The 227,069-nt window shown below is 66.8% G+C and carries 206 protein-coding genes, 6 tRNA genes and 1 riboswitch (2 of these 213 running past the window's edge); of the genes, 84 read left to right on the top strand and 128 right to left on the bottom strand.

Features of this window, described 5'->3' with window-relative positions; translation table 11 throughout:
- The 3 genes in view from gatB to gatC are tightly spaced (at most 3 nt apart) and all read right to left on the bottom strand, a layout consistent with a single transcriptional unit that may run on beyond the window.
- Positions 1–1,108: the 5' portion of an Asp-tRNA(Asn)/Glu-tRNA(Gln) amidotransferase subunit GatB gene (gene gatB / locus ACLBV5_RS01620; protein WP_447604629.1), read on the bottom strand. The gene continues 386 nt to the left of window position 1, outside the view; 1,108 of the gene's 1,494 nt are visible here — the first part of the coding sequence; it begins with the start codon at positions 1,106–1,108; its stop codon lies off the left edge, out of view.
- Between the two features lie 2 nt (positions 1,109–1,110).
- On the bottom strand, positions 1,111–2,589 hold the full coding sequence (gatA, locus tag ACLBV5_RS01615; RefSeq protein ID WP_447604628.1) for an Asp-tRNA(Asn)/Glu-tRNA(Gln) amidotransferase subunit GatA: 1,479 nt from the start codon (positions 2,587–2,589) through the stop codon (positions 1,111–1,113).
- Positions 2,590–2,592: 3 nt separating this feature from the next.
- The gene (gatC, locus tag ACLBV5_RS01610; protein WP_447604627.1) at positions 2,593–2,880 is read right to left on the bottom strand and encodes an Asp-tRNA(Asn)/Glu-tRNA(Gln) amidotransferase subunit GatC; all 288 of its coding nucleotides are present in this window, start codon (positions 2,878–2,880) and stop codon (positions 2,593–2,595) included.
- Between the two features lie 172 nt (positions 2,881–3,052).
- On the opposite strand from gatC, the gene ACLBV5_RS01605 reads away from it, so the two are divergent.
- The 7 genes from ACLBV5_RS01605 to dprA all read left to right on the top strand — a co-directional run bounded on the left by ACLBV5_RS01605 (position 3,053) and on the right by dprA (position 8,992).
- Positions 3,053–3,352 (top strand): DNA-binding protein, encoded by a 300-nt coding sequence (locus ACLBV5_RS01605; RefSeq protein WP_134580889.1) that lies wholly within the window; start codon positions 3,053–3,055, stop codon positions 3,350–3,352.
- Between the two features lie 198 nt (positions 3,353–3,550).
- Positions 3,551–4,015, top strand: a complete 465-nt coding sequence (gene ruvX / locus ACLBV5_RS01600; RefSeq protein WP_134580891.1) for a Holliday junction resolvase RuvX — start codon at positions 3,551–3,553, stop codon at positions 4,013–4,015.
- A gap of 1 nt (position 4,016) precedes the next feature.
- Positions 4,017–4,940 carry an AEC family transporter gene (locus tag ACLBV5_RS01595; RefSeq protein ID WP_447604626.1) on the top strand — a complete coding sequence of 308 codons (924 nt, stop codon included), beginning with the start codon at positions 4,017–4,019 and terminating at the stop codon, positions 4,938–4,940.
- Positions 4,941–4,963: 23 nt separating this feature from the next.
- Positions 4,964–5,947 (top strand): aspartate carbamoyltransferase catalytic subunit, encoded by a 984-nt coding sequence (locus ACLBV5_RS01590; protein ID WP_447604625.1) that lies wholly within the window; start codon positions 4,964–4,966, stop codon positions 5,945–5,947.
- A complete protein-coding gene (gene pyrC, locus ACLBV5_RS01585; protein ID WP_029972485.1) occupies positions 5,944–7,254 on the top strand; it encodes a dihydroorotase in 1,311 nt (436 codons plus the stop codon). The genes ACLBV5_RS01590 and pyrC overlap by 4 nt, the downstream gene beginning before the upstream one ends.
- 14 nt (positions 7,255–7,268) lie before the next feature.
- Entirely contained in the window at positions 7,269–7,907 is a 639-nt protein-coding gene (gene plsY, locus ACLBV5_RS01580; RefSeq protein WP_303682806.1) for a glycerol-3-phosphate 1-O-acyltransferase PlsY, read from the top strand.
- The gene (dprA, locus tag ACLBV5_RS01575; protein ID WP_447604624.1) at positions 7,904–8,992 is read left to right on the top strand and encodes a DNA-processing protein DprA; all 1,089 of its coding nucleotides are present in this window, start codon (positions 7,904–7,906) and stop codon (positions 8,990–8,992) included. The genes plsY and dprA overlap by 4 nt, the downstream gene beginning before the upstream one ends.
- Here dprA and ACLBV5_RS01570 read toward each other — a convergent pair.
- A complete protein-coding gene (locus tag ACLBV5_RS01570; RefSeq protein ID WP_134580910.1) occupies positions 8,989–9,174 on the bottom strand; it encodes a hypothetical protein in 186 nt (61 codons plus the stop codon). The genes dprA and ACLBV5_RS01570 overlap by 4 nt on opposite strands.
- Before the next feature lie 152 nt (positions 9,175–9,326).
- Between ACLBV5_RS01570 and topA the strand changes: the two genes are divergently transcribed.
- Entirely contained in the window at positions 9,327–11,963 is a 2,637-nt protein-coding gene (topA, locus tag ACLBV5_RS01565; protein WP_447604623.1) for a type I DNA topoisomerase, read from the top strand.
- A gap of 95 nt (positions 11,964–12,058) precedes the next feature.
- Here the strand turns inward: topA and ACLBV5_RS01560 are convergent, their stop codons facing one another.
- On the bottom strand, positions 12,059–12,430 hold the full coding sequence (locus ACLBV5_RS01560; RefSeq protein ID WP_025977130.1) for a hypothetical protein: 372 nt from the start codon (positions 12,428–12,430) through the stop codon (positions 12,059–12,061).
- A 223-nt stretch (positions 12,431–12,653) separates the two neighbouring features.
- Here ACLBV5_RS01560 and ACLBV5_RS01555 point away from each other — a divergent pair, with 223 nt between their 5' ends.
- The 3 genes from ACLBV5_RS01555 (at position 12,654) to ACLBV5_RS01545 (ending at position 16,124) form a co-directional block, all read left to right on the top strand.
- A complete protein-coding gene (locus tag ACLBV5_RS01555) occupies positions 12,654–14,144 on the top strand; it encodes a DEAD/DEAH box helicase (protein ID WP_447604622.1) in 1,491 nt (496 codons plus the stop codon).
- A gap of 80 nt (positions 14,145–14,224) precedes the next feature.
- Positions 14,225–15,283: a GGDEF domain-containing protein gene (locus ACLBV5_RS01550; protein ID WP_025977132.1), complete on the top strand. Its 1,059-nt coding sequence runs from the start codon at positions 14,225–14,227 to the stop codon at positions 15,281–15,283.
- A gap of 49 nt (positions 15,284–15,332) precedes the next feature.
- Positions 15,333–16,124, top strand: a complete 792-nt coding sequence (locus ACLBV5_RS01545; RefSeq protein WP_447604621.1) for a lysophospholipid acyltransferase family protein — start codon at positions 15,333–15,335, stop codon at positions 16,122–16,124.
- A 291-nt stretch (positions 16,125–16,415) separates the two neighbouring features.
- On the opposite strand, the gene ACLBV5_RS01540 is transcribed toward ACLBV5_RS01545, so the two are convergent.
- From ACLBV5_RS01540 to ACLBV5_RS01490, 11 genes are read right to left on the bottom strand one after another with little or no spacing between them, the layout of a single operon-like run.
- Complete coding sequence (locus tag ACLBV5_RS01540; protein WP_253121062.1) at positions 16,416–17,225, bottom strand: MetQ/NlpA family ABC transporter substrate-binding protein; 810 nt, start codon at positions 17,223–17,225, stop codon at positions 16,416–16,418.
- 20 nt (positions 17,226–17,245) lie between these two features.
- A complete protein-coding gene (locus ACLBV5_RS01535) occupies positions 17,246–17,902 on the bottom strand; it encodes a methionine ABC transporter permease (RefSeq protein ID WP_253121063.1) in 657 nt (218 codons plus the stop codon).
- A complete protein-coding gene (locus ACLBV5_RS01530; RefSeq protein WP_447604620.1) occupies positions 17,902–18,891 on the bottom strand; it encodes a methionine ABC transporter ATP-binding protein in 990 nt (329 codons plus the stop codon). Before ACLBV5_RS01530 ends, ACLBV5_RS01535 begins: the two co-directional genes overlap by 1 nt.
- A 1-nt stretch (position 18,892) precedes the next feature.
- Positions 18,893–19,291, bottom strand: a complete 399-nt coding sequence (locus ACLBV5_RS01525; RefSeq protein ID WP_025977137.1) for a HesB/IscA family protein — start codon at positions 19,289–19,291, stop codon at positions 18,893–18,895.
- A 10-nt stretch (positions 19,292–19,301) separates the two neighbouring features.
- The gene (locus ACLBV5_RS01520) at positions 19,302–19,703 is read right to left on the bottom strand and encodes an SUF system Fe-S cluster assembly protein (protein WP_025977138.1); all 402 of its coding nucleotides are present in this window, start codon (positions 19,701–19,703) and stop codon (positions 19,302–19,304) included.
- A 5-nt stretch (positions 19,704–19,708) separates the two neighbouring features.
- Positions 19,709–20,977, bottom strand: coding sequence for an aminotransferase class V-fold PLP-dependent enzyme (locus tag ACLBV5_RS01515; protein ID WP_447604619.1), 1,269 nt, complete (start codon positions 20,975–20,977; stop codon positions 19,709–19,711).
- Positions 20,956–21,978 (bottom strand): Fe-S cluster assembly protein SufD, encoded by a 1,023-nt coding sequence (gene sufD, locus ACLBV5_RS01510; protein ID WP_312445055.1) that lies wholly within the window; start codon positions 21,976–21,978, stop codon positions 20,956–20,958. Before sufD ends, ACLBV5_RS01515 begins: the two co-directional genes overlap by 22 nt.
- The gene (gene sufC / locus ACLBV5_RS01505; protein ID WP_447604618.1) at positions 21,975–22,724 is read right to left on the bottom strand and encodes a Fe-S cluster assembly ATPase SufC; all 750 of its coding nucleotides are present in this window, start codon (positions 22,722–22,724) and stop codon (positions 21,975–21,977) included. Before sufC ends, sufD begins: the two co-directional genes overlap by 4 nt.
- Positions 22,725–22,745: 21 nt before the next feature.
- A complete protein-coding gene (gene sufB / locus ACLBV5_RS01500; protein ID WP_025977142.1) occupies positions 22,746–24,212 on the bottom strand; it encodes a Fe-S cluster assembly protein SufB in 1,467 nt (488 codons plus the stop codon).
- A 3-nt stretch (positions 24,213–24,215) separates the two neighbouring features.
- Positions 24,216–25,352, bottom strand: a complete 1,137-nt coding sequence (locus tag ACLBV5_RS01495) for a cysteine desulfurase family protein (RefSeq protein ID WP_447604617.1) — start codon at positions 25,350–25,352, stop codon at positions 24,216–24,218.
- Positions 25,349–25,807 (bottom strand): Rrf2 family transcriptional regulator, encoded by a 459-nt coding sequence (locus ACLBV5_RS01490; protein ID WP_134580943.1) that lies wholly within the window; start codon positions 25,805–25,807, stop codon positions 25,349–25,351. Before ACLBV5_RS01490 ends, ACLBV5_RS01495 begins: the two co-directional genes overlap by 4 nt.
- Before the next feature lie 159 nt (positions 25,808–25,966).
- Here ACLBV5_RS01490 and ACLBV5_RS01485 point away from each other — a divergent pair, with 159 nt between their 5' ends.
- On the top strand, positions 25,967–26,617 hold the full coding sequence (locus ACLBV5_RS01485; RefSeq protein WP_003167032.1) for an alpha/beta hydrolase: 651 nt from the start codon (positions 25,967–25,969) through the stop codon (positions 26,615–26,617).
- Between the two features lie 70 nt (positions 26,618–26,687).
- On the opposite strand, the gene ACLBV5_RS01480 is transcribed toward ACLBV5_RS01485, so the two are convergent.
- On the bottom strand, positions 26,688–27,644 hold the full coding sequence (locus ACLBV5_RS01480) for a DMT family transporter (protein WP_447604616.1): 957 nt from the start codon (positions 27,642–27,644) through the stop codon (positions 26,688–26,690).
- The gene (locus ACLBV5_RS01475; RefSeq protein WP_447604615.1) at positions 27,644–28,783 is read right to left on the bottom strand and encodes an anhydro-N-acetylmuramic acid kinase; all 1,140 of its coding nucleotides are present in this window, start codon (positions 28,781–28,783) and stop codon (positions 27,644–27,646) included. The genes ACLBV5_RS01480 and ACLBV5_RS01475 overlap by 1 nt, the downstream gene beginning before the upstream one ends.
- A gap of 179 nt (positions 28,784–28,962) precedes the next feature.
- On the opposite strand from ACLBV5_RS01475, the gene tyrS reads away from it, so the two are divergent.
- The 3 genes from tyrS to ACLBV5_RS01460 all read left to right on the top strand — a co-directional run bounded on the left by tyrS (position 28,963) and on the right by ACLBV5_RS01460 (position 31,430).
- Complete coding sequence (gene tyrS, locus ACLBV5_RS01470; RefSeq protein WP_025977147.1) at positions 28,963–30,243, top strand: tyrosine--tRNA ligase; 1,281 nt, start codon at positions 28,963–28,965, stop codon at positions 30,241–30,243.
- A gap of 10 nt (positions 30,244–30,253) precedes the next feature.
- Complete coding sequence (locus ACLBV5_RS01465; RefSeq protein WP_303706218.1) at positions 30,254–30,721, top strand: peroxiredoxin; 468 nt, start codon at positions 30,254–30,256, stop codon at positions 30,719–30,721.
- Positions 30,722–30,854: 133 nt separating this feature from the next.
- Positions 30,855–31,430 (top strand): polymer-forming cytoskeletal protein, encoded by a 576-nt coding sequence (locus tag ACLBV5_RS01460; protein WP_303706219.1) that lies wholly within the window; start codon positions 30,855–30,857, stop codon positions 31,428–31,430.
- A 72-nt stretch (positions 31,431–31,502) separates the two neighbouring features.
- Here ACLBV5_RS01460 and prfB read toward each other — a convergent pair.
- From prfB to dapA, 4 genes are all read right to left on the bottom strand, one after another.
- Positions 31,503–32,616, bottom strand: a protein-coding gene (gene prfB, locus ACLBV5_RS01455; protein WP_145915899.1) for a peptide chain release factor 2 whose coding sequence is annotated in 2 segments (ribosomal slippage) — positions 31,503–32,546 and positions 32,548–32,616 — 1,113 coding nt in all. Because the reading frame shifts where the segments join, the coding sequence is not laid out codon by codon here.
- 124 nt (positions 32,617–32,740) lie between these two features.
- Positions 32,741–35,131, bottom strand: coding sequence for a penicillin-binding protein 1A (locus tag ACLBV5_RS01450; protein WP_447604913.1), 2,391 nt, complete (start codon positions 35,129–35,131; stop codon positions 32,741–32,743).
- Between the two features lie 101 nt (positions 35,132–35,232).
- Entirely contained in the window at positions 35,233–35,703 is a 471-nt protein-coding gene (gene smpB, locus ACLBV5_RS01445) for an SsrA-binding protein SmpB (protein WP_025977152.1), read from the bottom strand.
- The gene (dapA, locus tag ACLBV5_RS01440; protein ID WP_447604614.1) at positions 35,703–36,587 is read right to left on the bottom strand and encodes a 4-hydroxy-tetrahydrodipicolinate synthase; all 885 of its coding nucleotides are present in this window, start codon (positions 36,585–36,587) and stop codon (positions 35,703–35,705) included. Before dapA ends, smpB begins: the two co-directional genes overlap by 1 nt.
- A 114-nt stretch (positions 36,588–36,701) precedes the next feature.
- Between dapA and ACLBV5_RS01435 the strand changes: the two genes are divergently transcribed.
- Positions 36,702–38,732, top strand: coding sequence for a lytic transglycosylase domain-containing protein (locus ACLBV5_RS01435; RefSeq protein WP_447604613.1), 2,031 nt, complete (start codon positions 36,702–36,704; stop codon positions 38,730–38,732).
- Here ACLBV5_RS01435 and ACLBV5_RS01430 read toward each other — a convergent pair.
- From ACLBV5_RS01430 to ACLBV5_RS01415, 4 genes are read right to left on the bottom strand one after another with little or no spacing between them, the layout of a single operon-like run.
- Positions 38,723–39,499: an ABC transporter ATP-binding protein gene (locus ACLBV5_RS01430; protein WP_447604612.1), complete on the bottom strand. Its 777-nt coding sequence runs from the start codon at positions 39,497–39,499 to the stop codon at positions 38,723–38,725. The two genes, ACLBV5_RS01435 and ACLBV5_RS01430, sit on opposite strands and share 10 nt — an antisense overlap.
- On the bottom strand, positions 39,487–40,476 hold the full coding sequence (locus ACLBV5_RS01425; protein WP_447604611.1) for a FecCD family ABC transporter permease: 990 nt from the start codon (positions 40,474–40,476) through the stop codon (positions 39,487–39,489). Before ACLBV5_RS01425 ends, ACLBV5_RS01430 begins: the two co-directional genes overlap by 13 nt.
- Positions 40,473–41,225 carry an ABC transporter substrate-binding protein gene (locus ACLBV5_RS01420; RefSeq protein ID WP_447604610.1) on the bottom strand — a complete coding sequence of 251 codons (753 nt, stop codon included), beginning with the start codon at positions 41,223–41,225 and terminating at the stop codon, positions 40,473–40,475. The genes ACLBV5_RS01425 and ACLBV5_RS01420 overlap by 4 nt, the downstream gene beginning before the upstream one ends.
- 41 nt (positions 41,226–41,266) lie before the next feature.
- Positions 41,267–41,899, bottom strand: a complete 633-nt coding sequence (locus ACLBV5_RS01415) for a TetR/AcrR family transcriptional regulator (protein ID WP_025977158.1) — start codon at positions 41,897–41,899, stop codon at positions 41,267–41,269.
- 216 nt (positions 41,900–42,115) lie between these two features.
- Between ACLBV5_RS01415 and ACLBV5_RS01410 the strand changes: the two genes are divergently transcribed.
- From ACLBV5_RS01410 to ACLBV5_RS01400, 3 genes are read left to right on the top strand one after another with little or no spacing between them, the layout of a single operon-like run.
- Positions 42,116–43,423 (top strand): glycosyltransferase family 2 protein, encoded by a 1,308-nt coding sequence (locus tag ACLBV5_RS01410; RefSeq protein ID WP_447604609.1) that lies wholly within the window; start codon positions 42,116–42,118, stop codon positions 43,421–43,423.
- 16 nt (positions 43,424–43,439) lie between these two features.
- Positions 43,440–44,336: a class I SAM-dependent methyltransferase gene (locus ACLBV5_RS01405; protein WP_447604608.1), complete on the top strand. Its 897-nt coding sequence runs from the start codon at positions 43,440–43,442 to the stop codon at positions 44,334–44,336.
- Positions 44,336–45,148, top strand: coding sequence for a TrmH family RNA methyltransferase (locus ACLBV5_RS01400; protein WP_447604607.1), 813 nt, complete (start codon positions 44,336–44,338; stop codon positions 45,146–45,148). The genes ACLBV5_RS01405 and ACLBV5_RS01400 overlap by 1 nt, the downstream gene beginning before the upstream one ends.
- A gap of 17 nt (positions 45,149–45,165) precedes the next feature.
- Here the strand turns inward: ACLBV5_RS01400 and hrpB are convergent, their stop codons facing one another.
- Positions 45,166–47,601 carry an ATP-dependent helicase HrpB gene (gene hrpB / locus ACLBV5_RS01395; RefSeq protein WP_447604606.1) on the bottom strand — a complete coding sequence of 812 codons (2,436 nt, stop codon included), beginning with the start codon at positions 47,599–47,601 and terminating at the stop codon, positions 45,166–45,168.
- A 155-nt stretch (positions 47,602–47,756) separates the two neighbouring features.
- Between hrpB and ACLBV5_RS01390 the strand changes: the two genes are divergently transcribed.
- From ACLBV5_RS01390 to ACLBV5_RS01370, 5 genes are all read left to right on the top strand, one after another.
- The gene (locus tag ACLBV5_RS01390) at positions 47,757–49,418 is read left to right on the top strand and encodes an amino acid permease (RefSeq protein ID WP_025977163.1); all 1,662 of its coding nucleotides are present in this window, start codon (positions 47,757–47,759) and stop codon (positions 49,416–49,418) included.
- A gap of 179 nt (positions 49,419–49,597) precedes the next feature.
- Positions 49,598–49,682, top strand: a tRNA-Leu gene (locus tag ACLBV5_RS01385).
- Between the two features lie 570 nt (positions 49,683–50,252).
- Positions 50,253–52,952, top strand: coding sequence for a M14 family metallopeptidase (locus ACLBV5_RS01380; protein ID WP_447604605.1), 2,700 nt, complete (start codon positions 50,253–50,255; stop codon positions 52,950–52,952).
- 216 nt (positions 52,953–53,168) lie between these two features.
- Entirely contained in the window at positions 53,169–56,183 is a 3,015-nt protein-coding gene (locus ACLBV5_RS01375; RefSeq protein ID WP_313632635.1) for a TonB-dependent receptor domain-containing protein, read from the top strand.
- Between the two features lie 216 nt (positions 56,184–56,399).
- Positions 56,400–57,860, top strand: coding sequence for an amidohydrolase (locus ACLBV5_RS01370; RefSeq protein ID WP_447604604.1), 1,461 nt, complete (start codon positions 56,400–56,402; stop codon positions 57,858–57,860).
- A 124-nt stretch (positions 57,861–57,984) separates the two neighbouring features.
- On the opposite strand, the gene glnA is transcribed toward ACLBV5_RS01370, so the two are convergent.
- Together glnA and ACLBV5_RS01360 are read right to left on the bottom strand one after the other, a co-directional pair.
- Complete coding sequence (gene glnA, locus ACLBV5_RS01365; protein ID WP_312445566.1) at positions 57,985–59,394, bottom strand: type I glutamate--ammonia ligase; 1,410 nt, start codon at positions 59,392–59,394, stop codon at positions 57,985–57,987.
- A 58-nt stretch (positions 59,395–59,452) separates the two neighbouring features.
- A complete protein-coding gene (locus ACLBV5_RS01360; RefSeq protein WP_025977168.1) occupies positions 59,453–59,791 on the bottom strand; it encodes a P-II family nitrogen regulator in 339 nt (112 codons plus the stop codon).
- A gap of 118 nt (positions 59,792–59,909) precedes the next feature.
- Between ACLBV5_RS01360 and ACLBV5_RS01355 the strand changes: the two genes are divergently transcribed.
- Positions 59,910–60,749, top strand: coding sequence for an NAD(P)H-hydrate dehydratase (locus tag ACLBV5_RS01355; RefSeq protein WP_447604603.1), 840 nt, complete (start codon positions 59,910–59,912; stop codon positions 60,747–60,749).
- A gap of 23 nt (positions 60,750–60,772) precedes the next feature.
- Here ACLBV5_RS01355 and tatC read toward each other — a convergent pair whose 3' ends face one another.
- From tatC to ACLBV5_RS01340, 3 genes are read right to left on the bottom strand one after another with little or no spacing between them, the layout of a single operon-like run.
- Positions 60,773–61,660, bottom strand: a complete 888-nt coding sequence (gene tatC / locus ACLBV5_RS01350) for a twin-arginine translocase subunit TatC (protein ID WP_447604602.1) — start codon at positions 61,658–61,660, stop codon at positions 60,773–60,775.
- Entirely contained in the window at positions 61,657–62,241 is a 585-nt protein-coding gene (gene tatB / locus ACLBV5_RS01345) for a Sec-independent protein translocase protein TatB (protein WP_278069058.1), read from the bottom strand. Before tatB ends, tatC begins: the two co-directional genes overlap by 4 nt.
- 23 nt (positions 62,242–62,264) lie before the next feature.
- Complete coding sequence (locus ACLBV5_RS01340; RefSeq protein WP_003166998.1) at positions 62,265–62,480, bottom strand: twin-arginine translocase TatA/TatE family subunit; 216 nt, start codon at positions 62,478–62,480, stop codon at positions 62,265–62,267.
- A 115-nt stretch (positions 62,481–62,595) separates the two neighbouring features.
- On the opposite strand from ACLBV5_RS01340, the gene rnhA reads away from it, so the two are divergent.
- Complete coding sequence (gene rnhA / locus ACLBV5_RS01335) at positions 62,596–63,048, top strand: ribonuclease HI (protein WP_025977172.1); 453 nt, start codon at positions 62,596–62,598, stop codon at positions 63,046–63,048.
- A 22-nt stretch (positions 63,049–63,070) separates the two neighbouring features.
- Here rnhA and ACLBV5_RS01330 read toward each other — a convergent pair whose 3' ends face one another.
- From ACLBV5_RS01330 to ACLBV5_RS01320, 3 genes are read right to left on the bottom strand one after another with little or no spacing between them, the layout of a single operon-like run.
- A complete protein-coding gene (locus ACLBV5_RS01330) occupies positions 63,071–63,529 on the bottom strand; it encodes an NfeD family protein (RefSeq protein WP_025977173.1) in 459 nt (152 codons plus the stop codon).
- A gap of 3 nt (positions 63,530–63,532) precedes the next feature.
- Entirely contained in the window at positions 63,533–64,543 is a 1,011-nt protein-coding gene (locus tag ACLBV5_RS01325) for an SPFH domain-containing protein (RefSeq protein WP_376787741.1), read from the bottom strand.
- A gap of 52 nt (positions 64,544–64,595) precedes the next feature.
- Positions 64,596–65,048 (bottom strand): NUDIX hydrolase, encoded by a 453-nt coding sequence (locus tag ACLBV5_RS01320; protein WP_392353590.1) that lies wholly within the window; start codon positions 65,046–65,048, stop codon positions 64,596–64,598.
- Positions 65,049–65,125: 77 nt separating this feature from the next.
- Between ACLBV5_RS01320 and ACLBV5_RS01315 the strand changes: the two genes are divergently transcribed.
- The 4 genes from ACLBV5_RS01315 to ACLBV5_RS01300 all read left to right on the top strand — a co-directional run bounded on the left by ACLBV5_RS01315 (position 65,126) and on the right by ACLBV5_RS01300 (position 69,327).
- Positions 65,126–66,529: an FAD-binding oxidoreductase gene (locus tag ACLBV5_RS01315; protein WP_447604601.1), complete on the top strand. Its 1,404-nt coding sequence runs from the start codon at positions 65,126–65,128 to the stop codon at positions 66,527–66,529.
- Positions 66,530–66,624: 95 nt separating this feature from the next.
- A complete protein-coding gene (yaaA, locus tag ACLBV5_RS01310; RefSeq protein WP_447604912.1) occupies positions 66,625–67,398 on the top strand; it encodes a peroxide stress protein YaaA in 774 nt (257 codons plus the stop codon).
- A gap of 65 nt (positions 67,399–67,463) precedes the next feature.
- Positions 67,464–68,261 carry a 3-hydroxybutyrate dehydrogenase gene (locus tag ACLBV5_RS01305; RefSeq protein ID WP_447604600.1) on the top strand — a complete coding sequence of 266 codons (798 nt, stop codon included), beginning with the start codon at positions 67,464–67,466 and terminating at the stop codon, positions 68,259–68,261.
- 40 nt (positions 68,262–68,301) lie between these two features.
- Positions 68,302–69,327, top strand: coding sequence for a patatin-like phospholipase family protein (locus tag ACLBV5_RS01300; RefSeq protein ID WP_447604599.1), 1,026 nt, complete (start codon positions 68,302–68,304; stop codon positions 69,325–69,327).
- Here ACLBV5_RS01300 and ACLBV5_RS01295 read toward each other — a convergent pair.
- Positions 69,324–70,262, bottom strand: a complete 939-nt coding sequence (locus ACLBV5_RS01295) for an L-threonylcarbamoyladenylate synthase (RefSeq protein WP_447604598.1) — start codon at positions 70,260–70,262, stop codon at positions 69,324–69,326. The two genes, ACLBV5_RS01300 and ACLBV5_RS01295, sit on opposite strands and share 4 nt — an antisense overlap.
- A gap of 137 nt (positions 70,263–70,399) precedes the next feature.
- On the opposite strand from ACLBV5_RS01295, the gene ACLBV5_RS01290 reads away from it, so the two are divergent.
- Positions 70,400–72,184, top strand: coding sequence for an acyl-CoA dehydrogenase (locus ACLBV5_RS01290; RefSeq protein ID WP_447604597.1), 1,785 nt, complete (start codon positions 70,400–70,402; stop codon positions 72,182–72,184).
- A 127-nt stretch (positions 72,185–72,311) separates the two neighbouring features.
- Here the strand turns inward: ACLBV5_RS01290 and ACLBV5_RS01285 are convergent, their stop codons facing one another.
- Complete coding sequence (locus tag ACLBV5_RS01285) at positions 72,312–73,115, bottom strand: trypsin-like serine peptidase (RefSeq protein ID WP_447604596.1); 804 nt, start codon at positions 73,113–73,115, stop codon at positions 72,312–72,314.
- Between the two features lie 72 nt (positions 73,116–73,187).
- On the opposite strand from ACLBV5_RS01285, the gene ACLBV5_RS01280 reads away from it, so the two are divergent.
- Together ACLBV5_RS01280 and ACLBV5_RS01275 are read left to right on the top strand one after the other, a co-directional pair.
- Complete coding sequence (locus ACLBV5_RS01280; protein WP_447604595.1) at positions 73,188–75,365, top strand: S9 family peptidase; 2,178 nt, start codon at positions 73,188–73,190, stop codon at positions 75,363–75,365.
- A 155-nt stretch (positions 75,366–75,520) separates the two neighbouring features.
- Positions 75,521–75,597: transfer RNA gene (locus ACLBV5_RS01275), tRNA-Asp, on the top strand.
- Positions 75,598–75,971: 374 nt separating this feature from the next.
- Here the strand turns inward: ACLBV5_RS01275 and ACLBV5_RS01270 are convergent.
- On the bottom strand, positions 75,972–76,241 hold the full coding sequence (locus ACLBV5_RS01270; protein WP_025977183.1) for a hypothetical protein: 270 nt from the start codon (positions 76,239–76,241) through the stop codon (positions 75,972–75,974).
- A gap of 148 nt (positions 76,242–76,389) precedes the next feature.
- Here ACLBV5_RS01270 and ACLBV5_RS01265 point away from each other — a divergent pair, with 148 nt between their 5' ends.
- Positions 76,390–77,307: an MBL fold metallo-hydrolase gene (locus ACLBV5_RS01265; protein WP_278069070.1), complete on the top strand. Its 918-nt coding sequence runs from the start codon at positions 76,390–76,392 to the stop codon at positions 77,305–77,307.
- Here the strand turns inward: ACLBV5_RS01265 and ACLBV5_RS01260 are convergent.
- Together ACLBV5_RS01260 and ACLBV5_RS01255 are read right to left on the bottom strand one after the other, a co-directional pair.
- Positions 77,304–77,984: a DUF1499 domain-containing protein gene (locus tag ACLBV5_RS01260; protein ID WP_447604594.1), complete on the bottom strand. Its 681-nt coding sequence runs from the start codon at positions 77,982–77,984 to the stop codon at positions 77,304–77,306. The two genes, ACLBV5_RS01265 and ACLBV5_RS01260, sit on opposite strands and share 4 nt — an antisense overlap.
- 18 nt (positions 77,985–78,002) lie before the next feature.
- Entirely contained in the window at positions 78,003–79,634 is a 1,632-nt protein-coding gene (locus ACLBV5_RS01255; RefSeq protein ID WP_303684008.1) for a long-chain-fatty-acid--CoA ligase, read from the bottom strand.
- Between the two features lie 172 nt (positions 79,635–79,806).
- On the opposite strand from ACLBV5_RS01255, the gene udk reads away from it, so the two are divergent.
- Together udk and ACLBV5_RS01245 are read left to right on the top strand one after the other, a co-directional pair.
- A complete protein-coding gene (gene udk, locus ACLBV5_RS01250; protein WP_312445531.1) occupies positions 79,807–80,451 on the top strand; it encodes a uridine kinase in 645 nt (214 codons plus the stop codon).
- Between the two features lie 83 nt (positions 80,452–80,534).
- The gene (locus ACLBV5_RS01245; RefSeq protein WP_134581003.1) at positions 80,535–81,149 is read left to right on the top strand and encodes a TetR/AcrR family transcriptional regulator; all 615 of its coding nucleotides are present in this window, start codon (positions 80,535–80,537) and stop codon (positions 81,147–81,149) included.
- Positions 81,150–81,159: 10 nt separating this feature from the next.
- Here ACLBV5_RS01245 and pdxH read toward each other — a convergent pair whose 3' ends face one another.
- Complete coding sequence (gene pdxH / locus ACLBV5_RS01240) at positions 81,160–81,816, bottom strand: pyridoxamine 5'-phosphate oxidase (RefSeq protein ID WP_029972495.1); 657 nt, start codon at positions 81,814–81,816, stop codon at positions 81,160–81,162.
- A gap of 163 nt (positions 81,817–81,979) precedes the next feature.
- On the opposite strand from pdxH, the gene ACLBV5_RS01235 reads away from it, so the two are divergent.
- Both ACLBV5_RS01235 and aroC read left to right on the top strand, forming a co-directional pair.
- The gene (locus ACLBV5_RS01235) at positions 81,980–82,711 is read left to right on the top strand and encodes a J domain-containing protein (RefSeq protein WP_447604593.1); all 732 of its coding nucleotides are present in this window, start codon (positions 81,980–81,982) and stop codon (positions 82,709–82,711) included.
- Between the two features lie 11 nt (positions 82,712–82,722).
- Positions 82,723–83,808, top strand: coding sequence for a chorismate synthase (aroC, locus tag ACLBV5_RS01230; protein WP_447604592.1), 1,086 nt, complete (start codon positions 82,723–82,725; stop codon positions 83,806–83,808).
- A 7-nt stretch (positions 83,809–83,815) separates the two neighbouring features.
- Here the strand turns inward: aroC and ACLBV5_RS01225 are convergent, their stop codons facing one another.
- Both ACLBV5_RS01225 and ACLBV5_RS01220 read right to left on the bottom strand, forming a co-directional pair.
- Positions 83,816–85,135 (bottom strand): YceI family protein, encoded by a 1,320-nt coding sequence (locus ACLBV5_RS01225; RefSeq protein WP_447604591.1) that lies wholly within the window; start codon positions 85,133–85,135, stop codon positions 83,816–83,818.
- A gap of 76 nt (positions 85,136–85,211) precedes the next feature.
- Positions 85,212–85,916: a YceI family protein gene (locus tag ACLBV5_RS01220; protein WP_447604590.1), complete on the bottom strand. Its 705-nt coding sequence runs from the start codon at positions 85,914–85,916 to the stop codon at positions 85,212–85,214.
- Positions 85,917–86,130: 214 nt separating this feature from the next.
- Between ACLBV5_RS01220 and mutL the strand changes: the two genes are divergently transcribed.
- A complete protein-coding gene (gene mutL / locus ACLBV5_RS01215; protein WP_447604589.1) occupies positions 86,131–88,053 on the top strand; it encodes a DNA mismatch repair endonuclease MutL in 1,923 nt (640 codons plus the stop codon).
- 63 nt (positions 88,054–88,116) lie between these two features.
- On the opposite strand, the gene ACLBV5_RS01210 is transcribed toward mutL, so the two are convergent.
- Positions 88,117–88,554, bottom strand: coding sequence for a hypothetical protein (locus ACLBV5_RS01210; protein ID WP_447604588.1), 438 nt, complete (start codon positions 88,552–88,554; stop codon positions 88,117–88,119).
- Positions 88,555–88,668: 114 nt separating this feature from the next.
- Positions 88,669–89,685 carry a Kelch repeat-containing protein gene (locus ACLBV5_RS01205; RefSeq protein ID WP_447604587.1) on the bottom strand — a complete coding sequence of 339 codons (1,017 nt, stop codon included), beginning with the start codon at positions 89,683–89,685 and terminating at the stop codon, positions 88,669–88,671.
- 190 nt (positions 89,686–89,875) lie between these two features.
- Between ACLBV5_RS01205 and ACLBV5_RS01200 the strand changes: the two genes are divergently transcribed.
- Positions 89,876–90,151: a YjhX family toxin gene (locus ACLBV5_RS01200; RefSeq protein ID WP_303706246.1), complete on the top strand. Its 276-nt coding sequence runs from the start codon at positions 89,876–89,878 to the stop codon at positions 90,149–90,151.
- Here ACLBV5_RS01200 and rsmD read toward each other — a convergent pair.
- Both rsmD and ACLBV5_RS01190 read right to left on the bottom strand, forming a co-directional pair.
- Positions 90,134–90,709 carry a 16S rRNA (guanine(966)-N(2))-methyltransferase RsmD gene (gene rsmD, locus ACLBV5_RS01195; protein WP_447604586.1) on the bottom strand — a complete coding sequence of 192 codons (576 nt, stop codon included), beginning with the start codon at positions 90,707–90,709 and terminating at the stop codon, positions 90,134–90,136. The two genes, ACLBV5_RS01200 and rsmD, sit on opposite strands and share 18 nt — an antisense overlap.
- Positions 90,710–90,712: 3 nt before the next feature.
- On the bottom strand, positions 90,713–92,254 hold the full coding sequence (locus tag ACLBV5_RS01190) for a pseudouridine synthase (RefSeq protein ID WP_447604585.1): 1,542 nt from the start codon (positions 92,252–92,254) through the stop codon (positions 90,713–90,715).
- A 12-nt stretch (positions 92,255–92,266) separates the two neighbouring features.
- On the opposite strand from ACLBV5_RS01190, the gene tadA reads away from it, so the two are divergent.
- Positions 92,267–92,737, top strand: coding sequence for a tRNA adenosine(34) deaminase TadA (gene tadA, locus ACLBV5_RS01185; protein WP_447604584.1), 471 nt, complete (start codon positions 92,267–92,269; stop codon positions 92,735–92,737).
- A gap of 31 nt (positions 92,738–92,768) precedes the next feature.
- Positions 92,769–93,185, top strand: a complete 417-nt coding sequence (locus ACLBV5_RS01180; RefSeq protein WP_447604583.1) for an MliC family protein — start codon at positions 92,769–92,771, stop codon at positions 93,183–93,185.
- On the opposite strand, the gene aroB is transcribed toward ACLBV5_RS01180, so the two are convergent.
- Entirely contained in the window at positions 93,182–94,294 is a 1,113-nt protein-coding gene (gene aroB / locus ACLBV5_RS01175; protein ID WP_447604582.1) for a 3-dehydroquinate synthase, read from the bottom strand. The genes ACLBV5_RS01180 and aroB overlap by 4 nt on opposite strands.
- Positions 94,291–94,860: a shikimate kinase gene (locus ACLBV5_RS01170; RefSeq protein ID WP_025977203.1), complete on the bottom strand. Its 570-nt coding sequence runs from the start codon at positions 94,858–94,860 to the stop codon at positions 94,291–94,293. The genes aroB and ACLBV5_RS01170 overlap by 4 nt, the downstream gene beginning before the upstream one ends.
- A gap of 67 nt (positions 94,861–94,927) precedes the next feature.
- On the opposite strand from ACLBV5_RS01170, the gene ACLBV5_RS01165 reads away from it, so the two are divergent.
- The 4 genes from ACLBV5_RS01165 (at position 94,928) to ACLBV5_RS01150 (ending at position 98,007) form a co-directional block, all read left to right on the top strand.
- Entirely contained in the window at positions 94,928–95,827 is a 900-nt protein-coding gene (locus ACLBV5_RS01165) for a site-specific tyrosine recombinase XerD (protein WP_447604581.1), read from the top strand.
- Between the two features lie 85 nt (positions 95,828–95,912).
- The gene (locus ACLBV5_RS01160; protein ID WP_447604580.1) at positions 95,913–96,863 is read left to right on the top strand and encodes an acetyl-CoA carboxylase carboxyltransferase subunit alpha; all 951 of its coding nucleotides are present in this window, start codon (positions 95,913–95,915) and stop codon (positions 96,861–96,863) included.
- A gap of 95 nt (positions 96,864–96,958) precedes the next feature.
- Entirely contained in the window at positions 96,959–97,534 is a 576-nt protein-coding gene (locus ACLBV5_RS01155) for a response regulator (protein ID WP_134581031.1), read from the top strand.
- Entirely contained in the window at positions 97,531–98,007 is a 477-nt protein-coding gene (locus ACLBV5_RS01150) for a hypothetical protein (RefSeq protein WP_025977209.1), read from the top strand. Before ACLBV5_RS01155 ends, ACLBV5_RS01150 begins: the two co-directional genes overlap by 4 nt.
- Before the next feature lie 6 nt (positions 98,008–98,013).
- Here the strand turns inward: ACLBV5_RS01150 and ACLBV5_RS01145 are convergent, their stop codons facing one another.
- From ACLBV5_RS01145 to ACLBV5_RS01120, 6 genes are all read right to left on the bottom strand, one after another.
- Positions 98,014–99,900 (bottom strand): ABCB family ABC transporter ATP-binding protein/permease, encoded by a 1,887-nt coding sequence (locus ACLBV5_RS01145; protein ID WP_447604579.1) that lies wholly within the window; start codon positions 99,898–99,900, stop codon positions 98,014–98,016.
- A 50-nt stretch (positions 99,901–99,950) separates the two neighbouring features.
- Positions 99,951–100,967 carry a threonine aldolase family protein gene (locus tag ACLBV5_RS01140; protein ID WP_447604578.1) on the bottom strand — a complete coding sequence of 339 codons (1,017 nt, stop codon included), beginning with the start codon at positions 100,965–100,967 and terminating at the stop codon, positions 99,951–99,953.
- Positions 100,968–100,970: 3 nt separating this feature from the next.
- The gene (locus ACLBV5_RS01135) at positions 100,971–101,951 is read right to left on the bottom strand and encodes a mechanosensitive ion channel family protein (RefSeq protein WP_303706255.1); all 981 of its coding nucleotides are present in this window, start codon (positions 101,949–101,951) and stop codon (positions 100,971–100,973) included.
- A 44-nt stretch (positions 101,952–101,995) separates the two neighbouring features.
- Positions 101,996–103,693: a cisplatin damage response ATP-dependent DNA ligase gene (locus tag ACLBV5_RS01130; protein WP_447604577.1), complete on the bottom strand. Its 1,698-nt coding sequence runs from the start codon at positions 103,691–103,693 to the stop codon at positions 101,996–101,998.
- Between the two features lie 65 nt (positions 103,694–103,758).
- Positions 103,759–105,564 carry a response regulator gene (locus ACLBV5_RS01125; RefSeq protein ID WP_447604576.1) on the bottom strand — a complete coding sequence of 602 codons (1,806 nt, stop codon included), beginning with the start codon at positions 105,562–105,564 and terminating at the stop codon, positions 103,759–103,761.
- A 106-nt stretch (positions 105,565–105,670) separates the two neighbouring features.
- Complete coding sequence (locus ACLBV5_RS01120) at positions 105,671–105,970, bottom strand: BolA family protein (RefSeq protein WP_025977215.1); 300 nt, start codon at positions 105,968–105,970, stop codon at positions 105,671–105,673.
- Between the two features lie 45 nt (positions 105,971–106,015).
- Here ACLBV5_RS01120 and ACLBV5_RS01115 point away from each other — a divergent pair, with 45 nt between their 5' ends.
- Entirely contained in the window at positions 106,016–106,684 is a 669-nt protein-coding gene (locus ACLBV5_RS01115) for a J domain-containing protein (RefSeq protein WP_447604575.1), read from the top strand.
- Here ACLBV5_RS01115 and ACLBV5_RS01110 read toward each other — a convergent pair.
- Positions 106,644–106,916, bottom strand: coding sequence for a hypothetical protein (locus tag ACLBV5_RS01110; protein WP_025977217.1), 273 nt, complete (start codon positions 106,914–106,916; stop codon positions 106,644–106,646). The genes ACLBV5_RS01115 and ACLBV5_RS01110 overlap by 41 nt on opposite strands.
- 131 nt (positions 106,917–107,047) lie before the next feature.
- On the opposite strand from ACLBV5_RS01110, the gene ACLBV5_RS01105 reads away from it, so the two are divergent.
- A complete protein-coding gene (locus tag ACLBV5_RS01105) occupies positions 107,048–107,476 on the top strand; it encodes an organic hydroperoxide resistance protein (RefSeq protein ID WP_025977218.1) in 429 nt (142 codons plus the stop codon).
- 80 nt (positions 107,477–107,556) lie between these two features.
- Positions 107,557–108,561, top strand: a complete 1,005-nt coding sequence (cobS, locus tag ACLBV5_RS01100) for a cobaltochelatase subunit CobS (RefSeq protein ID WP_313632688.1) — start codon at positions 107,557–107,559, stop codon at positions 108,559–108,561.
- A gap of 77 nt (positions 108,562–108,638) precedes the next feature.
- Here cobS and ACLBV5_RS01095 read toward each other — a convergent pair whose 3' ends face one another.
- The gene (locus tag ACLBV5_RS01095) at positions 108,639–109,694 is read right to left on the bottom strand and encodes a COX15/CtaA family protein (RefSeq protein ID WP_313632690.1); all 1,056 of its coding nucleotides are present in this window, start codon (positions 109,692–109,694) and stop codon (positions 108,639–108,641) included.
- Positions 109,695–109,832: 138 nt separating this feature from the next.
- Between ACLBV5_RS01095 and ACLBV5_RS01090 the strand changes: the two genes are divergently transcribed.
- Positions 109,833–110,084, top strand: coding sequence for a transglycosylase (locus ACLBV5_RS01090; RefSeq protein WP_134581051.1), 252 nt, complete (start codon positions 109,833–109,835; stop codon positions 110,082–110,084).
- Positions 110,084–110,278: a DUF2842 domain-containing protein gene (locus tag ACLBV5_RS01085; protein ID WP_392353653.1), complete on the top strand. Its 195-nt coding sequence runs from the start codon at positions 110,084–110,086 to the stop codon at positions 110,276–110,278. The genes ACLBV5_RS01090 and ACLBV5_RS01085 overlap by 1 nt, the downstream gene beginning before the upstream one ends.
- 46 nt (positions 110,279–110,324) lie before the next feature.
- On the opposite strand, the gene ACLBV5_RS01080 is transcribed toward ACLBV5_RS01085, so the two are convergent.
- From ACLBV5_RS01080 to ACLBV5_RS01050, 7 genes are all read right to left on the bottom strand, one after another.
- Positions 110,325–112,274: a TonB-dependent receptor plug domain-containing protein gene (locus ACLBV5_RS01080; RefSeq protein WP_447604574.1), complete on the bottom strand. Its 1,950-nt coding sequence runs from the start codon at positions 112,272–112,274 to the stop codon at positions 110,325–110,327.
- A 132-nt stretch (positions 112,275–112,406) separates the two neighbouring features.
- Positions 112,407–112,617: riboswitch (cobalamin riboswitch) on the bottom strand.
- A 129-nt stretch (positions 112,618–112,746) separates the two neighbouring features.
- Positions 112,747–114,018, bottom strand: a complete 1,272-nt coding sequence (locus tag ACLBV5_RS01075) for a dicarboxylate/amino acid:cation symporter (RefSeq protein ID WP_278069100.1) — start codon at positions 114,016–114,018, stop codon at positions 112,747–112,749.
- A gap of 143 nt (positions 114,019–114,161) precedes the next feature.
- Positions 114,162–114,980: an MBL fold metallo-hydrolase gene (locus ACLBV5_RS01070; RefSeq protein ID WP_447604573.1), complete on the bottom strand. Its 819-nt coding sequence runs from the start codon at positions 114,978–114,980 to the stop codon at positions 114,162–114,164.
- A complete protein-coding gene (locus tag ACLBV5_RS01065) occupies positions 114,977–115,762 on the bottom strand; it encodes a TatD family hydrolase (RefSeq protein WP_447604572.1) in 786 nt (261 codons plus the stop codon). Before ACLBV5_RS01065 ends, ACLBV5_RS01070 begins: the two co-directional genes overlap by 4 nt.
- 15 nt (positions 115,763–115,777) lie before the next feature.
- Positions 115,778–116,758, bottom strand: coding sequence for a DNA polymerase III subunit delta' (locus ACLBV5_RS01060; protein WP_447604571.1), 981 nt, complete (start codon positions 116,756–116,758; stop codon positions 115,778–115,780).
- Positions 116,755–117,381, bottom strand: coding sequence for a dTMP kinase (gene tmk, locus ACLBV5_RS01055; RefSeq protein WP_313632701.1), 627 nt, complete (start codon positions 117,379–117,381; stop codon positions 116,755–116,757). The genes ACLBV5_RS01060 and tmk overlap by 4 nt, the downstream gene beginning before the upstream one ends.
- A gap of 40 nt (positions 117,382–117,421) precedes the next feature.
- Entirely contained in the window at positions 117,422–118,303 is an 882-nt protein-coding gene (locus tag ACLBV5_RS01050) for a septal ring lytic transglycosylase RlpA family protein (protein WP_447604570.1), read from the bottom strand.
- Positions 118,304–118,441: 138 nt separating this feature from the next.
- On the opposite strand from ACLBV5_RS01050, the gene ACLBV5_RS01045 reads away from it, so the two are divergent.
- Both ACLBV5_RS01045 and ACLBV5_RS01040 read left to right on the top strand, forming a co-directional pair.
- The gene (locus ACLBV5_RS01045) at positions 118,442–119,374 is read left to right on the top strand and encodes a DMT family transporter (RefSeq protein ID WP_447604569.1); all 933 of its coding nucleotides are present in this window, start codon (positions 118,442–118,444) and stop codon (positions 119,372–119,374) included.
- Between the two features lie 64 nt (positions 119,375–119,438).
- Positions 119,439–119,528, top strand: a tRNA-Ser gene (locus ACLBV5_RS01040).
- A gap of 262 nt (positions 119,529–119,790) precedes the next feature.
- Here the strand turns inward: ACLBV5_RS01040 and ACLBV5_RS01035 are convergent.
- From ACLBV5_RS01035 to ACLBV5_RS01020, 4 genes are read right to left on the bottom strand one after another with little or no spacing between them, the layout of a single operon-like run.
- Complete coding sequence (locus tag ACLBV5_RS01035; RefSeq protein WP_447604568.1) at positions 119,791–121,917, bottom strand: M13 family metallopeptidase; 2,127 nt, start codon at positions 121,915–121,917, stop codon at positions 119,791–119,793.
- A 35-nt stretch (positions 121,918–121,952) separates the two neighbouring features.
- The gene (locus tag ACLBV5_RS01030; RefSeq protein ID WP_447604567.1) at positions 121,953–123,770 is read right to left on the bottom strand and encodes a DUF885 domain-containing protein; all 1,818 of its coding nucleotides are present in this window, start codon (positions 123,768–123,770) and stop codon (positions 121,953–121,955) included.
- Positions 123,771–123,805: 35 nt separating this feature from the next.
- Positions 123,806–125,875 (bottom strand): M13 family metallopeptidase, encoded by a 2,070-nt coding sequence (locus ACLBV5_RS01025; protein WP_447604911.1) that lies wholly within the window; start codon positions 125,873–125,875, stop codon positions 123,806–123,808.
- Positions 125,876–125,929: 54 nt separating this feature from the next.
- Positions 125,930–127,735 (bottom strand): aspartyl protease family protein, encoded by a 1,806-nt coding sequence (locus ACLBV5_RS01020; protein WP_447604566.1) that lies wholly within the window; start codon positions 127,733–127,735, stop codon positions 125,930–125,932.
- A 124-nt stretch (positions 127,736–127,859) separates the two neighbouring features.
- Here ACLBV5_RS01020 and ACLBV5_RS01015 point away from each other — a divergent pair, with 124 nt between their 5' ends.
- The 8 genes from ACLBV5_RS01015 (at position 127,860) to ACLBV5_RS00980 (ending at position 140,661) form a co-directional block, all read left to right on the top strand.
- Positions 127,860–128,693 carry a helix-turn-helix domain-containing protein gene (locus ACLBV5_RS01015; RefSeq protein WP_313632831.1) on the top strand — a complete coding sequence of 278 codons (834 nt, stop codon included), beginning with the start codon at positions 127,860–127,862 and terminating at the stop codon, positions 128,691–128,693.
- Between the two features lie 15 nt (positions 128,694–128,708).
- The gene (locus tag ACLBV5_RS01010) at positions 128,709–130,778 is read left to right on the top strand and encodes an alkaline phosphatase D family protein (protein ID WP_447604565.1); all 2,070 of its coding nucleotides are present in this window, start codon (positions 128,709–128,711) and stop codon (positions 130,776–130,778) included.
- Positions 130,779–130,796: 18 nt separating this feature from the next.
- The gene (locus ACLBV5_RS01005; RefSeq protein WP_447604564.1) at positions 130,797–131,705 is read left to right on the top strand and encodes a GNAT family N-acetyltransferase; all 909 of its coding nucleotides are present in this window, start codon (positions 130,797–130,799) and stop codon (positions 131,703–131,705) included.
- Complete coding sequence (locus tag ACLBV5_RS01000; protein ID WP_447604563.1) at positions 131,702–132,184, top strand: YybH family protein; 483 nt, start codon at positions 131,702–131,704, stop codon at positions 132,182–132,184. The genes ACLBV5_RS01005 and ACLBV5_RS01000 overlap by 4 nt, the downstream gene beginning before the upstream one ends.
- Before the next feature lie 27 nt (positions 132,185–132,211).
- Positions 132,212–134,377, top strand: a complete 2,166-nt coding sequence (locus ACLBV5_RS00995) for a M3 family metallopeptidase (protein ID WP_447604562.1) — start codon at positions 132,212–132,214, stop codon at positions 134,375–134,377.
- A complete protein-coding gene (locus ACLBV5_RS00990) occupies positions 134,374–135,471 on the top strand; it encodes a serine hydrolase domain-containing protein (RefSeq protein WP_447604561.1) in 1,098 nt (365 codons plus the stop codon). The genes ACLBV5_RS00995 and ACLBV5_RS00990 overlap by 4 nt, the downstream gene beginning before the upstream one ends.
- A 186-nt stretch (positions 135,472–135,657) precedes the next feature.
- A complete protein-coding gene (locus ACLBV5_RS00985; RefSeq protein WP_447604560.1) occupies positions 135,658–138,618 on the top strand; it encodes a TonB-dependent receptor plug domain-containing protein in 2,961 nt (986 codons plus the stop codon).
- 294 nt (positions 138,619–138,912) lie between these two features.
- A complete protein-coding gene (locus ACLBV5_RS00980; protein ID WP_447604559.1) occupies positions 138,913–140,661 on the top strand; it encodes an acyl-CoA dehydrogenase in 1,749 nt (582 codons plus the stop codon).
- A gap of 7 nt (positions 140,662–140,668) precedes the next feature.
- On the opposite strand, the gene ACLBV5_RS00975 is transcribed toward ACLBV5_RS00980, so the two are convergent.
- Positions 140,669–141,553, bottom strand: coding sequence for an SDR family NAD(P)-dependent oxidoreductase (locus ACLBV5_RS00975; RefSeq protein WP_447604558.1), 885 nt, complete (start codon positions 141,551–141,553; stop codon positions 140,669–140,671).
- 246 nt (positions 141,554–141,799) lie between these two features.
- On the opposite strand from ACLBV5_RS00975, the gene ACLBV5_RS00970 reads away from it, so the two are divergent.
- Positions 141,800–142,033, top strand: coding sequence for a DUF2945 domain-containing protein (locus tag ACLBV5_RS00970; RefSeq protein ID WP_349677640.1), 234 nt, complete (start codon positions 141,800–141,802; stop codon positions 142,031–142,033).
- Positions 142,034–142,043: 10 nt separating this feature from the next.
- On the opposite strand, the gene ACLBV5_RS00965 is transcribed toward ACLBV5_RS00970, so the two are convergent.
- From ACLBV5_RS00965 to tpiA, 4 genes are all read right to left on the bottom strand, one after another.
- Positions 142,044–142,172, bottom strand: a complete 129-nt coding sequence (locus ACLBV5_RS00965; RefSeq protein WP_268750902.1) for a hypothetical protein — start codon at positions 142,170–142,172, stop codon at positions 142,044–142,046.
- A gap of 70 nt (positions 142,173–142,242) precedes the next feature.
- Complete coding sequence (locus ACLBV5_RS00960; RefSeq protein WP_134581074.1) at positions 142,243–143,895, bottom strand: CTP synthase; 1,653 nt, start codon at positions 143,893–143,895, stop codon at positions 142,243–142,245.
- Between the two features lie 125 nt (positions 143,896–144,020).
- Positions 144,021–144,422, bottom strand: coding sequence for a preprotein translocase subunit SecG (secG, locus tag ACLBV5_RS00955; protein WP_428979865.1), 402 nt, complete (start codon positions 144,420–144,422; stop codon positions 144,021–144,023).
- Positions 144,423–144,508: 86 nt separating this feature from the next.
- On the bottom strand, positions 144,509–145,258 hold the full coding sequence (gene tpiA, locus ACLBV5_RS00950) for a triose-phosphate isomerase (RefSeq protein WP_447604557.1): 750 nt from the start codon (positions 145,256–145,258) through the stop codon (positions 144,509–144,511).
- Between the two features lie 130 nt (positions 145,259–145,388).
- Between tpiA and ACLBV5_RS00945 the strand changes: the two genes are divergently transcribed.
- Positions 145,389–147,314: a peptidylprolyl isomerase gene (locus ACLBV5_RS00945; protein WP_447604556.1), complete on the top strand. Its 1,926-nt coding sequence runs from the start codon at positions 145,389–145,391 to the stop codon at positions 147,312–147,314.
- Complete coding sequence (trpE, locus tag ACLBV5_RS00940) at positions 147,314–148,831, top strand: anthranilate synthase component I (protein WP_447604555.1); 1,518 nt, start codon at positions 147,314–147,316, stop codon at positions 148,829–148,831. Before ACLBV5_RS00945 ends, trpE begins: the two co-directional genes overlap by 1 nt.
- Here the strand turns inward: trpE and ACLBV5_RS00935 are convergent.
- A complete protein-coding gene (locus tag ACLBV5_RS00935; RefSeq protein WP_134581078.1) occupies positions 148,828–149,016 on the bottom strand; it encodes a hypothetical protein in 189 nt (62 codons plus the stop codon). The genes trpE and ACLBV5_RS00935 overlap by 4 nt on opposite strands.
- A gap of 124 nt (positions 149,017–149,140) precedes the next feature.
- Here ACLBV5_RS00935 and ACLBV5_RS00930 point away from each other — a divergent pair, with 124 nt between their 5' ends.
- From ACLBV5_RS00930 to trpC, 3 genes are read left to right on the top strand one after another with little or no spacing between them, the layout of a single operon-like run.
- On the top strand, positions 149,141–149,731 hold the full coding sequence (locus ACLBV5_RS00930; protein ID WP_447604554.1) for an anthranilate synthase component II: 591 nt from the start codon (positions 149,141–149,143) through the stop codon (positions 149,729–149,731).
- A 4-nt stretch (positions 149,732–149,735) separates the two neighbouring features.
- Positions 149,736–150,770: an anthranilate phosphoribosyltransferase gene (gene trpD, locus ACLBV5_RS00925; protein WP_447604553.1), complete on the top strand. Its 1,035-nt coding sequence runs from the start codon at positions 149,736–149,738 to the stop codon at positions 150,768–150,770.
- Positions 150,770–151,573, top strand: coding sequence for an indole-3-glycerol phosphate synthase TrpC (gene trpC / locus ACLBV5_RS00920; RefSeq protein ID WP_447604552.1), 804 nt, complete (start codon positions 150,770–150,772; stop codon positions 151,571–151,573). Before trpD ends, trpC begins: the two co-directional genes overlap by 1 nt.
- A gap of 134 nt (positions 151,574–151,707) precedes the next feature.
- Here the strand turns inward: trpC and lpxB are convergent, their stop codons facing one another.
- From lpxB to ACLBV5_RS00815, 21 genes are all read right to left on the bottom strand, one after another.
- Positions 151,708–152,874: a lipid-A-disaccharide synthase gene (lpxB, locus tag ACLBV5_RS00915; RefSeq protein WP_447604551.1), complete on the bottom strand. Its 1,167-nt coding sequence runs from the start codon at positions 152,872–152,874 to the stop codon at positions 151,708–151,710.
- A complete protein-coding gene (gene lpxI, locus ACLBV5_RS00910; protein WP_447604550.1) occupies positions 152,871–153,710 on the bottom strand; it encodes a UDP-2,3-diacylglucosamine diphosphatase in 840 nt (279 codons plus the stop codon). The genes lpxB and lpxI overlap by 4 nt, the downstream gene beginning before the upstream one ends.
- Complete coding sequence (gene lpxA, locus ACLBV5_RS00905; RefSeq protein ID WP_134581083.1) at positions 153,707–154,495, bottom strand: acyl-ACP--UDP-N-acetylglucosamine O-acyltransferase; 789 nt, start codon at positions 154,493–154,495, stop codon at positions 153,707–153,709. The genes lpxI and lpxA overlap by 4 nt, the downstream gene beginning before the upstream one ends.
- Positions 154,492–154,956 (bottom strand): 3-hydroxyacyl-ACP dehydratase FabZ, encoded by a 465-nt coding sequence (gene fabZ / locus ACLBV5_RS00900; protein WP_121483203.1) that lies wholly within the window; start codon positions 154,954–154,956, stop codon positions 154,492–154,494. The genes lpxA and fabZ overlap by 4 nt, the downstream gene beginning before the upstream one ends.
- Positions 154,953–155,972: a UDP-3-O-(3-hydroxymyristoyl)glucosamine N-acyltransferase gene (lpxD, locus tag ACLBV5_RS00895; RefSeq protein WP_447604549.1), complete on the bottom strand. Its 1,020-nt coding sequence runs from the start codon at positions 155,970–155,972 to the stop codon at positions 154,953–154,955. The genes fabZ and lpxD overlap by 4 nt, the downstream gene beginning before the upstream one ends.
- Positions 155,973–155,980: 8 nt before the next feature.
- On the bottom strand, positions 155,981–156,565 hold the full coding sequence (locus ACLBV5_RS00890; RefSeq protein ID WP_303683061.1) for an OmpH family outer membrane protein: 585 nt from the start codon (positions 156,563–156,565) through the stop codon (positions 155,981–155,983).
- Positions 156,566–156,599: 34 nt separating this feature from the next.
- Entirely contained in the window at positions 156,600–158,978 is a 2,379-nt protein-coding gene (gene bamA / locus ACLBV5_RS00885) for an outer membrane protein assembly factor BamA (RefSeq protein WP_029972539.1), read from the bottom strand.
- 52 nt (positions 158,979–159,030) lie between these two features.
- Positions 159,031–160,248 carry a M50 family metallopeptidase gene (locus ACLBV5_RS00880; RefSeq protein WP_134581085.1) on the bottom strand — a complete coding sequence of 406 codons (1,218 nt, stop codon included), beginning with the start codon at positions 160,246–160,248 and terminating at the stop codon, positions 159,031–159,033.
- Positions 160,249–160,270: 22 nt separating this feature from the next.
- Positions 160,271–161,467 carry a 1-deoxy-D-xylulose-5-phosphate reductoisomerase gene (gene dxr, locus ACLBV5_RS00875; RefSeq protein ID WP_447604548.1) on the bottom strand — a complete coding sequence of 399 codons (1,197 nt, stop codon included), beginning with the start codon at positions 161,465–161,467 and terminating at the stop codon, positions 160,271–160,273.
- Positions 161,464–162,282, bottom strand: a complete 819-nt coding sequence (locus tag ACLBV5_RS00870; protein WP_025977367.1) for a phosphatidate cytidylyltransferase — start codon at positions 162,280–162,282, stop codon at positions 161,464–161,466. The genes dxr and ACLBV5_RS00870 overlap by 4 nt, the downstream gene beginning before the upstream one ends.
- A 1-nt stretch (position 162,283) precedes the next feature.
- A complete protein-coding gene (uppS, locus tag ACLBV5_RS00865) occupies positions 162,284–163,042 on the bottom strand; it encodes a polyprenyl diphosphate synthase (protein WP_303706281.1) in 759 nt (252 codons plus the stop codon).
- 34 nt (positions 163,043–163,076) lie between these two features.
- Positions 163,077–163,634: a ribosome recycling factor gene (gene frr, locus ACLBV5_RS00860; protein WP_134581089.1), complete on the bottom strand. Its 558-nt coding sequence runs from the start codon at positions 163,632–163,634 to the stop codon at positions 163,077–163,079.
- Positions 163,635–163,674: 40 nt separating this feature from the next.
- Positions 163,675–164,412, bottom strand: a complete 738-nt coding sequence (gene pyrH / locus ACLBV5_RS00855) for a UMP kinase (RefSeq protein WP_134581090.1) — start codon at positions 164,410–164,412, stop codon at positions 163,675–163,677.
- Positions 164,413–164,557: 145 nt separating this feature from the next.
- Positions 164,558–165,496 (bottom strand): translation elongation factor Ts, encoded by a 939-nt coding sequence (gene tsf / locus ACLBV5_RS00850; RefSeq protein ID WP_025977369.1) that lies wholly within the window; start codon positions 165,494–165,496, stop codon positions 164,558–164,560.
- Between the two features lie 103 nt (positions 165,497–165,599).
- On the bottom strand, positions 165,600–166,481 hold the full coding sequence (rpsB, locus tag ACLBV5_RS00845; protein ID WP_025977370.1) for a 30S ribosomal protein S2: 882 nt from the start codon (positions 166,479–166,481) through the stop codon (positions 165,600–165,602).
- A 228-nt stretch (positions 166,482–166,709) separates the two neighbouring features.
- Positions 166,710–167,075 carry a GFA family protein gene (locus ACLBV5_RS00840; protein WP_313632862.1) on the bottom strand — a complete coding sequence of 122 codons (366 nt, stop codon included), beginning with the start codon at positions 167,073–167,075 and terminating at the stop codon, positions 166,710–166,712.
- The gene (gene dnaE / locus ACLBV5_RS00835) at positions 167,075–170,530 is read right to left on the bottom strand and encodes a DNA polymerase III subunit alpha (protein ID WP_447604547.1); all 3,456 of its coding nucleotides are present in this window, start codon (positions 170,528–170,530) and stop codon (positions 167,075–167,077) included. The genes ACLBV5_RS00840 and dnaE overlap by 1 nt, the downstream gene beginning before the upstream one ends.
- Positions 170,531–170,841: 311 nt before the next feature.
- Positions 170,842–171,585 carry an ABC transporter ATP-binding protein gene (locus ACLBV5_RS00830; RefSeq protein WP_303683054.1) on the bottom strand — a complete coding sequence of 248 codons (744 nt, stop codon included), beginning with the start codon at positions 171,583–171,585 and terminating at the stop codon, positions 170,842–170,844.
- Positions 171,578–172,891 carry a lipoprotein-releasing ABC transporter permease subunit gene (locus ACLBV5_RS00825; RefSeq protein WP_447604546.1) on the bottom strand — a complete coding sequence of 438 codons (1,314 nt, stop codon included), beginning with the start codon at positions 172,889–172,891 and terminating at the stop codon, positions 171,578–171,580. The genes ACLBV5_RS00830 and ACLBV5_RS00825 overlap by 8 nt, the downstream gene beginning before the upstream one ends.
- Complete coding sequence (gene proS / locus ACLBV5_RS00820) at positions 172,888–174,204, bottom strand: proline--tRNA ligase (RefSeq protein ID WP_447604545.1); 1,317 nt, start codon at positions 174,202–174,204, stop codon at positions 172,888–172,890. The genes ACLBV5_RS00825 and proS overlap by 4 nt, the downstream gene beginning before the upstream one ends.
- Before the next feature lie 60 nt (positions 174,205–174,264).
- Entirely contained in the window at positions 174,265–174,531 is a 267-nt protein-coding gene (locus ACLBV5_RS00815) for a DUF1467 family protein (RefSeq protein ID WP_025977376.1), read from the bottom strand.
- Between the two features lie 74 nt (positions 174,532–174,605).
- On the opposite strand from ACLBV5_RS00815, the gene ACLBV5_RS00810 reads away from it, so the two are divergent.
- On the top strand, positions 174,606–174,959 hold the full coding sequence (locus tag ACLBV5_RS00810) for a 5-carboxymethyl-2-hydroxymuconate Delta-isomerase (protein ID WP_447604544.1): 354 nt from the start codon (positions 174,606–174,608) through the stop codon (positions 174,957–174,959).
- A gap of 174 nt (positions 174,960–175,133) precedes the next feature.
- Here the strand turns inward: ACLBV5_RS00810 and ACLBV5_RS00805 are convergent, their stop codons facing one another.
- The 20 genes from ACLBV5_RS00805 to ACLBV5_RS00710 form a co-directional block, all read right to left on the bottom strand.
- A complete protein-coding gene (locus ACLBV5_RS00805; RefSeq protein ID WP_447604543.1) occupies positions 175,134–175,472 on the bottom strand; it encodes a DUF3088 family protein in 339 nt (112 codons plus the stop codon).
- Positions 175,472–177,148, bottom strand: coding sequence for a ribonuclease J (locus ACLBV5_RS00800; protein WP_447604542.1), 1,677 nt, complete (start codon positions 177,146–177,148; stop codon positions 175,472–175,474). The genes ACLBV5_RS00805 and ACLBV5_RS00800 overlap by 1 nt, the downstream gene beginning before the upstream one ends.
- Positions 177,149–177,154: 6 nt before the next feature.
- Positions 177,155–177,949 carry a type III pantothenate kinase gene (locus ACLBV5_RS00795; protein WP_035302244.1) on the bottom strand — a complete coding sequence of 265 codons (795 nt, stop codon included), beginning with the start codon at positions 177,947–177,949 and terminating at the stop codon, positions 177,155–177,157.
- Entirely contained in the window at positions 177,946–178,692 is a 747-nt protein-coding gene (locus tag ACLBV5_RS00790) for a biotin--[acetyl-CoA-carboxylase] ligase (RefSeq protein WP_447604541.1), read from the bottom strand. Before ACLBV5_RS00790 ends, ACLBV5_RS00795 begins: the two co-directional genes overlap by 4 nt.
- 6 nt (positions 178,693–178,698) lie before the next feature.
- Entirely contained in the window at positions 178,699–180,141 is a 1,443-nt protein-coding gene (nuoN, locus tag ACLBV5_RS00785) for an NADH-quinone oxidoreductase subunit NuoN (protein ID WP_312445444.1), read from the bottom strand.
- A gap of 7 nt (positions 180,142–180,148) precedes the next feature.
- Positions 180,149–181,636, bottom strand: a complete 1,488-nt coding sequence (locus ACLBV5_RS00780; protein ID WP_025977383.1) for an NADH-quinone oxidoreductase subunit M — start codon at positions 181,634–181,636, stop codon at positions 180,149–180,151.
- Between the two features lie 5 nt (positions 181,637–181,641).
- The gene (gene nuoL / locus ACLBV5_RS00775; RefSeq protein WP_447604910.1) at positions 181,642–183,720 is read right to left on the bottom strand and encodes an NADH-quinone oxidoreductase subunit L; all 2,079 of its coding nucleotides are present in this window, start codon (positions 183,718–183,720) and stop codon (positions 181,642–181,644) included.
- A 14-nt stretch (positions 183,721–183,734) separates the two neighbouring features.
- Positions 183,735–184,043, bottom strand: coding sequence for an NADH-quinone oxidoreductase subunit NuoK (gene nuoK / locus ACLBV5_RS00770; protein ID WP_003164596.1), 309 nt, complete (start codon positions 184,041–184,043; stop codon positions 183,735–183,737).
- Complete coding sequence (locus ACLBV5_RS00765) at positions 184,043–184,669, bottom strand: NADH-quinone oxidoreductase subunit J (RefSeq protein WP_025977385.1); 627 nt, start codon at positions 184,667–184,669, stop codon at positions 184,043–184,045. The genes nuoK and ACLBV5_RS00765 overlap by 1 nt, the downstream gene beginning before the upstream one ends.
- 114 nt (positions 184,670–184,783) lie before the next feature.
- Complete coding sequence (gene nuoI, locus ACLBV5_RS00760) at positions 184,784–185,275, bottom strand: NADH-quinone oxidoreductase subunit NuoI (protein WP_003170180.1); 492 nt, start codon at positions 185,273–185,275, stop codon at positions 184,784–184,786.
- The gene (locus ACLBV5_RS00755) at positions 185,275–185,487 is read right to left on the bottom strand and encodes a hypothetical protein (protein WP_025977386.1); all 213 of its coding nucleotides are present in this window, start codon (positions 185,485–185,487) and stop codon (positions 185,275–185,277) included. The genes nuoI and ACLBV5_RS00755 overlap by 1 nt, the downstream gene beginning before the upstream one ends.
- Positions 185,487–186,563 carry an NADH-quinone oxidoreductase subunit NuoH gene (gene nuoH / locus ACLBV5_RS00750; protein ID WP_025977387.1) on the bottom strand — a complete coding sequence of 359 codons (1,077 nt, stop codon included), beginning with the start codon at positions 186,561–186,563 and terminating at the stop codon, positions 185,487–185,489. The genes ACLBV5_RS00755 and nuoH overlap by 1 nt, the downstream gene beginning before the upstream one ends.
- 3 nt (positions 186,564–186,566) lie before the next feature.
- On the bottom strand, positions 186,567–188,612 hold the full coding sequence (nuoG, locus tag ACLBV5_RS00745) for an NADH-quinone oxidoreductase subunit NuoG (protein ID WP_447604540.1): 2,046 nt from the start codon (positions 188,610–188,612) through the stop codon (positions 186,567–186,569).
- A gap of 5 nt (positions 188,613–188,617) precedes the next feature.
- Positions 188,618–189,931, bottom strand: coding sequence for an NADH-quinone oxidoreductase subunit NuoF (gene nuoF / locus ACLBV5_RS00740; protein ID WP_025977389.1), 1,314 nt, complete (start codon positions 189,929–189,931; stop codon positions 188,618–188,620).
- A gap of 6 nt (positions 189,932–189,937) precedes the next feature.
- Positions 189,938–190,207, bottom strand: a complete 270-nt coding sequence (locus tag ACLBV5_RS00735; RefSeq protein WP_025977390.1) for a hypothetical protein — start codon at positions 190,205–190,207, stop codon at positions 189,938–189,940.
- Positions 190,207–190,881, bottom strand: a complete 675-nt coding sequence (gene nuoE / locus ACLBV5_RS00730) for an NADH-quinone oxidoreductase subunit NuoE (protein WP_447604539.1) — start codon at positions 190,879–190,881, stop codon at positions 190,207–190,209. Before nuoE ends, ACLBV5_RS00735 begins: the two co-directional genes overlap by 1 nt.
- A complete protein-coding gene (locus ACLBV5_RS00725) occupies positions 190,878–192,056 on the bottom strand; it encodes an NADH-quinone oxidoreductase subunit D (protein ID WP_225212312.1) in 1,179 nt (392 codons plus the stop codon). The genes nuoE and ACLBV5_RS00725 overlap by 4 nt, the downstream gene beginning before the upstream one ends.
- Positions 192,057–192,148: 92 nt before the next feature.
- Positions 192,149–192,775 carry an NADH-quinone oxidoreductase subunit C gene (locus ACLBV5_RS00720; protein ID WP_025977393.1) on the bottom strand — a complete coding sequence of 209 codons (627 nt, stop codon included), beginning with the start codon at positions 192,773–192,775 and terminating at the stop codon, positions 192,149–192,151.
- On the bottom strand, positions 192,772–193,371 hold the full coding sequence (locus tag ACLBV5_RS00715) for a NuoB/complex I 20 kDa subunit family protein (protein ID WP_119412176.1): 600 nt from the start codon (positions 193,369–193,371) through the stop codon (positions 192,772–192,774). The genes ACLBV5_RS00720 and ACLBV5_RS00715 overlap by 4 nt, the downstream gene beginning before the upstream one ends.
- The gene (locus tag ACLBV5_RS00710) at positions 193,341–193,718 is read right to left on the bottom strand and encodes an NADH-quinone oxidoreductase subunit A (RefSeq protein ID WP_003164585.1); all 378 of its coding nucleotides are present in this window, start codon (positions 193,716–193,718) and stop codon (positions 193,341–193,343) included. Before ACLBV5_RS00710 ends, ACLBV5_RS00715 begins: the two co-directional genes overlap by 31 nt.
- Positions 193,719–193,926: 208 nt before the next feature.
- Between ACLBV5_RS00710 and ACLBV5_RS00705 the strand changes: the two genes are divergently transcribed.
- Positions 193,927–195,543: an AbgT family transporter gene (locus tag ACLBV5_RS00705; protein WP_447604538.1), complete on the top strand. Its 1,617-nt coding sequence runs from the start codon at positions 193,927–193,929 to the stop codon at positions 195,541–195,543.
- Positions 195,544–195,637: 94 nt separating this feature from the next.
- Positions 195,638–195,714: transfer RNA gene (locus tag ACLBV5_RS00700), tRNA-Asp, on the top strand.
- A 112-nt stretch (positions 195,715–195,826) separates the two neighbouring features.
- Here the strand turns inward: ACLBV5_RS00700 and ACLBV5_RS00695 are convergent.
- Positions 195,827–197,077 carry a glycosyltransferase gene (locus ACLBV5_RS00695; protein ID WP_025977395.1) on the bottom strand — a complete coding sequence of 417 codons (1,251 nt, stop codon included), beginning with the start codon at positions 197,075–197,077 and terminating at the stop codon, positions 195,827–195,829.
- A 313-nt stretch (positions 197,078–197,390) separates the two neighbouring features.
- Between ACLBV5_RS00695 and ACLBV5_RS00690 the strand changes: the two genes are divergently transcribed.
- From ACLBV5_RS00690 to lexA, 3 genes are all read left to right on the top strand, one after another.
- A complete protein-coding gene (locus tag ACLBV5_RS00690; protein WP_447604537.1) occupies positions 197,391–200,672 on the top strand; it encodes an autotransporter outer membrane beta-barrel domain-containing protein in 3,282 nt (1,093 codons plus the stop codon).
- 117 nt (positions 200,673–200,789) lie between these two features.
- The gene (locus tag ACLBV5_RS00685) at positions 200,790–202,895 is read left to right on the top strand and encodes a prolyl oligopeptidase family serine peptidase (protein WP_447604536.1); all 2,106 of its coding nucleotides are present in this window, start codon (positions 200,790–200,792) and stop codon (positions 202,893–202,895) included.
- Positions 202,896–203,050: 155 nt separating this feature from the next.
- Positions 203,051–203,755: a transcriptional repressor LexA gene (lexA, locus tag ACLBV5_RS00680; RefSeq protein WP_447604535.1), complete on the top strand. Its 705-nt coding sequence runs from the start codon at positions 203,051–203,053 to the stop codon at positions 203,753–203,755.
- A 211-nt stretch (positions 203,756–203,966) separates the two neighbouring features.
- Here the strand turns inward: lexA and ACLBV5_RS00675 are convergent, their stop codons facing one another.
- Positions 203,967–206,060, bottom strand: coding sequence for a ComEC/Rec2 family competence protein (locus ACLBV5_RS00675; RefSeq protein ID WP_447604534.1), 2,094 nt, complete (start codon positions 206,058–206,060; stop codon positions 203,967–203,969).
- Positions 206,061–206,118: 58 nt separating this feature from the next.
- Here ACLBV5_RS00675 and gltX point away from each other — a divergent pair, with 58 nt between their 5' ends.
- The 5 genes from gltX (at position 206,119) to ACLBV5_RS00650 (ending at position 211,868) form a co-directional block, all read left to right on the top strand.
- On the top strand, positions 206,119–207,534 hold the full coding sequence (gene gltX, locus ACLBV5_RS00670; RefSeq protein ID WP_447604533.1) for a glutamate--tRNA ligase: 1,416 nt from the start codon (positions 206,119–206,121) through the stop codon (positions 207,532–207,534).
- A gap of 65 nt (positions 207,535–207,599) precedes the next feature.
- Positions 207,600–208,901 carry a citrate synthase gene (gene gltA, locus ACLBV5_RS00665; protein ID WP_025977401.1) on the top strand — a complete coding sequence of 434 codons (1,302 nt, stop codon included), beginning with the start codon at positions 207,600–207,602 and terminating at the stop codon, positions 208,899–208,901.
- Positions 208,902–209,038: 137 nt separating this feature from the next.
- Positions 209,039–209,428, top strand: coding sequence for a cupin domain-containing protein (locus tag ACLBV5_RS00660; protein WP_253121355.1), 390 nt, complete (start codon positions 209,039–209,041; stop codon positions 209,426–209,428).
- 170 nt (positions 209,429–209,598) lie between these two features.
- On the top strand, positions 209,599–210,849 hold the full coding sequence (locus ACLBV5_RS00655) for an acyl-CoA dehydrogenase family protein (RefSeq protein WP_447604532.1): 1,251 nt from the start codon (positions 209,599–209,601) through the stop codon (positions 210,847–210,849).
- The gene (locus ACLBV5_RS00650; protein ID WP_253121353.1) at positions 210,846–211,868 is read left to right on the top strand and encodes a phosphotransferase family protein; all 1,023 of its coding nucleotides are present in this window, start codon (positions 210,846–210,848) and stop codon (positions 211,866–211,868) included. Before ACLBV5_RS00655 ends, ACLBV5_RS00650 begins: the two co-directional genes overlap by 4 nt.
- A 28-nt stretch (positions 211,869–211,896) precedes the next feature.
- Here ACLBV5_RS00650 and ACLBV5_RS00645 read toward each other — a convergent pair.
- The 4 genes from ACLBV5_RS00645 to clpX all read right to left on the bottom strand — a co-directional run bounded on the left by ACLBV5_RS00645 (position 211,897) and on the right by clpX (position 216,358).
- Positions 211,897–211,973, bottom strand: a tRNA-Val gene (locus ACLBV5_RS00645).
- Between the two features lie 47 nt (positions 211,974–212,020).
- Complete coding sequence (locus ACLBV5_RS00640) at positions 212,021–212,296, bottom strand: HU family DNA-binding protein (RefSeq protein WP_003170215.1); 276 nt, start codon at positions 212,294–212,296, stop codon at positions 212,021–212,023.
- 119 nt (positions 212,297–212,415) lie between these two features.
- Entirely contained in the window at positions 212,416–214,815 is a 2,400-nt protein-coding gene (gene lon / locus ACLBV5_RS00635) for an endopeptidase La (protein ID WP_303683679.1), read from the bottom strand.
- Between the two features lie 274 nt (positions 214,816–215,089).
- A complete protein-coding gene (gene clpX, locus ACLBV5_RS00630) occupies positions 215,090–216,358 on the bottom strand; it encodes an ATP-dependent Clp protease ATP-binding subunit ClpX (protein ID WP_025977406.1) in 1,269 nt (422 codons plus the stop codon).
- A gap of 195 nt (positions 216,359–216,553) precedes the next feature.
- On the opposite strand from clpX, the gene ACLBV5_RS00625 reads away from it, so the two are divergent.
- On the top strand, positions 216,554–217,201 hold the full coding sequence (locus tag ACLBV5_RS00625; protein ID WP_253121351.1) for an HAD-IB family hydrolase: 648 nt from the start codon (positions 216,554–216,556) through the stop codon (positions 217,199–217,201).
- A gap of 3 nt (positions 217,202–217,204) precedes the next feature.
- Here the strand turns inward: ACLBV5_RS00625 and ACLBV5_RS00620 are convergent, their stop codons facing one another.
- The 3 genes from ACLBV5_RS00620 to tig all read right to left on the bottom strand — a co-directional run bounded on the left by ACLBV5_RS00620 (position 217,205) and on the right by tig (position 220,001).
- Positions 217,205–217,747: a cytochrome b gene (locus ACLBV5_RS00620; RefSeq protein WP_313632892.1), complete on the bottom strand. Its 543-nt coding sequence runs from the start codon at positions 217,745–217,747 to the stop codon at positions 217,205–217,207.
- A 100-nt stretch (positions 217,748–217,847) separates the two neighbouring features.
- Positions 217,848–218,489: an ATP-dependent Clp protease proteolytic subunit gene (locus ACLBV5_RS00615; RefSeq protein WP_024354168.1), complete on the bottom strand. Its 642-nt coding sequence runs from the start codon at positions 218,487–218,489 to the stop codon at positions 217,848–217,850.
- Between the two features lie 168 nt (positions 218,490–218,657).
- Positions 218,658–220,001: a trigger factor gene (gene tig / locus ACLBV5_RS00610; RefSeq protein ID WP_025977409.1), complete on the bottom strand. Its 1,344-nt coding sequence runs from the start codon at positions 219,999–220,001 to the stop codon at positions 218,658–218,660.
- Between the two features lie 172 nt (positions 220,002–220,173).
- Here tig and ACLBV5_RS00605 point away from each other — a divergent pair, with 172 nt between their 5' ends.
- The gene (locus tag ACLBV5_RS00605; protein WP_447604531.1) at positions 220,174–220,887 is read left to right on the top strand and encodes an MBL fold metallo-hydrolase; all 714 of its coding nucleotides are present in this window, start codon (positions 220,174–220,176) and stop codon (positions 220,885–220,887) included.
- Positions 220,888–220,903: 16 nt separating this feature from the next.
- On the opposite strand, the gene ACLBV5_RS00600 is transcribed toward ACLBV5_RS00605, so the two are convergent.
- Positions 220,904–221,200: a hypothetical protein gene (locus ACLBV5_RS00600; protein ID WP_025977411.1), complete on the bottom strand. Its 297-nt coding sequence runs from the start codon at positions 221,198–221,200 to the stop codon at positions 220,904–220,906.
- Positions 221,201–221,372: 172 nt separating this feature from the next.
- Between ACLBV5_RS00600 and ACLBV5_RS00595 the strand changes: the two genes are divergently transcribed.
- On the top strand, positions 221,373–221,606 hold the full coding sequence (locus ACLBV5_RS00595) for a con-10 family general stress protein (RefSeq protein ID WP_029673451.1): 234 nt from the start codon (positions 221,373–221,375) through the stop codon (positions 221,604–221,606).
- A gap of 78 nt (positions 221,607–221,684) precedes the next feature.
- Here ACLBV5_RS00595 and egtB read toward each other — a convergent pair whose 3' ends face one another.
- Together egtB and ACLBV5_RS00585 are read right to left on the bottom strand one after the other, a co-directional pair.
- Entirely contained in the window at positions 221,685–223,850 is a 2,166-nt protein-coding gene (gene egtB, locus ACLBV5_RS00590; protein WP_447604530.1) for an ergothioneine biosynthesis protein EgtB, read from the bottom strand.
- A gap of 562 nt (positions 223,851–224,412) precedes the next feature.
- Positions 224,413–224,718: an SCP2 sterol-binding domain-containing protein gene (locus tag ACLBV5_RS00585; protein ID WP_024354161.1), complete on the bottom strand. Its 306-nt coding sequence runs from the start codon at positions 224,716–224,718 to the stop codon at positions 224,413–224,415.
- Positions 224,719–224,916: 198 nt separating this feature from the next.
- On the opposite strand from ACLBV5_RS00585, the gene ACLBV5_RS00580 reads away from it, so the two are divergent.
- On the top strand, positions 224,917–225,093 hold the full coding sequence (locus ACLBV5_RS00580; RefSeq protein ID WP_167309467.1) for a hypothetical protein: 177 nt from the start codon (positions 224,917–224,919) through the stop codon (positions 225,091–225,093).
- Positions 225,094–225,125: 32 nt separating this feature from the next.
- Here ACLBV5_RS00580 and ACLBV5_RS00575 read toward each other — a convergent pair.
- Positions 225,126–225,217: transfer RNA gene (locus tag ACLBV5_RS00575), tRNA-Ser, on the bottom strand.
- Between the two features lie 258 nt (positions 225,218–225,475).
- Here ACLBV5_RS00575 and ACLBV5_RS00570 point away from each other — a divergent pair.
- Positions 225,476–226,903, top strand: coding sequence for an exopolysaccharide biosynthesis polyprenyl glycosylphosphotransferase (locus tag ACLBV5_RS00570; protein ID WP_447604529.1), 1,428 nt, complete (start codon positions 225,476–225,478; stop codon positions 226,901–226,903).
- Positions 226,903–227,069 carry the 5' portion of a lipopolysaccharide biosynthesis protein gene (locus ACLBV5_RS00565; RefSeq protein WP_303706307.1) on the top strand. 1,285 nt of this gene lie beyond the right edge of the window, so the window shows 167 of its 1,452 coding nt (coding positions 1–167); its start codon is at positions 226,903–226,905; the stop codon falls past the right edge of the window. The genes ACLBV5_RS00570 and ACLBV5_RS00565 overlap by 1 nt, the downstream gene beginning before the upstream one ends.

Raw genomic sequence — 227,069 nt, 5'->3', positions numbered from 1 at the left:
TGGTCACCCAGTTGGACACCAGCTTGGCGTCGCGGCCTTTCGCGGCCGCCTCGAAATAGTCGGCCTTGGCCTGTTCCGAGATCAGCACGCCCGCGTCGTATTGCGACAGGCCGTATTCGCTCATGAAGCGGCGGCGCTTGTCGTCCGGCAGTTCCGGCAGGCTGGCCTTGATCTCGTCGATCCAGACCTGTTCCAGCACGAGCGGCAGCAGGTCGGGGTCGGGGAAGTAGCGATAATCCTGCGCCTCTTCCTTGGAGCGCATGGAGCGGGTCTCGCCCTTCACCGCGTCGAACAGCCGGGTCTCCTGCGTGATCGAACCGCCGTCTTCGAGGATCTCGATCTGGCGGCGCGCCTCATACTGGATCGCCTGAGAAATGAAGCGGAAGCTGTTGACGTTCTTGATCTCGCAGCGCGTCCCCAGGAAGCTGAAGTCGCCCGTTTCCTTGAACTTGTCGTAGTTGCCGGCGCGGCAGACCGACACGTTCACGTCGGCGCGCAGATTGCCCTTCTCCATGTCGCCGTCGCAGGTGCCGAGGTAGATCAGGATGGTCCGGATCTTCTTGACGTAGGCGACCGCCTCTTCCGGCGAGCGGATGTCGGGGCGCGAGACGATCTCCATCAGCGCCGTGCCCGCCCGGTTCAGGTCGACGTAGGATTCCGTCGGCGACAGGTCGTGGATCAGCTTGCCCGCGTCCTGTTCCAGGTGCAGGCGCTCGATGCCGACGTTGAAGAAGCTGCCGTCCTCGGCCTCCACCTCGACCACGCCCTCGCCGACGATGGGGTGATACAGCTGGCTGATCTGATAGCCGGTCGGCAGGTCGGGATAGAAGTAGTTCTTGCGGTCGAACTGGCTCTTCAGATTGATCTGGGCGCGCAGGCCCAGGCCCGACTTCACCGCCTGCTCGACGCAGTATTTGTTCAGGGTCGGAAGCATGCCGGGGAAGCCCGCGTCGATCAGCGACACCTGCTCGTTCGGCCCGGCGCCGAAGCCGACCGCCGCGCCCGAGAACAGCTTGGCGTTCGAGGCCACCTGGGCGTGGATCTCCAGACCCATGACGATTTCCCAAGCGCCCGTGCGGCCCTGGATCAGTTTGGAGTTCTCAGTCATGCTCACCACCAACGGTCCGGCTTGGCGACGAAGCCCGCCGCGTCTTCGAGGGCGCCCGCGACCTGGAAGACGGTCGCTTCGTCCAGGGCCTTGCCGATAACCTGCAGGCCCAGCGGCAGGCCCTCGCTGTTCAGTCCGGCAGGCACCGAAATGCCCGGCAGACCGGCCAGATTGGTCGTCACCGTGAAGACGTCGTTCAGATACATGGTCAGCGGGTCGATCTGCTTGTCGCCGATGGCGAAAGCGGCCGACGGGGTGGACGGCGTCAGGATGGCGTCCACCTGGCCCCAGACGTTGTCGAAGTCCTCGGCGATGCGGCGACGCACCTTCAGCGCCTTGACGTAATAGGCGTCGTAGAAGCCCGCCGACAGCACATAGGCGCCGATGGTCAGGCGGCGCTGGACCTCCTTGCCGAAGCCCTCGGCGCGCGAGGCGGCGTAGAGGTCGTCCAGCGACGAGAAGTCTTCGGCGCGATGCCCGAAGCGCATGCCGTCATAGCGCGCCAGGTTCGACGACGCCTCGGCCGGGGCCACGATGTAATAGGTCGGCAGGGCGTATTTGGTGTGCGGCAGGCTGATCTCGACGATCTCGCAGCCGGCGGCCTTCAGCCACTCGACGCCCTGTTGCCACAGCGCCTTGATCTCCTCGGACATGCCGTCGATCAGATATTCCGCCGGGACGCCGATGCGCAGGCCCTTGACCGACTGGCCGACGGACTGGGTCCAGTCGGGGGTCGGGACGTCGAGGCTGGTCGAGTCCTTGGCGTCAAACGAGCACATGGACTTCAGCAGCAGGGCCGCGTCCTTCACCGTCTTGGTGATCGGCCCGGCCTGATCCAGCGACGAGGCGAAGGCCACCATGCCGAAGCGGCTGGCGCGGCCGTAGGTCGGCTTGATGCCGACCGTGCCGGTGAAGGCGGCGGGCTGGCGGATCGAGCCGCCGGTGTCAGAAGCCGTCGCGGCCAGACACAGGTCGGAAGCCACGGCCGCGGCCGAACCGCCGGACGAACCGCCCGGCGTCAGTTCGGCGTCCGAACCCTTGGCCTTCCACGGGTTCTTCACCGGACCAAAGGCCGAGGTTTCGTTGGCCGAGCCCATGGCGAACTCGTCCATGTTCAGCTTGCCCAGCATGACCGCCCCGTCGCGCCACAGATTGGCGGTGACCGTCGATTCATACGGCGGCACGAAGCCGCGCAGCATGTTGGAGGCGGCGGTCGTCTGCACGCCTTCGGTGCAGAATAGGTCCTTGATGCCCAGCGGCGCGCCTTCCAGCGCCCCGCCCTCGCCCTTGGTCAGACGGGCGTCGGAGGCCCGCGCCTGTTCGATGGCCTTGTCCGCCGTCACCTCGATATAGGCGTTCAGCGTCGGGTTGGAGGCCTCGATATTGGTCAGGAAGGCCTGGGTCAGCTCTTCCGACGAGAAGGTCTTGGCCTTCAGGCCGTCGACGGCGTCGGCCAGAGTCAGCTTGGTCAGATCGGTCATGACTTACTCCACGACCTTGGGCACGATGAAGAAGCCGTCGGCGGATTTGGGCGCGTTGGACAGGACGTCGGCGACCTTGTCGCCGTCCGTCACCACGTCGTCGCGCAGACGCAAGGGTTGAGACACGTTGGAGGTCATCGGCTCGACGCCCTGCACGTCCACCTCGTCCAGCTGTTCGATCCACTGCAGGATGCCGTTCAGCTCCTGGGCCAGCGGCTCCAGGCGGTCCTCGGGGGTCTTGATGCGGGCGAGATGCGCAACCTTGCGCACCGTCGCGGCGTCGATGGCCATGCGGCCCTCCAAAGCATGAGAGTCTGAGGGGGCGGGATTAGCGTTTCAACGCCGGTTCGACAAGGATCGGGCGCCGCACTTCGTCCAGCTTGACCATGGCGACCAAAGGCCCCCTATCCTGACAGACCGCCCGCCGCGAAGATGAAGGCTCGCCTTACAAGGAGACCCGACCATGAAGATCACCGGCCCCCAAGTCCGCGCCGCCCGCGCCCTGGTGCAATGGCCGCGCGACCATGTGGCCCGCCTGTCCGGCCTGACGGTCGATATTCTGGCCGACTTCGAGCGCGAGAACGTCGACCCGGGCGAGGAGGCGCGCAGCCGCCTGCAGGCCGCGCTGGAGGAAGGCGGCGCCGTGTTCCTGGGCGAGGACGACGGCGGCCTGGGCGTGCGGCTGAAGTTCACGCGCAAGGAAGTCCGCTCGATCCGGCGCATGGAGAATGAAGGCGGGCCGGTCGGGGACGACGACGTGTGAGTTACTCCCCCTCACCGCTCATCCCGGCGGACGCCGGGATCCAGTAAGAGCCCACGTGCAGACGTTCGCAGATACTGCTCAATGCGGCCCAACCATCCGTTTGTCGCCAAAGCACTGGATCCCGGCGTCCGCCGGGATGAGCGGGAGTCAAAGGGCCTGCGCTTTGACACGCGCCTCATCTGGCCCTAACGCGCCCTCGTGCCTGTCTTTGACCTTTCCGAACTGTCCGCCGCCTGCCCGCCCAACACCCCGTGGCTGGGTCTGGATCTGGGCGAAAACACCATCGGCGTCGCCGCCTCCGACGCCGGGCGCATCATCGCCAGCCCGCTGGAGCTGATCCGCAAGACCAAGTTCAGCCAGGACGCCGAACAGCTGTTCAAGATCATGGACGGCCGCAAGGTCTCGGCGCTGGTCATCGGCCTGCCGCTGAACATGGACGGGACCGAGGGGCCGCGCGCCCAGTCGTGCCGCGCCTTCGCCCGCAATCTGGAACGGTTCCGGCCGGTCAACGTGGCCTTTCAGGACGAGCGGCTGTCGACCACGGCGGTCGAGCGTTTCCTGATCGACGAGTTGGACCTGACCCGCAAGCGCCGCGCCGATGTGGTGGACCGCACCGCCGCCGCCTGGATCCTGCAGGGCGCGCTGGACCGGCTGCGCCCCTGATATGGCGGCCATCTTTGCGGGCGTCCTGCCGGTCTTCCTGCTGCTGGCGCTCGGCTATGGCCTGAAGAAGTCGGACTATCTGCCCGACGCCGCCTGGCGGCCGATCGAGAAGCTGGCGATCAATGTCCTCTATCCCGGCTTCCTGATCCCGGCGATCTGGAACGCAGACCTTTCAGGATCGGCCGCGGGCGCGGCGGGCGCCGCCGCCGTGACGGTCTCCATCATCATCTCGACCCTGACCCTGCTGTCCAAGCCGCTGCTGCCCCTCAGCGGCCCGGCCTACACCAGCGTCTTTCAGGGCATGATCCGCTGGAACAGCTTCGTCTTCCTTCCAGTCGTGCAGGCGACGTTCGGGCTGGAAGGCGTGGGCCTGGCCGCCGTGGTCATCGCCGCCATGATCCCGGTCAGCAACATCCTGAGCGTCATCGTCCTGGCCAAATGGGGCGCCGACCAGCGCGGCGCTTCGCCCAAGGCCCTGTTCCGGGCGATGATGTCCAACCCCATCCTGCTGGCCTGTCTGCTGGGGCTGGCGTTGAACTTTTCGGGCGCGCCCAAGCCGCCGGGCGTGGCGGAGACGCTGCAGCTGCTGGGGTCGGCCGCCCTGCCGCTGGGCCTGATCGTGGCGGGCGCAGGTCTCAGCTTCCGCGAACTGGCGCGCACCCGCGTCACGGTCGGCGCCGTGGTCGTGGTCAAGATGATCTTGACGCCGCTGGCCATGTGGCAGCTGGCGCGCCTGTATGGCGGCGATGAGATGGCCCAGGGAATCGCCCTGCTGTGCGGCGCCGCGCCCGGCGCCGCCTCAGCCTATGTGCTGGCGCGTCAGATGGGCGGAGACGCGCCGCTGATGGCCGGGATCATCGCGGCGACCACGGTATTCTCGGTCATCGGCATCCCTACGGCCCTGCTGCTATTCCATCTGGCCTGAGTCCCGCCTATTACGGCGTCTCAATGACCCACGCAGCGCCTGTCACCGATCTCATCAAGGAACGGCTGACGCCGTTTCCTCGCGACCACTTCCTCGCCGCCGGAGATCTTCATCCGCCGGCCGCCTTGGCCTTGCTGGACCTGGCCGACGCCTTCGTCGACTTCAACAGGCAATCGGCCAAGGGCGTGGACCTGATGCGCGGCCAGACGGTCGTGAACCTGTTCTTCGAGAACTCGACGCGGACAAGCTCCTCTTTCGAGATCGCGGCCAAGCGTCTGGGCGCCGATGTCGTGACCATGCCGGTCGCCTCTTCCTCAGTGAAGAAGGGCGAGACGCTGATCGACACCGCCGTGACGCTGAACGCCATGAAGCCGGAGATTCTGGTGGTGCGCCATGCGTCTTCGGGCGCGGTGGACCTGCTGTCGCAGAAGGTCGGCTGCGCCGTGGTCAACGCGGGCGACGGCCGCCACGAGCACCCCACACAGGCCCTGCTGGACCTGCTGTCCATCCGCCGCGCCTTTGGCGACGTGGGCGGGCTGAGCATCGCCATCTGCGGCGACATCGCCCACAGCCGCGTGGCGCGCTCGAACGTCGCCCTGCTGCAGATGATGGGCGCGCGGGTCCGCCTGATCGGCCCGCCCACGCTTGTGCCCGGCGACGCCGACCGCTGGGGCTGCGAGGTCTTCCACGACATGAAGGAAGGCCTGGCCGGCTGCGACGTGGTCATGATGCTGCGCCTTCAACTGGAGCGGATGGCGGGCGCCCTGATCCCCTCGACGCGCGAGTATTTCCGCTTCTGGGGTCTGGACCGCGAAAAGCTGGCCTGGGCCGGCCCGAACGCCAAGGTCATGCACCCCGGCCCGATGAACCGGGGCGTGGAGATCGATTCCGACGTGGCCGACGACCTGAGCGTCTCCCTGATCCAGGATCAGGTCGAGATGGGCGTCGCCGCCCGTATGGCCGTTCTGGCCGCCCTCGCCCACCGCCGCGCGGGAGGCGCCGCATGACCGCCGCTCAACCTATCGCCCCCAAGGCTCTGGCCATTGTCAACGCCCGCCTGCTGGACCCGGCCAGCGACTATGACGGTCCCGGCGCGGTCCTGATCGCTGACGGCCGCATCGTCGAGGTCATCCACGGACAGGCGACCCAGCGCCCCGAGGGCGTGCAGATCATAGACGCCGAGGGCCGCTGCCTGGCGCCCGGCCTGATCGACATCCGGGTCAAGACCGGCGAGCCTGGCAACGAGCCCAAGGAGACGCTGAAGTCGGCCAGCCTGTCGGCGGCGGCGGGCGGCGTCACCACCATCGTCGTCCAGCCCGACACCGATCCGGCGATCGACGACCCGGCCATGATCGACCACATCCAGCGGCGCGGCGCGGCGCTGGATCTGGTCCACGTCCGCGCGGCGGGCGCGGCGACGCAAAGCCGTGACGGCGAGCGCATGGCCGAGATCGGCCTGATGCATGAGGCGGGCGCCCTTTATTTCACCGACGGCGACCGGGTGATCCGCAACACCCGCACCCTGCAACGGGTCATGAGCTACGCCGCCTCGTTCAACGCCCTGATCGCCTGCCGTCCGACCGAGCCGTGGCTGTCGGAAGGCGCGGTGGCGACCTCCGGCGAGCTGGCGACCCGGCTGGGCCTGTCCGGCGCGCCCGCCATCGCCGAGCGCATCCAGCTTGAGCGCGACCTGGCCCTGGTCGAGCAGACCGGCGCGCGCTTCCTGATCGACCAGATCTCGACCGAGGGCGCGCTGGAGACGCTGGCCCGCGCCCGTGCGCGCGGGCTGGAGGTCGCGGCCTCGGCCTCGATCAATCACCTGTGCTTCAACGAAATCGACATCGGCGACTATCGCACCTTCTACCGGCTGGACCCGCCCCTGCGCGCCGAGAGCGACCGGCAGGCCCTGGTCGAGGCGGTGCGCGACGGCCTGATCGACGTCATCACCTCGGCCCACTGTCCCGAACCGGCCGAGAACAAGCGCCGCCCGTTCGCCGAGGCCGAGCCGGGCGCGGTGGGTCTGGAGACCCTGCTGCCCGCCGCCCTGACGCTGCACCACGAATACGGCGTCGACCTGCTGGACGTGCTGCGGCCGTTGACGCAGGGGCCCGCAGCCCTGCTGGGGCTGGAAGCTGGTGAGCTGTCGCAAGGGGCGCCCGCCGATCTGGTGCTGTTCGACGCGGGGGCGCCGGTGGTGATCGACGCCGCGACGCTTCGCTCCAAATCGAAGAATTCGCCCTTTGACGGGCGGCGACTGCAAGGGAAGGTCTTGCTCACCGTCGTTTCGGGCCGCATCGTCCACGACGCACGTTAAGGGGAGCGAATCACTTGCAGGATCTGGCGGGGCCGGCGCTCCTTACGCTCGGGCTTGTGGCTATTGGCGGATACCTGCTGGGCTCCATTCCCTTCGGCGTCATCCTGACCCGCGCGGCGGGTGCGGGCGACGTGCGCAACATCGGTTCGGGCAACATCGGCGCGACCAACGTCCTGCGCACCGGGCGCAAGGATCTGGCTATCGCCACCCTGATCCTGGATGCGGGCAAGGGCGCGGTCGCCCTGCTGATCGCGCGGCATCTGCTGGGAACGGACGTCGCCGGCGCCATCGCCGGGGGCGCGGCCTTTCTGGGCCACCTTTTCCCGGTCTGGCTGGGGTTCAAGGGCGGCAAGGGGGTGGCGACCTTCTTCGGCCTGATCCTGGCCGCGTGCTGGCCGCTGGGCCTGCTGGCGGCGGCGACCTGGCTGATCATGGCGTTCGCCCTGCGCTACTCCTCGCTGTCGGCCCTGGCGGCGGCGGCGCTCACGCCGCTCTACGCCCTGCTGCCCCTGCCGGCGCTGGGCCTGCCTGCGCCTGCGCCCATCCTGGTCCTGGCGGTCTTCACCGCCGTGCTGATCTTCATCCGCCACCATGAGAACATCGGCCGCCTGCTCAAAGGCGCCGAGCCCAAGATCGGGGCGAAGAAGGCGTGACGCCCCTGTCGGAGGCAGAGCGTTTCGCCCGCCTCCGGCTCGCCCGGACCGACCGCGTCGGCCCCGTGGCCTTTTCCCAGTTGCTCCAGCGGTACGGTTCGGCCGAGCGCGCTCTGGACGCCCTGCCCGACCTGATCCGCAATCGGGGACGCTCTGGCTACGCCATACCTGCGCCCGACGCCGTCGAGGCCGAGCTTGAGGCGGGCGCCCGTATCGGCGCGCAACTGATCCTGTGGGGCGAGGCCGCCTATCCCGAAGCCCTCGCCGCCGTCGATCCGCCGCCGCCTCTGCTGTGGACCCTTGGCGACCCGGCGCTGATGCGGCGGCCCTGCATGGCCATCGTCGGCGCGCGCATCGCCTCGGCCGGCGGCCAGCGGATCGCGCGCGGACTGGCGCAACAACTGGGTGAAAGCGGTCACGTCGTCGTCTCGGGCCTCGCGCGCGGGGTCGATGCGGCGGCGCACCTTGGCGCTCTGGACACCGGCACGATCGCCGTTCTGGGCGGCGGCGTGGACGACGTCTATCCGTCCGACAACGCCGACCTGTATCGCCAGATCGCCGAGCGCGGGTGCATCGTCTCGGAAAGCCCTGTCGGCGCGCGGGCGCAGGCGCGCGACTTCCCGCGCCGCAACCGCATCATCTCGGGCCTGTCGCGTGGCGTGGTCGTGGTCGAGGCGGAAATCCGCTCAGGCTCGCTGATCACCGCCCGGCTGGCGGGCGAACAGGGCCGCGACGTCTTCGCCGTGCCCGGCTCGCCGCTGGACCCCCGCTCCAGAGGGCCGAACGAACTGCTGCGCCAGGGCGCTATCTTGTGTGAAGGGATGGAGGACATCGAGCGGGCATTCGCCTCTCTGCGAACCCTGCGAGAGTCGCCCGCTGATTCGCCGTTCGACGCCGGCCGACCTGACCAGATCGAAGACGACGTGCTGGAACGGGTAGAAGCCCTGCTGTCCCCCTCGCCGGTCAGCCGCGACGAACTGGCGCGAGCGGCGAGATTGTCAATCGCGGAAACAGCCGCCGCCCTGCTGGAGCTTGATCTCGCAGGGCGGGCGACCTTGCTGCCCGGCGGCATGGCCTCGGTCTAGGCAGGGGCGGTGCGGCGGGCCAGATCCGCCGCGTTTTCAAGAATGCCGGCCAACCGTTCGTCCCCGTCCCAGCGGGCCATGCCGGCCAGTTCCATAGCCATGGCGGCTACATATTCACGAACCGGATAGTCCGTCAGATCCGGGCTTGGCGCCTGGCGGCGTCGCTGTGCTGTTTGGCTCATCGTCAACCCTCCCGAGAACGCCTCAGAGGAACACAACTTAAAATGGTTTGCAAACTCGCGTTACCCGGAAAGGTTGCCCAACTAAAATGCGCCGATTGACTTCCGAGCGCGCCGCAACCACGTTCGCGCCCCCTTTTCCCCGATAGAGCGCCATGAATCTCGTCATCGTCGAGAGCCCCGCCAAGGCCAAGACCATCAATAAATACCTGGGCTCGGACTATAAGGTTCTGGCTTCCTACGGCCACGTCCGCGACCTGCCGTCCAAGGACGGCTCGGTGCTGCCCGACGATGATTTCGCCATGCACTGGGAGGTCGACGCCAAGGCTTCCAAGCGCCTGTCCGAGATCGCCGAGGCCGCCAAGGCCGCCGACCGCGTCATCCTGGCCACCGACCCCGACCGCGAGGGCGAGGCGATCAGCTGGCACGTTCTGGAGATCCTGAACAAGAAGAAGGCGCTGAAGGACAAGGACGTCCAGCGCGTCACCTTCAACGCCATCACCAAGTCGGCGGTGCTGGAGGCCATGGCCAACCCGCGCCAGCTGGATATGGAGCTGGTGGACGCCTATCTGGCGCGCCGGGCGCTGGACTATCTGGTGGGCTTCAACCTGTCGCCGGTGCTGTGGCGCAAGCTGCCGGGCGCCCGTTCGGCCGGTCGGGTGCAGTCGGTCGCCCTGCGCATCGTCGTCGACCGCGAGATGGAGATCGAGCGGTTCAAGGCTCAGGAATACTGGTCGGTCGAGGCCGACCTGATCGCCGACAGCCCGCCCTTCACCGCCCGCCTGGTCAAGCACGAAGGCAAGCGCGTCCAGCGTCTGGACATCGTGTCCGAGGCCATGGCCATGGCCGCGCGCGAGGCCGTCCATAGCGGCGACTTCACCATCAAGTCGGTCGAGAAGAAGCCGGCCAAGCGGTCCCCCGCCCCGCCCTTCACCACCTCGACCCTGCAGCAGGAAGCCGCGCGCAAGCTGGGCTTCACCGCCCAGCGCACCATGCAGGCGGCGCAGAAGCTGTACGAGGGCGTCGACGACACCGGCGGCCTGATCACCTACATGCGTACCGACGGCGTCTATGTGACGCCTGAAGGCATTGCTCAGGCGCGCGAGGCCATCGGCCAGCGTTTCGGCCCGGCCTATGTCCCGGCCGAGCCGCGCTACTACAAGACCAAGGCCAAGAACGCCCAGGAAGCGCACGAAGCCATCCGTCCCACCAACATCCTGCGCAGCCCCGACACCCTGCGGCTCGATAGCGACCTGCAGCGGCTCTATGAGCTGATCTGGAAGCGGATGATCGCCTCGCAGATGGAATCGGCGCGCCTGGACCGCACCACGGTCGAGATCGAGACCCCCGACGGTCAGACCGGCCTGCGCGCCACCGGCCAGGTCGTGGCCTTCGACGGCTTCATCGCCGCCTATGAGGAAGGCCGGGACGAGAAGCAGAAAGGCGCCGAGGAAGACGAGGACGAAGGCGGCCGCCTGCCCGCGCTGAAGGAAGGCGCCAAGGCCAAGGTCGAGGCGATCCGCACCGACCAGCATTTCACCGAGCCGCCGCCGCGCTTCTCGGAAGCCACCCTGGTCAAGAAGCTGGAAGAGTTGGGCATCGGCCGTCCGTCCACCTACGCCTCCATCCTGACGACCCTGCGCGACCGCGAATACGTCCGCATGGACAAGAACCGCTTCTTCCCAGAGGACAAGGGGCGGCTGGTCACGGCCTTCCTGGAGCAGTTCTTCGCCAAATGGGTCGAATACGACTTCACCGCCGCGCTGGAGACGCAGCTGGACGAGGTGTCGGCGGGCGATCTGGACTGGAAGACCCTGCTGCGCCGCTTCTGGCAAGACTTCCACGCCGCGACCCAGGCTGCGGGCGAGTTGCGCACCACGGCTATCCTGGATCACCTGAACGACGCCCTGGGCCCGCACATCTTCCCCGACAAGGGCGACGGGGCGGACCCGCGCGAATGCCCGGTTTGTCATGAAGGCCAGCTGAGCCTGAAGACCAGCCGTTTCGGCGCTTTCATCGGCTGCTCGCGCTATCCGGAGTGCAAATACACCCGCCCGGTGGCCTCGCCCGACGCGGCCGAGGGCGGCGCGGAGAGCGGCGACCGCGAACTGGGCGTCGATCCGGCGACCGGCCAGCCGGTGCATCTGAAGATCGGTCGGTTCGGCCCCTATGTCGAAACCACGCCGCCGGACGCGGAAAAGCCCAAACGCTCGTCCCTGCCCAAGGGCTGGACCCCGGCGTCGATGGATCTTGAGAAGGCGCTGCGCCTGCTCAGCCTGCCGCGCGACGTGGGCCCGCACCCCGAAGACGGCAAGATGATCACCGCCAGCCTGGGCCGCTACGGCCCGTTCGTGGCGCACGCGGGCACCTACGCCAATGTCGCCGACATCGAAGAGGTGTTCGACGTCGGCCTGAACCGCGCCGTGGCCCTGCTGGCTGAAAAGCGTGCGGGTCGTGCGGGTCGCGCCTCGGCCGCCGCGCCGCTGAAGGAACTGGGCGCCCACCCGGAAACGGGCGAGGCCGTGCAGGTCATGGCCGGACGCTACGGCCCCTACGTCAAGTCAGGCAAGATCAACGCCACCCTGCCCAAGGGCACGGCGCCCGAAGACATGACGATGGAGGCCGCCCTGCCCCTGCTGGCCGCCAAGGCCGGCGCCGCGCCGAAAAAGAAGGCGCCCGCCAAGAAGGCGGCTGCGAAGAAGCCTGCGGCCAAGAAGGAGCCCGCAGCCAAGAAGCCGGCCGCGAAGAAGGCTCCGGCCAAGAAGGCGGCTAAGGCCGCAGACGCGGAATAGAATCAAGCCCCCGTTCTCACGGAACGGGGGCATTTCCTGCTTCTGTTCCCATTACCGCTCATCCCGGCAGACGCCGGGACGAGCGGGTATTTAATCTACCGCCCCGCGACCAGCTCATTGCGAACGCGGCGCCCCAAAGGATCGCGCCCCGACCAGGTCTCGCCCACTGAGACTTCGATATAGGGCGTGCAGAAGCGCGAAATGATCATGCGGGGACGGATCTCATTCAGACAGATCTTGTCGTCCTCTTGCGCCCAGCGCGCCGTCAGACGACGCCCGTCTGAAAACAGGGCGCGATAGGCCCCGTCACGATCAAACCAGTGCTTGACCCAGTTGCCGTTGGGATAGTGGGAAACGACAGTATTTCCAAAGGTCGCCTGCATGGCTTCGACGCCCCGTCCGCGATCCGACGCCTGGGCGCCAAGCGGCGCGGCAAGCATCACCGCGATCAATACGGCTGTGCGCATACGATCTGCCTCTCCCTGTCTCCACGGCGGAACATACAGCCCGCAACGCCCTTGCCAAGCTGAGCCGTGCAAACAGAAATACTTGACTGACGAGTAGGGCTTTCCATATACCGCCTCAGGCTCGGAACAGGACTGGCGATGCGCGCCGCCCGCTCGCCCACGAGGGGCGGTTCCGTCAGCTAACGGCGTTTGCGAACGTTATCCTCCGTCCCTTCAGGACTATATGACTGAGTTTTCTAAACTGGGCCTCTCGCCCACGACCCTGCAGGCGGTCGCCGACACCGGCTACACGATCGCCACTCCGATCCAGGAACAGGCCATCCCGGTGGCCCTGGCCGGACGCGATGTCCTCGGCATCGCCCAGACCGGCACCGGCAAGACGGCGGCCTTCACCCTGCCTATGGTCGACCGCCTCGCCTCGGGGCGCGCCCGCGCCCGGATGCCGCGCGCCCTGGTGCTGGCCCCGACCCGCGAACTGGCCGACCAAGTGGCCGAGAGCTTCGCCAAATACGCCAAGGGCACCAAGCTGAACTGGGTGCTGCTGATCGGCGGCGTGTCCATGGGCGACCAGGTCGCCGCCCTGAACAAGGGCGTGGACGTGCTGATCGCCACGCCGGGCCGCCTGCTGGACCTGTTCGATCGCGGCAAGATGCTGCTGACCGGCGTCGAGCTGATGGTGGTCGATGAGGCCGACCGCATGCTGGACATGGGCTTCATCCCCGACATCGAGCGCATCTTCAAACTGACGCCGCCGCGTCGCCAGACCCTGTTCTTCTCGGCGACCATGCCGCCGGAGATCACGCGCCTGACGCAGCAGTTCCTCAAGGATCCCACCCGGATCGAGGCGTCGCGCCCGGCGACGACCGCCGACACCATCACCCAGCACATCACCCGCCTGCCGACCTCGGACCCCAAGGCCAAGCGCACGGCGCTGCGCGCCCTGGTGCAGCGCGGCGACGTCCAGAACGGCATCGTCTTCTGCAACCGCAAGTCGGAAGTCGACATTGTCGCCAAGTCTCTGCAGGTCCACGGTTTCGACGCCGCGCCGATCCATGGCGACCTGGACCAATCGCTGCGCACGAAGACCCTGGCCGACTTCCGCAGCGGCGCGTTGAAGCTGCTGGTCGCCTCCGACGTCGCCGCGCGCGGCCTCGACATCCCGGCGGTCAGCCACGTCTTCAACTATGACGTTCCGCACCACGCCGACGACTACGTCCACCGCATCGGCCGCACCGGCCGCGCCGGACGCCTGGGCGAGGCCTTCATGATCGTGACGCCGTCCGACGACAAGTCGCTGGACAAGGTGCTGAAGCTGATCAAGAAAGAGCCGGTTGAACTGCCGCTGGACGGTATCGACTTCGCCTCCATCCAGGACCGCCCCCGCGACGACAGCCGCTCAAGCCGCGGCCGTGGACGGGGCGAACGCAGCGAACGCAGCGAACGCGGCAGCCGCTCGCGTCGATCGGTCGAAGAAGCCCCCATCGAGGCCGAAACGCTGATTGAAACAGCGCCGACGCCAGCGCCCGAAGCCGAAGCGGCGCCTCAACGCGCGCGCAGCCGCAAGAAGACCGAGGCCAAGACCACGCCAGCGCCCCAGAAGACGCCCCAAAAGGCTAAACAGCCGGAAGACCGTCAGCCCGCGTCATTCGCCGGAAATCCTTTCGGCGATGATGTCCCGGCCTTCCTGCGTCGTCCGGTCGTTCTGGCCGGATAAGGCGGGTCTGCGAACTTAACCCTGCGTTACGGAAGACCGGTATAGCTTGCCGGATGACGCAGCGCAGGGGCAGTTCAGGCATGACCACGCAGGTGGAAACGACGGTTCGCAGTCCGGAAGCCTATGCTCTGGCGCATCGCGCCGTGGACGCCATGCAGGCGGCCTCAGTCTGGCCGACGCCGCTGAATTTTGAGCTGTGGCTTCACTATCTGGGCGATCCCGAGGGAACCCTGGGGCAGGAGATTTCGCGGCTGCTCGCCACGGGCGCGCCCTTCACCGATTCGACGGCGGAAATGCTCGCCGCCGAATTCCTGCCGCGCGGGCGCCTGTCCGAAGAAATCCGCGACGCCGGCGCCGTGCTGAATCGCGAGCTCGCCGCAGTGGCCGGCGCCATCGACAAGGCCCGCGAAAGCCAGGCCACCTATGGCAACACCCTGGCCGAGGCCGCCGATCGCATGGCCAATTCAGGGACCCCGGACGATCTTACCGATCTGGTCGCGTGTCTGGCGGATGCGACGCGCCGGATTCGACGTCATACCGCCGCGCTGGAACGCCGTTTGGAATCCTCGAATCGCGAAGTCACCAAGCTGCGCGATCATATGGAGCAGGTGCGCCGCGACGCGATGACGGACGCCCTGACCAATCTGGCCAACCGCAAGGCGTTCGATGAACACCTGTTGCGGCTATGCGATCAGGCGGAAAACGGCGGCGGCTCGCTCGGCCTTGCGATCATCGATATCGACCATTTCAAGCGGTTCAACGACACCTGGGGGCACCAGACGGGCGATCAGGTGTTGCGCTATGTCGGCAGCGTCTTGGGACGCGTGTCGCGCGCGCCGCGTATCGCCGCCCGCTATGGCGGCGAGGAATTCGCAGTCATCTTCCCAGGTGAAACGGCGGGCGCAATAGAGGCCGCGTTGAACGCGATCCGCGAGGAAATAGCCTCCCGCGCCCTGCGGCGCCGCTCGACCAACGACGACCTGGGCGCCGTGACCATATCGGTCGGCTTTGGCGTGCGTCGCGCCGGGGAAAGCGCCGGGCAGCTGCTGGCGCGGGCGGACGAAGCGCTCTACGCGTCCAAGCGCAGCGGGCGCAACAAGGTGACCGCCGCCGCCGAGGCCGTATCCGACGCCGCCTGAGGCTTCACTTTAAGCTCGCCTATGAGACGCTTGCTGGCATAGTCGCCCGATGCGAAGCCTGCTGTTCAACATCGCCTATTGGGCGCTTTCCATCACCTACGGCCTGGCCGCGGCCTTTGCGGCACTGGCGCCGGGCCGCACGGCCACGAGCTGGATCATCCGCCGCTATGTCCGGCGCATGGTGCAGGCCATGAAGCTGTTCGCGGGCATCCGCATCGAGACGCGCGGCAAGGAACGCCTGCCGCAAGGCGCCTTCATCATCGCCTCAAAGCATCAGAGCTGGGGCGACGGCTTCGCCACCTATGACCAGTTTGACGACGTGGCTTTCGTCACCGGCGACCATCTGGAGAAGTTCCCCCTGCTGGGAGCGGTGCTGAAGAAGCTGGGCGCCATCGTTGTCAACAACTGCGGCGGCCACGCGGCCCGCGCCGCCCTGAAGGAACGCGCCGCCGACGCCAATCGCGAGGGGCGCAAGATCCTGATCTATCCGGAAGGGCATCTGGCCCGGGTCGGCGAGAAGTTCCGCTATCGCTCGGGCGTCTGGCACATGTATCGCGACTTCGACATGCCGGTCGTGCCGCTGGCGACCAATCTGGGCCTGTTCTGGCCGCTGGAGGAGTTCCACAAAAACCCCGGCACGGCGACGCTCGAATTCCTCGAACCGATCCCGACAGGCCTGCAGAAAGCCGAGTTTCTGGACCGGCTGGAAGCTGCGGTGGAAGGCAAGACGGCCGAACTGATCGCCGAGGCGAACGGGCAGCCGGTCAGGCCGGCTATCCTGGTGCTACACCCGAACGAAATGAGCAAAACGCTTGAAACGCAGCAATCCACTGCGGCGTGAAGCGTCTATTGAGGCTGAATGCGAGCTAGGATCATCTTCACGGCCAAGCCAACCAGCCCGCCAATCACTGAGCACGCCGCCGCTGCGGTCAGCGCAGCGACGATCCACCAGTGCCCGCTCCAGTCGGTCTCAGAGCTGAATAGCGCGTCCCTCAGAACGACAAGCGGACCAATGGCGGCCCCGATGGCTGCAAAAACAAGAACAACGCTGCGCTTCATAGACGTCACAATGCGCCCTCCCGGATAAAGAGTAAGGCTTACTTGAAAAACAGCGTTACGACAATGCAGCCTGTCAGGCCGCCGGAATCACCGCGCCTTCGTATTTCGAGGCGATGAAGTCCTTGATCGCCTGACCACGCAGGGCCTTGGCGAGAGCCTGAACGCGCGGGTCGTTCTGATTGTCGGGGCGGGCGACCAGATAGTTCACATAGGGGCTGTCGGCGCCTTCAAGCTGAAGGGCGTCGGTCTTGGGCTTGAGCCCGGCGTCGAGGGCGTAGTTGGTGTTGATCACCGCGCCGTCGACCTGCGGCAGGATGCGCGGGATGGTGGCGGCCTCGACTTCCTGGAACTTCAGCCCTTTCGGATTGGTGGCGATGTCGCGCACCGTCTGCAGCGGGTTCTGCGGGTCTTTCAGCGTGATCAGGCCCGCCGCCTGCAGCAGCAGCAGGGCGCGGCCGGTGTTGGAGGCGTCGTTGGGCAGAACCACCTGGGCGCCGTTCGGCAGATCGGCCAGCGCCTTATGCTTGCGCGAATAGAGGCCCAGCGGCTCGACGTGAATGCCGGCGACCGTGATCAGGTTCGTGCCGCGCGCGGTGTTGAACTCGTCCAGGTAGGGCTTGGTCTGGAAGTAGTTCACATCCAATCGCTTTTCAGCGAGTTGCACGTTGGGCTGAACGTAGTCGTTGAAGACCTTGATCTCGATCGGCACGCCTTCGGCGGCAAGGATGGGCTTCACCTGCTCCAGGATTTCTGCGTGCGGCACGGCGGTGGCGCCGACCAGCAGGGGCGCGCCTTCAGCCCCCGCCTTCTTGTCCGCGCCCTGACCGCAGGCGGCGAGCGTCAGAACAGCAACGGCGGACAGCAGCAGCGAACGGCGGATCATGAAGCGGGCTTTCGATAAAATCAGCGGTGCGAGACCTTAGCGACCAGACGGTCGCCGATCATCTGCAGAATTTGTACGAGGATCAGCAGCAGAACTACGGTCACGACCATGACGTCGGTCTGGAAGCGCTGATACCCGAAGCGGATGGCCAGGTCGCCCAGACCGCCCGCCCCCACCACGCCCGCCATGGCGGTGTAGCTGACCAGGGCGATGGCGGTGACGGTCGCGCCGGCGATGATGCCCGGCATGGCCTCGGGCAGCAGGGCGCGCGTGACGATCTGGAAGGTCGAGCCGCCCATGGCCTGGGTCGCCTCGACCACGCCCTTGTCCACCTCGCGCAGGGCCGTCTCGACCAGACGCGCATAGAAGGGCGCGGCCCCGACCACCAACGGCGGAATGGCGCCCGCCACGCCCAGCGACGTGCCGACCAGCAGCACCGTCAGCGGCAGCATGACGATCAGCAGGATGATGAAGGGCACCGAACGCAGCACATTGACCACGAAGGACAGGACGGCGTTCAGCACAGGATTGGCGGCCAGCCGCCCCTTGCCCGACAGGTACAGCAGCACGCCCAGCGGCACGCCGAGCATCACGGTCAGCACCAGCGACCCGCCCAGCATCAGCAGGGTGTCGACCGTCGCCTTGCCGATATCGGCCCAGTCCACATTGGCGAACATCAGACCGCCTCCACCACGACGCCGCGCGCGGCCAGTTGCGCCAGAGCCGCCTCGGCGTCGCCGCCGGTGAAGGCCACCATCATCTGGCCGTAGGGCTCGCCGCGAATACGGCTGATGCGGCCCGACAGGATCGAATAGTCGACGCCCGCCGTGCGCGCGACGCGGCTCAGTTCCGGCTCATAGGTCGAGGGGCCGCGGAAGGTCAGGCGGGCCATGCGCGCCCCGGCGGGCGCGACCGAGGCGTCGATCGCCTCCTCGCCCTCGGCCAGCATGGCGCGGGTCACGGCGTGCTGCGGATGCAGGAAGACGTCAGCCGTCGCGCCCTGCTCCACGATCCGTCCGTCCTTCAGCACCGCCACGCGGTCGCAGACGCGGCGCACCACCTCCATCTGGTGGGTGATCAGGACGATGGTCAGCCCCAGGTCGCGGTTCAGCCCGTCCAGCAGGGTAAGGATGTCTTCGGTCGTTTCGGGGTCCAGGGCGCTGGTCGCCTCGTCGCACAGCAGGACGCTGGGCCCGCAGGCCAGGGCGCGGGCGATGCCGACGCGCTGCTTCTGGCCGCCAGACAGCTGGGCCGGGTGCTTCTTGGCGTGATCGGCGAGGCCGAGTTGCGCCAGCAGTTCGGCCGTGCGCGCCTTCACCTCGTCCTCGGGCCGTCCTTCCAGCCTCAGGGGGAAGGCGACATTGTCCTCGATGGTCTTGGCGTTCAGCAGGTTGAAATGCTGGAAGATCATGCCGATGCGGCGCCGCGCGGCGCGCAGTTCGGCGGGGTTCAGGGCGGTGATCTCCTGCCCGTCGACGAAGACCTTGCCCGCGTCGGGCGTCTCCAGCCGGTTGATGGCGCGGATCAGGGTGGACTTGCCCGCCCCCGAACGGCCCACCACGCCGAACACCTCGCCGCGCGCAACATGCAGGTCGACGGCGTCCAGCGCCGTGCGGTCGCCCGCCGCGCTGCGATAGCGCCGGGTCACCCCCTCCAGTCGGATCATGTCAGTCGGCGTCCAGAGCAGCGGCGGGGATGATGGTGACGCTCTCGCCGCAACCGCAGGCGTCCGTCTCGTTCGGATTGCGGAAGATGAATTTCGAGGCGAGCTTCGTCACCTCATAATCGATCTCGGTGCCGATCAGGAACAGGACCGCCTTGGGCTCGATCAGGATGGTGACGCCCTTATCCTCGACCACCTCGTCCAGCGGCTGGATCTCTTCGGCATAGGCGAAGGTGTATTCCTGCCCCGCGCAGCCGCTGTTCTTCACGCCGACGCGAAGGCCGACATAGTCTTTCTCAGCGTTGTCCATGATCTCGCGCACGCGCGCGGCGGCAGCGTCCGTCAGGGTCACCGCCTTGGGCCGGGGGCGTCGGGGTCGGGTCGTGGTCTGAAGCTCGGTCATCAGGGCCTCCTCAGAACATGTTCAGGGCCAGCTTGGCCTCGTCGCTCATCTTGGAGGCGTCCCACGGCGGGTCGAACACCAGATTGGCCTTGGCGCTGCGCACGCCATCGACCTTTTTCACTGCATCCTCGACCCAGCCGGGCATTTCCCCGGCGACCGGGCAGCCCGGCGCCGTCAGCGTCATCTCGACCAGGACGTCGCGGTCGTCGGACACGTCGACCTTGTAGATCAGGCCCAGCTCATAGATGTCGACCGGGATTTCCGGATCATACACCGTCTTCAGCGCCTCGATCAGGTCGTCCGTCAGCTTGTCCAGCTCGGCCTGAGACAGGGCGCTCTTCTGCGGCTCGTCCCAGCTGGCGGCGAAGGCGTCGCTGTCGCTGATCGCGTTGTCGGTCTTGGCGTCGTCCATACTCGTCACACGAAGAAGTTGCGCGCCTTGATCAGCGCGTCCACGAAGGCGTCTGTATCCTCCATGGTGTTATATAGGGCGAAGGAGGCGCGCGTGCTTGCGCTCACGCCTAGTCTTTTCGCTAGCGGCTCGGCGCAGTGCAGCCCGGCGCGCACGGCGACGCCGTAGCGGTCCATGATCTGCGCCACGTCATGGGCGTGGGCGCCCTCGACGGCGAAGGTCAGCAAAGCGCCCTTCCCTTCGGCCTGGCCCAGAATCCGCAGCCAGTCATGCTCGGCCAGACGCTCGACGGCGTGGCGATATAGAGCCTGTTCGTGCGCCTGGATAGCGGCCGGATCATACTGCGACAACCATTCGATCGCCGCGCCCAGACCAATGGCCTCAAGGATCGGCGGCGTCCCGGCTTCAAAGCGATGCGGCGGTTTGGCGTAGGTGACGCGATCCTTCTCGACCGTCTCGATCATCTCGCCGCCGCCCTGATACGGCGGCAGGGCCTCCAGCGCCTCGGCCGTGCCGTACAGGACGCCGATGCCGGTCGGGCCGAACAGCTTGTGGCCGGTCAGGACATAGTAGTCGCAGCCGATAGCCTGAACGTCCGGCGTCGCATGGACCGCGCCCTGACAGCCGTCGACCAGCACCCGCGCCCCGGCGGCGTGGGCCAGGCGGGTGATCTCGGCGACCGGATTGATGGTGCCCAGCACGTTCGACATGTGGGTGACGGCGACCAGCCTGGTCTTCGGCCCCAGCAGGGCGGCGAAGGCCTCCATGTCCAGCGAACCGTCGTCCTTGATCGGCGCCCATTTGAGCACAGCCCCGCGGCGCTCGCGCAGGATGTGCCAGGGCACGATGTTGGAGTGGTGCTCCATTTCGGTGACGATGATCTCGTCGCCCGGCTGGATCGACAGACCGACGCCGTTGGCGACCAGATTGATCGCCTCGGTGCCGCCCTTGGTCCAGACGATGGTCTCGGGCGACTGGGCGTTCAGGAAGCGGGCGACGATCTCGCGCGCGTGCTCATAGGCCTCGGTCGCCTCGTTCGACAGGGTGTGAAGACCCCGGTGGACGTTGGCGTAGCTGCCTTCCATCGACGCGACCAGGGCGTCGATCACCGCGCGCGGCTTCTGGGCTGAGGCGGCGCTGTCCAGATAGACCAGCGGCTTGCCGTTGACCTGACGCGACAGGATCGGGAACTGCGCGCGGGCGGCATAGGGGTCGAACCCCGTCTCGCCAACCTTGTTCACAGGTGCGTTGATCACAGGCGAGCCGTCAGCCATTCCCGCACCACCTCTCTGGCGCCTTCATGCTCGATGCGGTCGACGACCTCGATCAGGAAGGCATGGGTCAACAGGGCGCGGGCTTCGTCGGCCGAGATGCCGCGCTGCTGCATGTAGAACAGGGCGCTTTCGTCCAGCGTCCCGACGGTGGCGCCGTGGGCGCACTGGACTTCGTCCGCGTAGATGATCAGCTCGGGTTTGACATCGATCTCGCCGCGCTCGGACGTGATCAGACCGTGGTGGCCCATGCGGGCGTCGGTGTCGTCGGCACCCTTCTGGACCAGAATCTTGCCCTGGAAGACGCCGCGCGCCTCGTCACGGACGACGCCCTTGATCAGCTGGCTGGTCGTGCCGTTGGCCGCGACGTGGTCGATGACGGAGGTCAGGTCGGCGTGGCGCGAGCCGCCGAGCAGATAGATTCCGTCGACGCGCGCATCGGCGCCTTCCGCGCCGTGACGCAGGCGGGTCTCGTGACGTTGCAGCTTGGCGCCGGTGGCGACGATGGTCTGGCGATAGCGGCCGCCTGCTTCCAGCTTGACCTCAGCCTCGGCCACCGAAATGGCGTCGTCCGGTTCGTCGCTGAGGACGATCCGAGTGACCTCGGCGTCCGCGGCGACGTCGATCTCGACCTTGTTGTGGGCGACATAGGCCGAGCCCTTGCCCTCGTGCGTCTCCAGCAGCAGCAGTCGCGCGCCGGGTCGGGCGACAATGCGCGCCGCCGCCGTATGGCCTGTGCCCGTCGCGTCCGAGATGAAGCGCAGGCGCACGGTTTGGTCGCCCGAGGCGATGTAGTCCCTCACCCCGACCGGGCGGCCGTTGGCGAAGACGATGGCGTCGCCGCCCAGGTCGTAGAACGGCCCCGGCGCATCGACGACGGCCGTGCCGGACGGTGCAGGCGCTTCGCGAAGAAAGCGCTTCAGGTCACTGTATTTCCACTCCTCGACCCGCCGCGAAGGGAAGGTCGCGGCGTCGTTCAGGTCCAGCCGGGCGAGCGCCTTCATGCCGCCTCCGGCAGGAACTTGTCGTAACCTTCCGCCTCCAGCTGATGCGCCAGCTCCGGCCCGCCCGAGGCGACGATGCGGCCGCCGGCCAGGATGTGCACGCGGTCCGGTTTGATGTAGTCCAGCAGGCGCTGGTAGTGGGTGATCACCAGCATCGACCGTTCCGGACTGCGCATGGCGTTCACGCCGTCGGCGACGATGCGCAGGGCGTCGATGTCGAGGCCCGAATCCGTCTCGTCCAGGATCAGCATCGACGGCTCCAGCAGGGCCATCTGCAGGATCTCCATCCGCTTCTTCTCACCGCCGGAGAAGCCGACGTTCAACGGCCGCTTCAGCATGTCGAAGTCCATCTTCAGCGACTGCGACGCCGCCTTGACCAGCTTCAGGAAGGCGGGAGCTGAAACTTCTTCCTCGCCGCGCGCGCGCTTCTGGGCGTTCAGCGCCGTGCGGATGAAGGTCATGGCCGGAACGCCCGGAATCTCGATCGGATACTGGAACGACAGGAACAGGCCCGCCGCCGCGCGCTCGGCAGGATCGAGGTCCAGCAGGCCCCGGCCGTTCCACGAGGCCGAACCGTCCGTCACCTCATAGCCGGGGCGGCCGGAGAGGCTGTAGCCCAGCGTCGACTTGCCCGCCCCGTTCGGCCCCATAATCGCATGAACTTCGCCCGCAGGCACATCGAGCGTCAGACCCTTGAGGATCGGCTTATCGGCGACAGAGACGTGGAGATTATTGATCTTAAGCATTGTTTTTCTTCTTCAACTCACTCAGCCGACCGAGCCTTCGAGGCTGATCGCCACCAGCTTCTGGGCTTCGACGGCGAACTCCATCGGCAGTTCCTGCAGGACATCGCGGACGAAGCCGTTGACCAGCAAGGCCACGGCCTCCTCTTCCGACAGGCCGCGCTGCTGGGCGTAGAAGAGTTGGGCTTCGGACAGGCGGGTGGTGGTCGCCTCGTGCTCCAGCTGGGCCGAGCCGTTGCGGACCTCGATGTAGGGAATGGTGTGGGCGCCGCACTCCTTGCCGATCAGCAGGCTGTCGCACTGGGTGAAGTTGCGCACGCCCGTCGCCTTGGGGTGGATCGACACCAGGCCCCGATAGGTCGAGTCCGACTTACCGGCCGAAACCGTCTTGGCGATGATGCGGCTGCGGCTGTTCTTGCCCAGATGGATCATCTTCGTGCCGGTGTCAGCCTGCTGATGGCCGTTGGTGATGGCGATGGAATAGAACTCGCCCGAGCTTTCCTCGCCTTTGAGGATGCAGGATGGGTATTTCCAGGTGACGGCCGAGCCCGTTTCAACCTGCGTCCAGCTGACCTTGGAGCGGTCGCCGCGGCAGTCGGCGCGCTTGGTGACGAAGTTGTAGATGCCGCCCTTGCCCTCAGCGTCGCCGGGGTACCAGTTCTGGACCGTCGAGTATTTCACCTCGGCGTCGTCCAGGGCGACGATCTCCACGACCGCTGCGTGAAGCTGGTTTTCATCGCGCATCGGCGCGGTGCAGCCTTCCAGATAGGAGACGTAAGAGCCCTTGTCGGCGATGATCAGGGTGCGCTCGAACTGGCCGGTCTGGCTGGCGTTGATGCGGAAATAGGTCGACAGCTCCATCGGGCAGCGCACACCCGGCGGGATATAGACGAAGCTGCCGTCGGAAAAGACCGCGCTGTTCAGGGCCGCGAAATAGTTGTCGCTGACCGGCACGACCGTGCCGAGATACTGACGCACCAGATCAGGGTATTCGCGCAAAGCCTCCGAAATCGGCATGAAAATCACGCCATGCTTGGCCAACTCCTCCTTGAAGGTGGTGACCACGCTGACGCTGTCGAACACGGCGTCCACGGCATAACGCGGCGCGCCCTCGACCCCTGCCAGGACCTCCTGCTCCTTCAGCGGGATGCCCAGCTTTTCATAGACGGCCAGCAGTTCGGGATCGACTTCGTCCAGCGACTTCGGCCCCTCCTTCTTCACCGGCGCGGCGTAGTAGTAGAGGTCCTGATAGTCGACGGGCTCGTATTTCACCGCCGCCCAGGTCGGCTCCTCCATCGCCAGCCAGCGCTCATAGGCGGCCAGACGCCATTCCAGCATCCACTCCGGCTCGCCCTTCTTCTCGGAGATGAAGCGGACGATGTCGGCGCTCAGGCCGCGCGGCGCATATTCCGTCTCAATGTCCGACGTAAAGCCGTGCTCATATTTTTCGAGAGCGGCGACTGTGTCGATGGTTTCCTGAACAATAGCCATATTTTACGCGACTTTCTTAGCGCGCTCAATCAGGCGCGCACTATGCTTTTCCCAGGCCGCGACCCAGGCATCGGCGAAGCGAGCCCAGTCCGACTCGGTCGTGCCCCAGCCGCCGGAGACGCGCACGCCCCCGGTTGCCAGGTGATGAAGACCCATGGCGCTGATCGCCTTGGACGGCTTGACCTTGCCGGACGAGCAGGCCGAACCGGCAGACACCATGACCCCGACAAGGTCGAGGGTGATCAGCTGCTGCGGGCTGTCCCAGCCCTCAACCGCCATAAACAGGGTGTTGGGCAGACGCTCCACCGCGCCGCCGATGATCGTCGCGCCCGCAGCCTTGACCTTAGCCTCGGCAGCATCGCGCCAGACGACATGCGTCATGGCGGCGTCCAGATCGCGCGCGGCGCAGTCGGCCGCGACGCCGAAACCGGCGATGCCCGGCACGTTCTCGGTCCCGGCGCGCAGCCCGCGCTCCTGCCCCGCGCCGTGCAGGATGCGGACGGCCGACACGCCGTCCTTCAGCACCAAAGCGCCCACGCCCTGCGGCCCGCCCAGCTTGTGCGCCGAGAGGGTCAGGCTGTCGGCGCCCAGCGCCTTCATCGTCACCGGAACCTTGCCCGCCGACTGAATGGCGTCAACGTGCAGCCAGCCGCCCGCCGCATGAACCAGCTTGGCCGCCTCGGCGATCGGCTGGATCACGCCGCTTTCATTGTTGGCGTGATGGATGGCGACGACCGCGCGACCCGGGCGCGCCAGCGCCTCGGCCAGCCAGGTCAGATCGACCACGCCGTTGGAATCCACCGGCAGCACCTCGACCGCCGCGCCGCTGACGGCGGCGGCCTCGGCCACGCACGGGTGCTCGGTCGCACTGACGATCAGCCGCTCGCAGCCGGCGGCCAGAGCGCTATGGATGGCCTGAGCATTGGATTCGGTGCCGCCCGAAGAGAAGATGATCGCCGTCGGATCGGCCCCGACCAGATCGGCCACCTGCGCCCGCGCCGTCTCGACGCGTGCTCGTGCGCGACGTCCGGCGGCGTGGACCGCCGATGGATTGCCGTTGTCGGCCAAGGCCTTGGCCATGATGTCCTGAACCTCAGGACGAACCAGGCCTGAGGCGTTGTAGTCGAGGTAAACGCTCATGCGGCGGCCTCCATCGAGTCCGCGCCGACACGCGCCCGGCCGGTCCGCTTCTCGACCACGTCGGCGAGGCTGACCCCGGCTAGATAGCGATGAATCTCTGCGCCCAGGTCTTCCCACAGGTCATGGGTGATGCAGCGGGCGCCGCCCGTCATGCAGCCACGCGGCGTACCGTGGGCGGCGCAGCGCGTGGCGCGGATCGGCTCATCAACGGCCAGAACAATGTCCGCCACGACCATCTCCCCCGCCGCCTTGGCCAGCCGATAGCCGCCGCCCGGCCCCCGCACGCTCTTGACCAGACCGCCTTTGCGCAGGCGCGCAAAGAGCTGTTCCAGATAGCTGAGCGAGATTTCCTGACGCGCCGCGATTTCAGCCAGGGAGACGGCCCGATCGGTTCCGTTCTTCGCCAGATCGGCCATCGCCATGACGGCGTAACGTCCCTTGGTCGACAGACGCATCCCAATACCTCAAAATTCTACCGCTTTTCAGGCTCGCTGTGCTAAGACCCCCGGCCTTGCTGGCGAGCGCATCGTGCAGGGGGGACTTAGAAAGTCCTACCTGTGTGGTCAAGTATTATCCGCTCGCGAAACCACTGTTGATCGTAGGGACCGCCATCCATGCCTGAAGTCATCCTGCCTGGCGCCTCCGGCCGCATCGAAGGCCGCTACTCTCCTGGCAAGCGTCCCGACGCGCCGATCGCCCTGATCCTGCACCCCCACCCCAAGGCGGGCGGGCATATGAACAACCCCGTCGCCCTGACGATGCACCAGCTGTTCGTCCAGCGCGGCTTCGCCACCTTGCGCTACAACAGCCGCGGCGTGGGCAAGTCCCAAGGCGAGTTCGACAGCGGCATCGGCGAACTGGCCGACGCGGCGACGGCGCTCGACTGGCTGCAGGCCAACAATCCCGCCGCCACCCAGACCTGGGTCGCCGGCTATCAGTTCGGCGCCTATATCGGGATGCAACTGCTGATGCGTCGCCCCGAAACCGACGGCTTCATCTCGGTGTCGCCGCCGTCGAACATCTATGACTTCAGCTTCCTGGCCCCCTGCCCGGCTTCGGGCCTGTTCCTGCACGGCACGGCCGACACCGTGGTGCCGCCGGCCGATGTCGAGCGCGTGGTGAACAAGCTGCGCACCCAGAAGGGCATCGTCATCGACTATGAGCTGGAAGAAGGCGCGACCCACTTCTGGCAGGACCACATCGGCGCGGTCGAGCGCCGCGTCGGCGCCTATCTGGACAAGCGGCTGGAAGAAAAGCCGGCCTGATCCGCGTAAGGATATCCTGATTGAAGCGGCGCCCTGATCTTCGGGGCGCCGTTTCTAATTGCGCCGTTCGTCAGTGTTCGCCTTCCGCAGCGGCCACAGCCGCCGGGCGGTGAGCGCGGACGCACCAGACGACGCTGACGATCATCAGGATCATGGCGACGATCTCGATCACGGTCGGGCCGCGCTGCTCCCAGATGAAACCGTAGATGAAGGCGAACAGGGTCTCGGACACGATCATCTGGCCGAGCATCGTCAGGGGCAGCAGGCGGCTGGCCTGATTCCAGAACGCGTTGCCGATGACCGAGGCGAAGATCGCCACGCCAGCGCTGACGCCGATCAGACGTAGCCAGGCGTCATCCGTCATGCCGCCCAACATGAACAGGGACGGGATGACCAGCACCAGCGCCAGCCCTCCTGTGACCACGCCGGTCAGCAACGACCACTCGTGCGGGGTGACATCGGGCAGGCGCCCCATCCAGCGACTGTTGCCGACGGCGAAGGCGGTCCAGGACAGCAGGGCCGCCAGGGCGCAACCCAACCCGATCAGCGTGGCCGTACCGCTCTGCGCCGCCGCGCCGCCGCCCTGGCTGAGCGACTGCCACCCGATCAGACCGACCGCCAGCGCCGCCACGGCGATGGGCGGCGCGACGCGCGACAGCGGCGGCGAATCTCTGTCCCGCAGGCCCCAAAGGGCCACGACCACGGGCACCATGCCGACGATCAGGGCTGAAGCTGCGACGCCTGCGTAATGCACGCTGACCACCAGGAAGGCGAAGTAGACCAGGTTCCCCGCGAGACTCAGCCAGACCAGCGCGCCCCACGCTTCGCGCGTCAGGGCGGCCGTCACCCGCCGCCAGCGCGGCGCGATCAGCAGGACCGCGATCAGGCCATAGGCGAGGTAGCGACCCGCCGTCAGCAGCAGGGGCGAGGCCTCGGGCACCATCTTCGGCGCCAGGAAGACCAGCCCCCACAGAGCGCCGGCCGCCAGACCGCTGGCGACGCCCCAGAAACGCGAAGACGCCGCCATTATTCGGCTCCCGGCTCGACGATCCGGCCGCCGGTCATAGGGGCCGGAACGCCTGTCGTGCCGGGGAAGCTGATCGGCAGGCCCAGACGACAGCGCGCGGCCAGGAAGGCGAAGGCCTCGGCCTCGATCGCGTCGCCGCGCCAGCCCTTGTCCTCGGCGGTCGAGATAGGGACGCCGACGCGCTCGCGGATCGCGGCCAGCAGCGCCGGATTATGACGCCCCCCGCCGCAAACGACGATCTCCTTCGGCTGCTCCGAACAGCGGGCGACGCCCAGCGCCACGGCCTGCGCCGCGAAGGCGGTCAGGGTAGCGGCGGCGTCTTCCAGGGACAGGTCCGCCACCGGCTTCAGCGAGAAGTCGAAACGGTCCAGGGACTTCGGGCCGCTCGCCGCGAAATAGGGATGGGCCAGATAGGCGCCCAGCACAGCCTGATCGACCGTTCCCGCCGCCGCCAGACGACCGCCCTCGTCCATCCGCTTCTTCATGCGCGACTGGACCAGCAGATCGACCATGCCGTTGGCCGGGCCGGTGTCGAAGGCCTCCAGCTCGCCGTCGGCGCGGATCAGGGTGATGTTACCGACCCCGCCCAGATTCAGGACCGCGACCGGCCCCTCCATCCCCGCCTTGCGGACTAGCGCTGCGTGATAAGCGGGCGCCAGCGGCGCGCCCTGCCCGCCCGCCGCCACGTCGGCGCTGCGGAAGTCAAAGGCGACGGGGACCCCCAGCCCCTCGGCCACGCTGGCGGCGTCGATCAGTTGGACGGTGCGGCCCGGCAGGTCGGGCGTCGGCGCCTCGTGCAGCACGGTCTGGCCGTGGACGCCGACCAGATCCAGCGCACTGGACTTCACCCCGTTCACCGCCATGAAGCCGAGCGCGGCGGCCAGATGCGCATCGGCCACGGCCATGCGGGCGTCTTCGAAGCTGTCCGGTTCTTCTTCGTCGCGCTCCCAATCGAAGGCGTCGTCGATGGCGTCCTCAATGATGGCGCGGGTCTCTGCGTCCAGCTTCATCTCGCCGGCGGGGCCGAAGGACAGGATGTCGTGGCCGTCCGTTTCGATCACCGCCATGTCCACGGCGTCGAGCGAAGTGCCGGTCATGAAGCCGAGCACGCGCAGGGTCTTTTTCGGGGAGGTCGTCATGGCGGCTTGACTGCCACGTCGGGCGCGACGTAGCTAGCGCCGATGATCGCGCAACCGGCCCTTTTCGCCGCCTATTACTACGGCCTCTACTAGAGAGCGGCCGCGATCCTTGCCGCCCTTCCCTCGGCGGCATTATTCCTCGGAAGACGGCCGCCGGTTCTGATGCTACGGACCCGACCATGACCGAGCCCACGACCCAAACCGTTTCCGAAACCGCCTTCAAATCGGACTTCCTGCGCCTGATGAAGGCGCGCGGCTATATCCACCAGATCACCCACCCGGTCGAACTGGACGAGGCGGCCGCGTCGGGCGTGGTCACGGGCTATATCGGCTTCGATGCGACGGCGCCCAGCCTGCACGTCGGCCACCTGATCCAGATCATGCTGCTGCGTCGTCTTCAGCAGGCCGGACACAAGCCGATCGTCCTGATGGGCGGCGGCACGACCAAGGTCGGCGACCCCTCGTTCAAGGACACCCAGCGCCCCCTGCTGACCGAGGAAAAGATCGCCGAGAACATCGCCGGCATCAAAGGCGTGTTCGAGAAATTCCTGACCTTCGGCGACGGCCCGACCGACGCCATCATGCTGGATAACGACGAGTGGCTGTCGCAGCTGGGCTACCTGCAGTTCCTGCGCGACTACGGCACGCACTTCACCATCAACCGGATGCTGAGCTTCGACTCGGTCAAGCTGCGCCTGGATCGCGAGCAGCCGCTGACCTTCCTAGAGTTCAACTACATGCTGATGCAGGCGACCGACTTCCTGGAGCTGAACCGTCGCTATGGCTGTTCGCTGCAGATGGGCGGCTCGGACCAGTGGGGCAACATCATCAACGGCGTCGAACTGACCCGCAAGGTGGACCACAAGGCCGCTTTCGGCCTGACCACGCCGTTGCTGTCCACCGCCTCGGGCCAGAAGATGGGCAAGACGGTCGGCGGCGCCGTGTGGCTGAACGCCGACGCCCTGTCGCCGTTCGACTATTGGCAATACTGGCGCAACACCGAGGACGGCGACGTGGGCCGCTTCATGCGCCTGTTCACCGACCTGCCGCTGGATCAGATCGAGCGCTATGAGGCGCTTCAAGGCGCCGAGATCAACGACGCCAAGAAGGCGCTGGCCGACGCGACCACCTCCATGCTGCACGGCGCCGAGGCCGCACAGGCCGCGCGCGCGGCCGCTGAAGCCGCCTTCGAGAAGGGTCAGCTGTCAGCCGACCTGCCGACCGTCGAACTGCCGCGCGACGAGGTGATTGGCGCCATGATCGCCGCCGTGACGACCAAGGCGGGTCTCAGCAGCTCCAATGGCGAAGCGCGTCGTTTGGCCCAGGGCGGCGGCCTTCGCCTGAACGACGAGGTCGTCAACGACGGCGCCCGCCTGATCGAAGAGGCCGACCTGAACGCGGACGGCGTGCTGAAGCTCGGCGCCGGCAAGAAGAAGCTGGTGCTGGTGCGCCCGGTTTAAGGAGAGCGCTGTGACCGACATCACCGAAAACACGCCCGCCCCTGCTTTCGATCTGGCGACAGACGGCGGCGGGCGCGTGTCGCTGGACGGGCTGAGGGGCAAGATCGTCGTGTTCTACTTCTACCCCAAGGCCGACACGCCCGGCTGCACGACCGAAGGTCAGGACTTCTCGGCCTTGATCGACCGGTTCGCGGCGGCGAACGCGGTAGTGATCGGGGTGTCGCGCGACACGGTGAAGAAGTTGGACCGCTTCAAGGCCAAGCATGACCTCAAGGTCGTGCTCGGCTCGGACGAGGACGGCGTGGTCACCGAAGCCTGGGGCGTGTGGGTGCAGAAGAAGCTCTACGGCCGCGAATATATGGGCATCGAGCGCGCCACCTTCCTGATCGACGACCAGGGCGCGGTCCGCCGCGCCTGGCGCAACGTCAAGGTCAAGGGCCACGCCGAAGAGGTTCTGGCCGCCGTCGAAGCGCTTTGATCGGCGAGCGGGGTTCGGAAGGCCCCGCTTGACCTCTCCGCCTCAGCCCGCGCTAAGTGTCGCCAGGGATTGCATCCTCAGGGGCTGACATTGACCAAACGCCGATAATCGCGGCGTGACGCGGAGAGCATGAATGTTCAACAAGAACAAACCGTTCGACAACAACCCCTCTGGCGGAATGGGCATTCCCAAGCCGCCCGAGCCGGTCCAGCCCAAGCCGGAGCCCGCCGCCCCGATCGCCGCTGCGCCTGCGCGCGCGCCTGAACCGGCTCGCCCCGCCGCCCGTTCCTCCAGCCTTTCGACCCTATCGGCGGGCGTAAAGTATGAGGGCAACATTTCGGGCGCAGGCGAACTTCAGGTCGACGGCTCGTTGAAAGGCGACATCCGCGTGGTGCGCGTGGTGATCGGCGAAGGCGGCGCGGTGGAGGGCACGGTGCACGCCGACATCCTTGAGGTGCGCGGCCGCGTCTCGGGCGCCATCGTCGCCAAGCAGGTCAAGCTGTTCGCCACCTCGCGCGTCGAGGGCGACATCACCCAGGAGCAGCTGTCGATCGAACAGGGCGCCTGGTTCCAGGGCCGCTGCACCCAGGCCAAGCGCGACACGCCGGGCGCCAATATGCTGGAGACCCCTGCTGCGGCCGACAAGCCTGCGCCCGCCAAGACGGACGCCAAGGTCGAGGCCCCGATCCAAAGCAAGCCCGCAGCCTGATCGGCGCGAGCAACTGACAACGACAAAGGGCGGCCCGCAAAGGCCGCCCTTTTTTATGCACCGTCAGGCGGGTCAGCCCTCGCGGGTTTCGCCCACGCGCGCCGCGAGCGCCGCGCCCATGAACTGATCCAGGTCGCCGTCCAGAACGCCTTGCGTGTCCGAGGTTTCGACCTCGGTGCGCAGGTCCTTCACCATCTGATACGGCTGCAGGACGTAGGACCGGATTTGGTGGCCCCAACCGATGTCCGTCTTGGCGTCAGCCAGAGCCTGGGCCGCAGCCTCACGCTTCTGAAGCTCAAGCTCGTACAGACGCGCGCGCAGCATCTTCCAGGCCTGGTCGCGGTTCTGGTGCTGCGAGCGGCCCGCCTGACAGGCGACCACGGTATTGGTCGGAATGTGGGTCAGACGCACCGCCGAGTCCGTCTTGTTGACGTGCTGACCGCCCGCGCCCGATGCGCGATAGGTGTCCGTGCGCACGTCCGACGGGTTGATCTCGATCTCGATGCTGTCGTCGACGACGGGCGAGACCCCGACCGAGGCGAACGACGTGTGCCGCTTGGCCGCCGCATCATAGGGGCTGATGCGCACCAGACGGTGGACGCCCGATTCGGACTTCAGCCAGCCATAGGCGTTAGGTCCGGAGATCAGCAGGGTCGCCGACTTGATGCCGACCTGTTCGCCGGACTCTTCTTCCTGAAGCTCGACCTCATAGCCGTGCGAGCGCGCCCAGCGGCTGTACATCCGCAGCAGAATGCCCGCCCAGTCGTTGGACTCGGTGCCGCCGGCGCCGGAGTTGACCTCCAGATAGGCGTCGTTGCCGTCGGCCTCGCCGGACAGCAGGGCTTCCAGTTCGGCGCGCGCGGCACGGTCCTTGATGGACTTCAGCTGTTCACGCGCTTCTTCGAGGGTGGCTTCGTCGCCCTCTTCGTCCGCCATTTCGGCCAGCATGATCCCGTCTTCGAGACCCTGCTCCATTTCCTTGACGGCGTTGACCTGAACTTCCAGACGCGAGCGTTCGCGGCTGACGGCCTGGGCCTGTTCGGGATTGTCCCACAGCGTCGGATCCTCGACCCGCGCGTTCAGCTCATCGAGCTTTCTTAGAGCGACATCCCAGTCAAAGTCGCCTCCTGAGCAGAGCGACGCTCTGCTCGATGTCGGCCTTCATGGCCTCGACATCCGATCTCATCGCAAACTCCTGCGAACGGAAGTCCCCCGCAAACAGGACCGCGCGACGCGCGTCCGATAGGGAAGGACAGGTGAAACGGCGCGCCTGAAAGCAGGCGCGCCGGGTTGATGGCTTACCTAGAGCGTCAGTAAAGGCCGCTCAAGTCCTCGGCCGGCTCCTTCTTCGACGGCGGCGGCGCAGCCGGAGGCGGCGCGGTCGGCGTCGGGGTCTGGGAGCGGACCTCCTGCTCACGACGGATGACGTCGTAATAGTTCTGCGGCCCTTCGGGCCGGGCCGGCGGCGGCGCTTCTTCGCGCAGCTGACGCTCAGTGCCCGGGCGGAAGGCCTCTTCGATGCCGTTCACGGTGCGGAAGATGGCGTTCTTCGGCTTCACGAACGGCCGCGCAGGCCGCTCCTTCAGCGCGTCTTCCATGAAGTCGATGAAGATCGGCACGGCGGTCGAGGCCCCGGCTTCACCGCCGCCCAGCGAGCGGTTGTCGTCGAAGCCGACGAAGACGCCGACCACGATGTCGGCCGAGAAGCCGACGAACCAGGCCGAACGATATTCATTGGTGGTGCCCGTCTTGCCGCCGACCCACGGGCCCAGGCTGCGGGCACGGGCGCCGGTGCCGCGCTGGATCACGCCCTCCAGCATGGAGGTCATCTGATAGGCGGTGATGGGGTCGATCACCTGAGTCCCGCGATCCTGAAGGCGGGGCGATTCCTGCCCGCTGAAGCCCCGGCCGCAGTCGCGGCACTGGCGACGGTCGGCGCGGTGGATGGTCTGGCCGTTCCGGTCCTGAGCCAGTTCGATGAGATAGGGATCGATCCGGCGCCCGCCGTTGACGAAGGCGGCATAGGCGGCGGTGATGCGGTAAGGCGTGGTTTCCCCGGCCCCCAGCGACATGGCCAGGTTCGGCGACATGTCGTCCACGACGCCCATCTTCTTGGACAGGTCGACGACGTTCTTCATGCCCACCGCCTGCGCCAGGCGCACGGTCATGACGTTGCGCGACAGCTCCAGCCCGCGCCGCAGCGTCTGGGGTCCATAAAACTGGCGGCTGTAGTTCTGAGGCGTCCAGGCCCGGCCGCCAGGGCCGCCGGGGAAGCTGATCGGCGCATCCAGCACGATCGAAGCCGGGGTGAAGTCGCCTTCGAGCGCCGCCGCATAGACGAAGGGCTTGTAGGCCGAGCCCGGCTGGCGCTTCGCCTGGGTCGCGCGGTTGAAGCTGGACAGCGCGTAGGAATAGCCGCCGACCATCGCCAGGACGCGGCCCGACTGCGGCTCGATCGCGACCAGGGCGCCGTTGACGGCCGGGACCTGCTTCAGGGCGAACTGGCCGTTCTGGCGTTCGACGAAGATCAGGTCGCCGCGCTTCAGCGGGCGACGTCCGGCGTTGGACCAGGCCACATCGGCGGCGCGCAGCGCGCCCGCCTGATCGTCCTTGGCCGTGCGGACGCGGATTGAGCCCCCGCTGACGCTTTCAACGGCGGCCGCCTGCCACGAGCGGCGCTCGGGCGGGGTCGTGCGTTTCTGGGCCTCGGCCTGCCAGCCGTCGGCGAAGTCGGTCGTGCCCCAGGCGCCGCGCCAGCCGTGTCGACGGTCATAGTCCTCAAGCCCGCGCATCAGGGCGTCACGCGCCGCCGACTGCAGCTGCGGATCAAGCGTCGTGCGCAGGTAGTAGCCCCCGCGATTGACCTCTTCCTGACCGAACAGGGCGATGGCGCGACGACGCGCCTCCTCCACGAAGAAGTCGGCGTCGGCGTACTCGGCCCGACGCGGCGCAGAGCGGGTGTTCAGCGGGCGGGCCAGCGCCGTCTTCAGCTGCTCGTCCGACAGCCATTTATTGTCGGCCATCTCGCCCAGCACCCAGTTCCGGCGGCCCAGCGCTGCAGCCGGATAGCGTTTCGGGTGATAGTTGGTCGGCCCCTTGGGCAGGGCCGCCAGGAAGGCCGCCTCGTCCGGCGTCAGCTGATCCAGCGACTTGCCGAAATAGTTATAGGCCGCCGAAGCCACGCCATAGGAGCGATAGCCCAGGTAGATCTCGTTCAGATACAGTTCGAGGATCTGCTCCTTGGTCAGCGTCGCTTCCAGACGGCTGGAGAGGACGGCCTCCTTGAGCTTGCGGTTCAGGCTGGTCTCGCTGGTCAGCAGGACGTTCTTGGCCACCTGCTGGGTGATGGTCGAGCCGCCCTCCAGCCGCTTGCCCGACATGACGTTGAACACGTTCTTGAACATGGCCCGGCCGATGCCGGACACGTCGATGCCGCCGTGATTGAAGAAGTTCTGATCCTCGGCCGCCAGGAAGGCGTGCACGACCGTCTGCGGCACCTGGTCATAGGTGACGTAGATGCGCCGCTGGTCCGAGAACTCGCCGATCAGGGTGCCGTCGCCGGCATAGACGCGCGTGGCCGTCGCGGGGCGATAGTCAGCCAGTTCAGAGGCGTCCGGCATGTCGTGCAGGACCCAGGCGGCGTAGATGGCAACCACCACCCCGGCCAGGGCGATCGCGCTCAGCAGGGCTACGCCCGCCATGACGAACCAGCGTTCGGCTATCTTCACCACGAACTCCGCAAGACGCACCCCATCATCGCTCGTTTATCGCGCGTCGCGCGGCGCGCAAAGCGGAACCGCACTTATCCCTTGTCGCGCAGCAGGCGCGCCTTGTCGCGCTGCCAGTCGCGCTCGGCCGCAGTCTCGCGTTTGTCATGCAGTTTCTTGCCCTTGGCCAGGGCGATCTCCAGCTTCGCCTTGCCCGCCTCATTCAGATAGAGGCGCACAGGGACGATGGTGCGCCCTTCGCGTTGAACGGCGCCGATCAGCTTGTCGATCTGCTTGCGGTGCAGCAGCAGCTTCCGGTGACGGCGCGGCTCATGGTTGAAGCGGTTCGCCATCTTATAGGGCGGGATGTCGGCGTTGATCAGCACCATCTCGCGCCCCTCGGGCGAGACATAGCTCTCGGCGATATTGGCCCGGCCGTCGCGTAAAGCCTTGATCTCGGTGCCCCGCAGCTGGAGCCCGGCTTCGATATGATCTTCGAGGAAGTAGTCGAAGCGCGCGCGTCGGTTTTCGGCGATGGTCTTCTGTTTGGGGGCGTCGGCGGCCATCAGGCGACTCCAGCGGCGGCCAGCGCCTCGTCGATGGCGGGCCGCACCGCGTCGGCCGTCAGCGACAGCGGCAGGCGAACCTCTTCCGTGCACAGGCCCATCTTAACCAGGGCGTATTTGGTCGGGGACGGCGAGTTGTCGAGGAACAGCGCCTTGTGCAGACCGATCAGCCGTTCCTGCCAAGAGCGCGCGGCGGCGAAATCGCCGGCCTGGATGGCGTCATGCAGGGCGACCATCGCCTCAGGCGCGACGTTAGAGGTCACCGAGATGACGCCGACGCCGCCGTGCGCGGCATAGCCAAGATAGCTGGAATCATCGCCCGAGATCAGGTCGAAGGCTCCGTCGATATTGGCGCGCATCCAGCTGGCCCGCGCCACATCCGCGCTGGCGTCCTTGATGCCGACGATGTTCGGATGCGCCGCCAGGGCCGCCACCGTCTCGTTCGACAGGTCCACCCCCGTGCGCCCCGGCACGTTGTAGAGCAGGATCGGCAGTTGCACGGCGTCCGCCACCGCCTCGAAATGCGCCTGCATCCCGGCCTGCGACGGGCGGTTGTAATAGGGGGTCACGACCAGGGCGCCGTCGGCGCCGACCGTCTTGGCGAAACGGGTCAGGTCGATCGCCTTGTCCGTGGCGGACGAGCCCGCCCCGGCGATGACGCGGATGCGACCAGCGGCGATGGCGACGCACTGTTCGACCACGCGCTTGTGCTCATCCAGATGCAGAGTGGCGCTCTCGCCCGTGGTGCCCATCGGCACGACGCCATGAACCCCAGCGGCGATCTGGCGCTCCAACAGGCGCTCGAAAGCGGCCTCGTCCACGTTTCCGTCACGAAGAGGTGTGATCAGGGCGGTGATCACGCCCTTGAACAAGGGGGCGGTCATGGGAACAACATACCTGCGCGGAGAATGGGCGGCGGTCCGCCCGTCACTAATCGGCAAAGGGTAGGTTGCCCGCCGCCTGGCCGCAACCAAAGATGAATGAGGATCAGATATCTAATGATCGCGACGACCGTGGCCGCCGCCTTGGCGATTCTGACTCCCCCGGCTCAGGACGTGCTGAACAGCACGCCTGCCCCCTACTCCGCCAGCCAGGGCGGAATCATCAGCAGCCAGGACGCCGCCCTGGTGCAGCAGGGACTGACCGCCGCGCGAGCCCGCGACGTGGTCGGCACGCAGGCTGTCATGGCCCGGATTTCCGACCCCTCGGCGCGCAAGCTGGTCGAGTGGGCGCTGGTCGACACCTCTGACAGGCAGATGTCCTACAGCGACCTGGCGCGGGCGCAGACCGACCTGGCGAACTGGCCGCGCGGCGAATCGCGCAGAGCAGCCGGCGAGCGAGCGCTGGACATGGCTGGCCAGTCGCCGGACGCCGTCATCGCCTTCTTCAACGGGACCGCCCCGACCACGGCCCAGGGCGCCATCGCCCTGGCCGGCGCGCTGGAGCAGACCGGCCGCCGCCAGGAGGCCCAGGCGCTGATTCGCGACTGGTGGCGCACCCAGAGCTTTGAAGAGGCCCAGCAAAGCCGCATCTATTCGCGCTGGAGCGGCTGGCTGACCAGCGACGATCATGTAGCGCGGCTGAACATGCTGCTGCTGGGGCCGCACGGCCCGGCGACGCGCGCCATGGTCGCCCTGGTCCCGGCCGACCGTCAGACGATCGCCAACACGGTGATGGCGCTGCGCACCGCTTACGCGCCCGACGCCATCGTCGGCGGCCTGTCGCCCTCGCAAGCCAACGACCCGGCCGTGGTCCTGGAGCGCGTGCGCCTGCTGCGCTCGGCCGGGCGCCAGGCCGAGGCCTTCCCGCTGCTGTCCGCCCTGCCCGCTGCGCCGTCGCACTCGGAAGGTCAGAACACGCTGTGGAGCGAACGCCGCAACTACTTCCTGGACGCCCTGCAACAGGGCAATGCGCGCGCCGCCTACGCCGCCATGAACGGCCACGGCTTCCCCTCGGGCGAGCGCAAGGTCGACGCCGAGTTCTTCGCAGGCTGGGTGGCCCTGACCAAGCTCAATGATCCGGCCACGGCGGCCCAGCATTTCGAGGCCCTGCGCAACGCCTCCTCGACGCCGATCACGCAAGGGCGCGCCCTGTACTGGCTAGGCCGGGCGGCCGAGGCGCGCGGCGACCGCGAGGGCGCCCAGCGCTGGTATCAGGCGGGGGCCGAGCACTGGCAGACCTTCTATGGCCAGCTGGCGGCGGAAAAGGCCGGGGCGACGACTCTGACCCTGCCGGGCGAACCGGCGCCGTCGCCGGAAGACGTCAACCGCTTCGAGGGCAATGAAGTGGTGCGGGCCACCCGCATCCTGGGCCAGATCGGCGAGAAGACGCTGATGCGGGTGTTCGCCTATCATCTGGATGATACCCTGCTGTCGCCCTACGACCTGGCGCAGTTGTTCGACCTGATGCAGGGCTATGGCGACCAGTTCGGCTCGATGATGGTCGGTCGCGCGGCCAGCCAGCGCGGCTTCGTCATGCCCGAGCGGATGTATCCGATTCAGTTGCCGCAACAGGTCGCGGGCATGGCGCCGAACGAGTTCGCCCTGGCCATCACCCGTCAGGAATCCAGCTTCGACCCCCTGGTCCGTTCGCACGCCGATGCGCGCGGCATGATGCAGCTTCTGCCCGCGACGGCGCAGGGCGTGGCGCGTCGCATGGGCCGCTCGTTCAACTCAGAGCAGCTCTGGGACCCGGAGATCAACATGACCCTGGGCAGCTATCACCTGGGCGAGCTGATCAACAACTTCGGCGGGTCGCCGCTGCTGGCCTCTGTCGGCTACAACGCCGGACCGGCCCGTCCGCCGCAGTGGACCGCCCGCTGCGGCGACCCGCGTCAGGCCCAGGTCGATCCCATCGACTTCATCGAGTGCGCCCCCTTCACCGAGACGCGCAACTACATGATGCGGGTGATGGAAAACATGCAGGTCTATCGCGCCCGGCTGAACGGCGGCTCTGCCCCGCTCACGCCGTCGGCGGACCTAGCCCGCGGCACGCCGCCGAACGCCGGACCGCGCGCCTATCAGCCGTGATGTGACGCGCGACGGGCCGCTAACCACGGCCCGTCTGAGGCCTCCAGCCAAACGGCGTCGAGGTTGAAGACGGTCTTCAGGATGCTGGGCGACAGGGCCTCGGTCGGCGCGCCTTCCGCCGCCGCGCGGCCCTGATGCAGCACCACGACCCGATGGGCGAAACGCGCCGCCAGGCTCAGGTCGTGCAGGCTGACCAGGACCCCGCGCCCGGCGTCTGCGCGCGCCCGCAGCCGCTCCAGAACCAGCAGCTGGGCGTCCGGGTCCAGACCGGCAATCGGCTCATCGGCGACCAAGAGAGGCGCCGGAACCGTCAGGGCGCGCGCCAGAAGCACGCGTGCGCGTTCGCCGCCCGACATATCGGCCACGCCGCGATCGGCCAGATGGCCGACGCCGACCTCGTCCAGCGCGGCGCGGGCGCGCTCCAGCGCCGCTCCCCCGGTGAGGAAAGGCGCGCCCAACGCCGCCACTTCGACGGCCGGCAGGTTCCAGGCGATGGAACGGTCCTGCGGCAGATAGGCCGCGCGCTCGCCCCGCTGGCGTTCCGACAGACGCCGGGCCTCGTGGCCGCCCAGACGAGCGGTCCCTTGGGTCAGCGGGGTCAGGCCAAGGGCGGCGCGAACGGCCGTCGACTTGCCCGCCCCGTTCGGTCCGCACAGGGCGACGACTTCGCCTGGCCGGACGAGGAAGGACGCGCCTTTCAGAACCTCGACCCCGCCGAGGCGCGCGTGGGCGTTCTCAAGCTCCAGCAGCCCGCTCACAGCCGCCACTCCCGCGCCGCCCGCCATGCGATCAGGGCGAACAGCGGCGCGCCGACCAGGGCGGTGAACACCCCCAGCTTCAGCTCCTGATCCGTCGGCAGCATCCGCGCCATAAGATCGGCCAGCACCAGCATCAGGCCGCCCGCCAGAGCCGAGGGCGCCAGCAACCGTCCCGGATCGCCGCGCACCGCCGCGCGCACCAGATGCGGCGCCGCCAGGCCGACGAAGCCGATGACGCCGGCGACAGCCACCGCCGCGCCCGCCGCCAGCGCCGACGCCGCCAGGGCCAGCACCCGCATCCGTCCCATCGACAGGCCGGAAGCGCGGGCCGCCTCCTCGCCCAGCGTCAGCATCCGCAGCCCCGGCGACGCGCTTCTCGCCAGAAACGCCGAGATCAGAAGCGCCGGCGCCACCCAGGCGACATCGTTCCAACTGCGGTTCTCGACCGATCCCAGCAGCCAGTTCATCACCTCGGCCGAGGCGATCGGCGACGGCGACAGGTTGAAGATCAAGGCCGTGAGCGCGCCTGCGAAACTGGACAGGGCCACGCCGAACAGGATCAGCGCCTCGGGCGCCCGCACCCGCGCCGCCAGGACGATCAGCAGGCCTCCCCCGACCGCCGCGCCGAACAGAGCCGCGCTTTCCACAGCGCCGGGGATCGCCGCCAGCCCCAGCACAATGGCGGTCGCGGCGGCCAGGGCCGAGGTCGCAGACACCCCCAGCACCCCCGGCTCGGCCAGCGGATTACGCAGCAGTCCCTGCATCACCGCCCCGGCCAGGCCGAGCGCTGCGCCGACCAGCAGGGCGCAGACCGCACGCGGCGCGCGCACCAACCACAGCACCTCGCCCGGCCCGGACGCAGGATTAGAAAACCCCTCGGCGTACTGCCCCGCGCTGAACGCGGTTTCTCCCAGGGTCACCGCCACGCCGAGCGCGGCGACCAGGGCAAAACCCAGGCCGATATTCAGTCTCGCGGCGCCGGTCATTTCGCCTGCTCCGCCAGCAGAACAGCTGCGTCCGCCGCGAACCACGCGGGACAGGTCAGGGCCGCGCCCGGCAGGCTGGCCGCCGTGCGTTCCGCTGTCGCCCGGCGCATGACCGGATGGCGCCCGGCGCCGCGCCAGTCCGACCGCGCAAGGTCGAAAAATCCCTTCACATACAGCGCAGGCGGCGAAAGCAGCACCCGCTCCAGCCCCAGCGGTTGATAGCCGGGGTGCATCACCCCGTTGCGGAACCCGGCCGCGCGCAGAATGGCGTCCATCAGCGAGCCCGGCCCGCTGGTGAAGCCGCTGGCCGTGACATAGACAGCCGCCCGCCCCCGCCCCGCGCCCGACGCCTGCGTCAGCCGCGCCTCCATTTGGCGGATCAGGGCCTCGCCGCGCGCACGGCGATCCAGTGCGGCCGCCACCTTGCGGATATTGGCCTTGATCCCCTCCATGTCCGTGGCGTCGTCGATGCCGACCGTGCGCACTCCACGCCGATCGAGCGCGTTCAAAAGCCGTGCATCGCCGCCCCAGTAACGAACCGCCACATCCGGCTGAAATCCTGTCGCGGCCTCCAGGGTCGGACGAACCATCCGCCGCCCATTCGCCGCCTGTCGCATCCATGCATCGGGATCGTCGGCGCGCGGCGACAGGGCGAGCTCCGCGTCAGGCGCGAGGGCCAGGACGAACTGATCGGCGCACTGATCCAACGCCATCACCCGCAGCGGCCGCGCCTGGGTTGCGGTCGCCAAGGTTGCGGTGATCAGGAGGACGAGTCCGCAGCAGCATCGCCTCACCGGGCGGCCAGCCCATTGAACAGCACGTCCAACTGAGTGCGGATCAAAACCTCGCGGTCCGCCCAGTCGAAATAGGGCTTGGTGATCAGCAAGGAGACCAGACCGTGCACGCAAGCCCAGATGACCTGCGCCTGTATCCGCGCGTCCCCGCGCAGGACGCCCTGCTCCACGGCGTCTTCGACAACTGACACCACGGCCTCAAACAGCTCTCCTCCCGCCTTCTGCGCAATGGTCTCGGCCCCGTGGCGGGTCTCGGCCGTCGGCGTGAGATAGGCGAGTCGGTAGGCGTTGGGATGCTCCAGGCCGAAAGCCACATAGCTCTCGGCGATCCGGCGCAGGCGCGCCAGCGAGGGTTCCGTATCCGCCAGGATGCTGCGGTTGCGCTCGGCCAGCCTTTCGAAGGTATTCCTGCAAATCTCGTTCAGGATTTCGCTCTTATCGGCGAAATGCATGTAGAGCGCCGTCGAGGACAGGCCCACCTCATCGGCGATCTTGCGGATCGTGGCGCCGTCGTAGCCGCTTTCGACAAAGATGCGTTCGGCCGCCGTCAGGATCTCGGCCCGGCGTTCGTGCCCGTCTCCCTTGGCCTTGCGGTTCGATCGCGACGTGGAAGTCGTGGAGATCGACAATCAACTGGCTCCTTGAACGAGGGACCCGAATCCCGACGCGAGGTTAACTCGACCAACCCCTCTAGCCAAACCCAAGCTTTGGGATATCAATGATATTAACATTGCGTTAAATCGGACGAGGGCGTGGTGGGTTGTCAACAATCAAGGACAGAGTCAGCGCGCATCACCCTGACGCGCGTTCAGGCGATCTCCATAGGCGTCGCGCTGGCGCTGAGCATGACCAGCGCCGCCGCTGTGCCGCGTCTGGCCGGATGGCTCCTCGTATCGACGCAGATCGGATTTCTGGCGCTGGCGGCGTGGCGGCTGGGCCTAATCGCGGTTCAGGCCCGCGCGCCGAGGGCGGCCCCGTCTCCCAGTTGGCGTCATGAGGACTGGCCCCGCTACACCGTCGTAGCCGCGCTTTATCACGAGGCGCAGATATTGCCCCATCTGGTCGAGCGACTGGATGAGATCGATTATCCCCGTGACCGCCTGCAAGGCTTCCTGGCGCTTGAAGCCGATGATCACGCCACGATCGCCGCAGCGTCGCAGCTGGAGCTGCCCGACTGGTTGAGCGTGCTTGTGGTGCCGCCCGGCACGCCCAAGACGAAGCCACGCGCGTTGAACTACGCCCTGGCGCGCGCGACCGGCGACTTCCTGACCATCTACGACGCGGAAGACGACCCCGATCCGCTGCAACTGAAGGAAGCAGCGATGAAGTTTCGCGATGAGGGCGACAGCCTGGCCTGCGTTCAGGCTCCGCTGCGCATCCGAAGTCGCCAGAAGACCAGCCCTCACCCCCTGCTCGACCGCCAGTTTGCGGCCGAATACGCCGCCCTGTTCGAGATCACCCTGCCCGCCATGGTTCGGCTTGGCCTGCCCTTTCCGCTGGGCGGGACCAGCAATCATTTCCGCGTGTCGGTGCTGAGGGCGTTGGGCGGATGGGATTCGTGGAACGTGACCGAAGACGCCGATCTGGGTTTTCGGATCTGGCGTTCCGGATATCGACTGGGCGTCATCAGCCGGCCCACCTATGAGACGCCGCCCGGTCCGGTGCGCCTTTGGCTGCCGCAGCGGACGCGCTGGCTGAAAGGCCATCTGCAGACGCTGGCGGTGCATACGCGCTGGACCGAGGGAATGGGCTGGCGCGGCTGGGCGGCGTTGATCATGACCATCGGCGCCGGCCTGGGATCGGCGGCGGTCCATGCCGGCTGCATGGCCTGGGTCGCCGTGGTTTGCCTGATGTCGGCCATGGACAGGCAACTGCCGTCCCTTTCCGTTCTGGGATGGGCGGTGCTGATCGTGGGGGTCGCAGCCGCCTGGATCACCAAATACCGCGGCGCGCGGATCGCCGGGACGCCCTATGGCCCGCTCGATATGGCGGCCTCCCTGCCTTATTGGTTCCTGTTGAGCCTGGCCTTCATGCACGCCGCCGTCCGGCTGGCGCTGGAACCGCACCGCTGGGACAAGACCCCGCATCAGGACGATATAGAGTTGATCATCGTTCCTGACCCCTATCCCGACGCTGGACGAGCAGCGGCCTGAGCGCCTATCAGCGCGCATGGCTCCGGTTCTTTCCTCCACGCCCGAAACCCTCGTCACCCGCGGGTGGTCGGACTACGCCCTTTTGGACAGCGGCGACGGCCGCAAGCTGGAGCGTTACGGCCGCTACACCGTCGTGCGCCCTGAGCCCCAGTGCTTCTGGACGCCTCATGACGAGGCCGCCTTCGAGCGCGCCAACGCCATGTTCGACCCGCAGCAGGAGGAAGAGGATTCCGGCCGCTGGCGTTTCGACGCCCATGGCCCGATCGACGCCTTTCCGCTGAAGTGGCGCGACGTGCGCTTCATGGGGCGGTTCACCCCGTTCCGGCACCTGGCCTTCTTCCCCGAACAGGCGGCCAACTGGGAGTGGCTGGACGCCCGCGTCCGCACCCTGAAGCAGCCGAAGATTCTAAACCTGTTCGGCTATACCGGCGTGGCCAGCCTGGCCTGCGCAGCGGCGGGCGCCCATGTCACCCACGTCGACGCCTCCAAGAAATCCGTGGCCTACGCCCGCGAGAACGCCGAACTTTCCGGCCTGGCCGACCGCCCGATCCGCTGGATCGTCGAGGACGCCCGCAAGTTTGTGGCGCGAGAGGTGCGGCGCGGCAGCAAATATGACGGCATCATCCTGGACCCGCCTAAGTATGGGCGCGGCGCCAATGGCGAAGTCTGGCGGCTGTTCGAGGACATGCCGGGGCTGCTGAAGGACTGCGCCGCCCTGCTGTCCGACGACGCCTCCTTCCTGCTGCTGAACGCCTATGCAGCGCGCATCTCAGGCCTGTCGCTGGCGCACATGATGGCTGAAGCCACGCACGATCGCGGCGGGCGGATCGACTGGGGCGAGCTGGCGCTGTCAGAGGACGGCGAGCGCGCCCGCGCGATCGGCCTCAGCTTCTTCGCCAGATGGAGCGCCTGATGACCGAACGCCTCATCACCTCCCTGACCAACGACACCATCAAGGCCGTCCGCGCCCTGCACATGCGCAAGGAGCGCGAGGCGACCGGCCGGTTTCTGGCCGAGGGGCTGAAGTTCATCGGCGAAGCGCTGGATCAGGGCCGCGCGCCGGTCATGCTTCTGGTCGGTCAGGACGCGCGGCCGCATCCGCTGCTGGACCGGGCCAAGGCCGAGACGCTGAAGAGCGGCGGGCAGATCATCGTCGTCACCCACGCCATCCTCGAGAAGATCAGCCGTCGCGACAATCCGCAGACGGTGCTGGGCGTGTTCGAGCAGGTCTACACGCCGCTGGACGCCATCCAGCCCAACGCCAAGCCCTGCTGGGTGGCGCTGGAGCAGGTGCGCGATCCGGGCAATCTGGGCACCATCATCCGCACGGCGGACTCGGCTGGGTGCGGCGGGGTCATCCTGATCGGCGATTGCGTCGATCCCTTCTCGGTCGAGGCGGTGCGCGCGACCATGGGCTCGGTCTTCGCGGTCAGCATCAGCAAGGCGACGCGTGAAGAGTTCCTGGCCTGGCGCGCCTCTTGGCCCGGCAGCGTCATCGGCACCCGCCTGGACGCCACCCACGGCTATCGCGACAGCCCGGTGCGCCACCCCGCCCTGATCATGATGGGCAATGAACAGGCGGGATTGACCGACGATCTGGCCGCCGCCTGCGACCTGAACGTCAAGATTCCGATGCGCGGCCGCGCCGACAGCCTGAACCTGGCCATCGCAACCGGCATCATGGTCTATGCGGTGACGGACGTCGCCTATGGCGAAGGGCTGTAAGGCGGGCTGATGCCGCGTCAGGTTCCACGCGGCTTGGCCCGGCTGGTCGCCGCCGCATTGGCGGGATCTTCCGGCCACGGGTGGCGCGGATAGCGGCCGCGCATCTCGCTGCGCACCGCCGCCCACGACCCGGCCCAGAAGCCCGGCAGGTCCTTGGTCACCTGCACCGGCCGCCGCGCGGGCGACAGCAGGCTAAGCGTCAGGGGCACACGGCCACCGCCGACCATCGGGTGCGCCTTTACCCCGAACAGTTCCTGCACCCGGATTTCGACACGCGGTCCGCCCTCGGCGGCATAGTCGATGCCCGCGCTCCCCAGCGGCGTGGTCAGGCGCGTCGGCGCCAGTTCATCCAGCTTGCGCTGCAAATCCCAGGGGATCAGGCCGCGCAGGGCTTCAGCCAGCTTGCCGTCGCCGAGGTCGGCCAGTGATCGCGCGCCGTCCAGCAGAGGCCAGAGCCAGTCCTCGCGCGCCGCAAGCAGCCCCGCGTCCGAGACGTCGGGCCAGGCGCCATCAAGCCCGCGCAGGAAGGCCAGCCGCGCCCGCAGCGCTCCCGCCTGCTCGCCCCATTTCAGGGCGCCGAGGCCGCCCGCCTCGATTTCCGACTGCAGCGCCGCCGTCATGGTCGCGCGGTCGGGCGCGCCGACGACCTTTTCGTCCAGGATCAGAGCGCCGATGCGGCGGACGCGGCGGATCACCGGCTTGCCGGAAGGCTCGCGCGCCAGCCAGTCCTCGATTTCGATCAGATGCGCCAGATCGGCTTCCAGCGTTGCGGCGTCCAGCGCCGCCGCCAGGCGAATGCGGTCGCGGGCGTCGCCGCCGCCCAGTTCCGCCACCGCCAGCCAAGGCTCGCGCGCCAGATGATCGGTCGGCTCGATGAAGGCGCCGCGTCCCGAGGCCAGCAGCACCTCGCCCGGCTTGCCCTTGGCGCGCGCGATGCGTTCAGGGAAGGCCTCGGCCAGCAGCAGGCCCGCATCCGCCTCGCCATCCCGGCCGCCCCCCGCCGCCCGCGCCCAGCGTTCAGCGAGCTTCATGGCGTCGCGGCCGCGCGGCGAGCGATCCCGCTCCAACCCCTTGAGGCGGTCGTGCAGATCGACGCCGTTTCCGCCGAGGCCCGGCTCGCTGAGCACCGCCGCGATCCTCGCCCCGCCGAGCGCATCGCCCTGATCCGAGGCGACAGCGACCATGTGGGCCAGACGCGGCGCCAGGGGGATGCGGGTCAGCCGTCGCCCGTGCGGCGTCAGGTCGCCCCTGGCGTCCAGCGCGCCCAGACGGGCCAGCACCCTGCGCGCCTCGGCCATGGCGCCAACAGGCGGCGGATCGAGCAGGGCCAGCCCGTCGGTCGACTTCGCCCCCCAGCGCGCCAGATCGAGCGCGAAGGCGGTCAGATCCGCCTCCTGAACTTCCGGCCGCTGATGGGCGACCAGGCCGCGCGTCTGTTCCTCGTCCCACAGGCGATAGCAGACGCCCGGTTCGACCCGGCCCGCGCGGCCCCGCCGCTGCTCGGCCGAGGATCGGCTGACCTTGACCGTCGCCAGCCGGGTCAGGCCGCTGGAGGGCTCGAAGCGCGGCACGCGCGACAGGCCGCCGTCGATCACCACGCGCACCCCCTCGATGGTCAGGCTTGTTTCGGCCACGGAGGTCGCCAGCACGACCTTGCGACGACCGGGCGCGGGGGGCTCGATGGCCCTGTCCTGCTCGCCCTTGTCCAGCGCACCGTAAAGGGCGACCACATCCACTGACGGATCACGCAATCGCTCGTTCAGGCGCTGGACGGTGCGGTGAATCTCGCCCTGCCCCGGCAGGAAGGCCAGGAGCGAACCGGTCTCCTCATGCAGGGCCTGAATCACGGCCTTGGCCATGGCCTCCTCGAACCTTTCGACCGGGTTGCGGCCCAGATAGCGGGTCTCGACCGGGAACATCCGTCCCTCGGCCTCGATCACCGGCGCGCCGTCCAGCAGGCGCGACACCCCGGCGATGTCGAGCGTCGCCGACATGACCAGCAGGCGCAGGTCCTCGCGCAGCACCGACTGACTGTCGCGCGCCAGCGCCAGACCCAGATCGGCGTCCAGACTGCGCTCGTGGAATTCATCGAACAGGACGGCGCCGACGCCCTCCAGGCCCGGGTCGTCGAGAATCATCCGGGTGAATACGCCCTCGGTCACGACCTCGATTCGGGTGTCCGGACCGATCCGGCTCTGCAGGCGCGTGCGATAACCGATGGTTTCGCCAGCCTTTTGGCCAAGATTGGCGGCCATGCGATCGGCGGCGGCGCGCGCGGCCAGTCGCCGCGGCTCCAGGACCAAAATCTTGCCGCCGGCCAGCCAGGGCTGATCCAGCAGGGCCAAAGGCACGACCGTGGTCTTGCCCGCGCCCGGCGGGGCCGCAAGGACGACCGCAGAGGTCTGGGCCAGGGCGGCCTTCAGCGGCTCCAGAACAGCGTGAATCGGTAACATAAAGCGGCTGTAGCGCCTTCGAAGGGGTTCACGAAAGCGTCGTCGGCGCGTCATCCCTCGTAAACCGCGTTGCGCGCACGGCCTCAGATGGCTAGCGTCCCCGCCCAAGAAGGCGACCCGGGAGGGGTCGTCGCATATGTTGGGGGCGCAACTGCATGTCTGCAGACGGCGTAAAGCCTGCCGGTAATCGGCTATTCCTTAAAAAATCCATCGCCCAAATTCAGAAGGAAGCCGCCAAAAGCGAGCTGAAGCGGACGCTTGGCCCGCTGAATCTGATGAGTCTGGGCATCGGCGCCATCATCGGCGCGGGCATCTTCGTGCTGACGGGTCAGGTGGCTTCGGCCCACGCCGGTCCGGCCATCATGTTCTCCTTCGTCATCGCCGGCATCGCCTGCGGCCTGGCGGGCCTGTGCTACGCCGAACTGGCGTCGACCATGCCGGTCTCGGGCTCGGCCTACACCTATGCCTACGGCACTCTGGGCGAAATCTTCGCCTGGATCATGGGCTGGCTGTTGGTGCTGGAATACGGCGTCGCGGCCTCGACCGTCGCGGTCGGCTGGTCCGGCTATGTGGTGTCGATCCTGAATGACTTCGGGATCAGCGCCAGTCTGTTTCCGACAATAAGTTACCCAGGCGGCGAAGGACCCCAGTGGGCCACCCCGCTGATCCAGTACGTCGCCTCGGGCGCTGACGCGGGCTTCCCGCTGACGGGCACCTTCAACCTGGTGGCGGCCGTCGGCATCGCCGCCGTCTGCGGCCTGCTGGTGCTGGGCGTGTCGGAATCGGCGAACATCAACAACGCCATCGTGGTCATCAAGATCATCGTCCTGCTGACCTTCATCGCTGTGGGCCTACAGTACATCAACCCGGCCAACTGGGACCCCTTCATCCCGCCGCAGGGCGACAGCTGGGACCAATTCGGCGTGGGCGGCATCTTCCGCGGCGCCTCGATCATCTTCTTCGCCTATGTCGGTTTTGAAGCGGTTTCGACCGCCGCCGCCGAAGCCAAGAACCCGTCCAAGGACGTGCCGATCGGGATCCTGGGCGCCCTGTTCGTCTGCACCCTGATCTACATGGTCGTGGCCGCCGTCATGACCGGCGTCGTCCCCTACCTGGAGTTGGCTTCGCCCGCCCCGATCGCCGTCGCCATCGACCGCATGGCGCTCACCTGGGCCGACATTCCGCTGGCCGGCGCGCCGAGCGGCAAGCTCAACCTGATCGCCTTCCTGATCAAGATCGGCGCCATCACTGGCCTGTCCTCGGTCATGCTGGTGCTGTGCTACGGCCAGACGCGGATCTTCTACACGATGGCGCGCGACGGCCTGCTGCCCAAGGCGTTCGCCGTGGTGCACCCGAAGTTCCGCACCCCGTGGATCGGCACCATTCTGCTGGGCATCGTCATCGCCATCGCGGCGTCCTTCCTGCCCATCTCGATCCTGGGCGACCTGGTGTCGCTGGGCACGGCGACGGCCTTCGCCATCGTCTGCCTGTCGGTCATCGTCCTGCGCATCAAGCACCCAGACATGGAGCGTCCCTTCCGTGTTCCGGGCGGCATGGTCACGGCCGTGCTGGGCATCCTGGCCTGTCTGACGCTGGCGTCGTTCAACTTCGTGCCGATGGTCCAGCACGCCCTGAACGACAACCCGCTGCCGCTGACCATCCTGGGCGTCTACGCCGTGGTCGGGGCGCTTATCTACGGTCTGTACGGCTTCGCCCACTCGAAGCTGGCCAAGGGCATCGACATCACCGAGGACGTGAAGCTGGAATCGGCGGCTGACGCCTTCGGTCACGGCGTCGACAACAAGAAGGACGACTGATCCTGATCAGTCGTTCCGCACACCGCGTCTGCACGTTGCAGCGGGCCGACGGCCTCAAGCAGCGCGAAGCGCGGTAGGCACAAAAAAGAGAAGGGCCCCGGAGCGATCCGGGGCCTTTTTCATGGCCGGACGGGATTGCCGAAACGGCCGCCCTCGCCTACAGCCTCGGGCGAACCTATGCGGATGTGGCGGAACTGGTAGACGCACCAGATTTAGGTTCTGGCGCCGCGAGGCGTGGAGGTTCGAGTCCTCTCATCCGCACCATTCTCGGCCACGCGCCAACGGCCCCAGCCCCGCCGTTCAGCGCCGACAGCCCCGTTGGCAAAAACCCCGCCTTATTCCTGCGATTTTTGCAGTTGAGACGCTCGCGGGTGGGGCCTGTACCCCCGGGCCCCTCCCGCCAGCGACCGGCCCTGGACCAGTCGATACGCGGCGCCTGAGGTCATCCCACGATTATCCACCCGCCGCTCGGCTATGAGGAGCTTCTGGCGATGCAGCGCGCGCACCATCCGCAGCGCCCAGATCGGCATCCAGCGTTAGAGCTCGGATGTCGGAACCACCACATCCTGCAGAAGCCAAGCCATAATTTCAAATTTCTGACGGTTTTCCACCCCTCGGGGCGCGTCTTCCTTCGTTTTTGGCAAAAAATTGTTCTCAGAGGAAGAATATGTCTTTTACGGGGCGATTTTTTGTCCGAGCCTTCGACGGCGGCTGGACGATCCCGGGCGCTTATATGGGGGGAAATCAATGTTCCGGACGACCTTTGCCAGCCGGCTTTGCGCGGCGCTTCTGACCAGCACTGCGCTTACCGCCGCAGGCCCCGCCTCAGCCGCCTTGGCTCAAGCCGCGACGGCGGCCACGCCGGCTTCGGACATCGTGACGGCGCCTGAGCGCTTTTTCCCCCAGCCTCCCGGCACGGACTACTTCCTCGCCGATTATGATCAGTATGAGCGTTATCTTCAGCGCCTGGCCGGCGAATCTGACCGGATGAAGCTACAGAGCTTCGGAACCTCCGCTGAAGGACGCACGCAGTGGATGGCGATCGTGTCTTCGCCTGAAAACCTGGCCAACCTGGATCGTTATCGCGACATTTCCCGGCGCCTGGCTCGCGCCGAAGACCTAACCGCAGAACAGGCGGCCGACCTGGCGCGTGAAGGCAAGGCCATTGTCTGGATCGACGCCGGCCTGCACGCCACCGAGACCGTCACCACCCAAGGCCAGATCCAGATCATCCACCGGCTGCTGACCCAGAACGACGCCGAGACCCGGCGCACGCTCGACGATGTCATCATCCTGTTCGGCCACGCCAACCCGGACGGCCTGCAACTGGTGGCCGACTGGTATATGCGCAACGAAGACCCGCTGAAGCGCGAGTTCAACTCCATCCCGCGCCTGTATCAGAAGTATGTGGGCCACGATAACAACCGCGACTCCTACATGTCGCTGATGCCCGAGACCGAAAACATCAACAGGGTCCACTATCGCGAGTGGTTCCCCCAGATCGTATTCAATCAACACCAGACCGGCCCGCGCGGCATGGTGGTGTTCATTCCGCCCTTCCGTGACCCGTTCAACTACAACTTCGACCCGCTGGTGATGACCACGACCACCGAGGTCGGCACCACCATGCACAGCCGCCTGATCTCTGAAGGCAAGGCCGGATCAGGGATGGACAGCGTCGCCCCCTACTCCACCTGGCACAACGGCATGTATCGGTCGGCCCCCTATTTCCACAACATGGTCGGCATCCTGACCGAGATCATCGGCGGGCCGACGCCGGAAGCCATTCCGCTGATCCCCGAGACCCAGTTGGCTCGCAACGACGAGCCTATGCCGATCAGCCCCCGGATGTGGCGCCTGCAGGACAGCATCGACTACCAGTGGTCGATGAACCGAGCCGTCATCGACTACGCCTCGCGCAACCGCGAACGCCTGCTGATGGGCATTTATCAGATGGGCTCCAACAGCATTCAGCGCGGCAGCCAAGACAGTTGGACCATCACGCCCCAGAAAGTCGACGACCTGAAGGCGGCGGCCACCACCACCGATCGCGGCGCCATCGATGCGGGTTTGTTCGATACGGTGCTGAAGACGGCCGAGAACCGAGATCCGCGCGGCTTCATCATCAACCCTGAAGAACAGCGCGACTTGCCCACCACGGTGGCCTTCCTCAACGCCCTGATGAAGAGCGGCGTCGACGTCGAGGTCGCCAGCGCCCCCTTCACCGTTGGCGCAAAGCGTTATCCGCAGGGTGCCTATGTGGTGAAGACCGCCCAGGCCTTCCGCCCCCACGTGCTGGACATGTTCGAGCCGCAGGACCATCCGCACAACACCGAATATCCGGGCGGCCCGCCCAAGCTGCCCTACGACGTGGCGGGTTACACCCTGGCCTATCAGATGGGGGTGACGTTCGATCGCGTGCTGGACGGCTTTGACGGCCCCTTCAGCCGGGCGGACGACCTGCTGGACGCGCCGCCGGGCGCCGTCATCGGCTCGGGTCGTGCGGGCTTCGTCATCCCGCATGAGGTCAACAACAGCTTTATCCTGACCAATCGCCTGCTGAAGGCGGGGGCCAGCGTCGAATGGCTGGAGAACGGCGCCAAGGTCGGGCGCACCCAGTTGCAGCCGGGCGCCCTGTGGGTGCAGGCCTCGCCCGAAAGCACTGCAGCCGTGCGAGCGGCGGTCGGCGAGCTGGGCTTCAACGCCTATGCCGTAGACCGCAAGCCGGCGGGCGGCTCAATCGCCCTGAAGCCCGTTCGCGTCGGGCTGGTCGACCGCTATGGCGGGGTCATGAGCGCGGGCTGGACCCGCTGGTTGCTGGAGCAATATGAGTTCCCGTTCGAGGTGGTCTATCCGCAGACCCTCAGCGCCGGAAACCTGAACGAGCGGTTCGACGTCCTGGTGTTCACCGACGGGACCACGCCGGCGCTCGATCACGCGGCCTATCGTCCCCAGCGCAACCAGCCTCTGCCGCAGGCCCAGGACATTCCCGAAGCCTATCGCGCCTGGCTGGGCGAAGTGACTGCTGACAGCGCCGTGCCACAGATCGCCGAGTTCGCTCGCAACGGCGGCTCGGTCATCACGATCGGCGGTGCCAATCGCCTGGCGCACCTTCTGGGCGCGCCCATCGCTCCGGCCCTGGTCAAGGAAGAGAATGGAACGCAGCGGCCCCTGGCCACGACCGAGTTCTTCCTGCCCGGTTCGATCCTGAGCGCAAAGGTGGACAACACCGACCCCCTGGCCTTCGGCATGCCGGCCCAGGCGGATGTCTTCTTCGCCAACGGCCAGACCTATCGCATCGCCGGCGAAGGCGCGAAGTCCGTGGCCTGGTTCGATACCGACGCGCCTTTGCGGAGCGGCTGGGCGCACCATCAGGAGTTGCTGAAAGACACCTCGGCCGTCGTCCAAGTGGATATCGGCAAGGGCAAGCTGTTCGTCTACGGCGTCGAAGTCTTGCAACGCGCCCAACCGGCGGGGACCTTCCGGCTATTCTTCAACGGCCTGCTCTACGGCCCGGCCGCTGCCGCCGACTAAACCCTGAAGCCAACAAGAGAAGCAGGCGCTTGCGACGCGCTGGCTGCCGCTCGTGCTCGCTCAAGCGCTTCAGGTCGAAACAACACGTCATTCGCTGAGACTTCGAAGGAAGTCAGCAAACTCAGAGGGGTAATCATGAAAAACCAAGGACACACGCGATCCAAGCCCAAGGCCTCCCGCGTGTTGCTAACGAGTGCATGCGCCTATGCGGCCCTGATGGCCGGTGCAGCACACGCCCAGGAAGATCAATCTGAAACCGCGACCCATGTGAGCGATATCATCGTCACTGGCTCGCGGGTGGCGCGCCCGGACTATGTGGCCAACAGCCCGATCGTGTCCGTCTCGACCGAGGCTATCGAAGACACGGGCCAGGTGTCTGTCGAGCGCGCCCTGACGCAGTTGCCGCAATTCACCGGCGCCTTCGGTCAAGCCAGCACGGGCAGCAGCACCACGACCCTGAACGCCGGCCAGGCCAACGCCAGCCTCAGAGGCCTGGGCCCCAAGCGCACGCTGATCCTGCTGGACGGTCGCCGGATGCAGCCGTCGTCTCCGGACGGCTCGATCGACCTGAACACCCTGCCTGACGCCCTGATCGGCAACGTCGAAGTCATCACCGGCGGTGCCTCGACCGCCTACGGTTCGGACGCCACGGCGGGCGTGGTCAACTTCCGGCTGCGCAACATCGAGGGCCTGACGCTCAGCAGCCAGTACGGCGTCAGCGAATACGGCGACGGCGAGCAGTTCCGCGCGACCGTCACCGCCGGTCAACGATTCGCGGAAGGTCGCGGTCGCGCCATGGTCTCGGTCGACTACTCGCAACGCGAGCCTGCGCTTCAGAGCGATCGGCCGTTCAATATCATGCGAACGCCCCAGAACGGCACCGCGACGCTCGATTCCGGGGCCATGCTCTTTCCCGGAAACGCGCCCAGCGCCGCTGTGGTCAACAACCTGTTCCGCAATGTCTATGGAACCAGTCCCATCACCGGTTCAGCGACCTACACGGGCCAACTGGGGTTCAATCTGGACGGCACCCTGTTCAGCCATGTGACGCCAGTCGGCAACTATTTTGTCGAGAACTACCGCGACCCGGAGACGGACACCCAATACATCGCCGGCAGCCGCAAACAGCTCAACTTCGGCTGGCCGAACAGCCAGGTCGTGAACACCAACGACCGCGTCACGGTCTTCTCCAAGCTTGATTACGACGTCACCGACAACACCTCGGTCTTCGCCCAGGCGACCTTCACCAGCTATGACGCGTTGACCTTCTTCAACCCGACCCTGGCGTCGGGCGCGGCCTATGCGCTGAGCGCGCCGGTCACCAACCCCTTCCTGACGCCTGACGCCCGGCTGATCCTGGCGTCACGCCCCAATCCCAACGGCGACTTCACCTTCCAGAAGGCCTTCACCGCCGCCGGCGACCGCCTACAGACCAACACCTATGACGTCTATCAGATCGTCCTGGGCGCAGATGGCGTCCTGCCGTACCGCGACTGGACGTGGGATACCTTCGCAAGCGTGGGGCAAACCAAGACCAACAACATCCAGCACGGCGCGCTCAGCAAATCCGCCGTCGTGAACCTGCTGTACGATCCGTTCGGCGGCGCGGGCGGTTCGCGGATGGAATACGACCCCGTGACAGGCGCTTCCGTGGGCATGGTCGCCTATCCCGTGCTCTGCGAGGGCGGAGCCAACTTCTTCGGCAACCATGCGCTTTCCCAAAGCTGCATGGACTATATGACCCGCCGGACCTCGAACACCAACGAGATGAAACAGCGGGTCGCCGAACTGAACCTGCAGGGCGGGTTGTTCAACCTCCCGGCCGGGGAAGTCCGCGTGGCGACCGGTCTCGGCTATCGCTACAACTCCTTCCAGTACAACTCCGATGAACTTTACAACATTCCGGGCGTCGGCAGCGACATCCTGGGCTACAGCGTCCTGCGTCCTTCCGGCGGCAACACCAGTGTCAGCGAGATCTACTTCGAAGCCCTGGTCCCCATTCTGAAGGACATGCCGATGGCTCGCGAGGTCAACATGAACCTCGGCTATCGCTATTCCGACTACAGCAGCGTGGGCGGCGTCAGCGCCTATAAGGTCGATGTCGACTGGAGCGTCATAGACTCCCTACGTCTGCGCGGCGGTTACAATCGCTCTGTGCGCGCGCCCAGCGTCGGCGAGCTCTACGCCCCCGAATCTTCGGGCAGCACGGGCATCGGCAGCCCCAGCGCGGCGACGCCGTTCGGCGGCGATCCCTGCGATGTCCGCTCCGGCTATCGCGGCGGCTTCGGTCAGAGCGGCGCCAACGCCGCCAAGGTCGAGGCTCTGTGCGCGGCCATGGGCGTGCCTGCAGGCGTGCTTCCGACCTATCAGTTCGGCTCGACCCAGGTGTTCGCTCTCACCGGCGGCAACCCCAACCTGCAAGAAGAAACCACTGACACCTACTCGATCGGCGCCGTCATCCAGTCGCCGTTCTCTTCGCCGCTTCTGGAGCGGATCTCGACCTCGATCGACTGGTACGCGATCGAAGTCGCCGGCGCGGTCGGCAACCTGCCGATCATCCAGACCATGGAGAACTGCTTCAACCTCAATGGCGCCAACCCCACCTATGACGTGAACAACTACTACTGTCAGGTCATGGGCAAGCGTAATCCGACCACAGGCTTCCTGTTCGAGCCGGGCCAGCCCGCGCTGAACCTTGGCGCCTTCAAGGTCAGCGGCGTCGACCTGCAAATCGACTGGTCGTTTGACCTGGCTGACATCGGCCTGCCCGCCTCGGCCGGCAGCCTGTCTCTGGGCACCGTGGTCAGCTATGTCGACAAGTTCGAGATTCAGAACCTGCCGGGCGGCCCGTCCTACAACTATGCAGGCAGCCGCGGCACCGCTGTCGAAGAGGGCGCCGGCCTGGCCCACCCCGACTGGAAGGCCAATACGACCCTCGCCTACACGCGGGACTGGCTGAACATCAGCCTGCGGTGGCGTCATACCGCCGCAATGATCAGCGCCGAACAGGTGCGCAATGCAGCCAGCACGACCCGAGGCGTCGATTCCTATGACGTCTTCGACTTGAACGGCCGCTTCACCCTGCCGAAAGACCTCAGCGTGCGAGTGGGCGTCTCCAATCTGCTCAACGAAACGCCGCCTCAGGTGGGCAATTTCGCCGGCAGCTATGATGGCCAGAACTACGACACGCTCGGCCGCTACTACTCAATCTCGGTCACCAAGAGCTTCTAAACGGCAGGGGCGGCGGAGAAGGACGGCCTTCAGATCCATCCTTTTCCGCCCCTCGCCGCAATGAAGCTGGGTCCGGTTCCCATTCCTGTTTCGCCCACACTGGAGACGCCGTTTTCAGTGGTCGGAAACTGATGACCGCGAGCGATCGTCTGTCCCGTTCGCCGTCTCGATCTTTCACCCTTCAAAAGCATGCGCACGAACAGCGGAATTCAGAATATGAAATTCACCAGTCTTACCGCCATCACCGTCGCTCTATCGTGTCTTGCGGGCACATCGGCGTGGGCGGCTGAACTGCCGGCGGCGCAGCAGTCCGCCATCATCGACAGCGTCGAGCGCGGCCGCGAGCACTTGGGAGCCACCGCCCTGGCCATATGGGAGTTCGCCGAGGTCGGCTATCAGGAAACCCAGAGCTCAGCCCTCCTGCAGCAGGATCTGACGGCCGCCGGCTTCACCATCACCGCAGGCATCGCCGGCCAACCCACCGCATTCGTCGCCAGCTTCAAGAACGGCAAGGGCCCGGTGATCGCCCTGCTGGCTGAATTCGACGCCCTGCCCGGCCTGTCTCAGGCGGTATCGCCTGTCGAACAATCCCTGCATGCGATCGCCGGTCACGGTTGCGGCCACAACCTGTTCGGCGCGGCCTCCAGCCATGCCGCCATCGCTGTCCGCCAATGGATGATCGACAACAACATCAAGGGCGAACTGCGCCTCTATGGCACGCCCGCCGAAGAAGGAGGCTCGGCCAAGGCCTTCATGGTCCGTGACGGCCTGTTCAATGACGTGGACGTCGCGCTCCATTGGCACCCGGCAACCGTCAACAGCGCCAGCCAGGGCACGACCAAGGCCAATGTCAGCGGTAAATTCCGCTTCTACGGCACGTCGTCGCACGCGTCCGGCGCGCCGGATCGCGGACGCTCGGCCCTGGACGCCGTCGAGGCGATGAACGCCATGGTCAACATGATGCGCGAGCACATTCCTGACGGCACGCGCATCCACTACGTCATCACCGATGGCGGCGAAGCGCCCAACGTGGTGCCCAACTATGCGGAATCCTACTACTATGTCCGTCACGGCGACCCAGAGGTCGTCCTGTCAGTCATCGAACGGCTGAAGAAGGCCGCCGAGGGCGCCGCCCTGGGCACCGAAACCCGATATGAGTTCCAGCAGATCGGCGGCGTCTACAGCATGATGCCCAACGGCGCGCTGATGAGCGTCATGGACCGCAACCTGCACCGCGTCGGCGGCATCACATGGACGCCCGAGGAAACGGCTTTCGCAAGCAAGCTCCAGCAGACCCTGGCCAGCCAGCCGCCCCTGTCGAGCGTCGGTGAAATCCAGCCCGCCAAGCTGAGTTTCGATGGCGCAGGCGGGTCGACCGATGTGTCGGACGTCAGTTGGGTCGTTCCCACCGTCGGCCTGGCGACCGCTACATTCGTGCCCGGCTCTGCGGGCCACAGCTGGCAGAACACCGCCGCCGCAGGCTCCAGCATTGGCGTTAAAGGCGCCGTCGTCGCAGCCAAGACCTTGGCCCTGACGGCGGCTGAACTGTTCGTCAGCCCCGAAACGATCGCTGCGGCAACTACCGAGCTCCATGAACGTCGCGGTGCGGATTTCGTCTATCGCCCCCTGGTCGGTGACGGCCCGCCCCAACTGAACTATCGCGGCAACGGCAAATAGCGCCAAGGCCGGGATGGTTGGAACACAGTTGACGTCATAACTGATGCGACTGAGATCTGAGCGCGTAGAAAAGGCGTCGGACCTGGGGTCCGACGCCTTTAGGTCCTTAACGTAGGCCCGCTGATCAGCAGCTGTAGTACATGTCGAACTCGACCGGGTGCGGGTGCAGTTGCAGCCGGGCGACTTCTTCCTGCTTCAGGGTGATATAGCTGTCGATGAAGTCGTCATCCATGACGCCGCCCTTCTTGAGGAAGGCGCGGTCGGCGTCGAGGGCTTCCAGAGCCTCGCGCAGCGAACCGGCGACCTCGGGGATCGAATGACGCTCTTCGGGCGGTAGATCGTACAGGTTCTTGTCGGCGGCCGCGCCCGGATCGATGCGGTTCTCGATCCCGTCCAGACCCGCCATCAGCAGGGCCACGAACGTCAGATAGGGGTTGCCCATCGGGTCGGGGAAGCGCGCTTCCAGACGCTTGGCCTTGGCCGAGGTGACGTGCGGGATGCGGATCGAGGCCGAGCGGTTGCTGGCGGAATAGGCCAGCTTCACCGGCGCCTCATAGCCGGGCACCAGACGCTTGTAGGAGTTGGTGGTCGAGTTTGCGAAGGCGTTGATGGCCTTGGCGTGCTTGATGATCCCGCCGATGTACCACAGGCATTCCTGCGACAGGCCGGCGTATTTGTCGCCGGCGAACTGAGGCTTGCCGTCCTTCCAGATCGACATGTGGACGTGCATGCCCGAGCCGTTGTCGCCAAACATCGGCTTGGCCATGAAGGTCGCCGACTTGCCATAGGCGTGGGCCACGTTGTGGATCACATACTTATACAGCTGCATCCGATCGGCCATGGTCAGCAGGTCGCTGAACTTCAGGCCCAGCTCGTGCTGGGCAGGGGCGACTTCGTGGTGGTGCTTCTCAGGGTCGAGGCCCAGATCCTTCATGACCGCCAGCATTTCGCCGCGCAGATCCTGGCCCGAATCGACCGGGTTGACCGGGAAGTAGCCGCCCTTGGGCCCCGGACGGTGGCCCAGGTTGCCCTCGGCGTATTCGGCGCCGGTGTTGGCGGGCAGCTCGGTGGAGTCGAAGCTGTAACGGGTGTCGTGCGGCGCCGTGTTCCAGCGCACGTCGTCGAACACGAAGAACTCGGCTTCGGGACCGAAGAAGACGGTATCGCCCACGCCGGACGACTGGACATAGGCCAAGGCCTTCTTAGCCATCGAGCGGCTGTCGCGATTGTAGGGCTCGGCGGTGTCCGGGTTCAGCACGTCGCAGAACATGAACAGGGTGGTCTGCTGGTAGAAGGGGTCGATGAAGGCGCTCGACAGGTCCGGCTTCAACAGCATGTCGGACTCGTTGATGGTCTTCCAGCCGGCGATCGAGGAGCCGTCGAACATCGTGCCGTCTTCGAGGAATTCCTCGTCGACCATGCCGATGTCGAAGGTGACGTGATGCACCCGACCGCGCGTGTCGGTGAAACGGAGATCGACGTACTGGACGTCCTTATCCTTGATCTCCTGCAGGATCTTGTCGGCGGCGCTCATGGGGAGGAGGTCCTGTACTGGGAATTGAAATCGGCCGCCCCGAGAGGCGGCCGCTGGTCTAGATGGCCTGGGCGCCGGTTTCGCCCGTGCGGATACGGATCACGTCTTCGAGGCTGGTGATGAAGATTTTGCCATCCCCGATCTTGCCGGTGCGGGCCGCGTTTTGAATCGCCTCGACCACAGCCGGAGCCAGGTCATCGGCCACCACCACCTCGATCTTGATCTTGGGCAGGAAGTCGATGACGTACTCGGCGCCGCGATAGAGTTCCGAATGACCCTTCTGGCGGCCATATCCCTTGGCCTCCAGCACAGTCATGCCTTGCACCCCGATATCCTGGAGCGCATCCTTTACTTCATCCAGCTTGAACGGCTTGATGACGGCTTCGATCTTCTTCATGGCAAGTCCCGAGCCGGCTCCTTGTTTGGTCCGACGCTCGGGCGGTAAAGGGACATTGCATCGCACAAATTGGCAAGCGTTTTTCGCGCCCGGAGGCCGTCCGTGAACGGAAATCCACATGAAGTTCGGTAACAGTCCCTCTGAGTGGCGTCATCTGCTGCCTCGACCGGGGCCTGATAGCCATAAACATGTGCGCGGCAGGCTGGGCGTCGTCTCGGGCGGCGCCTTGTCCACCGGGGCCGCGCGCCTATCCGCCAGAGCCGGCCTTCGGGTCGGGGCGGGTCTGGTCAAGGTCTTCTGCCCGCCGGACGCGGCGCCGGTTCTGGCCCCCGCCCTGGAGGCGGTGATGCTGGCCAGCTTCGCGACGCCCGAGCAGCTTCAGGCCCTGGCCGATCCGATGGACGCCGTCGTGATCGGTCCCGCAGCGGGCCTGGTCGAAAGCACGGCGTTGAACCTGGCGGCGCTGGCACGTACCGGCGCGGCGCTAGTGGTCGATGCGGACGCCCTGACCCTGTTCCGCGATCGACCTGAGCAGTTGTTCGCCTGGCTGGATCGGGACGATGTCCTGACCCCGCACGAAGGCGAGTTCGAGCGGCTGTTTCCCGGCCTGCTGGCGGCGGAAGGCCGCGAAGGCGCGGCGCAGGAGGCTGCGCGTCTGGCCGGGGCGATCGTGGTGCTGAAGGGCGCGGCGACGGCCATTGCGGCGCCGGATGGCCGCCTGGCGGTCAACGGCGACGGTTCGCCCTGGCTAGCCACGGCGGGCAGCGGCGACGTATTGGCGGGCATGATCGGCGGATTGATCGCGCAACACATGGACAGCTTCGACGCCGCACGGGCGGCGGTGTGGATGCATTCTGAGGCGGCGCGACGCTTTGGGCCGGGGCTGATCTCAGAAGATCTGCCGCAAGGGCTGCCCGCGGTGCTCGCCGATCTGCTGAACGGCTCAGGTCCGGTTTAGGCCGCGCTGTCCCCAGCCTGAGGTCAGGCTGTCAGCCCGTCAGTTGCATCCGCCTTCCTGCGGCGCAGCTCGATGATGCGGACGCACCAGATGGACACCTCGTAGAGCAGCACCATCGGCACGGCCAGCATCAGCTGGCTGATCGGATCCGGGGGCGTCACCACGGCGGCGACCACGACCACCGCCACGATGGCGTAGCGGCGCCCATTGGCCATCAGTTCGCTGCTGATCAGACCGGCAAGGCCCAGCAGGGTCATGACGACCGGCAACTGGAAGCACAGGCCGAAGGCCAGAATCAGCGCCGTCACCAGGTTCAAATAGTCCGACACCTTGGGCAGCAGTTCGGCGGCCACATTCTCCCCGATGATCTGCTGGCTCAGCGAGAACCACATCACAAAGGGCAGCATGACGTAATAGACCAGCGCAGCGCCCAGCAGGAACAGCACCGGCGCCGCGATCAGGAACGGCAGGAAGGCGCCCTTCTCATTGCGATACAGGCCCGGCGCGACGAAGCGGTACAACTGCCAGGCCAGGATCGGGAAGGCGACGATGACCGCGCCCAGGCCCGCCAGCTTCATCTTGGTGAACAGGATTTCGAGCGGCGCCGTATAGATCAACCGCACGCTGTTGTGGTCCACGTCCGGCACGGGGATCAGCCCGGCCGTGCCCAGGATCAGGCTGAACGGCGACACATGGCCGTGCGCGCCCACCGTCTGGTGGAACGCGGCCGAGACCACATAGGGCTTCACCAGAAACAGGTAGAGGGTCTCTGAAAAGGCGAAACAGCCGATGAAGGCGATGATGAAGGCGACCACGCAGATCATCAGCCGTGACCGCAGCTCGATCAGGTGATCCATCAGGGGCGCGCGCGAAGCCTCGATGTCGGCTTCATCATGGTCGGCGCGGCTCATAGATCGACCTTCTTGGCGCGCTGAGCCCTTGCACGTGCAGCGGCTGGCTTCGGCGAGGACGGCGGGGCGTCAGACTTAGGCGTAGCCTTACGCGACTTGACCTTGGACGCGGCCGCCCCAGCGCCGGCGTCCGCCTTCTTGGCTCTCGGCTTCGTCGCGGGTTTGGGCGCGGGCTCGGGCGCAACGACGGGCGTGGCGCTGTCGGGCCATTCGTCGACGCCTGTGACCTCAATCTGCGCCGGGGCCTGTTCGACAGGCTCGGGGACGGCCGGCGTCTCAAGCGGCGCCTCAAGCTCCTTGCGGATGTCCTTGAAAGCTTCGTCCGCGTCAGCGCCCAGGGCGTACATCCCCTGCCCCGACCGCAGCGCCTCGACCTCCTTGCGCAGGTCGTCCAGTTCCGACTGGCGCGCCATTTCATCAAAGCTGGCGCGGAATTCATTGGCCATGCCGCGCGCCTTGCCGACGAACTGGCCCACCCTGCGCATTAGCATGGGCAGATCCTTGGGCCCCACAACAAGCAGGGCCACCAGACCGATGACAAGGATTTCGAACCCGCCGATGCCGGGGCCAAGACCACCCATGGTTCAGCGTCTTCCGGCGAAAATCAGCGGTTCAGTTCTTCTTTTTCGGCCTCGGTGCGCGGCAGTGCGCCCGGCGCTTCCTTGCCCTTGGCGTCCGTGTCGTCCTTCAGGCCGTCCTTGAAGGCGCGGATGCCCTTGGCCGCGTCGCCCATGATGCCGGACAGCTTGCCGCGGCCGCCGAACAGGACCAACACGACAACGACGACAATGGCCCAGTGCCAGATGCTCATGGAGCCCATGGCGATACCTCCTCAAGGGGCGGCCGCGCCCACGCGCGCCCCACCGACTGATTGTTGTGCGTCATATAGGCTGAGTGATGGCGATGCGCCAAGGGAGGCTGTAGGCATCGCGACCATGAATCCTAACGATCACGTCATCATCCACACCGACGGCGCCTGCAAGGGCAACCCCGGCCCCGGCGGCTGGGGCGCTATCCTGCAAACCGGCGGCGGTCATGAGAAGGAACTCTGGGGCGGCGAGGCTCTGACCACCAACAACCGCATGGAGTTGATGGCGGCCATCATGGCGCTGGACGCGCTGAAGCGTCCCTGCCGCGTCGATCTGCACACTGACAGCAAATACGTCATGCAGGGCGTGACGGAATGGATTCGCGGCTGGAAAGCCCGGGGCTGGAAGACCGCCGACAAGAAGCCGGTCAAGAATGAAGACCTGTGGCGGCGCCTGGACGAGGCCCGCAGCCGCCACGAGGTCAAATGGCATTGGGTCAAGGGCCACGCCGGCCACGCCCTGAACGAGCGGGCCGACGGCCTGGCCAATCGCGGCGTGGCCGAATTAAGGGGCCGCTAGCCCCTCCAGTCCTTGGAGTCGCCTAGACCGCCCTGACCTTCAGGCGCGAACCGATGACAGATTCGACGATAACGCTCTCGCCGGCCAAAGGCCCTGCGCCTTCGATCTCGGCCGGCCATTCAGAGCCCGACACAAAGACCCGCCCTCGTCCATCGACGAAGGCTTCCACGACCCGCGCCCGCTCGCCGATCAGGCGCACGTTGGTGTCGTTGATGTCAGGCTGATCCTGGGGATTCACGCGCTTGATCAGGCGACGCGACAGGATCGTGGACGCGACGGTCAAGGCGGCGAACACGCCGATTTCAATCGGCAAGCCAAGTTGCGGCGCCAACGCCGTCAGCAAGGCCGTCAGCCCCGCCGACACCGCCGGCCACAGCAGCCACTCGGTCGAGGCCGCAGCCTCGATTCCCAAAAGGACGACGCCAATGGCCAGCCAGAGCCAGAACGGCTGCGAGGCGTGGAGCGAGATGATCCAGTCCATGCCCTACTCCGTCGTCGGCACGGCGCCGCCGGATCGACGCGGCGAAACGGTGCGGCTGGGCGGCGTCGAAGCCGAGGAAGCCGCCGCGGCGCGAGACGGTTCGCGACGGATGTCCGACCGGTTCTGTTGCTGCTCCTTGGCCAAGCCTACCAGTTCGCCCAGCCCGGCGATGGTGCCGACAAGACCGCCCATTTCGGCCGGTACGATGACCGTCTTGGCCGTCGGGTTGCGGGCAAGTTCACCGAACGCCTCGACATACTTCTGGGCCACGAAGTAGTTGATGGCGTTGACGTCGCCGCGCGCGATGGCTTCCGACACCATGGCCGTCGCCTTGGCCTCGGCTTCCGCCTCGCGTTCACGGGCTTCAGCATCGCGGAACGCCGCTTCCTTGCGGCCCTCCGACTGCAGGATGGCGGATTGTTTAGCGCCCTCGGCGCGAGCGATGGCGGCCTGCTTCTCGCCTTCCGCCTCGGTGATGATGGCGCGGCGCTCTCGCTCGGCCTTCATCTGGCGGGCCATGGCGTTGGTGATGTCGACGGGCGGGGTCAGATCCTTGATCTCGATCCGATTGACCTTGACGCCCCACGGCTCGGTCGCCGCATCGATGACGGTCAGCAGGCGCGAGTTGATGTTGTCGCGCTGGAACAGGACTTCATCCAAATCCATGGAGCCGACCACGGTCCGCAGATTGGTCGAGCACAACTGGGTGATGGCGTAAGGCAGATTCTCGACGCGATAGGCGGCGGCCGACGCGTCCATGACCTGAATGAAGACGATAGCGTCGACCTTCACCATGGCGTTGTCCTTGGTGATGACCTCCTGCGTCGGGACGTCCAGCACCTGCTCCATCATGTTCATGCGGCGGCCGATGCGCTCGACGAACGGGGTCAGGATGTGGATGCCCGGCGTCAGGGTCTTTGTGTATTTGCCGAACCGCTCCACCGTGAACTCACGGCCCTGGGGCACGATCTTGATCACGCTGAACAAGAAGATGAGCGCGAAGACCGCGAACATCACAAAGAAAATCAGCGAAAAATTCATTAGGCCCTCCGATGTGGAGACCAGCTTATCCGCCGGACGCCGGCTGCGCCATCGAATCCGGTTCCCTCAACATGACATCACCGTCAGCCATCCGGCGCGCCATGCGGATGATCCGCCGCGTTTCGTCCCAATCCACCTTGGCCAGCGCGGCCTGGAACGGGAAAAAGGCCGCCTCAGCCGCGTCATCGGCCGCCACGGGCTCGCCCGCGACCCAGCGCGCGGCGTAGTCGATCAGGACATAATGACGCCCCGCCTCCGGAAACAGGCCGTCCACCACGTCAACCAGACCGATCAGCTCGGCCTCGACGCCGGTTTCCTCACGCAGTTCCCGCAAGGCGGCGTCGGCCAGGCGCTCGCCCGGCTCCAGCCGCCCGCCCGGCAAGCTCCACTCGCCCACGCGCGGCGGCGTGCCGCGCTGGATCAGCAGGACTTCATCGCCTTTCAGGCACACCACGCCCACAGCCGGCGTCGGAATCATGTTTTGCCCTTAAATTGACCGCCAGAAGGCAAGGTTTTGCGCTTCCACCACGGCGCGCCTTTTGCCACAAGGCCGATATGACCCTCCCGACGCCAGAATCCCTCGCTGAACTCAAGGCCGCCCTGCCCGGCGCCTGGACGCAAGACGCCGCCGAGATGGCGCCGTGGCTGACCGAATGGCGCGGCCGTTGGACCGGTGAGACGCCGCTGCTGCTGCAACCGCGCACGACCGAAGAGGTCGCCCGCGCTGTCGAGATCTGCGCCCGTCACGGCACAGCCATTGTGACGCAGGGCGGCGGCACCGGCCTGGTCGGCGGTCAGATTCCTTATGGCGAAGTGCTGCTCTCCACCCGCAAGCTGCGGACGGTGCGCGACGTGACGCCGCTGGACGACGCCATGACGGTCGAGGCGGGCGTGACCCTGCTGGAGGCGCAGGAACTGGCCAAGGAGAAGGACCGCTTCTTCCCCCTCAGCCTCGCGGCCGAGGGCTCAGCCACCATCGGCGGCGTCATCTCGACCAATGCGGGCGGCACGGCGGTCCTGCGCTACGGCATGATGCGCGATCTGGTGCTGGGCATTGAGGCGGTCATGCCCGACGGTCAGGTCCTCAATGGCCTGAAGCGTCTGCGCAAGGACAACACCGGCTACGACCTGAAGCAGATGTTCATCGGCGCCGAAGGCACCCTGGGCGTCATCACGGCGGCGACGCTGAAGCTGTTCCCCATCATGCGCAGCCGCGCCACGGCTATCGTCGGCCTGGAAAGCCATCACGACGCCGTCGTGCTGCTCGCCCGCGCCAAGGCCGAGACGGGCGGCGGGGTCGAGGCGTTCGAGCTGATGAAACGGCTGGGCATGAGCCTGGTGCTGAAGAACATCCCCGACACGCGCGAACCGCTGGAATCGACGCCGCCCTGGTATGTGCTGATCGAGCTGGCCTCGGGCGAGCCGAACGGCGCAGAGGCGGCGATGGAACGTCTGCTGACCGCCACCTTCGAGGAAGGATTGATCGTCGACGCCGCCATCGCCCAGAATGACGCCCAGAAGGCCGAGTTCTGGCGTCTGCGCGAAGAGCATTCGGCCGCCCTCAAGCCCGAAGGCGGCGGCTGGAAACACGACGTTTCCGTTCCCGTATCGCGAATCGCCGACTTCATCGACGAGGCCACGGCGGCGGTGGAGCGGTTCCATCCGGGTTGCCGCGTGTCGGTCTTCGGCCATGTCGGCGACGGCAATCTTCACTATGACGTGATCCCCGGCGAGGGCGAGGACATCGCCGCCTTCATCGCCCGCTGGATGGAGGGATCGCAAGTCGTGCACGACGTCGTGGCCCGTTACGACGGCTCGATTTCGGCTGAACACGGCCTGGGACGGCTGAAAACCGACGAGGCGCGACGTTACAAATCGCCGCTCGAAATCGCGACCATGCAGACGATCCGTCAGGCCATCGACCCCCAGCGGATCATGAACCCGGCGGTCCTCTTCTGAGGACTTGCGACCGTCTGTGACGTTTCAGGCGGTTCAAAACGTCATGGAAGCGGCCTATGAGGCCCGCTCTTGAGACGCATAGGGAGTCGATCGTCTTGCTGATCGTCCTGTCCCCGGCCAAAAAGCTGGACTTCAACCCGCCCGCCATCGACGCCCCTGTGACGCCAAGGCGATGCGCCGATGAGACGGCCGAACTGGCGAAGGTGACGCGTGAACTCAGCCGCGCAGACCTGCGCCGTCTGATGTCCATTTCCGACGCCCTGGCCGAACTGAACTATCAGCGCTTTCAGGCCTTCGACAACGACACGTCGGAAGGCGCCCTGCAGGCCGTCTTCGCCTTTGCGGGCGATGTCTATGACGGTCTGTCGGCCCGCACCCTGTCGGTCGAGGATTTGAACTGGGCGCAGGATCACCTGCGCATCCTGTCGGGGCTCTACGGCCTGTTGCGTCCGCTGGACGCGATCCAGCCCTATCGGCTGGAGATGGGCGTGCGGCTTAAGACCAAGCGCGGGGCCACCCTGTATGATTTCTGGGGCGAGCGGATTTCTCTGCGCCTGAACGAGGACGCCGGCAAACTGCCCGAGCAGACGCTGGTGAACCTGGCCAGCCATGAATATTTCGGCGCGGTCGACGCCAAGGCGCTGAAGCTGCCGGTCGTGACCCCTCACTTCAAGGAACAGAAGGACGGCCAGGCCCGCATCATCTCCTTTTACGCCAAGAAGGCGCGCGGCGGCATGGCCCGGTTCGCCATCGAGAACCGGCTGGAGAAAGCCGAGGATCTGAAGGCCTTCGACCGCGACGGCTATCGCTTCGACAAGAGCCTTTCGACGGACACGGACTGGATATTCATCAGGGAAGGAAATTCCTGATCGCCAGATTGAACGACTGCCGCTAGGGTGCGTTGCAGCATCATTAGCCACGGGTTCTTTCTGTCATGTTCGCTATGAACGATCTCAAGGGCCGGGTCGCGGTCGTCACCGGCTCGACCTCGGGCATCGGACTGGCGTTTGCGCGGGCGGTCGCCCTGTGCGGCGGCGATGTGATGCTGAACGGCCTGGGCGACGCCGACGCCATTGAGAAGACCCGCGCCGACCTGGCCGCCGAGGCCGGCGTGCGCGTCCTCTATCACCCCGCCGACATGACCCAGCCGGCTCAGATCGACGACATGATCGCCACGGCCCATCGCGAACTGGGCCGCCTCGACATCCTGGTCAACAACGCCGGCATCCAGCACGTCGAGGCCGTCGAGAACTTCCCCGCCGAGGCGTGGGAGAAGATCATCGCCATCAACCTGTCCTCGACCTTCTACGCCACCAAGGCGGCGATCCCGATCATGAAGGCGCAGGGGCGCGGCCGCATCATCAACGTCGCGTCGGCCCACGGCTTGGTCGCCAGCCCGTTCAAGTCGGCCTATGTCGCGGCCAAGCACGGCGTGATCGGCTTCACCAAGACGGTGGCGCTGGAGCTGGCGCAGGAGAACATCACCTGCAACGCCATCTGCCCCGGCTTTGTCGAGACCCCCATCGTCTCCAAGCAGATCCAGGACCAGGCCCGCACCCGCAACATGAGCGAGGAAGACGTGATGAAGAACGTCATTCTCGGCTCGCAGCCGACCAAGCGCTTCGTCACAACCGACGAACTGGCGGGCATCTTCCTCTATCTGGCGTCGGACCTCGGCGCCTCGGCCAACGGCGCCCACTTCTCCGTCGACGGCGGCTGGACGGCGCAATAGCCTTCTCAGCGGCCGCTCGGGCCGAAAGACGGAGAGGCTGATGGCGGCGAAACGCAAACCTGTCTGTCTGGCCCTGCAGGGCGGCGGCGCGCACGGCGCTTTTCAATGGGGCGTGCTGGACCGACTGCTTGAGGCCGACGTGCTGGACGTGCGAGCCGTCACCGCCGCCTCGGCCGGAGCAATGAACGCCGCCGCCCTGATCACCGGGCTGGAGCGCGGCGGCGCCGAGGGCGGACGCGAAGCGCTCGACACCCTATGGCGCGAGGTGAACCAGTCCGGCGGCCGCAACGTCTTCGGCGACAGCGCCGTCTGGTCCAAGGCCCTGACGCCCGACTGGCTGAAAGGCACGCCGATGTGGCAGACGGGACAGACGCTGGCCCTGTCGATGAGCCCCTACTCCTTCAACCCCTTCAACCTGAACCCGCTGCGCCGGGTGCTGGAGACGGCGGTGGATTTCGAGGCCCTGCGCGCCTCCTCCATCCAGATGTTCGTGTCGACGACGGCGGTGCGCGCGGGCCGCTCGCGCATCTTCAAGTCCGGTGAAATGGCGCCGGAGGTGCTGCTAGCCTCAGCCTGCCTGCCCCAGTTGTTTCAGGCGGTCGAGATCGAGGGCGAGCCCTATTGGGATGGCGGTTATCTGGCCAATCCGGCGCTGTGGCCGCTGTTCTACACCGACACGCCGGACGATATCCTGCTGCTGCCGCTCAACCCGTTCCAGCGCGACGAGGCCCCGCGCGAGGCGGGCGACATCAACGACCGGCTGAACGAGATCGTCTTCAACGCCCCGCTGGTCGCCGAACTGCGCGCCGTCGCCTTCGTTCAGGACCTGATCGCCGAGGGCAAGCTGAAGCCCGGCGAGGACCGTCGGCGCGGCATCCGCATCCACGTCATCGAAGCGGATGAGTGGCTGGGCGGCGAGTCGCTCCACTCGAAGTTCGATACGGAGTGGAGCTATCTGAACAAGCTGAAGCAGCACGGCCGGACGGCGGCCGAGGCCTGGCTTGAAAACTGTCTGCCCAAGGTCGGCAAGGCGTCCAGCGTGGATGTGAAGGCGCGCTTCCTTTAGCCGACGAAGCCCGCCGCACGACGCAGACGGTCGTTGATCGCCTCGCCCAGCCCCTTGGCCGGGACGGGCGACACCGCGATCCCAGCGGGCCGCGTCCGGTCCGCCTCACGCAACAGTCGAAACAGATTGGCCGCCGCCTCGCGCAGGTCCCCGGTCGGGCTGAGGCTCCAGCGCGGATCGCCGACGCCCGGACCGAACCCCAGCAGGATTTCGCCGTCCCTGGCGCCCTCCGCCTCGATCCGCACCGGGGCGTCGGGCGCGTAATGCAGAGCCAGCCGACCGGGCGAGCGATGCCCCTGCCCGCCTTCATCCAGCGGCCCGACCACGGCCTGAAGTTCTTCGCGGGTGACGGAGCCGGGACGCAGCAGGGATACCTTGCCGTCGAGCACCGAGACGACGGTGCTTTCCACCCCCACGGCGCAGGAGCCGCCATCGACCGCCGCGCCCACGGCATGACCCGTCTCCTCCAGAGCATCAGCAAAGGTCGTCGGGCTGGGCCGTCCGGAACGGTTGGCCGAGGGGGCGACGACCGGCCCGCCAAAGGCGCCGATGACTGCGCGGGCCCGCGGATGTGCCGGCACGCGAACTGCGACGCTGTCCAGCCCAGCCCGCGCCAGATCGCACACCCGATCACGGTCCCGAACCGGCGCGACGATCGTCAGCGGCCCCGGCCAGAAGGCTTCGGCCAGCGCCCGCGCCTTGGCGTCGAACACGGCGATGTCTTCGGCGTCCACGGCGTTGGCGACATGGGCGATCAGAGGATTGAAGCGCGGCCGCCCCTTGGCCTCGAAGATACGCGCCACCGCCTGAGGGTTGGAGGCGTCGGCCGCCAGGCCATAGACCGTCTCAGTCGGCAGGATGACCAGACGTCCCGTCTTCAGCGCCTCGGCGGCGATTTCTGGGCTGTCGCCCCTGGCGGGTCGGTCGGCGGGCACGGTCGCTCTTTCCTTACGCGGCGTCAGTCGTTCAAACAGAGGCATAGAGTGCGCGGAAACTCGACCAAAGTCCAAGCGGGCTTGCGCCACAGAGCGCAGGGGCCGACAGAAGCGCAACGTCTTTCTGAGGATAACCGATGAGCTACCGCGCCCCCGTCCGTGACATCGCATTCGCCCTCGACGCCGTGGCCGGCATAGATCAGGTCGCAGCGACCGGCGCCTTTCCGGATTACGACGCAGATGTCGCCTCGGCCGTGCTGGACGCCGCCGGCCAGTTTTCGGAAGAGGTTCTGGCCCCGCTGAACCGCCCCGGCGACCTGGCCGGCGCCAAATACGCCGACGGCGCGGTGACGGCCGCCCCCGGTTTCGCCGACGCCTATCAGCAGTTCGCGGCGGGCGGCTGGACCAGCCTGACCGCCTCGGTCGAGGCCGGCGGGCAGGCCCTTCCCAAGGCGCTGGAGCTGGCGGCCTATGAAACCGTCCACGCCGCCAACATGGCCTTCGGCCTGTGCCCCATGCTGTCGCTGGCCTCGATCGAGGCGTTGGAGCAAGTCGGCAACGAGCACCAGAAGGCCACCTATCTGCCCAAGCTGGTCTCGGGCGAATGGACCGGCGCCATGGTGTTGACCGAGCCGCACGCCGGGTCTGACCTCGGCGCCCTGACGGCGACGGCGGTTCCCAATGGCGACGGGACCTATGCCCTGACCGGCCAGAAGATCTTCATCACCTGGGGCGACCACGACGCCACAGACAACATCGTCCACCTGGTGCTGGCCCGCCTGCCCGACGCGCCTGCCGGGCCGAAGGGCATCAGCCTGTTTCTGACGCCCAAATTCATCGTCAACGCCGATGGCTCGCTGGGCGAGCGCAACGCCTTCCGCCCGGTCGGCGTCGAGCACAAACTGGGCATCCACGCCTCGCCCACCTGCGTCATGAGCTACGAGGGCGCCCGCGCCGAACTGGTCGGCCAGCCGAACCAGGGCCTGGCCCATATGTTCGTCATGATGAACGCCGCCCGCCTGGCCGTCGGCGTCGAGGGCGTCGGCGTCGCCGAGCGCGCCTATCAACATGCCCTGGCCTATGCGCTGGAGCGCCGTCAGGGCCGCAGCGTCTGGACCAGCGAGAAAGACGCCCCGATCTTCGACCACCCCGACGTGCGCCGGATGCTGTCGGTGATGAAGGCCAAGGTCGCCGCCGCCCGCGCCATCTGCCTGTCGACCGGCGTCGCCGCCGACCTGGCCCGCCACGCCGCGACCGAGGAGGAACGCAAGGCCTGGAAGGGCCGCGAAGACCTGTTCACCCCCATCGCGAAGGCCTGGTCCACCGATGTCGGCTGCGAGGTCGCCTCCATGGGCGTTCAGGTCCACGGCGGCATGGGCTTCATCGAGGAGACCGGCGCGGCCCAATACTATCGCGACGCCCGCATCGCCCCGATCTACGAAGGCACCAACGGCATCCAGGCCATGGATCTGGTCGGCCGCAAGCTGTCGATGGACGGCGGCGAGTCGGCCAAGGCCCTGATCGCCGAAATGAAGACGACCCTGGCCCAGATCGACCGCCTCTATACCGGCAAGCCGGCCGCGCGATTCGCCACCGCCATCGAGGCGGTCGAGGACGCCACCCTGTGGCTGCTCGACGCGAAGTCGGACCCGGCCCGCGCAGCGGACGTGCTGGCCGGCGCCGACGCCTATCTGAAGCTGATGGGCGACGTGGTCGGCGGCTGGATGCTGGCCAAGGGCGCCCTGGCGGCCAGGGCGAAACTGGACGCGGGCGAGGGCGACGCCGCCTGGCTGCAGGGCAAGCTGGACCTGTATGAAGTCTATGCGGCGAACGTCCTCGGACACGTCTCCAGTCGTCTGGCTGCCGTGGGACAGGGCGGCGACCTGCTGCAACGGATGAGCGTCGAAGCGCTCGCCGGCTGAGGGTTTTTCCTCCCTATCGGCGTCGCCGGTGGGGAGGTGGCGCGGCGCGCTAGCGCCGTGACGGAGGGGCCTTTCGGGCGCCCGGCGGCGCTGACCCCTCCACCGCTACGCGGTCCCCCTCCCCATTTCATGGGGAGGAAATATCCAGCCGCTCAATCGTCTCGCGCACATATTGCGCATGGGCCACGACGCCGAGATCCAAACCCTCTCCGCCGCCCTGAACCTCTTGGACCAGAACCCCGGCGATAAAGGGATGATCCGGCGCCGGCGCGCCCGGCACGCGTCGCGCGGCCGGGGTCCAGAACACCGGCCCTCCCGAATTGCCCTGGGCCACCACGAAATCCAGCAGGAAGATCGGGAAATGCCGGATCGGCGTCAGCGGCCACGAGCTGATGCGCCCCAGTCGCAGGATCGGAAATCCCGCCCGATTGGCCGACAGCCCATGGGGATAGCCCAGGGCCAGAAGTTCGTCGCCGGGACCCATGCGCCAGCGGTCGAAAGCGTCCGCCTCGGCCAGCCAGCCGAGCGGAATCGCCGCCTGGGCAAAGGCGGGCGGCGCCGTGATCTCCATCACCGCCACATCGCGCTCAGGATGGGCCGTCCACAACGGCGCGCCGCTCGCATCGCGTATGCTCAAGGTTTCGGGAGTGAACTTCCACGCCCCGTCCGCCTCGGCTGTGCGCCACCCGATGCGCGCTTCATTGCCGGGCATGACGTCCAGCACGTGCCGGGCTGTCACCAGCACCACGCGGGGGGCGCCGTCGGGTCTGGGGGCGGAGATCAGGAAGCCCGTACCGACCTTTCTCTGTCCGCTGCCGAACGCCTGATCCAGTTGCACGGTGGCGTTGATGACCCCGACCGTCAGGTCCCATTCGGGCGGCGGGGCGGAGACGACAGCGGGTTGTTCGGGCGGAAGATCCTGAATGACCATGACGCCATTTGACGCCGAGCGTCGTCGGGCACAAGGTCCCGCTCAAATGATAATCGAGGGGAAGCCCACGCCATGAACCGTCGCGAACTGATCGCCTCGACCGCCGCTGTCGGCATGGTCGCCGCCTCCCCCGCCCTTGCCCGCCAGAGTCACGGAGCCTCGATGTCCAAGCCCACCCCGCCCGTCGCCAAGAAGGTCCCCGTCCGCATCGAGCAGTTGGGCCGCGTGCGCGTCGACGACTATCAGTGGATGAAGGACGACAACTGGCAGGCGGTGCTGCGCGACCCATCGCTGATCAAGGCCGACGTCAAGGAGCACCTGACCGCCGAGAACGCCTATCGCGAAGCCATGATGGCCTCGACCCTGCCGCTGCAGGCCCAGATGTTCGAGGAGATGAAAGGCCGCATCAAGGAGGACGACAGCTCCGTCCCTGCGCCAGACGGCCCGTGGGAGTACTACGTCCGCTACAACGTCGGTGATCAGCACCCGCTCTACTGCCGCCGCCCGCGCGGCAAGGCGGACGGCGAGACGGTCCTGCTGGACTGCAACAAGCTGGCCGAGGGCAAGGCCTATTCGGAGGTTTCGGCGACCGAACACAGCCCCGATCACGCTCTGTTCGCCTATGCCGAGGACGCTCAAGGCTCCGAAGTCTACAAGATCTATGTGAAGGATCTGGCCACGGGCGAGGTGCTGCCCAACCCGATCGAATCGGCCAGCGCCAACTTCACCTTCTCGCCGGACAGCCAGTGGATCTTCTGGACCAACCGCGACGACAACGGCCGCCCTGACAAGATCTTCCGCCGCCCGGCGCGCGGCGGCGAGACCGCCCTGGTCAACGAAGAACTGGACGAGGGCATGTTCCAGGGCATCGAGCGCACCGCCGACGACGCCTTCATCGTCATCTCCATCGGCAACCAGGAAACCTCAGAAAGCCGCATCATCCCGGCGTCGGACCCGACCGCGAAGCCGATGGTGGTCGAGCCGCGCCACGTCGGCCGGCTGTATGACCTGGACCACTGGGGCGATCGTTGGGTGATCCGCACCAACGCCGATGACGCCATCGACTTCAAGGTCATGGAGGCGCCGACCGCCGCTCCCGACAAGGCGAACTGGAAGGACCTGATCCCCCACACGCCCGGCCGCTTCATCGAGGGAGTGGCCCTGGTTAAGGACTATATAGGTCGGCAGGAACGCGCCGACGCCAACACCAAGATCGTCATCCGCGACCGCAGCGGCGCCGAACATGAAATCGCCGTGGACGAGCCCGCCTACGCCCTGTCGCTGGGCGGGGCGTCCGAGTTCGACACCACGATCATGCGCTACGGCTACAACTCGCCGTCCACGCCGACCTCAACCTATGACTACGACCTGAAGACGCGCGAGCGCACGCTGCGCAAGGTTCAGGAAATCCCCTCGGGCCACAATCCGGCGGACTATGTGGTCGAGCGACTGAACGCACCCGCTTCTGACGGCGAGCTGGTGCCGGTGACGGTGCTGCGCCGCAAGGACACGCCGGTCGACGGCTCTGCGCCGCTGCTGCTCTACGGCTACGGCTCCTACGGCATCCCGATGGCGGCCGGCTTCTCGACCAACCGGCTGTCGCTGGTGGATCGCGGCTTCATCTACGCCATCGCCCATATCCGCGGCGGCTCGGACAAGGGCTGGAACTGGTTCCTGACCGCGCGTCGCTTCACCAAAAAGAACACCTTCACCGACTTTATCGCCGCCGCCGATCACCTGATCGCGCAGAAATACACCAAGGCGGGGAACATCGTGGCAGAGGGCCGCTCGGCCGGCGGCCTGCTGATGGGCGCGGTCACGAATATGCGGCCAGAACTTTGGGCGGGCGTCATCGGCGGCGTGCCCTTCATCGACGTCATCAACACCATGAGCGACACCACCCTGCCCCTGACGCCGCCGGAATGGCCCGAATGGGGCAATCCGCTGGAGGACGCGGCGGCCTATGACTACATCCACTCCTACAGCCCGTATGACCAGATCGAGGCCAAGCCCTATCCGGCTCTGCTGGCGACTGGCGGCCTGTCCGATCCCCGCGTGACCTATTGGGAGCCGGAGAAGTGGGTGGCGAAACTGCGTCCCGCCTCGACCTCCGGCAAGCCGGTGCTGCTGAAGATCAACATGGAGGCGGGCCACTTCGCCTCCTCCGGGCGCTTCGACTACCTGAAGGACATCGCCCACGACTACGCCTTCGCCGTGTGGGCCGTAGAAAAAGGCTGGGAGAAGACCTGAGAAGACGGGAGGAACTCCGGCCCACGGGTTCCTACCATTCTGCCTGCTAGCATCTGAATTCGCGGATTTTTTATCAAAAACGCCACAACGCGCTTGACCGAAGCGGCGACGCCCCGTATCCGCTCCTTCCTCTCCTCCTCGCGGGGGGGAGCAACGCGGGTGTAGCTCAGTTGGTTAGAGTGCCGGCCTGTCACGCCGGAGGTCGCGGGTTCGAGCCCCGTCACTCGCGCCACTCCTTCTCAAGCATTTGAGGGAGTGGCGCGCCGCCCTTCACTTTAATATTGATACGACGCCATCCGGTGATGATCAGAAGGTCATCGCCGCTTTCGCGTGCGCGCGGCACAAGCGCCCTCAACGTCCGCGATCCCGCCTAGAAACGACAAAAAAGGCGGCAGGCCGTTAGACCCGCCGCCCTCAATGCCAGGCTCGACGCTTCTTAGAAGCGGGCGCGAGCGCCGATGTAGAAGTAACGGCCGATGACGTCATAAGTCGACGGATCGGTCTGGTACTGGAAGCCGCTCGCGTAAAGCGGCGGATCCTTGTCGAACGATCGGCGAACTGGCCGCCTGTCGCGCGATCGGCGAGCCCGAAGCCCGTCTGTCATGTCTAGACAAGGCGGCCGAGGCGCTGATCCGGGCCCAGGAGGCGGGAGACGTAACGGTTGTAAACCGCCAGCAGGTGCGGGAAGCCCGACGCAACCTGTTCGGCTTCAGCAATGTGGCCCTGCCGGCCTTCCTCGGATCGAATGACGATCGCGAAGAGATATCGTCTATCCAGACCGCCCTCGTCCGGGCAGCGAGGGACGGCGCCGGGCGCTGGGTCTTCCAACTGACGGATGGGAGGGAATGGCGGCAGGTCGACAATGAGCCGGCCCATATTCGCCCTCAAAGCGGGAGTGAGGTACGTATCCGTCGCGCGGCCTTCGGCAGCTACTTCCTCAACGTCGGCGATGCCCGCGCCATCAGAGTGAAAAGACAGTGACCTATCGCCTCCTGTTCGACGCCCTTAGGGCCTGAAGAGAGCTATGATCCCTTACGTTCGCCAGTTCGATTTCGCCTATGGACGACGCGATCAGGTCTCGCCGTTGATTCAGCGCGTGATCGCGGACAATCCGGGGCCGTTCACCTTCACGGGCACGGGGACCTATATCATCGGCAGAAACCGGCCTGGCGCTGGCGTGGCGGTCATTGATCCTGGGCCTCTGGATGACGCTCACCTGGACGCCCTGCTGCGCGCCGTGGCCGGACGCACGGTCAGTCATGTGCTGGTCACCCACACGCACCGCGACCACGCCCCCCTCGCCCGCCCGTTCGCCGAAGCGGTCGGCGGCGCGCCGATCCTGGCCATGCAGCCGCCCGCGCGCACGATGCACGCCTCGGACAGCAGTCTGGACGAGGATGAGGACGAGGATTTCCGTCCCGATATCGTCCTGACCGGCGCAGAGCGGATCGAGGGCGACGGCTGGACCCTGGAGGCGATGGCCACGCCGGGCCACGCCTCGAACCACATGGCCTTCATCCTTAGGGACGAGAACGCCCTGTTCAGCGGCGACCATATCATGGGGTGGTCCACCACCGTGGTGGCGCCCCCTGACGGCGATATGACGGCCTATATGCAGAGCCTCGACGCGGTGCTGGCGCGCGGCTTTTCGACTATCTGGCCCACGCACGGCCCGGCGATCACCCAGGTCGCGCGCTTTCTCAAGGCCTATCGCGCGCACCGGTTAGAGCGGGAAGGCCAGATCATGGCCCGACTGGCGGCGGGCGACCGGACCATCGCGCAAATGGTGCCGATCCTATACGCCGCCGTGGATGAACGCCTTTGGCCCGCCGCCAGCCTGTCGGTGCTGGCCCACCTGATCAAGCTTGAAAAGGAGGGACGCGCGCGGGCCGAGCCTCAAGCCCGGCTCGGCGCCGACTGGCGGCTGACCGAGGACCTTTAAGGCGTCAGCTCAGCCACCACCGCCTTGGCGAGACGGCAGGCTTCATCACCGATGTCCAGCCTGTCGCGCCCAGCGACGCGCACATCGGTCCGGCCAGGTCGGATGCGGACGGTGACGTCGTGGGTGACGCCGAACCAGGCGCTCTGCTGGCGGCCATCAACCCGGAACGGCGACGTGCCGAACACGGTGAAGCCCGCCTTTTCAAGCGCCCAGGCGGCCGTTTCAGGCGCAACCTGGGTCGATGCAGGCTCAAGTCCCGCGCAGGCCCGAGGATGGCTGTCGTCTGCGCCCGCCAGGCGCCTTTCAGCCGCAAGGCCCCGGGCGAACGCGGGCGGCTCATTCACATCCGTGGTCACATCGCGCGGCGCGGGGATGAAACGACGCTCCTGGATCAGATAGCCGGCGATCGTCAGGCCCGCGATCAGCAGGGCGGCGCCGGCGATCCCTATGAGGCGGCGCTCGCGAAACGCCAGCAGGCAGGCCGCCAGAGCCGCCGCCAGACCGAGGTAGGCCAGAATACGGCCGACCGTGAGCGCCAGGACCCCCATGCCGAAGTCTGTGCTCCACAGCTCGCCTCGCGTTCCTGCAGAGGCGACCAACAGCAGGCCCGGCGCCAACAGCGCCGTCGCGAGCAGCAGCTTGGCGAGCACGCCTGCCTTGGGGCGGGAATTCGGCATGGAGGTCCTCCGTCGCAATTAACCAGCGGCGGGCAATTGATAATCCTTCATCCGCTCTCTCAGCGTCTTCTTATCAATCTTGCCCGTGGCGCCCAGCGGAATGTCGTCCACGAAGACGACATCGTCCGGCATCCACCATTTGGCGATCTTGCCCTGCAGGAAATCCAGATGCTCCTGCTTGTCCTCGGCCTCGCCATCCTTGAGCTTGACCAGCAGCACCGGCCGCTCGTCCCACTTCGGGTGCGCCGCGCCGATGACGGCGGCCAGGACGACCTTCGGATGGCCCACGGCGATATTCTCGATGTCGATGGAGCTGATCCATTCGCCCCCAGACTTGATCACGTCCTTGGCCCGGTCGGTGATCTGCATGAAGCCGTAGGCGTCAACGCTGGCGATGTCGCCCGTGTCGAAGAAACCCTCGTGGTCGAGGATATCTCCGCCCTCTCCCTTGAAATAGGCGCCGGCGACGGTCGGTCCCTTGACCATCACCCGGCCGAAGGTCTTGCCGTCGTGAGGCATTTCCTGGCCGCCGTAGTTCTTGATCTTCAGCTCGACGCCCAGCGGCGGCGTGCCTTGCTTCAGGCGCCAGGCCATCTGTTCGTCATAGGGCTTGGCCTTCAGCTCCGGCGTCAAATTGGCGATGGTGCCGATGGGCGAGGTCTCGGTCATGCCCCAGGCGTGAACCACCTCGACGCCGAACTTGTCCTGGAACCCGCGGATCAGGGCTTCGGGACAGGCCGATCCGCCGATCAGAACCTTGCGCAGGGTTGAGAACTTCAGCCCGTTCTCGACCATATGGCCATACAGCCCCTGCCAGACCGTCGGCACGGCGGCCGAGAAGGTCACGCCTTCGGTCTCGATCAGTTCATAGACAGAGGCGCCGTCCATCTTCGCGCCCGGCATGACCAGCTTGGCCCCCGCCGCTGGACCGCCAAAGGCTATGCCCCAAGCATTCGCATGGAACATGGGCACGATAGGCAGGATCACCTCGCTGGGCGTCGCGCCCATGACCGTCGACTGCAGGCCCAGCAGGGTATGGATGAAGTTCGAGCGGTGCGAATACAGCACGCCCTTCGGATTGCCGGTCGTGCCCGAGGTGTAGCAGAGGCCGCAGGCGGTTTGTTCATCGAAACCGCCCCAGACGACGTCGCTGCTGACCTGCTCCAGCACCGTCTCATAGGCCTCGGCGTTAGGCAGCTTGGCCTGAGGCATGTGGGCGGCGTCGGTCATCACAATGACCCGCTCGACTGTCGGACAGTGCGGCAGGACGGCTTCGAGCAGCGGCACAAAGGTCAGATCGGTGAAGATGACCCGGTCTTCGGCATGGTTGATGATGTAGGCCAGTTGCTCGGGAAACAGGCGCGGGTTCAGGGTGTGGCAGACGGCGCCGATCCCCATGATTCCATACCAGGTCTCCATGTGATTGCCGGTGTTCCAGGCCAGGGTGGCCACACGGTCTCCCGGCTTGATCCCCCACGCCAGCAAGGCGTTCGACACCCGGCGCGCGCGATCATGAATGGCGGCGTAGGTCGTCCGGACGATCGGCCCCTCGACCGAACGGGTCACGACCTCGCGTGCTCCGTGCCAGTTCTTCGCGTGGTCGAGGATCTTGTCGACCGTCAGCGGCCAGTCCTGCATCATACCCAGCATTCGGCATTTCCCTCGTATATGCGCCTGATTGAAACCGGCGCTTGTCGCCACGCTAAGACAGGTGAACCGCCACAGGCAACGTGCCCTTAGGGAAGCCTGCCCGCGACAGATCGCCTTAAAACCGCCCTGTCCGGGCTTGCGTTAAGACGCGAGCGGAGGAAGTAGAGCGCCCATGACCATCTTGATCGCAATCACTGGCGGTTCGGGCTCGGGCAAGAGCACCCTGGCCGAAGCCCTTGTTTCCTCCCTGCCCGACGGCGTAGCCACCCTGTTGCGGGAAGATTCCTACTATCTGGACGCCGCGTCGGTTCCCGGCTTCGACGCCGCGACCCATGATTTCGACGACGTGGCGGCGCGCGATCACAATCTGCTGATCGCCGACCTGACGGCGCTGAAGCGCGGCCAGGCCATAACGGCGCCGGTCTATTCCTTCATCCACCACGGGCGCGAGCCACAGGGCGAAGCTGTCGGCGCCACCGAGGTGATCGTGGTCGAAGGCACCCACCTGCTGTGCACGCCCGCCCTGGCCGCGCTTTTCGACATCAAGGTGTTTGTCGACACGCCGGCGGACATCCGCTTCATCCGACGTCTGCTGCGCGATCAGACCGAACGCGGCCGCACGGCGGAATCCGTCATTCAGCAATATCTCGGCACTGTCCGGCCCGGCCACGAACGGCTGACCGAACCGTCGCGCGTCCATGCCGACTTCATCGTCGCCGACGCCACTGCGGCCGTGCGTTTGGAAGACCCTCAAGCCGTGGTTCGACTGGCCGCGCCGGTTCTGGCTCATCCCCTGTTGGCGGCCTGGCTGACGTAACCTCGATCAGGGGCAGAGCTTTCCCCTCCCATTGCAATTGAGGCGACTTAAAGGCACTCTCCGGCGAAAGGCTGGTGAACGCCATGACGGCCCCTATCCACGATATCGACGACCCTCGGCGCGCGGCGCTGGTACGGCAGGCGCGGCATCATTTCATCAACGAAGGCTACGTCGGCACGCGGATGGAGCCGATCGCACGAGAGGCGGGCGTTTCAACCGCCACCCTTTACGCGATGTTCGAGAACAAGGCCGCTCTGTTTGCGGCCGTCATGGCCGAAGCAGCGACCGACTTCGCCGCCCGGATGTCAGCCGTTAAGAACTGCACCGGGGCGCCGAAGGAGCGGCTTCTCAGCTTCCTCACGACCTACGCAGATTTCATGAGCGACCCCTTCGTTCAAGCCATATTCCGTCTGGTCATGACTGAGCGCTCGCGATTTGAATCCGTGGCCATCGCCTTTTTCGAACAGGCCGAGGGGGATTTCGCCGGCCCGCTGGTCACCGCCCTGGACGAGCTGAAGGCCAGCGGCGATCTGACGTTTGAAAAAGCGTCCTGGGCCGCCGGCCAATTGATGGGAATGGTCGAACATCCCGTCTTTCTCGTGCCCATGGTCACGGGAGGCCAGGTCCGCACCCAGCGCGCGACAGCCGAGATCGCCGCCGACGCCGTACAGACCTTCCTGTCTCGCTATCAGGCCTGATCGGACGTTTTCACGGCCACAGGCGGCTGGTCGACCAGGTGTCCGACACGCGATCGAACCGCAGCCGATCATGCAGGCGGAACGGACGGTCCCGCCAGAACTCGATCTGTTCGGGAAGGACGCGCCAGCCAGTCCAGCGGTCCGGACGCGGCACATCCTCGCCTTCGAACCGAGCCGTCTGTTCGGCCACCCTGGCCTCCAGCGCCTCGCGGCTGTCCAAGGGCCGAGATTGGTCGGACGCCCAGGCGCCGATGCGGCTTTCACGCGCCCGGCTGGCGAAGTAGGCGCTGGCCTCCTCGGCGCTGACGCGCTCGACCGCGCCGCGCACGCGGACCTGGCGTCGCAGGCTCTTCCAGTGAAACAGCAGAGCGGCGGCGGGATGCGCCCAAAGCTGCTCGCCCTTGGCGCTCTCCTGGTTGGAGAAGAAGGTAAAGCCCCGCGCATCCACGTCTTTCAACAGCACCATGCGGACGTCGGGCATGCCCTCTGCGTCGACCGTGGCCAAAGCCATGGCGTTGGGGTCATTCGGCTCGCTGCGCCTGGCTTCTTCCAGCCATTCGATAAACAGGCCGATCGGCTCATCCCGATCAAAGATCGTGTCGTCAGCGTTGGCCGCCAACTGGGCGGCGTAGTCGTCTGCGGAGGGGCTGGGCGGGATCACCGACATAGTCAAAAACAAGGCTTCCTGAGGCCGGATATACACTCGGGCCATCCCTGGCTGACTAGGCCCCTGTGTCAATAGCCCAAAGCGTCGTGGCGCGCCTTGTTCCGCGTCGCCCGGCCGGAAGACGGTTAACCTCGTCTTGACCATAGTCCCGCACGGTGTCGCCATGAGCGCGCAGTCGTTTCTTTCCGTGCACGAGGCACGACGTCTGTTGAGCCTGCGCGGCCCTGCGGACGTCGATGGGCTGACGGCGGCGTTCCGCGTCGCCGTGAAGGCTGTTCACCCCGACCGTCCCGACGGAGACGCCGAGCGCTTCAGAAAAACGGTCGCCGCCTACCGCCTGCTGCAAACGCAACTCCCTGCCCTGCCTGCGCCTGTTCGCGTCGAAAGCCGCGCCGAGACGCTTCCTCCGGCGCATCATGCCGTGCCGCCTCTGATCGTGCTGACGCCCATGCAGGCGCTGACCGGCGGAACCGTCTCCGTCAAGGCGTCAGGACGCCGGTTTCTGGTGCATGTCCCCCCGGGGGTGCGAACGGCGGATCGCATTCGCCTGAAGGGCGTCAAGGGACTGATCCCGGTCCTGATCCGCCCTGCCGATGGCCTGTCGGTGCTGGGCGCGGACCTGTTCATGGATTGGCCGATCGCATCCCGCCTGATGCGAGACGGCGGGCGGATCGAGATCGACACCCACGCCGGGCCGCAAGCGGCCTGGCTGGTGCCCGACATGACCGCGCCGGTTCGTCTGCGCCTGCCCGGCCTGGGCCTGCCCGCACGCGGTCGGCGTCCCGCCGGCGACCTGTTCGTGAAGCTGATTCCCTCCGACGAGCTGCCCTCGGCGGCCGAGGACATGCTGCTTCGTTTCACTCGGGTCTGGACGCCGCAGCGCATGGCGGCTTAAGCCTCGCCGTCATGTCGCACAACACCTTCGGCCATCTGTTCCGCATCACCACCTGGGGCGAAAGCCACGGCCCGGCCATCGGCTGCGTCGTCGACGGCTGCCCGCCGCTGATCCCGCTGACCGAAGCCGACATTCAGCCCTGGCTGGACCTGAGGAAGCCCGGCGGCAGCCGCTTCGTGACCCAGCGGCAGGAAGCTGACCAGGTCCGCATCCTGTCGGGCGTCTTTGATGACGGAAGCGGTCCCGTCACGACCGGCACTCCCATCAGCCTGATGATCGAGAACACCGACCAGCGGTCCAAGGACTATGGCGAGATCGCCCGCGCCTTCCGCCCCGGCCATGCCGACTACGTTTATCAGAGCAAATACGGCGTGCGCGATCATCGCGGCGGCGGCCGCTCCTCGGCGCGCGAAACGGCCAGCCGCGTGGCCGCCGGCGCGGTCGCCCGCAAGGTGCTGGGTGAGAGCATCGGCATCCGCGCGGGGGTGGTCCAGCTTGGCCCGCATCGCATCGCCGACGACGCCATCGACTTCAGCGCCGTCTACGACAACCCCCTGTTCGCCGCCTCGGCCGAGGTCGTGCCCGCCTGGGAAGAGTATCTGGACGGCGTGCGCAAGGCCGGCTCGTCCATCGGCGCCGTCGTGGCGCTGGAGGTCACGGGCCTGCCCGCCGGCTGGGGCGCGCCCCTCTACGGCAAGCTGGACGCTGAACTGGCTGCGGGCCTTATGTCGATCAACGCGGTCAAGGGCGTCGAGATCGGCGCCGGCTTTGCCGCCGCCGAGCTGTCCGGCGAGGACAACGCCGACGAAATGCGTATGAGCGCTGACGGCCAGCCGGTCTTCCTGTCGAACAAGGCAGGCGGCGTATTGGGCGGCATATCCACCGGCCAGCCCCTGACGGCGCGGGTGGCCTTCAAGCCGACGTCCTCCATCCTGACCCTGCGCCAGTCGATCAACCGTGACGGCGAGGAAGTCGAGCTGCGCACCAAGGGCCGCCACGACCCCTGCGTCGCCCTGCGCGGCGTGCCGGTGGTCGAGGCCATGGCCGCCATCGTCCTGGCCGACGCCATGCTGCGGCACCGGGCGCAGATAGGCTGAAGGAGGCCTACCCAGCCCGCTCGGCTTTTACCCGGATCTCGACGCCGATGGCCTTGGACACCCAGTCGCCGCCCGCGTCGGACGCCATGCCCATGTTCAGCGCAGTGCGGTCCAGCTCCAGCTTGCCCGCGACCGTGGCCGTCCCGCTCGCTTCGTCGAAGGTGAAGGGCAGGACGACCGGGACAGTCGTCGCCTTGATCCGCAAGGTTCCGGTCGCCTCATAGCGGTTTCCGCCCAGCGCCTTGAACGCCGTCGCCTGGAACCGGGCGGTCGGATAAGTCCCGGTATCGAACCATTCGGCGCCCGGCAGGCTGCCTTCCTGAGTGGCGTCGCCCGTCTTCGCCGAACCGGTCTGGATCGTCACGACGGCTTTCGAGCCTGCCAGATCGGCCGGGTCGAACCAGACCTGCGCATCCCACTGCTCGAACTGGCCGGTGAAGGCCTTGCCGGCGTGGGTTCCGGTGAACTGGATCGTCGAGGCGGCCTTGTCCACGGTCCAGGCGGCGGCCGTGCCCGGCGTCACGGCGGCGTCGGCCGCAGGCGCAGCGGCGGGGGCCGAGGCGACCGCCTGCCCTTCCGCCTTGGGCGCAGGCCTGGCGGCCAGACCGAAGGCGGCGCCGATCACGACCACGAAGGCCACGCCGGCCAGCCGCCCGGCCCAGCGCAGGGCCGGCGTCGGATCCGGCGCAACGCCCTGGCTGTCGTCGCCATGCGGCAGGATCGGGATCATGTGCGACAGCACGCCGTCTCGATCCAGAAACTGATGCTTCAACGCTGCTCCGACGTGCAGAACGATTAGGACGATCGCGCCCCAGGCCAGCTTGCTGTGCGCGCCCATGGCCATCGAGGCGATCGTGCGGCGCGCGGCTTCGGAGGCGTGCTCGATGAAAGGCAGATGCGGAATAGCGAACAGGCCGAACCAGCTGGTCGTCACGGCCAACGGCGTGTCCGTGACCACGGCCCAGCCGGTCGAGACATAGGCCCACCCCGTCAACGGCAATGCCAGCATCAGGGCGTAAAAGGCAGCGTGCGTCGCCCTCGCGGCGAACTGCTCCCACCCCTTCATGGCGCCCGGCAGGGCCGGGACCGGATGCGTCAGTCGCCACACGATCCGCAGCACGGTCAGCGCCAGGATCAGAAACCCGATCGACTTGTGAATCTGAAAGACGCGATAGGCCAGCGCCTGGCTGCCCGGCTCGGCGATGGCGTCGCTCATCCACCAGCCCATCGGGATCATCGCCAGCAAGGCGATCGCGATGATCCAGTGCAGTGCAACGGCGACGGCGCTGTAGCGGTTGGGCCTCTCGGTCCGAAGACGGGCGATCATGAAATGTCTCGCGGCAAGCGGTGCATGAGAGGGGCGGAGCCTTAAGGCCCCGCCCCTTATAGCTTATCCCAAGCCGTCAGGCAGCCGGAGCGGCCGGTGCGACTTCCTTGATGAACTCGGCGTCGAAGCGAATGGTCACCTCGTCGCCGACCGGACCCAGCGGCATGCCGAAATCGGTGCGCTTGAACTTGCCTTCAGCCGAAAAGCCGATGGCCGGCGCCGCCACGAAGGGGTGTTTCTCCAGGTCGCCATTGAAGGCCGCGTCCAGGGTCACCGGCTTGGTGACGCCCAGGAAGGTCAGGTCGCCCGTCACCTTGGCCGTGCGCGCGCCCGTCAGCTCGACCTTGGTCGATTTGAAGGTGATCTGCGGGAAGGCCGTGGCGTTCAGGAAGTTCTTGTTCTTGGCGATGTCTTCGCTCCAGCTCTTGAAGCCGGTGGCGGCGTGGGTGCCGACATAGTCCCCCTGATAGTTGGCGTCGACCGAGGTCGGGTCGATGGTCGCCTCGACTGTGCTGTTGGCCAGGTTGGCGGTGTCCAGCGTGATCCTGGCGTCGAACTTGTTGAAGCGCGCCGTGTAGTTTGAGATCGAGTTGTGCGGCAGCGACCACTGCAGCGAGGCGTGGGTCGGGTCCATCACATAGACGCCCGAGGTCGCCTTCAGCGCGACCGGAGCGGTCGAGGCGGCGTCGGTCGTCGGGACGCCGGCAGTGTCGGCGGGCTGGCTGCAGGCGGCCAGCAGGGCGGCGGCCGAAACGGCGATCAGGGCGGCTTTGATCTTCATGGGGGAGAAAACCTCAATCAGGCGGTTGAAACGATAACTGGACAGAAGGTCCGCAAACAGGTCGTGTGTCGGCACGGCCTCGCCGTCGCGACTGCAACAGTATAAGTTGCCATTAACGCGCTTCAAGTCCCTGCATCACGAAAATCGTCATTCAGCTCACGAAAGCAGGATTGAGGTGCGCCCGGCGGCGACGGCGCCTATCCTCGCGACTCACATGACCATCCGCCGCCTCCCCCCCGAAACCGTCAACCGCATCGCCGCCGGCGAAGTGGTGGAACGCCCGGCCAGCGCCATCAAGGAACTGGTCGAGAACGCCATCGACGCGGGCGCCCGCAGCATTGAGATCCAGGCGGACGGCGGCGGCCTGACCCGCATCCTGATCGCCGACGACGGCAAGGGCATCCCGCGCGACGAACTGCCCGTCGCCATCGAGCGCCACGCCACCTCGAAGCTTGAGCCGGACGACGCAGGCGACGTGGACCTGCTGCGCATCTTCACCCTGGGCTTCCGGGGCGAGGCCCTGCCCTCCATCGGCTCGGTCGCCCGGCTGAACATCACGACCCGCGCCAAAGCCGAGGCGGGTCAACCCCAGAACGAGGCCTGGGCCGTCTCCGTCGAGGGCGGCGCCCAGCGCCCCCTATCGCCCGCCGCCTTCCCTGGCCCGCACGGCGCCCGGGTCGAGGTGCGCGACCTGTTTTACGCCACCCCCGCCCGGCTCAAGTTCATGAAGTCCGAGCGGGCCGAGGCCATGGCCATCTCCGAAGAGATCAAGCGCCAGGCCATGGCGCACGAGGCCGTCGCCTTCACCCTGTCGTTGGACGGCAAGACCACGCTGCGCCTGCCCGCCGAACATCCGGGCGACGAGGGGCGGCTGAAACGTCTCGGCGCCCTGCTGGGCCGCGACTTCGAGGCCAACGCCCTGCTGATCGATCAGGAGCGCGACGGCGTGCGCCTGTCCGGCTATGCGGGCCTGCCGACCTATTCGCGCGGCAATGCGGCGCACCAGTTCCTGTTCGTCAACGGGCGCCCGGTGCGCGACCGCTTGCTGCAGGGCGCCCTGCGCGGCGCCTACGCCGACTTCCTGGCGCGCGACCGGCACCCGGCGGCGGCCCTCTTCATCGACATCGACCCGCTGTATGTCGACGTGAACGTCCACCCGGCCAAGGCGGAGGTGCGTTTCCGCGACCCGGCCCTGGTGCGCGGCCTGATCGTCGGCGCCCTGCGCCACGCCCTGCACGCCGCGGGGCACCGCGCCTCGACCACGGTCGCCGCCGACGCCTTGTCCGGCTTCCGACCGCACACGGGCGATGCGCTCTACAACCCGGCCGCGCCGCAGTCGTTCAGCAACGCCGCGCCGGGCTGGAGCGGCTGGCAGGGTTGGTCGCAGCCGGCCGCCGCCGCCCAAAACCTGCCCGGCCTGAACGAACGCTCCGCCCGCGTCGAACATACGTGGAGCGGCGAAGCCTCCGCCCCCAGCTTCCGCACCCTGGGCGAGATTCAGGCCGGACACGCGGGCCAGATCATGCCCGGCGCGCCTGTCCCCGTCGATCTGATCGACTACCCGCTGGGCGCCGCGCGGGCCCAGTTGCATGGCACCTACATCGTCGCCCAGACCCGCGACGGCCTGGTCGTGGTCGATCAGCACGCCGCCCACGAACGCCTGGTCTATGAACGGATGAAGGTCCAGATGGCCGAGGGGGCGGTCACCCGTCAGGCTCTGCTGACGCCGGAAGTCGTCGAGCTGGATCCCGCCGAGGCCGAACGCGTCGCCGCCAAGGCCGAGGAGTTGGCCGAGATGGGCCTGATCGTCGAGGCGTTCGGCGCGGGCGCGGTGCTGGTTCGGGAAACCCCGGCCCTGCTGGGCGACACGGACGTTCAGGGCCTGATCCGCGACATCGCCGACGACCTGTCGGAACACGGCGCCGCCCTGTCGCTGAAGGAGCGCATGGCCGAGGTCTGCGGCACCATGGCCTGCCACGGCAGCGTCCGCGCCGGCCGGGTTCTCAGCGCCCCCGAGATGAACGCCCTGCTGCGCCAGATGGAGGCCACGCCCCACTCCGGCCAATGCAACCACGGCCGCCCGACCTACGTCGAGCTGAAACTCAACGACCTCGAGAAGCTGTTCGGGCGGCGCTGACCGCCAACCCCCGCCACCGCGGCGAACAATCGGGGTTCATTTCCCCAAAGGCTCAGGAGCCGGTCAGATGCAGTGCTTGCGGCGGAAGTCTTCCTTGAACAAGGCCGCGTTCTGAGGCTTCCGGATCCAGGCCTCGTGCCGCCTCTTCTCGACCTCCAACACTGGAAACCAGGTTCGTTTGAGATTGGCGTCCTGATCGCAACGGTCGTCCACCGTTTCAACCAAGTTCCAGACCATCCCGGCGTATATTTCGTAGCGTCGCCGGTTCTTGATCGAGCGCTTGTCCCTCCCCTCCAAAGGCGGAGCAATGCTGGCGGCAGGATAGTCCAGCGCCGCGCGCTGCAGGTCGAAATAGAGTCGATCTAATTCCGCGTAGGTCACGTCACGCAGTTGGCGCGACACGTCCCTGATTGCGCGCCAGGCGCCCCAGAAAGCGAGAGCGAACGCTAGGAGGGCGGCGATATCCTCCAGACTTATGGTCCCGTCCAATGTGAAGGCCATGCGCATTCTCCACGGAAGACCCACTGAATCCGCATGCGCGCGCATTTAACAAATCACAGTTCGTTGAAATGCTGGAGGTCGATAGGGCCGCCCGCGACGCCAGGTTAGAGCGCCTCAGAGGGTGAGCGCCTCGACCAACCCGCTGGCCTTGCCGCCCGACACCACCTCGCCGCCGCCGATGGCGTAAACCATACCGTCCACGCTGGCCGCCGCCAGGCCGTGGCGGGGCGTCCGCATCGCCGGACCGGCCGCCCAGGCGTCGCGGGTCGGCTCATAAATCCAGGTCTCGGCGAAGACCCCGCCGCCCGGCCGGTCGAACCATTCTCCGCCGAAGGCGACCAGCCTGCCGCCCGCCTCGGCCATGGCCAGGCCGCCGCCGACCTGCCTCCCGGTCGCGGGCGAGGCCGGGATCGGGGCCAGCGTGTCCCAGCGGTCTTCGGCGGGATCATAGCAGTCCAGCCGCCCCGTTCCGCCGCCATCCACCGTGCGGCCGCCGGCCACGAACAGCTTGCCGCCCAGCACCGCGCCCGCCGCGCTGTTGCGGGCCATGGGCGCCGGCCGCGCCTTGTCCCAGCGGTTGGCGGCGGCGTCGAAGACCAGGTGCGTCGCCACGTCGCCCTGATCGTTCCACTGGCCGTTCGCTTCGCCCTTGGGCGAGCGGCCGGTGATCAGGTGCACCCGATCGCCCAGCGACAGGCCCACGGTCTCGCACAGACGCTCGGGCATCTCACCGACCTGAGCCCAGACGCCTAGGTCGATGGCCCAGATATCCGTCATGGCGGTCCACTCGCCGCCGTCGCGCCGGTCATAGCCGCCGAAGGCCCAGACGCGCCCGGCCGCCGCCGCCAGCATCGGGTGATGGCGCGGTTGCGGCAGTCGCGGCCCCTCGCTCCAGCGGTCGGCCCTCGCGTCATAGACGGCGGTTCGATCATTGATGTGAAGTCCGCCTGTGGCCGAGCGCACCAGGCCGCCGGCGACCGTGATCGAATCGTCCAGCGCCGCGCAATAGATCTCCTGCGTCGGCCACGACATCGAGGCGCGGGGCGTCCAGCCGGTTTCGGCGCGGGCTACGGCGGGCGCAGCGGCGACGGCGGCGCTTGCGGCGAGGAAGGCGCGGCGGTGCATGGTCATGCGGCCAAGCCTAGCCGTCGCCGCCGCCCCGCGCTAGAAGTCCGGCCCGTCCCCCAATGGGATCGAACCATGTTTGAGATTGTAGCCACGGCATAGGGCCGGACGCTGATCGTCCAGAGGCCTCCTGAGCCCGCCCCGCGCCTCGTTGCGCCGGGCGCGTGTTTTCTCGTGCCTTGGAAATCTCAATCCCATGAACCTGTCACGTGCGGAGCAACGCACGCTCCACGCCCTCGCCCAGGGCGGTCGCATCCTGTTGGAACGCGACGAACAGGGCCGCATCCTGGCCGCGCGCTGCTTCACCCGCGAAGGCTGGGTGCTGGACGGCTGCAACCTGGATCAATGGCGCAGCCTGAAGCGCAAGGGCGTCATCAAGTCCCGCAACGGCGGCCCCTATGTCGTCAACCGCGAGGGCCTCAGCCGCCTGCGCAGCCGGGCCGACAACCGGACTTCAGGCCGAACCTTCTGACGCCCTGAGGAACAGGACGCGCGCGGCGCCGTAGTCGCGCGCGTCCAACCGCTCATAGCCGGGCGTGTCGATGTCGGGCTCGTCCGAGCCGCGCTCGAACACCACGATGGCGCCCGGCGCCAGCCAGCCGCCCTCCAGCAACCGCGCCAGCGTCTGTTCCCCCAGCCCCTTGGCGTAGGGCGGGTCCAGAAAGGCCAGGGTGAAGGCCTCGCCCGCCGAACCGGGGCGCGGTCCCAGGTCCGTCGCGCTGCGTCGATGCACCCGGCACCGCCCGAACAGCCCATAGGCGTCCATGTTCTCGCGGATCGCGCCGCGCGCGCCGTCGTCGGTGTCGACGAACAGGGAGAAGCCCGCCCCGCGCGACAGAGCCTCGAACCCCAGGGCCCCCGAGCCGGCGTATAGATCGATGACCCGCGCCTCATGCAGCCCCTCGGCCCAGGGGGCGTGCTCCAGCACGTTGAAGATCGCCTGACGCGCCCGATCCGATGTCGGCCGCGTGTTCTGCCCCTCGGGCGTGACGATGGCGCGCCCTTTCAGGCTGCCAGCTACGATGCGCATGGATCAGCCGCGCCCGCGCGGGCCGCCGCGACCGCCGCCGCCCGAAGGCTTGCCGCCGAAAGGCCTGCCGCCAGAGGGCTTGGCCCCGAACGGCTTACTCCCGAACGGCCTGCCCTCGCCGCGAGGCCCGCCGGGCCGGTCGCCCGACCGCTCGCCGAAGCGATCGGTAGGACGCGCGTCGGAACGCCCGCCCGCGCCGCCGGGACGGCCGAAAGGCTTATCGCCGGGCTTGCCGCCCGGGCGGCCGCCCTTGGGCGGGCCGCGACGGTCGTCGATGAACTGGTCGGCGCGCGGTTCGCGCGGCTTGAACGGGCGGCGCGGGCGGTCGTCGTTCCCAGCGCCTTCACCCTCGCCCGGACGGGCGCGCGGCTTGAAGCTCTTGGAATGCTCGAACTTCGGCTTGGCCTTGGCCCAGCCGTCCTTCTTGGCGGGTTTGCCGAACTCGGCGCCCTCTTCGGCCGCCGTTTCAGCGGCGCGCACGCGGCTGGGCTTGCGCGACGGGTCCGACATGGCCGAGCCGGACTTGCCGCGCACGATCGGCGTGCCGGTGCGGCGGCCGGGCGTCGGCGCGGGCGTTTCGACCGTGTTGCCAGTCGGCAGGTTCTCGGGGCGGATATGCTCGGCCAGCATCTCGCGGATCACGCGCGGCCCGACTTCTTCGACCGCGCCGACCGGCAGGGTGCCGAGCTGGAACGGACCGTAGGCCAGGCGGATCAGGCGGTTGACCGTCAGGCCGACGCTCTCCAGCACCTTGCGGACTTCCCGGTTCTTGCCCTCGGTGATCTGGACGCTGAGCCACAGATTGGCCGAGGACTTCTCGCCGTCCGCCTTCTCCTTGGCCTTGTCGATGGTGGCTTCGACCGGACCATAGCGGATCCCGTCGACGACCACGCCGTCCTTCAGCTTGTCCAACTGCTCCTGGGTGATGCGGCCGCGCGCACGGGCGCGGTACTGACGCACCAGGGCGGTGTCAGGAAGTTCCAGCGCCCGGCTCAGTTCGCCGTCGTTGGTCAGCAGCAGCAGACCCTCGGTCGCCAGATCGAGGCGGCCGACCGAAATCACGCGCGGCAGACCGCTGGGCAGGGCGTCGAACACATTGGGACGGCCCGCCGGGTCGTTGTGGCTGGTGATCAGGCCCGCAGGCTTGTGATAGCGCCAGACCCGCGTGGCCTGAGCGGCGCCGATCGGTTTGCCGTCGACGGTGATCTTGTCGTCGCGCTTCACCAGCACGGCGGGCGTGTCCAGGATGCGGCCGTTCACCGCCACCTTGCCCAGACCGATCAGCCGTTCGACCTCGCGGCGCGAGGCGATGCCGGCGCGGGCCATGACCTTGGCGATTCGCTCGGTGCGCTCGGGCGCCTTGGCTTCCGCTCCAGGCTTGCCCCCCGAACGGCCCTCGGCGCGGTCGCGGGGCTTCCCGCCCGGCTTGCCGTCCTTGTCGAAGGGCTTTCGCGGGCCCTTGTCGGCGAAATTACGGGGACCGCGCCCACCGTCGTCTTGACGGGAGCGGGGCTTCTTGTCGTTGTCTTTGGGATGGCGATCCATGATGAGCGGTTCATGAGCATGGCGCTCGATCTGGCGCAAGCGGCGGCTGAGGCTGGCGAGGTGCCCGTCGGGGCCGTGATCGTGGACGAAAACACCGGCGAAGTGCTTGGGCGCGGGCAAAACGGGCCCATCACGGCCCATGATCCGACCGCTCATGCCGAGATCATCGCGCTGCGCGATGCAGCGGCGACGTTGCAGAATTATCGCCTTACGGACCTGACCCTCTATGTCACCCTGGAGCCGTGCGCCATGTGCGCGGGCGCCATCAGCCACGCCCGCATCGGCCGGGTGGTCTGGGGAGCCGGCGATCCCAAGGGCGGCGCCGTGCTGCACGGCGGGCGGTTCTTCGACCAGCCGACCTGTCACTGGCGGCCCGCGACCGAGGGCGGCGTCCTGGCCGACGCGGCCGCCGAGATGCTCCGCGGCTTCTTCCGCTCCCGGCGGAAACCCCGGGCAGGAACGCCGGGCGACACCGGGCGTTGAAGCTCCAAGCTTGACCTTGAGAGGGCCTCCATTGCCGACCCGCACCCTATGGCCGACCGTCGCCGTTTCCGCCCTCATTCTGTTGTCGGCCTGCGGGCAGGAGCCGCGCGAGGCGCCGACCGACGGCGATGCGGTGCGCCAGCGCGCCATTGACGCCCAGACCGCCCGCCGCCGTACCGGCGCGGAACTTCAGGACCGCGCTTTGAACCGCGTCATCCACGCGGTTTACCTCTGCAACAACTCCGAGCGGCTGTCGGTCGATTTCGACAACCCGCGCCAGATGGCGACCGTGCGCAACTCCAACGGCGAGGCGGTCGATCTGTATCAGGAGCGCGCCGCTGACGGCATCTGGTATCGCGCCTCGGGTTATGAACTGCGCGGCAAGGGCGTCATGGCGACATGGAGCGCCGCCAATCGCGAACCGACCGAGTGCCGGGCGGTCGACTAGGCCTCCGCCGCGCCCTCTCCGATCAGGAAGGCGCGCACCGCCTCGGCATCGACGTCCTTATCGGTGAAAGCTTCGCCCACGCCCCGCGCCAGGATCAGCGTAAGACGCCCGCCCTCGGCCTTCTTGTCCCCCGCCATGCGCGCGATCAAGGCGTCGACGGCGAAGCGATGATCCACATCCGACAGCCGCGTCGGCAGGCCCGCCGCGCGGATGCCCGCCTCTGCGCGCTCGGCCTCCGCGGCCGGGCACAGACCCTGCTGCGCCGAATAGCGGAAGGCCAGGGCGCAGCCCAAAGCCACCGCCTCGCCGTGGGTCAGGGTGTCTGCGAAAGCCAGCTCGGCCTCCAAAGCATGGCCGAAGGTGTGGCCCAGGTTCAGCAGGGCGCGGCGGCCCGCCTCCTTCTCGTCCTCGCCGACGATCTGGGCCTTGATCTCGACCGAGCGGATCACCGCCCTCTCCAGCGCATCCGGGTCGCCGCTTGCCCCGGCCGCGCCCTCCCCGCCAAGCCAGTCGAAGAAGGCCGCGTCGCAGATCAGGCCGTGCTTCAGCACCTCGGCCCAGCCCGAGCGCACCTGGCGCACCGGCAGGGTGGCCAGCGCCTCGATGTCCGCCAGCACCCGGCGCGGTTGGTGAAAGGCGCCGATCAGGTTTTTGCCGCGCGGCGTATCGATCGCCGTCTTGCCGCCGACCGAGGAATCCACCTGGGCCAGCAGGGTGGTTGGAATCTGCACGAAATCAATGCCGCGCATGAACAGTGCGGCGGCCAACCCGGCCAGGTCGCCCACCACGCCGCCGCCCAGGGCGACGACCATGCTCTTTCGATCCAGCCCCTCGGCCAGCAGGCGATCCAGAACAGCCTCAAGCTGTTCAAACGACTTGGAGGCCTCCCCCGCCGGGACGGTTGCCAGTCCGGTCTCCAGGCCGGCCGCCGCCAGAGAGGCGCGCACCGTCTCGCCGTGAATGGCCGCCACCGTCTCATCGCTGACGATGAAGGCCCGCGTCGGCTTCAGGGCGGCGACCTCGGCCCCCGCCGCCTTCAGCAAGCCGCGCCCGACCACGACCTCATAGGGGGCGAAGGCGCCGCCCGCGACCGGGATCGTCGTCGTCATCGCTTGGTCTCCTGCCGCCCGAACCGGCGCAACTGTTTCAGAATGGCGTCCACGGCCTGACCGTGCGAGCCGCCGCCCACATCGACGGTCACATCGGCCTGTGCGTAGATGGGGTAGCGTGCCCGCGCCAACTCGTTCAGCGCCACCAGCGGGTCGCGTCCGCGCAACAGGGGGCGCGTGTCGCGCCGGCCTACACGTTCGGCGATCACCTTCAGATCGGCCCGCATCCAGACGCTGACCGCGTGTTGCTTCATCAAGGCGCGCGTGTCGGGGTTGAGCACTGCGCCGCCCCCGGTCGCCAACACGATCGGCGGCCCTTCCAGCAGGCGGCGCATCACCCGCGCCTCGCCCGCCCGGAACTCGGCCTCGCCACGCGAGGCGAAGATCTCACTGACGGTCATGCCCGCCGCTTCCTCGATCACCTGATCCCCATCGGCGAACGGCAGGCCCAGCCTTTGGGCCAGCCGTCGCCCCACGGTCGATTTCCCGACGCCCATCAGCCCCACCAGAGCTATGGTGCGGACAGAAGACAGCGGGAAGGAATCAGGCGAGGCGTCGGAAGGCATGGCTCCTATACCCTCTACACGAGACGCCGCCCGGCTCCACACCTCAGAAGAGACGACCTGACACGGCATGACACCGCAGATCGAAGCCTTCCTTGAGATGATGGCGGTCGAGCGCGACGCCTCGCCCCATACGCTGGCCGCCTATGGCCGGGACCTGGCGGATGCGGAAAACTGGCTGGGCGACGGGGGCCTGATGGCTGCGCCGCAGGAGGCGCTGGAGGCGTGGTTCGCCGATCTGTCGCGGCGCGGGCTGTCGGCCGCCACCGCCGCACGCCGCCGCGTCTCGGTGAGGCAGTTCTACCGCTTCGCCCTGGGCGAAGGCTGGCGGGCCGATGATCCGTCGCGCCGTCTCGATGCGCCCAAGCAGGGACGCAGCCTGCCCAAGACCCTGAGCCGCGACGAGGTCGAGGCCCTGCTGGCCGCCGCCAGCGCCCACGACGGCGCGGCGGGCCTGCGCCTGATCGCCCTGGTCGAGATGGCCTACGCCTCGGGCCTGCGCGTGTCCGAGTTGCTGGGGCTCAAGGTCGAGGCCGTGCGGCGCGATCCGGCCTATCTGATCGTGCGCGGCAAGGGTGGAAAGGAGCGTCTGGCGCCCCTCAACGCTGCCGCGCGGGAAGCCATCAAGGCCTGGCTCGACGCCCGCGACGCCGCGCGCAAATCCGGCGCGCCCGATAGTCCGTGGCTGTTTCCTTCCCATGGCAAGAGCGGCCATCTGACCCCGCGCCGCTTCGCCCAACTGCTGGATCAGGCGGCCCTTTCAGCCGGGATCGACCCGTCGCGCGTCAGCCCCCACGTCCTGCGCCACGCCTTCGCCACCCACCTACTGGAAGGCGGGGCCGACCTGCGCGTGGTCCAGACGCTGTTAGGTCACGCCGACATCTCAACCACCCAGATCTACACCCACGTCGCTACCGACCGCCTGTCCCAGGTGGTCCACGCCAACCATCCTCTGGCGAAGGACGACTGAACCCGCGCTTGCTCCGAAGCGTTCGGCGCTCTAGGTTCCGCCGCCTTCCGTAGCGCAATGCGCGCTTCCTCCTCACGGACGCCTAATGGCCACGCACTATCTCGAATTCGAAAAGCCGATCGCCGAACTGGACGCCAAGATCGCCGAGTTGTCGCTGCTGGCGCCGACCAGCGGATCCTTCGAGACCGAGATCGCCGCCCTGCGCAAAAAGGCCGACGCCATGCGCACGAAGGCATACGCCAACCTTGACCCGTGGATGCGCACCCAGGTCGCGCGCCACCCGCAGCGCCCCCACTTCATCGACTACGTCGACGGCCTGTTCACAGACTTCGTGGAACTGCACGGCGATCGTCAGTTCGGCGACGACCAGGCGATCCTGGGCGGTCTGGCCCGTTTCCGCGGCCAGCCGGTCGTGATCATGGGCCATGAAAAGGGCCACGACACCCAGACCCGCATCATCCACAACTTCGGCATGGCCCGCCCCGAGGGCTATCGCAAGGCCGTGCGCCTGATGGACATGGCCGAGCAGTTCGGCCTGCCCGTCCTGACCTTCGTCGACACCGCCGGCGCCTATCCGGGCCTTGGCGCCGAGGAGCGCGGCCAGGCTGAGGCCATCGCCCGTTCGACCGAGCGCGGCCTGACGCTGGGCGTGCCCTCCATCGCCACGGTGACGGGCGAAGGCGGTTCGGGCGGCGCCATCGCCATCGCCGCCGCTAGCCGCGTGCTGATGCTGGAACACTCCATCTATTCAGTCATCTCGCCGGAAGGCGCGGCGGGCATCCTGTGGCGCGACGGCTCGCGGGCCAAGGACGCGGCCAATGCCATGAAGATCACGGCGCCGGACCTGATCGAGCTGAAGATCGTCGACCGCGTGATCCCCGAGCCGCTGGGCGGCGCCCACGCCGACCGCGAAAAGGCGATCCAGAACGTTGGCCAGGTGCTGGAAGAAGAACTCAAGGCCATGTCCGGCCTGTCGGCCGAGCAGTTGAAGAAGCAGCGCGCCGACCGTTTCTACGCCATCGGCCGTCTGGGCTGATCGGACGCGCGAGCCGTTGCAAGGCGGCTCGTCGGCGTCGAAGCTGCGCCGATGCGATTCGTCCAAGGTTCCGTAATGCGTGATTCGAGGCTCTCATGCGCAGCATGAACGGGGTCGGCGAAACCCTGCGCGAAAGTGCGGTCTTCAACTTCGATGGGGCGATGACCATGGTCATCGACGACTCCCCCTTCGCGATGGAGCTGACGACTCAGGCTCTGCTAGGGTTCGGCATCAAGGTCCGCCATGCGTGCGCCCAAGCGGCGGAAGCCATCAAGGTCCTGCAGACCCACCCGGTCGATCTGATCCTGGTGGACTGCGAAATGCCGGGCATGAGCGGCTATGAGTTCGTGCGTTGGCTGCGTCGCTCGGGGCTGGAACCGAACGCCTATGCGCCCGTCATCATGACCGCCGCCCACGTCCGCCGCTCCAAGGTGTCTGAGGCGCGCGACTGCGGGGCCAACTTCCTGATCACCAAGCCGTTCAGCGCCGGAGTGCTGCTGGAACGCATCGTCTGGGTGGCCAAGGATAATCGCCCCTTCCTGGAGGTCGGCGACTATTTCGGCCCGGACCGTCGCTTCAGGGAGGAACCCTGGCCCGGTCCCGAGCGTCGTTCCGAGGAGATCCGCAAGGCGGAATTCGAGGCCCAGCGAAGAGGCTCGATCAATCTATGACCGTCATCACGCACAATCGTCGTCGCTCGCGCCTGTCGACCCTGATCGACCAGCCCGGCGGCGTCAGCGTCGGAACCGCGCTGAAGCAGGCGCGCGCCAACCTGGCGGAATATGAGACCCGCAGCCGGGAGGTCATCGAGGAACAGGTGTCCGCTTTGGCGGGGATGAAGCCTCCCTCCAGTCCCGACGAAGCCTCCGCCGCGTTGGATCAGGCCTATGCCCGCTCCAGCGCCGTGATCGATGCGGCCGGGCCATTCGAGATGAAGGACATCTGCACCGCAGCCGCCAATCTGTGCGATCTGATCGACGCGGCGCCGGAAGATCAGGCGTTCGACTGGCGGATCGTTACTGTCCACGCCCAGGCGTTGCGCCTCCTTTTGACGCTGCCGAGCGAGGCGGACGACGCCCGCGCCCAGGTGCTGGACAGCCTCAAAGACGTGCTGAAGGCCAAGGTCCCCGGCGCCAAGGACTAAGCTCAGTCAGGTTTGAGGGGCCTGCGTCCTGGCGCCGCGCGTCTGTTTGCGCCACAGGGCCGCATATTCCCCGCCCTGACGCGCCACCAGCTCATGGTGGGCGCCGCGCTCGACGACGCGGCCCGCCTTGAGCACCAGGATCTGATCGGCGTCGGCCACGGTGGACAGGCGGTGCGCCACCACCAGGGTCGTGCGCCCTGCCCTCGCCTTGCGCAGCGTCTTCTGAATGGCCGCTTCGGTGCGGCTGTCCAGGGCGCTGGTCGCCTCGTCCAGGATCAGGATGCAGGGATCGGCCAGCAGGGCGCGGGCGATGCCGACACGCTGGCGCTCGCCGCCGGAGAGCTTCAGGCCTCGCTCGCCGACGCGGGTCTCCATGCCGTCGGGCAGACTGCGGATGAAATCGGCCAGTTCGGCGCCCTCGGCTGCGGCCCAGATCGCTGCGTCGTCCGCATCAGGACGGGCGAAGGCGATGTTGGCGGCGATGGTGTCGTTGAACAGAGCCACGTCCTGCGGCACCAGGGCCACGGCGGAACGCAGCGACGCCTGGGTCAGGCCGCGCGCGTCCCGACCGTCGATCAGCACCGCGCCTTCCTGTGGGTCCAGCAGGCGCAGGGCCAGTTTGACGATGGTCGATTTGCCAGCGCCGGACGGCCCCACCAGGGCGGTCGTCGTGCCGGCGGGCGTGACGAAGCTGACGTCGTCCAGTCCCGCCGCCCGCGCGTCGTGCCGGAAGCCCACATGATCAAAGACGATCTCGGCGCCGCCACCGCTCTCAGGCCGGGTCAGGGCCACGGCGTCGGGCGCGTCCGCCACCTGCGGCGCTTGTCGCGTCACCTTAAGCATCTCCTCCATGTCTATGAAGGACTGGCGGATCTCTCGATAGGCGAAGCCAAGGATGTTCAGCGGCGCATAGAGGGAGATCATGATCAGCACGGCGGCTGTCACATCGCCCGGCCCCATCCGTCCGGCCGCCGCCTCGAACCCGGCCATGACCGCCATGACGCCAAGGCCCACGTTCATGATCAGGCCCTGAATCAGGTTCAGCGCCGCCAGCGAGGTGTTCGCCTTCAGCGAGGCCTGAACATAGGTCGACAGAGATCGGTCATAGGCCTCGGCCGCGCGGCTCTCGGCGCCGAACGACTTGACCGTCTCATAGTTCAGCAGGGCGTCCACCGACAGGCCCGCCGCCTCGCTGTCGGCGGCGTTCATGGCGCGCCGGTGCTCCAGCCGCCAGTTGGCCATGGCGAAGGTCGTGATCGCATAGACCAGCACGACCGCCACCGCGACCGCGCCGAAACGCCAGTCGTATTTGCCGCCCAGCACCGCCGCCGCCAGCAGCAGCTCCAGCACCGTCGGCCCCAGGTTGAACATCAGGATGCGCAGCAGGAAGTCCACCGCGCGCGAGCCCCGGTCCATCACGCGCGACAAGGCGCCGGAGCGCTTGGTCTGGTGGAAGTCCAGCGACAGGCTGAGGGCGTGGGCGAAGGTCTCGGCCGCCGTCTTTCGCTGGGCCGCCGCGCGCACGGGGGCGAACACCACGTCCGACAACTGCGGCGTCGCCGCTGACAGGAAGCGCACCACCGCCCAGCCCACGGCGAAGGCGGCGAAGCCCAGCCCCACGGACGCCGCGGGCCCCTGATCGGCCGCCAGATGGTTGACCGCCGCGCCCAGCACCAGCGGCGCCAGCACGCCCAGCCCCTTGCCCGCCAGCGTGAGCAGGATCGCGCCCGTCACGCGCCAAGGCAGTTGCGGCGCGCCGGACCGCGCCACCACGCCGATCAGGTTCTTCAGCGCCTCCAGCGTCGGCGGCGCGTCCTGCTGAGAGGGATCGACGCCAGCGTTCATGGCCTTGGTCGCGACATCGCCGCGCCGTCCCGAGCGTTCACCCCGCATCGCCGCGCTCCGCCGTCGTCATGCCATCGAGGCGGAACCGGACCGCCACCTCAGTTCAGGCTCGCCACAGCGTCGATGAGGGCGTCCACCGCCGCCTCTTCGGTCGCCCAGGAACAGACGAACCGCACCGAACCGTCGTCGAACTGATAGCAGGCCCAACCGACGGCGTTCAGCGCCTGATGCGCCTCTTCAGGCATGCGCACGAAAACCGCATTGGACTCGACCGGATGGGCGAGAACGAAGGACGTCCGGGCCTCGATGCCGTCCGCCAGACGCTGAGCCATCAGATTGGCGTGGGCGGCGCCCGACAACCAGTCGCCGCTTTCCAGCAGACCTAACAGCGGCGCCGCCAGCAGCCGCCCTTTGGACGCCGTCTGACCCGCCTGCTTCAGCCGGTTGTCGATCCGCCGCGTCAGGCCCTTGTCGAAGATGACCAGCGCCTCGACACAGTGCGCGCCGGCCTTGGCGCCGCCGAACGACAGAACATCCACGCCCAGCCGCGCGATATTCTTGGGGTCGAAACCCGCGGCCACGGCGTTGGCCAGCCGCGCCCCGTCCATATGGACGCCAAGCCCAGCGCTTTTGGCGGGCTCGATCAGGTGACGAAGCTCTTCCTCGGAATAGACGGCGCCGTACTCGGTCGCCTGGGTCAGGCTGAGGGCGGCGGCAGGCTGGCGGTGGCCGACGACAGGCTCTTCCAGAGCGGCGTGCAGCGCCGCCACGTCGATCTTGCCCGAGTAGCCGGGCAGCCCGATCAGGCCGACGCCGTGACCGAAGAAGCCAGGCGCGCCAGTTTCATCCGTGCAGATATGGGCGGCGTGGTGGGCTAGCACCGCCTCATAGGGACGCGCCAGCATCGACAGGCCGATGGCGTTGGCCGCCGTACCGCTGAACAGGAAGCGCACCTCGGCGTCGGCGTCCAGCGTCTGACGGATCAGGTCGGCGGCTCGCGCCGAGGTCCCATCCGCCCCGTAGGCCCGCGCGAAGCCGGTATTGGCCGCGATGAGGCTCTGAAGGGCCGAGGGCGCCATGCCCGCCGTATTGTCGGAACCGAAGTCGAAACGCACGGGTCACTCTCCCCCTCGGCCGGACGATCCGTCCTGAGCCGCATCGTTTTCCAGCGGGGCCATGACGACCCGCGCGAACTTGGCGTCCTTCGCCGGCACCTCGACCTGGTGCGGGAAGGGAATCTCGATACCGGCCTCGTCCAGCGCCTCCTTGCCCGCCTGCATCAGGTCGGACTGGGTCTGCCACCAGTCGGCGTTGTTGACCCAGGCGTGCAGGGTGATCTGGACCGAGCTGTCCAACAGACCCGTGACCCCGGTCCACGGCGCCGGATCCTTCAGCACCCTGTCGTTCACCCTGGCGACCGACGCCAGAACGGCGCAGGCGTCCTTCAGGTTTTCACCGTAGCCCACAGTGAATTTGATCTCGATCCGGCGCGTCCGCTGGCCCGTCACATTGACGATGACGTCGCTCAACACCTTGGAATTCGGAATGACGATCTTGTGGTTGTTGGCGTTGGTCAGCTGGGTGGTGAACAGATCAAGCTTCTGCACCGTTCCGGAGGCGCCGCCCACGTCGATGGCCTCGCCCACGCGATAGGGGCGAAGGATCAGCAGCATCACCCCCGCCGCCACATTCGACAGCGTCCCTTGAAGAGCCAAGCCGACCGCCAGCGAGGCGGCGCCCAGAACGGCGATGATGGAGGTCGTCTGCACGCCCAGGCGCTGCAGTACAGCGATCATGCCGATGATGACGACCACCACCCGCACGATCTGCACCATGAAGGCCAGCACCGTGGGATCGCGCCGCACCAGCCGCGTCCGGCCCAAAATCTTCCGCGCCGCGCCCGAGGCCCAGCGCGCGGCGAGCAGGGTCAGGACGAAGATGATCGCCGCAATGGCCAGGTTGACCGCGAAATCGCCCAGCAGATCCATAGCCTTGGCCAGGATAGCGGCGTCCATGCTCAGCCTCTGCTCGCCGGCGGCCATCGCCTGAGCCAGGGGCTCGGCCAGCACGACGGGACTATGCAGGAAATTCATGAGCATGAACCGGGTCTAACGCACGTGGAGCCGATTGGAAGCCCCGACGCTCAAGCTTTTTCACCGGCGCTGACCCGACCGCCGCCGCGCTCGATGGCGTCCAGCAGATCGAGCACCGTCTCGAGCGTATCCGCCTCGCGCGCGGGCTTGTCCCAGCGGATGCGGCTGACGCGCGGGAAGCGCATGGCGACCCCCGATTTGTGCCTCGTCGAGCGTTGAAGCCCCTCGAAGGCGATCTCAAGAACCAGGCCGAAATCGCGTTCGGCGCGAACCGCGCGAACGGGGCCGAAACGATCGGTGGTGTGGTCGCGCACGAATTTGTCGATCTGTTTCAACTCCTCGTCGGTGAAGCCGAAATAGGCCTTGCCGACCGGCGTCAGCGCGCCCTCCTCGGTCCAGACCCCAAACGTGTAGTCGGAATAGAAGCCGGACCGTTTGCCGTGGCCCCGCTGGGCGTACATCAGAACCGCGTCGATGACGTGAGGATCGCGCTTCCATTTGAACCACGGCCCTTTCGGGCGGCCAGCGACATAGGCGCTGTCGCGGCGTTTCAGCATCAGGCCTTCGGCAGCGGCGCCGACCGGCGGATCGGCCCGCAAGGCCGCCAGATCGTCCCAGGTCGCGTGGGTCAGCAACGGCGACAGCGCCAGCCGGTCGCTCTCATGTCGGGACACCAGACGTTCGAGCCGCTCTCGACGCTCCGTCAGAGGCAGCGCGCGCACGTCCTGCTCTCCCTCGGCAAGCAGGTCGTAGGCCAGGATGGCCGCTGGATAGTCCTGCATCAATCGCGCGCTGGCCGTCTTGCGGTTCAACCGCTGCTGCAAGTCGCCGAAAGGAGCGACAGCGCCATCGCGCACGACGAGCAGTTCGCCATCTACTGCGCCCTCAAAGGTCAGAGCCTGGATCACGTCGGGAAACGCCGCCGAAATGTCGTCGCCGGTACGGGAATAGAGCCGCGTCACCCCGCCTTCGCGCACAGCCTGAACCCGCACGCCGTCCCATTTCCACTCGGCCACGAAGTCTGTCGGGTCCAGACGGGACATATCCGCCGCCTCATCCAGAGCGGTCGCCAACATGACGGGACGGAAGCGGCCGGAAGCCTCGGCGCTGGGGCGTTCGCCCCGCCCTTCCAGCCAGGCGAACAGGTCGCCATAGGGCGCGCTCAGCCCATGCCAGACCTCTTCGATGTCGGCGACGTCGACCGGCGGCAGGACGGCGGCCTGCTCGCCGCCTTCCGGCGTAGGAGGCGCGCTGACGGCGTCCGGCCGCATCATGGCGGCAGCGGTGCGCGCCAGGCGCGCCGACACGCCGACGCGCAGACCGCCCGTGACCAGCTTCAACAGCGCCCAGCGCCCTTTCGGCTCCAGGGCGTTCAGCCAGCCTTCGATCAGACGGGGCGCCTCTTGCCGGCCTGCGCCCTGCAGCGCGTCAACGACCTCGCCCAGCGACGGCTCGCGGTTGGGCCGGTGTTCGGGATCGGACGGCCAGATCAGGGCGACCGTCTCGGCCAGGTCGCCCACATAGTCGTAGGACCAGCCGAACAGCACAGGATCGACCCGCGCCTCGGCGGCCTTGCGGATCATGGCCGGCTTGGCTGCAGAGAACGCCAGGTCGCCGGTCAGCGCCGCCAGCGCCCAGCCCCGATCCGGATCGGGCGTCGACCGGAGATAATCGCGCAAGAGAACCAGCTTCGCCTTGCGCGACGCAGTCAGCGACAGTCGATCAAGCAGTTCGGCGAAACGGCGCAAATCGGCTCCTGAGATTCGGTCGTGGCCTTACGGAACGCCGAACCTCGCAAGCGTTTCCGTATCCGTCAGGCGGCTTCGCTCTCGACTGACTGTTGAAGCGCGGGCCGCCCGCCCTTGGCCTGGGTCATAAGGCCGGCAAGACTGCGGAAATCGATCGGCTTGTTCAGGTAGGCGTCGGCCCCAGCCGCCATGCCGGCTTCGTGGTCCTCGTTCCGGGCCGACGCCGATAGCACGACGATCGGCGTTTCCGCGTTGGCGCCGCCCGCGCGGATCAGACGGGTGGCAGTCAGGCCGTCCATGACCGGCATGTTCACGTCCATGATGATCAGGTCAAACGCCTGATGTTGAGCAATATCGACCGCCTCCTGGCCGTTTTCAGCCGTCGTGGTGCGGCGTCCGGTCGAGCCCATCCACGCCTCAAGGATCATGCGGTTGACCGGGTGATCCTCGACGACCAGCACCTTCATGCCGTCCGGTTCGATGCTATCGGCGTCCGCGTCGGCCTGAGCGGCCTCATCTTCCCAGCAGACGACCTCGCCCTCGACAGCGAAGGTGAAGACCGACCCCGAGCCGACCTGAGACTGCACCGTGATGTCGCCCCCCATGATGTTGGCCAGGCGTCGCGAAATCGTCAGGCCCAGACCCGTGCCGCCGAAGCGTCGTGTCGACGAAGCGTCGATCTGGGTGAAGGGCTGGAACAACTGATCCATGTCGCCTTCCGAAATCCCTGCGCCGCTGTCGTGAACCGCGAACTCGAACGCCACGCGGCGCTCGGAGATACGGCGGCTTCGCGTCACAAAGCGGATGTCGCCGCTCTCGGTGAACTTCACCGCGTTGGACAGCAGGTTCTGCACCACCTGACAGACCCGCAAGGGGTCGCCGCGCACGACGGCAGGCGTATCGCCCTCGAACTCGGACACGAACCTCAGTCCCTTGGCCTCGGCCTGCGCCTCGAAGGGGCCGACGATGCGGCGGTGAAGGTCGTCCAGTTGGATGTCGATGGACTCGAAGTTCATCCGCCCCGCCTCGATCTTGGTCATGTCGAGGATGTCGTTCAGCAGGCTGAGCAGATTGTCGCCCGAGTTGCGGATGATCGCCAGATATTCGCGCTGGGCGCCGTCCAGCCGCGTCGCGCTCAACAGCTGCGCCGCGCCGAGCACCCCGTTCATCGGGGTGCGCAGTTCGTGAGAAATGACGCCGAGGAAGTTGGATTTGGCTTCATTGGCGGCATTCGCCTTGTCCCTGGCCGCCTCCAGTTCCTCGATCAGATGCGCCTGGTGTTCCTGGAAGGCGCGGATGCGTTCCTCGCGCAACATGGTCATCGTCACGAGGACGAACAGCGAGGCCGCCGTGAACGGCGCCAACATGAGAAAGGGCCAGAAGGCTGGATCGCCGATCAGGGTCACAGCGATGATCGCCGCCGCGACGCCGTAGGGCGATGAAATCACAATGGCCTGCTTGGGCGAGCTGCGCAGTTGGGCGAAGACCAGCACATAGCCGGAGATCAGCAGTGCGATCGCCAGTTCGCGGCCGAAGAGCGAGTCCGAAAACCAGGCCATAAGCGGCGCCGCCGCCCAGGCGGCCGTCGTCACAGCGCCCACAATCGGGAAGATGCGGTCCCACCCGGCCTCAGCGTTCTGGCTGCGGCTGATCCGCTTTTCCGCCACGCCGCGCAGGGCCCCGGCGGCCAGGGTTCCGGCGAACCACAGCAGGCCATGCAGCAGACCCACGGTGGCGATCAGCCCCACGGCCCAGCTGGTGATGATCAGATAGCGCAGATAGTGGGTCTGCAGGATGGCGGACAGAGCCTGGGCGGCGCTGCCGGCCTCCTGGCTTTCAAGCCCCTTCCCTATTCCTTCGGAACCCACCATGGCGACGCCCCCGCTCGCTGCAATATGCTTCGGGGGCGGACGCTATGGCCAAAAGTTCTAAGACGATATGAATGCGGAGAACTACGTAATCCCAAATCGGTGAATATCAGCCCGCGGCCTCGCCCGGCGTCTGGGCGCGGATGGACAGGGCGTGGACCGGGCCGCTGAGCTCGTCTTTCAGAGCCGTATTCACCGCCCGCTGACGCGCGACGCGATTCATGCCTTCGAAGGCGGTGGAAACGATCCGCAGCTGGAAATGACTTTCCCCGCCGTCCTGGGCGTCGATTCCCCCTTCGTGGTGGTGGCCGGCGTGTTTCCAGCTGTCGTCCTCCAGCTCAATCACGCTCGGAGCGAAGGCCGCTGTCAGTTTTTCGCGGATAATCGTCGCCACAGGGCCATTAGACATCGGTCGTTCCTTGAAGCCGTCCAAATCAGCCCTACACTTCGGAGGATGTCTGCGTCTTTTCAATACAAGCCTCGCTTTACCGATATCCGCGTGAAGCCGCCCCGGCCCGACGAGGAACAGGCCGAGGCCGACGTCCTGCACCTGAAGCCCGGCGAGAAGCGCTGCGAGTGGCCCGACTGCTCTCGCCCAGCGACCGCCAAGGCGCCCAAGTCGCGCGAGCAGATCAACGAATTCTACAACTTCTGTCAGGGCCACGCGGGGCAGTACAACAAGGGCTGGAACTTCTACGCCGGCATGAACGAGGGCCAGATCCGCGCGGCCCAGGAAAACGAGGCCATGACCGGCGGCCGCCCCACCTGGCAGATGAAGGCCGGCCCCCAGACGCGCGAGGCGGCCGCCTTCGCCGCCAAGTTCGGCACGAACAACACCTCAGGCGCCGGTTCATGGCGCGACAGTTTCGGCCTGTTCGGACGCAGAACCCAGGAAGCGCCGGTCGCCGAGGCCCCTGAACAGCGCATGGGCAAGCTGGAGCGCGCCGCCCTGGCGGACCTGAACCTGGAGCCGGGCGCCGACAAGGCCGCGGTGAAGGCCCGCTATCATGAGCTTTTGAAGCGCTTCCACCCGGACACCAATGGCGGCGACCGTGGCGCCGAGGTCAAACTTCAGAGCGTGATCAAGGCCTGGAAAACCTTGAAAAAGGCCGGTTACGCTTGAGAGACCTCAGCAGGCCGGCGCCGCCGGGCGAGGCCTCCACGCGGGTGACCTGCCCGCCGAGTTGAGACGAGTCCCAGATCTCCGCGAAGACGTCCGCGCCGCTTTCGCCGCGCATCACCTGGCGCGTCTCGCGGATCGCCTCAAGGAAGGTGTCGGCCTCAAGCGCAAGCATTTGAGGCGTCCGGCCGGGCGCGTCGTACACATAGCAGAAGAACTGCGGCAGCGTGGTCATCTCAGCCCCTCCCCAATGGGAGCGATGCGACAATTGTTAACATCACGCTGTGGATATTCCGAATCACAGAACCGTTGTTTCTGAGAGGCGTTGAAGCAGCTTCAGCCCTTCAAAATGTTCGGAGTCTGCCCATGGAAATCCTGTACCGCGCCCACGCCACGGCGTCCGGCGGAGGACGCGACGAGGGCCGCTCGGCCACCGACGACGGCAAGATCGACGTCCGCCTGTCCGTCCCGACCGAAATGGGCGGCAAGGGCGGCGACGGAACCAACCCGGAGCAGCTGTTCGCAACCGGCTACGCCGCCTGCTACCTGGGCGCCCTGCGTCTGGTGTCCGGCAAGGCGGGGACGCCTGTGGGACCTGACACCAAGGTCGAGGCAGGCATCGGGTTCGGCAAGAACACCCGCGGCGAAGGTTTCAACCTGGATGTGACGCTGAAGGTCACGGACCACGGATTGGACGAGGCGGTTATCAACGACCTTATCCACAAGGCGCATCAGGTCTGCCCCTACTCCAACGCCACGCGCGGCAACGTCGAGGTCGCCCTTTCGGCGGAATAATCCGACCGGCCCAGCGCTAATCATCAGTCCGGCCCCTCGCGCGTGTTGAGCCGCGCGCGCGAGGGCGCTAGGTGGTGGCCATGACCTCTCCGCTCGACGCCTCCCCCGATCCGCTCGTCACGCTGGAACCGCACCGCAAGGTCACGCTGAAAGAAGCGTTCGGCATCGATTCCGACATGGTCGTGCCCGCCTTCGAGACGCGCGACAGCCACGTGCCCGAGATCGACGAATCCTATCGGTTCGATCCGCAGACGACGCTCGCCATCTGCGCGGGCTTCGCCTACGACCGCCGCGTGATGGTCCAGGGCTATCACGGCACCGGCAAGTCGACCCACATCGAGCAGGTCGCCGCCCGCCTGAACTGGCCGATGGTGCGCGTGAACCTGGACGCCCACGTCAGCCGGATCGACCTGATCGGCAAGGACGCCATTGTCCTGAAGGACGGCAAGCAGATCACCGAATTCCGCGAAGGCATCCTGCCGTGGTCGCTGCAACGCCCGGTCGCCCTGGTGTTTGACGAATACGACGCGGGCCGCCCCGACGTGATGTTCGTCATCCAGCGCGTGCTGGAGGCGCAAGGGCGTCTAACCCTGCTTGACCAGAACCGGGTCATCCGCCCGAACAAGTGGTTCCGCCTGTTCGCGACCTCGAACACGGTCGGTCTGGGCGACACTACGGGCCTGTATCACGGCGCCCAGCAGATCAACCAGGCGCAGCTGGACCGCTGGAACATCGTCACCACGCTGAACTATCTCGACCACGACGTGGAAGCCGAGATCGTCGTGGCCAAGGCGCCTGAGTACGACACGGCCGACGGCCGCCGTCAGATCGCCGCCATGGTCCGCGTCGCCGACATGACCCGCAACGCCTTCATGAACGGCGACATCTCGACCGTGATGTCGCCCCGCACGGTCATCACCTGGGCCCAGAACGCCATCATCTTCGGCGGCGACCTGGCCCTGAGCTTCCGGCTGACCTTCCTGAATAAGTGCGACGAGCTGGAGCGGCCGACCATCGCCGAGTTCTATCAGCGCGCCTTCGGCGAGGACCTGCCGGAAGCGGCAACGCGGGTGAAGATCGGCTGACGCCCTAGCGCATCGCCATATTGAAAAGGCCGCCCTCCGATCCGGAGGGCGGCCTTTTTGTTCAGCCGTGGTGACGCTTAGCGCAGGCTGGACGCGAACATCCGCGGCCGCGAACGCCGCACCAGCCACAGGTTCACCGTCGCCGCCCCAAGCACGAGCGCCGCCACGGCCTGGTGGAGCACGCCCAGCGTGACCGGCACGGCGTGGATCAGGGTCATGACGCCCAGCCCCGCCTGGAACCACAGCGCGCCCGCAAAGATGACGGCGGCGATCCCCAGCCCGCCGTCCAGACGCCCGCGCAGGGCCTGGACCGCATAGAAGGTGCCGGCGAACAACAGCATGTATGCGCCGATGCGGTGGTTCAGCTGGACCAGCCCCTGATCATGCAGGAAGGCCAACGCCCCCTGCCCCCACGCGATCGGCGGGAAGAAGGCTCCGTTCATCAACGGCCAGTCCGTGTAGATCAGGCCCGCCTTGGCGCCCGCCACCAGGCCACCCAACAGGCACTGGACGAAGACCCCGCCCAGCAGCAGGCCCGCGGCCCAGGTCCAGGCGCGCGACGGACGGTTGGCGTCAACCCCGGCCCACGCCTCCAGCCCCGTCCAGATCAGGCCCGCAAAAATCACGAAGGCCAGGCCCAGATGGGTCGCCAGACGTTCCGGCGCTACATCGACGCGCTCGGCCAGGCCGCTGGACACCATCCACCAGCCGATCAGCCCCTGCAGGCCGCCCAGAGCCAGAAGAACGGCGCAGCGGCCGATCAGACGACGCGGGATCGCCCGGAAGGCCAGGAAGGCGATGAAGGGCAAGGCGAAGACGGCGCCGATCAGACGCCCCAGCAGCCGGTGCGCCCACTCCCACCAGAAAATGTACTGGAACTGCGCCATGCTCATGCCGGCGTTCACTTCGGTGTACTGGGGGATGGCCTTGTACTTGTCGAACGCCTCGACCCAGTCAGCGTGGTTCATCGGCGGCAGCGCGCCCATGATGGGCTTCCATTCCGTGATCGACAGACCCGATCCGGTCAGGCGCGTCGCCCCCCCGACCACGATCATTGCGAACACCAAGGTCGCGCAGAAAAACAGCCACAGCGCCACAGCGCGGCTGCGATCCAAATCCCCAATACGCTTCATTCGACGCCTGCCGTTCGCCCCGATATGCTTGCCGCCTCTTCACAGGCGGCGGAACCGAGGGATATGCCCCTCCCGCGTGGCAAGATCGAGTCGCTTTCTTCGCCAAAGCGTCGCACAGCAGTCAGGGAGCGCCGGCCGGTGCAATATATCGAGATCGCCATCGCCGTTATCGGCGCCGTGGCTCTGGCGTGGATCGCCGACCTTCTGACGGGACGCCGAGGCATAGGGGCCGTCATCCTGGTGGCCCTGGTCAGCGCGGCCTGCGGCGCCTTCCTGGCCATTCGCGTCTTTGCGGTCGCCGCCCTGACGGACTGGGAGTGGCTGCTGTGGTCGCTGGTGACCACGGTGATCGGCCTGGCGGCCTTCTTCCTGTTCAGGAACAAGCGCTGATGCCGCCCCGCGCGCGCCGGTTCGTCGCCACCGTGGCGGTGGTGTTCTTCCTGATCTTCTGGATCTGGGGCGCCGTGACGCTGCACGCCCTGTTGCCTAAGGCCTGGTGGATCGACCTGATCTTCTTCGCCATGGCGGGCATCGGCTGGGGCGTGCCGCTCATTCCCCTGCTGCGCTGGGCCGAACGGGAATAGAGGTTTGGCCGGGCCGCCCCGACATCAGGGCGGCCCGGCCTTCGCATCAGAAGCGGACGCGCACGCCGCCGAAGACGCCGCGACCGGCCGTGCCGTAGCCCAGCACGGTCTGGTAGTCCTCGTCGAAGGCGTTCTCGATCCGGCCGTAGACTTCCAGATTGTCGTCGATCGGATAGGAGGCCCGCAGGTCGACCAAGGTGAAGGCGTCGACCTTCACCGCGTTCGCCAGGTCATTGAAGGTCTCGCCCACGTAGCGAACGGACAGGCCGGTTTTCAGACCGAAGGCCCAGTCGTAGTCGGCCGCGAGATTGCCCATGTGCTCGGGACGCAGGCGCAGACGCTTGCCTTCATGATCGCCGACGGCGTTCTTGGCGTCCGTCCAGGTGTAGTTGGCGTTCAGGTGCAGGCGCTCGGTCACGTCGAGACGGCCGATCAGTTCGACGCCCTTGGTCTCGGCCTTCTGGATGTTCTGATAATAGCCGCCGTACGGCTGGCTGCAGATCGGGTGAGCGTCGCCGGGCAGGCAGTTGGCGTAGTTGATCTCATTGTCGCTATCGCGCTGGAAATAGGTCGCCGAGACGACGGCGCGGTCGAACAGGCGTTGTTCGACGCCGATCTCCCAGCTCTCGGCTTCTTCAGGCTGCAGATCCAGGCTGCCGTACTCGCTGTAGAGCTCGTACAGACCCGGCGCGCGGAAGCCCTGCCCCCAGCTGGCGCGCAGGACGGTGGCGCCGTCGTTCAGCGCCCAGGCCGCCGCGACCTGCCCCAGCAGGTTGTCGCCATACTGGGCGTGATCGTCATAGCGCAGCCCGCCGGTCAGGGTCAGGCCGTCCAAAACGGTCCACTGAATCTGGCCGTAGACGCTGTTCAGCTCAGCCTCGCCGCGCCCGTAGTCTGCGGCAGGATTCCAGTCGCCCAGCGAGCGCGCCTTCATTTCAGACTTTTCGTGCTCGACGCCGAAGGTCGTGTTCAGCGTCTCGGTGACGGCGAAGGCGCCCTGATACTCCCAGCGGCGGTTCTGGCCTTCGGAATCGAAGGTCAGCGGCTGGATCTTGTTGTCCGGGTTGAAGTTGCGACGATCCGTATCGGTGTGGGCATAGCCGATGCGGTTACGGAAACGGCCGTCCAGAAGGTCGATGTTCAGCCCGGCGTAGGCGACCAGCTCCTGCGTCTTGCCATAGTCGCGGCTGTCGCCGTTCCAGGCGTCGAAGCCTGCGCGCCCGCTGGACCAGACCGAGCGCAGGTCCAGCGACACGGCGTCGGTGATCTTCAGATTCAACCGTCCCGACAGGCCGGTATTGTCGTAGCCGTCGTCTTCGGTTCCCGTGGCATAGGCCGAGAAGCCGTCGGTGGCGTAGCGGCTGGCCGCCAGGCGCCAGCTCAGTCGCTCATTGGCGCCGCTCACGCCGCCGCGGAAATAGGTCGTGCCGCGCGCGCCGGCTTCTGCGTCCAGGCCGCCCTGGAAGGCTTCTGTCGGCTCGGTCGTGACGATGTTCACCACGCCGCCGATGGCCTGGCTGCCCCACAAGGTCGACTGGGCGCCGCGCAGAACCTCGATGCGGGCCGCGTCGCCAACCAGCAGATTGCCGAAGTTGAAGCCGCCCTGGGTCGAGGACGGGTCGTTCAGCTTGACCCCGTCGATCAGGACGACGGTGTGGTGGCCCTCCGCGCCGCGGATATACAGGCTGTTGGCCGCGCCCACGCCGCCGTTGCGGCTGTAGCTGACGCCCGGCGTCTGCGCCAGAAGCTCGGCCACGGCGGTCGTCTGGCGCGCTTCAATGGCGGCCTGGGTCAGGACGGCGACCGAAGCGCCGACCCGCTCGATCGGCTGGGCCGAGCGGTTGGCGGTGACGACCACGTCCTCGACGGCGGTGGCGCCGGCGCGGCCCGCGACATCGGGGGCGGCGGCTTGCTGATCGAGCGCTTCAGCGGCGAAAGAAGGGGCGGCGGCCAGAAGGCTGGCGGCGGCCAGGGCGGCGCATGCGGTCCGGTTCATTCCGGGTCTCCATATGACGACGCCGCGTCGGACCGACCATCGCCCGGATGAGCGAAAGCGGCCGCTGACGCGGCTGGTTTACGACTGTCGTCACACGAGTTGCCTCGACCGCCCGGCACATCCCGACCGCGCGGAGAACGACGGCGACAGGCAGGTCTCCTGGCTCGCGGATCAAGGCCGGTGCGCGTCGCCTTCCCAGCAGTCGATGAGGTCGTGACCTCTCGAGCCGCCAGTGGCGTTTGACGCGCGGGCTAACCGCTTACAGTTGCGGGAACAGCCGGAGTTTCACACTCCGTTCCCTTTTAATCCCCCGTCGAGGGGAACCTGACGCGACCGCCGCAGTAGGGCCGCGCGCGGTTCAGGTCAACAGCAACGCCCGGCCCGGCATGGCGGACTGCGGCCTTACACCCAAGAAAAAGGGCGTGGAGATGATCTCTCCACGCCCCCTGCTTCTTGTTGGACTGGACCGGCGTCAGACGGCGGCGGGCTGCGGCTCGCCGTCCGCGCTGTCCGCTGCTGGGATGTCGTCCAGCTCGCCTTCCCACTTGGCGACCACGGCGGCGGCGACGGAGTTGCCGACGACGTTTGTGGCCGAGCGCCCCATGTCGAGCAGGTGGTCGACGCCTAGCACGATGGCGATCCACGCCTCAGGCAGGCCGAAGTAGGTCAGGGTCGCCATGATCACCACCAGCGAGGCGCGCGGAATACCCGCAATGCCCTTGGACGTCACCATCAGCAGCAAGAGCATGAAGATCTGCTGCGACACGCTCAGATGCACACCGTGGGCCTGCATGATGAACATGGTGCCGAAGGTGCAGTAGAGCATCGATCCGTCCAGGTTGAACGAATAGCCCAGCGGCAGGACGAAGCTGACGATGCGGCGGCGCACGCCGACCTTGGGCAGGGCCTCAAGGATGCGCGGATAGGCGGCTTCCGAGCTGGCCGTCGAGAAGGCCAGCAGCGTCGGGGTGCGGATGGCCTGGAACAGCGGGATCACCCGCTTGCCCAGCACCACGGCGCCCGCCACGAACAGCAGGCCCCACAGCACGCCCATCGAACCATAGAAGCCCAGCACGAACTTGGCGTAGGTGCCCAACATCTCCAGCCCCTGGGTGGCGATGGTCGAGGCCAGGGCGGCGAAGATGGCGAACGGCGCCAGCTTCATCACGAACTCGGTCACCTTCAGCATGATGCTGGCGGCCTGTTCGACCAGGTGCAGCACCGCCGGCGCCTTGTCGTCGAGGGCGGCGACCGCCGTGCCGACGAAGACCGAGAAGACGACGATCTGCAGGATCTCGTTCCTGGCCATGGCGTCGAAGATCGAGGTCGGCACCAGGTGGGCGATGAAGCCGTGCAACGAGAAGGCGTCGGTCGAGGCCGCCGGGGCCGTCGCAGCCACCGCCTCGGGCAGGTGCATGTTCGCGCCCGGCTGCAGCAGTTGGACCATCACCAGGCCCAGCACTAGCGACACGATCGAGGCGCCGATGAACCAGGTCATGGTCTTGACGCCGATCCGCCCGACCGAGGCGGCGTCCTCCATATGGGCGATGCCCGCCACAAGGGTGGTGAACACCAACGGCGCGATGATCATCTTGATCAGACGCAGAAAGATGTCGGTGATGAGATTGAGGTTCGACGCGGCGGCCGAAGCCTGATCCGCCGTCAGAAATTTATTCAGGCCCCAGCCCGTCACAACGCCGAGGACCATAGCCCCGACGATGAGGTAAGCGAAAATACGTTTCATACAGTCGTCCAGGTTCGCGGCGCAGAATCCCCCAACGCCGCCGTTACACCAATGGAGGGCCCCACCGCCCGCAGCTCAGCCGGAGCGAATAGCCGATAAAACCCCTGTGGCACATCACATATTCTTGCATGGACAGGCGAGCGTCACTCCCCAGCCTGAGCCTCGTCCAGCAAGATTCGGCTACGCCAACCGTCATAAGCGACATCGACATTGGTCGGAAGCTCCCGCTTCAAACGCTGATAATCCAGGTCAATGTGCAGATTGGTTAGGACGGCCTGCTTCACCCGCGCTCGCGCGATCCAGTCCAGCGCCTTATCGACATGGGCGTGGGTCGGATGGGGCGTATAGCGAAGAGCGTCCAGTATCCACAGGTCAGCCCCGCGCACCGCTTCCAGCGCCTCATCATCGAGGTCTGAGACGTCGCTGGAATAGACCACGCCGCCGATCCTGTAGCCGACCGATCGGATCGGGCCGTGCGCCTGATCGAACGTCGCCACCGGCAGGTCGCCGCCTGGCCCAGGCACGCTCCATTGACGGCCGTGCGGCGGAAGCGGCCGCGCCTCGACGATGGCCGGATAGCCGTGCTGGCTCTCGAAAATGTAGTCGAACCGCCGCGTCAGGGCCGCATGGGTCGGCTCGTCCATCCAGGCGGGAATGCGGCCGCGCGCGTGGGCGAAGACCCGCAGATCGTCGATGCCGTGGGTCTGGTCCGCATGGTCGTGGGTGTAGAGCACGCCGTCGATATGCTGGACTTCCGCCATCAGCATCTGCTGACGGAAGTCCGGCGAGGTGTCGATGACCACGCTGGTGACGCCATCTGGGCCATGAAGACGCGCCAGCATGGAGCACCGGGTGCGCCGGTTGCGCGGCTCGGCCGGATCACAGTCGCCCCAGTCGCCGTCGCCGCGCGGCACCCCGCCTGACGAACCGCACCCCAGGATGACGACCTCCAGCTCGCTCATTCGGCGGGCCGGGGGATACGGTCGAACAGGTCGAAGAAGGCGTCGGTCGTCAGACGATCCGCCTGTTCCGGCGACCACCCGCGAATCTCGGCCAGCTTGGCCAGCACCAGGCCGACATAGGCGGGCTCGTTGCGGCGGCCCCGATGCGGGATCGGCGCCAGATAGGGGCAGTCCGTCTCGACGATGATGCGGTCTTCGGGCATCCGCCGGATCACCGCCCTCACCTCTTCGGCCGCCTTGAAGGTGGCGATGCCGGAAACAGAGAACCACCCGCCCAATTCCATAGCCAGTTCAGCCAGCTCCATGCCGCTGGTGTAGCAGTGCATGAGGAATTTGAACGGCGCCCGCCCATGTTCTTCGCGCAGGATGTCGGCCATGACCTTGTCCGCTTCACGGGTATGGATGACCAGCGGCAGCCCGGTGCGGCGCGCCGCCTCGATATGCTGGCGGAACACCGCCGCCTGCACATCGCGCGGGCTGAGATCGTAATGGAAGTCCAACCCGCACTCGCCGATGCCGATGACGCGCGGGCGCTGCGCCAGTTCGACCAGGCGATCGGCCGTCAGATCGGCATAGTCCTTGGCTTCATGCGGGTGCACCCCGACCGTGCACCAGATGTCGGCGTTGTTCATGGCCAGCGCATGGGTCGCATCAAAGGTCGACAGCTTGTCCGAAATCTCGACCATTAGCCGCACGCCCGCTTCGCGCGCGCGCGCGATCACGGCGTCGCGGTCTTCATCGAACTGGGGCGCGTGAAGATTGACGTGACTGTCGATGATCATTTCAGGTGAACGCCCTTATACTGATGCCTTGACGCGGGCGATGTCGGCCAGAGCTCCAGCCAGCACATCCCCCTTGTCCATATTCAGGCCCGCCGCGCGGTCCGGCAGTTCCGACAGCCGCCCCCACAGTTCAGCCCACAGCGCGCCCTCGCGCCCGCCGGTCTCGACCGCGCGTCGCTTCACCGCCGCGATCAGCCGATCCATCAGGGCGTCGAACCGCGCCTGCCCTTCAGCGCCGCGAAAGCCGTCGGCCACGGTCAGTTGTTCGGCGCGGTCCACAGCGCCGCCTTCGACCCAACTGCGCGCCAGACGATCCGTTTCGGACATGGCGCCAGACGCCAGATCCAGCGCGGCGCCCGGAGAGCCGCCGGCCATGCGCGCCGCCTCATCCGCCTCGGACAGCGACACGCCGGTGCGTCGCTCGACCAGTTCCGCCAGACGATGTTCAGGCCAGACCGGAAAGCTGAGACGACGACACCGCGAGCGGATGGTCGCCAGCAAACGGCCAGGCGCGTGCGTCACCAGGAACAGAACGCCGCTTTCAGGCGGTTCCTCAAGAATTTTCAGCAAGGCATTGGCGGCATTGACATTCAGGTCGTCGGCGGCGTCGATGATCGCCACCCGATGCCGCGCCTGGGACGGGCTCTTGGCGAAGAACTCCGGCAGGTCGCGCGCCTGCTCGACCGAGATCGACTTCTTCTGCTTACCGCCCTCGACCAGACGCTCAAGCACCAGCAGATCAGGGTGCGACTGGGCCGAAACCAGACGACTGACGGGGTCATGCGGCGCAGCGCCCAGCGGCCCGCGTGAAAGATCCGGCGCCGCGCCCAGCAGACGCCGCGCGGCGCGATAGGCGAAGCTGGCCTTGCCCGATCCCTCGACCCCGCACAGAAGCCAGGCGTGGTGCAGACGGCCACGGTCCAGCGCGTCCAGAAAAGCCTCTTCGGCCTTGAGGTCGGCGATCAGGTCGAACCGGTCGCGCGGATGCTCGCTCAAAGCAGCCGCGCCTCCACCACCGTCCAGAGACGTTCGGACACCTCATCGACCTCGCCCGTCGCGTCGATGACGACACAGCGGTCGGGGTGGCGCTCAGCCACGTCCAGAAAGCCTTCGCGGAGCTTCTGATGGAAGGCCATGCCCTTGGATTCAAAGCGCGTCTCGAACAGGCCGCGACCGAAGGCGCGTTCCAGCCCCACATCCACCGGCAGGTCGAACACCAGGGTCAGGTCCGGTTGATCGCCGTCGACCACGGCCGCGTCCAGCGCCTCGATCAGGCTTTCAGGCGCGCCGCCGCCTGCGCCCTGATAGACGCGGCTCGAATCGGCAAAGCGGTCGCACACCACCCAGCGCCCGGCTTCCAGCGCGGGGCGGATCGTGCGCTCCAGATGGTCTGACCGGGCGGCGTACATCAGCAAGGTCTCAGTTCGCGCGGACCAGCGGTCAGCCTCGCCCGAGACGGCGATGTTGCGGATTTCCTCAGCCCCCGGCGAGCCTCCCGGCTCCCGCGTCTGGACCACGTCCAGCCCAGCGGCGCGCAGCCGCTCGACCAGCAGGCGCGCCTGTGTGGTCTTGCCGGCGCCTTCGCCGCCTTCGAACGTGATGAATCTGCCTCGCTGCACCCGCGCACAATGGCGACCCGCGCGGCGGACGCAAGACCCGTCAGCCGCCTATCAACAGGGCGTCGCTGAAACCGCGGGCAATCACGGCCTGACGCGCGCGCTCCGCGGCCGTCGCATCGGGCCAGGGTCCGACGACGACGCGAAACAGGGTCCGGCCGTCTCGATCGAGGTTCTGGATGGAGGCTCGGTCGCCGAGGCGGCGCGCGACCTGATCCGCGCCGCGCCGATCCGAATAGGCCCCGGCCTGCACCCAATAGGCGGCGGCAGGAGCAGCGTAAGACGGAACAGGCTGAGGCGCAGGCGCCTGTGCGGTTGGCGGCGCCGTCGCGACTTCATAATAAGGGCGCGGCCCCGCGTCTCGGCTCGGCGCGGCGTCGGCGCGGGCCGGCGTCGCCTCTGCGCGCTGCATCGGCGTCCCGCCGCCCTGGCGCGGGGCCCGGCCGACATAGCGGACCCGCACTTCGCCCACGCCCTGATTCAGCAGGCCCAATTCCTCAGCCGCCCCGCGCGACAGGTCGATGATTCGCCCGTCGACGAAGGGGCCGCGATCATTGACGCGCAGGATCACCCGACGCCCGTTCGCCCGGTTGGTGACCTCAACCAGACTGGGCAGCGGCAGGGTCTTGTGAGCCGCCGTCAGGCCGTTCATGTCGAAACGCTCGCCCGTCGAGGTCGAGCGGCCGTGGTGATAGGAGCCGTACCACGAGGCCTGACCCACCTCGTCATAGTTGGGCTGTTCCTTCGGGTGATACCAGCGACCGCGGATCTGATAGGGCCGCATGGTCCCCGACACGATCGGCGCAGGGTCCGTGACGACAGGCGGCTTCAGCGGCGCCTCGCGCCCTCCGCCCAGGCTGGCGCACGCCGCCAGGGTCGAAAAGGCGGCGGCGACGACCGCCGCTCTCAGGATCCTGGCCCACATGGTTCAACGCACTCCGACCGACTGACAGACCTTGCTTATGCGGCCGAACGGTTTCCGGTTTGGTTAACGTCGCGTTTGCGCTTATGAGCGCGGCGGAACGTCGCGCGCCTTCTTCCCTCCCGCTCGCTGAAGCCGATCTTGACCCCATCGCTGTATCAGACCCGTTCCGGCGTCTTCATTCTCGCTACTTTGTGCTGCGCGTTGTGGGGCAGCGCCTTTCCCGCTGTGAAGGGCGGCTACGCCCTGCTGCACATCGCGAAAGACGATATCGCCAGCCAGTTGCTTTTCGCCGGGTGGCGGTTCGCCCTGGCGGGACTGATCCTGTTGTTCGTCGCCGCCGCGTTGAAGAAGCCGGTGCTGAAGCTTGAGCCACGCCAGACGGCCCAGGTCGCCCTGCTGGGCCTGACGCAGACGGCGATCCAGTACGTCTTCTTCTATATCGGCCTGGCGCACGCGACCGGCGTGAAGTCGTCGATCATGAACTCCACCAGCGTCTTCTTCAGCGTGGTTCTGGCCCACTATCTGTATGCCGACGACCGCCTCAACGGGCGAAAGGCGCTCGGCTGCCTGATCGGCTTTCTGGGCGTGGTCGTCGTCAATCTGGGCGGGGCTGGCCTGGGGTTCGACTTCAGCCTGCTGGGCGAGGGCTTCATCGTCATCGCCGCCTTTGTGCTGGCTGCGGCCTCAATCTACGGCAAGCGCGTCTCGCGCCAGTTGGATCCCATGATCATGACGGGCTGGCAGCTGTTCATCGGCGGCGCCGCCCTGACCGGCGCCGGGTGGGCGGCGGGCGGCCATCTGGAGGCGCTGAACGCCGCCTCGGGCGCGCTGTTGCTCTATCTGGCGCTGTTGTCATCGATCGCCTTCGCCGTATGGAGCGTGCTGATGAAGCACCATCCGGTCGGCCTGATCGCGGCCTTCAACTTCCTGATTCCCGTCTTCGGCGTGACGCTGTCCGCCGCCTTCCTGGGCGAGTCGATGTTCAAATGGAGCTATCTGATCGCGCTGATCCTGGTCTGCGGCGGCATCTGGCTGGTCACCCGCTCCACACGAGCCGCAAGGCTGACCTGACGCGCTTTCCGCTTGGATTGCGGACAGCTTTACGGCTATGCACGCGAGCGCGCCGAGTCGCGCTGGACAGGTGGCCGAGTGGTTTAAGGCAGCGGTCTTGAAAACCGCCGTAGGTGGAAGCCTACCGTGGGTTCGAATCCCACCCTGTCCGCCACGCACGTTGTTTTTATTGAATTTTTCCTGCCCCCCGAATTACCCATCTGAGTTTTACTTGGGGCGAGGCCGCGGCGGTGGTTCATAGGCTACGCAGAGCGTAATCGCCCAAAGAAACTGCCGCATATCCAGAGTCCCGGCGACACCGGCGACCTCACATCACGGAAATCAGGTTCCTGACTAGCCGTGCAGGGCATGTTCCGATGACGGATCGAAGCGCCCCTCACGGCTAGTCTGCTCGTAACGACTAGCGAGCTACGTAATCACCAAATTCTTACGCGATCGGCCGGTTTAAGGTAGAAGCGCGTGCCGGATTTGACTTTGAAAGCATCATACCAGGCGTCGACGTTTCTAACGGATCCGATGACACGGTACTCGGGCGGACTATGCGGCCCCCGCGCGATCTGGTTCTTCAGCGCGTCCTCGCGATACTTCGATTGCCAGACCTGGGCCCAGCCGTAGAAGAAGCGCTGGTCGCCGGTCACGGCGTCGATCACCGGCGCCGGCTGGCCCTTCAACGACAGGTGGTAGGCCTCAAGCCCGACCGCCGTGCCGGCGGCGTCGCCGATGTTCTCGCCCATGGTCAGGCTGCCCTGAATGTGGAAACCCGGTAGAGGCTCGAACTCGTCATACTGGGCGCCCAGGCGCGCGGTCAGACCATCGAAATTGGCCTTGTCCTCGTCCGTCCACCAGTTGCGCAAAACGCCGTCGCCGTCAGACTTGGAGCCCTGGTCGTCGAAGCCGTGGCCGATCTCGTGACCGATGACGCCGCCGATGCCGCCGTAGTTAACGGCCGGGTCCGCGTCCGGGTCGAAAAAGGGCGGCTGCAGGATCGCCGCGGGGAAGGCGATTTCGTTGTTCACTGAGCTGTAATAGGCGTTCACCGTCTGGGGAGTCATTCCCCATTCCTCCTTATCCACGGGCCGGCCCAGCCTCGATACGTCGTCTTGCCATTCGAAGCGCGCCAGCCTCTGAGCATTGCCGAACAGGTCGTCGGCCTTGATCTCCAGGCCCGAATAGTCTCGCCACTTGTTCGGGTAGCCGATCTTGACGGTGAACTTCTGCAGCTTCTCCTGAGCCGCCGCCTTGGTCTCGGCGCCCATCCAGGTCAGGTTGTCGATGCGGTGCGACAGGGCGGTGCGAAGGTTGGCGACCAGTTCTTCCATCTTGGCCTTGGATTCGGCCGGGAAGTATTCGGCGACGTATAGACGACCCGCCGCCTCGCCCAGGGCGCCTTCGGCGAAGCTGATGGCGCGCTTCTCGCGGCTGCTTTGCTCCGGTTGCCCGTCCAGATCCCTATACCGAAACTCCCAGTGAGCGTCGGCAAAGCGCTGCGAAAGATAGGGAGCGGCCGCGTCCGCAGTGTGGAACGCCTGCCAGGCCTGAAGGGTGGCCACCGGCGTCTGAGCGAAGACGGCGGCGATCTTGGGCATGGCCGTGTTCTGACGCACGATCAGGCGGTCGATCGAGCCCAGGCCGGCGGCGTTGAAATAGCCGTTCCAGTCAAAGCCCGGCGCATCGGCGGCCAGGGCCTGGATCGAGTATTCATTATAGGTCTTGTCGCGATTGCGGTTCTCGATCGGGGTCCAGTGGGCCTGGGCGATCCGATCTTCCAGGGCGACGACGGCGGCGGCCGAACCGGCCGGGTCAGCCCAGCCGATGTGGGTCAGCATCCGCTCGATATAGGCCTGATACTTCTCCTTCTTGTCGGCGAAGCGGGCGTCCAGATAGTAGTCGCGGTTGGGCAGCCCCAAGCCGCCCTGGCCCGTCGTCACGGCGTAGCGGGTCGGATTCTTCTGGTCGATGGTGATGCCGGTGCCAAAGAAGGAGCCGCCCACGCGGCCCTGCGTCTGGCCCATGTAGGCGGCGATCTTCTCATGGGTGTCGGCGGCGCGGATAGCGGCCAGATAGGGGGCCAGCGGCTGGGCGCCCAGCGCCTCGATGCGGGCCTCGTCGATGAAGGCGCGGTAGGCGTCGGCGATCTTCTGCTCGTCCGAGCCGGGGGCCAGGTCGGTGCGCGCGGCCAGATCCGTGACCAGCTTCTTCATGCGGTTGTCGGACAGTTCGCGCAGCAGGGCGAACGAGCCGTAAGAGGTGCGGTCCGAGGGGATGGTCAGTTGATCAACCGCCGCGCCGTTAGCGTAGCGGAAGAAGTTGTCGCCGGGATCGACCGAGGTGTCGCGGCCGTTGAGGTCGAAGCCCCAGGTCCCGTATTTCGGCGCCTCGGTTCCCTGCCAGCCCGAGGCGCCGCCTTGCGCCGCCGGGGTCTGGAATAATTCGAAGACGCTGCACGCCTGGTCAATGCAGGCGTGATCATGTCCGTCCTGAGCCAAGGCGGCGGCAGGCGCCAGAAGCGCGGCGGCGGCCGCTCCTGCGAGCAGTACTCTCATCAAGTCGATCCTTTGCTAATGTAGAGCTCTTCAGCTCACGTTGATGCGTTGAGGTGCGACGCCAGCACCGTCATGGGCATCGGTCCGGACATCACGACGCGGTCGTGGAAGGTCTTGAGCGAGAAGCCGGGACGGCGCTCGGCCTCGGCCCGCAGGCGGGCGATCTCGATCTCGCCCAGCTTGTAGGCGCAGGCCTGGCCCGGCGCGGCGCAGTAGCGTTCGATCTCGCGCGCGGCGCGGTTCTCGGGCTCGGCGGCCGTGGCGATCATGTAGCGGATCGCCTCCTCGCGGCTCCAGCCCTTGGCGTGCAGGCCGGTGTCGACCACCAGACGCGCGGCGCGGAACAGGAAGCTCTGCAGATAGCCGATGCGGCCGAAGGGATCGTCGTCGTAGAAGCCCATCTCATCGGCCAGCCGCTCGGCATACAGGCCCCAACCCTCGGAATAGGCCGAGAAGCCGGTCAGGCGGCGATAGAGCGGCAAATCCCCCGCCTCGCGCGCCAGGGCGCCCTGGAACAGGTGGCCCGGCGCCGCCTCGTGATAGGTCAGGGTCTTCAGGCTCCAGCGCGGCCAGTCCGCCGTGTCCTTCAGGTTGATGTAGTAGATGCCCGGCCGTGTCCCATCCAGGCTGCCCGCCGAGGCGTAGCCGCCCGGCGCCCCGCCCTCGATCTCGACGGGGATGCGGCGGATCTCAAAGCCGCCGCGCGGCACGGTGGCGAAGACCTCGGGCATGCGGGCCCGGACCCGCGCCATCTCGGTTTCCAGATAAGCCAGAAGCTCGGCGCGCCCGGCGTCCGTATTGGCGAAGAGGAAGCGAGGCTCGCGGTTCAGGGCGGCGACCCGCTCGCCCACCGTGCCCTTGGTGTAGCCCTGAGCCTTCAGCAGGCCGTCGAGGCGGCCGGTCAGCTCGGCCACCTGATCGCGGCCGATGCGGTGGATCTCATCCGCCGAATAGGCCGTGGTCGTATAGGTCTTCAGGTTCAGCGCATAATAGGCCTCGGGGTCCGGCAGGCGCGAGCCGATCCCGGCGTCGTGGACGGCGCGGGCGCGATGGCGCTCCAGGGCCGCGATCTGGCGCGTCAGAGCCTGACGGATCGGCCCCTCAAACAGGGCGACGGCCGCCGCCTCGGGATTGGCCAGCCCCTGTTCGCGCGCGCGGCGCGTGAGAGAGCGGATCATGGCCTTGTCCTTGGCCTGGCCGTCGCGCAGGGCCTTCAACTGGACCAGGGCGCCGTCCAGCAGGAAGTCGGGCGGCACGATACCGACGGCGGCGTTGGCCTCAGCCCGCTCGGTGTCCTGGTCCAGGGCCACAGCTAAGGCGGCCATGCGCGACAGGGCGGCGTCGACGTCCTGGGCCGTCTTCACCGGATGCTGGGCGTCCAGGAAGTCCGGCGTCATGGAATAAACGCCGCCGATCTGGCTGACGATGTAGGGGCTTTCGCGCCAGCCTTCGGACTTGTGGAAGGGGAAGGCCCGATAGGCCGCCGTGCACTCCAGCTGGAACACGGCGACGTCGCGGCTCAAGCGAGCCTCGGGGGAGAGGGACGCCGGATCGACCGCTCGCACGGCGGCCAGGTCGGCCGCCGCCTTGTCACGGCCCGCCACGGCCGCGGCCTGCGATCGGTCGGCCAGCTTGAAGCGCTGGGCCGCGCGCGCGCCGACATCCAGGCCGAGGCCCGTCACCAGTTCGGGAGCCCGATCCAAACCGGCCTGAAGCTGGGCGTCCAAAAGGGCGTCCAGCCGCGCGCCCGCGTCCTTCGCCCCCGCCCCGACCGGGCCGGCGGCGGCCGCCAGCGCCAGGCCCGAGCCCGCCGCCAGCACGCCGCGCCGGTTCATGCGCCTTGCGTCAATCATGAGTACTCTCCCCCTCTTCTCGTTTCAGCTTCCGCTCACCACACCGGCACGCGCTTGGCCGGCGGCAGGTACAGGGCATCGCCCGGCTGGACGTCGAAGGCGGCGTACCAGGCGTCCAGATTGCGCGCGGCGTCGGCGCGATAGGGTCCCGGCGCGTGCACGTCGGTCAGCAGGCGGCGGCGCAGAGCCGCGTCACGGTAGCGGCTGCGGTAGTTCTGGGCCCAGCCCAGGAAGAAGCGCTGGTCGCCGGTGAAGCCGTCCAGCACCGGCGCCTCGGCCCCCTTCAGCGACAGCTTCCAGGCGTCGTAGGCCGCCGACAGCCCCGCCACGTCGGCGATGTTCTCGCCCAGGGTCAGCCGCCCGTTCACCGAGGCGTCGGCGAAGGGTTTGTAGGCGTCGTACTGAGCGATCAGCAGGTCGGTGGCGGCGGTAAAGCGCGCCTTGTCAGAGGCCGTCCACCAGTCGCGCAGCCGCCCGCGCGCGTCGAACTGCGAGCCCAGGTTGTCGAAGCCGTGGGTGATCTCATGACCGATCACCCCGCCGATGGCGCCGTAGTTGACCGCCGGGTCGGCGTTCGGGTCGAAGAAGGTCGGCTCGAGGATGGCGGCTGGGAAGATGATGGAGTTCTGCGAGGGGGCGAACAGGGCGTTCACCTCCTGCGGGACCATGAACCACTCGCCGCGATCGACTGGCTGGCCCAGCTTGGCCAGCTGGCGGCGGTATTCTAGCAGGCTCGACCGCTCGAGATTGCCGAAGGCGTCGTCGGCCCGCACCGTCAGGCTGGAATAGTCGCGCCATTTGTCAGGATAGCCGACGCCGACGCGCATGGACTTCAGCTTGGCCTGGGCCTCGGCCTTGGTTTCGGGCGACATCCACTCCAGCCCCTCGATGCGGCGGGCGAAGGCGGCCTTGATGTTGGTCACCATGGCCTCGACTTCGGCCTTGGCCTGGGGCGGGAAATAGCGGGCGACGTACATGCGGCCCACGGCGTCGCCCAGCGCGCCGTTGGTGGCCGCCACCGCCTTCTTCCAGCGCGGCGACTGCTGCGGCGTGCCCGACAGGGCCTGGCCGTGGAAGGCGAAATGCTGGTCGACGAAGGCCTTGGCCAGCCAGGGCGCGGCGCGGTCGACGGCGTGGAAGGCCAGGTAGTCGCGCCATGCCTCCATCGGCTCGGACGCGGCCAGCGCCGACAGTCCGGTCACGGCGTCGGTCTGCCAGACCTTGATCGTCTGCGGCTGGGCCAGGCCCGCGGCGGCGAAGAAGGCGTCCCAGTCCAAGCCCGGCGCGCGCTGGGCGAACTGGGCCTTGGTCCAGGTGTTGTTCGCCTTCTGCACGTCGCCGGTGTCCAGCTGGCTCCAGTGGCTGCGGGCGATGCGGGTCTCCAGCGCCATGACGCGGGCGGCGCGCTCGTCGGCCTTGTCGAGGCCCGCCAGGCGCAGGGTCGCGGCCACATGGGCCTGATACTGGCGGCGCAGATCGGCGAAGCGCGGGGCCGGGTCCAGGTAGTAGTCGCGGTCCGGCATCCCCAGCCCGCCCTGCATCAGATAGGGGGCGTAGCGTTCGGGCTCGTCCAGATCCTGGGCCACCCACAGGCCCAGCGGCCGGTCGGTGTAGTAGTTGGTGGCGTTCAGCGGATCGACGTCGGCCCGCATCACCCCGCCCAGATAGGCCGACAGGCCGCGGCGGTCGTTCAGGGCGGCGATGCGCGCCAGCTCGGCCTGGATCGGCTGGACGCCCTTGGCCTCGGCCGCCGCCGCATCCATCAGGCTGGCGTAGAAGTCGGCCACCTTGGCGGCGTCCTTGTCCTTGCCGGCCCGCGCCTGGGTGATCAGCTCCAGCACCCGGCCGTCGGCCTTCTCGGCCAGGACGCCGAAGGTGTTCCACACCGAGCGGTCGGCCGGAATCTCGGTCGTCTTGACCCAGCCGCCGTTGGCGAAGGCGAAGAAGTCGTCGCCGGGCCGCACCGTCCGATCCATGCCCGCGGCGTCGAAGCCGAACGTCCCATAGACGGGAGCCTTACGCTCGGCCCGGCCCGCGTCGGGGCTGGAGCAGGCGGTCAGCAGGCTGAGCGCCGAGGCGGCGGCAAGGACGGTGCGCAGGTTCATCTTCACGGTTTCCTCCCGGTTGGATCCGGTTCTGTCGGGTGCGGCGCCGAAGCGTCAGAAATAGTCGGCCAGGGTCAGGGCGCGGCGCTCCCCGCCCTCCAGCGTCAAGGTCACGGTGCGCCCGGCCGCGGCCTCGCCCCAGTGGTTCTCGGGGTCGATGCCTCCGCCGTCGATGTCGACGATGACGTCGCCCGCCCTCCATCCGCCCGCCTCGCCCGGAGAGCCCGGCGCGACGAAGCGGACGATGCGCTTGCCGTCGCGCACGATGGTGTTCAAGCCCGAGCGATCGCGCGCCAGCGGCCTGGCCATGTCCGGCCCCGGCAGCAGGAACAGCCGGTCGCCGCCGAAGTCGATCATCAGGCGAAAACGCGACAGGATCGGCATGCCGACGTTCGCCGCCGCGTCTTCGCGCGCCCACACGCCTTCGCCGCGCACGGTCGCCGGCACGCTCTCGAACACATGACCGCCTATGCTGAGGCTGTTCAGGTTGAACAGGACCGCCGGCGCCGCGCCGCCAACCCCGCCCGCCATGACGGCCGAGACCCGCCGTCCCTCCGTCAACCGCGCCTGGGCGGCGTAGCCCGGAAACAGGGCGAGCGGCGTACCGTTGCCCAGGTCGAACATCGCCATGACGGTCGGGCCGTCCTCGATGACCACAGGCAGGGCGCGCAGGCCGTTGACCGGCGTCAAGGGCAGTTCGATCGTGCCCGGCGGCGGCGCGAAGGCGTCGGGCGCCACCAGACGAATTCGCCGCGCGGCGAAGTCGATGTCGGTGATCGCCTGGTTCATCATCTCCTTGCCCAGCAGAACCGGGACGGGGCGGCCCAGAGCCTGGGTGATCGGCGACAGGTCCATGACCGCCACGGTCACACCCTTCAACTCCGCCCCGCCCAGACGCACGTCGAAGCCGGGCGCGATAGAGACCGTCTCGCTGCCGCCGGTGCCGATGGCGGTGACCCCGCCCTGACCGACCAGCCCGATCTTCTCGGCGAAGGCGCGATCGACGACCGTAACCTCCGCCCCGCTGTCGAGCATGGCGTCGACCGTCTGGCCCTGGATGGTCACGGGGATGAAAAGGCGGCGCTGCGAGAACAACTCGAAATCCAGCCACCCGCTGTCCGTGCGGCCGGGATCGAAGCGGACCACCTGCACAGCCGCAGGCCGGGCGAAGACGGCGTCGTCCAGCGCCGGGTTCACCGTCAATCTGTCGATCGCAACGTGGCCGTCATTATTATCGTCGCTGTCGTCCACCGCCTGATGGAAGGGCATGCGCACGCCGTCGACCCAGCGCCAATCGGAATAGAGGACGGTTCGGCTCTCGCCCGGCGCACTGATGCGCACGCCGCACAGGGCGCCGTCCATGCTATCGATGAGCAACTCGTAGAGCTGACGCCCAGCGTCAGCCGCTACGGGCACACAGGCCCGCCCGTCCAGATTCTCAGCCGCGCCTACTCTGGGACGCGCGCCGCGCGGCAGCTGGCCCAGCATCAGGGCGGCGGCGTTCAACGCCTCATCGGCCTGCTCGCGCGACAGGGTCTCGATCTGGCCGCTCATTGTGCGGCTCCAGCCCCCGACCTCGGTGGCGCCCGTTTCTTCATGCACCGGCCCCAGCTCATCCGCTTGCCGATAGCGTCGTACGCCATCCGGGCCGACGGCGAGCCAAGCCCGCGTTACGCCCTGCAGGCCCGCGGTGGTCACCGTTCCAGACAAGCTGAGCCCCGTGAGGCCGTCCAAGGCGCTGCCGCCGCGCCAGGCGGCGTGGCGCTGCAGCAAGGCCTCGGCGGACGGGGACGCTTCCGCAAGCGCAGGGGCGGCGGTCGCCAGGACCGCGGCGGATAGGAGGAGAGCGGAAATCTTCATAAGACGATAATGACTAGTAGCATCGACTAGTCGTCAAATGAGAAATCTGTAATGATGAAATTGTGTCGGCGACATTACGCCGATTTCACTTACCATAGCAGCTAACGCAACTAGGCTTATGTTCATGTCGCCTGAAGAGACCCTCATGCCCCTGGGCTTCACCGAAACCGAAGCGCTCGCCTATTGCGAGCTGCAGCGCGCCGGGCCGTCGACCGGCTATCGGATCGCTCAGGGCATCGGTAAGGCGCAGGCCAATACCTACAAGGCGCTATCGACGCTGGTGCAGAAGGGCGCCGTCATCGATGACGGCGGCGAGCCCCGCGCGTTTCGGGCGGTGGCTCCGGATCAGCTGATCAGCGCCCTGAGAGGGCGTTTCACCGACCAGGCCCACGCCGCTGCCGACGCCTTGGCCCGGCTCAAGTCGCCCGAGCCCGAGGATCGCTACTATCAGCTTCGCTCGCCGGAGCAGGTCTGGACCCAGGCCGAGGCCATGATCGATGCGGCGACCGAGACGGTGCTGTTCGATTGCTTCCCGCAAGTCGAAGCGCGTCTGGCGCCTGCCTTCGCCCGGGCGGCGGCGCGCAGCGTCGCGGTCATGGGCATTGTCTATGACGAGGCGCACAGCCGCGCCCGCGACTATCAGGTCATCCGTTCGCGGACGGCGGAAGGCGTCCTGGCGCGCTGGCCGGGAGCTGCATTGCGATTGGCCTGCGACGCCTCCGAACATCTCCTCTGCCTGCTCGCTCACGACCTGTCTGAGGTCCGTAACGCCCTGTGGAGCGACAGCATCTATCTGGCGGTCCACGAACATTACGCCTTGGCGGCCGAGCTTCGTCTTCACGCCCTGCCGCTCACCGAACCCAAATTCGCACCTCAACTCTCCATCGCCGGCCTTCATCCGCCGGGGCTGCGCCGCTTGCTGGGCATGACCGCCGACAGCAGCGGCGCGGACTCATGACCGGGTTCCCTGACAATGCCTGCTGCCGACCGTCGTGAACTCCTCGCCGCCGCTGCGGCCTCCTTCGGGGCCGCCGTGGTCTTCGCCGGCCCCGTCCGCGCCGGATCGGGGGCCGTGCGTCCGGCGCCCGAGCGCTTCCCCCAGGGCGTAGCCTCGGGGGATCCGCAGCCGGACAGCGTCATCCTGTGGACGCGCCGACCGCCGGTCGAGGGACGGGACGGCGGCGCCCTGACCGTCGAGGCGGCCGAGGACGAGGGCTTCCGCCGCGTCGTCGCCCGCGCTGCGGTCACGCCGCTGGAAGCCGCCGACTGGACCTGCCGGGCGCTGGTCGCCGGGCTGAAGCCGGGGCGAGTCTACTGGTACCGCTTCATCGACGCCGACGGCGGGGCCAGCCGCACGGGCCGCACCTTCACCGCCCCGGCCGACACCGACGCCGCGCCCGCCCGCTTCGCTTTCGTCAGCTGCCAGAACATCAACCTGGGCTACGCGACGCCCTATCGGCGCATGATCGCCGAGGACGCAGGCAAACCCGAGGCCGAACGGCTGCGTTTCGTTCTGCACCTGGGCGACTTCATCTATGAGATGATCTGGTCGCCCAAGGACCAGGCGACCCTGCAGGGACGCTCGGTGCGCGAGATCGGCCCCCTGCCGACCGGCGCCCGCGTCGGGACCATCCAGGTCCCGACCACCGTGGCCGACTATCGCCATGTCTATCAGGCCTATCTGGCCGATCCCGACATCCAGGACGCGCGCGCCCTGTGGCCCTTCGTCTGCGTCTGGGACAATCACGAGTTCTCGAACCGCTGCTGGCAGAGCCAGATCAACTACGACGGCTCGCGCGCGGCCCAGAGCCTGAAGGCGGCGGCCAACCAGGCCTGGTTCGAATACATCCCCGCCCGCGTGCGCGGCGCGACCCAGGGGTTGGAGCGCTTCCTGTCGCCGGCGGTGAAGGACGCGCCGCTGACCGATTTCGACGCCGACGGCCTGTCGCATCAGGCGGACAATCAGGCGGCGATCAACAGCCTGCTGATCAACCGCGCCCTGCGCTGGGGCGCCAATGTCGAGCTGATCCTGACCGACAACCGCTCCTTCCGCTCGCAGGCGGCGGCCGAGCGGGCGGACGCCGCCCCCTTCGTCGTGCGCGGCTTCCCCTGGTATGCGGCCCAGGACGCAGTCGAGGCTCTGGACGCCGGCCGCGCCATGCCCGGCGGCGCGCCCGCGACGATCCGTTTCGGCGGCCAGGACCTGCCCAACCCGCGCCGCGACGCCTCGCCCGGCAGCATGCTGGGCGCCCGGCAGAAGGCGTGGCTGAAAGAGCGGCTGACCGGCTCGACCGCGCGCTGGAAGCTGTGGGGCAATTCGGTCGGCATGCTGCACCGGCGCACCGACTGGCAAAACCTGCCCGAGGGCGTCGAGGCCGACTGGCCGTCCGAGGGCTATGGCCTCTACGGCACGGACGACTGGTGCGGCTATCCGGCCGAGCGACGCGAACTGCTGGCCTTTCTCGAGGCCGAGGGCGTGACCAATGTCGCCACCCTGGTGGGGGACCGGCACAGCTTCTTCGCCGGCCTGCTGTCCCCGGACGTGCCCCCGCGCGACTATCGCCCGACGGCGGCCGAGTTCGTGGTCGGCTCCATCTCGACGCCGTCCAGCTTCGAGGCGGCCGAGGCGGCCCTGCCGCCGGATCGGCCGCTGTCGCCCGCCTATTTGCACCGCCCGGCCGCCGGCGGGCCGGTGCAGCCGGCCATGAACCTGGCGGTCCGCCACGGGGTGCGCGCCTGTTACGCGCTAAAGGCCACCGGTCGGGTCGAGGACGCCCTGGCCGCGTCCAACCCCGAGGTCGCCCCACACCTGGCCTTCGCCGACCTGGGCGGCCACGGCTACGCCGTCGTCGTCGCCGCGCATGACGCCCTGGAGGTCGAGTTCGTCGCCACGCCGCGCCCGACGCGCCCGGCCGAGGGCGAGGCGGGCATCCCCCTGGCCTATCGCGTGGCCCATCGCCTGCCCGCCTGGTCCGCCGGCCAGACTCCCCGTCTGGAGCGCATCCGCCAGGACGGCGTCGCCCCCCTTATTCTCGACATCTGACAACCGGAGCGCCCTGGCGTGAGACCCCCTTCGCTCGACTTTCATCCCGCCGACGTGCTGCCGCTGGGCGAACTGACCCTGCTGTGGCGCGAGGTTTACGCCAACTACCCCGTCCCCCTGCCCTTCACCGAAGACGAACTCGAGCGTTTCATCTCCATGTCGGCCGTTGATCTGGGCCTCTCGCTGGTCGCAGTCGCGAACGACTTGCCCGTGGGCCTGTCCTTCGTCGCCGCCGCCGGAACAGAGGCCTGGATTGGCGGATTCGGCGTGATCGACGCCCATCGGCGCACCGGCATCGGCCTGGCGCTGATGCGGCATCAGTGCCGCATTCTGGAGGGTTCAGGCGTGACCGAGACGCGCCTTGAGGTCATGACCGCCAATCGTGCGCGGCGGCTCTACGCCTCGGCCGGCTTCGTGGACCGCCGCCGCCTGCTCAGCTTCAACAGCCCCGCCATGGGCGGGGGCGCCGATCCTCTCGTGGTCCTTCAACCCGAGCAGTTGCCCGATCTTCATCGGCGGCTGCATATCGGGGTCAGCGCCGCCCCCTGGCAGCGCAACGAGGCCAACGTCATGCGCGCCGTCGTGCGCGACCGGCTGACCCTGCTCGGCTGGCGCTCAGGCATGGGAATCGCCGCCTATGCCGTGGAGCAAAACTCGGGCGGCGTGTCCCGGCTGATCGACGTGGCGGCGGAAAGCAGCCATGCAGCCGAGGCCATCATCGCCTCCCTGGCCGCACGCGTTCGCGGACGCCGCCTCTGCGTCGGCGACGAGCCGGCGGACTCGCCCATCGCCCAGGCCCTGCGCCGCTTCGGCGCGGCGCCGCGCACTCAGAGATACGAGATGATGCGCCTCAGCGCCGAAACCCAGAACCAGGCGTCGACAAGCCCGGCGCCCCGCATCAAAGCCTTGCAGAGGTGCGCCGGATGAAAAGCGTCCTCAATCGGCGTCTGGCCCTCACGATGGCGGCCGGCGCCGCCCTGCTGCCCGCCACGCGGGTCGCCGGGCGCGGCCCCGACGATCGCTGGGCCGAAGGGGTGTTCCAGCTGTATCGGGGCCTGATCAACAGCCACGACTTCGACCTGCTGGAACGCCACGTCATCGCGCCCGACGCCGTCTTCGTCTTCTCGGACCGGCGCGAGGAAGGCATCGCCGCCGTGCGCGCCGGGTTCGAGCGCACCTGGTCCATCCTGCCCGACGAGGTCTATCAGATGACCGATCCCGAGTGGCTGATCGACGGCCCCGACGCGGCCGCCTGCGCCTTCCGCTACAGCTATAGCGGGACCCTGGCCGACGGCCGGCCGCTCAGCGGAGGCGGCCAGGGAATCAACCTGTTCCGTCGCGCCGAGGGGCGCTGGCGGCTGACCTTCGAACAACTGACGCCCGACACGCGCACCGCCAAGGCCTGATCGCGCCCCCATTACCCGGAGACCATGATGACGACTTCCCCCGCCCTGTCGCGGCGCGGCCTGCTGGCCGCCTCGGCCGCCGCCTCCCTGTTCCTGACCGCCCGGCCCAGCGTGGCCTCGATCGGCGGCGTGACCTTCGTGCGCGACGCCGCCGCCCTGGCCGGCAATCCGGTCTATGCCCCCTGGCCCGGCCCGAACGGCGGGGTTCCGCCGTGGGACAAGGTCAAGGTCGAGCACCTGAAGCCCGCCCTGGTCCAGGCCATGCAGGACCAGTTGGCCAACATCGACCGCATCACCGCCAACCGCGCGACCCCGACCTTCGACAACACCGTGGCCGCCTATGAGGCCTCCGGCCGCGCGCTGGAGCGGGCAGGAACGATCTACAGCGTCCTGTCGTCCAGCCTGTCCACGCCGGAGTTCCGCGCCGTTCAGTCCGAGCTGGAAGCCCTGTTCGCCGCCCACGCCAACGCCATCAACCAGAACGCTGCCCTCTACGCCCGCATCAAGGCGGTCGAGGCGACGCGCGAGACGTCCAACCTGACGCCCGAGCAGCAGCGCGTCGTCTGGCTGCACCGCACCGACTTCATCCGCGGCGGCGCCGAACTGTCGCCCGCGGCCCGCATCCGGGTCGGCGAGATCAGCCAGGCGCTGTCGCAGAAGTTCACCGCCTTCCGCCGCAACCTGCTGGCGGACGAAGAGACCTGGATCGTCGTCGACGACCGCGCGGCCCTGCGCGGCCTGCCCGACGCCTTCATCGACGCCCTGGCCATGGCCGCCGAGGAGCGCGGACTGAAGGGACGCTGGGCCATCGTCAACACCCGCTCCTCGGTCGATCCGGTGCTGACCTACGCCGACGACCGCGAGCTGCGCCGCCGTGTCTGGACTGCCTTCGTCATGCGCGGCGACAACGGCGACGCCAACGACAACAAGGCGCTGATCGCCGACATCCTGAAGCTGCGCCACGAGCGGGCGGGCCTGCTGGGCCACCCGACCCACGCCCACATGCGCCTGCACAACACCATGGCCCAGACGCCGGAGCGCGCCATGACCCTGCTGGAGCAGGTTTGGCGTCCCGCCGTCGCCCGCGTCCACGAAGAGGTCCGCGACATGCAGGCCCTGGCCGACGGCCAAGGCGCCGGGATCAGGATCGCGCCCTGGGACTACCGCTACTATCAGGAGAAGGTGCGCAAGGCGCGCTACGACCTCGATGAGGGCGAGGTGAAGGCCTATCTGCAGCTGGACAAGCTGCGCGAGGCCATGTTCTGGGCCGCGGGCCGCAACTTCGGCTGGAGCATCGTCGCGGCCGACCTGCCCGTCTATCACCCCGACGTCACCGCCTGGCAGGTCAAGGACGCGGAAGGCCGCCATATCGGCTACTTCTACTTCGACCCCTTCGCCCGCAGCGGCAAACGCTCGGGCGCCTGGATGAACCAGATCCGCAGCCAGGAGCGTTTCGCCGGCGCCGTGGCCCCCGTGGTCTCCAACAACGAGAACTTCGTGAAGCCGGCGCCGGGCCGCCCGGCGCTGATCTCCTGGGACGACGCCACCACCCTGTTCCATGAGTTCGGCCACGGCATGCACGGCCTGGCCTCGGACGTCGCCTATCCATCCGTCTCGGGCACCAATGTGCCGGGCGACTTCCTCGAGTTCCCCTCGCAGATGTGGGAGCTGTGGCTGTCGGACCGCCAAATCCTCAGCCGCTTCGCCCTGCATCACGAAACCGGCCGCCCGATGCCGAGCGAGCTGATGGACAAGGTCGAGCGCGCCCGCCACTTCAACCAGGGCTTCGCCACGGTCGAGTTCCTGGCCAGCGCCATCGTCGACATGCGCTACCACCTGGCCGAGACGCCGCCGTCCGACCCGGCCGCCTTCGAGAAGGCGGTGCTGGCCGAGATCGGCCTGCCGGACGAGCTGGTCATGCGCCACCGCAGCCCGCACTTCGGCCACATCTTCGCCTCCGACAGCTATTCGGCGGGCTACTACGCCTATCTGTGGGCCGACACCCTGGTGGCCGACGCGGGCGAGCGCTTCGCCAAGGCGCCGGGCGGTTTCTTCGATCCCGAACTGTCGCGCCGCTACTACGACATCGCCCTGAAGGTCGGGAACAGCCGCGACCCGGCCGAGACCTATCGCATGCTGATGGGCCGCGACGCCGATCCGGCCGCCCTGCTGCGCAAGCGGGGTTTCGCATGAGCCTGGCCGCTCTCGCCGCCGCGACCCTGCTGGCCGCCTCGCCCGCCGAAGCGGAGCTGCAGGCGGCCGTCGCCGCCCTGCCCCGCCCCTCCGCCATCCATCTGGAGGGGCGCTGCCTGCCCCAGGGCCGGGGCGCCGCCGTCGGCCTGGCCGACGCGGACGCCGGTCGCCCGATGACGGTCGACACCCCCCTGCGCATCGCCAGCAACACCAAAACCTTCACCGCCGCCACGGCCCTGCGCCTGTGGGAGCAGGAGCGGCTGGACCTGGAGGCGCCGATCACGGGCCTGATCGACCCCCAGTTGGACGCCCTGTTGCGGGAGCGCGGCTACGACACCGGTCGGATCACGGTGCGTCATCTGCTGACCCACAGCGCGGGCCTCTATGACCACGGCTCGGACCCGCGCTTCACCCAGACCCTGTTCGGCGATCCCGAACGGCGCTGGTCGCGCGAGGACCTGGTGCGGTTGTCGATGAGTTACGCTGGCCCCCAGGGAGAACCCGGCGAGAAATTCCTCTATTCCGACACCGGCTACATCCTGCTGGGCGACATCATCGAGCGGATCACCGGACAGTCACTGGCCGCCGCCGTGCGCGACCAGCTGGGCCTGGACCGCCTGGGCCTGGCCTCGACCTGGTGGGAGATCATGGAGCCGCAGCCGGAGACCGCGCCGGACCGCGCCCGCCAGTTTCTGGGCGAACGCGAGGCCACCGGCATCGACGCCTCCATGGACCTGTACGGCGGCGGCGGCCTGGTGATGTCGGCGCGCGACATGGCCCGCTTCATGGCCGCCCTGTTCGAGGGCCGCGTCTTCGCCCGGCCCGAGACCCTGGCCGAGATGACCCGGCCCGGCGCCCACCCCGGCGGCGACCACTACCGCGTGGGGCTGATGGCCTACGGCGAGGGGCAGGCCCAGGCCTATTGGCACTCCGGCTTCTGGGGCACCGTCGCCTACTACAGCCCGGCCAAGGGCGTCGCCGTGGCGGGCGTCACCGTGAACCAGGACGGCTACCGCGCCCTGGACAAGCAGGTTCAGGCCCAGATCGACGGCTTCACCCCCGCCACGCCCTGCACAGGAGGGATGGGCCGCTGAAGAGCGGCCCCTATTTCAGGTAATGGTAAGACAGAATCATGCCTAAATACTGTAATATTACGCATGAAGATGCTATTTTGCATCACCAGTTCGAATTAAACTCGCCAATGACAATTGGTGTTGAAGTAATTTATTTGCAAAATAGCGTTCTCGATCTGCGCTTCTTCTGAAACGCAGGCGTCAACCATGCGTCGCGCAAGCGACCAGATCGAGAAACCCATGCAGTACCAAAAGTCATTCCTAATGGCCGGTTCGGCCCTGGCCCTGACGATGTCCGGCGCCCCCGCCCTGGCGGATGCCGATCAGACCCAAGCCACCAACGTCGAGGACGTGGTCGTCGTCGGCTCGCGCATCCGCCGCGACGTTTATAACTCCCCCTCGCCGGTTCAGGTCGTGACCCGCGAGGATGCGACGCTTCAGGGCTACGCCTCGACGGCCGAGGTTCTCCAAGGCACCGCCATTACCGGAGGCGCGACCCAGACGGACAATTCGCGAGCCGGCTTCACCGTCAACGGCGGCGCCGGGGTGAACACCATCGGCCTACGCGGCATGAGCCCCACTCGCACCTTGGTGCTGCTCAACGGCCGACGCGTCTCTCCCGCGGGCACGCGCGGATCGGTCGGCGCGGCTGACCTCAACGTCCTGCCCAGCGCCATGATCGAACGCGTCGAAGTCCTGCGGGACGGGGCATCGTCCGTTTACGGCTCGGACGCGGTGGCAGGGGTCATCAATCTGCAGACCCGCAAGAACTTCGAAGGCCTGTCCGTCGAAGCCACGGCCAATGTCCCTATGGACGCAGATGGGGCCGGCATGAGCAGCCGCCTGTCCATCGTAGGGGGTTTGCGCGGCGCCAACTGGCGATTGAGCGGGGCGGCTGATTATTTCGAACGAAATGAAATGACGTTGAGGGATCGCGACTTCACCCTCTGCAACCGCCTCATGCAGCGCAATCCGCAGACAGGGGCCAGCCTCGATTACATCGACCCGAACACAGGGAAGGCCAAATGCTTTCCGACGAACGGCTCAGGGGCCTCGATTAATCTGATCGGCACAGGCACGCGTACAGGTGTCGGCGCCCCCGGGGCTGTGGGAACCCAGTTCAACCGCTGGCGCCCAAACTCGGCCGTTGATACCGGGTTTGTCGGATGGGAAGGCGTGGGCGGCACGGGGGTCAACCTCGACGTGCGCGATTCATTCGACGACCGGATGCTGAACCGCTCTCTGATTTCGCCGACCCAGACCCTCAACCTCTATGCAGAAGGCGGCTACGGGCTCAACGCCCTGGGCGACGCTGAGCTTTATCTAGAGACCATGTATTCGCGTCGCGAGTCATACCAAACCGGCACGCGGCAATTTAACCCCGACTATGCGGTAGGCAGCCCCCTGCTTCCAAACAGCCTGTCTTGGAGCCGCTACGGCGCCGACGAAGGCATGAGCAAGGGCAAGGACGTCGCGGTCAAGGCGTTCACTCTTGAACAGAATACAGCGCACCAGACGGTGGACTTCCAGCGTCACGTCGTCGGCCTGAAGGGCGACATCACGCGCATGGACGGCTGGCGGTATGACGCCTATCTCAGCTTCGCCCGATCCGACGCCGAATATCGCCAGCCGCAGTATTTGAAGAGCCGGCTGTCAGAAGCGCTTGACGTAGTGGTGGGGCCGGACGGCCGGTTCGTCTGTCGCGAACTCGCCAAAAACCCGGGCTGCGTCGCCGCGCCCGCCCTCTCGGCAGCCCTTCTGAAAGGCAAGGTTCCGGCCGACTTCTTCGCTTATGTCTCCCCGGTGGACATCGGCAAGACGAAGTATGAAGAAACCGTCTTAGCCGCCGGCTTCGATGGACCGCTCTGGACCTTGCCGGCCGGACAGGTGATGGCGTATTTCGGCGCCGAATACCGTCATGCCTCGCTGTTAGACACTCCGTCTGAAGCGTCGCGCGCCTCCGATATCCTCAACTATACATCCGCAGGCATCACCAAAGGCGATGATTCTGTGATTGAGGCCTTCGGTGAGATTGACGTTCCCCTGCTTAAAGACTTGCCGATGGTTCAGGATCTGAACCTGACCGCGTCCTACCGGTACACCGATTACGATTCGTACGGCGACGACACGACCTACAAACTGGGCCTCTTCTGGAAGACGAACGACTGGCTGAACTTCCGCGCATCCTACGGAACCTCGTATCGCGCGCCGGCCCTTTATGAACAATACGTCGGCGACACCTCCAGTTTCGGCAACGCTCTTTTGGACCCGTGCAACAACTTCGAGAGCAAGGACGCCTACATCAAGGCGAACTGCGCTTCGGAAGGCCTGGCGCCCGGTTTCACACAAAAAGGCAGCATCACCGTCATTCAGCGTGGCGGCGCCGCCACTGGCCTATCCGCTGAAACCAGCAGCAATCTCTCCTTGGGCGCAGTCTTCACGCCGCGCCTTAAGCAAGGCTGGGGCGATCTGGCTGTGGCGGTCGATTACTACGAGATCGAAGTCAATAATGGCGTCTCTCGCCTCGGCTCGGCCAACATCATGAACGACTGCTATGCGTCAACGCCGGACGAGTTCAAAGCACGGACGGGGCTCTGCCGTCTGATCAGTCGCGACCAGCAAACCGGATATCTGCGTGTCATCGACTCCTACGTCAATATAGCGACGGATGTCGTCAAGGGTTTGGACTACAATCTGCGCTATCGAAACGACGTCGGCCCCGGTCAGGTCGCCCTCAACGTGGCCGTGAGCTACACGCCCACTCAGGAACAGATGCTGTTCGAGGACGAGCCCGCAATCAATAGCGCCGGCGATATCGGGTCCCCCCGTTACAGCGGCACGGCCGACCTAGCCTATAGCGTGGACAACTGGCTTGTTCGCTGGGGTACCGAATGGGTGGGCGAGATGAGCGGCTACGAACGTCGAAAGCTCGACCCGGCGACGTCGATCTACAACCTGCGGACGCCCAACTATTTCTTGCATCATCTCTCAGCCCAGGTTCGCGCCCATGAATGGACGGCGACCGTTGGCGTTCGAAACGTCTTCAACGTCAATCCGCCAGAAATCTCGGCGACCTCTTGGTACTCCGTGTTTGGAAACGCACCGCTGATGTCGTCCTATGACTTCGCAGGACGGACGGCTTTCATCAAACTGAGCCGCACGTTCTAAACGGCGGCCCGGGCAGGTCGGCCAACCTGCCCGGGCTTTTCGATCCAAGGCGCGCCCCAAGGATTCCCTGGCCCGCCAACCCCTTCCGACGGCCAAGGCGGTCCCCGTCGCGATGCGGCCGCTGAGAATCGCTTCCTCCAACGCCCGGTGAACAGCCTTCAGGCGCTGCAGTTGATTTGCCGCCTCTCTTTGTCCAACAATCCGACCATCGGCTATCAGGCATCGATCAAGCCGCCAACGCGGGGGACTATTCGTGCCGGACCGCCACGACCGTCGCCCCGGAGCCCTGACCGCATGACCCATCCGCTGATCGTCCGTCGCGACCTGGATTTCATGCTGAATGACTGGCTGAAAATGGAGACGCTGTTCCAGGCGCCGGCCTTCGCCGATCACAGTCGCGAAAGCATCGACGCGGTGCTGGACCTGTCCGAAGCGCTGGCTGTCGATCTGTTCCTGCCTCACTACAAGGCGGCTGATGCGGCCGAGCCTCGGCTGGAGGATGGGCGGGTGATCACCCTGCCGGCGATCAAAACCGCTCTGGAGCAATATGCCGAACTCGGCCTGTTCTCGGCCGGGTTCAGCGAGCAGTTGGGCGGGCTGGGCCTGCCCTATCTCGCCTGTTCGGCGTCGTTCGCCTTCTTCGGCGCGGCCAATATCGCCACGGCGGCCTATCCGATGCTGACAACGGCCAATGCGCGACTGATCGCCGAGTTCGGCACGCCGGCTCAGGTCGAGGCCTTCGCCCTGCCCCAGATCGCGGGCCGGTGGTTCGGCACCATGTGCCTGTCGGAGCCTCAGGCCGGCTCGAACCTGGCGGACGTGCGCACCCGGGCCGTGGCCGACGGCGAAGACGAACTGGGCGCCCGCTATCGCCTGTCGGGCAACAAGATGTGGATCTCGGGCGGCGATCAGGACATCAGCGACAACATCGTCCATCTGGTGCTGGCCAAGATCCCGCTGGACGACGGCGCCCTGCCGGACGGCACCAAGGGCCTGTCGCTCTTCATCGTGCCCAAGGTGCTTCCGGACGGTCAGCGCAACGACATCAGCGTGGCGGGCCTCAATCACAAGATGGGCTATCGCGGCACGGCCAACTGCCTGCTCAACTTCGGCGAGGGTGAAGGCGCGATCGGCTGGCGCATCGGCGAGCCGGGACGCGGCCTGCAACAGATGTTCCTGATGATGAACGAGGCGCGCATCGGCGTGGGGCTGGGCGCCGCCGCCTTGGGCTATCGCGGCTATCGCCATGCGCTTGCCTATGCGCAGGAGCGGCTGCAGGGCCAGCGGCCGGGCCACGCCGGTTCGGTCGCCATCATCGAACACCCCGACGTTCGCCATATGCTGCTGACGCAGAAAGCCTATGCCGAAGGCGCGCTGGCCCTGTGTCTCTATTGCGCCAAGCTGGTCGATCAGCCCGACGATCCGGACGCCGCCGCCCTGCTGGGCCTGCTGACCCCGGTGGCCAAGACCTGGCCGTCGGAATACGGCCTGGCCGCCAACGACATCGCCATCCAGATTCACGGCGGATACGGCTACACGCGCGACTTCGATGTGGAGCAGCTCCATCGCGACAACCGGCTGAACCCGATCCACGAAGGCACGACCGGCATTCAGGGGCTCGACCTGCTCGGCCGCAAGATCCTGCGGGCCGACGGCGCCGGGCTTGCGGTGCTGGAACGCCGCCTGGGCGAAACCTGCGATCAGGCCGCACAGAACGCTGAACTGGCCGACGCCGCCGCCGCCCTGCACGCCGCCTGGCAGGATATCCTGCGCGCTTTGCGGGCGATCCAGAACCTGCCCGAAGCGATCCGCATGGACAATGCGACCGCCTTCCTGCGCGCGTTCGGCCATGTCGTCATGGCCTGGCTGTGGCTGGATCAGGCCAGGGCGGCCAGCCAGGCGCCCGCCGACGCCTTCCACGCAGGCAAGCTGACCGCCTGCCTCTACTTCTTCGAGTTCGAGCTTCCCAAGGTCGGCCCGTGGCTGGCCGCCGCCATATCAGCCAGCGACCTGACCGGCGCCATGAGCAACGACAGCTTCTAGGCCCGCTTCACGCCGTCACCGGGCCTTCCACGCCCGCCGAGGCCATTTCCCGGGCCGCCTGCTGGAAGCCGAAGGCGGGGACCGTCTCGCCGGTGCGGTCAGCCGCCTCGGCCCAGCGCGCGATCAGCTGTTCGCCGGCGTCCTCGGCCCCGCCGATGCGCACGCCCTGCGTCAGGGTGATGTTGGCCGTGGCGAAGTGGCCGGCGCCGGCGCACAGGATGGCGCGCGTCGGAGCGTCCTCGCTGACCAGGGCCAGCAGGCCGGGGCTGACCAGGGCCGGGTCCAGCGCCTTCAGCACCTCTTCGGACAGGATGCCGGCCGTCATCTGCGTCGCCGCTGTCGGGGCCAGGGCGTTGACCTTGATGTCGTATTTGGCGCCCTCGATGGCCAGGGTCTGCATCAGCCCGACCTGGGCCAGCTTGGCCGCGCCGTAGTTGGCCTGGCCGAAGTTGCCGTACAGGCCCGACGACGAGGTGGTCATGACGATGCGGCCGTAGGTCTGGGCGCGCATGATCTCCCACACCGCCTTGGAGCAGATGGCGGCGCCCATCAGGTGCACGTCCACCACCAGTCGGAAGTCGTCCATCGTCATCTTGGCGAAGCTCTTGTCGCGCAGGATGCCGGCGTTGTTGACCAGGATGTCGATGCGGCCCCACGCCTGCATCGCCGTATCGACCATCGCCTGGACCGCGTCCACGTCGGTCACCGACCCCGCCGCCGCCATCGCCTGGCCGCCCGCCCCGACGATCTCATCGACCACGCCCTGCGCCGCCGCCTCGGCCAGATCATTGACCACGACCCGCGCGCCCTGCGAGGCCAGATACAGCGCGTGACAGCGGCCCAGACCCCCGCCCGAACCCGTTACGATCGCCACCCGATCCTTCAGCAACATCCCTGCAAACTCCTATCTCGAAACTAATAGAAACTCATCACCGTGCGCCGTACTCAGCGCGCAGCCTCAGCTGGTCAGTCGCTTTAGGGCAGACCCCGCGCCCAGAAGCTCCCGCCATCGTGACCTCTATCCGCCGCAACCCATCATGGCGTTGACGGGTTCACTGAGCATGACTGGATTTGGCGGATATCTGCTTTCGGCGCTCGACGACCTGTTCAAGATGATCATCGGACAACGGCGTCTTCTATGACCTCTGGAGGCAGGGAGATAATGGCGGAATTCTCAATCGGCGATCATGTCAGCTGGAATTCAGAAGCCGGCCGAGTGAGCGGTAAAATCATCCGCATCCATCGCCAGGACTTTGATTACAAAGGGCACAGACGACGTGCATCACACGACACGCCCCAATACGAAATCGCCAGCGACAAGACAGACCATGTCGCAGCCCACAAAGGAGACGCCCTAACCAGGCTCTCCTGATCGCCGCTTCCTAGATCCCGCCGATCAGACGCAACATCGTGCGCGCCATCGCAAAAGCCAGCACCACGCCCAGCGTCACGCTGATCGCGAACACCGCACGAAAGTGGCGATGTAGGAAGTAGAGAATGTTTCCGGCCATGGGCGTCGTTCCAGATCGTTAACGACAGATTGACACGAAAACCGGATAACACCGCTACAATCGTCTGTGATCAGACCAGCCGGCTCTGCACCAGGGCCGCCGCGATGAAGCTGGCGAACAGCGGGTGCGGGGCGAAGGGGCGGCTGCGATACTCGGGGTGGTACTGCACGCCGATGAACCAGGGGTGATCCCGACGCTCGACCGTTTCAGGCAGGACGCCGTCGGGCGACATGCCGGCGAAGAACAGACCGCCCTTCTCCTCCACCGCCTCGCGGTAGTTGATGTTCACCTCATAACGGTGACGGTGGCGCTCATTGATATCGGTCTGGCCGTAGATCTCGGCGATCTTGGAGCCCGGCGCCAAGGTCGAGGCGTAAGCGCCCAGGCGCATGGTGCCGCCCAGGTCCCCGCCCTGCTCGCGCTTGACCCGCTCATTGCCCTGAACCCATTCGGTCATCAGGCCGACCACGGGTTCATCCGCGGGGCCGAACTCGGTTGAGGTCGCCTTGCGGAAGCCCGCCAGGTTCCGCGCCGCCTCGATCACCGCCATCTGCATGCCGAAGCAGATGCCGAAATAGGGAATCTTGCGTTCGCGCGCATAGCGCGCCGCCTCGATCTTGCCCTCCGCGCCGCGCTCCCCGAAGCCGCCCGGCACCAGGATGGCGTGGGCGCCTTCCAGACGTTCGGCGCAGGCCTGCGGATCGCCTTCGAAGGTATCGGCCTCGATCCAGTCGATATTGACCTTGGCGTTGTTGGCGACACCGCCGTGCTGCAGCGCCTCGATCAGCGACTTATAGGCGTCCTTCAGGACAGTGTATTTGCCGACCACGGCGATGGTGACTTCGCCGTCCGGGTGCAGGCGGCGACGCACGATCTCCTTCCAGCCCGACAGTTCCGGCGCCGGCGCGTCGTCCATGCCGAAGTGGGCCAGCACCTGGGTGTCCAGGCCCTCGCGGTGATAGTCCAGCGGCACCGCGTAGATGTCGGCCGAGTCCATCGCCTGAATGACGCTGTCGGGACGGACGTTGCAGAACTGGGCGATCTTGCGCTTTTCGTCGGCCGGGATCGGCGCCTCGCAGCGGCACAGCAGGATGTCGGGCTGGATGCCGATGGAGCGGAGCTCCTTGACCGAGTGCTGCGTCGGCTTGGTCTTCATCTCGCCGGCGGTCTTGATGAAGGGCAGCAGGGTCAGGTGAACGAAGCACGACTGGCCGCGCGGCAGGTCCTGCTCCAGCTGACGGATCGCCTCGAAGAAAGGCAGGCCCTCGATGTCGCCGACCGTGCCGCCAATTTCGACCAGAACGAAGTCCACATCCTCTCCCGCGTCGGTCTTGGCCGGGTTGAGGCAGAACTGCTTGATCTGGTCGGTGACGTGCGGAATCACCTGGACGGTCGCGCCCAGATAGTCGCCGCGACGCTCTTTCTCGATGATCGTCTGATAGATGCGGCCGGTCGTGATGTTGTCCGACTTGGCCGCCGAGACGCCGGTGAAGCGCTCATAGTGGCCCAGGTCGAGGTCCGTCTCGGCGCCGTCGTCGGTCACGAAGACCTCGCCGTGCTGATAGGGGCTCATCGTGCCCGGATCGACGTTGAGATAAGGGTCCAGCTTACGCAGGCGGACCTTGTAACCGCGCGCCTGCAGAAGAGCGCCGAGAGCGGCGGAAGCGAGGCCTTTTCCAAGAGAGGAAACCACGCCGCCGGTGATGAACACATAGCGAGCCATGGGCGGACACCTTACTCCATGATTCGTCCTGAGCGGAGAGCGGCTCTGAACAAATCCAACTGTTGATCAAAAGAAGAAAGCGCGCCTCGCGGCGCGCTTCCCCAAACTCGATGGCGGCGACGCCCTTACTGGGCGGGCGCGCCCTGGCCGGCGGGCAGGCTGGCTTCCAGATCGTCCAGCGACGGGGCGGCCGGAGCGGCCGGGGTCGCCGGAGCGGCTTCCGGCGCCGGGGCCGTCTGCTCAGGCTGATCCAGGGCGATGGAGCCGACGGCGTCGGCGTCGATCACCGACCGCGAACCGCGCGCATAGTTGCCTGCGATCGTCAGGCCGATGGCGCAGACGAAGAAGGCCACGGCCAAAATCGACGTCACCCGGGTCAGAAGGTTGCCCGCGCCACGCGCCGTCATGAAGCCCGACGGTCCGCCGCCCATGCCCAGGGCGCCGCCCTCGGAACGTTGCAGCAGGATCACGGCCGACAGAGAGACCGAGATGATGATCATCGCGACGAGCAGAATGGTCTGGAGCATGGCGTCATTCATGTGGGCGCAGAAACGCGCCGATCAAGCGGCGGCCTCTAACACCGTTGAGGGTTTCGAGCAAACGGTCCGCGCGTTCAGGCCGCGCGGATGATGCCCAGGAAGTCTTCGGCCTTCAGCGAGGCGCCGCCGACCAGGGCGCCGCCGACCTCGGCCACGGCAAGGATCTCCTTGGCGTTCGACGGCTTGACCGAGCCGCCGTACAGGATCGGCGCGGCGCGGCCGCCCTCCCCCAGCTTGGCGATCATGGCGGCGCGGACAGCGGCGTGGACCTGTTCGATCTGCTCCAGCGTCGGCGTCAGGCCGGTGCCGATGGCCCAGACCGGCTCATAGGCGACTGCAAAAGCCTTGCCTGCCAGCGAGGCCGGCAGCGAACCGGCGACCTGCCGGCTGACGACCTCGACCGCCTGCCCGGCTTCGCGCTCCTGCAGCGTCTCGCCGATGCAGATGATGGGCTCCAGACCAGCGGCCAGGGCGGCCTCGACCTTGGCGGCGACATCGGCGTCCGTCTCGCCGAACCCGGCGCGACGTTCCGAGTGGCCGAGAATCACCAGACCGGCGCCCGCCTCGCGAACCATCTCGGCCGAGACCGAACCGGTGTAGGCGCCCGACGCCTCGGCGTGGCAGTCCTGCCCGCCGATCTCGACGACGCCGCCCTTCAGCGACTGCGCCATCCGGTCGATCAGGGTGGCCGGCGGGCACAGGGCCACGCGGCAGGCCGCAGCCTGCTCCTTCAGCGCCTTTGCGAGAGTTTCAGCCTCGGCCAGGCTCGCGCCCAGACCGTTCATTTTCCAGTTGCCGGCGACCAGCTTCACAGATTGTGTCATGCGGCTTGTCTAGTGGCGAGCGCGACAGAAGCCAAGATGTCGTCAGGCCTCACTTGCGGCGGCGGCCCCGCACCCCCTATACGCGACCCTTGGCGCCCCTTTGACGCCGGCCCTCGTCAGGTTCTTTTCGATGATCACGTACTTCCGAAACTTCGCCAAGTCGAAATGGGCCGCAGGCCTGTTCGCCCTGATCATCCTCAGCTTCCTGGTGGTCGGCGCCCAATCCGACATCTTCGCCAACCTGGGGCCGCGTCACATCATCAGCGCCGGCGACCGCAGCGTGGATTCGGGGCAGTTCCGCGCCGACTTCGAGCGCGTGCGCGCCAATCTTCAGGAACAGGCCGGCCGTCCCGTCAGCTATGACGACATGGTCAAGGAGAACCTGCACCAGCAGTATCTCGACAGTCAGACCCAGCGACTGGGCTTCCTGGACTGGGCCTATAAGGCCGGCATCCGTCCGGGCAAGGAACTGATCCTGGCCCAGATCCGCAAGATTCCCGCCTTCTTCAACCAGATCACGGGCCAGTTCGACAAAGACCTGTACGCCCAGGCCCTGGCCCAGCAGAACCTGACGTCCGAAATGCTGGAAGACGACCTGCGCGACCAGTATGTCACCGCCCACGTCGGCTCGGCCGTCTTCGCTGGCCTGCAGGCGCCGCGCGTCTACGCCGCCCTGCTGGCGGGCCAGGCGCTGGAGACGCGCGACGGCCGCTGGTTCTCGGTCACTCAAGCCATGGCGGGCCGCGCCGGCGCGCCGACCGACGCCCAGCTGACCGCCTTCATGAAGGAAAACGAAGCGCGCCTGCGCAGCCCCGAGTTTCGCATGATCTCGCTGGTCCTGTTCTCGCCGGGCCCGAACGACGCCCGCCCGGCGATCGCCGAAGAGCAGATCAAGGAGCGTTATGAGTTCCGCAAGGCCGCCCTGGCCGAGCCGGAGAAGCGCACCTTCGTCACCCTGACGGTCCCGACCAAGGACGCCGCCGACAAGATCGCCGCCGACCTGCGCGCCGGCAAGGCTCCGGCCGAGGTCGCCAAGGCCAACAACATTCAACTGGGCGACTACAAGGCCACGCCGCAGGCCGCCGTGGGCGACCCCGCCGTCGGCGCCGCCGTCTTCGGCCTGGCCGCCGATCAGGTGTCGGCGCCGATCCAGGGCCGTCTGGGCTTCACGGTCGCCAAGGTCGCCGCGATCCAGGCTGGCCAGGCCGTGTCGCTGGAAAGCGCCCGCGCCGCCGTGGTTCAGGAGCTTCAGGCCGAAGCGGTGAAGGCCGCGACCTACGCCAAGGTCGAACAGTTCGAGAAGGCGCGTCAGGAAGGCAAGAACCTGGCCGACGCCGCGACCGCCGCCAAGGCCCGCGTCATCCAGCTGCCGCCCTTCACCGAACAGGGCCAACTGCCGGACGGCCAGCCGATGAACGCCCCGCGTCAGGTTCTGGAAAGCGCCTACGCCCTGTCCAAGGGCGGCGAGAGCGACGTCATCGACGCCGGAGACGGCCAGTATTTCGCGGTCCGTCTGGACGAGATCCGCCCGTCGGCCCTGCCGACGCTGGACGAAGTGCGCGCGCCGCTGGGCCAGCAATGGACGATGCGTGAGAACGCCCGTCTGCTGTCGGCCAAGGCTGAAGAGCTGGCCGGTCGCATCCGCGCCGGTGAAGACATCGCCAAGGTCGCTGCCGACGCCGGCGCCCAGTTGACGGTCCGCACCGCCGTCCAGCAAAGCCGCGAGTCGCAGGCTCAGGTCGGCGACGGCGTGCTGCGCGGTCTGTTCGGTCAGTCCAAGGGCCAGGTCTTCTCGGGTCAGCAGGCCCAGGACAGCTTCGTGGTCGGCCGTGTCGACGCCATCCACGCCGCTGATCCGGCGCAGGCGGCGCCGCTGGCTGAACAAGCCCGGGCGCGCCTGACCGAGGAACTGGCCAACACGATGGCTGACCGCACCATCGCCGCCGCCGCCGCACGCACCAAGTCGCGCAATGACCCGGCCCTGGCCCTTCAGGCCCTGGGCGTCGAAGCCCCCGCCGCTCCGGCGGCGGCCCCGGCCGCTCCCGCCAAGAAGTAATGCTGCAAGACCGCGACGCCTTCATCGCCGGCCTGACGGCGGGCCGCCCCCAGGTTCTGGTCCGCCGTCTGGTCGATGATCTTGAAACACCCGTCTCGGCCTTCCTGAAGGTCGGGCACGGGCGGCGCTACGCCAGCCTGTTCGAGTCCGTCGAAGGCGGCGCCGTCAACGGCCGCTATTCCTTCGTCACCCTGTCGCCCGACGTGGTCTGGCGCTGTCGGGACGGCAAGGCCGAGATCGCGCGCGGCGCCGACGTCCTGACGGAAACCTTCACGCCGGAAGACCGGCCCGCGCTGGAATCCCTGCGCGCCCTGATCGCGGCGACGAAGTTCGAGCTGCCCGCTGACCTGCCCCCCATGGCCGCCGGTCTGTTCGGCGTGTTCGGCTATGACATGGTGCGCTTGCTGGAGCCGCTGGGCCCGGCCAACCCGGACCCGCTGGACCTGTCCGACGCCGTCATGGCGCGCCCGGCGCTGGTCGCCATCTTCGATTCGGTGAAGCACGAGATCGTCCTGATCGCCGCCGCCTATCCCGACACGGTGACGGACCCGGCTCAGGCCTACGCCGCCGCCGAGGCCCGGCTGGAGGATTTCGAGGACCGCTTGCGCGGCCCCCTGCCGATCCAGCGCGAAGTCGAGCCGGTCCCGGCGCCCGATTTCCACTCCCCCGTCGATGAGGCCGCCTTCGGCCGGATGGTGGCGCGGGCCAAGGACTACATCGCCGCGGGCGACATCTTCCAGGTCGTGCTGGCGCATCGCTTCTCGGCGCCCTGGGGCCAGGACCCGTTCGGCTTCTATCGCTCGCTGCGTCGCGGCAATCCGTCGCCCTATCTGTTCTTCCTCGACTATGTGGATTTCCAGCTGGCTGGGTCCAGCCCGGAAATTCTGGTCCGGCTGAAAGACGGCCGCGTCACCATCCGCCCCCTGGCCGGCACCCGCCCGCGCGGCGCCACGCCCGAGCAGGACAAGGCGCTGGAAGCCGAACTGCTGGCCGATCCCAAGGAGCGGGCCGAGCATCTGATGCTGCTGGACCTGGGCCGCAACGACGTGGGCCGCGTTTCCTCGCCCGGCTCGGTCGAAGTCACGGAAAGCTTCGTGGTCGAGCGCTACAGCCAGGTCATGCACATCGTCTCCAACGTGAACGGCGCCGCCGATCCGAAGCTGGACGCGGTGGACACCCTTCTGGCCGCCCTGCCCGCCGGCACCCTGTCTGGCGCGCCCAAGGTGCGGGCCATGGAGGTCATCGACGAGCTTGAAAGCGAAAAGCGCGGCGTCGGTTACGGCGGCGGCGTCGGCTACATCTCGGCCAATGGCGAGGCGGACATCTGCATCGTCCTGCGCACCGCCATGTTCGCCAAGGGCCAGATCTTCGTTCAGGCCGGCGCGGGCGTTGTCGCCGACAGCGATCCGGCCGCCGAATATGCTGAAACGCTGGCGAAAGCCCGCGCGCCGATGAAGGCGGCCGAGGACGCGTGGCGATTCACCGCGACCACGCGCGGCCAGGGTTCTGACGGCTAAGGATTGGAAACCGTGGCAGCCTGGTCAAACGATACGCCGGGGCCCACGACCATGGTTCCGGCCAACAGAACCGCCGTCGTCGCGGCGAAGGCGGCCGCCGCCAGCAGGCGCAGCGGCTTGGGTGGCTCGCTCGGCGCCTCGTTCAACAGGGCGCGGGCGTCACGGATGCATTCTACAGGGGTCAAGACGGATTTCTTCCGATGGCGATGCTCCTGTATCGCCCGGACAGCTTAACGTCCGCTTTCAATCGGCCCGTTTGCCTTCCATGCTTGGGCCGCCTTGCCTCCCCGTCTTCAAGAAGCCTTCGCCATGATCCTCGTCGTCGATAACTACGACAGCTTCACCTACAACCTCGTCCACTACCTCGCAGAGCTGGGCGCGCAGACGCACGTCGTCCGCAACGACGACCTGACGGTCGAAGAGGCTTGGGCGCTGAAGCCCGAGGCCGTCCTGCTGTCGCCCGGTCCCTGCGCCCCCGATCAGGCGGGCATCTGCCTGTCGCTGATCGAGACGGCGGCCGAGACCATGCCCATCCTCGGGGTCTGCCTGGGCCACCAGTCGATCGGCCAGGCCTTTGGCGGCCAGGTGGTGCGCGCCAAGACCCTGATGCACGGCAAGACCTCGCCCATCCTGCATGAAGGACGCGGCGTCTTCGGCGGCCTGCCCTCGCCCTTCACGGCGACGCGCTACCACTCCCTGGCCGTGCGCGGCGAGACCCTGCCCGACGCGCTGGAGGTCACCGCCTGGACCGAGGACGGCGAGATCATGGGCCTCTCGCACCGCACGCGCCCCATCCACGGCGTCCAGTTCCACCCGGAATCCATCGCCACCGAACACGGCCACGAGATGATCGCCAACTTCCTGGACCTGGCGGGCGTCCGGCGTCTGAAGACGGTCTGACGCCATGGACACCATCAAGCCCCTGCTGGCCAAGCTGGTCGACGGCCAGGTGCTGACCCTGGACGAGGCCAAGGCCTTCTTCGCCGCCTGCCTGCGCGGCGAGCCCACCCCGTCCCAGGTCGCCGCCGCCGTCACCGCCCTGCGCATCCGCGGCGAGACGGTGGACGAGATCGTCGCCTTCGCCAGCGCCATGCGCGAGGCCGCCCTATCGCTGAACCACCCGTTCGACGAGGTGATCGACACCTGCGGCACCGGCGGCGACGGCCAGCACACCTACAATGTCTCGACGGCCGCCGCCTTCGTGCTGGCGGGCGCAGGGCTGAAGGTCGCCAAGCACGGCAACCGCGCCGTCAGCTCCAAGTCCGGGTCGTCCGACGTTCTGGCCGCCCTGGGCGTCAATCTGGACGCCACGCCCGCCCAGCAGGCGCGGGCGCTGGACCGGGCCGGCGTCGCCTTCCTGTTCGCACCGACCTATCATGGCGCCATGCGTCACGTCGGGCCGGTGCGCGGCGAGATCGGCTTCCGCACCGTGTTCAACCTGCTGGGACCGCTGTGCAATCCGGCGGGCGCGACGCATCAGGTCATGGGCGTCTACGACCCCGCCCTGCTGGAGCCGCTGGCCGAGGTGCTGGGCCGCCTGGGCGCCCGGCGCGCCTGGACCGTCAACGGCCAGGGCCTGGACGAACTGACCACCACAGGCCCGACCGAGGTGGCGGAATGGAAGGACGGCGCCGTGCGCCGCTTCACCGTCACGCCCGCCGACGCCGGACTGCCGCTGGCCACTCTGGACGACCTGCGCGGCGGCGACGCCGAGCATAACGCGGCGGCCCTGACCGCCCTGCTGGCAGGCGAGCGCGGCCCCTATCGCGACATCGTCCTGCTGAACGCCGCCGCGGCCCTGGTGGTGGCCGACCGGGCCCAGGATTTGAAATCGGGCGCAGAGATCGCCGCCGCCGTCATCGACGACGACCGCGCCGCCGCCGCCCTGGCTGAACTGGTGCGCGTCTCCCACGCGCCGATCGAAGACGAGGACGCCTGATGAGCGACGTTCTGGACCGCATCGCCGCCTACAAGCGCGAGGATGTCGCCGCCCGCAAGGCCGCCACATCCCAGGACGCCGTTGAGGCCCGCGCACGTGAAGCCTCGGCCCCGCGCGGCTTCCGCGCCGCCCTGGCCAGCCGCTTCGCCGAAACCGGCCGCCCGGGCCTGATCGCCGAGATCAAGAAGGCCAGTCCGTCCAAGGGGTTGATCCGCGCCGACTTCGACCCGCTCGTCCTGGCGCAGGCCTATGAGCGCGGCGGCGCGTCGTGTCTGTCCGTTCTTACCGACGGCCCCAGCTTTCAGGGCGACGACGCCTATCTGACTGCCGCGCGCGCCGCCGTCGCCCTGCCCTGCCTGCGCAAGGACTTTCTGGTCGATCGGTGGCAGGTGGCCGAGAGCCGGGCGCTCGGCGCCGACTGCATCCTGATCATCATGGACATGGTGGACGACGCCCTGGCCGCCGAACTGCTCACCGAGGCGACCCGCTGGGGCATGGACGCCCTGATCGAGACGCACGACGCGGACGAGATGGCGCGCGCCGCCCAACTGGTCGAGGGCCGCGACGACGCCTTGATCGGCGTCAACAACCGCTCGCTGCGGACCTTCGAGGTCGATCTGGCGACGACGGAGCAACTGGCGGCGATGAGCCCGGCCGGCGCGCTGCTGGTCGCCGAAAGCGGCCTGTTTACGCCGGAGGATGTAGCGCGCGTGGCGGATGCGGGCGCCCGCGCCCTGCTGGTCGGCGAAAGCCTGATGCGCCAGGCGGACGTGGAAGCCGCGACGCGGGCTTTGCTGGCCTAAGCCCCCACCCTCGCGTCGTCCCCGAAGCCCGAAGGGCTATCCGGGACCGGCGGAAACGCCGAACACCGATCCGCTGCGCCTTGGACGGTCCCGGCTCTTCGCCCCTGCGGGGCTGCGGCCGGGATGACGGCGAGTTAGCCCGCCTTCGCCGCAATCACCCGCAGCACCGCATCCGCCGCCAGGTCCGACGGGTCCGGTCCGCCGCGCCCCATCAGGTCCAGCGCCTCGGTCTGACGGCACGCCTGATCGGCCGCCGCCTCGCGATCGGTCAGCAACCGCCCCATCGCCTTGGCCAGGGCCTGCGGCGTCGCCTCATGCTGGATGAACTCCGGCGCGATGGCTTCATCGGCGGCGATGTTGAACAGGGTGATGTGTTTGGCCGTCACCAGTCGTTTCATCAGGGCGTAGCTCAGCCCGTCGATCTTGTAGGCGATGACCATGGGCGCGCCCGCTAGCGCCAGTTCGGTCGAGACCGTGCCGCTGGTGGCCAGGGCGGCGTTCGCAGCCTTCATCGCGTCGTACTTGTCGGCTTCCTGCACGACGTGGGCGCGGAACGGCCAGGCGGCGACGCGCCCCGCCACATCGGCGGCGACGGTGCCCGCCGCGACGACGGCGACCTCCAACCTCGGAATCTCGGCCTTCAGACGCTTCGCCGCGTCTTCATAGACGGGCGTCATGCGCGTGATCTCGCTGGGTCGGCTGCCCGGCAGGACCAGCAGCAGCGGCGCATCCGCCGCAATGCCCCGCGCCGCGCGGAACCGGGCGCCGTCGGCCCCCGCCATATCGACGTGCAGCGCCTGCGAGCCGACGACGGTCGTCGGCAAGCCCGCCTTCTCGAACCACGGCGCATCCAGCGCATAGAGGGCCAGCAGGTGATCCACCGCCCCGGCCAGCGTCTTGGCCCGGCCCGGTCGCGAGGCCCACACCTGCGGCCCGACGTATTTGATCAGCGGCGTCTTCGGCGAGGCGGCGCGGATCGCCTGGGCCACGCGGATGGTGAAGCCCCAGCTGTCGATCAGCACCACGGCGTCCGGCTTTTCAGCCGCCGCCAGCGCCGCCGTCTCGGCCACGCGCTTCTTGACCCGGCCATAAGCCTTCAGCCCTTCGATCCAGCCCAGGATCGACAGTTCGGCGATATCGAAGGGGCTGACGACGCCCTCGGCCGCCATCTTGGGGCCGCCCACGCCGACGAAGACCACGTCGTCGCCCAGCCGCGTCTTCAGCGCTCGCGCCAGCCCGGCGCCCAGAGCGTCGCCCGAGGCCTCGGCCGCCACGAGCATGACTTTCAGAGGACGGCTCATCGCTCAACGCCCCAGACGAACAGGCCCAGACGATCGGCCGCCTCGACCAGACTTTCGTGGTCGATGACGATCAGCCGTCCCTCAAACCCGCCGATCCCCGCCAGGCCCGCGGCGGCGGCCAGTTCGACCGTGGTCGGCCCGATCACCGGCATGTCGACGCGGAGATCCTGGATCGGCTTGGGCGCCTTGCCCAACGCGCCGCGCACGAAACCCGGCGAGCCGCGCAGGTCGGCGGGCAGATGCGCCACGCGGCGCAGCATCTCGTCCGTGCCTTCCTGCGCCTCGACCGCCAGCACCAGGCCGTCGCAGACGACCGCGCCCTGACCGATGTCCAGTTCGCCCGATTTTTCAGCGACGTGCAGCGCCTTCCTCAGATCCGAAAGCTGCTCACCGGTCGGCGCAACGCGGCCCAGCGCCCCAGCCGCCAGCATCTCGCCGCCTAGGAGATCGTCCGCGCCCTCGACGGCGAAGCCTTCATCCTCGAATACCGACAGGATCTTCCGCAGCAGGGCGTCATCGCCCTTGGACGCCGCCGCGATGATGCCGGGCAGCAGGGACGCGCCCTTAAGATCAGGCTTCAACGTCTTGAAATCCGGCCGGTTGACGTAGCCCGCCAGACAGACAGCCCGGCAGCCCTCAGCGCGCATGGCCTTCACGATCTTGCCGATCTCGGCCATGCCGAAGTCCTGCCCGGGCCAGCGGTGCAGGTGGGCGTCGGCGAAGCCCTTCAGGCGGATGATGAAGACCTCGCGCCCATCGGCTTCGCACCGCTGGGCGACGCGGATGGGCAGATCGCCAGAACCCGCGATCAGGGCCAGCTTGGGCGCGGTCGTCATTCCGCGCCCGGCAGGCACAGCGGGCGCTTGCCGCCGTCACGGATGAAGGCGACGATCTCCATGATCTCGGGCAGGTCGGCATAGGCCTGCTCAACCCGGTCCAGACGCTCGGCGAAGACGCCGTCGCCCTCGAACAGGTCGCGATAGGCGGCCAGCAGGCGGCGCACCGCGTCCTTGCCGTAGCCCTTGCGCTTCAGCCCGATCAGATTGAGGCCGTGCAGGCTGGCGTGGTTGCCCCAAGCCGAGCCGTAGGGAATGACGTCGCGCGTCACGGCGGCCAGACCGCCGACGATGGCGCCCTGCCCGACCCGGCCGTTCTGGTGCACGGCGCAAAGGCCGCCCAGGAAGACCTTGTCGCCGATCTGGGCGTGGCCGCCCAGGGTGGCGTTGTTGGCCATGACGACGTTGTCGCCGACCACGCAGTCGTGGCCGACGTGGGCGCCGGTCATGAACAGGTTGTTCGAGCCGACACGGGTGACGCCGCTTCCTTGAGGCGTGCCCCGGTTGAAGGTGCAGTGCTCGCGGATCAGGTTGTTCTCGCCGATCTCCAGCCGCACCGGCTCGCCCTTGTATCCGCCGTGCTGCGGATCGCCGCCAATGACGGCGAAGGGATGGATCGTCGTGTTCGCGCCGACGCTCGCATCCTGCTGGATCACCACATGGCTGACCAGAGTCACGCCCTCGGCCAGGGTCACGCCCGGTCCGACCGTGCACCAAGGGCCGATGACGACCCCGTCCGCCAGGGTCGCCGAGGCGTCGACAACGGCGGTCGGGTGGATGGTCACTGGGCGGGCTCCGCCACGGTGACGACCATGGCCATGAACTCGGCTTCGGCGGCCAGCTTGCCGTCGATGAAGGTCTCGCCGCGGAACTTATAGGCGTCGCCGCGCGCCTTGATCACCTTGACCTCCATGCGCAGCTGGTCGCCCGGACGCGCGGGCTTGCGGAAGCGCACGCCGTCGATCGACATGAACATGATGACCTTGTCCGCCACGGCCACGTCCAGCGACTTGGACATCAGCAGGGCGCCCGTCTGGGCCATGGCTTCGACGATCAGGACGCCCGGCATGACCGGATCGATCGGGAAGTGGCCGGGGAAGAAGGGCTCGTTGTGGGTGACGTTCTTGATGCCGACGATCGAGGTCGCCGCCACGAAGTCCTCGGCCTTGTCGACCAGCAGGAAGGGGTAGCGATGCGGCAGGCGACGCATCACCTCGGCGTAGTCGATCTTGTTGTCTTCGCTCATTCTTTCGATTCCTTCGCGCCCTTCTTCTGGGACGCCTGTTTGGACAGCCATACCGTCTCGCGCAAGAACTGGCGAAGCGGCTTGGCGGGATAGCCGGACCAGATCTCGCCCGGCGGAACATCGGCCAGGACGCCGCCGCCGGCCGCGACGCGGGCGCCTTCGCCGATGGTGATGTGGTCGCCCACGCCCGCCCGGCCGCCGAAGATGCAGTTGTCGCCGCTGGTGACCGACCCGGAGATGCCGGTGTGGGCCGCCATCAGGTTGTTGCGGCCGATGACGCAGTTGTGGCCGATCATGACCAGGTTATCGATCTTGGTGTTCTCGCCGACGACGGTGTCGTCATAGGCGCCCCGGTCGATGCAGGAGTTGGCCCCGACCGTCACCCCGTCCTGCAGGATGACGCGCCCCAGTTGGGGAATGTCGACAGGCCCGGCCTTCGACCCGGCGGCGCCGAAGCCCGCCTCGCCGATGCGCGCGCCCGCAAGCAGCTTCACCCGGTCGCCCAGCAGGGCGAAGCCGACGGTGACGCCGGGGCTGATCAGGCAGTCGCGGCCGATCTGCACGCCCGGCCCGATCACGGTGTTGGCGCCGATGCGGCTGCCCCGGCCGATGCGGACGCCCTCGCCCAGGATCACGCCCGGTTCGATCACCACAGTGTCGTCCTCGGCGGCCTCGGCGGCGCTGATCGCGCGATCCAGACGGACCGGCCGATGCAGCAGGGCCGACGCCCGCGCCCAAGCGGCCTGAGCCTCGCCCGACACGATGACGGCGGCGTCAGTGGGCGCCGCATCCACGGCCGACGACGGCACGATCACGCAACCGGCCTTCGTCTCGGCCAGAGCAGCGGCGAACTTGCGGTCGCCTAAAAACGCAATCGCGCCCCGGTCCGCACTGGACAGGGGCGCAACGGCCGAGATGACGACATCGCCGCCCCGGACCACCTCCCCGCCGATATGCTCGGCGAGGGCGGCGACCGTCAGGGGCGACAGGGTCTGAAAGAACCTCGGATCGGGCATGGCCCGTCTTACGACTGCGGCTGGGCCGGAACCGGCATGCGGTTGAAGCTCAGCGTCGGCAGCTGGGCGTTCAGGCGCTGGATCACAGTGTCGGTCACGTCCATGGCCGGGTTCATGATGAAGACGCTCTCACGGTCGAGCATGATGCCGCAGCCCTTCTCCTGATAGACGGCGACCAGCAGGGGCTCGATGGCCTCCGAAATCTTGCGGCGCTGTTCAGCCAGGGTGTAGCGCAGTTCATTCTCGCGCGTGGCTTCCAGTTGCTGGGCTTCCTGGATGCGCTGCTGCAGCTGCTGGCGGCGCTGGTTCATCTGGTCGGCCGGGATGGTCGCGGCACCTTGCTGCAGGGCCTGGGCTTCGGACTGAATGGTGGTGGCGTAAGGCTGAATCTCGCCCTGAACTTCCTGCGCCAGCTGTTCCATGCGGGTCTGCACGGCCTGGCCGACGGTCGACTGGGCCAGGACGCGTTGGTTGAAGTAGACGCAGACGCCGGGGATGGCCGGGCCGGGATTGGCCGGGCCCTGCGACTGGGCCAGGGCGGCCGAGGCGGTCAGCGAAGCAAGGGCGAAGGCGCCGATGGCGATGAGTTTCATAATCTAAGCCTTAGTGACGGCGGTCAGACCGCAGTTAGAATTGGGTGGAGGTCGAGAAGCGGAACGTCTCGGTCTTGTCGTAGTCTTCGCGGTTCAAGACCTTGGACAGGTCGAAACGGATCGGCCCCATCGGCGAACGCCAGTGGATGCTGACGCCGGCCGCTGCGCGCAAGGCCAGGTCGTCGACGATGTTGGGGTTACGCAGACCCGTCGAGGGATCGATCAGATAGCGATCGTCCAGCTTGCCGATCGTACCGAAGTCCGCGAACAGCGAGGTCTTGATGCCGTATTCATCGGGCAGCATGTTCGGCACGGTCAGCTCGACCGTACCGATGGCGTAGAAGTTGCCGCCCAGGGCGTCGGTCGTGGTCAGGTCGCGCGCGCCCATACCGGCCGTCTCAAAGCCACGGAAGGTGTTTCCGCCCTTGAAGAAGCGGTCGTTGATCCGGATCGGATCGCCGTTCCAACCGCTGACGTAGCCGGTCTGGCCTTGGAAGCTGACCACCCAGTTCGGACGGATGCCATAGTACCAGGAGGCGTCCGCCTCGGTCCTGATGTAGTTCACGTCGCCGCCGATGCCGGCGAAATCCTGACGCAGGGAGGCGGTCCAGCCGCGCGTCGGGCGCACGGGATCGTTCAACCGGTTCACCAGCAGGGTGTAGCCCGCCGAGGAGTTCAGGTACGAGCCCGCCTGATCGCACAGGGCCGACGAGCCGGCGCCGACGCCGCCGCAATAGCCGTACGGGATGATGACCTCGTCATCCTTCAGGAAGTAGCGGGCGCTGAAGCTGGCGTAACCGTTCAGCGGATAGGTGATGCGCACCCCGCCGCCCGTCGAACGATAGTCATAGGACGAATATTTGCTGAGGTCGTAGCGGGTGTGGAACAGGTCGAAGCCCGCGCGCACGTCGCGACCCAGGAATTTGGGCTCGGTGAAGCGGAAGTCGATCTGCTGGCGCAGCGAACCCCATTCGGCGCGGGCCACGACGTTCTGGCCGCGACCCCGGAAGTTGCGCTCGGTGATGCCCAGGTTCAGCACGAAGGAGTCGACCGAGCTGAAGCCCGCGCCGACCGACAGTTCGCCGGTGGGCTGTTCTTCCACTGTGACGTTGACGACGGAACGGTCCGGCGCGCTGCCGCGCGTCTCTTCGATCTTGACGTCCTTGAAGAAGCCCAGGGCGCGCAGGTTATTGCGCGACCGCTCGACCAGCGAGCGGTTGAAGGCGTCGCCCTCGCCCACCATCAGCTCGCGGCGGATGACGCTGTCCAGGGTGCGGGTGTTGCCGACCACATTGATGCGGTCGATGTAGACACGCTGGCCTTCGCGGACATTGAAGGTGACGTTGACGGTGTCCGTCTCGGGGTCCGCGCGATAGGTCGGATTGATTTCGACGAAGGCGTAACCGGCCGAACCGGCGGCGAAGGTCAGGGTATCGACCGCCGCCTGGATGCGATCGCTCTCGTACAGGTCGCCCTTACGGATCGGCAGCAGCAACTGCAGGAAGTCGGCGTTCAGGCGGTCATTCTCCGTGACGACCTTGATCTCGCCGAAGTTGTAGCGATCCCCTTCATCCACCGTGACGGTGACGCCGAAGGCGCTGTTGTCGGGCTTCAGCTCAGCCACGGACGACAGGATGCGGAAGTCGTAATAGCCGCGGTTCGTATAGAATTTACGCAGCTGTTCCCGGTCGTAATCCAGCCGGTTCGGATCGTAGTTGTCGTTGGAGCTGAACAGCCGCCACCACTTGGAGGTCTTCGTCACCATGACCCCAGCCAGGTCGCTGTCCGAGAACGCCCGATTGCCCAGGAAGGTGATGGCCGCGATGCCCGTCTCAGGCCCCTCGTCGATCTCGAACACGACGTCGACCCGGTTTTGGTCCAGCTGGACCAGCTTGGGCGTCACCGTCGCCGAGATGCGGCCCGACAGGCGGTACAGTTCGACGATCTTGCCGACATCTTCCTGCACCCGCGCGCGGGTGTAGATGCCGCGCGGCTTGATGGTGACCTCGTCGCGCAGCTTCTTCTCGGCCAGCGCCTTGTTACCCTCGAACGTCACCTGGTTGATGATCGGGTTCTCGGCGATCTCGACGATCAGGTCGCCGTTCGCCTGCAGGCCCAGCTGGACGTCGGCGAACAGCCCCGTGCGCGACAGGGTCCGCACCGCCACGTCGATGGTCACGGCGTCGATGGTGTCCCCCGGCTGAATCGGCAGGTAGGAGAGGACCGTCGTCTGGTCGATCCGTTCGTTGCCGCGCACCACGATGCGGTTGACCACGGCGCGATCAGCCTGAGGCGGCGCTTCCTGAACAACGACGTTGGGCGTCTGTTGCGCCAGCGCGGGGCTCGCGAGGCCGGCGGCGAAGGTCAGGGCCAGGGCGCTGACCCCGATAATGCGGCCACGGGTCTGGGTCATGAGGCGACTGTCGTTTTGATTCATGCGGATACCATCGGGGGCTGGCGTCGGCTCACGAGACGAGCCCGCCGAGGAATTTGAAGAGATTGAGCTTCTGCAGATCGTTCCAGGTCGCGAACAACATCAAACCCGCCAGCAAAGCAAGACCGACCCGATATCCCGCCTCCTGAACCCTGGCCGCCATCGGACGGCGCGCCACGGCTTCGTAAGCGTAGAACAGCAGGTGCCCCCCATCCAGGACGGGAATGGGCATCAGATTTAAAAAGCCGATTCCGACCGAAAGTATGGCCGCGAAGCTCGTCAGCGTCAGCAACAGATTGCGGACGATGGCCCAGGGCTCGGGATTGGCCGCCACGGCGGCGTTGGTCAGGGCGCCGGAAGCCTTGGCGATGCCCAGCGGCCCGCTGAACTGATCGCCCGACTCGCGGCCGGTGAAGATGCGGCCGATATAGGTCAGGGTCGTGTTCAGGATAGCGCCCGTCTCGCGCACGCCCTGCCCCACGGCCGCGACCGGGCCGTAACGGACGTGACGGATCTCGTCGCGCGTCGAGCCCAGGGCCAGGCCGATGCGGCCCACGCTGACCCGGCCGGCGATGCGATCGGTCTCGACCCGGCGCTCAGGCGTGGCGGTCAGTTGCACCGCCTGATCGCCACGCTCGACAGTGAAGCGCACTGGATCGCCGCTGCTCAGGGCCACGACGCGCGTCACCTCGCCGCCGTCAGAGATCAGCTTGCCGTTGACGTGGGTGATCAGGTCGCCCTGCTGGAAACCGGCGGCGGCGGCGGGCGATCCCGCCTGCACCTGCATCACCCGCGCCGGACGAAGCTCGACGCCGACCAGGCTGAACAGCAGGGTGAAGATGAAAATGGCCAGGACGAAGTTGGCGAACGGACCGCCCGCCACGACCAGGGCGCGCTGCCACAGCGGCTTGAAATACAGATAGTCGCGCTCAGCGCCCGGCCCGTGGGCCGCGACAAGCTGCTTGCGCATCGCCTCCAACCCGGCCCGGTCGGGCACGCCGGTCGCATCCAGATCGCCGGAAAACTTGACGTAACCGCCCAGCGGCAGCCAGCCGACGCGCCATTCGACGCCGTGTTTGTCAGTGCGTTTGAAGAGGGCGCGGCCAAACCCGATGGCGAAGCGGTCCATCTTCACGCCAAAGGCGCGCGCGGTCAGGAAGTGCCCGAGTTCGTGCACCGTCACGACCAGCGTCAGGACGAGCAGAAACGGCACGACATAGGTCAGAATCTGGCTGATCGCGCCTAACATGCCGCTCGTCTCTCCTGCGCCCTCAGGCAGCCATGTTCAGCGAGGCGATGACGTCGCTCGCAATCCGCCGCGCCTGCGCATCGACGGCCAGAGCCGCATCGCAGGCATCGTCCGAACCGCAAGACACGCCCGCGCTGGTCGCCTTCTCAAGGGTGTCGGCGACGACTGCGGCAATATTGAGAAAGCCCAGCCGTCGGTCAAGAAACGCCAGAGCCGCCACTTCGTTGGCCGCATTGAAGACGATCGGCGCCGCGCCGCCCGCCGCCAGGGCTTCGCGCGCCAGCCTCAGGGCCGGAAAGCGCGCCTCATCCGGCGCCTCGAAGGTCAGTCGTCCCAGCGACGCCAGGTCCAGCTTAGGCGCGGGCCAGGCCAGTCGGTCGGGCCAGGACAGGGCGCAGGCGATCGGCGTCCTCATGTCCGGCGGCCCCATCTGGGCCAGCGTCGAACCATCCACATATTCCACAAGGCTGTGGATGATCGATTCCGGGTGGACGACCACATCGATCCGTTCGCCCGGCATGTCGAACAGATAGGCGGCCTCGATTAGTTCCAGCCCCTTGTTGGCCATGGTGGCGCTGTCGACCGAAATCTTGGCGCCCATGCTCCAGTTCGGATGGGCGATCGCCTGCTCGGGCGTGATACGCGTCATGGCCGAGCGGGGCAGAGTGCGGAACGGCCCGCCCGACGCGGTCAGCACCAGCTTGGACACCCGCTCAGGCGCCTCAAGCGGGAAGACCTGAAAGATGGCGGAGTGCTCGGAATCGACCGGGATCAGCTGGCCCCCGCTGCGCCGGACCCGCTCGATCAGCGCAGGACCGCAGCAGACCAGGCTCTCCTTATTCGCCAGGGCCAGGGTGGCGCCCGTCCCCGCCGCCGCCCAGGCCGACCGCAGGCCCGCCGCGCCGACGATGGAGGCCATGATCCAGTCGGCCGGGCGCGTGGCTGCTTCCACGATGGCGTCGGGGCCGGCCGCCGTCTCGATCCCGGTTCCCGTCAGGGCTTCGCGCAGTTCATCCAGACGCGCGGGATCGGCTGTTACGGCGATGCGCGGCCGCCAGCGGCGCGCCTGCTCGGCCAGCCGGGCGATATTGGCGCCGCCGGTCAGGGCCTCGACCTCGAACCGCGCAGAGTCCGCGCCTTGCGTCTGTTCCATGAGGTCCAGCGTCGACGAGCCGACCGACCCGGTCGAGCCCAGAATCGTGACGCGCCGCGCGATCACGCCGCCCGCTCCAGCATGAGGACGATCAGCCGCCCGGCGGCGACCACGACCACGGCGAACATCAGGCCGTCGACGCGGTCCAGCAGACCTCCGTGGCCTGGAATCAGATTGCCCGCGTCCTTGACGCCGAAACGCCGCTTCAGCGCCGACTCCCACAGATCGCCGCCCATGGTGGCCAGGGCGGCGGTCAGGCCCAGCACCCCGCCCCAGACGGCCGTCAGCATCCCCATGTCCAGCCAGCCCGCCATTGCGGCGCCGGCGATCATCCCGGCGGTCAGCCCGCCGATGAAGCCGGACCAGGTCTTGTTCGGCGAAAAGCGCGGCCACAGCTTCGGGCCGCCGACGAAGCTGCCGACCAGATAGGCCAGAATGTCCGCCGACCAGGCGACGGCGAAGACCAGCACGGTCCAGTACAGCCCCTGCACTTCATGCAGGTCGCGCAGCCAGATCAACAGAACGCAGGGCCAGCCGAGGTATAGCACGCCATAGGCGGTATCAAGCGCCGACTGGCCGCGCGTCCGGGCGAACAGGCCCGCCGCCAGCGCTCCGAACACCATCAACACCAGCGCTAGGGAAATCTGGCCGACGTGGGCGGCGATCACCGCCACGACCAGGGCCAGAGCCACCGCGACGCCGATCGGCCGCCACAGCCTGGGCGCGCACATCCTGGCCCATTCGAAGGCCAGCAACACCGCGCCCGCGACCACTAAGGCGCAGAACCAGTCGCCCCCGGCCCAGGTCGCCAGAACCGCCGCCGGGGCCAGCACGACCGCAGAGGCGGCGCGCAGGGCGATGTCGCGAGGCTTTAACGCCATATCAGACCGCCGCCTCGCCATAAGCGGTGTCCATGACCTCGCGCCCGCCATAGCGACGCTGGCGACAGGCGAACTGAGCGATGGCCTCGGCCAGGGCTTCAGCGCCGTAGTCCGGCCAAAGGATGTCCTGGAAAACCATCTCGGCGTAAGCCGCCTCCCACAACAGGAAGTTGGACAGGCGCTGCTCGCCCGAGGTTCGCACGATCAGATCGACCGGCGGCGCGCCCGCCGTCGACAGGCCGGCGCCCAGCGCCTCTTCGTCGACGATGAAGTCCTCGCCAGCGCGGGCGCGATCGACCAGACGCTGAGCCGCATCGGCCAGATCCGCCCGCCCGCCATAGTTGAAGGCCACCTGCAGCAGGAATTTGTCGTTGTGAGCCGTCTGCGCCTCGGCCCGCGCGACGATGCCGGCGATATCTTCGGGCAGGCCCGTCCGGCGCCCGAGAACCTTCACCCGCACCCCCGCAGCCTCCAACCGCTTCAGATCGCTGCCGACGAAGGCGCGCACCAGCCCCATGAGGTCGGACACCTCATCGGCCGGACGGCTCCAGTTCTCGGTCGAGAAACCGAACACCGTCAGGCACTGCACGCCCAGTTCAGGCGCAGCCTTTATGGTCCGGCGTAGGGCCTGGACCCCCTCGCGGTGGCCCACGGCGCGCGGAAGGCCCCGTCGCTGCGCCCAGCGGCCGTTGCCGTCCATGATCAGGGCGACGTGACGAGGCCCCTTTGCAGGCGCCGTGGCGACGGGCTCGGCCGACATATGAGACCTTCCTTGGACAGACCTGACGCGGGCGTCAGACCTGCATGATCTCGACTTCCTTGGCCTTCAAGGTCTCGTCGATGCGCTTGATGGCGGCGTCGGTGTCCTTCTGGACCTCGGCTTCCATCTTCTTCTGTTCATCCTGGCTGATATCGCCGGCCTTTTCAGCCTTCTTCAGCTCGTCGTTGGCGTCGCGGCGCACGTTGCGCACAGCGATCTTCTTGTCCTCGGCGTATTTGGCGGCCAGCTTGGCCAGATCCTTGCGGCGCTCTTCGGTCAGCGGCGGGATCGGAATACGCAGATTCTGGCCGTCGACGATCGGGTTCAGGCCCAGGCCCGCAGAGCGGATCGCCTTCTCGACCGAGACCACCATACCCTTGTCCCAGACGCTGACCGAGATCATGCGCGGTTCCGGCACGCTGATGGCGGCGACGGCGGTCAACGGCGAGGTCGCGCCATAGGCTTCGACGACGACCGGCTCCAGCAGACCCGCGTTGGCGCGGCCCGTGCGCAGGCCCGCATAGTCGTCCTTCAGCGCGGAGACCGACTTTTCCATCCGGTCACGAAAGGTTTTGAGATCGGGTTTGGCCATGACGAATGTCCTTGGTCCTGTCGTTGAATAGCGAAGCCGCTCAGGCGGGCTTGTTGGTGATGACGGTATAGGTCCCCTGCCCCGTCAAGGTCTTATGCAGCGAACCTTCCTCGCGAATCGAGAAGACCACGATCGGAATGCCGCTGTCGCGCATCAGGGCGATGGCCGAAGCGTCCATGACCCGAAGGTCCTTGGCCAGCACGTCCTGATAGGTCAGCGTTTCGTAACGGGTCGCGGTCGCATCCTTCTTGGGGTCCGCCGTGTAGACGCCGTCGACGCTGGTGCCCTTCAACAGGGCGTCGCAGTTCATCTCTGCTGCGCGCAGGGCGGCGCCGGAGTCCGTGGTGAAGAAGGGAGCGCCCACGCCCGCAGCGAAGATCACCACGCGGCCCTTTTCCAGGTGCCGCAGCGCGCGGCGGCGGATGTAGGGCTCGGCGATCGCGGCCATCGGAATGGCGCTCTGGACCCGCGTGTCGACCCCGATTTTTTCCAGCGCGCCCTGCATGGCCAGGGCGTTCATGATGGTGGCCAGCATGCCCATGTAGTCGGCGTTGGCGCGGTCCATGCCCTCGGCGGCCTTGGACAGGCCCCGGAAGATATTGCCACCGCCGATGACCAGGCAGATTTCCACGCCCTGACGCGCCACGGCGGCGACGGCGGCGGCGACCACGTCCACCGTCTTCATGTCGATTCCATAGGGCTGATCGCCCATCAGGACCTCGCCCGAGACCTTCAGCAGGACGCGCTTGTAACGAAACTCAGAGGGGGCGTCGGGCATGGTCAGGGGTCCGTGGATACAGGGGTTAGCATCCGCGCGAAGTGAATCGGCGGCTCATCATAGACGAAGGGCGCGTCAGCCTTCAAAGCCGAACGCGCCCAAACGCATAATTCTCCCTCCCCTTCGCGGGGAGGGAGAGGTCTTCTTAGTTGCCGCCGGTCATCGAGGCGACTTCCGACGCAAAGTCGGGAGCATCGGACTTCTCGACGCCTTCGCCCAGGGCCATGCGGACGAAACCGGCCAGCTTCAGCTCAGAGCCCAGCTCCTTGCCGGTGTTGGCGACCAGTTGTTCGATGGTCACGTCCGGGTCCATGACGAACGGCTGCTTGGTCAGCACCACGTCCTTCTGGAACTTGGCGATCTGGCCCGACACGATCTTCTCGATCATGTTTTCCGGACGGCCTTCTTCCTTGGCCTTCTCGATCAGGACAGCGCGTTCCTTCTCGATCGCGGCCGGATCCAGGTCGGAGGTGTCCAGCGCCAGCGGAGCCGTGGCCGCCACGTGCATGGCGATCTTGCGGCCCACTTCGCGCAGGGCTTCCTTGTCGCCGGCGCCTTCCAGGGCGACCAGCACGCCAATGCGGCCGACGCCCGGCGACACGGCGTTGTGGACGTAGGTCGCAACCGCGCCTTCGCCAACCGACAGGCGAGCCGCACGACGCAGCTGCATGTTCTCGCCGATCGTGGCGATCAGGTTGGTGACTTCGGCCTCGACGGTCTTGCCGTTTTCCAGGGTCGCGCCGTGGATGGCGTCGACGCCGTCATGGTGCAGGCCCAGTTGAGCGAATTCCTTGGCCGCAGCCTGGAACAGGTCGTTGCGGGCCACGAAGTCGGTTTCGGCGTTGAACTCGATGGCCGAGGCGACTTCGCCCTTGCCGTCTTCGCGCACGGCGACGGCCACCAGGCCCTCGGCGGCGACGCGGTCGGCCTTCTTGGCGGCCTTGGACAGACCCTTGGCGCGCAGCCAGTCGATGGCTGCTTCGATGTCGCCGTTGTTCTCAACCAGCGCCTTCTTGCAGTCCATCATGCCGACGCCCGAACGCTCGCGAAGTTCCTTCACGAGGGCGGCAGTGATCTCGGCCATGTCTTTCTCCTGAAATTCAAAATGGGCGGCCGGACTGTTTTAGCCCGGCCGCATGTCAAGTTGACGTCGGTCCAGCGCGCTGGCGGCGCCGGAACGTCAGTCCTTAGCCTTCGACCTTCTCGGCCTCGGCGGCTTCGACCGCAGGGGTCTCGACGGCAGCGGCCTCGGCGGCGACCATCTCTTCAGCCACGCCTTCCGTGCCGGCCGGAGCCGGGTCGGCGGCCACGGGAGCCGAGGCTTCGCGCAGCATCGGCTCAACCGGAGCTTCCGAAGCGCCCAGGTCGATGCCTTGGGCGACGGCGCCGGCGGCCAGGCCGTCCAGAACGGCGTCGGCGATCAGGTCGCAGTAGGTCTGGATGGCGCGGGCGGCGTCATCGTTGCCCGGCACCGGATAGGTGATGCCGTCCGGGTCCGAGTTGGTGTCCAGGATGGCGATGATCGGGATGTTCAGCTTGCGGGCTTCCTGGATCGCGATCGATTCCTTGTTGGTGTCGATCACGAACATGATGTCCGGCACCGAACCCATGTCCTTGATGCCGCCCAGCGACAGTTCCAGACGGTCCTTCTCGCGCTGCAGGGTCAGCAGTTCCTTCTTGTTCCGGCCCTCGCCGGTTTGAAGGATGGTTTCCAGTTCGCGCAGGCGCTGGATCGAGTTCGAGACGGTGCGCCAGTTGGTCAGGGTGCCGCCCAGCCAGCGGTTGTTCATGTAGTATTGGGCGCAGCGCGTGGCGGCCTGCGCGACCGGGTCGGCGGCCTGACGCTTGGTGCCGACGAACAGAACGCGACCGCCCTTGGCGGCCACGTCGCGCACGGCGACCAGAGCCTGGTGCAGCAGCGGCATCGTCTGCGACAGATCGATGATGTGGATGTTCGAGCGCGAGCCGAAGATGTAGCGGTCCATCTTCGGGTTCCAGCGGTGCGTCTGGTGACCGAAGTGAGCGCCGGCTTCCAGCAGGGTACGCATCGAGAATTCAGGCAGAGCCATGATCGTGTTTTCCTTTTTCCGATCAAACCTAGCGCGGGCGGTTAAAAGGATCGGCTGATCCCTCGGAACGGTGCAGGCCGGGATGTCTCCCCGAACCACGCCACGCCCACGTGCGAAGTGCGCCGCGCATATAGGCGAAAGGCCTGAAAAACACAAGCGGCCGAACAAGATGGCCGCATCAGCCGTCGCGGGCCCTACGTCACCCCGCGAGCCGACGCTTGGGCCGGATCAGAAGCGGCGGCCGTCCACGCGCTGCGCCGTCCAGTCCCACGGCTCGATATCGGTCAGGGTGCGGATATTGATCGCGGCCACCTCGGCTCCGTCCGGCCCCACGCCGTAGCCGAACGGCTGCACCCCGCAGGTCTTGCAGAAGCGATGATCGATCTTGTGCTGATTGAAGAAGTAGGATGTCGTTTCACCCTCTCCCTTCGTCAGGCGGAACGCCGAGCGCGGCGCGAACGCCAGAACGAATCCCTTGCGGTAGCAATGGGAGCAGTTGCATTCGATCAGTCCATCCAGACCGACATCGACTTCATAGGCGACCGCGCCGCAGTGGCAGGACCCGGCATGGGTCTTCACGCTCGTCTCGCTCATCATGCATCCTCCAGCATCACCACCCCCGGCGCCGACTTCAACGCGCCGCGCAGCGCCGCGTCCAGCCGGTAACGGCCCGGCAGTTTGATCTCGACCTCCGTTCGGCCGCCCAATGTCGCCTGCAGCCAGACCTCGCCGCCTTTGCCCTGCGCCCGCGCCCGGTCCAACCGCGCCTTCAACGCCTCGGCATCGGCCGACTGCGCCGACAGGATGACGCGCAAACCGATCTGGGCGTCGTCCAGCAATACGTCCATGCGGCTGGCGTCATCGCCGAAGAAACGCACCTCCCCGTCCGCCGCCTTGGCCCGCACCCTGACCAGAACCGACGTGCCGACCTCCAGAACCTCCCGGCAGCGCCGCAGTTGCTCCGGCGGGAACAGGCATTCGAACTCGCCCGTCGGATCAGAGAAGGTGACGAAGGCGAACTTCTCGCCGGTGCGGGCGCTGGCCCGTTCCTGACGGCGACGCACCACGCCGGCCATCTGAAACGCCTCGTGCCCCGCCTCGGCCAGCCCCTGCGCCTCGGCGACGAAGGTCACGCGCTTGCGTTTCAGCGCCGGCGTCAGCTCCTCCAGCGGGTGGCCCGACAGATAGAAGCCGACGGCGTAGAGTTCCTGATCCAGCTTGTCCGGGCCGGCCCATTGTTCGACGCTCTTCAGCCGTGGACGCGCGGCCCCCGCCTGATCGGCGCCGAACAGGCTGACCTGGGCCGAGGCGCGTTCAGCCGCCACGCTCTGGCAATAGGCGATCAGGACGTCAGCCTGTTCGAACAACTGACGGCGGTTCGGATGAATGCTGTCGAACGCGCCCGCCCGCGCCAGCCCTTCCAGCGCGCGCTTGTTGACGGCCTTGGGATCGACCCGCTCCAGGAAATCAAAAATGTCGGCGAACGGTCCGCCCGTCTCGCGCACCTCGACCACATGGCGCATCGCCTCAAGCCCGACGTTGCGGATGGCGCCGAGCGCATACAGCACGCTGCCCTGCCCGTTCTTCCAAGACACGTCGAAGTCAGCGGAGGAGCGGTTGATGTCGGGCGCCAGCACCGGGACCTCGAACCGGCGGCAGTCCTGATAGAAGACCGCCAGCTTGTCCGTGTTCGACAGGTCCAGGCTCATGGAGGCGGCGAAGAATTCGACCGGGTGATTGGCCTTCAGCCAGCCCGTCTGGAACGAGATCAGCGCATAGGCTGCGGCGTGCGACTTGTTGAAGCCATAGCCAGCGAACTTGGCCACCAGGTCGAAGATGGAGCCAGACTGCGCCTCCGGCACCCCCTTCTCGGACGCGCCTTTCACGAAGCGGAGGCGCTGGAAGTCCATCTCCTCCTTCTTCTTCTTGCCCATGGCGCGCCGCAGCAGGTCGGCCTCGCCCAGGCTGTAGCCGGCCAGGATCTGGGCGATCTTCATCACCTGTTCCTGATAGATGATGACGCCGTAGGTCTCGGTCAGCACCTCCTTCAGGCTGGGGTGCAGATAATCGACCTCGGCCCGGCCGAACTTCCGGTCGATATAGGTGTCGATCATCTCCATCGGCCCCGGCCGGTAGAGGGAGATCAGGGCGGTGATTTCGTCGATCGAACCGCAGCGCATCTTGCGCAGGGTGTCGCGCATGCCCTGGGATTCCAGCTGGAACACCCCGACGGTCTGACCCGAGGCCATCAGCTCATAGGTCTTGGGATCGTCCAGCGGCAGCAGGCCCCAATCCTGAGCCGCGCCGCGCCGTTCCAGATAGCCCTTGGCGCGGTCCAGAACCGTCAGGGTCTTCAGGCCCAGGAAGTCGAACTTCACCAGGCCCGCCGGCTCGACCCACTTCATGTTGAACTGGCTGGCCGGGATGGTGGAGCGCGGGTCCTGGTACAGAGGCACCAGTTCCGTCAGCGGCCGGTCGCCGATGACGATGCCGGCCGCGTGGGTCGAGGCGTTGCGGTACAGCCCCTCAAGTTCCAGCGCCGTCTCCAGCAGCGCCTTGACTGAAGCTTCGGCGTCGCGCGCCTCGCGCAGGCGCGGCTCCAGGTCGATGGCCTGGGCCAGGGTCACGGGGTTGGCCGGGTTGGCCGGAACCATCTTGGCCAGACGGTCCACCTGGCCCAGCGGCATCTGCAGCACCCGCCCCACGTCGCGCAGCACGGCGCGCGCCTGCAGGGTGCCGAAGGTGATGATCTGGGCCACCCGGTCCTTGCCGTAACGGTCCTGAACGTAGTCGATGACCTCTTCGCGCCGCTCCTGACAGAAGTCGATGTCGAAGTCGGGCATCGACACGCGTTCCGGGTTCAGGAAACGCTCGAACAGCAGACCAAACCGCAAGGGATCCAGGTCGGTGATGGTCAGCGACCAGGCCACCAGGGAGCCGGCCCCCGAACCCCGCCCGGGCCCGACCGGGATGTCATGCAGCTTGGCCCATTTGATGAAGTCGGCAACGATCAGGAAGTAGCCGGGGAACCCCATCTGCTGGATGATCCCCACCTCCCACTCGAGACGGTCCCAATAGTCCTGCTCGGGCGCATAAGCCTTATTCTTCTCCAGCCGCGCCTTCAGCCCCTCGCGCGCCTGGTGGGCCAGTTCGTCAGCCTCGGAACGGCCCGCCCCGGTGTCGAAGCGCGGCAGGATCGGCTTGTGCGTCTTAACCAGGAAGGCGCAACGACGGGCGATATGAATGGTGTTGTCGCAGGCCTCGGGCAAATCCGCGAACAACTCGCGCATCGCCTCCGCCGACTTGAACCAGTGCTCGCCGGTGACGCGGCGGCGATCCTCCTGGCCGGTGAAGGCGCCGTCGGAGATGCATAGCAAGGCGTCGTGCGACTTCGCCTGCGCCGCCTTGGCGTAATAGACGTCGTTGGTCGCAACCAACGGGACATCGTGGGCGTAAGCCCACTCGACCAGCCCGCCCTCGGCCGCCGTCTCGCTGTCCAGGCCGTGGCGCTGAAGCTCGACATAGAAGCGATCGCCGAAGACCCGCTTCATCTCAGCCAGGGCGGCGGCGGCCTCCACCGGTTTCTTCTGCACGAACAGAGGGTCGACGGGACCGTCAGGGCCGCCGGACAGCAGGATGAGCCCTTCGGACTTATCCACAACCTGCCCCCAGGGCACCCCCGGCTCGGCCATTTCGCCTGCGTCGAGGTAGGCGGCGGATGACAGGGCGCACAGGTTGAGCCAGCCTTGCTCGTTCTGCGCGATTAAAACGATCGTCGGCGTCTTGGCCCAGCGCTGGGCCGACTGTCCGCCGATGTCGAGAACAGGCAGGGCGCAGGCGACGATCGGTTGGACGCCGGCTTCCTTTGTCGTCTGGCTGAACTCAAGCGCGCCGAACAGGTTGGCCCGGTCCGCAACCCCAACCGCCGGCATGCCCGCCTCTGCGGCCATCTTGCCGATCTTGCTCGCCTTGATCGCCCCTTCCAGAAGCGAATAGGCGCTGCGGACCCGCAGGTGGACAAAGCCCTGACTGTTCACCGCATCCGCCAATCGAAAACTCCGCATCGCAGCGTCGCTTAGACGACGCTTCTTCATCATGCAGGGAGTCGCCCCTCAACGGGGCGCGGTCATGTCACCAAAAAGGCCGCCTGCCAGACCATCCAGACGAAGCCGCCGCAGGACGCAAGCGACAGAAGATCCCTCACCCAACGCGCCATTGATTTTATCCCCAGATCAGATGTTGCCCTTTTGTTCTATGTTGCTCATTTGTTCTCGTCAACCTTCAATCCGCGAGGAAGGCGACCTGGGTCATGCCGCCCCATCGGACGAGGGCTTAAGCCTGCGAACAGGCTTGTCGCCTCCTAATAGGCCTGACTTTCGGCGGCGCGCTGCACCAGATGGCCGTCCTTCAGCGCGAAGACGCGGTCCATATGACCAGCCAGTTCCATGTTGTGCGTGGCGATCAAAGCCGCGACGCCCGTGGTCTTCGCCAGTTCGCGCAAGGCCTCGAACACCGCCTGACTGGTGGTTGGGTCCAGGTTGCCGGTCGGCTCGTCCGCCAACAGCAGACGCGGACTGTTGGCCAGGGCGCGGGCGATGGCCACGCGTTGTTGTTCGCCGCCCGACAGTTGCGCCGGCTGGTGGGTAATCCGCTGGCCAAGGCCGAGCGCGGTCAGCTGCTCGGTCGCGCGGCGACGCGCCTCCCCTTCCCGCACGCCTGCAATACGCATCGGCAGGGCGACGTTGTCCAGAGCGTCGAACTCCGGCAGCAAATGGTGGAACTGATAGACAAAACCGATGCGATGCAAGCGAAGGCGGGTGCGCGCCCGCTCGTCCAGCCCGCCGACATCCTCGCCGTCGATCAGCACCTGACCGCTGGTCGGCCGCTCCAGCAGGCCCGCCGCGTGCAGCAGGCTGGACTTGCCCGAGCCGGACGGTCCGATCAGGCCGACGACCTCGCCCGGCATGACCTCCAGATCGACGCCCTTGAGCACCGTCAGCCCGCCCTGCGCCGTCGGATAGGTGCGCGTGACCCCGCGCAGCGACAGGATGGCGCCGTTCGTCTCAGGGGCGACGACGGGCTTCTTCTTCAACAGCCTATTCAAAGCGCAGAGCCTCCACCGGATCGATGCGCGACGCATTCCACGACGGGGGCAAGCTGGCCAGGCAGCTCATGAGGAAGGAGAATACGGTCACACCGACCACGTCCCACAGATCAACCTTGGCCGGGACGGAATCGAGCATATAGACTTCGGCGTTGAACAGCTGGACGCCCAGCAGTCCCTCCAGAAAATGCTGGATCGCGCCGATGTTCCAGCAGAACAGCAGTCCCAGCACCAGGCCCGCAATCGTGCCGCCGATGCCGATGGCCGCGCCTGAGACGAAGAAGATGCGCAGGATGGACGACTGGCTCGCCCCCACGGTCCGCAGGATGGCGATGTCGCGCGTCTTGTTCTTCACCAGCATGACGATGCCACTGATGATGTTCATGGCGGCGATGGCGACCACCATGCCCAGGATGATGCTCATGGCCGTGCGCTCGACCTGAAGCGCGCCCCAGATCGCGGCCTGACGGTTGCGCCAGTCGGTCACGACGTTGCCCGCCCCGGCCGCGCGCTGCACCGGCGTCAGCAGGTTCTCGACCTTGTCCGGCTCGGCAACCTTCATCTCGATGATGTCCCAGACCCCATCCTTGCCGAAGAAGAGCTGAGCCTGCTCCAACGGCATGAAGATGAAGGCCCGGTCGTAATCGGCCGCACCCGACGTATAGACGCCGCCGACGATATAGGTCTTCTCCAGCCCGCCCAGATTGCCGAAGGCGCTGTCGGCGCCGGTCGGCGAATATAGCGAGATGGGATCGCCTTCGCGCAGGCCCGCTTCTGCGGCCAGGGTCTTGCCGATCAGGACGTGATCGCCCCCGTATTCGCCTTTGCCAAACCGCTCGCGCGCCTCGGGGCTCAGGCTTTCAAACACGAACTTCATCGAGGCCAGGTCTTGAGACCTCACCCCGCGAACCATGCCGCCGGTCGCCAGATTGCCCGCGCGGAACATGGCGGGACTTTCGGTCAGAGGCGTCACCGATACGACGCCCGGCACGTCGGCGATCCGCTTCAACGCCGCGTCGCGGTCAGGCGCATAGAGCAACGGCCCCTGCACGTACATATGGCCGTTGAACGACAGGATGCGGTCCATCAGCGTGCCGCGAAAGCCCGCCATGATGCTCATGACGCTGATCAACACGGCGACAGCCAGCATGATGCCGATGAAGCTGATCATGGCGATCAGCGCCACCCCGCCCTGTTTGCGCTTGGCGCGCAGATAGCGGAGGGCCAGCCCGATCTCCCAGCTGGAGAAGGGGCCGGACCCTTTCGATGCGGGCGGCGGAGCGGAAGCCGTCGCGGCGTCGGTCATTTCGTAAGCAGCTCCAGAGCGGCGTCCAGCGACAGGCTCTGCTTCTCGCCGGTGGCGCGGCGCTTCAGTTCGACCAAGCCCTCGGCCAGGCCCTTGGGTCCGATGGTCAGCTGCCACGGCACGCCGATCAGGTCGGCGGTAGCGAACTTGCCGCCCGGACGCTCGTCCGTGTCGTCGTAGAGGACGTCCTTGCCCGCCGCTTCCAGCTTGGCCACGGCCTCTTCGCACGCGGCCGAGACGGCCTCGTCGCTGGCGCGCAGGTTGATCACCACCACGTCGAACGGGGCGACCGCGTCCGGCCAGATGATGCCGCCAGCGTCGTGGCTGGCCTCGATGATGGCGCCCAGCAGGCGCGAGACGCCGACGCCGTAGCTGCCCATGTGGACCGGCGCGTCCTTGCCGTCCGGCCCCTGGACGTTGGCCTTCATCGCCGCCGAATATTTGGTGCCGAAGTAGAAGATGTGGCCGACCTCGATGCCGCGCGCCGACAGGCGGTCGCGCTCGGCGGTCTGGGCCTCGAACTGGGCCGCGTCGTGCATCTCCTCGGTCGCGGCGTAGAGGGCCGTGCGCTCGGTGAACACGCCTTCCAATTGCTCGACGCTGAGGTCGTGCCCCGGCGGCGCCATCTCGACCAGCTTGCGGTCGCAGAAGACTTCGCTCTCGCCCGTCTCGGCCAGGACGATGAACTCGTGGCTCAGGTCGCCGCCGATCGGGCCGGTGTCGGCGCGCATCGGCACAGCCTTCAGGCCCAGACGGGCGAAGCTGTTCAGATAGGCGGCGAACATCCGCTTGTAGGCGATGCGGGCGGACGCCTCGTCGATGTCGAAGGAATAGGCGTCCTTCATCAGGAACTCACGGCCGCGCATGACGCCGAAGCGCGGACGGCGCTCGTCCCGGAACTTCCACTGGATGTGGAAGAGGTTCAGCGGCAGGGATTTGTACGACTTCACGAAGCCGCGGAAGATGTCGGTGACCATCTCCTCATTGGTCGGCCCGTACAGCAGCTCGCGCTCGTGGCGGTCGGTGATGCGCAGCATCTCCGGGCCATAGGCGTCGTAGCGGCCGCTCTCGCGCCACAGGTCGGCCAGTTGCAGCGTCGGCATCAGCAGCTCGACAGCGCCGGCCTTGACCTGTTCCTCGCGCACGATGTTTTCGATCTTGCGCAGCACCCGCAGGCCCAGCGGCAGCCAGGCGTAGATGCCGGCGGCCTCCTGCTTGATCATGCCCGCGCGCAGCATCAGCTGATGCGACACGATCTGGGCGTCGGAAGGGGCTTCTTTCAGGATCGGCAGGAAGTAGCGCGACAGGCGCATGGGAGGATTCTCGGCAAATTCAGTCAGGCCCGAGGTTTAACCGGGCAAGGGGGACGAAAGCTAGAGCGCGTTCGCGTGGGTGATGTCGGGGATTGGGGTCCAGCCGACCCAGACGAAGGCGACGATCACCAGCCAGACGATGATCGACACCCAGGTCGTGGTGATGAACTTCTTTTTCAGGTTCGGATTCTTCGGCGCGCCCCACTGGGTGCCGTCCGTCGGCGGATCCTTGACCTGATCAGACATCCCCAGCGGCAGGATGGCGAACAACACGATCCACCACACCGTCAGGAAAGTGGCGACCAGGGTGAAGGGGCCAAGGGGCATCGTCTCAAAAGTCCGTTCATCGCAATCATCGTCGCGGGGCGATAGGGAGGGGCTCCGCAACTAGGACGCCCTGAATGCCACAGATTACGCTGGAACACTCCACCCATTTCGACGCGACCGACTGGCGCGCCCTGGCGCTGGAGATCCATCGCCTCTGTGTCGAGGTGGTCGACGCCACCCTGCCCGCCTGCAAGACGCGCATCGTGCGCTGCGAAAACCTGATCATCGCCGACGGCGCGCCGGAACAGGCCATGGTCCACTGCGACCTGCGCATCCTCAGCGGCCGCACGCAGGAGCAGAAGACCGCCCTGGGCGAAGCGGTGCAAGCCGCCCTGCTGGCCGGCGTCGCGCCCTATGACGGCCCGCGCCAGATCTCGGTCGAGATCGGTAATCTGGACCGCGACAACTATCGCAAGGTCACGCTTTAAACCCTCTCCCGGTGGGAGAGGGCTTGAGCTTCGGAAAGCCGAAGGCGATCCGCCAAGCGAAAGGGTGAGGGTTCCGCAATCGGCCGTTCAGGCGACGGCTTACGCCGACTTCAGCCGGGGACCCTCATCCGGCCCTTTGGGCCACCTTCTCCCATCGGGAGAAGGATTCGCTGCTTACGGATGCGGCCGCCCGATGCCGTAACGCGCGGCCCAATACGGCAGCATGTCGTCGTCCTGCAGGAAGCGCGCGCCCGTTTCCTCGCTGACCTGAGCGTCCGGCCAATCGAACTCGCCGTCCAGCACCAGAACCGGGCAGCTCTGGTTCGCCTCCCCGACCTCGGCGATCACGGCCGGGCGCGGGCGCGGGTGATCCAGATAGGTCACGGTCAGGTGCTCGCGCAGGCGCGGATACAGGCCCAACACGCCTTCGATCCGCGCGCCGGGCGGACAGAACCACGGCCCGCCCTGATCGTCGAACCAATCCGGGTTCAGTAGATACAGCCGATCCGCCATCAGAGCCTCAGCACCACGGTTTCGACGATCGGACGACGGTCCCAGATCTGCTGACTGGCCTTCTTCAGGGTGCGGCTGACGGCCTGTTCGATGACCATTTCGTCTTGCAGCGCCTCGCCCTTCAGACCGCGCACCGTGTTCTCGACGCGCTCGGCCATGTCGTCCAGCACGTCGCCCAGCGGACGGTCCGCGTCGCCCGGCAGGCCGATGCCGCGCACGTCGATGTCGCTGGCGATGCGGCCGCGCTTATCCAGGGCGAAGCTGACGATCAGGATGCCGTTGTTGGCCGCGTGCCTGCGCTCGCGCAGGGCCTCGCCGCCCTCCTCGACCAGCATGCCGCCGTCGACGAACAGACGGCCCGAGGGCACTTCATCGATAATGGCCGCGGGTCCAGGCGCCAGGCGCACCATGTCGCCGTTGCGCGGCGTCACCGTCTCGGGCACCTGCATGTCCTTGGTTAGGTTGCCGTGCTCGATCAGGTGGCGGCGCATGCCGTGGGTCGGCACGGCGATCTGCGGCCGGGCCCACTGATACATCTGACGCAGTTCGTCGCGGCACGGGTGGCCCGAGACGTGGATGCCGGGGTGATCCTTTTCGGTGTAGATGCGCACTCCGCGCTCGGCCATCTTGTCCTGCAGCCGGCCGATGGCCAGTTCGTTGCCGGGGATGACGCGCGACGAAAAGATGCAGTGATCCCCCTGCCCCAGCTTGATGAAGGGATGCGTCCCTTCGGCCACGCGCGACAGAGCCGCACGCGCCTCGCCCTGGCTGCCGGTGCACAGGTACAGGATCTCGTCCGCCGGCCAGACTCTGGCTTCCTGTTCGGACAGGAAGGGCTTGAGGTCGCTCAACATGCCGACCGACTTGGCGGCGGCGGTGATCCGGTGCATCGAGCGACCGGCCAGAGCCACGCGGCGTCCGGCGGCCTCTGCCGCGCGGATCACGCTGTCCATGCGCGCGACGTTGGAGGCGAAGCAGCCCACCGCCACTCGGCCCTTCAGGCCCTGGATCAGCTCGGCCAGCTTGACCTTTACGTCACCCTCGGAGCCTGCGACGCCGTCGACGAAGACGTTGGTGGAGTCGCACACCATGGCCAGGACGCCCTCGTCGCCCAGCTTCTGGATGAAGTCGACGTCGGTGCGCTCGCCCACGACCGGATCGTTGTCGATCTTCCAGTCGCCGGTGTGCAGCACCGTGCCCAGCGGGGTCTTGATGGCCAGGCCGTTCGGCTCGGCGATCGAGTGGGTGATGGTGACATAGGTCACCTCGAACGGGCCCAGGTTCACCGTCGAACCCAGCGGCGCCTCGATCAGTTCGACATCTTCATAGATGCCCGCGTCGCGCAGCTTCTCGCGGATCAGGAAGGCGGTGAAGGGCGTGGCGTACAGCGGCGCCTGGATACGCGGCCACAGCCAGCCCAAGGCCCCGATGTGATCCTCGTGCGCGTGCGTCAGCACGATGCCGAGGATATTCTCGCCTTCCAGGAAGGTCGGATCGGGCACGATCACGTCCACGCCCGGCGTGGACTGGTCACCAAAGGTCACGCCCACGTCGACGATGATCCATTTGCGATCATGCGCCGGGCCGAAGCCATAGGCGTTCAGGTTCATTCCGACCTCGTTCGAGCCGCCCAGCGGCAGGAAGACGAGTTCGTCGTTTTGATTTTTCTTAGTCATACGGCCTTACAGATGGGAGTTCCGCCGCCAGATTTCGAGTAGGCCGCGGATGGTCAGGTCCGGATCGAACCGGTCGATAGAGTCAGTTGCGCCCTCGAACAGTGAGGCGACGCCGCCGGTGCCGATCACCGTCATGGGCTTGCCCCACTCGGCCTTGATGCGGTCCACCAGCCCTTCGATCAGGGCGATATAGCCCCAGAAGACGCCCGATTGCATGGAGGTGACGGTGTCGCGCCCGATGACGGTCTCGGGACGTTGAATGGCGATGCGCGGCAGCTTGGCCGCCGCCTCATGCAGGGCCTGCAGCGACAGATTGATGCCCGGCGCGATCAACCCGCCCTCAAAGGCGCCCCCGCCCTTGCCGTTGGCGCCGGAGACGACGTCGAACGTGGTCGCCGTGCCGCTGTCGATCAGCAGCAGGTCGCCCTCATAGGCCTGCAGCGCGCCGATGGCGTTGACCAGGCGGTCGGCCCCGGCCTCGCTGGGCTTATGGATGCGCACCTCGATGCCCAGCTCGACGTTCTCGCCGATCACCAGGGGTTCGACGCTGAGATAGCGACGCGCCAGGTTGCGCAGGTTGAAGATCGACTGCGGCACCACGCTGGAGATGATGCAGCCGTCCATGTCGGCCATCGTCAGGCCCTGACCGCGCATCTCGAACAGCTGATGCAGCCAGACGGCGTATTCATCGGCCGTGCGCATAGGATCGGTAGCGGTGCGCCATTGGAAGATCCACTCCTGACCGTCATGGACGGCGAACAGGGTGTTGGTGTTGCCTTGCTCGATCGCCAGCAGCATCAGGCGGCCTCTCCGAAGAAGACGTCGCCCGCAGAGATCACTCGCAGGCTTCCGTCCGGCAATTTCAGACGCAGAGCGCCGTCGGCCTCGACGCCGTCGGCGGTCCCGGTCAGGGTTTCATGGCTCAGCCGCGCCGTGCACGGTCCGAACAGACCCGGCGTCCGCGCCACCCAGGCGTCCAGCACCGGCTGAAAGCCCAACCGCGTCCAGCATTCCAGCCAGGCGTCAAAGGTTTCGGCCAGCGCCCTCGCCCCCTCCTCCATCGACGGGGCGGCGGCCACGTCATGACGCAGATGCTCGGCGATGCAGGTGGTCGGGCGCTCGGTCCCCTCGGGCGCATGGGACAGGTTCACGCCGATGCCTACGGCCAGCCACAGGCCGCCGGAAGGGGCAGGACCGGATTCGATCAGTATGCCGGACGACTTATGCCCGTCCAGCAGCACGTCATTGGGCCATTTGATGCTGACCAGCGCGGGCGGAACATAACGATCCAGCAGGTCGGCCACGGCCAGCGCGGCGGCGAAGGTCAATTGCGCCGCCTCGGCCGGCGAGCGGTTCAGCGTCAGCAACAGGGTCGTGGCCAGGTTGCCGTCCCGGCTATCCCAAGCCCGGCCGCGGCGGCCCCGCCCGGCGGTCTGACGCCGGGCCGCGATCCACAGCGGCCCGGCCTCGCCCGCCTCGGCGCGACGACGCGCCTCGGCGTTGGTGGAGTCGGTTTCTTCGAGGATCAGGACCGGAGCCGCCAAGGCCCCTTATCCGATCCCGACGCCTGCGGCCGCCGCGCGCGTCAGCGGCTCCAGCCAGGTCAGGGCGACCAGCAGCACCGGGAAGCTGAAGGCCGCAGCCGCCCAGCCGATCCACTGCGCGCTGACCGGCGCCTTGTCCGTCGTCACGTCGAACTCAGGCGTGTCGAACCAAATGACCTTGATGATGCGCAGGTAGTAGAAGCCCGCCACAACCGAGGCCACCAAGCCCGCGGCGCCCGCCATCCAGTAACCGGCGTCGGCGGCTGCGCCGAAGACGTAGAACTTGCCCCAGAAACCCGACATCGGCGGGATGCCGATGGCCGACAGCGACAGGATCGTCAGGGCGACGGCCGTCAGCGGGCGGTCCTTTTTGAGGCCCGCCAGATCCGCGATCTTGCGGATCGGACGGCCGTTGCGGCTCAGCGACAGAAGGATGGCGAAGAAGCCGATCTGGTCCACGACGTATAGCGTCATGAACATCAGGGTCGCCTGGACGCCGACCTGCGTGCCCGCCGCGACGCCGAGCAGGGCGTAGCCGATGTTGATGATCGAGGAATAGGCCAGCAGGCGCTGGATGTCCTTCTGCATCAAGCCGCCGAAGGCGCCGACCGCGAAGCTGATCAGCGAGATCAGGATCAGCACCTGCGCCCACTGGGCATGCGCCAGGCCGAAGCCTTCGATCAGGACGCGGATGATCAGCACCATGGCCGCCACCTTGGGCGCGGTCGAGAACAGGGCCACGACCGGGGTCGGGGCGCCTTCATAGACGTCCGGCGTCCACATGTGGAATGGCGCGGCCGAAACCTTAAACGCCAGGCCGCAGATCAGGAAGACCAGACCGAAGATCAGGCCCGGACCGGGGTTGGCGCTGGCGAAGGCGGCGATGTCCTCGAACCGCATCGACCCGGCGAAGCCGTAGATCAGGCTGGCGCCGTACAGCAGCAGGCCCGACGACAGGGCGCCCAGCACGAAGTACTTCAGACCGGCTTCCGAGGCCTTCAGGTCGTCGCGGCGATAGGCGGCCAGAACATAGAGGGCCAGCGAGTGCATCTCGATGCCGATGTAGAGCGAGATCAGGTCGCCCGACGAGGCCATCATGCCCATGCCGACCGAGGCCAGCACGATCAGGATCGGATATTCGAACTTGGCGATGTTGTTGCGGTGCATCCAGCTGTCGCCCAGCACCACGGCCACAGCGGCGGACAGGAAGATGAGCGCCTTGCCGTAAACGGCCAGCGGATCGGCCACATAGGCCCCGTTGAAGGCCGAACCCAGCGGGCCGACGACGGCCAACGCCGTCGCCGCCAGCAGCAGCAGAACCGACAGGCCCGAAACCAGGCGCGTCGACTTCTCGCCGGAGAAGGCGCCGACCATGAGCAGCACCAGACCGCCGACCGCAAGGGTCAGTTCCGGGGCCGAGAGATGAAGGGCGGAAGACAGATCAGTCATTATGCTCTCACCCGCCGATGGCTGCGCGATAGGCGGTCGTCAGGGCCTCAACGCTTGGCCCGGTGTAGTCGAGGACGGCGTTGGGATAGAGGCCCAGCCAGATGGTGCCGACGATCAACGGCACGAAGATCAACAGCTCGCGCTTGTCGATGTCCGTGATGGTCTGCAGCGCCGGATTGGTGATCTCGCCGTACATGACGTTGCGGAACAGCGTCAGCGCATACACTGCCGAGAAGATCACGCCCGAGGCGGCGATCAGGGCAGTCCACGTCGACGCCTGATAGGCGCCCGTCATGGTCAGCACTTCGCCGATGAAGCCAGAGGTGCCCGGCAGGCCGACGTTGGCCATGGTGAACATCAGGAAGATGGCCGCATACCAGGGCATCCGCGCCGTCAGGCCGCCGTAGAAGGCGATCTCACGCGTATGCATCCGGTCATAGACCACGCCGACGCACAGGAAGAGCGCGCCCGAGATCAGGCCGTGGCTCAGCATCTGGAAGACGGCGCCCTGCACCCCAGTGTCGTTGCCGGCGAAGACGCCCATGGTCACGAAGCCCATGTGGGCGACCGACGAATAAGCGATCAGCTTCTTGATGTCGGTCTGACGGAAGGCGACCAGCGAGGTGTAGACGATGGCGATCACCGACAGGGCGAACACCAGAGGCGTGAACATCTGCGACGCCAACGGGAACATCGGGATGTTGAACAGGATGAAGCCGTAGCCGCCCAGCTTCAGCAGGATGCCGGCCAGGATGACCGAACCGGCCGTCGGCGCCTGAACGTGGGCGTCGGGCAGCCAGGTGTGCACCGGCCACATCGGCATCTTCACCGCGAAGGAGGCGAAGAAGGCCAGCCACAGGATCGGCTGCACCGAGGCGTCGAAGGCGTACTGCTTCAGCTCCGGGATGCTGGTGGTGCCGGTCGTGTGGGCCATCCACAGCATGGCCAGCAGCATCAGGACCGAACCGGCCAAGGTGTAGAGGAAGAACTTGTACGCCGCGTAGATCCGGTTGGCGCCGCCCCAGATGCCGATGATCAGATACATCGGCACCAGGGTGCCTTCGAAGAAGATGTAGAAGAGGAACAGGTCCAGCGAGGTGAACACCCCGATGACCAGCGTCTCCAGGATCAGGAAGGCGATCATATATTCGACGACGCGCGTCTGGATCGACTTCCAGCTGGCCACGATACAGATCGGCAGCAGGAAGGCCGTCAGCAGGACGAACAGGATCGAGATCCCGTCCACGCCCAGATGATAGCCGGCGCCGGCAAACCAGGCGTAGTTCTCGACGAACTGATAGGCCGGGTTCGACGGATCGAACTGCGCGACCAGTAGGACGGACACCGCCAGCACCACCAGGGTGGTGACCAGGGCGATCCAGCGGGCGGCCGGGGCCGCGGCGTCCTGACCGCCCTTGTTCAGCAGGCGCGCGACCAGGATCGCGGCCGCGCCGAGAAGCGGCAGGAAGGTGACGATGCTCAGAATGTGAGGCACGAGGCTCAGGCTCCCCACGTGAAGATGGCGAAGGCAAGGAACGCAGCCACGCCGATCAGCATCACGAATGCATAGAAGTAGACGAAACCGGACTGGAACCGGGACAGCCAGCCGCCCGACTTCAGCGAAGCCCAGGCCGCGCCGTTCGGGCCGAGGCCGTCGATGATCTTCACGTCGCCGATCTTCCAGAAGAAGTCGCCGAGCGCCTTGGCGCCCTTCACGAAGACGGCGTCATACAGCTCATCGAAGAACCACTTGTTGTAGAGGAAGGTCCACAGCGGGCCCTTGCGCTCGGCCATTTCCTTGGCCGCGCCTTCCTTCACGACATACAGCCAGTAAGCGATGGCCGTGCCCAGCAGAGTCACGATCAGCGGCGCCCACTTCACCCAGGTCGGGACATTGTGGCTCTCGTGCAGGACGTGGTTGTCGCCACCGACGAAGATGGCGCCGCGCCAGAACTCGGCCTCATGATGGCCAATGAAGTGCGGGGCGAAGATCATGCCCGCGAACACCGCGCCGATCGACAGCAGCAGCAGCGGCAGCACCATGACCCACGGGCTCTCGTGCGGCTTCAGCGGACCATGGTGATGATCGTTGTGCGCGTGATCGTCGCCGTCCAGAGGTTCGGAATGGGTTTCGATCTGGGCGTGCGAGGCGTGGTCGACGCCCGCGTGAGCGTGCGCGCCCTCCTCTTCCTTCCAAACGGGCTTGTTGTGGAAGGTCATGAACACCAGACGCCACGAATAATAGGCCGTCAGAAGGGCGGCCGAGATGCCGATGACGAAGGCGAACATGCCTGCAGCCGAGTGGCCGGTCGTCGCCGCCGCATAGGCGCTCTCGAGGATGGAGTCCTTGGAATAGAAGCCCGCGAAGCCGCCGACGCCGGGCATGCCCAGGCCGGTGATGGCGATGGTGCCGATCATCATGGTCGCATAGGTGACGGGCAGCAGCTTCCACAGGCCGCCCATCTTCCGCATGTCCTGCTCGTGGTGCATGCCGTGGATCACCGAACCGGCGCCCAGGAACAGCAGGGCCTTGAAGAAGGCGTGCGTGAATAGGTGGAACATGGCGGGCTGGTAAGCGCCGACGCCCGCCGCGAAGAACATGTAGCCCAGCTGCGAACAGGTCGAATAGGCGATCACCCGTTTGATGTCGTTCTGCATCATGCCGACGGTCGCGGCGAAGATGGCCGTGATCCCGCCGATGATGGCGATGAACTGCGACGCGACCGGCGCGTGCTCATACAGCGGCGACAGCAGGCAGACCATGAAGACCCCGGCCGTAACCATGGTGGCCGCGTGGATCAGGGCCGACACAGGCGTCGGTCCTTCCATCGCGTCCGGCAGCCAGGTGTGCAGGAAGAACTGCGCCGACTTGCCCATGGCGCCGACGAACAGCAGCAGACCGGCCAGGTCCAGCGCCGACCAGGTGTAGCCCAGGAACTCCCACCCTGCGCCGACCTTGCCTTCAATCAGCGGGAACAGCTTGGCGAACTCGATCGTGCCGAACATCCAGAACACGGTCATCATGCCGAGCAGGAAGCCGAAGTCGCCGACGCGGTTGACGACGAAGGCCTTGATGGCGGCGGCCGAAGCCGAGGCCTTCTTGTACCAGAAGCCGATCAGCAGATAGGACGCCAGGCCCACGCCTTCCCAGCCGAAGAACATCTGCACGAAGTCGGCGGCCGTCACCAGCGCCAGCATCATGAAGGTGAACAGCGACAGATAGGCGAAGAAGCGAGGACGGCTGTCGTCCTCCTTCATGTAGCCCCAGGAATAGAGGTGAACCAGCGAGGACACCGAGGTCACCACGATCAGCATGACCGCTGACATGGCGTCGACGCGGATCGACCAGTTCGACTGGAAATCGCCCACGTGGATGAAGGGCGCAATCTTGACGGTGAAGGCTTCCAGCCCGCCCCAGGTCCACTGTCCGAACACGATCCAGGAGACCGCGCACGAGAAGAACAGCAGGCCCGTCGTAACGGCCTGAGACGGAATGTCGCCGATCCGGCGACCGAAGAAGCCGGCGATCATGGCCCCCAGCAAGGGGGCGAATACGCCGAGAGTGACGAGAGTCTGGATAGTCACGGTTCCGATCAGCCCTTCATCACGGAGGCGTCGTCGACCGCGATGTCGCCGCGGTTACGGAAGAAGGTCACGAGAATGGCCAGGCCGACAGCGGCTTCGGCCGCGGCGACGGTCAGGACGAACATGGCCATCAACTGACCCGACACGTCGTTCAGGTGGGTCGAGAAGGCCACGAAGTTGATGTTCACCGCGAGCAGGATCATCTCGACCGACATCAGGATGATGATGACGTTCTTGCGGTTCACGAAGATGCCGAACACGCCGATGGTGAACAGCATGGCGGCGACCGCCAGATAGTGCTGGAGCGAGATATCCATCACAGAAGCTCCTCGGGGGTGACGCCCTGGCCCGTGGTCACGGACTTGACCTCGACGGCCTTGGCGCGTTCGCGGTTGGCCTGGGCCGCCAGATCCTGGCGATGCACGCCCGGACGGTGACGCAGGGTCAGAACGATGGCGCCGATCATGGCGATCAGCAGGACCACGCCCGCCGCCTGGAAGAAGTAGACGTAGTCCGTGTAGAGCACGCGGCCGATCGTCTCGATGTTGGTCGCGTCAGGCCCGGCCGGAACCGGCGAGGCGGCGTCGCGGGCGGCTCCGCCCTGAACGACGCTGATCGACACCATGATCATCTCGGCCAGCAGGACGCCCGCCACAATGCCCGCCAGCGGCAGGTAGCGCGCGTAACCCTCGCGCAGCTTCACGAAGTCGACGTCCAGCATCATGACGACGAACAGGAATAGCACCGCCACGGCGCCGACGTAGACGACCACCAGCAGCATCGCCAGGAACTCGGCGCTCAGCAGCACGAACAGGCCGGCCGCCGAGAAGAAGGTCAGGATCAGCCAGAGGACGGAGTGCACGGGGTTGCGCGCGGTCACCACCAGAAGGGCGGAAACCACGGCGACCGTCGCCAGAAGATAGAAGGCCAGGCCTTGCAACATGTGCGGGACGACGCCCCTCTTCAAAACCAATGGCCCGGGCGAACGCCTCGGACCCTTCCAGAAATCGGCCCCGGCCCGAAGGTCAGGGTCAGCGTGGCGGAATCGCCGCTCCGTTTAGCGATACGGAGCGTCGAGTTCCAGATTCTTCGCGATCAGACGCTCCCAGCGGTCGCCGTTGTCCAGCAGGCGCGCCTTGTCATAGAGCAGTTCTTCGCGCGTCTCGGTGGCGAACTCGCTGTTCGGTCCCTCGACGATGGCGTCCACCGGGCAGGCCTCCTGGCACAGGCCGCAGTAGATGCATTTGACCATGTCGATGTCGTAGCGCGTCGTGCGGCGGCTGCCGTCGGCGCGCGGTTCGGCCTCGATGGTGATGGCCTGCGCCGGGCAGATGGCCTCGCACAGCTTGCAGGCGATGCAGCGTTCTTCACCGTTCGGATAGCGACGCAGCGCGTGTTCGCCGCGGAAACGCGGCGACTGCGGGTTGCGCTCGAACGGATAGTTCACCGTGGCCTTGGGCTTGGCCATGTACTTCAGCGACAGGCCGACAGCGCCGAACACGTCGGTCAGCATCGCGCCCTTGGCCGCCTGAACGATACGGGTCAGCATTACGATTTCACTCCGGCGCACTCGCGTTCATAGCGGGCGCTTTCCTTGTCGAGAGTCTGGCACAGGCGCTGGCGTTCCGCCTCGCGCCGTTCAACTTCCTGCACCTTGCGCTCCCACTGATAGACCGAGACGGGCTCGGCCTCATAGGGCGCGCAGGCGCCGGCCGTCGCGGCGACGGCCAGGCCGATCAGCAGGGGCACGCGGATGCTCATCAGCCGCCCACCACGAACACGCGCCACGCCGCCACGAAAACCACGGCGACCAGCGAGGCGGGCAGGAAGATCTTCCAGCCCAGACGCATCAATTGGTCGTAGCGGTAGCGAGGCACGAAGGCCTTCACGAGGGCGATCATGAAGAACCAGAAAACCACCTTCGCGGCGAAGACCGCCAGGTAGAACAGGTTGGCGACGAAGGCCGGGACGCTGTTCAGGAAGTCGGTCGGGAAGCCCGGATTCCACCCGCCGCAGAACAGCAGGGTGATCATGGCGCACATGAAGACGATGTTGGCGTACTCGCCGATCATGAACAGCAGGTACGGGGTGGACGAGTATTCGACCTGATAACCGGCCACCAGTTCCGACTCCGCTTCGGGCAGGTCGAACGGCGGGCGGTTCGTCTCGGCCAGAGCCGAGATGAAGAAGACGATGGTCATCGGCAGCATGACGATGATCGTCGGCAGGGTCTCAAGGCCGCCGCCGAAGGCGTTCCAGTTCCAGATCCAACCCTGTTGCTGGGTCACGATCTCGGTCAGGTTCATCGTCCCGGCCAGCAGGATGACGTTGATGATGATGAGGCCCATCGAGACCTCATAGGACACCATTTGCGCCGCCGAACGCAGCGAGCCGAGGAACGGATACTTCGAGTTCGAAGCCCAGCCGCCCATGATGATGCCGTACACGCCCAGCGAGCTGATCGCGAGGATGTACAGGATGCCGACGTTCAGGTCCGACACCACCCAGCCCGGCGCGAACGGGATCACCGCCCAGGCGATGAAGGCCAGCACGAAGCTGATCAGCGGCGCCAGGATGAAGACCACCTTGTCCGACCCGGCCGGAATGACGATCTCCTTCAGCACGAACTTGAAGAAGTCGGCGAAGGACTGCAGCAGGCCGAAGGGGCCGACCACGTTCGGACCCTTGCGCAGCTGAACGGCCGCCCAGATCTTGCGGTCGGCGAGCAGCAGGAAGGCCAGGGAGATCAGGATGCCGACCACGACCAGCAGAATCCCGCCCAGAGTGGCGAGGGTCCAGCCGACGGGAGTGGCCCAGAAGGAAGTCGCAGCGTCCATGTCTTACTCCGCCGCCAGGGCGACCGGCGCCGTCCGCTCAGCGGACAGTTGGGCCATCGTTTCACTGGCGCGCGCGATCGGGTTGGTCAGGTAGGGATCGGCGATGACGGAGACGAAGGCGACGTCGCCCAGGTCCCCCTTGACGCCCAGCTTGGCGACGTCGAACGTCGCGGCCGGAGCCAGATAGTCGATGCGGCCGAAGGTCGGATGGTCGCCCATCAGCTTCGTACGCAGTTGCTCCAGGGTGTCGAACGGTAGCTTGTGGCCGACGCGTTCCGACAGGGCGCGGATGATGGCCCAGTCGTCCTTGGCCTCGCCCTTCGGGAAGACCACGCGCTCGGCCATCTGCACACGGCCTTCGGTGTTGACGTACAGGCCCGACTTCTCAGTGTAGGCCGCGCCCGGCAGGATCACGTCCGCGCCATGCGCGCCGCGATCGCCATGCGAGCCCAGATAGACGCGGAAGGCGCCCGATGCGTCCGCGTTCACCTCATCGGCGCCCAGCAGGAACAGCACGTCCAGCGCGCCCGGCTTCAGCATGCCGGCCACGTCCAGACCGCCCTCGCCCGGCAGGAAGCCCATGTCCAGACCGGCGACGCGCGCGGCGGCGGCGTGCAGGACGTTGAAGCCGTTCCAGCCGTCCTTGACCACGCCGACCTTCTTGGCCAGCGCGCCCAGGGCGTTCAGCACGGCCGGGCCGGTCTCGCCGATCAGGGCGCCCGCGCCGACGATGATGGCGGGACGTTCCGCCTGGGTCAGGAAGTCGGTCGCGGCCTTGGGCAGCTTGGCCAGGGTCTTCGAACCGGCGCCCAGCCAGGCGTAATCATAGGTCAGGTCGGCTTGCGGGCCGATGACGCCGACTTCGACGCCGCCCTTCAGCCAGCTCTTGCGGATACGGGCGTTGAGCAGCGGCGCTTCCGTGCGCGGATTGGCGCCCACGATCAGGATGGCGTCAGCGTTTTCAATGCCTTGCAGGCCAGAGTTGAACAGCCAGCCCTCGCGAGCCTCGCCGCCCAGCGCCGCGCCGTCCTGACGGCAGTCGGTGTTGGCCGAGCCCAGGGCGCGGAACAGGTCCAGCGTCGCCTTCATCGACTCGGCGTCCTGCAGATCGCCGGCGATGGCGCCGATGCGGTTAGCCGGAGCGGCCTTCAGCTTGTCGGCCACGACCGACAGGGCTTCATCCCACGAAGCGGGACGCAGCTTGCCGTTCTCGCGCACCCACGGGCGATCCAGACGACGCGCCTGCAGGCCATCGACGGCGTAGCGGCTCTTGTCCGACAGCCACTCTTCGTTGATGCCCTCGTTCACGCGCGGCAGCACGCGCATGACTTCGGCGCCGCGCGAGTCGGCGCGGATGTTGGAGCCGAGCGCGTCCATCACGTCGATGGTCTCGGTCTTCTTCAGCTCCCACGGGCGGTAGTGGTACTGCCACGGACGGTGCGTCAGGGCGCCGACCGGGCACAGGTCGTTGACGTTGCCCGACAGCTCGCTGTCGATGTTCTTTTCCAGATAGGTCGTGATCTCAGCGCTTTCGCCGCGCGAGATCATGCCGATGTCCGGCACGCCAGCCACTTCGGTAATGAAGCGAACGCAACGCGTGCACTGGATGCAGCGCGTCATGAACGTCTTGACCGTCGGGCCCATGTTCTTTTCTTCGACCGCGCGCTTGTTCTCGCCGTAGCGCGAGCCGTCGCGGCCGTAGCCGACGGCCTGATCCTGCAGGTCGCACTCGCCGCCCTGGTCGCAGATCGGGCAGTCCAGCGGGTGGTTGATGAGCAGGAACTCCATCACCCCTTCGCGGGCCTTCTTGACCATCGGCGTGTCGGTGAAGATCTCCTGGCCGTCGGCGGCCGGCAGCGCGCACGAAGCCTGCGGCTTCGGCGGTCCAGGCTTCACCTCGACCAGGCACATGCGGCAGTTGCCGGCGATGGACAGGCGCTCGTGGTAGCAGAAGCGCGGGATTTCCTGCCCGGCGCGCTCGGCGACCTGCAGCACGGTCATGCCCGGTTCGAACTCGACTTCAACGCCGTTGACCTTGGCGATAGGCATTACGATTACTCCGCCGCGATCGCGTGGCCGGCGAAGTTCGCGCGGCGGCTGCGGTAGGTGTGGATGCGCTCTTCGATCTCGTGACGGAAGTGCCGGATCAGGCCCTGCACGGGCCAGGCGGCGGCGTCCCCGAGGGCGCAGATGGTGTGACCTTCGACCTGACCGGCCACGTCGAGCAGCAGGTCGATCTCGGACGGGTCGGCGTCGCCGATGGCCATACGCTCCAGCACGCGCCACATCCAGCCAGTGCCTTCACGGCACGGCGTGCACTGGCCGCAGCTCTCGTGCTTGAAGAAGTAGCTGATGCGGGCGATCGCCTTCACGATGTCGGTGGACTGGTCCATGACCGTCACGCCGGCGGTGCCCAGCGACGAGCGATGCTCGCGCATGGAATCGAAGTCCATCAGGGCGACTTCAGCCTGTTCGCGTGTGATGACCGGGCAGGACGCGCCGCCCGGAATGATGGCCTTCAGGTTTTCCCAGCCGCCGCGCACGCCGCCGCCGTGATCCTCGATCAACTGGCGCAGCGGGATCGACATGGCCTCTTCGACCACGCAGGGCGTGTTCACGTGACCCGACAGCGACATCAGCTTGGTGCCGGTGTTGTTGGGACGACCGAAGCTGGCGAACCAGTCCGCGCCGCGACGCAGGATGGTGCCCACCACGGCGATCGATTCCACGTTGTTCACGGTCGTCGGGCAGCCATAGAGACCGGCGCCCGCCGGGAACGGCGGCTTCAGGCGCGGCTGGCCCTTCTTGCCCTCCAGCGACTCCAGCAGGGCCGTCTCCTCGCCGCAGATATAAGCGCCCGCGCCGTGGTGGATGTAGACGTGGAAGTCCCAGCCGTGGACGTTGTCGTCGCCGATCAGCCTGGCCTCATAGGCCTGCTTGACGGCGGCTTCCATGCGCTCGCGCTCGAGGATGTATTCGCCGCGCAGGTAGATGTAGCAGGCGTGGGCCTTCATCGCGAAGGAGGCGATCAGAGCGCCTTCGATCAGCAGGTGCGGATCATGACGCATGATCTCGCGGTCCTTGCAGGTCGCGGGCTCGGACTCATCGGCGTTGATGACCAGGTAGTGAGGGCGATCCTTCACTTCCTTGGGCATGAAGGACCACTTCAGCCCAGTCGAGAAACCGGCGCCGCCGCGTCCGCGCAGGCCCGAGTTCTTGACGTTGTTGATGATCCAGTCGCCGCCAAGGTCCAGCATGTCCTTGGTGGCGTTCCACGCGCCGCGCGTCTTCGCACCCTCAAGGCCCCAGTCGTGGAAGCCATAGAGGTTGGTGAAGATCCGATCCTTGTCTTGGAGGATGCCGACCATGATCCCTTAAAGTCCTTCCGCCATGCGGCGTTTATGGTGGCGGGTGCGCTGGAAGACGGCGTAGATCACCAGCACCCATCCGATAGCCAACAGGCCATAGGCCGCCATCACCGCGTTGTCAGTCAGGCCGAAACGGCCGTCGCGCGCGAACAAAACCAATGCGGCCGCGACCACGATGCAAGCCAGGCCAGCCCAACGCTGACGCCAGCCCACGCGACGCAGTTCAGCCCGATAGGCCGCCCTGCCCGCATCTGTCTCGAGGTCCGGCCGCGCCATCAGGCCGGCGCCTTTTCAGCGACGGGCTCCGAGTTCGGCAGCTTCGTAATCTTCTGGGCGGCCGAGCCGTCATACAGCGCCGGGTCCGTCAGAACGCGCGGGCCGCCCACCGGCTCAGACGTGTGACGGCCGACATAGCTGCCCGCCTTCGGCGTCTTGCCCGCGGCGAAGTCGTCGATGATCTGGGCCATATTCTCAGGCGTCAGGTCTTCGTAATAGAGGTCGTTGATCTGGGCCACCGGCGCGTTCGAGCAGGCGCCGATGCATTCGACTTCCTGCCAGGTGAAGCGGCCGTCGGCGGACAGCTCGTCCTTGGGTCCGATCTTCTCGCGGCACACGCGCATCAGATCATTGGAGCCGCGCAGCATGCACTGCGTCGTGCCGCAGACCTGGATCAGCGCGGTCGTGCCGACCGGCGTCAGCTGGAACATGGTGTAGAAGGTCGCGACCTCCAGCACCCGGATATAGGCCATGCCCAGCAGGTCGCCGATGGCGCGCAGGGCGGGTTCAGAGACCCAGCCTTCCTGCTTCTGGACCAGCCACAAGATCGGGATCACGGCCGACTGGCGACGCGATACCGGGTATTTTTTGATCCACCACTGAGCCTTTTCCATCGTCTCCTTCGAAAACTCGAAAGAGGACGGTTGCTCCTTGGCGAGACGACGAACGCTCATCGGTCCACTTCTCCGAACACCATGTCGAGCGAGCCGAGGATGGCGGACACGTCCGCCAGCATGTGGCCGCGGTTCATCCAGTCCATCGCCTGCAGGTGACGGAAGCCGGGCGCCGACAGCTTGACGCGGTAGGGTTTGTTGGTGCCGTCCGACACCAGATAGACGCCGAACTCGCCCTTGGGCGCCTCGACGGCCGCATAGACCTCGCCTTCCGGAGTGCGGAAGCCCTCGGTGTAGAGCTTGAAGTGGTGGATCAGCGCTTCCATCGAACGCTTCATCTCACCGCGACGCGGCGGGGCGATCTTGTTGTCCTCGGTCAGGACCGGCTCGCCAGGGCAGTTGCGCAGCTTGTGGATGCACTGCTCCATGATGCGCACCGACTGGCGCATCTCTTCGACGCGGCACAGGTAGCGGTCCCAGCAGTCGCCGTTCTTGCCGACGGCGATGTCGAACTCCATGTCGGCGTAGCAGTCGTACGGCTGGGCCTTGCGCAGGTCCCAGGCGATGTCCGAGCCGCGCAGCATGACGCCCGAGAAGCCCCACGCCAGGGCGTTCTCCTTGGACACCACGCCGATGTCGACGTTGCGCTGCTTGAAGATGCGGTTCTCGGTGACCAGGCTTTCGATGTCGTTCAGCGCGGCCGGGAACTCGGCGCACCAGCGGCCGATGTCGTCGATCAGCTCGGGCGTCAGGTCCTGGTGGACGCCGCCCGGGCGGAAATAGTTGGCGTGCAGGCGCGCGCCGCAGGCCCGCTCGTAGAAGACCATCAGCTTCTCGCGCTCTTCGTGGCCCCACAACGGCGGGGTCAGGGCGCCCACGTCCATGGCCTGCATGGTCGCGTTCAGAAGGTGGTTCAGGATGCGGCCCATCTCCGAGTACAGGACCCGGATCAGCTGGCCGCGATACGGCACGTCGATCTCCAGCAGGCGCTCGATGGCCAGGCAGAAGGCGTGCTCCTGGTTCATCGGCGAGACGTAGTCCAGCCGGTCCAGGTAGGGGATGTTCTGGAGGTAGGTGCGCGCCTCCATCAGCTTCTCGGTGCCGCGGTGCAGCAGGCCGATGTGCGGATCAACGCGCGTGACCAGCTCGCCGTCCAGCTCCAGCACCAGACGCAGCACGCCGTGCGCGGCCGGGTGTTGCGGGCCGAAGTTGATGGTGAACTTGCGGTCGTCCATCGCCCGCGCGTGCGGGGTCAGGCCGTCCTCATAGTCCTCGAACGGGTCGATGGCGGAACCGAGCGGCGCGGGCATGTTCTTGACGTCGGCCATTACTGCGCTCCCGCCTTTTCATCGCCCGGCAGGACCGATGTCGGATAGTCGGCGCCTTCCCACGGAGACAGGAAGTCGAAGTTGCGGAATTCCTGCGTCAGCTTCACCGGCTCATAGACGATGCGCTTCTGCTCTTCGTCGTAGCGGACCTCGACATAGCCCGTCATGGGGAAGTCCTTGCGCAGCGGGTGCCCCTGGAAGCCGTAGTCGGTCAGGATGCGGCGCATGTCCGGGTGATCCGAGAAGATCATGCCGTACATGTCGAAGGCCTCACGCTCGAACCAGCCGGCCGACGGATAGACCGACGTCACGCTGGGGACCGGCTTGACCTCATCGGTCGACACCTTGACGCGAACCCGCGCGGCGCGGGTCAGCGACAGCAGGTGGTAAACCACCTCGAACCGCTCGGCGCGGTCAGGATAGTCGGCGCCGCAGACATCCATGCACTGCTGGAAGCCGAACTGATCGCGCAGGGCCGTCATGATCTCGACGATGTTCTCGCGCGGGGCGATCAGGGTCAGTTCGCCATAGGCCACCACAGCCTCGACGCCGAGCGCCGCGACCATTTCCGTGCCCAGGGGCGTCAGGGCGGATTCGCGCTCCGCAACGCGCACCAGCTCGCTCATCGTTCGATGGTCCCCGTGCGGCGGATCTTCTTCTGCAGTTGCAGGATGCCGTACAGCAGGGCCTCGGCGGTCGGCGGGCAGCCCGGAACATAGACATCCACCGGCACCACGCGGTCGCAGCCGCGCACGACGCTGTAGCTGTAGTGATAGTAGCCGCCGCCGTTGGCGCACGACCCCATCGAGATGACGTAGCGCGGGTCCGGCATCTGGTCGTAGACCTTGCGCAGGGCCGGAGCCATCTTGTTGGTCAGCGTCCCGGCGACGATCATCAGGTCGGACTGGCGCGGCGAACCGCGCGGCGCGGTGCCGAAACGCTCCAGGTCGAAGCGCGGCATCGACAGGTGGATCATCTCCACAGCGCAGCAGGCCAGGCCGAACGACATCCACATCAGCGAACCCGTACGGGCCCAGGTGATGACGTCGTCCAGCGAGGTCGTCAGAAAGCCGCGCTCGCCCAGCTCCGTATTGACGGACTCGAAGAACTTGTCGTGGATCTTGGGATCATAGCCCTCGACGGTCGAACGCGCCGCCGAACCGGCGGGGACCAGGGGGCTAGAGGGGGCGATCACTGCCATTCCAGTGCTCCCTTCTTCCATTCGTAGATGAAGCCGACCGTAAGGACGCCCAGGAAGACCATCATCGACCAGAAGGCGAAGACCATGCCGCCGTGCGACAGGTCGAACATCGACACCGCCCACGGGAACAGGAAGGCGATTTCCAAGTCGAAGATGATGAAGAGGATCGACACCAGATAGAAGCGCACGTCGAACTTCATGCGCGCGTCGTCAAAGGCGTTGAAGCCGCACTCATACGCCGAGAGCTTCTCGGTATCGGGGTTCTTGGGGGCCAGCACCCAGGCCGCCAGCATGAAGCCGGCGCCGAGCACGATGGCGATGCCCAGGAAAACGACGATCGGAAGATATTCTAGAAGAAATTCGTTCATTCGAGCTGCCTCGCCCGCCGGGAGGTAGGGGGCGGATTCGGGGCTTCTTAGACCCAACCTCGCCAGGGTTCAAACCCATGTCGGCAAAGGTTTTTTGTTGCGAACGGTTCGCAGTTCTTTGCGCGATTTGCCGCAGCCCTTTCGATTGCCTCCTATGCCGGTGATCCGCGAAATGCGCTGTCGTCTATCCTGAACCCAGAGCTTGCGCATGAACCTGGCCGCCCGCCTGCTGAACACCGTCGAGCGTATCGGCAATCGGCTGCCAGATCCTGTCTTCCTGTTCCTATGGTTGATCCTCGGTCTGGTCGTGCTGAGCCTGGTCGGGGCCGGCCTGGGCTGGTCCGCCGTCAACCCGGTGACCGGCGAAGTGCTGCAGGCGCAAAGCCTGTTGTCGCCCGCCAATCTGGAGCGGCTGTTCATCGGCATGCCGCGCACCCTGGCCGACTTCCCGCCGCTGGGGATAGTCATCACCATCATCTACGGCGCCTCGGTGGCCGAGCGGACCGGCCTGTTCTCGACAGCGATCCGAGGCGCGCTGCTGAATGCGCCGCGCTTTATCCTGACGCCGATCGTGGTGATCACCGGCATGGTGTCGCACCACGCGTCGGACGCCTCCTATGTCGTGGTGATTCCACTGGCGGCCGTCATCTTCGCCGCTGCCGGCCGCCATCCGCTGGCGGGCCTGGCCGCCGGCTTCGCCGCCGTCTCGGGCGGCTATGCGGGCAACCTCTTCCCCGGCGCCAGCGACGCCCTGATCCTGGGCATCACCGAGCCGGCCGCCCATCTGATCGATCCGTCCTACGCCGTCAGCATCGCGGGCAACTGGTTCTTCATCGTCGGGGTGGTGATCGTCTTCACCCCCATCGTCTGGTTCCTGACCGACCGCGTCATCGAGCCGCGCCTGGGCGCCTGGATCCCGCACGACGCCGCCCCGGTCGCGGCCGAGGAGAAGACGCCCCTGACCGCCGCCGAGAAGCGCGGCCTGGCCTGGGCCGGCCTGACCATCCTGGTCATGATCGCCGTCTGGGCCGCAGTGACCTTCCTGCCCGGATCCCCCTTCGTCGACGCAGACGCCGAGCCGGAACAGAAGTTCAACCCGCTCTATCGCTCGCTCGTCGCCTTCTTCGCCCTGACCTTCTTCATGGCGGGCGCGGCCTTCGGCGCGGGGTCCGGCTCGATCAAGACCCACCACGACCTGGTGCGGATGATGCGCGAGGGGATCAGCCAACTGGCCCCCTATATCGTCCTAGCCTTCTTCGCCGCCCACTTCGTCGCCATGTTCAACTGGTCCGGCCTGGGACCGATCCTGGCGGTCAATGCAGCCGCCTCCTTGCGAGAACTGGCCCTGCCCACGCCGCTGCTGCTGATCATGGTCGTGCTGGTGTCCTGCATCTTCGACCTGTTCATCGGCTCGGCCTCGGCCAAGTGGTCGGCTCTGGCGCCCATCGTGGTGCCCATGTTCATGCTTCTGGGCATCAGCCCGGAGATGACGACCGCCGCCTATCGCATGGGTGATTCCGTCACCAACATCGCCACGCCGCTGATGAGCTACTTCCCGCTGATCCTGACCTTCGCCCAGCGGTGGGATCCGAGATTCGGCCTGGGATCGCTGATGGCGACCATGCTGCCCTACGCCGGAGCCTTCCTGGTTGCGGGCCTGATCATGGTGGCGGCCTGGGTGGCGCTGGACCTGCCGCTGGGGCCGGGCGTGGGCGTGCACTACGAACCGCCCCCGCCGGTCACGGCCTCTCAGCTTCCGGCGGACGGCGGAATCGCCGGTCCCGCCGCCCCGCCTCAGGCCGCCGCAGCCGCTCCGACAAGATGATTTGATTTATCCACAGCCAGGTCGCTTGACCTTCGGCGCAGCCCCGCCTAAACGACGCCCCTCGCCGGGGCGCACAGTCGCTTCGGATGGGAACGCGGGTGTAGCTCAGTTGGTTAGAGTGCCGGCCTGTCACGCCGGAGGTCGCGGGTTCGAGCCCCGTCACTCGCGCCACTCCTCTCAAGGCTTTGAGGGAGTGGCGCACCGCCCTTCCCTCTTCTCCTGAAAATCGAAACCGACCGCAGGCGCCGCTTTCGCACGCCCGCAGTTCAGTCGGTCCCTGACCCTAGTTGAGCGGCAGTCGCTCTCGCGGCGTGACAAAGGCGGCCTGCCCGGTCAGTTCGCCGTACAGCATGGTCAAGTCCTCGAACACGCGGTTCCAGGCGAACTGCTCGACCGCCTTGACCCGCGCCGCCGCGCCCAGCGCCTCTACGTCGCGGGCGAACAGCGCCTCAATGGCTGCGGCGTAGTCGACCGGGTCGGCCGAGGCGGCCAGTTGCCCCACGCTGTCATCGACCGTCTCGGCCACGCCGCCCGCGTTGACGCCGACCACGGCCCTGCCGCAGGCCATCGCCTCCAGCACGATCAGGCCGAACGGCTCCTTGTCATTGGCGTGCACGAAGGCGTCGCAGCTGGCGATGATGCGGGCCACGGCGCGCGGGTCCTTCTCATACGGCAGGGAGATCACCCGATCTTCCGGCGGCATCCCGGCGCCCGCGCCGACCAGCACCAGATGATAGGGCGCGCCCAGACGCTGGACCGCATCGATCAGCACGCCGACGTTCTTCTCCTTGGCGGGACGCCCGGCGAAGCACAGCAGACGGGCGTCGGCGCCCAGACCCAGCTTCTTCAGCAGCCAGTCGCGATCGCGACGATCCGGATGGAAGGTATCGACCTCCACGCCCAGCGGGCGCACGACGATGCCGCCGACGCCGGCCTCTTCCAGCCGCCGGGCAATGAAGCGGCTGGGCGAGACGACGCGATCGAACTGCGAGAACAGCTTGGCCCAGCGTTTCTCGACCGGCTTCTTGGCCCACTCGCCGAAATGCAGGGCCGCCAGACTCGCCGGGTCCGAATGACAGAAACCCACGACCGGACAGCCGACCCTCTGGCCTGCCTCCAGCGCGCCCTGCCCCGGCGTATAGGGATCGCCCGCCTCGATCAGCGCGGGATTCAGCGACGACACCCAGGCGCCCCAACGACGCACCGAACCCGGCCAGCGATAGCCGTCGCCGAACGGCAGCTTGGGGGCCTGCAGTCGCACCACGCCGTCGGCGCTCGCCTTATAGCCGGCGCCGGGAACGACGAGGCTGTGCGCCACGTCAGGGCGATTGTCCGCCAACCACGCCTTCTTGGACAGCAGATAACGCTTCACCCCGCCCGAGCGCGGCGCGAACAGCATGGTGGTGTCCACCAGCCGGGGGCGATCCTGGGCCGCGCAAGCCTTCAGCGCGCGAAGGGTCGCAGCGACCTCGTCATCCAAGCCCGGGAACAGGCGCAGTTCGCTTTCCTGGACGTTGATCGGGCTAACGCTCATGCCTGGGGCCTTTCCGCTGAACTTCTTCACGCTAACGCCAAGGCTCCGACTTTGGATGCGGGACGGTGCAAATCAGCATCCTGCAGATTTTCCGCCCTATATCCGTCCCCGGCTACGCTGCAAGGCGGAAGCGCACAAGGCCGAGCTTGCATCCCGCCCACGCTGTGGTTTTCATCTGCCGTTCAGCTTCAGCCGCCTAACGCCAGGCCTTGCAATCGCCTCAAATTCAAGAAATTTGGGGCATGTGGGTGCGGACCCTGTTAGGAGGGTCGGCTCAGTCCTTGCGCGTGCGACCACGAGGGGTTTCCTACCGATGCGTATTCTGCTCGCGACCGCTGTAGCGATCGCTCCCCTGATGGTTGCGGCCGGCGCCCAGGCCGAACAGGTCATCTCGAACGGCCGCACCACGCCGATCAGCACCTCGACCGCCAATAACGGCGCCCGCGACGACGTGCGGATCGCCAACGGCGGCTCTATCGCGGTCACCTCCGGCGCGGCCGTGACGCTGGATTCCAGCAACAGCGTCAAACTCGACGCCGGCTCCAAGATCGACATGCTGAAGGCCGCCGACGGCGCCACGGGCATACTCGCCAACGGCGGCAACACCGGCGACATCACCATCGGCGGCCCCATCACCATCACCGATGCGATCGACGAATATAAGGACGACGACAAGGACGGCGACCTGGACGGTCCCTTCGCCGAGGGCAATAACCGCTATGGCGTTCGTGTCACCGGCGCTTCCCCCCTGACGGGCAATATTCGGATCGAGAACTCCGGTTCGATCCGGGTTGAGGGCAACAATTCCGCCGGTCTGTCGGTCGAAGCGCCCCTGACCGGCAACATCGTCAGCTTGGGCCAGATCAACGTCATCGGCGACAACGGCTATGGCGTCCGCACGAGCGGCGACGTCAGCGGCGACGTCACCCTGCTGGGCGGCATCGGCGTGGTCGGCGAGAACTCGACCGGCGTGGCCATCGACGGCGATGTCGGGGGCCAGGTCAAGATTCAAGGCGCCGTGACCGCCACCGGCTATCGCTACACCACGGCCCCGCCGTCCAAGCCCACGACGGGCGAACCCTGGCCCGGCCAGACCTATCTCGAAAACCTGGATGCGGACGACCTGCTCCAGGGCGGTCCGGCCGTGCGAATCGCCGGCGATGTCGGCAAGGGCGTCGTTTTCGACACCGCCCCGTCCTACGGTTCGGGCGGCATCGACGGCGACGACGACAGCGACGGCGTCAAGAACGGCGACGAGGACGACGACGGCGACGGCAAGAAGAATCGCGAAGACGACGATCGCGACGGTGACGGCATCCCCGACGCCCAGGAAACGACCGCCACCATCCGCTCGTTCGGCGGGTCGGCGGCCGTGCTGGTCGGTTCGTCCGACAGCGCCATCACACTGGGCGCGGCCGGCGCGGGCGATTCCGCCTATGGCCTGATCAACCGCGGCTCCATCGAAGCGGCAGGCGTTTACAAGGACGTCGACGCCAAGGCCGTGCAGATCGGCGGCACGGGGCAGGACGTGACGGTCGTCGGCGGCTTCCGCAACGAAGGCACCATCGTCTCGTCCGCCGTTTCCGCGAACAGCAGCACCGTCCTGGTCGGCAGCGGCGCTTCCTTGCCTACCATCTTCAACAGCGGCGCCATCCAGGGCTCCATCGCCACCTCCGACGCCGACACGGCGAGCGGCGTCCTGATCCAGAGCGGCGCCAACGTCGGCTCGATCTCGAACTCGGGCAACATCGCCGTGGCGTTGAACGGGTCCAAGGGTTCGGCCGTGGCGATCCGCGACGAATCCGGCACGCTTTCCACGATCAACAACACCGGTCGCATCATCGCCGTCGTCACGCCCGAAAAGGATGTCGAGCGCACCGGTTCCGCCATCGCCGTGGACGTCAGCGCCAATACGACCGGCGTGACCTTCGTCCAGGACGGCGTGGTCATCCCGGACAACAAGTTGCCTGATGCTGACGGCGACGGGGTGCCGGACGCCAATGAACCTGGGATCGTCGGCGACATCCGCTTCGGCTCCGGCGCCGACGTGCTGGATCTGCGCAACGGCACGGTGAACGGCGACATCTCGTTCGGGACCGGGGCCGACCGCCTGTCGATCAGCGGCGGCGCCGTGGTCAAGGGCAAGCTGTCGAACGACGACGGCCAGCTCGACATCGACATTTCCAAGGGGGTCCTGGACGCTCAGCAGACCACCAGCCTGGATATCTCCAGCCTGAACGTCGGCGAAGACGGCAAGCTGATCGTGACCCTGGACGAGGCGACGGCTGACGAGTTCCGATACAATGTGTCCGGCTCAGCCGACCTGGCGGGCGCCAGCAGCCTGGGCGTGCGCTTCAACTCCCTGATCGCAGCCGAGGGCACGACCAGCTTCAAGGTGATCAAGGCCGGCGACCTGAACGCTGGAGACCTGACGTCCGAGCAGTTGCAGTCCAATTCTCCTTACGCCTTTGTCGTCGAGATCGGCGACGTGACCGCGAACGAACTGTCGATCGACGCCCGCAGGATCACGGCCGAAGAGGCCAAGATGATCAACTCGGAAGCCGCCGCCTACGACGTGCTCTACGCCGGTCTGGCCGATAACGAGGTCATCCGCGCGGCCCTGCTGAACCAGACGGATCGCGAAGGCTTCTTCAACGTCTATCAGCAACTGCTGCCCGAGCACTCGGGCGGGCCGCTGCTGTCGCTGGCCAGCGGCGTCGACGCCGTGACCCGCGCCCTGACCGGCCGCAACGCCGCGGCGACGCCGGGCGAAACCAGCGCCTGGGTTCAGGAGATCAACTTCTACGCCGACAAGGACAAGACCGACACCTACGGCTTCCGTTCGGAAGGCTTCGGCCTGGCGGGCGGCGTCGAGCGCGGCACCTCGATGGGCGCCTTCGGTCTGACCGCCGCCTTCACCTCGTCTGATCTGGAAGACCCGGAATCGGCCGCCGAGGAAGTGCTGTCGGCCAACCTGCTGGAACTGGGCCTCTATTGGCGCGCCCAAGGGCAGTATTGGTCGACCTGGGCGCGCGCGGCGGGCGGCTACGCCTCCTTCAGCGCGACGCGCAAACTGGTCGCCGAGGGCGTCAATCTGAAGAATGAATCCGACTGGCACGGCTTCACCCTGGCCGCAGCGGGCGGGGCTTCTTACGAACGTCACTTCGGTCGTGTGAACGTCCGCCCTGAAGCCTATGTCGAATACTTCTCGCTGAGCGAGGACGCCCGATCCGAACGCGGCGGCGGCGACGGCTTCGACCTGGATATCGACGAGCGCGACGGCCACCTGTTCTCGGGCGTGGCGGCCGTGAATATCGGCTACGGCTTCGGCAAGGACGGCTGGATCCGCCCGGAAGTCCGTCTGGGCTGGCGTCAGAACTTCTCGGTTGACGCCGGGACCACCATCGCCCGCTTCGCCTCGGGGGGCGACGCCTTCACCCTGACGCCCGCCAGCATCGAAGGCGGCGGCCCGATCCTGGGCTTCCGTCTGAATGTGGGCAACGAGCTGGGGATGCTGGCCATCACCGGCGACGCCGAACTGCTGGAAGACTACGTCCGCTACACCCTGCTGCTGCGGGCCAGCTTCAAGTTCTGATTCTTCTTCGGGATTCGGATCAAAACGGGCCGCCGGATTCGTTCCGGCGGCCTTTTCCGTATCTTGTCGTCGCCTCGCGTCTTCCTATGATCCCTGTCAGTTCAGAGGGGGATTCATATGAACAAGTTCGCCTGGGCCGCCTGCGCCCTGATCCTTAGCGCCCATGCCCCGGCGCTGGCCCAAACGGCGCCGGCCCAGACGGCGCCGGCCGGTCAGACCGCCCTGCCCGCCGCCGACCGAGGCCTGTTCACGGCCCAGGACCTGTTCGGCATGGAGGTCGCCTCCGACGCCCAGATCAGCCCCGACGGCAACCGGATCGCCTATGTCCGCCAGACGGCCGACATCATGACCGATCAGATGCGTCCGACCATCTGGCTGATCGACGTGAAGACGGGCCAGCACTCGCCGCTGGTCGTCTCGGCCGGCTCGCACCGTCAGCCGCGCTGGTCGCCGGACGGAACGCGCCTGTCCTACATCTCGAACGCCGAGGGCGGCCCGCCGCAACTTTTCGTGCGCTGGATGGCGTCGGGTGAAGCGGTCCGCGTCACCAACCTGCCCAACACCCCGTCCGGGATCAGCTGGTCGCCCAACGGCGAACAGTTGGCCTTTTCGGTCCTGGTTCCCGGCGACAAGCCCAAGATCGGCTCGCCTCTGGCCAAACCGGAAGGCGCCAAATGGGCCCCGCCGCTGGAGATCATCGACACCGTATCCTATCGCTCGGACGGTCAGGGCTATCTCAAGCCCGGTTTCCGCCACGTCTTCGTCGTCGGCGCCCAGGGCGGCGGCACGCGCCAACTGACTCACGGCGACTTCAATCACGGCGGCGGCCTGTCCTGGTCGGCTGATTCACGCACCCTCTATCTGAGCGCCAACCGTCGACCCGACTGGCAGCGCGAAGCCAATGACAGCGAAGTCTTCGCCCTGGACGTGCAGACCGGCGGCCTGACCGCCCTGACCAGCCGCGCCGGTCCCGACAACTCGCCCGTCGCCTCGCCCGACGGCCGCCGCATCGCCTATCTCGGCTATGACGACAAGCGGATGGGCTATCACAACACCCGCCTCTATGTGATGGACGCTGACGGCTCGAACAGCCGGGTGCTGACGGCGAACCTGGACCGGTCGGTCAAATCGCCGGTGTGGAGCCGCGACGGCCGCTCGGTCTACGTCGCCTATGACGATCAGGGCCGCACCAAGGTCGCCCGCGTCTCGCTGGACGGCGTCGTCACCCCCCTGATCGAAGACCTGACGGGCGACGATTTCGGCCGCCCCTACACCGGCGGCGACTTCACCGTGGCCGACGACGGCGCCATCGCCTTCACGCGCGGCACGCCCACACGCCCGGCCGACGTCCATGTGCTGAAGGGCGGCCGCAGCACCCAGCTGACGCGCCTTAACGCCGACTTCCTCAACGCCCGCCGTCTGGGCGAGGTGCGCCGCATCCAGGTCGCCTCGTCCCACGACCAGCGCGCGGTCGAGAGCTGGCTGACCCTGCCGGCCGACTATGTCGAGGGGCAGCGCTATCCGCTGGTGCTGGAAATCCACGGCGGCCCGTTCGCCGCCTATGGCCCGCACTTCGCCACCGACAATCAGTTGTTCGCGGCTGCGGGCTACGCCGTGCTGTCGGTCAACCCGCGCGGTTCGACCTCCTATGGGGACGAGTTCGCCAACCTGATCCACCACAACTATCCGTCGAACGACTATGACGACCTGATCAGCAGCGTGGACGCCGTCATCGCCCAGGGCGTCGCCGATCCCAACCGCCTGTTCGTCACCGGCGGCTCCGGCGGCGGAGTGCTGACCAGCTGGATTGTCGGCAAGACCGACCGCTTCAAGGCCGCCGTGGTCCAGAAGCCCGTCATCGACTGGGCCAGCTTCGTGCTGACGGCCGACAACCCGGCCTTCTTCGCCCGCTACTGGTTCGGCGAGTTTCCGTGGGAGAATCCAGAGGCCTATTGGCGCCGGTCGCCGCTGTCGCTGGTCGGCAACGTCAAGACGCCGACCATGGTCGTCGTCGGCGACGAGGACTATCGCACCCCGGTCAGCGAGTCGGAGCAGTACTATACCGCCCTGCAACTGCGCGGCGTCCCCACGGCCCTGGTGAAGATCCCCGGCGTCGGCCACAGCCTGGCCGTGCGCCCGTCCCAGAACGCGGCCCGTATGAACGCCATGATCGAATGGTTCGAGCGCTACAAGGACGGCGCCCCGGCCACGCCCGCCCGCTAAGGTCAGGTTCCGCCAGCCCTGAAGCCCGCGCCCGCCGTCAAACGGCAGGCGCGGGTTTCTGCTTTGAGGGCCTCAAGCGTGACGTTAGTTGACTTTTAACCAGAACACTTACAGAACATCACCAACGGTTCACGCCTTGTTCTGGATTCGCCGCCATGCTCACGAAGAAACAGCACGAACTCCTGATGTTCATTCATGAGCGCATCCGCGAGACGGGCGTTTCCCCGTCCTTCGACGAGATGAAGGAGGCGCTGGACCTGGCGTCCAAGTCGGGCATTCACCGCCTGATCACGGCGCTAGAGGAACGCGGCTTCATCCGTCGCCTGGCACACCGCGCTCGCGCGCTGGAGGTCGTGAAGCTGCCGGAACAGGCCACGACCGCCGCGCCGGCAAAGGGCCGCGTCCCCTTCAAGCCCGACGTGATCCAGGGCGGCGGCCTGGGCCCGCGCCAGGCCACGGCCGAGGCCGCCAATGACGTTCGTGACCTGCCCCTGTTGGGCAAGATCGCCGCCGGCACCCCGATCGCCGCCATCCAGCACGAACGCGAGCGCCTGCCGGTCCCGGAGTCCATGTTGGGCGCGGGCGAACACTACCTGCTGGAGATCGAGGGCGATTCCATGATCGAGGCCGGCATCCTCGACGGGGACACGGTCATCATCAAGCGGGTGGAGAACGCCTCTTCCGGCGAAATCGTCGTCGCCCTGGTCGAGGGCGAAGAGGCCACGCTGAAGCGCCTGAGAAAGAAGGGCCAGTCCATCGCCCTGGAGCCCGCCAACAGCGCCTATGAGACCCGCATCTTCGGCCCTGATCAGGTCGAGGTTCAGGGCAAGCTGGTCGGCCTGCTGCGCCGCTATCACTGAGACTGCGGCTCTGGGCGGCGCGCTCGACCTGCCTTCGAGGTAGCGCTTCCCCCTCCCCCCATTCTCCGCTCATCCCGGCGGAGGCCGGGATCCAGTGCTTTGGCCTCAAGCGAACCCGTTTGAAATCAGCCCGCCCTCTAGCCTATCGCAGCACGTGCGGCCCTTACTGGATCCCGGCTTCCGCCGGGATGAGCGGGTTTAGAGAGGGTGCTTAGTTAGAACCGCCCCCGCTCCACGGCCGCCGCCCTCGCACTTCCGCCGCCCACAAGGCGCGCCAGCCGCCAGCCTCATCGCGCCACAACTCCACCGAGCCGCCGCGCGCATAGTCGGCGCCGTCCAGCACCAGCCGCCCTTGGCACGACGACGGCAGGGCTGCGATCACGGCGCGCACGCTGATCACCTCCGCGCTACGGCACATCTGATCCAGCTGCTCGGCTGTCGGCGTCGCCTTGCCCCACCACAGCGCCAGCGGCCCCGGTTCTCCGTCCAGCGCGCAGTAGGAGCGCCTGCAAATCCAGTCTTCCGGCGACCGCGCGACCGGCTCCAGCCCTCGACGCCGGGACCAAAGGTCGCTGGCGAATTGGCGCACTGCCGGCCGCACCACGACCGCCTCGCTTTCGAGCCGATAGGCCGCATTCGCTCCACCATCGCCGATCCAGATATCCGGCGGGGCCGGGCGCGGCCAGATCAGCACAGCCGCCGCAAACGGCAAGCCCAGCAACCGCCACGGCCCCCGCCACAGGCACATGAACAATATGCCCAGAAAGGCGACCGGCAGGGCGGCCGCAGGAGCGCTGGGGATCGCCTTCACGGCGCCCGGCAGACTGGCCGCCCAGTGTCCGATCGCCAGCATGGCGTCGACCGACTGACCCGCCACCCACAGGAAGGGCGCGCCCAGTCCCAAAGGCTCCAGCGCTGCGCCCAGCGCCAGGGCGGGCATCATCACGAAGTCCGCCAGCGGCGCCGTCGCCAGGTTCGCGATCAGCCCGTAGACGGCCGTGCGATTGAAATGCTGCATGGCGAACGGTCCGGTCGCCATGCCCGCCACCAGGCTCGCGGCGCAGGCGGCCATCAGCCAACTGCCGAACCGCTGCGCGGCGACGATAGGCCAGGGCGCGGCGAACTCGCGGATACGGCGCGGCCAGACCTCGACAAGCGCCACCAGCGCCGCCGTCGCCGCGAACGACATCTGGAACCCGGGCGTCACGACCGCCTCTGGCCGCAACAAGAGCACGACAAAAGCCGCCGCCGACAGCGCCCGCATGGTCACCGCCTGCCGATCCGTCAGGATCGCCAGAAAGGCGATCGACGCGGTAATCGCGGCGCGCTCGGCCGGCGGCGGCGCGCCCGAGATGACGAGATAGGTCCCGACCGCGATCAACCCTGCGATCGCCGCCGCCTTCTTGCCCGAGACGCGCAGCGCCAGCCACGGCCACGCCGCAACCAGAAGGCGGGCGGCAAAGAAGACAAAGCCGCCCACGACCGCCATATGCAGGCCCGAGATCGACAGGATATGCGCCAGCCCGGAATCGCGCATGGCGTCCAGATCCGGGTCCTGAATCCATGTTTCGTGACCGGTCGTCATGGCCGCCGCCACCCCGCCGGTCCGCTCGCCCAGACGCGCCACGATCCGCTCAGCCAGGGCATAGCGAACCGCATTGATCTTCATCGTCGCCCTTACCCGCCACGGCGGCGGAGCGAGCACCGTCGGGCGCGTCGGCCCCAGGGCGAACAGGGTCCCGCCCATCCCCTTGAAATAGGCGTTGCGGCCGAAGTCGTAGGCGCCGGGGCTGGCGGGCGGCGGCGGCGGGTTCAGGATGCCGAACACCCGGATCGGCGCGCCCGGCGGCGGCGGCGCCCCCTTCACCGTCACGCGCAGCCGCTCGGGCGTCTGCTCGGGCGTCAGACCCCGCACGCGCACCGGCGCCACCACGACACGCGCCCCGTTCTGACCGGACGAGTCCACGTCTATGACCCAGCCCTCGACCTGGGTGGGCGCCATATCCGCAGGCGCGATCGGCGCCGCCACAGCCTCTGTTCTCAGCTTGGCCACCGCCAGTCCGCCCGCGAAACAGGCCAGCATCAGCAGGATCAGGGTCGCCCAACGCGGCGCGCCTCTGACCCGACCGATGATCCAGACGCCGACCAGGACGGCGGCGCCCAGCACCAGCGGCCAGGTCGCAGGCTCGCCCTTCAGAGCGAAGTAGGCCGCGCACCCAGCGCCGAAGCAGACGGACGACCATAGCGGCCAGCGTTCGGCCTGCGCCCGCGCGTCGGCGAGCAAGCTGGCAAATAACCGGGCCATAAGGGTTCGCTTCCCCACAGGCGGGCGTATAAGACCCTGCCCTATGGATGCTGCCTCTATGACCTCCCCTTCATCGACCGTCGTCACCCGCTTCGCCCCCTCGCCCACAGGCTACCTGCATATCGGCGGGGCGAGAACCGCGTTATTCAACTGGCTTTACGCCAAGGGACGCGGCGGCAAATTCCTGATCCGCATCGAGGACACCGACCGCGAGCGGTCGACCGACGATGCGGTCAAGGCCATATTCGACGGCCTGTCCTGGCTTGAGCTGTTCGGCGACGAAGAGCCCGTCTTCCAGTTCGCCCGCGCCGATCGCCACCGCGAGGTGATCAATGAGTTGCTGGCGACGGGCCATGCCTATCGCGACTTCCTGACGGCCGACGAGACCACGGCCCTGCGCGACCAGGCCAAGGCCGAGGGGCGCGACTTCGTCTCCCCCTGGCGCGACCGCGAGCCCAGCGTCGATGACCTGGCCAAGCCGCACACGGTGCGCTTCCGTCGGCCGCTGGATCAGGCCGTCGTCGTCGAGGACGCCGTGCAGGGGACGGTGCGCTGGGAATCGGCTTCGCTGGACGACCTGGTCATCCTGCGTTCGGACGGGGCGCCGACCTATAATCTGGCCGTGGTGGTGGACGACCACGACATGGGCGTGACCCACGTCATTCGCGGCGACGATCACTTGAATAACGCCGCCCGCCAGAGCCTGATCTACGACGCGCTCGGCTGGACGCGCCCGACCTTCGCCCACATCCCCCTGATCCACGGCCCCGACGGCGCCAAGCTGTCCAAGCGCCACGGCGCCCAGGCCGTGCACGAATACGCCGACATGGGTTATCTGCCCGAAGCCATGCGCAACTATCTGGCCCGTCTGGGCTGGGCGCACGGCGACGACGAACTGTTCAGCGACGAGCAGGCCCTCGCCTGGTTCGACCTAGCGGGCGTCAACAAAGCGCCCGCCCGCCTGGACTTCGACAAACTGGCCCACGTCAACGCCCACTGGCTGCGGCTGGCGGACGACGACCGCCTCGCCAAACTGACGCTCGACGCCCATTTGGCGCGCGGCCGCACCCTGGAGCCGGACGACGAGGAACGGCTGCTGCGGGCCATGCCTTTCGTCAAGGATCGCGCCAAGACCATTCCCGGGCTGGCGGATCAAACGGCATTCGTGTTGCAGGCGCGTCCACTCGCGCTCAACGAGAAATCGGCCGGTTTGCTGCAAGGCGAAAGCGGGCAGAGAATTTCACGACTGCGTGAACGTCTGGGTCTTTTCCAAAGCTGGGATGTCTTCGCCCTTGAAGCCGAACTTAAGGCTTTTGCCGAGGAAGAAGGCGTAGGCTTCGGAAAAATAGGACCTTCGATGCGCGCCGCCTTGACGGGCGGTTCGGCCTCGCCCGATATCGCACGAACTCTTTGCGCTCTCGGGCGTGACGAAAGTCTCGGACGCTTGGATGATGCGCTGCAACAGACTAAGTGATCTCCCATAACCAACTCAGGCCGACCGCCTCCCCGCGCCGGTCCAAGGAAGAACAAGGGGCCTAGATGACTGAACAAGCGAAACCCGCCGGCTCGGCGACCCTGTCCTATCAGGACAAGACTGTAGAGCTCCCCGTCCTTTCCGGCTCGACCGGCCCGGACGTCATCGATATCCGCAAGCTGTACGGCGGCACCGGCGCCTTCACCTTCGACCCCGGCTTCACCTCTACGGCGGCCTGCGAATCGGCCCTGACCTATATCGACGGCGACGCTGGCGTGCTGCTGCACCGCGGCTATCCGATCGACCAGTTGGCCTCGAAGTCCAACTTCCTGGAAGTCTGCCACCTGCTGCTGCACGGCGAACTGCCGAACGCCGCCGAATACGAAGAATTCGAGCAGTGCGTGACGCGGCACACCATGCTGCACGCCCAGTTCGACCGCTTCTTCGAAGGCTTCCGCCGCGACGCCCACCCGATGGCGATCATGGTCGGCACCGTCGGCGCCCTGTCGGCCTTCTATCACGACAGCCTGGACATCCATGATCCGGTGCAGCGCAACATCTCGGCCATCCGCCTGATCGCCAAGATGCCGACGATCGCGGCCCGCGCCTATAAATACCACATCGGCCAGCCCTTCATCTCGCCGCGCAACGACCTGTCGTACGCCGAGAACTTCCTGCGCATGTGCTTCGCCGTGCCGGCCGAGGACTACCACGTCGATCCGGCGCTGGTGCGCGCGATGGACCGCATCTTCATCCTGCACGCCGACCACGAGCAGAACGCCTCGACCTCGACCGTCCGCCTGGCCGGTTCGTCGGGCGCCAACCCGTTCGCCTGTATCGCCGCCGGCATCGCCTGCCTCTGGGGCCCGTCGCACGGCGGCGCCAATGAAGAGGCGCTGAACATGCTGAAGGAAATCGGCACCCCGGACCGCATCCCCGAGTTCATCGAGGGCGTGAAGGCGCGCAAGTACAAGCTGATGGGCTTCGGCCACCGCGTGTACAAGAACTACGATCCGCGGGCCAAGGTGATGCAGCAGTCGGCCTATGAAGTGCTGGCCGCCACGGGTCGCGAGAACGACCCGCTGTTCCAGGTCGCCAAGGAACTGGAAGCCGTCGCCTTGCAGGACGAGTATTTCACCTCGCGCAAGCTGTTCCCGAACGTCGACTTCTATTCCGGCATCACCCTGTCGGCCATGGGCTTCCCGACCACCATGTTCACCGTGCTGTTCGCCCTGGCGCGCACCGTGGGCTGGATCGCCCAGTGGCAGGAAATGATGGCCGATCCGTCGCAAAAGATCGGCCGCCCGCGCCAGCTGTACACCGGCCCGACCGAGCGCGATTACGTGCCGCTGGCCCAGCGCGGCTAAGCGATCAAAAGCGTAAGACTGCACAAACGCCGGGGCGAAAGCTCCGGCGTTTTTTCTTGGTTTTGCGAAAGATCAAGACCCGGCCGCTTCGGGCGCGTTATGAGTCGAACTCTCCCAGTTCTTCATGAGGATCCGCCATGCAAGGCTATCTGGACGACATCGAACGGGCCACGCTCGACAACGACGACTATCGCCGCGTGCTCTACACCGGCCGTCACCTGCAGCTGGTGCTGATGACCCTTCAACCGGGCGAAGAGATCGGCGAAGAGGTCCACGAAGGCCACGACCAGTTCTTCCGCATCGAACAGGGCGAAGGACAGATCGTCATCGACGGGCAGTCGCGCCCCGCTCAGGCCGAGTCCGGCATCATCGTTCCGGCCGGCGCCCGTCACAACCTGATCAACACGGGCTCGCAGCCGCTGAAGCTCTACACCCTCTATGGCCCGCCGGAGCATCGCCACGACGTGGTTCATCCGACCAAGGCCGACGAAGCCGAGGAACATTTCGACGGCAAGACCTCGGAATAGGCTCGGGCGGGCGGCGCGTTCCCCCCTGCAGACGGAGGAGCGCGCCCTCTGCCTTGGACGCTTCAGCCGATTTCAGATGACGAAGGGTCTGGCATGGTGAAGCCTGTCGAGAATCTCGACCGGTTGAAAGACCGACTCGGCGTTGTGGCCATACCTAAGGGAGCTAAGCGATGGATTTCACCCTGACGGAGCGCGAGCGTTCATTTCAGGCGCGCGTCCGGGCCTTCATGGCCGACAAGGTGCGCCCGCGCGTCGCCGCCGTCCACGCCGAGATCGCTGAAGGCGACCGCTGGGCCGCGCCCCTGCCCTCGATCGAGGCTTTGAAGGCCGAGGCGCGCGCCGCCGGCCTGTGGAACCTGTTCATGCCGCCCGCCCCCGAAGGCATGGCCGAGCCGGACGATTTCGAGTTCACGGGCGAACGGCTGACCAACCTCGAATACGCCCTGTGCGCCGAAGAGATGGGCCGCATCGAATGGGCCAGCGAGGTGTTCAACTGCTCGGCGCCGGACACCGGCAACATGGAGGTGCTGCACCGCTACGGCTCGCCCGCTCAGAAGGCGCAGTGGCTGATTCCGTTGATGAACGGCGAGATCCGCTCGGCCTTCCTGATGACCGAACCGGCCGTCGCTTCGTCTGACGCCACCAATATCCAGACGCAAATCCGTCGCGACGGCGGCTGCTATGTCATCAACGGCCGCAAATGGTGGTCGTCGGGCGCGGGCGATCCGCGTTGCCGCGTCGCCATCGTCATGGGCAAGACCGACCCGGACGAGAAGACCTATCGCCAGCAGTCGATGATCCTGGTGCCGATGGATGCGCCGGGCGTGAAGATCGAGCGGCCGCTGAGCGTCTATGGCTATGACCACGCCCCGCACGGCCACATGGAGGTCAGCCTCACCGACGTGCGGGTGCCGGTCGAGAATATCCTGCTGGGCGAGGGGCGCGGCTTCGAGATCGCGCAGGGGCGCCTTGGCCCCGGCCGCATCCACCACTGCATGCGCACCATCGGCGCGGCAGAAGAGGCGCTGGAGGCGATGACGCGCCGCCTGATGTCTCGCGTCGCCTTCGGCAAGCGGATCGGCGAGCATTCGGTCTGGGAAGAGCGCGTCGCCCGCGCCCGCATCGACATCGAGATGACGCGCCTGCTGTGCCTCAAGGCCGCCGACATGATGGACCGCGCGGGCAATAAGGCGGCCAAGGACGAGATCGCCATGATCAAGGTCCAGGCGCCGATGATGGCCCTGCGCATCATCGACGACGCTATCCAGGCCCACGGCGGCGGCGGCGTGTCCCAGGACTTTGAGCTGGCGGCGGCCTGGGCGGGCATCCGCACCCTGCGCCTCGCCGACGGCCCCGACGAGGTGCACGCCCGCGCCATCGCCCGGTCCGAGTTCACCCGCCACGCCGAGGCGGCGCGATGAGCGATCTGGACGTCGCGCGTCTGGGACAGTGGCTGGCGGGCGTCCTGCCCGCCGCGCCCGCCGATATCCATCTCGAGAAGTTCCCCGGCGGCCAGTCGAACCCGACCTATCGGATGACCGTCGACGGCCGGGACTATGTCCTGCGCCGCCGCCCGTTCGGCCCCCTGCTGCCCTCGGCCCATGCGGTCGAGCGTGAATATCGGCTGCTCAGCGCCCTGCACCCGACCGGCTTTCCCGTGCCCGCGCCGCTCGCCCTGTGTCAGGACGACGCCGTCATCGGCTCGACCTTCTATGTGATGGAGTTGGTTGAGGGCCGCACATTCTGGAACGGCGCCCTGCCGGGCCTGTCGCCGTCCGAGCGCCGCGCCGCCTATGAGGCCATGGTCGATACGCTGGCGCAGTTGCACAGCGTCGATCCGGTCGCCGTGGGGCTGGAGGACTTCGGGCGTCCCGGCAACTATTTCGAGCGCCAGGTCGCGCGCTGGACCAAGCAGTATCGCGCCGCCCAGACCGACGACCTGCCCGAGGTCGAGCGCCTGATCGACTTCCTGCCGCGCACGGCGCCGGAACAGACCCACACCGCCATCATCCACGGCGACTATCGCATCGACAATCTGATCTACGCCCCCGATTCCATGACGGTCCGGGCCGTGCTGGACTGGGAGCTGGCGACGCTGGGCGACCCGCTGGCCGACTTCGCCTATCTGGCCATGAACTGGATTCTGCCCGCCGACGGCCGCGCGGGGCTAAACGGTCTGGACCTTGAGGCCGCGGGCATTCCCTCGCTGGACGACATGGCCCGGCGATATTGCGCCGCCACCGGGCGCGACGCCCTGCCGGACCTGCACTGGCACTTCGCCTTCAACCTGTTCCGCCTGATCGGCATCATTCAGGGCGTAAAGAAGCGGATGCTGTCGGGCAACGCCTCCAGCGCCAAGGCCGCCGACGCCGTGGCCATGCTGCCGGCCCTGAGGAAGGCCGCCTGGCGTGAAGCTCGCCTGGCGGGCGCCGAAGAATAGGGCGCCCTGCCCGTCCGAACGGAAGTGATGGTAGGCGGCGACGGGTTCGAACCGCCGACCCTCTCGGTGTAAACGAGATGCTCTGACCAGCTGAGCTAGCCGCCCGCATCATTCGACTCAATGTCGAGGACAGGCTTCATGCCCTGTGGCGGTCAGCCGTTCAAGGCGCTTTTCAAGCCTTCGCCCGGGCGAAAGCGCGCGGTGCGAGAGGCGGGCCGCGCGATCTCCTGACCGGTCTGAGGATTGCGCGCCACGCCCGCCTTGCGCTCGGCGGCGACGAAGCTGCCGAAGCCGACCAGGCGCACCACCCGCCCCTCGACAAGCGAGGCCGTCACCTGATCGGTAAACGCCTCCAGCGCCAGCTTGGCCTGGTCGCGGCTGATCCCCGCCGCCTGGGCCATGCGGCCGATCAGTTCAGTCTTGGTCACGTCGAAAGCCCCCTCGCGAACGAAGGCGGAACTTAAGCGGCTATTGGGGCGCGCGTCAAAAAAGAGGCGGCTCAGGTCGCCCCGAGCCGCCTCTCGTCACTCTCAGGCCAAGGCCCGCATCAGTGGCTGATGCTGGCCCCCTCGCCGGCCGGCGGCGCCGGCGGCGTCGGGGTCATGGGTTCGGCCGCCTCGTCCCATTCGACGGGGGTCGGCGTGCCGGTCAAAGCCCACTTCAGCGCCTCGTCGGCGTTAGAGATCGGTACGATCTCCAGGGCCGCCTTGACGTTCTCCGGCACCTCCTCGAGGTCCTTCTCGTTCTCCTGCGGGATCAGGACGGTCTTCACACCCGAACGCAGGGCCGCCAGCAGCTTCTCCTTGAGGCCGCCGATGGCCGTGACCCGACCGCGCAGAGTGATCTCGCCGGTCATGGCGATGTCCTTGCGGATCGGAATGCCGGTCAGAACCGACACCATGGCCACCGTCATGGCCACGCCCGCCGAGGGGCCGTCCTTGGGCGTGGCGCCGTCCGGCACGTGCACGTGGATGTCGGTCTTCTCGAACAGCGGCGGCTTGACGCCGAAGCTGAGGGCGCGGCTGCGGACGTAGGACGCCGCCGCAGAGATCGACTCCTTCATGACGTCCTTCAGGTTGCCGGTGACGGTCATGCGGCCGCGGCCCGGCATCTTCAGAGCCTCGATGGTCAGGATGTCGCCGCCGAACTCGGTCCACGCCAGGCCGGTGACGATGCCGACCTGATCTTCCGCGTCCGTCTCGCCATAGCGGAACTTCTTCACACCCGCGTATTCGGCCAGCTTGGCCGCATCCACGGTGATCGAGGCGGCGTTGGTCCTGGCCATCTCGCGCACCGCCTTGCGGGCCAGTCCGCCCAGGGCGCGTTCCAGCGAACGCACGCCCGCTTCGCGCGTGTAGTAGCGGATCAGGTCGCGGATCGTCTCGTCGGGGACGATCAGCTCGCCCTCCTTCAGGCCGTGGTCCTTGAGCTGCTTGGGCAGTACGTGGCGGCGGGCGATCTCGACCTTCTCATCCTCGGTGTAGCCGGAGACGCGGATGATCTCCATGCGGTCCAGCAGGGGCTGGGGCATGTTCAGGCTGTTGGCCGTGGTGACGAACATCACCGGCGACAGGTCGTAGTCGACCTCCAGATAATGGTCGCCGAAGGTCGAGTTCTGGGCCGGGTCCAGCACTTCCAGCAGGGCCGAGGACGGGTCGCCGCGCCAGTCGGCGCCCAGCTTGTCGATCTCGTCCAGCAGGACGAAGGCGTTGGTGGTCTTCGCCTTCTTCATCGACTGGATGATCTTGCCGGGCATGGAGCCGATGTAGGTCCGGCGGTGGCCGCGGATCTCGGCCTCGTCGCGCACGCCGCCCAGCGACATGCGGACGTATTCACGCCCCGTCGCCTTGGCGATGGACTGGGCCAGCGAGGTCTTGCCGACGCCCGGAGGGCCGACGAGGCACAGGATCGGCCCCTTCAGGCTGCCGGTGCGCGCCTGAACGGCCAGATACTCGATGATCCGTTCCTTGACCTTCTCCAGGCCATAGTGATCCTCTTCGAGGATGTCCTCGGCCTTCTGGAGGTCGATGGGCTTGGGCCGGGTCTTGGACCACGGGATCGACAGCAGCCAGTCGAGGTAGTTGCGCACCACGGTCGATTCCGCCGACATCGGCGACATGTTGCGCAGCTTCTTCAGCTCCGCCTCGGCCTTGGTGCGGGCCTCCTTGGACAGGCGCGTCTTCTTGATGCGCTTTTCCAGCTCCAGCAGCTCGTCGCGGGCGTCGTCAGTCTCGCCCAGCTCGCGCTGGATCGCCTTCATCTGCTCGTTCAGATAATACTCGCGCTGGGTCTTCTCCATCTGCCGCTTCACGCGGCTGCGGATCTTCTTCTCGACCTGAAGGACGCTGATCTCGCCTTCCATCATGCCGTAGACCTTCTCAAGCCGCGCCGGGATGACGACGGTTTCGAGCAGGGCCTGCTTGTCGGCGATCTTGACCGACAGATGCGCGGCGACCGAGTCCGCCAGCTTGGACGGGTCGGTGATCTGAGGAATGGCGCTCAGGGCCTCGGGCGGGACCTTCTTGTTCAGCTTCACATAGTTTTCGAACTGCTCGATCACGGCGCGCAGCAAGGCTTCGCTCTGAGACGGATCGCCGGCTTCGTCTTCGATCTCGACGGCCTCGGCTTCGTAGTAGTCCTCACGGTCGGTGAAGCGAGTCAGGCGCGCGCGCGATTTGCCCTCGACCAGCACCTTCACCGTGCCGTCCGGCAGCTTCAGCAGTTGCAGCACCGTGGCCAGCACGCCGGTCGAATAGATGGCGTCCGTCGCCGGGTCGTCATCGACCGAGTTCATCTGGGTGGCGAGCAGGATCTGCTTCTCGCCCTTCATGATCTCGTCGAGGGCGCGCACGGACTTCTCGCGCCCGACAAACAGCGGCACGACCATGTGCGGAAAGACGACGATGTCTCTCAGCGGCAGGACAGGGAGGATTTTGCTCTCGGTCATGATGCGTACTTTCCGGGGCCATCGTGAATCTCCGGCCCGCCGAACCGGTCTGATTTGGCGTTACTGCCTCTTCGTCCCGACTCGACCCGCTGTTTTCAGCGGCTTTCGTGTGAGTATGTGGTTCTGTCTGGACGCGGTTCAAGCGTGGCGGGCCGGCAGCCCACAGAAGCGTGAAAAAGCGTGTGATTTCAGACGGCCGCCTGAGCCATCGCTGAAACGATGAAGGGGCGGCCCGTGGCGAGCCGCCCCTTTTCGCTTGGATCGGACGTCAGCGTCAGGCGGCGCCGTCGGCCGTCTTCTTCTTGGTTTCCGAATAGATCAGCAGCGGCTGAGCCTTGCCGTCGATCACCTCGGCGTTGACCACGACCTCTTCGACGCCCTCGAAGGTGGGCAGTTCGAACATGGTCTCCAGCAGCACGCCCTCCAGGATGGAGCGCAGGCCGCGGGCGCCGGTCTTGCGGGTGATCGCCTTCTTGGCCACCGCCGACAGGGCGTCGTCGGTGAAGGTCAGGGTGACGTTCTCCATCTCGAACAGGCGCTTGTACTGCTTGACCAGGGCGTTCTTCGGCTCGGTCAGGATGGTGATCAGCGCCGTCTCGTCGAGGTCTTCCAGCGTCGCCAGAACCGGCAGACGGCCGATGAACTCGGGGATCAGGCCGAAGCGCATCAGGTCATCCGGCTCGACGCCCTTCAGGATTTCGCCGGTGCGACGCTCGTCGATCTCCTTGACCTTGGCGCCGAAGCCGATCGAGGCCCCCGCCCCGCGCGCCGAGATCACCTTTTCAAGGCCGGCGAAGGCGCCGCCGACGATGAACAGGATGTTGGCGGTGTCGACCTGCAGGAACTCCTGCTGCGGATGCTTGCGCCCGCCCTGCGGCGGCACGGAGGCGACGGTGCCTTCCATGATCTTCAGCAGGGCCTGCTGCACGCCCTCGCCCGACACGTCGCGGGTGATCGAGGGGTTGTCCGACTTGCGTGAAATCTTGTCGATCTCGTCGATGTAGACGATGCCGCGCTGAGCCCGTTCGACGTTGTAATCGGACGCCTGAAGCAGCTTCAGGATGATGTTCTCGACATCCTCGCCCACGTAGCCAGCTTCGGTCAGGGTGGTGGCGTCAGCCATGGTGAACGGCACGTCGATGATGCGCGCCAGCGTCTGAGCCAGCAGCGTCTTGCCCGAGCCGGTCGGCCCGATCAGCATGATGTTCGACTTGGCCAGCTCGACGTCGTTGTTCTTCGTCGCGTGGTTCAGGCGCTTGTAGTGGTTATGAACGGCGACGCTCAGCACCTTCTTGGCGTGGCTCTGACCGATCACATAATCGTCGAGGACGTCGCGGATCTCCTTGGGCGTAGGCACGCCGTCCTTGGAGGTCTTGAAGGCGATCTTGTGCTCTTCGCGGATGATGTCCATGCACAGTTCGACGCATTCATCGCAGATGAAAACGGTCGGTCCGGCGATCAGTTTGCGGACTTCGTGCTGGCTCTTGCCGCAGAACGAGCAGTAGAGCGTGCTTTTGGCGTCTGTGCCGGCGGCTTTGGTCATAGACCCTTCTCACTATCCGCAATCCGCCCCGACATTGAGACGAAAAGCGCTTCCTTCACGATCGATCCAGGGAATCTATCATCGAAGGTCTTCAAAAAATGACAATCACCCATCACACGTTCCGCCACAACCCCGTTGCGGCGCTGCAACGCGCTTCAGGGACGGACAGGACAGATAATATGGGGATCACGGCTAATGTCTGACATGGGAAGCCAAAAAGCCTTTCACCAGTCCCCTGACCCCGGACAGCCCATCGTCGCCTTCGATTTCGACGGCACCCTGACGATTCGCGACAGCTTCACCAGTTTTCTGAAGTGGCGGGCCGGGCCGCTGCGATGGGTGACCGGTCTGGCGCAGATGATCCCAGCGGTGTTCGCCTATCTGGGCGACCGCGACCGGGGCCGGATCAAGGTCGCCTCGGTGCGCGAGTTCCTGATGAACGTCGACCGCAAGGCGCTGGAGGCTGACGCCGAACGCTTCGCCGCAGAGATCTGGCCGCGTTTCATGCGCCCGGACGCGCTGGCGACCTGGGAGGACTGGGGCCGTCGCGGCGCCCATCGCGTCATCGTCACCGCCTCGCCTGAGACAACCGTCGCCCCCTTCGCCCGCAGGCTGGGCGCCGAGAACCTGATCGGCACACGGTTGGCGTTCGACGCCCAGGATCGCGTGGCGGGCAGCTTCCTCGGCGGCAACTGCCGGGGCGAGGAGAAGATGAGCCGTCTTCGCGCCGCCTACGGCGACGACATGACGCTGGCCGCCGCCTACGGCGACACCTCGGGCGATGCCGAGATGATCGCGGCGGCCGCCGAAAAGGGCTACCGCGTCTTCACCGGCCGCCCATAAGCGCTAGCCGATCATCCGCTGGGTCGTCTCATCCTTCCAGATGAAGCGATGGACCAGCACCATCAGGATATGGCCAGCAATCGCGGCCAGCAGCACCCAGGCCAGCAGGCCATGAGCGGCGTTGGCCGGGGCTGTCATCCACGGAACCTCAGCCCAGCCCCCGTCGATCAGACGCACGCCGAACACGTCGAGCGGCTTGCCCGATCCATACTGCCGGAGTAGGGCCAGCGCCGGGACGATCAGCATCAGGGCGTAGAGCGCCAGATGCCCGACCTTGGCGGCCCTCCCCCAGAAGCCGCCGCCATGCGCCGGGCGCGTCTTGATGTTGTAGAGCCCCCACAGCGCGCGCAGCACGATCAGGGTCAGCAGAATGACGCCGATCCCCTTGTGCGTGCCGACCCAGAAGGCGGTGATCGGCGCCTTGCCGACGGTCAGCTTGATGGCCATGCCCGTAAACTGCCACGCCAGCAGCAGGGCCATCGACCAGTGCAGCGCCCGCGTCACGGCGCCGTATCGAAAGCCGTCATCTCTCCACTGCGTCGCCATGAGGCCCCCTCCCGCTGATACCGAGTCTCAAACACGATTCGAGGCGGGATCCGTCGCCGAATCCCGCCTCACCAATTGTCGCAGCCGGAGCGGCTAAGGCTTAGGGAGCCTTCACGCCGTCGTCGTCAGCCTGGGTGCGCTTGTCATAGACGTGGTCGACGATGCCCCAGGCCTTGGCTTCCTCGGCGGTCATGAAGTGGTCGCGGTCCAGGGTGCGCTCGACCTCTTCATAGGTGCGGCCCGTGTGCTGGACGTAGATTTCGTTCAGGCGGCGCTTGGTGGCGATGATGTCTTCGGCGTGGCGCTCGATGTCCGAGGCCGTGCCGCGGAAGCCGCCCGAGGGCTGGTGCACCATCACCCGCGCGTTCGGCAGGGCGACGCGCTGGCCCGCCTCGCCGGCCGTCAGGATCAGCGAGCCAGCCGATGCGGCCATGCCCATGACGACGGTCGAGACCGGCGACTTGATGTATTGCATTGTGTCGTAAATCGCGAGCGCCGAGGTCACCTGACCGCCGGGGCTGTTGATGTACATGCTGATTTCCTTCTTCGGATTTTCCGATTCCAGGAACAGCAGCTGGGCGCAGATCAACGAGGCCATGCCGTCCTCGAACGGGCCGGTCAGGAAGATGATCCGCTCGCGCAGCAGGCGCGAGAAGATGTCGAAGGAGCGCTCGCCGCGGCTGGATTGCTCCACCACCATCGGCACCAGGTTATTGGAGATGTAGTCGATCGGATCGCGCATGAAGGCCTTCTCGAATTCAGGAGGGTCGCACGACTCATACGGCGCGCGCCTGTCTCCTACGATATCGCGTTCATGAGGCCTCGGCGCAAGGCGGCGCCGGAAAGCAAAATCCCCGCCCCGGAAAACCGGAGCGGGGATCGCAAGGCTCAGGGCCTGAGGAAGAAAGGCTTACGCCTCGTCTTCTTCCTTCATCAGCTCTTCCTTGGTGATGGCTTCGTCCTTCACCTCGGCGACCGAGACGATCAGGTCGACGACCTTTTCCTCATAGATCGGCGCGCGCAGCTGGGCCGCGGCGTTCGGGTTCTGGCGGTAGAAGTCTAGCACCATCTTTTCCTGACCCGGATAGTTGCGGGCCTCGGCCATGATGGCGTTCGACAGTTCCTGATCCGTCACGCCGACGTTGTTGGCGCGGCCGATCTCGGCCAGCACCAGACCCAGGCGCACGCGGCGCTCGGCGATCTTGCGGTACTCGGCCTTCAGTTCGTCTTCCGACTTCTTGGCGTCTTCTTCCGGCAGCTGGCCCGCGTCCTTGTCGGCCGAAACCTGAGCCCAGATGCCTTCGAACTCGGCGTCGACCATCTTCGGCGGCAGGGCGAAGTCGTGGCCTTCGTCCAGGATGTCCAGCAGGGCGCGCTTCAGCTTGAATCGGGTGGCGCCGGCGTATTGCTGGTTCAGGTTGGACTTCAGCAGTTCCTTCAGCTGGTCCAGCGACTCCAGGCCGATGCGCTTGGCGAACTCGTCGTCGATCTTGGATTCGACCTCGGCCTTGATGGCCTTGACGGTGACGTCGAAGGTCGCGGCCTTACCGGCCAGGTGCTTGGCCTGGTACTCTTCCGGGAAGGTCACTTCGATGGTCTTTTCTTCACCGACCTTGGCGCCCTTCAGCTGCTCTTCGAAGCCGGGGATGAAGCGGCCCGAGCCGATCACCAGGTCCGCGTCGGTGGCGGCGCCGCCGTCGAAGGCTTCGCCGTCGATCTTGCCGACGAAGTCGATGGTCAGCTGGTCGCCGTCGGCGGCCTTGACCGTCTTGCCCTTCTTGTCCTCGTAGGACTTGGCCTGCGAGGCCAGTTCCTTCAGCGCCTCGTCCAGGTCCTCTTCCGAGGCCTCATAGGTCGGGCGGGTCAGCTTCAGGGTCTTGGGGTCGACCGGGGTGAATTCCGGCATGACTTCCAGCGACATTTCATAGGCCAGGTCTTCCTGACCAGCGATGACCTTGTCCATGTCGGAGGTCAGGTTCATCTCGGCCGGCGCGGCCGGACGCAGCTTCAGCTCTTCCAGAGCGCCCTGGCTGGTCTCGTTCAGCGAGGCGTTGATGATTTCGCCCATGAAGTCACGGCCGAAGGTCTTCTTGACGTACGAGGCCGGCACCTTGCCCGGACGGAAGCCTTTCAGCTTCATCTGGGGGGCCACTTCCTTGATGCGGGCTTCGAGCTTTTCATTGAGCTCGGCGACGGGAATGGTCACCGCAATCACGCGGCTGAGGCCTTCGTTCGACTTTTCGACGACTTGCATGGTCGGATATCTGACGCTCTGTGGCGACGCCGCAAAGGCGCGCGGTGGATAAAGCAACAGGGCCGCCCCTTTCGGGAGCGGCGCCTCGGAGCCCGCCCTTATGTCGAGAAGGGGCTGAAACGTCAACGCAACGCGGTTCCTTTGTGGTCAGAGGGCCGCTATCTGATGGCCCATGAGCCAGTCGTCAGCCTCTTCCGCAGCCCCCATCGGCGTCTTTGTCACGCCCGTCACCCCGCTTCAGCAGAACTGCACCACCGTGTGGTGCACCAAGACGAACAAGGCCGCCGTCATCGATCCCGGCGGCTCGGTCGACGCTATCCTGGGCGAGGTCGCGCGGCGCGGACTGACTCTGGACGCCATCTGGATCACCCACGGCCACCTGGACCATGCCGGCGCCGCCGCCGAAATGCAGGAGAAGACCGGTCTCGACATCGTCGGCCCGCATCTTGAGGACCAGTTCTGGATCGACCTGATTCCCACCCAGGGCCAGAAGTACGGCCTGCCGGAAGCCCGCACCTTCACCCCCACGCGCTGGCTGGACGATGGCGACGTGCTGACCCTGGGCGAGACGACGTGGGAGGTCTTCCACTGTCCCGGCCACACGCCCGGCCACGTGATCTTCTTTAACCGCGAGGCTCGCTTCGCCCAGGTCGGCGACGTTCTGTTTCAGGGCTCGGTCGGCCGCACCGACTTCCCCCGCAGCGATCATCAGGCCCTGCTGAGCGCGATCACCACCAAGTTGTGGCCGCTGGGCGACGACGTGACCTTCGTGCCCGGCCACGGGCCGGCTTCGACCTTCGGGGCAGAGCGGCGCAGCAACCCCTTCGTCTCGGATCAGGCCATGCAGGCGGCGCCGATCGCGCGCCCGGCTTCCGGCCCGGCCTGACCTCCCTGATAGTGGTTTAACGCGCGGCCAGCAGGCCGATCAGGACACCGATGCCAAGGGCGTAGAGCGACATACGGATCGGCTCATCGCGAATCGCGTCGCGGGCCTCAGAGCTGCGATGGCGCGCCCAGTCGCGCACCTCGGCCGCATCTTGTCGCACGGCCTGACGTAAGGGGCGTGGCCGCGCCCCGGCGGCCAGAATCTCGTCGGCGGCGCCCTCAAGACGATCGCCAAGGGTGGAGCGATCCTCGATGATGTCCTCGGGCGATGGCGCGCCGTCCGTATGGGCGAAGGGGTCGTTGGATGCCGACATGACTGAGCTCCTGAATGCTGCACTCCGAGCCTCGATGAACCCGCCGAAGTCCGCGCGGTTCCGTCTTGTCGAGGCGCGCCGCCGAACAGGGTTTTAATCCTTTCTCGGAACCTCCGCGCCGGGGCTGGGTTCTCTTTCGCAAGCGCCACCGTCTACGAAAGGAACATCCGAAATGGCCGAAGGTCAGCCCACTCGCGGCTCCGGTGTTTCCAAGCGAGGCTTCGCCTCGATGGACCCGGAACGTCAGCGCGAAATCGCCCGCAAGGGCGGCGCCAGCGTCCCCAGCGAGAAGCGCAGCTTCTCTCAGGATCGCTCTCTTGCAGCCCAGGCCGGCCGCAAGGGCGGCGAAGCTTCACACGGCGCGCGCAACAAGGCCGCTCAGGATCCGGCGACGCCGAAGCGCTGATCCCAGCGACCCCGTTTCAGACTTTACAGACGGCGCGGGAAACCTCGCCGTTTTTCTTTGACCGTTATGACCCGAGGATTAGCTGGCCAGCAACGCCAGGGCCACGCGCGGGGCGTCGCTGACCTCGAACGCCTCCACCCGCCAGCCTGCCGCCTCGGCCAGGGCGCGCACGCGGGCCTCGTCGAACTTGCGCGAGCTTTCGGTATGGATCGTCTCGCCCTGCGCAAAGCGGAAGACAAGCTTCCCAAGGCGCACCGTCATGGGGCGCAGGGCTTCCAGATGCATCTCCATGCGCGCCTCGGCCTCTTTCCAGACCGCCCGATGGGCGAAGGCGTCCAGATCAAAGTCCGTCCCTAGATCGCGGTTGGCCCGCGCCAGCACGTTCAGGTTGAAGCGGGCGGTCACGCCTTGCGCGTCGTCATAGGCTGGGACCAGGACCGACGGCTCCTTGATCAGATCGACGCCCAGAATGAACAAGGCGTCCGGCCCCAGCATGTCGCGCGCGTCGCGCAACAAGGTCTCGGCGGCCTCTGGCGTCAGATTGCCGATGGTCGAGCCCGGGAAGAAACCGACGCGACGCCCCTGCCCCGCTTCGGCCGGCAAGACGCCCATATGCTCGAAATCGCCAACCTGCGGCAGGACCCTTAGCGCGGGATAGGCCTGCCGCAACCGGGCCGCCGCGTCCTCCAACGCCGTAGGGCTGATGTCGATGGGGACATAGGCCGCCAGATCAGGCGCGGCGTCCAGCACGATCCGGGTCTTCTCGCTGGCGCCCGAGCCCAGTTCGACCAGGACGGCGTCAGGGCCGAACCGCCCCGCCCACTGCGGCGCGACCCGCCGTAGCAGCGCCGCTTCCTGTCGGGTCGGATAGTATTCCAGCAGCCGCGTAATGGCCTCGAACAGGTCCGAGCCTCGCGCGTCATAGAACCACTTGGGCGGCAGGCTCTTGGGCCTGGCCGCCAGGCCGGCGACCAGATCGCGACGAAACGCCTCATGTTCGTCGTCGCTCTCGCCCCGTCGCCTCGCCTCGCCAGCGTCCGACGCCAGCCGGACGCCGGTGAAGGCCCAGCGCTGGTCCGGATAGAAGAAGTTGCGATAGGTCGGCCGCGCGTGGCCCGGCGCAGTGGCGAAGGCGCCGCCGCGCAGCACCATCTGATTGGCCATGAACTTGCCGTTGTACTCGGCCGCCGTGCCTTCGGTCGGGCAAAAGCCGGGGTAAGGGGCATAGGCGCTGGCGGTCCATTGCCACGCCTCGGTGTCCAGATTGGAAAAGGCCTCGGGTCGGCTGCGGGCCGCGTGTTCCCACTCCGCCTCGGTCGGCAGGCGCCCCCCCGACCACCGCGCGAAGGCGTCGGCCTCATAGAAGCTGACATGACGCACCGGCGCCGCCGGATCGACCGGCCGCCGCCCCGCCAGCGTCATCACCGTCCAGCCGCCGTCTTCCTCACGTCTCCAGTAGAGCGGCGCCGTCCAGCCCTGCGCTTGGACCGTCGCCCAGCCGTCGCTCAGCCACAGATCGGGCCGCGCGTAGCCGCCTTCGCTGATGAAGGCCAGCCATTCTCTGTTGGTGACCAGGTCCGCAGCCAGGTCGAACGGCTCCAGCCAGACGCGGTGAGCGGGCCGCTCATTGTCGAAGGCGAAGCTGTGGCCGGCGTCGCCGATTTCGACCAGTCCGCCTTCGAAAGCTTGCCAGCCGCCGTACGGAGCCTCCAAAGGCGGTGAACGCGGCTCTTCGTCATAGACGGCCGGATCTAGGGGCGAGCGCGACATCAGATGGAGAATGTCCATCAGGAACAGCTCCTGGTGCTGCTGCTCGTGGTTCAGCCCCAGCTCAAAGAGATATTGTTCTAACGCGCCAAGCGGCCTTGCAGCGTCGGCAAGGCGCGCTTCCATTCGCCGATCGACCTCTTCCCGATAAGCCATGACCTCAGCCCGGGAAGGCCGGGTCATCAGACCCCGTTCGGCGCGCCCGATCCGTTCGCCCAGAGCCTCATAATAGGAGTTGAAAACCCGCCCCAGTCTTGGGTCGATCGGCTGATAGCCCGGCTCTTCGAGCAGCATGGTTTCAAAAAACCAGCTCACATGGCCGAGGTGCCATTTGCCCGGACTGGCCTCCGCCATCGACTGAGCCTGCAGGTCTTCATCCGTCAGCGACGCCGCCAGTATCGGCAACACGCTACGGGTCCGGCGATAACGTTCCAGGTCATCGACGGGTGCGGTCGCCCTATACTGCATGCTGCCCATGAAGCCGCTTCGCCCCCATTTTGATTTCGACGGTCGCCACCTTCTCGAAATGCAGCCGGCGCGCAGGGGGTTCCTTAAGTCGTGATCGGACCTTGGCGGAGGCTCAGCGTCGCCACGTGGCGTACGGAAAAGAAGGTGATCGCCCGGCGGCGCAACCGGGTCGGCGATGACGCTAAAATAATACTGGCCGCAACAGCGGCGCCGCAGGAACAGCGCCTCTCTGAAGGGGTTTAATTCCCAGCCTTAGGAGAGTCCGCCATGATGACTCCGCAACACCCGTCGTCCCCTCAAAACCCCCGTCCGGCCAAGCGCGGCCTTATGGACTGGCTGTTCGGCCGGCCGCCAGCTCCGCCCAAAAAATCAAGCACGAATCTTTATTTGGGCGACATCGTCGATGGCGATTTCAGTTCGCCTTCTGTCCATCACCACCACAGGAATCCGCCTGATAAGGCAGGATAGAACGACCCGCGCCACCCCCAACCTGGCGCGAGCCATCCCCCCAAACGAAAACGGCGCGGCCCCATCGGAGCCGCGCCGTTGATCATCAGGCCTAAGCCTGTCGTTAGCCCTTGAGCAGCGGAGCCAGCTTTTGGGCGATCATCATGTCGCCGGCGATCTTCAGCTTGCCCTGCATGAAGGCCATCATCGGGTCCAGGCGACCCTCGGCCAGGGCGACGAAGTCGTCCCACTTGATCGAGACCGTGGCGTCGGCGGGCTTGTCGTCGTTGCTGACGGTGTTCGGAGCCGAGGCGCCGTCGATGAAGATCTTGCCGTCATCGCCGAAGTCCAGCTTCACAGTCTTGCCCAGACCCGAGTTTTCGCCGACGGCGGCGCGGATCTTGTCGGTGGCGAGGGCCAGATCGGCCATGTGCGTTTCTCCCGTTGAGAAGTTGAGCCACAGGCCTAACCCGCGCGCCGCGCGGCGCCAAGATCACCTTAGGGAAGCTCGCCCCTGAAGAGGCCCAACCGGCGGCTCCCCTCACATATGGCTCAGGTTACATGAGTTTGCGTTCGCCCCCGGCGGGACGGCTTAAAAGCAAGGCGTCTGCGTAACAAGGACTCGTCAATGACTCGCCTGCTCACTCCAGAGGAAGTTCGCCTGGATCAACTTTGGCGCGAGCGTTTCGGGCAACCGCTGCCGATGGTCGGCGCGCCCGAAGTCGCCCGTCGCATCCTGCGCCAGCACGGCGTCCCTGTACGCCGCCCCACCGACGCCAAAGCCGCCCCGTCCAAGGAAGGCTGAGGCTGCATCATCATTATGAAGATGAAAGGGTCTGGCGGAGACGGAGGGATTCGAACCCTCGGTACCCCTTACAGGGTACGACGATTTAGCAAACCGTTGCCTTCAGCCACTCGGCCACGTCTCCGGCAGGCCGCGTGGATAGCGAGTCGCGCGACGCTTCGCAATGCGGAACTGACGCCCTTTGTGTTAACCCGGCATAAGAGTGGCATGTGGGAGGGGGGTATCGCCCCATTTTGCTCGATTTTGGGAAAGAGAATTGGCCATCACCCCTGCTGACACCCTGGCATCCGCGACGGATGGCGCGCGCGCATCTCGCGCCGCGACAACCGAATCGCGCGCCGCGGCGCCGACAGGGTCGACCGGGCGGACGCGGCGCGGGCCGTTGCGTCCAGAGGTTTGGCTGAATACCCGACAGCGGGCTGCGGCGCGACGCCGGGTCTTCTATTTCCGTGGGGTGGACATCGTCGCCTCGTCCTTCCTGTGCTTCGTAGCGATCGAGCGGCTGGCCCCTGGCGGTCTGATGCAGGTCGGGCTGTTTCAAGCCCTGCCGATCCTGCTCGGCGCACTGGTCACTCTGGGCCTGATGCGCTCGCTGGGCCTATATCGTTTTGACAGCAGCCGGGCGCCGGCGCGCCATCTGGCGGGGGTCGCTGTCGTGGCCGCCATGGGCGGGGCCATCGCCTGCGCGCTGGGGCTCGTCCTGCCCGGCGAAACGCCCGTGGCCGAATACGGCTGGTGGGCGATCGCGTCCACGGTGGTGGTGACCGGCCTGCATACCATCTGGCGAATGCTGGTGGCGCAATGGAGAAGCCGCGGCGACTTAACGCCCAACGTCGTCGTGGTCGGCGCCACGCGCCATGCCGAATCTCTGATCCGCGAGGCGCTGGATCGCCGCGACCTGAACATTCTGGGCGTCTTCGACGACCGCCTGGCCCGTACGCCTGACGCCCTGGCTGGAGTGCCGGTTCTGGGCGGCGCCGACGCCCTGCTCGACCATCGACTGACGCCCTATATCGACCGCGTCATCCTGGCCATCGACCCCAAGGCCGAGGCGCGGGTGCGCGCCCTGACGCGCCGGCTCGAAGTCCTGCCCATCCCGCTGACGCTTCTGGTCGATCCCAAGGGCGCCGCTCAACGCAACGAGGCGCTGGAGAAGCTGGCTTCGGCCTCCCTGCCCCTGCTGGGCGGCGCGGTGGACGGCGAGCGGCGCGCGTTCAACAAGCGCATCCTCGACATCATCCTGTCGGCGCTGGCCTTGGTCGCGCTCAGCCCGGTTCTGTTCCTGATCGGCCTGGCCGTGCGGCTGGACAGCAAGGGCCCGGCCCTGTTTCGCCAGCGCCGCCACGGCTTCAACCAGGAAGAGATCGTGGTGTGGAAGTTCCGCACCATGCGCCAGGAAGCCTCCGACGCCACCGCCAGCCGTCAGGTCACAGCCGGCGACGACCGCGTCACCCGTCTGGGCAAGTTCCTGCGCGCCACCAGCCTGGATGAACTGCCCCAGCTGGTGAACGTCCTGCGCGGCGAGATGTCGCTTGTCGGGCCGCGTCCGCACGCTATCGGCATGAAGACCGGCGACGCCGAGTCGGCGCGTCTGGTCGCCGAATACGCCCACCGTCATCGCATCAAGCCCGGTATGACCGGTTGGGCCGCCATCAAGGGCTCGCGCGGGCCTTTACACACGGCCGATGAGGTGCGCCGCCGCGTGCAGCTCGATATCGAATACATCGAGCGCCAGTCCTTCTGGCTGGACCTGTGGATCATCGCCGTGACCGTTCCCGTGTTGTTGGGCGACCGGATGGCCGTGCGCTGATGTTCTGGCGGGGGGTGTTCGGCTATCTGCCGGCCAACATCGTGCAGGGCGTGGTCGGGTTTCTGACCATCATCATCTTTACGCGCCTGCTGTCGCCCGAGGATTTCGGGCGCTACGCCCTGGCCTATTCGGTGCTGACCCTGGCCCATGTGGCGACATTCAGCTG

This window comes from Brevundimonas sp. M1A4_2e (assembly GCF_053345555.1).
This window is presented reverse-complemented; position numbering and strand designations above follow the sequence as displayed.

Bases quoted from the DNA above. Each gene is read 5' to 3' on its own strand.
- ACLBV5_RS01080 (WP_447604574.1), bottom strand. From the start codon at position 112,274: ATGAACCGGACCGCATGCGCCGCCCTGGCCGCCGCCAGCCTTCTGGCC.
- rsmD (WP_447604586.1), bottom strand. From the start codon at position 90,709: ATGCGCATCGTAGCTGGCAGCCTGAAAGGGCGCGCCATCGTCACGCCC.
- ACLBV5_RS01370 (WP_447604604.1), top strand. From the start codon at position 56,400: ATGAAATTCACCAGTCTTACCGCCATCACCGTCGCTCTATCGTGTCTT.
- lon (WP_303683679.1), bottom strand. From the start codon at position 214,815: ATGACCGAGAGCAAAATCCTCCCTGTCCTGCCGCTGAGAGACATCGTC.
- nuoG (WP_447604540.1), bottom strand. From the start codon at position 188,612: ATGCCTATCGCCAAGGTCAACGGCGTTGAAGTCGAGTTCGAACCGGGC.
- ACLBV5_RS01210 (WP_447604588.1), bottom strand. From the start codon at position 88,554: ATGGCCTTCACATTGGACGGGACCATAAGTCTGGAGGATATCGCCGCC.
- gltA (WP_025977401.1), top strand. From the start codon at position 207,600: ATGACTGAACAAGCGAAACCCGCCGGCTCGGCGACCCTGTCCTATCAG.
- ACLBV5_RS01135 (WP_303706255.1), bottom strand. From the start codon at position 101,951: ATGCTCATGAATTTCCTGCATAGTCCCGTCGTGCTGGCCGAGCCCCTG.
- ACLBV5_RS00695 (WP_025977395.1), bottom strand. From the start codon at position 197,077: ATGAGCGTTAGCCCGATCAACGTCCAGGAAAGCGAACTGCGCCTGTTC.
- gatC (WP_447604627.1), bottom strand. From the start codon at position 2,880: ATGGCCATCGACGCCGCGACGGTGCGCAAGGTTGCGCATCTCGCCCGC.
- ACLBV5_RS01330 (WP_025977173.1), bottom strand. From the start codon at position 63,529: ATGGACTGGATCATCTCGCTCCACGCCTCGCAGCCGTTCTGGCTCTGG.
- ACLBV5_RS01070 (WP_447604573.1), bottom strand. From the start codon at position 114,980: ATGAGCGAGCTGGAGGTCGTCATCCTGGGGTGCGGTTCGTCAGGCGGG.
- ACLBV5_RS01220 (WP_447604590.1), bottom strand. From the start codon at position 85,916: ATGAAGATCAAAGCCGCCCTGATCGCCGTTTCGGCCGCCGCCCTGCTG.
- ACLBV5_RS00755 (WP_025977386.1), bottom strand. From the start codon at position 185,487: ATGAGCATCCGCGTGCCCCTGCTGATCGGCCTGGCCGTCGCCGCGACG.
- ACLBV5_RS01375 (WP_313632635.1), top strand. From the start codon at position 53,169: ATGGCCGGTGCAGCACACGCCCAGGAAGATCAATCTGAAACCGCGACC.
- ACLBV5_RS00995 (WP_447604562.1), top strand. From the start codon at position 132,212: ATGACGACTTCCCCCGCCCTGTCGCGGCGCGGCCTGCTGGCCGCCTCG.
- pyrH (WP_134581090.1), bottom strand. From the start codon at position 164,412: ATGCCCGACGCCCCCTCTGAGTTTCGTTACAAGCGCGTCCTGCTGAAG.
- ACLBV5_RS01290 (WP_447604597.1), top strand. From the start codon at position 70,400: ATGAGCTACCGCGCCCCCGTCCGTGACATCGCATTCGCCCTCGACGCC.
- trpE (WP_447604555.1), top strand. From the start codon at position 147,314: ATGCTGCAAGACCGCGACGCCTTCATCGCCGGCCTGACGGCGGGCCGC.
- rpsB (WP_025977370.1), bottom strand. From the start codon at position 166,481: ATGGCTCTGCCTGAATTCTCGATGCGTACCCTGCTGGAAGCCGGCGCT.
- pdxH (WP_029972495.1), bottom strand. From the start codon at position 81,816: ATGTCGGTGATCCCGCCCAGCCCCTCCGCAGACGACTACGCCGCCCAG.
- nuoN (WP_312445444.1), bottom strand. From the start codon at position 180,141: ATGACTGATCTGTCTTCCGCCCTTCATCTCTCGGCCCCGGAACTGACC.
- ACLBV5_RS01020 (WP_447604566.1), bottom strand. From the start codon at position 127,735: ATGAAGATTTCCGCTCTCCTCCTATCCGCCGCGGTCCTGGCGACCGCC.
- fabZ (WP_121483203.1), bottom strand. From the start codon at position 154,956: ATGAGCGAAGACAACAAGATCGACTACGCCGAGGTGATGCGTCGCCTG.
- ACLBV5_RS01560 (WP_025977130.1), bottom strand. From the start codon at position 12,430: ATGCGCACAGCCGTATTGATCGCGGTGATGCTTGCCGCGCCGCTTGGC.
- ACLBV5_RS00615 (WP_024354168.1), bottom strand. From the start codon at position 218,489: ATGCGCGATCCGATCGACTACATCTCCAATAACCTGGTGCCGATGGTG.
- lpxD (WP_447604549.1), bottom strand. From the start codon at position 155,972: ATGCCCGATCCGAGGTTCTTTCAGACCCTGTCGCCCCTGACGGTCGCC.
- ACLBV5_RS00990 (WP_447604561.1), top strand. From the start codon at position 134,374: ATGAGCCTGGCCGCTCTCGCCGCCGCGACCCTGCTGGCCGCCTCGCCC.
- ACLBV5_RS01520 (WP_025977138.1), bottom strand. From the start codon at position 19,703: ATGGACGACGCCAAGACCGACAACGCGATCAGCGACAGCGACGCCTTC.
- ACLBV5_RS01475 (WP_447604615.1), bottom strand. From the start codon at position 28,783: ATGACGACCTCCCCGAAAAAGACCCTGCGCGTGCTCGGCTTCATGACC.
- ACLBV5_RS00685 (WP_447604536.1), top strand. From the start codon at position 200,790: ATGAACAAGTTCGCCTGGGCCGCCTGCGCCCTGATCCTTAGCGCCCAT.
- ACLBV5_RS01485 (WP_003167032.1), top strand. From the start codon at position 25,967: ATGCCTGAAGTCATCCTGCCTGGCGCCTCCGGCCGCATCGAAGGCCGC.
- ACLBV5_RS00660 (WP_253121355.1), top strand. From the start codon at position 209,039: ATGCAAGGCTATCTGGACGACATCGAACGGGCCACGCTCGACAACGAC.
- tatB (WP_278069058.1), bottom strand. From the start codon at position 62,241: ATGGGTGGTCTTGGCCCCGGCATCGGCGGGTTCGAAATCCTTGTCATC.
- ACLBV5_RS00815 (WP_025977376.1), bottom strand. From the start codon at position 174,531: ATGCCCCTTGGCCCCTTCACCCTGGTCGCCACTTTCCTGACGGTGTGG.
- ACLBV5_RS01360 (WP_025977168.1), bottom strand. From the start codon at position 59,791: ATGAAGAAGATCGAAGCCGTCATCAAGCCGTTCAAGCTGGATGAAGTA.
- ACLBV5_RS00970 (WP_349677640.1), top strand. From the start codon at position 141,800: ATGACCTCTGGAGGCAGGGAGATAATGGCGGAATTCTCAATCGGCGAT.
- ACLBV5_RS01265 (WP_278069070.1), top strand. From the start codon at position 76,390: ATGATCCCTTACGTTCGCCAGTTCGATTTCGCCTATGGACGACGCGAT.
- ACLBV5_RS01550 (WP_025977132.1), top strand. From the start codon at position 14,225: ATGACCACGCAGGTGGAAACGACGGTTCGCAGTCCGGAAGCCTATGCT.
- ACLBV5_RS01245 (WP_134581003.1), top strand. From the start codon at position 80,535: ATGACGGCCCCTATCCACGATATCGACGACCCTCGGCGCGCGGCGCTG.
- ACLBV5_RS00980 (WP_447604559.1), top strand. From the start codon at position 138,913: ATGACCCATCCGCTGATCGTCCGTCGCGACCTGGATTTCATGCTGAAT.
- ACLBV5_RS00655 (WP_447604532.1), top strand. From the start codon at position 209,599: ATGGATTTCACCCTGACGGAGCGCGAGCGTTCATTTCAGGCGCGCGTC.
- ACLBV5_RS01555 (WP_447604622.1), top strand. From the start codon at position 12,654: ATGACTGAGTTTTCTAAACTGGGCCTCTCGCCCACGACCCTGCAGGCG.
- cobS (WP_313632688.1), top strand. From the start codon at position 107,557: ATGACCTCTCCGCTCGACGCCTCCCCCGATCCGCTCGTCACGCTGGAA.
- trpD (WP_447604553.1), top strand. From the start codon at position 149,736: ATGGACACCATCAAGCCCCTGCTGGCCAAGCTGGTCGACGGCCAGGTG.
- ACLBV5_RS01155 (WP_134581031.1), top strand. From the start codon at position 96,959: ATGCGCAGCATGAACGGGGTCGGCGAAACCCTGCGCGAAAGTGCGGTC.
- ACLBV5_RS01190 (WP_447604585.1), bottom strand. From the start codon at position 92,254: ATGGATCGCCATCCCAAAGACAACGACAAGAAGCCCCGCTCCCGTCAA.
- ACLBV5_RS01305 (WP_447604600.1), top strand. From the start codon at position 67,464: ATGTTCGCTATGAACGATCTCAAGGGCCGGGTCGCGGTCGTCACCGGC.
- tadA (WP_447604584.1), top strand. From the start codon at position 92,267: ATGAGCATGGCGCTCGATCTGGCGCAAGCGGCGGCTGAGGCTGGCGAG.
- ACLBV5_RS00650 (WP_253121353.1), top strand. From the start codon at position 210,846: ATGAGCGATCTGGACGTCGCGCGTCTGGGACAGTGGCTGGCGGGCGTC.
- ACLBV5_RS00735 (WP_025977390.1), bottom strand. From the start codon at position 190,207: ATGGCGCGGCCGGACCTCGAGACAGATGCGGGCAGGGCGGCCTATCGG.
- ACLBV5_RS01570 (WP_134580910.1), bottom strand. From the start codon at position 9,174: ATGAGCCAAACAGCACAGCGACGCCGCCAGGCGCCAAGCCCGGATCTG.
- ACLBV5_RS00675 (WP_447604534.1), bottom strand. From the start codon at position 206,060: ATGGCCCGGTTATTTGCCAGCTTGCTCGCCGACGCGCGGGCGCAGGCC.
- ACLBV5_RS01355 (WP_447604603.1), top strand. From the start codon at position 59,910: ATGAAGTTCGGTAACAGTCCCTCTGAGTGGCGTCATCTGCTGCCTCGA.
- ACLBV5_RS01280 (WP_447604595.1), top strand. From the start codon at position 73,188: ATGAACCGTCGCGAACTGATCGCCTCGACCGCCGCTGTCGGCATGGTC.
- ACLBV5_RS01015 (WP_313632831.1), top strand. From the start codon at position 127,860: ATGTCGCCTGAAGAGACCCTCATGCCCCTGGGCTTCACCGAAACCGAA.
- gatA (WP_447604628.1), bottom strand. From the start codon at position 2,589: ATGACCGATCTGACCAAGCTGACTCTGGCCGACGCCGTCGACGGCCTG.
- ACLBV5_RS01260 (WP_447604594.1), bottom strand. From the start codon at position 77,984: ATGCCGAATTCCCGCCCCAAGGCAGGCGTGCTCGCCAAGCTGCTGCTC.
- ACLBV5_RS01405 (WP_447604608.1), top strand. From the start codon at position 43,440: ATGGCTCCGGTTCTTTCCTCCACGCCCGAAACCCTCGTCACCCGCGGG.
- ACLBV5_RS01025 (WP_447604911.1), bottom strand. From the start codon at position 125,875: ATGAACCTGCGCACCGTCCTTGCCGCCGCCTCGGCGCTCAGCCTGCTG.
- ACLBV5_RS01115 (WP_447604575.1), top strand. From the start codon at position 106,016: ATGTCTGCGTCTTTTCAATACAAGCCTCGCTTTACCGATATCCGCGTG.
- ACLBV5_RS00600 (WP_025977411.1), bottom strand. From the start codon at position 221,200: ATGTCGGCATCCAACGACCCCTTCGCCCATACGGACGGCGCGCCATCG.
- ACLBV5_RS00715 (WP_119412176.1), bottom strand. From the start codon at position 193,371: ATGGAAGAAGGGAGCACTGGAATGGCAGTGATCGCCCCCTCTAGCCCC.
- ACLBV5_RS01200 (WP_303706246.1), top strand. From the start codon at position 89,876: ATGAACCTGTCACGTGCGGAGCAACGCACGCTCCACGCCCTCGCCCAG.
- ACLBV5_RS00720 (WP_025977393.1), bottom strand. From the start codon at position 192,775: ATGAGCGAGCTGGTGCGCGTTGCGGAGCGCGAATCCGCCCTGACGCCC.
- tsf (WP_025977369.1), bottom strand. From the start codon at position 165,496: ATGGCCGAGATCACTGCCGCCCTCGTGAAGGAACTTCGCGAGCGTTCG.
- ACLBV5_RS01325 (WP_376787741.1), bottom strand. From the start codon at position 64,543: ATGTTCGCGGTCTTCGCGCTCATCTTCTTGTTCAGCGTGATCAAGATC.
- ACLBV5_RS01390 (WP_025977163.1), top strand. From the start codon at position 47,757: ATGTCTGCAGACGGCGTAAAGCCTGCCGGTAATCGGCTATTCCTTAAA.
- ACLBV5_RS01590 (WP_447604625.1), top strand. From the start codon at position 4,964: ATGACCCACGCAGCGCCTGTCACCGATCTCATCAAGGAACGGCTGACG.
- ACLBV5_RS01205 (WP_447604587.1), bottom strand. From the start codon at position 89,685: ATGACCATGCACCGCCGCGCCTTCCTCGCCGCAAGCGCCGCCGTCGCC.
- proS (WP_447604545.1), bottom strand. From the start codon at position 174,204: ATGCGCCTGTCGCGCTACTTCCTGCCGATCCTGAAAGAAGCCCCTTCC.
- ACLBV5_RS01270 (WP_025977183.1), bottom strand. From the start codon at position 76,241: ATGGGCCGGCTCATTGTCGACCTGCCGCCATTCCCTCCCATCCGTCAG.
- ACLBV5_RS01460 (WP_303706219.1), top strand. From the start codon at position 30,855: ATGTTCAACAAGAACAAACCGTTCGACAACAACCCCTCTGGCGGAATG.
- ACLBV5_RS01085 (WP_392353653.1), top strand. From the start codon at position 110,084: ATGCCGCCCCGCGCGCGCCGGTTCGTCGCCACCGTGGCGGTGGTGTTC.
- aroC (WP_447604592.1), top strand. From the start codon at position 82,723: ATGTCGCACAACACCTTCGGCCATCTGTTCCGCATCACCACCTGGGGC.
- bamA (WP_029972539.1), bottom strand. From the start codon at position 158,978: ATGACCCAGACCCGTGGCCGCATTATCGGGGTCAGCGCCCTGGCCCTG.
- nuoK (WP_003164596.1), bottom strand. From the start codon at position 184,043: ATGGATATCTCGCTCCAGCACTATCTGGCGGTCGCCGCCATGCTGTTC.
- ACLBV5_RS00965 (WP_268750902.1), bottom strand. From the start codon at position 142,172: ATGGCCGGAAACATTCTCTACTTCCTACATCGCCACTTTCGTGCGGTG.
- gltX (WP_447604533.1), top strand. From the start codon at position 206,119: ATGACCTCCCCTTCATCGACCGTCGTCACCCGCTTCGCCCCCTCGCCC.
- ACLBV5_RS01110 (WP_025977217.1), bottom strand. From the start codon at position 106,916: ATGACCACGCTGCCGCAGTTCTTCTGCTATGTGTACGACGCGCCCGGC.
- ACLBV5_RS01000 (WP_447604563.1), top strand. From the start codon at position 131,702: ATGAAAAGCGTCCTCAATCGGCGTCTGGCCCTCACGATGGCGGCCGGC.
- hrpB (WP_447604606.1), bottom strand. From the start codon at position 47,601: ATGTTACCGATTCACGCTGTTCTGGAGCCGCTGAAGGCCGCCCTGGCC.
- ACLBV5_RS01035 (WP_447604568.1), bottom strand. From the start codon at position 121,917: ATGAGAGTACTGCTCGCAGGAGCGGCCGCCGCCGCGCTTCTGGCGCCT.
- nuoI (WP_003170180.1), bottom strand. From the start codon at position 185,275: ATGCTGACCCGTATCGTTCAGGCGGCCAAGGGCGCGATGCTGACCGAC.
- ACLBV5_RS00765 (WP_025977385.1), bottom strand. From the start codon at position 184,669: ATGTTGCAAGGCCTGGCCTTCTATCTTCTGGCGACGGTCGCCGTGGTT.
- ACLBV5_RS00945 (WP_447604556.1), top strand. From the start codon at position 145,389: ATGATCACGTACTTCCGAAACTTCGCCAAGTCGAAATGGGCCGCAGGC.
- ACLBV5_RS01225 (WP_447604591.1), bottom strand. From the start codon at position 85,135: ATGATCGCCCGTCTTCGGACCGAGAGGCCCAACCGCTACAGCGCCGTC.
- ACLBV5_RS01530 (WP_447604620.1), bottom strand. From the start codon at position 18,891: ATGATCCGACTGGAGGGGGTGACCCGGCGCTATCGCAGCGCGGCGGGC.
- clpX (WP_025977406.1), bottom strand. From the start codon at position 216,358: ATGACCAAAGCCGCCGGCACAGACGCCAAAAGCACGCTCTACTGCTCG.
- egtB (WP_447604530.1), bottom strand. From the start codon at position 223,850: ATGGGCAGCATGCAGTATAGGGCGACCGCACCCGTCGATGACCTGGAA.
- tyrS (WP_025977147.1), top strand. From the start codon at position 28,963: ATGACCGAGCCCACGACCCAAACCGTTTCCGAAACCGCCTTCAAATCG.
- ACLBV5_RS01030 (WP_447604567.1), bottom strand. From the start codon at position 123,770: ATGATTGACGCAAGGCGCATGAACCGGCGCGGCGTGCTGGCGGCGGGC.
- ACLBV5_RS01410 (WP_447604609.1), top strand. From the start codon at position 42,116: ATGACCAGCGCCGCCGCTGTGCCGCGTCTGGCCGGATGGCTCCTCGTA.
- ACLBV5_RS00705 (WP_447604538.1), top strand. From the start codon at position 193,927: ATGAACCTGGCCGCCCGCCTGCTGAACACCGTCGAGCGTATCGGCAAT.
- tig (WP_025977409.1), bottom strand. From the start codon at position 220,001: ATGCAAGTCGTCGAAAAGTCGAACGAAGGCCTCAGCCGCGTGATTGCG.
- ACLBV5_RS01170 (WP_025977203.1), bottom strand. From the start codon at position 94,860: ATGCCTTCCGACGCCTCGCCTGATTCCTTCCCGCTGTCTTCTGTCCGC.
- ACLBV5_RS01300 (WP_447604599.1), top strand. From the start codon at position 68,302: ATGGCGGCGAAACGCAAACCTGTCTGTCTGGCCCTGCAGGGCGGCGGC.
- smpB (WP_025977152.1), bottom strand. From the start codon at position 35,703: ATGGCCGCCGACGCCCCCAAACAGAAGACCATCGCCGAAAACCGACGC.
- ACLBV5_RS01540 (WP_253121062.1), bottom strand. From the start codon at position 17,225: ATGATCCGCCGTTCGCTGCTGCTGTCCGCCGTTGCTGTTCTGACGCTC.
- ACLBV5_RS01125 (WP_447604576.1), bottom strand. From the start codon at position 105,564: ATGGTGGGTTCCGAAGGAATAGGGAAGGGGCTTGAAAGCCAGGAGGCC.
- nuoH (WP_025977387.1), bottom strand. From the start codon at position 186,563: ATGGACGCTGCGACTTCCTTCTGGGCCACTCCCGTCGGCTGGACCCTC.
- ACLBV5_RS00620 (WP_313632892.1), bottom strand. From the start codon at position 217,747: ATGGCGACGCAGTGGAGAGATGACGGCTTTCGATACGGCGCCGTGACG.
- ACLBV5_RS01435 (WP_447604613.1), top strand. From the start codon at position 36,702: ATGATCGCGACGACCGTGGCCGCCGCCTTGGCGATTCTGACTCCCCCG.
- lpxB (WP_447604551.1), bottom strand. From the start codon at position 152,874: ATGAGCCGTCCTCTGAAAGTCATGCTCGTGGCGGCCGAGGCCTCGGGC.
- ACLBV5_RS00725 (WP_225212312.1), bottom strand. From the start codon at position 192,056: ATGGACGACCGCAAGTTCACCATCAACTTCGGCCCGCAACACCCGGCC.
- ACLBV5_RS01235 (WP_447604593.1), top strand. From the start codon at position 81,980: ATGAGCGCGCAGTCGTTTCTTTCCGTGCACGAGGCACGACGTCTGTTG.
- ACLBV5_RS01150 (WP_025977209.1), top strand. From the start codon at position 97,531: ATGACCGTCATCACGCACAATCGTCGTCGCTCGCGCCTGTCGACCCTG.
- ACLBV5_RS01050 (WP_447604570.1), bottom strand. From the start codon at position 118,303: ATGTGGGCCAGGATCCTGAGAGCGGCGGTCGTCGCCGCCGCCTTTTCG.
- ACLBV5_RS00840 (WP_313632862.1), bottom strand. From the start codon at position 167,075: ATGAGCGAGACGAGCGTGAAGACCCATGCCGGGTCCTGCCACTGCGGC.
- ACLBV5_RS01105 (WP_025977218.1), top strand. From the start codon at position 107,048: ATGGAAATCCTGTACCGCGCCCACGCCACGGCGTCCGGCGGAGGACGC.
- tpiA (WP_447604557.1), bottom strand. From the start codon at position 145,258: ATGACACAATCTGTGAAGCTGGTCGCCGGCAACTGGAAAATGAACGGT.
- secG (WP_428979865.1), bottom strand. From the start codon at position 144,422: ATGCTCCAGACCATTCTGCTCGTCGCGATGATCATCATCTCGGTCTCT.
- ACLBV5_RS01095 (WP_313632690.1), bottom strand. From the start codon at position 109,694: ATGAAGCGTATTGGGGATTTGGATCGCAGCCGCGCTGTGGCGCTGTGG.
- ACLBV5_RS00890 (WP_303683061.1), bottom strand. From the start codon at position 156,565: ATGAAACTCATCGCCATCGGCGCCTTCGCCCTTGCTTCGCTGACCGCC.
- topA (WP_447604623.1), top strand. From the start codon at position 9,327: ATGAATCTCGTCATCGTCGAGAGCCCCGCCAAGGCCAAGACCATCAAT.
- ACLBV5_RS00710 (WP_003164585.1), bottom strand. From the start codon at position 193,718: ATGAACGAATTTCTTCTAGAATATCTTCCGATCGTCGTTTTCCTGGGC.
- ACLBV5_RS00800 (WP_447604542.1), bottom strand. From the start codon at position 177,148: ATGACTAAGAAAAATCAAAACGACGAACTCGTCTTCCTGCCGCTGGGC.
- pyrC (WP_029972485.1), top strand. From the start codon at position 5,944: ATGACCGCCGCTCAACCTATCGCCCCCAAGGCTCTGGCCATTGTCAAC.
- udk (WP_312445531.1), top strand. From the start codon at position 79,807: ATGACCATCTTGATCGCAATCACTGGCGGTTCGGGCTCGGGCAAGAGC.
- ACLBV5_RS01480 (WP_447604616.1), bottom strand. From the start codon at position 27,644: ATGGCGGCGTCTTCGCGTTTCTGGGGCGTCGCCAGCGGTCTGGCGGCC.
- sufC (WP_447604618.1), bottom strand. From the start codon at position 22,724: ATGCTTAAGATCAATAATCTCCACGTCTCTGTCGCCGATAAGCCGATC.
- ACLBV5_RS01120 (WP_025977215.1), bottom strand. From the start codon at position 105,970: ATGTCTAATGGCCCTGTGGCGACGATTATCCGCGAAAAACTGACAGCG.
- ACLBV5_RS00690 (WP_447604537.1), top strand. From the start codon at position 197,391: ATGCGTATTCTGCTCGCGACCGCTGTAGCGATCGCTCCCCTGATGGTT.
- ACLBV5_RS00870 (WP_025977367.1), bottom strand. From the start codon at position 162,282: ATGGCGTTAAAGCCTCGCGACATCGCCCTGCGCGCCGCCTCTGCGGTC.
- ACLBV5_RS00810 (WP_447604544.1), top strand. From the start codon at position 174,606: ATGCCACAGATTACGCTGGAACACTCCACCCATTTCGACGCGACCGAC.
- ACLBV5_RS00880 (WP_134581085.1), bottom strand. From the start codon at position 160,248: ATGTTAGGCGCGATCAGCCAGATTCTGACCTATGTCGTGCCGTTTCTG.
- lexA (WP_447604535.1), top strand. From the start codon at position 203,051: ATGCTCACGAAGAAACAGCACGAACTCCTGATGTTCATTCATGAGCGC.
- ACLBV5_RS01495 (WP_447604617.1), bottom strand. From the start codon at position 25,352: ATGAGCGTTTACCTCGACTACAACGCCTCAGGCCTGGTTCGTCCTGAG.
- ACLBV5_RS01425 (WP_447604611.1), bottom strand. From the start codon at position 40,476: ATGACCGGCGCCGCGAGACTGAATATCGGCCTGGGTTTTGCCCTGGTC.
- ACLBV5_RS01535 (WP_253121063.1), bottom strand. From the start codon at position 17,902: ATGTTCGCCAATGTGGACTGGGCCGATATCGGCAAGGCGACGGTCGAC.
- aroB (WP_447604582.1), bottom strand. From the start codon at position 94,294: ATGACGACGACGATCCCGGTCGCGGGCGGCGCCTTCGCCCCCTATGAG.
- sufB (WP_025977142.1), bottom strand. From the start codon at position 24,212: ATGGCTATTGTTCAGGAAACCATCGACACAGTCGCCGCTCTCGAAAAA.
- ACLBV5_RS00580 (WP_167309467.1), top strand. From the start codon at position 224,917: ATGACTCGCCTGCTCACTCCAGAGGAAGTTCGCCTGGATCAACTTTGG.
- glnA (WP_312445566.1), bottom strand. From the start codon at position 59,394: ATGAGCGCCGCCGACAAGATCCTGCAGGAGATCAAGGATAAGGACGTC.
- ACLBV5_RS00805 (WP_447604543.1), bottom strand. From the start codon at position 175,472: ATGGCGGATCGGCTGTATCTACTGAACCCGGATTGGTTCGACGATCAG.
- ACLBV5_RS01545 (WP_447604621.1), top strand. From the start codon at position 15,333: ATGCGAAGCCTGCTGTTCAACATCGCCTATTGGGCGCTTTCCATCACC.
- ACLBV5_RS01450 (WP_447604913.1), bottom strand. From the start codon at position 35,131: ATGGCGGGCGTAGCCCTGCTGAGCGCGATCGCCCTGGCCGGGGTGGTG.
- ACLBV5_RS00960 (WP_134581074.1), bottom strand. From the start codon at position 143,895: ATGGCTCGCTATGTGTTCATCACCGGCGGCGTGGTTTCCTCTCTTGGA.
- ACLBV5_RS00975 (WP_447604558.1), bottom strand. From the start codon at position 141,553: ATGTTGCTGAAGGATCGGGTGGCGATCGTAACGGGTTCGGGCGGGGGT.
- ACLBV5_RS01525 (WP_025977137.1), bottom strand. From the start codon at position 19,291: ATGACCGAGCTTCAGACCACGACCCGACCCCGACGCCCCCGGCCCAAG.
- ACLBV5_RS01075 (WP_278069100.1), bottom strand. From the start codon at position 114,018: ATGAAACGTATTTTCGCTTACCTCATCGTCGGGGCTATGGTCCTCGGC.
- ACLBV5_RS01065 (WP_447604572.1), bottom strand. From the start codon at position 115,762: ATGATCATCGACAGTCACGTCAATCTTCACGCGCCCCAGTTCGATGAA.
- ACLBV5_RS01400 (WP_447604607.1), top strand. From the start codon at position 44,336: ATGACCGAACGCCTCATCACCTCCCTGACCAACGACACCATCAAGGCC.
- frr (WP_134581089.1), bottom strand. From the start codon at position 163,634: ATGGCCAAACCCGATCTCAAAACCTTTCGTGACCGGATGGAAAAGTCG.
- lpxI (WP_447604550.1), bottom strand. From the start codon at position 153,710: ATGACGACCGCGCCCAAGCTGGCCCTGATCGCGGGTTCTGGCGATCTG.
- ACLBV5_RS01490 (WP_134580943.1), bottom strand. From the start codon at position 25,807: ATGCGTCTGTCGACCAAGGGACGTTACGCCGTCATGGCGATGGCCGAT.
- ACLBV5_RS01145 (WP_447604579.1), bottom strand. From the start codon at position 99,900: ATGCGGGGTGAACGCTCGGGACGGCGCGGCGATGTCGCGACCAAGGCC.
- ACLBV5_RS01515 (WP_447604619.1), bottom strand. From the start codon at position 20,977: ATGGCTGACGGCTCGCCTGTGATCAACGCACCTGTGAACAAGGTTGGC.
- trpC (WP_447604552.1), top strand. From the start codon at position 150,770: ATGAGCGACGTTCTGGACCGCATCGCCGCCTACAAGCGCGAGGATGTC.
- ACLBV5_RS01285 (WP_447604596.1), bottom strand. From the start codon at position 73,115: ATGGTCATTCAGGATCTTCCGCCCGAACAACCCGCTGTCGTCTCCGCC.
- nuoF (WP_025977389.1), bottom strand. From the start codon at position 189,931: ATGGTCGGCATCCTCCAAGACAAGGATCGGATCTTCACCAACCTCTAT.
- ACLBV5_RS00625 (WP_253121351.1), top strand. From the start codon at position 216,554: ATGTCTGACATGGGAAGCCAAAAAGCCTTTCACCAGTCCCCTGACCCC.
- ACLBV5_RS01595 (WP_447604626.1), top strand. From the start codon at position 4,017: ATGGCGGCCATCTTTGCGGGCGTCCTGCCGGTCTTCCTGCTGCTGGCG.
- ACLBV5_RS01165 (WP_447604581.1), top strand. From the start codon at position 94,928: ATGACACCGCAGATCGAAGCCTTCCTTGAGATGATGGCGGTCGAGCGC.
- mutL (WP_447604589.1), top strand. From the start codon at position 86,131: ATGACCATCCGCCGCCTCCCCCCCGAAACCGTCAACCGCATCGCCGCC.
- ACLBV5_RS00585 (WP_024354161.1), bottom strand. From the start codon at position 224,718: ATGGCCGATCTGGCCCTCGCCACCGACAAGATCCGCGCCGCCGTCGGC.
- ACLBV5_RS01315 (WP_447604601.1), top strand. From the start codon at position 65,126: ATGACCCTCCCGACGCCAGAATCCCTCGCTGAACTCAAGGCCGCCCTG.
- ACLBV5_RS01605 (WP_134580889.1), top strand. From the start codon at position 3,053: ATGAAGATCACCGGCCCCCAAGTCCGCGCCGCCCGCGCCCTGGTGCAA.
- tatC (WP_447604602.1), bottom strand. From the start codon at position 61,660: ATGAGCCGCGCCGACCATGATGAAGCCGACATCGAGGCTTCGCGCGCG.
- ACLBV5_RS00930 (WP_447604554.1), top strand. From the start codon at position 149,141: ATGATCCTCGTCGTCGATAACTACGACAGCTTCACCTACAACCTCGTC.
- rnhA (WP_025977172.1), top strand. From the start codon at position 62,596: ATGAATCCTAACGATCACGTCATCATCCACACCGACGGCGCCTGCAAG.
- uppS (WP_303706281.1), bottom strand. From the start codon at position 163,042: ATGTCGGCCGAGCCCGTCGCCACGGCGCCTGCAAAGGGGCCTCGTCAC.
- ACLBV5_RS01255 (WP_303684008.1), bottom strand. From the start codon at position 79,634: ATGCTGGGTATGATGCAGGACTGGCCGCTGACGGTCGACAAGATCCTC.
- ACLBV5_RS00595 (WP_029673451.1), top strand. From the start codon at position 221,373: ATGGCCGAAGGTCAGCCCACTCGCGGCTCCGGTGTTTCCAAGCGAGGC.
- ACLBV5_RS01320 (WP_392353590.1), bottom strand. From the start codon at position 65,048: ATGATTCCGACGCCGGCTGTGGGCGTGGTGTGCCTGAAAGGCGATGAA.
- ACLBV5_RS00825 (WP_447604546.1), bottom strand. From the start codon at position 172,891: ATGACCGACGCCGCGACGGCTTCCGCTCCGCCGCCCGCATCGAAAGGG.
- dapA (WP_447604614.1), bottom strand. From the start codon at position 36,587: ATGACCGCCCCCTTGTTCAAGGGCGTGATCACCGCCCTGATCACACCT.
- ACLBV5_RS01010 (WP_447604565.1), top strand. From the start codon at position 128,709: ATGCCTGCTGCCGACCGTCGTGAACTCCTCGCCGCCGCTGCGGCCTCC.
- ACLBV5_RS00605 (WP_447604531.1), top strand. From the start codon at position 220,174: ATGAGCCAGTCGTCAGCCTCTTCCGCAGCCCCCATCGGCGTCTTTGTC.
- ACLBV5_RS01160 (WP_447604580.1), top strand. From the start codon at position 95,913: ATGGCCACGCACTATCTCGAATTCGAAAAGCCGATCGCCGAACTGGAC.
- ACLBV5_RS00985 (WP_447604560.1), top strand. From the start codon at position 135,658: ATGCGTCGCGCAAGCGACCAGATCGAGAAACCCATGCAGTACCAAAAG.
- ACLBV5_RS01340 (WP_003166998.1), bottom strand. From the start codon at position 62,480: ATGGGCTCCATGAGCATCTGGCACTGGGCCATTGTCGTCGTTGTCGTG.
- nuoE (WP_447604539.1), bottom strand. From the start codon at position 190,881: ATGAGCGTTCGTCGTCTCGCCAAGGAGCAACCGTCCTCTTTCGAGTTT.
- sufD (WP_312445055.1), bottom strand. From the start codon at position 21,978: ATGAAGGCGCTCGCCCGGCTGGACCTGAACGACGCCGCGACCTTCCCT.